The following is a 228439-nucleotide window of genomic DNA, read 5'->3' on the forward strand; positions in this document are numbered from 1 at the left end:
CGCTCTTGCGGAACAACGCGTCTTCCTTCGCGCCCGGCTTGGGGCCGTAGAAATCCGTACGGCCGCCACCCTGCTGTCCCAGCTTCACCAGTTCTTCGCGATACAGGTGACCCGTCGGATCCGGCTTGTTCTTCAGGTTTTGGCCGACCTTCTTCTTGTCGAAGTGGAACATCATATTGACGTCATAGTCATAGCCGAAGAAATAGCCGTCGGGATTGTATTTCATGCCGTTGATGAGAGCGAAAGCCTCTGCTTTTGCCTGTTCCTGCGTCAGGGTTCCAGCCAGTTCGCGCTCGCGAAACTGTTTCAGGATCGAGACGGCGGTTTCGGTCTCGGTCCTCAGCATCTCATAGCGCTCGTTGTACAGCGCTGCTGTCGAGGCGGCAATCTGGAAATACACAGTTGTTGCGAACATGCCGATAAGGGCGAGGACCAGAAGGATGAGCTGGCGTGAAATCTTGAGGTTTCTCATGTTTGTCTCGCACGGTTCGGCAGCGGGCAGGCTGGCTGCTCGAAATAAAACGCTAAAATACAGGGGTAAAAAGGGCGCAAAAGCGCTGGCGGAAATCATTCCCGCCCCCAGTAAGCCGGAAGATGCTTAATATTTTATTTTAGGCGAAAGTAATTTTCGCGGTTGTTTCACTATTGCGGCTTGGCAGTAGTCTACTCAGTCTGTTGCCACGTGACCGAGCAGAACAGCCTTGGCGACCGCCTGAAAGCGGTTGTGGCCGTTGAACTTGCGGATGATATCGGATTCCAAGGTCAGCACGGCCGTAATGTCCATGTCCATCAGAACGGCTATGCGGTGTGCCGGATAGCCTTCCGCCATGAACCCGAGACATTTGAGCTCGATGGGCGAAAGATGGATGCACGGTGCCGGCAGGGCCCGCTCGCTGTCGCCTTCTGCTGCGGATTCGAGCAATTCGCTGATGCGTTGCATCTGGCGGCGCAATATGGATTGCTGGGCGCCAAGTTCGCGTTTGCGGGCATGCAGCGCTGTTTCGAACATCTGATCAGCTTCGGATTGATCTGATGTGCCGGACAGGGTGTCCATGAGCTCCTGGATGGCGGAGATCGGCATGTCGATCTCGCGACAGGCATTGATGACGGCCATGCGCCTGACGTCGTCTGCATCATAGACGCGCATCGGTCCGACGCGCTTGGCCGACAGCAGGCCCTTTTCCTCGTAAAAATGCAAGGTTCGATGCGTGACGCCGAAGGCATCGGCCATGTCGGCAATGGCGACCTGGTTTTCCGCGATCGTACCGGGAAGGGGAAGATGCGGCAGAAAACCCGTGCTTTGTTGGTCCTTGCGGACGGCCATGATCTTGTCTTGCATGCTTTCCAATGCCCCCGATTGCAGTATGCCTGCGGCCGTCGGATGGAAACCGATGTCCGTGCAGGATCAGCAAACAGGGCTGTCCCGACGGCTTGTTCTGAAAAATTCCAGAATCCTGCCTGCCCCCGATAGTGCACTCCGGTCCTTAACGGAAACGCTGAACATTGTGCTTGCCTGATGAGCAACCAGGCCGATCCTCCCGACTTACAGCTTCACGGTATACGCGCGCCACATATTTTAAAAGTCCGTAATATTGGGGATAAAAACCCGCATTTTACGACGGTTTCGCCGAAAAATACCAGATTTTCCGGCGATTTCTCATATTTTTGGTAAAACTATACTGTGGAGGGAAACTTAACCTACCGGTCGAGAATGCCAGGTAGTGCGCTGGCGCTGATCACGAAGGTAAGGCCCTTGCGATGGGCCGGCGACAGCTGTTCCTGGCAGGTATTTGCGACCTGGAACGTCTCTTTTGTCTGAATCCGGCGATATGCATCGGTGCTGACCATGCAGTTCATCAAACTGCTCTGGATGTTTTTTCTGTCGCGAAGCGAAAGATGTCGCCGCGCACGGATAGAATACGGGAGACGAGGGACACGCTTTCGAAGAGAATATCGGTCTCGTCCGTCAGACGTGCTTCGCCGATCATCTCGGTCATGAGTTTCTCGCCGGATTTGTCGTTCACGAGCGTAACGATCAATGCCGAAGGCGATACCTGTTGCGAGACCTCAATCGTGAACAACAGCGGTGAGAGCGTCTGATTGTCCGTCACCCGCTTCATCGGACCGCTCGTCTTTTCGATCGTGTTATAGTTCGTGGAGGCCTCGCGCACCGCATTGGCGAATTCGGTAGCCTTTCCAGCCGCGGGCCAGGTGGACCGGACCGTCAGGCGGGGCAAGGCGTGAGAAATTCTCTGAGGCGCGTGAATGATGGCGGAAAGTGTCGCATTCGCTTCGATATTGCCGGTCATACCGGGGAGGTCAGCGGAGCAAGGAGAAGCAGCGGCAGGACCGATAGGAGGGAAAGGGGTGAGGATAGTGGCGCGGGCAGCCAAGCCGGCGCTTTGTTCGTCGGTCTTTTGGGAGCACTGGCGGAACGCACTTCAACGGTCGAGGGGGCCGGTATGGACACGGATTGTGCCTCGCGCTCGGAAGCGGCAGTCCACGGCTCGTCTTGAGGCTGGCGCTGATATTCAAGAACCTGCCGATGATATTCGGGAACATAGGTTCCTTTTGGAATAATGATCTTCCATTTTTCACTTCTGCCTTCGCCGGCGTAATAGGCGTCGAGCAGTTTGCGAAGTTTACCTGCGTGAACCCGCACGAGGGGATCGCTGTCGGCATTGAACGCCTGGGGACGCCCGAACACGTCGATGCCGATGGTATAGCCCTTCAACTGTTGGCCGGCGCCCTCCAACTCCTTGGTGACGACATAGCGGAAGAAGGCCCGCAGGCGCTCGGAGCGGGCAAATATCGCGCTGGAGACGATGCGGTCCAACAAGTACCGGATCGTCTCATCGCAGGGTCTCTCGGCCTGTACGGTCATTGGCTTTTCATGCCGTTCATAGAAGGCTTATCCCAATAAGATCTCGATCCGCGCATTTATGCAGACGAAAATTCGTTTAAAAGCTTACGCAAGAGGCGCGTGGACTCTGCAGTTTGGCGAAAACCAGCGGCTACGAAGGTGCCTCTCACCCAATTGAGTCGCCATTAAAACGGATTTTCCAGCCCTTGTCAGGTGCGATGCTCATTAAACTTGAGTATTACAGGATATATTGAATCATAACTTTTCGTCGATTTTGCGACCGCCATAGTGCGCTTCGATTGCGGGTCTGCGGACGAAGCGTTAGAAGTAGCGCGGCACCTGTCGCCGTCCGATTGAAAGCTACGAAATGCCGACGAAACTGTCTGTGAACCTGAATGCAATCGCCATGCTTCGCAATCGGCGCGATCTGCCCTGGCCATCCGTCACCGATCTTGGCCGGATTGCGCTTGAGGCGGGTGCAAGCGGGCTGACGGTTCATCCGCGCCCGGACCAGCGCCATATCCGCTTTTCCGATCTGCAGCCGATCCGCAACCTGATCGATGATGAATTTGCCTCGACCGAATTCAACATGGAAGGGTTTCCCAACCCAGAATTTCTCGATCTGGTCGATGCGCACCAGCCGGAGCAGGTGACACTGGTGCCTGATGATCCGGCACAGGCGACATCCGACCATGGCTGGGATTTCCGCAAGAACCACAACCTGCTCGGCGATGTCGTCGGTCGCCTGAAGAAAAAGGGCTTTCGCGTGTCCCTGTTTGCAGATGGCGAGCCGGATGAAGAGGCGCTCACGCTTGCCCGTGAGACGGGTGCCGACCGCATCGAGCTTTATACCGGCCCCTATGGCGGCTGTTATGACGATCCGGCTGCGGCCTTGCGGATTGCCGAGCAGCTTGGGCAGACGGCGGATATCGCCATCCGGCTCGGCCTCGAGGTGAATGCGGGCCATGACCTGACGGTCGCGAACCTGCCGGCGCTCGTGGCGCGCATTCCGACGCTGGCCGAGGTCTCGATCGGCCACGGCCTGACCGCGGACGCCCTGCAATACGGCATGGCGGAGACCGTTCGCCGCTTCTGCCGGGCCTGCGGGCAGGATATCTGATAGCAGCCGGCAAAGCGGATCGTAGTGCCGGCTCTACGTCATCATTTGGGAAAGTGTTCGACATGGGTCTCGGCTGTGCGGCCGAAATAGACGACGCGCCGGCCGAGAAACGAGACGACATAGCCCGCGCAGCCTGCCGCCTTCACCTTCTCGCAGAAGGCCTGATAGCTGTAGTCCTGGCCATTCGCCTGCGCCCCGCGTACCAGTGCCTCAACTTGCGCCGCGTCGAAAGCGCTGGCGACGGAGCCAAGGGAGGCGGGCATATCCAGCATGACGCTGTCGCCATCCGGCAGATAGTAGGTCTGCGTATTCCGGCGATAATCCACGATGTAGCCCTCGAAGCCGGTCGTGATGAGCCTGCCGACGATTTCGGGGAAGCTGAGGCTGGCATCACGCGCCGCGTTCAGGCAAGTCTGGGCAATGGCAATCCGGTCCGCGTCCATGGGCGGTTTCCTTTCCTGTGGGAATGTCCGAAAATTCGATGTTTCAGTCCGTCGGTGCAGTCTTCAACCCGCGCTTTTCAGCAAGCGCCCGCAGGATACGGTCGAGCATTTCGTGCTCTTGACTTGTGAGGAGGCCAAAATAGTCGGCGTCGTTCTGATCGGCGAGCCTTGCCAAAACCGGTAACTTGGCTCGACCCGCTGAGGTGAGGGATAGGCTATGGGCACGCTTGTCCTTGGTGTTGTCTGCTCGATCGATCAGTCCTTTGGACAGGAGCCGGTCGGCGAGCTTGCTGATTGCGCCCTTGGTCATACCCATTCTCTCGGCAAGAGCTGACGGCGCCATAGCCTCGACATCGTAGAGCGCCCGCATGAATGCCCATTCCGCCACGGTCACACCTTCTTCCGCGACTTTGCGCGCGAATTCCTGCGATACGGCATTCGAGACCATGCGCATCCAGTAGCCTGTATGGTCGGTGAGATCTGAGACGGGTGGCATGGAAGGTCCTTATCGTTGACTAGGAAACTAGTACGACTTAGTTTCCTAGTCAACAATCTCATTGCTTGTATCTCCGTCACCGCATTGCGGCACGCCATTGACGGATGACTTTTGCAACACATGAAAAAACCGCCTGCAGCACTGCCACAGGCGGTTCGATGTTTTTGCCGTTACTGCAGGCTCCCTGATTGACGAGCCCACCTGGAAAGAGACGTTATCCGGCCAGCGCTGCCTTGTTGGCTTCGAGGAAGCTCGCAAGCGTCGTCAGCGGCTTACCGGAGAGCGTGATGGCGTCGTTGGTGACCATGCTGATGTGGCCTTCACGCGTATTGGCGTCGAAGGAAACAATGACCGGGATCATGAAGCCCGGAAGGCCGGCCGCTTCGAGACCGCCGGCGAGCTGTTCGTCGGTGATCTGGATGACCTGTAGCGGCTTGCCGGTGGCAGCCGTAACCAGGCCGGCGATTTCGTCCGTCGTATGGGCCGTGGCGCCCGTCAGCGTATAGGTCTTGCTGTCTGTGGCGGTGGAGGCAAGGGCGGCTGCCGCTGCAGCTGCGATGTCGGCGCGGGCGATATGGGCGAGCGTGCCTTCGCCCGTGCTGGTGAACCACTGGCCGGTCGACAGGGCATGCGGCAGCGACAGGAAGAGGTTCTCCATGTACCAGCCATTGCGCAGGATCGTGTAGGGAATGCCGGTTTCCTTGATGGCGGTCTCGGTGCCGAGGTGGTCCGGGGCAAAGGGGATGACCGAGGTGTCCGGGTTCGCCATCGATGTGTAGAGGATATGCTTGGCACCGGCCTTCTTGGCGGCGGCAACAGCAGCTAGGTGCTGGCGCAGGCGCTTGCCCGGCTCGTCCACCGCATCGGTGGAGATCAACAGGATGCGGTCGGCCCCTGCAAAGGCGGCGTCGAGCGACGCCGCGTCATCGAAATCGGCCTTGCGCGTCTGCACGCCCTTGGCGGCATAATCGGCGAGCTTTGCGGTATCGCGGCTCAGCGCGATGATGCGCGCGGGCTCCGTGCCGGACGCCAGGAGATTGTCGAGCACGAGGCGGCCGAGCTGGCCGGCGGCGCCGGTGACGAGAAGAGTGTCGGGCATTGCAAATTTCCTTTGGTTTTCGAGCGAACGAAGAGTGTTGTTTCCGTGTCCGCTTCGAGATATGGTTCCGAAATGAGACCTGCTCTTATTTCGTCATCTCCGGATGATTGTAAAGGAGGCAGTATTTTCTGCGGAAGTTACCCGGAAGGAACCGACCCCATGAACAAGATTGCCGGCAAGGTGGATGGCGAACAGGTCATAGTCGTGATGGGGCAGGTGTTTTCCCGATCCGACTGCCCGGTGCGTGACGTGATCGACAATATCGGCGGCAAATGGAACACGCTGATGATTCTGGCGCTTGCCGAGGGACCGATGCGCTTTTCCGCGCTCCGGCGGCTGATCCCCGATATCTCACAGCGCATGCTGACGCAGACCCTGCGCGATCTGCAACGCGACGGCTACATCGACCGGAGGGTGTTTCCGACCCAGCCGCCGAGCGTCGAATACCGGCTTTCGCCGCTGGGCACGTCGTTTTTGACCTTGCTCCGGAAACTGGTCGATTGGTCGGTGGAAAACCATACCGCCATAAGAGAGGCACGGGCCGTTTACGACGCGAAAGAAATCTAGCCCGATGAAATCCTTGCATATCGGCATCGCCGGTGCCGGCCCCGCGGGGCTTGCGGCTGCCCTGTATCTCTCGCGCGCCGGCCATCATGTCGAAATTCTGGAGCGGTACGAGCGACCCGCACCTGTCGGCTCCGGCCTGCTGATGCAGCCAACGGGGCTGACGGTGCTGGATGATCTTGGCCTGTTCGAGAGGGTCCGGGCGCTGGGCAGCCGGATCGAGCGCCTGCACGGTGCGGATGCACGCAGCGGACGCACCGTGCTTGATGTTCGCTATGATGCGGCACCCGGCGGCCGCTACGGCCTTGCCGTGCAGCGAGCCGCCTTGTTCGACACGCTGCACGATGCCGTGCTTGTGGCCGGCATCCCGATCCGGACTGGCCTGCCGCTCGCAGGGACTGCCGCAACGGGGAGCGGCGTGGCGCTGATCGCGGCGACCGGCGACCAGGTCGGAGTATACGATCTCGTGGTTGATACGAGCGGTGCGCGCTCGCCGCTGATCGGCGGATCGGCGGTGGCGCCAAAGGTGCGCGACCTTTCCTACGGCGCCTTCTGGGCGACCCTCGATGGCGGCGCGGCACGTTATGACCGAACGGCGCTCTCGCAGCGCTACGACCGCGCCAAGGTGATGATCGGCGTGCTGCCGGCCGGTCGCGCGAAGCCTGGGGAGGCTGAGCGCGTTGCCTTTTCTGGAGCCTGAAGGTTGCCGATGCGGAGGAGGTCAAGGCGGCCGGTCTCGATCGCTGGAAAAACGTGATCCGCAACTATTGGCCGGAGTGTGCGCCGTTCCTCGATCAGATCCAAGACTGGGACCAGTTGACTTTGGCCCGTTATGCGCATCGGACCGCAAGGCCTCCATTTGCCGGCAATGTGGTCTTTATCGGCGACAGTGCACATTCGACCAGTCCGCAACTGGGGCAGGGTGCCAACATGGCGCTGCTCGATGCGGCAGCGCTGTCGCATGCCCTGTCCACCGCGTCTGATCTCGGCTCGGCGCTCCAAGCCTATGCGCAGGCCCGGCGCAACCATGTGCTGTTGTTTCAGGCCCTGTCTCTGATCTTCACCCCGTTCTATCAATCCGATTCGCATGCCATCGCCTGGATCCGCGACCGGCTGGTTTCGACCGTGGCGACCATTCCGCCTGTCCAGCGCCTGCTGGCCTCGATCGTCGCGGGCACGCTGATCGATCCCTTTGCCGCGACGGGCCTGCGCGAGCGGGATTGGCGGCAAGATTGATCGGTACTTGGCCTGATCGGCGGATCGATCAGAGATCGAGCTGCCAGGTCTGACCGTTCAAGTCCTTGCCGAAGCTGTGATGGCGTTCTTCCGCGACCAGCACAAAGCCTTCCGCCTCGTAAATCCCGCGGGCGGCAATGAGCACGTCATTCGTCCATAGCGTCAGCTGCTGGTATCCGGCCTCGCGGGCAAAGGTGATGCAGGTCTGCACCAGTGCCTTGCCAATGCCGAGGCCGCGGGCGAAGGGTTCGACATAGAGCAGGCGCAGCTTGGCGAGGCTATCGCCGGCATCGACCAGAAACACCGATCCGGCGATGGTGCCGTCTTTTTCGGCGATCCAGCAATATTCGCGGCCGGGCTTGAAATCGATGAGGAAATCTCCGGCGATGCGGGAGATCAGGCCCTCATAGTCGCTATTCCAGCCATATTCGGCGGCATAGAGTTTCATCTGGCGGTGAACGATCCAGCCGATATCGCCGGGCGCATGACCCCTGATCGTGAATTTGGTCTGCGGATCCGGATCGTGCGAAAGCAGCGTGGCAATCGTCGCCATTGCTTGGACCATCGAGCGTTGCTGGTTTTCGGACAGCCTGCCCAGTTGTTGCGTGATCTGCCGTCGCGAGCGGTCGGCGAGATCCGCTGTTTCGGCTCGCCCTTTTGTCGTGAGCGTGATGGTCTGGCTGCGTTTGTCGGCCGGGTCCGGCCGGGTCGTTAGCAGGCCCTGTTCGCGAAAGGCCTTGATCACGCGGCTGAGATAGGCCGTGTCAAGCTGCAGGTCTTCGGCGATCTGGCGCGCAACCGGGGCTGGTCGTGCATTGAGCTCGAACAGGATGCGCGCCTCGGTCAGCGAATAGGGGCTGTCGAGAAAGGCCCTACCGATCAGGCCGAGCTGGTTGGTGTAAAGGCGATTGAAGGCTCTGATGGCCTCGATCGTCGCCAACTGGTCGGTAGAATCCGCATGAGTCATAGACAAGATCTCCATCAAGACCTTGTCGGATATTTAGTTGACTAAGTCAACTAAATTGGCGATCAGGCAGCACTTCTGACCTGTGCGGCGACACCTTCGAGCGCAAAGCTGACGGCGGCATCCGCGTGCAAGGCCGTGGAATCAAAACCCGGTAGCGGCAAGGCGGCCGGATCGAGGATCAGGCAGATTTCCGTGCAGCCGAGAATGACCGCATCGGCACCCTTTTCTTTCGCGGTTTCAATGACGCGCATCAGCGCTTCGCGGGAACTGTCGATCACCTTGCCGGCGCAGAGTTCGTTGAAGATGATGTCATGCGCCAGCGTGCGGCCATCCGCATTCGGGACCATCATCTCGATGCCGTGATGGGCCATGCGGTCGCCGTAGAAGCCGTGCTCCATCGTGTAGCGAGTGGCAAGCAGCAGCGGACGCTTGATGCCGGCCGCGTTCAGGCTGGCGGCCGTCTCATCAATGATGTTGATCAGCGGAACTGATATCGACGCCTGAACGGCATCGGCGATCAAGTGCATGGTGTTGGTGCAGATCAGCACGCAGTCTGCGCCGGCAGCCTCGAGGCCCCTGGCAACGTTCGACAGGTGCTGCGCTGCGTCATCCCAGCGGCCGGCTTTCTGCATGTCGACGATCGTCTGGAAGTCGATGGAATGGAGCATAACCTCGGCAGAATGCAGGCCACCCAGGCGGGCGCGCACGGCCTCGTTGATCATCCGGTAGTAGACTGCCGAACTTTCAAAGCTCATGCCCCCGATAAGGCCGATCTTGCGCATGCTCATATCCTGTCTCCATGTCTGTGCGATTTGGAAAGTATGACGGCCGGTGCGTGAAAAGTCCTGTCGTTCTCAGGTGACTTCAACCGGTTTGGCGCGTATGTTTTGCATCTATTGGTGATCAGGCGAATATTATTTGTGTGATCGTTGTTCTTGGGGGAGGAGTCTGGCGTGATTGATGATAGGGACAGGAAGATTCTCGCCTTGCTGCAGGAGGATGCGAGCCTGTCCGTCGGCGATCTCGCCGAGAAAGTGCATCTGTCGGTCTCTGCCTGTTCAAGGCGCATCCAGCGGCTTGAGGATACGGGCTATGTCGCGCGGCGGATCGCGGTGCTCGACCGCGCACTCATGGGGGTTCCCACAACCGTCTTTGCTCTCATCAAGACCGCCCACCATGCCGACGACTGGATCGAGGATTTCCGCAGGGCGATCAGCGATATCCCTGAAATCGTCGAGGCGCACCGGCTGACCGGAAACTATGACTACATCCTGAAAGTTGTCTTGCCCCGCGTCGAGCATTACGATGTCGTCTATAAGCAGATTGTGCGCAAGGTCGAACTCTTCGACGTTTCGGCCTCGATCTCGATGGAGGTGCTGAAAAGCGGCATGGCAGTGCCGGTCGGTTACGCGGAGTAAGCGCCTCGCCGCATGGCAGCCCTGTGGACCTTGCAGTTGTGTGCTGCGTTGTAGGCGTAGACAGTGGTGACCATCGGAGGAAAAGCGACTATGCCCATGGACACTCTTCATCACGTCGTCGTGATTGGCGGTGGTTTTGGCGGCTTGCAACTGGTCAAGGACCTGAAGGGCTTGCCCGTCCGCATCACCCTTGTCGATCGACGCAATCATCACCTCTTCCAGCCGCTGCTTTATCAGGTCGCAACGACGCTTCTGGCAACATCTGAAATCGCCTGGCCGATCCGGCGACTGTTTCGCGACCGGACAGAGGTCACCACGCTTCTCGCCGAGGTGGAGGGCGTGGATACGGCGGCCAGAACCGTCGCGCTTTCCGGCGGCGACACCATCCCCTATGACACCCTTGTGCTCGCGACCGGCGCCACGCATGCCTATTTCGGCAACGACCAGTGGGCGCCTTTCGCGCCCGGCCTCAAGACGCTGGAGGATGCGACCACCATTCGCCGGCGCATGCTCCTTGCCTTTGAACAGGCCGAGCGGGAGGCAGATCCGGCGGTTCGCGACGCGCTTTTGACCTTCACGATCATCGGCGCGGGACCAACCGGGGTGGAATTGGCCGGCATTATTGCCGAGCTTGCGCATGCGACCCTGCCGCCGGAGTTTCGCAATATCGATACCCGCAAGACACGAGTTGTCCTTGTCGAAGCCGGCGCGCGCGTTCTTTCCGGTTTCGCCGAGCCGCTTTCCGACTATGCCTACAAGGCGCTTGAAAAACTCGGCGTCGAGGTTCATCTCGGCAAGCCGGTCACAAAATGCAGTGCTGCCGGCGTGATGATCGGCGAGGCATTTATCCCCAGCCGGACAATCGTATGGGCTGCCGGTGTCCAGGCGTCGCCCGCGGCCAAATGGCTCGGCGTGCCGGCGGATCGGGCCGGTCGTGTCATCGTGGAAAAGGACCTGAGCGCACCCGGCTTTCCGCAGGTATTTGTCATCGGTGACACGGCGAGTGTCCTCAACGACGACGGAAAGCCGATTCCGGGCATTGCGCCCGCCGCCAAGCAGCAAGGCGCTTATGTTGCGAAAGTGCTTCGGGCGCGCTTGCGACAAACGCCTGCGCCCGGATCGTTCCGCTATCGCCACCAAGGCAGCCTGGCGACGATCGGCCGACGCTCGGCGATCATCGATTTCGGACGCATACAGCTGACCGGTGCTTTGGCCTGGTGGATCTGGGGTATCGCCCACATCTACTTTCTCATCGGTACCCGAAGCCGGTTCGCCGTCGCCTGGAGTTGGTTGTGGATCTATCTCAGCGGTCAGCATACCGCGCGGCTAATCACCCAGAAGGAGAGCGTCGAGCCGCCGTTCTCTGGACAACCCGACCCATGACAGTGATCGGTTCCCTTATTGCGGTGTGGTCAGGGCCGCATCGTTTTCGCATTTCGACAGGGGCAATTGCCGGAACGAGAGAATTTCGGTGATCTTCTTTTCCGACGCGTCGGTTTCGACAGACATGCAGGCGCAGGCATAGCCGTAGTAACCGTTTGTGGCGACGTAGTCCCGTTCGGAAATATCAGGGATGATGTCCATGCCGGGCGGGCCGTCCTCGTCGCCCTGCGAGCGCATGACCCACATGCCCTGGTTGTCATCGAGCCACCAGTTGCCCGGCGTCGGGTTCTGCAGCCAGCCGCAGCGGGTTTCAGCAGCAAGGCCGGGTGTTGCGGCAAGCGTCAGCGAGAAAAGCAGTGCGGCAGCCAGAGGTCTCATGGCGTTTCCCCGATTGTTGTCAGTTGTTGATGCTGATGATCGCCCAATGGGACTGGCTGCAATCGCTGTTGTCGCATATGCCGGCCATCCAGAGCGCGCCGTTGGCAAGACCGACACCGTCGCTGTTGACGATCAGGTCGTCATATCGCTGCTCGGAAACGGCATTCTGGGTTTCCTGCATCACCAGAGAATCGTAGTTGTCTCGCATGTCCTTGGCGGACAGGATGTCGTAGGTTTCGCCATTGGCGTTGACCGTCAGCGGGTAGTTGCTGAGGTCGGAGATCGTCACGGGATCGCCGAATTTCATCGCCTCGGTCACCAGTTTGAACGCCTCGTCAAAGCCATCGGCATTGCCATGCAGCTGTTCGATGCGGCCGCGCACTTCGTCCGAGGATTGGGCAAGCGTCGTCAGTGGCGCAAGCACCATAACGGCAGACAAGACAATGATTGCGATGCGCCGGAACATGAAGCCCTCTCCAGGAGAATGAGGCTCATCTATAGCCGAGGGCGTGCTCGCCTGTCACGGGACAAAAAGGGCGATAAAATACACCGGCGCGGTACATTTTCGGGGGCTTTGTCGAGTGGCGGAATCGAGTGAGGGAGAGCGGCATTTTGCCTGATTTTTCTGCACTTGCATCTTGACCCGGCAAAAGCTTTGCGACATAAGCAGAACCGTACCGTACGGTACTTAGATGGAGTTATACGTGTTGCTTGCCCACCATCAATCCCAGCCGGAATTTTCGCCGCGCCAGAACGCCGTTCTGGATAGCGCGTTGCGTCTGCTGGTCGATGGCGGCGAGAAGGCGCTGACGACGGCTGGCGTGGCGCGGGCGGCGAATTGCTCGAAGAGAGCTTGTACAAGTGGTTCGGCGATCGCGACGGCATCCTGTCGGCGATGATCGGTTTCCAGGCCAGCAAGGTCCGGACTTTCGACGAGCGCTCGGAACGGCTGACGACTGAGAGCCTGCGCGCCCATCTGGTGGTGTTTGCGCGCGACCTGCTCGACGTTCTCTCGGGCGACGTCTCGCTGGCGCTCAACCGTCTTGCAATCGGCCAGGCGAGCCGTGATGGCTCGAAGCTCGGCGAAATGCTGCAGGAGCACGGTCGCCGGCAGATCGGCAAGCGGGCAGGGGCTTTGCTCGATGCCGGACGCCGCGCTGGTCTCCTGACCTTCGAGGACGGCGAAGAAGCCTATGGCACGCTTTACGGACTGGTCGTTTCCGACCTGCATCTGCGCATGCTGCTTGGCGAAGACATGAGCCGGGCAAAACAGAGTTTCAGCCAAAGGGCGGAGCGGGCAGTCGATGCCTTTCTGTCACTCTGCGGCTCGAAAAGAGATACGGCGAGCCTTTGAGGGCCGCCGGAGAACCAAAACAGACAAGCAACGGGAAGGAAATTACAATGCGCGTCTATTACGATCGTGATGCCGATCTCAACCTCATCAAGTCCAAGAACGTCGTCATCGTCGGCTACGGCTCCCAGGGCCGCGCCCATGCGCTGAACCTGAAGGATTCGGGCGCCACCAACGTTGTCATCGCGCTCAAGGCCGGTTCGGCCACGATCAAGAAGGCCGAAGCCGATGGCTTCAAGGTCATGACCGTTGCCGAAGCCGCCAAGTGGGGCGACCTGCTGATGATGGCAACCCCGGACGAACTCCAGGCCGACATCTACAAGGCCGATATCGCCGGCAACATCCGTGACGGCGCAGCCATCGCATTTGCCCATGGCCTGAACGTCCATTTCGGCCTGATCGAGCCGAAGGACACGCTCGACGTCGTCATGATCGCACCGAAAGGCCCCGGCCACACGGTTCGCGGCGAATACCAGAAGGGCGGCGGCGTTCCCTGCCTCGTTGCCGTTGAAAAGAACGCTTCGGGCAACGCGCTTGACCTCGCGCTCTCCTATGCCTGCGGCGTCGGCGGCGGTCGTTCGGGCATCATCGAGACGAATTTCAAGGAAGAATGCGAAACCGACCTCTTCGGCGAACAGGTCGTTCTCTGTGGCGGTCTGGTCGAACTGATCCGCGCCGGCTTCGAGACGCTGGTCGAAGGCGGCTATGCGCCGGAAATGGCCTATTTCGAGTGCCTGCACGAAGTCAAGCTGATCGTCGACCTGATCTATGAAGGCGGCATCGCCAACATGAACTACTCGATCTCCAACACCGCAGAATGGGGCGAATACGTCACCGGCCCGCGCATCATCACCTCGGAAACCAAGGCTGAAATGAAGCGCGTCCTGCACGACATCCAGACCGGCAAGTTCACCTCCGACTGGATGCAGGAATACCGTTCGGGCGCTGCGCGCTTCAAGGGCATCCGCCGCATGAACGACAACCACCAGATCGAGGAAGTCGGCGCCAAGCTGCGCGGTATGATGCCGTGGATCGCCAAGAACCAGCTTGTCGACAAGGCCAAGAACTGATTTCTGCTGCAAAGCAACAATTCATTGTTGCGCGTGCGAATACTTTAAGGCCGGGGAGAAATCTCCGGCTTTTTCTTTGTTCTTTCGGAAAAATTTGGAACATGCGCCGTTTTGGAGTATTCTTTCGTCAGGAGGATACTGCGATGGACACGATCTTCTATCATTTCGCCATGTTCGACATCATCATTCTCGGCGCGATCGCGCTTCTGGTGGCCTGCAGTTTCTACGGAAAGGGCGAGGCCTAACCCGCAGATACTGCAAATCAAAAGAAAACGGCCGCACTCCTGAAGCAAGAGCCGGCCGTCGATTGATGGTCTGGAAACCTGTTGCCGTTACTCGGTCGATACAGCTTCGGTTGCATGCTTGTCGTTTTCTGCGGGGAGCAATGGATCGACCTTTGCTTGCCCGTCTATAACCACGCTTGCCGTGGTGATCGACGTATCGATATCCGTCTGGGCGGTGACGTTCTTCATGTAGGAACATTCAGCGAAGGCAGGTGCTGAAATTCCAAGCGTTGCAGCAATTACCAAAATCGTCTTCATCGTTTCAGTCTCCTTGTTGCAGGAAAAAGTAACGCCGCGTCCCATTATCCCAAAATCACAAAAAAGTCAGTGACGCTGTACCTGCAGGGGGACCATGGATTCTGGTATGCGAGCCGTATGCTTCGGTTTACCCGTCGCGGCCCTTCGGCTGGGCTTCGTTCGGCGGAGTAAAGCGGATATTCTCTATCAGAGTGCGGTATTTTTCCGCAAAAAATAGGTCAGCATTGTTGACTAAATTCCCCTCTCGTGGTCTTGTCGCAGTATAAAATCAAAAACCGAGGAAACATTTCATGCTGGATTGGGAAAGCATATTCGCGACGCGTTCGAGCCGAATGAAGGCATCGGAAATCCGCGAACTGTTGAAACTTCTGGATCGTCCCGAGATCATCTCCTTTGCCGGAGGCATTCCCGACCCGGCGCTGTTTCCGGCCGAGGAATTCCAGACGGCCTATTCCGGCATCTTCGGCGGCCCGACAGTCAGCGCCGCCCTGCAATATTCGGTGAGTGAAGGCTATCTGCCGCTGCGGCAATGGCTTGTCGGCCAGATGGCCGCGATCGGCATTCCCTGCGAGCCGGAAAACATCCTGATCACGTCTGGGTCGCAGCAGGCGCTCGATTATCTCGGCAAGCTGTTTTTGTCGCCGAACGATACCGCGCTGGTGACCTGGCCGACCTATCTCGGCGCGTTGCAGGCGTTCAATGCCTATGAGCCGACCTATGACCAGCTGACGACGGCGGGCAACCGCACCCCGGCATCCTACCGCCAGGCGGCAACCGATGCCGGCGGTCGTGTCAAGTTCGCCTATCTCTCGGCGGATTTCTCCAATCCAACCGGCGAAACCGTTGGTCTTGAGGATCGCAACAAGCTGCTCGATCTGGCAGAAGAGCTGGATATCGCTGTTATCGAGGACGGTGCCTACCAGTCGCTGCGCTATGATGGTCAGCCGATCCCACCGATCCTGTCGCTTGAGATCGCCCGCAAGGGCAGCATCAATGACACCCGCACGATCTATTGCGGCAGTTTCTCCAAAACGCTGGCCCCCGGCCTGCGCGTCGGCTTCGTCGTTGCCGCCGAGCCAGTCATCCGCAAGCTGGTGCTGATGAAGCAGGCAGCCGACCTTCATTCCTCGACCATCAATCAGATGGCGATCTGCGATGTCGCGGAAAAGGGTTTTGACGCCCAGGTCTCCAAGGTCCGCTCCGTCTACAGCCAGCGCCGCGACAGCATGCTGAGCGCGCTTGCGCGCCACATGCCCGAGGGCACGACATGGACGAAGCCCGAGGGCGGCATGTTCGTCTGGGTGACGCTGCCGGCCGGTATGGACGGCACCGCGCTTCTGGCCAAGTCGCTGGAAACCGCAAAGGTCGCCTTCGTTCCGGGCCGCGCCTTCTTTGCCGACGGCTCCGGCGCCAACACCCTGCGCGTCAGCTTCTCCTGCGCCAACGACGCCATGATCGAAGAGGGCATTTCGAGGCTCGGCCGTTTGGTGCGCAGCGAAATGGTCGCGCTTGCGGCCTGAGTTCAGGACTTTTCTTCGAGGCAGGCCACAGCCGCCTCGAAGATGAAGTCCGGCAGGATGTCGAAGGCATAGGGAGTGTGCAGCCGCTCCCATTTCTGGTGATAGTCGCGTCCCCAGGGGCCGATATTGACAACGGGATAGGAAAGCGCGTTTTCCGGGGCTTCATCAACGAAAGCGGCGACCGGCGTAGTGGCGGCCAGAAGACTAGTTTGCGACTGATCGGGCCGATGGCCGAAGAAGCTCATATCGGAGATGCCGGCAAAAAACTGCTTTGTCTTTATCGTCGTTCCGTGCCGCTGCTCGATCCTGCGCGCGGTTTTTGAAGGCTGGTTTCCAAGGTTTTTCCGGCGTCTCCCAGGCTGTCTATATGCACCATCGGATAATGCAGCGTGCTGAAACCGATGATGACTGCAGGTCCCTCGATACCTGATTCCGTGACAAGCGCGGCGACGAGGCTGCGTGTGGCGGCGAGCGGGTCGTCGCCATCCGGCAGAGCGGCATCCAGCGTTGCGATCCGCTCTCGCGCTGCCGGTCCGCCACGCTCGATCGCCATGGCCTTCAAGGCGTCGCAAGACAGCACACGGCCCTGGTAAGACAGCTGTTTCGACATCCCCTGGCGCTCGAAGAACCGTTGGCCATTGCTGCGCTGCGTCTCGAGCGCCGCTGCCATGGCGTTTTCAACGACAGCCTGAAAATCGGCCAGGAGTTCGGCTGGCGTGCGCCGATGCGTCAGCCAGTTGAAGGACAGCCAGACATGGGCGGGCGTCGTCACCTCATAGCCGTGGCGGACGTCCTTGGCTTCGAGGCAAACCGGGGCAGGCGAGACCTCGCCATGGGCTTCGTCGCAGAGCGCACTGTTGGTCTCGACGGCCCGCATGATCTCGGCTGCGATCAGATGGGCGCTGACACCATTGAAGGCATAGCCGGCATGGGTGGGGCGCCCGACGACAAAGGCGAAGGGTGAGAATTTGCCGACCGAACCCAGATAGATGGCGCGGCCCTCGGCCCCGTCGCCATCGTCGCTGGTGGCATCGAGATTGATGCCGCCGATGATGTCGAGGTCGAAACGGCGGGCGATGTCGGGCAGGGCGTCGCGCAGGCTGCGCATGCCACGCGAGCGGTTTTCCTCATCTGGTGTGGCGGCGAGAAGAATGTTGCCGACCGGTTCCTCCAGTCCGGCAAAACGCTCCAGTGCGGCAATGCCGGCTGCGACGCCGCTCTTCATGTCGAGCAGGCCGCGCCCTGCGAGAAAATTACCGCTTGTCAGATCGGCCAGCGCGCTTGCCTCGAGGCTGGTGCAATCCTTTTCCGAGAGTTCGCGGATCAGAGCCTGCGTCAATGGCTCCGGATCACAGGCGAGCGGCGCCAGCGTGCCGTAATTGGCGATCGACACGGTATCGAAATGCCCGGCCAGCACGATGCAGCGCCGGCCTTTGCCGCGTGCCAGCGCAAGCACGTTCTGTCGGGCGGGGGTGCCGTGGCTATCGAGCGCCAGCAACTGGTCCGGATGCGCCTTGAAATAGTCCGTCGCGGCGAGCAGATCGAAGAGACGGCCGGAAAACGCGGCCTCGCCATCGCTTCCCGTGACACTCGGCCAGCGCGTCATTTCAACGGCGAGTTCGGCCGTGCGGTTTGCAGAAGAAGGGGTAGCGGGGATAGGGGACGACGTCATGGATTGGCCTTTGAAGTTGCGCCATTCGACGCCGTGTGAACAACCATAGACAGCTGCGTCGTGAAGCGGAATGCCAATTTTATGGAAGTTTGCGCAATACTTTGGGCAATTTGTTGGTATCATCCTTCAAAATGTCAGGAAGGGTGGCCATGGATACGATCGACAGGAAGTTGCTTGCCATTCTGCGCACGGACGGACGCGCTTCGATCTCGACACTTGCGGAGATGTTGAAGATTTCGCGGGGCACCGTCCAGAACCGCATCGGCCGGCTGACCCGCGAGGGCGTCATCGCCGGCTTTACCGTCCGCGTCGCAGCCACTGACGACCCGCATGCCGTGCGCGCGATTACGCTGATCGAGATCACCGGGCAGAAGTCCAATGCCGTCATCAAGGCATTGCGCGGCGTTCCGGAGATCCGGGCGCTGCACACGACCAACGGCGCATGGGATCTGGTTGCGGAGATCGAGACGGAGAATTTGTCCGAGTTCGACCGCGTCGTGCGGCACATCCGGGCGCTGGAGGGTGTGTCAAAGTCGGAAACCAGCCTGCTGTTGGCAAAGGTGTAACGGGATTGAAAATAGATCGAGAACTGACTAGTTTGATGACTAGTTATTGAGGAGCGTATTATGCGCCAGTGGCCCGTTCAGGACGCGAAAGCCCATTTCAGTGAATTTCTCGAGACCTGTTTGTCCGATGGTCCACAAATTGTCTCTCGGCGAGGAGAGCCGAAGGCCATTCTTGTATCGCTTGATGCCTGGGAGGATTTGAACCGTCGGGCGGTGAAGGGCGCAAAAGCCGCTCTTCTTGCTGAAGAGCCACGTTTCGAGCTCGAAATCCCTCCCGCGACCAATGGATTTGGCGTGATCCGGCCGGCATCGAGGAATAGCTTGTATCTGCTTGACACGAACATCCTATCGGAATTGCGACGACCAAAGCCGCATGGTGCGGTTCTGGCATGGCTGGCCTGCGTCGGGGAAACGTCTCTTTCGGTTTCTGCTGTCTCGATTGGCGAGATCCAGCGGGGAATCGAAATGGCGCGAGAGCAGGACGCCGGGCATGCGCAAGCGATCGAGGACTGGCTCCACCGTCTTGTCGAAAGTATGCCGGTTCGTCCTCTGGACGCGGCCTGCATGATCGAATGGGCGCGATTGATGCACCGCCAGCAACCGCATCTGGTGGCTGACGCCATGATCGCTGCGACAGCCCGCGTCTACAACCTCATCGTCGTGACCCGCAATGTCAGGGATTTCCAACTCTTCCCGGTCCCAACGCTGAACCCGTTCGACTTCCCGAAAAACTGACCGTTCAAACAGGCCTCACAAATGCGGCCCGAGCAGCGACAGATCCGCTTCGCCGAGGCGGTCGGACGCCGTGCGCAACTGATGCCAGTAGGGGTAGAGGATGGGCGGGGCGCTGACGGTGTCGAGGCGGCTGCGTTCCTCGGCGGTGAGGACGAGTTCGGCGGCGGCCAGATTGTCCTTGAATTGCTCGGGCGTGCGCCCGCCGATCACCACCGACGTTACGCTTTTGCGGCCGATCAGCCAGGCGAGCGCCACCTGCGCGCCCGAGACACCGCGACCCTCGGCAATATCGACCAGAACATCGACGATGGCCCAGAGCCGGTCTTCGTCGCGGATCGGCGGTTCGTCCCAGCCGGCGAGTTGCCGCGATCCTTCGGCCGTCTTGTCGCGGCGGTGCTTGCCCGAAAGCAGACCGCCGGCAAGCGGGCTCCAGACCAGTACGCCGAGCCCCTGATCGATCGAAATCGGCAGTAGCTCGTATTCGGCGTCGCGGGCCTCGAGCGTATAGTGGATCTGCTGGCTGACGAAGCGCTGGCGATGCTCCCGCTCGCTGATGCCGAGCGCCTTCATGATGTGCCAGCCGGAGAAATTGGAGCAGCCGATATAGCGCACCTTGCCCTGGCGGACGAGCCTGTCGAGCGCCTCCATGGTCTCTTCCAGTGGCGTCTGCCCGTCCCATTCGTGCAACTGGTAGAGATCGATGACGTCCGTCTTCAGGCGCTTCAGGCTTGCCTCGCAGGCGCGCACGAGATGATGACGCGACGAGCCGGCATCGTTGGGGCCGTCGCCCATCGGGAAGCGGGCCTTGGTGGCAATCAGCACACCGTTCTTGCGCGTGCCGCCGGTTATTTCACCGATGATTTCCTCGGAGACGCCCTGGGAATAGACATCGGCGGTGTCGATCAGATTGACGCCAGCATCCAGGGACATGTCGATCAGCCTGCGAGACTCTGCGACGCCGAGATCGCCGACGGTCTTTGCCCAGCCCTTACCGCCCATGGTCATCGTGCCGATGGTCAGCGTCGAAATTTTGAGGCCCGAGCGGCCGAGCAGGCGATATTCCATGTTTCCCCCCAAAGAATTGCTTGGTATTAAAATAGAACCACGGGGAAAAAGGAAAGCACGATACACCGCTTTCCCTTCTATCTGCTTCTTGAGACCTCAGTCGCGCGCCAGCACGATCAGCCTGTCGTCTTCGCTATAAAGCAGTTTCTCGGACTTTACGGGGTTGACGACAACGCCGCCCAGACTGCGCGGATCGGCATCGTCGGCCCGCTTGCGCCTATAGCCGATTGCCACTTCCCCGCGCTTCAGGGCTGCCAGGCAGATCGTGTAGAAGTTGATCGGCTGATCGATCGCGACATAATCGCTGACGGGGCGCATGTAGATTTCCGAGCCGTCTTCATCGAGCAGTTCGTCGAATATCGCGGCCATATGTTCGTTTTCAGATGCCTGCGCCAGCATCAGGCTGACAAGCTTGTTGCTGACGACGAAGTCATCGGCGCGGGTGACTGCTGCCAGTTCCCGGTTGCGGACATCGGTCATTTCGCTGACGACGCTGATATGATGGCCGGCGGTTTCGGCAATCTTTCGCAATTGAAGGAGCGTCACCAGCGTGCGCGTGTCGGCCGGCTGCGGCGCCATGTGATCGCTGTAGCCGAGAACCAGAACATGGTCGTAGCCGGGGATGTCGAGCGCATTCAGGGCTGCCCGGCTGCTGGTGTCGATGATGCGGTAATCGACGGTCATATTGCCGTTGGCGATCGTCAGGGCGGCAATATCGGCTTCGAGGTCAGGCGTGTCAGCGGCGATGGTCAGAAGCGAGCCGGGCGCCACGTAGCGCGACAGTTCAAAGGTGATCATCGGACCGCGGCGGTTCCAGCCAAGGATCAGCGTTCGTTCCGGGCCAGGCTCGCGGTGCGGAACCGGCAGGATCGCGTCTTTTTCGATGCGCATGTCGATATTGCCGGCGCGGATCGCGGCATCGTCTTCGGCAATGATGATGGCGCGCTCGCCAGCCTTGAATATCTGCCCCACAGGCGGATTGAGATGGACGACACCCTGATTGTCGCAAACGCCGATGAGCGTCGAGTTTTCGTAGGCCATGACAGCGGCGGCAAAGGATTTGCCGACGATATCAGGTTGCTCGATCGTGTAGATCTCGCAGCCGTCAAAATCGAGCAGTTCGGAATAGACGCCGCTGAGGCCGGACTGGCGGCTGGAGTGCACGACAATGCGCGAGATCAGGTCGTCGGCAAGGATGAGCTGCAACTCCTTGCCGCCGACGATGCGGGCGACATCGGCGTTGTTGCCGTCGCGAATTTCGGCAGCGATCTGGTAGGGTTTTACCCTTCGATTGGGTGCGTTGACCAGAGCAAGCACGCTCTTGATGACCTGTGAATCGGCATCCTCGCCTTCCGGCGACAGCACAATGATCGAGCGCGAGGCCTGCGGATTGACGATGTTGAGGTCGTAGAGATCGGTCGGGTCGCCACTGCGGCAGATGATCTTGGTGTTGCGCAGATCGTCGATTTTAGCCGCGATCTCGTCCTCCATCTCGACTTTGTCCTTGGTCGCCATAATGACGATTCGCGGACGCTTGCGGCTCGTGTTGGCAATGACGAGTTCCGAAATCACGTCGAAGATCGATGGCGACCAGTTAAGGATGATCGTGTGATCGGTTTCGAGTACCTGGGAACGACCCTTGCGCAACTCGTCGAGCTTAGCCTCGAGGCCGGAGCTGAGGACGCCGATCAGAGCAGAAAACACGAAAATTCCGGCAACGGTAACGAACAGCGAAACACCGCGGAAGCCCCAGCCGACATCGCCGCCCATCGTGCCGGCATCCATGGTGCGCATCAGCGATTCCCAGGCGCCTTCGATGAAATTCACCGGCTGTCCGCCCTCCGGCGCGATTTGCGTCAAAGCCAGAAATAGGCCTGCGGCAACGATTACCACGAGCGAAACGACCGCCAGCCAGCCGATTAACGCGATCGGGCCTGCCGCCATGCTCTTGTCGAACTCATAGCGTGCGCGTGCGCGCCAGTTCGTTGCCTTGCCCATTGTTCCCCCAAGCGTCCATTCATATCGATTTTGCTAATGCAGTCGCAGATATCACCGGTCCTATCAATGGTTTTGGTGATTTTTTCGGGGTAACGCCCATTTATGTCCAGGCCCAAGCGGCCATGCCTGACGTGCGGCTATCGGACCTCCCTGGATGGAGAGGGTGTGCGGCGAACGAAGCTCGACAAGAAAAAACCGCACCTCTTTCGAGATGCGGTTTTCTGTAGGTCGCGAACCGGACTTGGGGGAAGGCCGGCGGCGCCGTTTCTGGTCCGATTAACGGAAGAGCGACAGGATGTTCTGCGAGTCCGAGTTGGCGATCGAGAGCGCCTGGATGCCGAGCTGCTGCTGTGTCTGCAGGGCCTTGAGGCGGGTCGATTCTTCGTTCATGTCGGCATCGACGAGGCGACCGACACCCTTGTCGATGACGTCCATCAGGTCAGCCATGAAGTCGTCCTGCATCGAGATGCGCTTGTTGGTGGCGCCGAGCGTTGCAGCCGAATCCGTCAGGCTTGTCAGCATGGCGTCGACGGCACTGATCATGCCTTCGATGTTGTCGTCGCTCGTCGAGGACGTCAGCGAGATTGCCGTTGCGCCGGTTGCAGCCGTACCACCCGAAGCAAGAACGAGGTAGTAGGTGGCGTTTGCGGTCGTGGCAGCCGTTGCGCCGTTCGCCTGGGCAACAGCAACACCCTTGGTCAGCTGGCCGTTGGCGGCGACCTTGGTGTCGATGAGAACGGACGTCGAAGCGTCGAAGGACAGAACGCCGACCGAAACGGTGCCTGCGGCGGAACGGGTGAACGAGCCAACCATTTCCTTGGTGCCGAGTGCCGTCGTCGAGTCGTTGTAGAGCCAGTTTTCACCGGAGAAGGAAGCCGACGTTGCCGTCGAAACCAGCTGGTTCTTCAGCTCGGTGATTTCCTTGTTGATCTTCGTCTTGTCGACGCCCGGCTCGCGGGCAGCAACCAGCTTGGCCTTGATTTCGGAAACAACGTCGATGGCGGCGTTCAGGCCGGTATAGGCTGTGTCCGTCTTGGCAGCGCCAAGGCCGAGTGCATCCTGAACCGTCGAGAGAGCCTTGTTGTCCGAACGCATGGTGGTTGCGATCGACCAGTAGGCGGCGTTGTCCGAAGCGCTGCCAACGCGCAGGCCGGACGAGATGCGGCCCTGGGTCGATTCCATGTCGGAGGAGATCGAACGCAGGGTGGAAAGGGCCGCCATGGCGGAGGAGTTTGTCAGAATGCTTGTCATTTACAGTGTCCCTCTAGGATACAAGATACAAGGATAGGGGACATACCGGACTCGATACAACTTACCGGTGATGATGGTCGGCTTCATGCCACTCAGCTTTCGATTTCTCAAAGCTCAATCCGTCATGTCGCGATTATGCCGGTTAAAGGTTGCGATAGCGTTACAAGCGCCGTCGTGATGACCAGAAAGATAGATTTGTTATCCAGAATTGTGAACCCAAGGCCGTGCAGCCACGGCAGCTGGCATGGCGTTGCGCAACTGCGCCAAACCGGCGAGGGTGCACGAATCCGGATCGACTGAATGATGCCGATCCGCATGGCGTCTTTCGGATGACTGTCGGCGCCTGTCACTCGCTAAAGCGCAGACGGTGTCAGCGCGCGCCGGAGCATTGCCAACGGATGATCTGGCAGTCGTAGGAGTGTTTCTCGCAGGAGCGTATAGCCGCGTATTCGGCATCACGGCGATTGTCGCCCCAATCGGCTCCCCAGCCGTCCGGCCCCCGGGCGACCGCCCCGCAGGCATTCTTGAACCAAATTGCTACCCGGCAGTCGCCGGCATATTGATCGCAGTTTGTCTGGGCGACTTCCTCTGCTTCCCAGCGACTGGAATAGCTGTGGGACCAGCCAGTTGCGCCGTTCTGCGGCGAAATCGAGATCGCCCCAAAACTATCTGCTTGCGCTGCTTTTGCGCCGCTCGCGATCATCGCTGCAGCCAGCATGGCGAATATTATCGTCCGTTTCACGTTCAGCATCGGTTTCCTCCAAATTCGCGCGCCCGCGCTGCGTCTGCAATCATGCTCATAAAGATACGGCTCAACAAGGCAGATTATTCGTAGCCAGCGGTCTCGCTCCATTTTGTTTCTCGATTGTTTTGCGTGGTTTTCATCATCCGGATTTCGTATACGGTCGGAGTCCTTGCAGATGGACGTTTTCATGACCCTTCGCCTTGGTACCTTCAATATCGAAAACCTGATGAGCCGTTTCGATTTCTCCGGCTTTCGCAACCAGCTGAAACAGGATCGCGTGCTCCGGCTGTTCGAAGTCAGGAGCGAGGCCGAATATCAGAGGCTGGAGGAAGCCCGCACCATTGCCCATACCGACGATACCCGCCAGATGTCGGCGCTGGCGATTGCCGATTGCGATGCGGATATCCTCTGCCTGCAGGAGGCCGACAATATGGCGGCGCTGCAGGCCTTCGAATATGGCTATCTGTTCAAGATGGTCGGCAATGGCTACCGCCAGAAATTCCTGGTCGAAGGCAATGACAGTCGCGGCATCGACGTCGCCGTTCTGATGCGCGAGGAAACCCGGGATGGGCAGCGGATCGAGTGCGTCAACGTCGTGTCGCATGCCGGGCTGACCTATGAGGACCTCGATCTGCTGGATGATGCGCTGGCTGCCGACAACCGGCCGCTCGACCGGATCTTCAAGCGCGATTGCCTCGAACTCAATCTTCGTATCGGCGGCCGGCCGATCACCCTGTTCGTCGTGCATTTCAAATCCATGGGCCCGGCGCGGGACGGGCTCGACGGGCGGACAGCGACCATGCCGGTGCGAACCGCGGAAGCCCGTGCCGTCCGGAGGATTATCGAGAAACGTTTTGCCGGGCATATGCAGGGCGCGATGTTTGCCATCTGCGGCGACATGAACGACTATCAGGAGCGGGTCGACGTTCTGGGCGACCGGCGAGCGGGCTACAGCTTCGTGCCGCAGCGCGAGGCGACAAGCGCAATCGATATCTTCAGTCATGACGGCTTTGCCGAGAACGTCGTTCTGCGCCGCCCCGAACTCGATCGCTGGACGCTGTTTCACAGCCGGGGCCCGCAGGAGCGGCACCTGTGCCAACTCGATTATATCTGGCTGTCGCCTGCACTGGCCCGCCAGAATGCTGACGTCGTTCCGGAAATCATCCGTGGCGGCCAGCCGTTCCGGACGATTTTCCCGCCGGGCCAGGATGTCGAGCGCTTTCCGCGCACCGGCTGGGATCGGCCGAAGGCATCCGATCATTGCCCTGTCGTCGTCTCCCTGGAGCTTTAGGCATGCCCGAACCGGTCGTCGATCGTAGTCACTGGCCCGCCGAAAACGTTATTTTCACGGTCGCCGCGCTAGATCTTCGGGTCGATCCGGAGCCGCACCCGTTTCATCTGGCGCAGCAGGCGCAAGCAGCGGACAACTGGTCTCAGGAGATCGCGGCCAATCCGGCCTTGTTCGACGGGCCGATGGTGCTGCAGCACAAGGTCGATATTCGCGGTGGGGTCATTTCCAGCCGCGCGCATGTCGTGCCGTTCTCGACCTTCCTGTGGTGGCGCAAGACACGACCGCCCGGGGCAGCCTTGCATCTTTTCGGCCTGCCTGTCATCCTGTCGTCGGACGGTGCCGTGATCGCCATCCGTATGGGGCGGCATACGGCCAATCCGGGGCGGGTCTATTGCGCTGCCGGCTCGCTTGATCCCGGCGACATCGTCGATGGCCGATGCGACATTGACGGCAATATGAAAAGGGAAGTGCGCGAGGAAACCGGGCTTGATCTCGCTGACTCGGTCGCAAGCAGCGGATTTCAGGCCCTCTACAGCGATGATAGGGTGACGTTGTTTCGCACCTTTCGTTTCCACGAGACGGCTGAGACCTTGATTGACCGGATTGCGGCCCATATCGCCGCGGAGGCGGAACCGGAGATTGATGAAGCTCTGGCGATTGTCAGTCCGGATCCCGATCTTCACGACTATCCGCCGTTCATGGCGCCGATTCTGGCGCAGATTTTCGCGGGGAAAGCTGAGGATTAGCGCTTGCCGCTTTCAAGGCAGCCGTGCAAGTTCTGCCCATCGACACGCAGCAGGAGACCGAGATGGCACGACGCTATGCGATCTATGACGTTTTCACCGATCGGGGGCTAGAGGGAAATCCGCTGGCCGTGGTTTTCGATGGCGACGGTCTCGACGATGCACGCATGCAGGCGATCGCCGGTGAGTTCAACCTGTCGGAAACGGTGTTCATCCGGACACCGGATCGAACGGGCCACGCGGCCAGGCTGCGCATCTTCACGCCCGGCTACGAACTGCCCTTCGCCGGACATCCGACCGTCGGCGCAGCCGTGGCGCTTGCCGAAGCCGCCCATGGCATCGACGGCGGAGATTTCGACCTCGTGCAGGTGCTGGAGGAAAATATCGGGCCGGTTCGCTGCGCCGTGCGCATGCGCTCCGGGCAGGCGAGCTTCGCGGAATTCGACCTGCCGCGGAAATCGGCCCGGCTGGAAGCGAAGCTCGACCGCGAGGCGATTGCCGACGCCTTCAGCCTCAGCCCGTCCCAGATCGGCTTTGAGGATCATGTTCCGTCCTTCTGGAGCGCCGGCGTTCCCTTCGTGATGATCCCCGTGCACGACCTGGCAGCAGCGGCCACCGTCGATTTCGATGCGGCGCTGTGGGAGAAACTCGCACCGATGGCCGATGGTCGGCTTGCCGCGGCCTATGTCTATTGCCGCGGCGGCGTCAACCACATGGCGCGCTTCCATACGCGGATGTTCGCGCCGGCGATGGGGATTGTCGAAGACCCCGCGACCGGCGGCGCGCTTGCCGCGTTTTCCGGCACGATTCATCACTTCGACAAGCTTCTGGATGGCCATCACGCCTTCCTGGTGGAGCAGGGCGTCGAGATGGGGCGTCCCTCGCTGTTGCACCTGCATCTCGATGTTGCGGGGGCGATATCGCCGCGGCGCGCATTGGCGGGCAGGCGACGCGCATTGCCTCCGGTGAACTTTATCTTTGAAAAACAGGCATTAAACGCGCACTCCCCACTTTTTTCCAAATCTCGAAAGAAAATCGCTTTCCGAACTGGACAAGCCGGGCGAAGGCCATTATACGCCCCATCAGACCGCAGCAATGTGGTTCCAGAGGCCGCAGCAAGGCGGTCCGGCGGGTGATTAGCTCAGTTGGTAGAGCAGCTGACTCTTAATCAGCGGGTCGTAGGTTCGAACCCTACATCACCCACCAAACTTTTTAAAAACAACGGATTAGCAGTCCAGTAACGTGACGCTTCTCCGTTGTTTTAAACTTCCAATGTCGATAAATTTTCGGGCGGACAGTAGCGAGCGTTGCCGGTGATGTGGATGGTTTTGCGCTCGGCTAAATCAAAAGTTCAGCTCTTCTGCTTTTCGCCCGCACTTTTGCCATCAGAGCTTTTCGAGCGCTCTTCGAAACGGTCTGCGCCTTTTGCAAGGTCCGAGCCTGTGTCCGCTTCGGTTTTTTCTCCTCGACGGCTGCGCTGCGACGGAGTCCTTTCGCCGATTCCCTGCCGATTTTGGTTGGTGCCTGTTCAATGCCCATGATCGTCTCCTCCTGTTGCTTTGCAAACAGCTAATGGTGGAGAAACCTGTTTGTTCCGGTCGGAGCGGTCGCGCGTGAGGCCGTCATAATGCTCTGGCGAGCCACACGTCGGGCCCTGACTTCAAACAAACATCAATAGAGGAAGCGTCAGCGCGAAGACGGCAAGGAGGAAGCCCGTCGTTTGGCGGCAGAGGCGTAGGATTTTCGTGCGGCGTCCGGTCCAATCGTAAGTCATGCGCGCTCCATTCAAAAGGAAACTGGAGCGGAAAAGAGGGCCGTCAAGGGTCTGTGGCAAAAATGTGGCAGCACTTGCGATGCGCCTCCTTATAGTACTCGCCTCCCTACAGAATGAAAAGTGCTATCAGCAGCATGACGGGAAAGGTCACGCCTGCGATCCAAACCAGACGTTCACGCCGGATCAGCTTTTCAATCTGCCGGTTCGGGTCGTCCTGTCTGTTGGATGACATAAGCATATGAATCTCCTGGTGGTTCGACGTTTGAACGCCTCGTCGCAAATGTTGTTCCCGCAGGGCACAACGCTTTTTTACCGTAGTGTCTGGGCTTTTCACCGTAGTGTCGGGAACATTCCGGCGCGCTGGCGGTTCACCGATTGACGTTCAATTGAAGCGAGGAACGAACCATGCCGATCCCAGGCCCAACCTTCGAACCGGGTGATATGAAGCGCAGTATGGAATGCGAGCAACATTTCGACCTGCCGATCCGCGATCTGATCGATCAAGCAGTCACTGCTGGGTGGACGGCGTTGGAAGCGCTGATTGCAATCGAGGAGGTGGTGAAGGAACAAAGGCAAGCCTATCAGGCAGACCCGGACCCGGCAGTGGCTCTCGGGGAGCTTGAGCCCGCACCATAATCATTGGTTCGCCGGCACATCAATCAAGAAGCCGGTCCGAGATGGTTGGCGACGCGTGACCCGTATTTGATTATCTTGCATCGCATTCAGCTTCGCGCCGAACATCAACCAACATGCTTTTCGGCCCCGGAACGGCGCAACCATCCGGACAGGAAACCGATAGGACCGATGGGATGGTCATTGTTATCAATTTTCCGTTCTTCGCTCCAGCCAATCGACTGGCGTCGCGCCGATAGGTCGAAGGCTTTTTCGGCTTCGGAGAGAAGATCGTCCTGATCCTCGGTCAAATGATATATCTGTCCCATGCTCAGTCCTCCTTTGGCAATTGTAGCAGAAGAACGGCGAAATTGCGAAAAGGTTCCGCCGTCGGTAGCAGGACAAGGCCGCATCAGACGCTCTGGGGTGGTTGCGGGTTTTCGTCCGGATTCGGCAACGGCGTTTCGTCAGGCAGACGATCCGGGTCTGGTTCCCTGATGGGCGGTACGGGCTTGTCCTGAGGGGGCATGTTTGGGACTGGGTCTGTGCCCGGCTGCGAGCCGGGTTCCGGATTGATCGGGAGGGTCATATTGGTCTCCTTTGCAGACGACAAACCCGATGGGCTGGCGATTGTTCCCGGTTTTGCGCTCAGGAGTTTCCAGAAACAACATCATCCAGCAGAGCGCCCAGCCGTCGCACTTCCTTCTCCACAGTCGGTATATCGACCCGCGCGATGCCGAACAGCAGGCCGGGCCTCGCAGGGCCCAGATGGAATTGCGACATGGGCTGCATGGCAAGTCCGTAGGCGCCGAGTGCCTGCGCAACGGCATGATCGTCAACGGTGTGATCGCGGAACCATGTCGCAAGATGCAGGCCGTCGCTTCCTTCGCCGAGTTCCAGATGGTGGCTGCAATGCCGGCGGAGTGCCTCCGCGGTCGCAGCCATGCGCGGCCCGTAAAGCCCGTTCATGTGGCGGACATGGGCCCGCAGGCGACCCTCGCGCATGAAGTCTGCGAGCGCTGCCTGCAGATGGATCGAGACCATGGCGCCCTTCAGTTGCAAGGCGGCGGCTGTGTCATCCACCAGCCATGGCGGCACGATGAGATAGGCAACCCGGAGCCCCGGCGCGAGCATCTTGGAAAATGTGCCGAGATAGGTGACGACGCCGGCCCGGTCGATGCCCTGCAGCGCGGCGATCGGCCGGGATCCGTAGTGAAACTCGCTGTCATAGTCATCCTCGACCACAACGGCGCCGGTTTCGCGTGCGATCTCCAGCAGCGCCAGCCGCCGGTTCAGGCTCATCGTCACACCGGTCGGGTACTGGTGCGAGGGTGTCGTGTAGATCAGCCGCGGACGACCGCCTGTCGCGCGGGCAACATCGATGCCCTGCGCGTCGCAGGGTATTGGCACGAGACGGGCGCCGGCGGCACGGAACAGCACATGCGCTGCCTTGTAGCCGGGCTCCTCCATCCAGACGATGTCGTCATTCCCCGGCTTGATCAGCACCCGCGCCAGAAGATCGATGGCGGCACCGGTCGAAGGCACGATCATCACCTGCTCGGGCCGGGCCGAGACGCCGCGGGTTGCTGAGACATGATCGAGGATCGCCGATTGCAGTTCGGGAATGCCCTCGCTGGAGGTATAACCAAGGTCGTGGATGCGCAACGACCGCGCCCGGGCACCCAGACACCGCGCCCAAGCCGCGTGGGGGAAATGCGACAGATCCGGCATGCCCGGCTTGAAGAGGTCCTGGCCCGTGCGCCGGTCTTGATCACGGGTGTCGGCCGGGGCCTGACCTGTGCCTGTTGCTGATATCGCTGGACGGATGGCAACGGCGCGGGTCGCGGAACCGCCGCTTGCCTGGAGAAACCCTTCCGCCTTCAGGCGATCATAGGCCTTGACCACCGTCGAGCGGGCGACACCGAGCGCCGCTGCCAGCGCCCGTGTCGAGGCCAGTCGCTGCTCGGCCATCTGGCCGCTGAGGATGCGCTCCCGCAGGCTGCGGTAGATCTGGCCTTCAAGGTCGCCGGCGGCGCGATCCAGTGTCAGCCATGTCGGCAGGCTCATAGGCGATCCTTGAAAGTGGTTTGCTGAAAATTACTAAACTGGATGTTTACAGCAGACCTCTTGCCAGAACAATTACCGCTACGGAAGCAGACCGCTGGTCGATCGGGTTGATCGAATTGGGAATGAAGCGACAGGATATTCTGATGAACCTTGCAGACTGGAAGGGCGTATCCCGCCCCGAGCGCGCGCCTCTCGAAGGCCGCTATGTGCGGCTGGAGCCGCTGGACCTTGAACGTCATGCCGTGCAGCTGTTTGAGTCGGCGAGGGCCGGCGGCGCGGAAGACCGCTTCCGCTATCTGTTCGAGGACGTGCCGGATAGCCCGGCGCAAATGAATGTTTGGCTGGAGAAGGTCGCAGCAAGCGCCGACCCCTGTTCTTTGCCGTCATCGACAAGCGCACCGGCCGGGCCGAAGGGCGACAGGCGTTGATGCGGATCGACACGGTGCATGGCGTCATCGAGATCGGCAACATCCTCTGGGGACCGGCGATTGCTCGCAGCCGGATATCGACGGAGGCTCTGTACCTCTTTGCCTCTCTAGCCTTCGACATGGGCTATCGTCGTTTCGAGTGGAAGTGCAACAATGAGAACGAGCCGTCCAAACGCGCCGCTGCCCGCTTCGGCTTCACCTTTGAGGGTGTTTTCCGCCAGCATATGGTGGCCAAGGGCAGGAACCGCGATACGGCCTGGTTCTCGATCACCGATGCCGAATGGCCGCGCCTGAAAGCCGGCTATGAGGCCTGGCTGAAGCCGGAGAATTTCGATGCCGACGGTCGGCAATTAAACAAGCTGACCTTCTCAAAGGAAAATTCATGAGCGTGGAGACAATCGAAATCCGGCCGCTGGAAAGCACTGACCATGCCGCCTGGCTGCCGCTGTGGCGCGGTTATCAGGCTTTTTACAAGGTGGATATTCCGGATGCCGTCTCCGATGTCACCTGGCAGCGGCTGCTCGACCCGGCGCAACCCATGGGCGGCGCGCTGGCGTGGCAGGGGGCAAGGGCGGTCGGTCTCGTCCACCACATCCGCCACCGCTCCTGCTGGACGGTGGGAGACTATTGTTATCTGCAGGATCTCTATGTGGATGGCGCGATCCGTGGCGCCGGCATCGGTCGCAGGCTGATCGAGTACGTCTATGAGTTTGCGGCTGTTGAGGGCTGTTCGCGCGTGCACTGGCTGACGCATGAGACGAACACCGATGCGATGATGCTCTATGATCGGATCGCCGACCGGTCGGGTTTCCTGCAGTACCGCCACATGCTGTAGGGGAGGCGTTGACCAAATGAACGGGGAGGGGGTCAACAGACCTCATCCTCCCCGTTTTCGTTCAATCCATATCCGCATCGAAAGGGCTGGCCGTTCTGTCCGTGCTGCCATTGACGATCTCGCGTTTGCCGACGTGATTGGCGGAGCCGACGAGGCCTTCTTTCTCCATGCGTTCGACGAGCGATGCGGCCCTGTTGTAGCCGATGCCGAGGCGGCGCTGGATGTAGGAGGTCGAGCACTTCTTGTCGCGCAGCACCACCTTTACGGCCTTGTCATAGAGGTCGTTGCCGTCGTCCGCTGCCATGTCGCCCTTGTCGAAGACGGCGCCCTTCTCCTCGGGCTCTTCGGTTTCCTCATCAACGGCGGTGACTGTTTCGAGATAATCCGGCCGCCCTTGAGTCCGCAGATGGGCGACGACGCTTTCGACCTCTTCATCCGACACAAAGGGACCGTGGACGCGCACGATGCGCCCGCCACCGGCCATGTGCAGCATGTCGCCTTGGCCGAGCAGCTGTTCCGCGCCTTGTTCGCCCAGGATGGTGCGGCTGTCGATCTTCGACGTCACCTGGAAGGAGATGCGGGTCGGGAAGTTTGCCTTGATCGTACCGGTGATGACATCGACGGACGGACGCTGCGTTGCCATGATCAGGTGGATGCCGGCGGCGCGGGCCATCTGGGCCAGACGCTGGATGGCGCCTTCGATTTCCTTGCCGGCGACCATCATCAGGTCGGCCATTTCATCGACGATCACGACGATGTAGGGCATGCGCGTGAGGTCGAGTTCCTGCTCCTGATGGATCGCCTCGCCGGTGCCCTTCTCGAACCCGGTCTGCACCAGCGTCGTGAAGCTTTCGCCCTTTTCGCGGGCAGCGGCGGCGCGGGCATTGTAGCCGTCGATATTGCGCACGCCGAGCTTGGACATCTTGCGGTAGCGGTCTTCCATCTCCTTCACCGCCCATTTCAGCGCCATGACGGCCTTCTTCGGGTCGGTAACGACGGGGGTCAAAAGATGCGGGATGCCGTCATAGATCGACAGTTCGAGCATCTTCGGGTCGACCATGATCAGCCGGCATTCCTCCGGCGTCAGCCGGTAGAGCAGGGACAGGATCATGGTGTTGATCGCGACCGACTTGCCGGAACCGGTGGTGCCGGCGACAAGCAGATGCGGCATCTTGGCGAGTTCGGCGATCACCGGTTCGCCGCCGATGGTCTTGCCGAGGCAGAGCGGCAGCTTGAAGGCCGTGCGGTTGAAATCCGGCGAATCGATCAGCTCGCGGAAATAGACGGTTTCGCGGTGGGCATTCGGTAGTTCGATGCCGATGACATTGCGTCCGGGCACGACGGCGACACGCGCCGACACGGCCGACATGGAGCGGGCGATATCGTCGGCGAGACCGATGACGCGCGAGGATTTGACGCCGGGTGCCGGCTCGAATTCGTAAAGCGTGACGACCGGGCCGGGGCGGACATGGATAATCTCGCCGCGCACGCCGAAATCTTCCAGCACGCTTTCGAGATGACCGGCATTCTGCTCCAGCTGCTCCTGCGTCAGGACGAAGCCGCTCGACAGGGGGCTTCCTGCAGAAGCGACCGTGGCGGGAACTCGTAAGCGTCGCCGCTCACTGTCGACAGGGTCGATTGCGGGATCTGGAACGGCTTGGAGATCGCCACGCCTGAGGAGGCTACGGACCTCGCGACCGGTGCTTCCGTAGGGGCGGGGGCCGCCGCAACCGTTGCTGCGATGGTGCCCGGACGGGTTACGGTTTGCGAAGCAGAGGGAACTGGCACGGGGAGAGGAACTGCCGTGATGGGTACTTGTGTATAGGCCTGCTGGGACGGCGCCCTGCGGACTTCGACCACGCGGAACTTCGAGGCGATCGAGCCGCTATCGACTACCGGAACAGGGCGTGTTTCCACAGAAATGGCTGCAGTCGGCTCGGGAAAGGCAAAGGACGCGGATTCGAAGAATGCGAAATCCGAGAGATAGGGAAGGTGGGTTTCGGCGACGGGTGCCTGGTGGGCCACAGCCACATCCGCAACGATGATCGGCTCGATAAGCCGGCCTGTCGGGGCGCGTTGCGTTGCAGTCGCCGAAGGTATCGCGGCCGCAGTGATGGGCTGGTCGGCCACGATCTGCGGTTCTGCCGCTGCCTGGGTTTTCCAACGCATCATGCGGCGCTCGCTCATCGCTTCACGCAGTCGCTCGATCTCTAGCGCTACGGGAGAATGCTGGGCAGGCTCGATCGTGGCTGTCATCGTTGTCGCTATGGGGTCTACGGAATTCTGTGGCACAACGATCTGCATTTCATGGTGAGGCGTGTTCGGCTCCCGTGCCGGAAGCTCGCGATGCGTCTCCCGGTCGGGGGTGCGGGTGAAGCGCACATTGGGCGCCATCAGAAAATGGCTGTCCAGGCTTCCATCAACCAGATGCGCAGGATCACTGGCGCGCAGGATCGGAGAGCGGAAACGGGAGGTTTCCCCTATGATTTCCGCCTCTGTGCGTCGCGTATCCAAGGGCGCATAGGGATCATTATCCGGCCGTGGATGATCCGGCATTCCGAATGCTTCCGCATCGGGCATGTCTTCGGATGGCGTGTTGCTGTACGTCGCGGGCTGAAAGTTCGTTCTGGGAATACGCATGGAACCTGCAAGCGAAATCGTGACTGATAAGATGGCTGATGAATAGGAAATGAAGGTTAACATTCCCTTCCACGGTAACCATCAACTTGATTGCCGCGCAGACCAAAATTTCTTGGAAAACGATTTATTTTCATATTGTTGGCGTTGGCTTTCCATCCGCTAGAGGCGCCAAGAAATTAATTTCCTCACTATACGGCAGGCGCGTCGGTGCTTGATCATCCCTGTTAAGGCGGCACGTAATTTTGTATCCAGACAAACGAAAAAAGGACGCATGGTTTGCGTCCTTTTTGCACCTTCAATTGGCCGTCACTGCCGTTCAGGCCATGCCTGCCGGGTCGCCGATCGGCAGAAGGGCTGGTGTCAGCACCGGGTCGTTGGGGTTCTTGTTGTCACCCTTATCGACGATGGGCGGTGTTGCCGGCCTGTCCTGCGAGCGGTCCGGGATGCCCGGTGTGACCTGGGGGCCGCGCGGTGATTCCGGTGTCTGTTCTGGAAGCGTGGTTGGCATGATCGTTCTCCTTTGACAGGAAAACGAGGGAGAGAGCCGTTGGTTCCCTGCAACATGCACTTCAAACGGACAGGCGGCGGCGGATGGACAGGGGTGGCGCGATCCGCTAAGGAACGCGGGCTGTAGAATGCGGAGAGCGGATCATGAACCAGTTTCACGTCGGCCAGAAGGTCGTCTGCATCGACGACAAGTTCAAGAACGTGTCGATCGACCAGGGTATCCGCAAGGGTCAGATCTACACGATCCGCTGGATCGGCCCCTACAAGCACTATATCGACGGCGAGTTCATCGGCATCAAACTCGAGGAAATCCACCGCGGCAATGATGATGGTCCGGAAGGTTACGGTGCGGCTGACATGCCCTATCGGGCAACACGGTTTCGCCCGCTTCTGCGCGACAAGCTGTCGGCCCTGCGCAATCTGCTTGCACCGACGCCAAAGGGCGAGACGCCGTACATGCCGGATGCGCCGGAAGAGCCGCAGCGCAAGGCCCCGGTGAAGAAGCCCGAAAAGGTCTGATCGTCAGGGCGTTTCGGTCGACGTCGCCAGCTTGTCGGCACTGGTATCCGCCCGGCTTGCCTCGACCGCTTTTAGGATTGCCGGGACCACCAGCGCGGCACCCGCATTCGATGGGTGATTGCTGTCGATGTAATAGATTTTCTCGTAGCCCTGATTATTGAGGCAACGATCCTTGACGATAGTGCCGCAGAAAAATTCTGCTGGTTTGACGCGGTAAAGATTGGGATGGGAGAGGGCGTCGAAGGCGGCGAGAACCGTGGCGTTGCGCTTGCGGTAGAGTTCGGCGCTCGTCGAGAATATCGGATCCGTTTCGCCCGCCATGGCTGCCTTGGCGACGAGGTCGGGCACATTCCAGCCGGCCTCGGGGATCGGGTAGACCAGCACCACCTTGGTTCCGCCATCGAGATATTTCTTGATGTCCTGCAGGTAGCGCTCCAGCACCCGTGCCTTGCGGGCATCATCGAAGCGGCCAGCGGCCTCGCTTTCATTTTCCAGAAGGTCGGCATAGATCGGTGTCAGCGCCTCGACGCCGCCCTCGCCATTGTCGAAACCGCCGCCATCGATATAGAGCGACCAGCGGTCGAGCATGATCACCGTGTCGACACCGCTGTCGCGGATATAATTTTCAATGCCTGAGAAGAAGGAATTGCAGCGCAGGCGGTATTTCGGATCGGAGACATAAAAGCCGGAAAAGCCGAGGCAGGCGGAATGGCTCATGGCATAGAGATCGACCTTCGCCTTGTCGAATTCCCGCAGCGCTTCCCCGGCGATCGCACCGGCATGCGAATCGCCGATCAGGATGGTCTTGCTGCTCGTCGAATGCGCGGTCAGGCAGGCGCGGACCGGATGCTCGATGTTGCTCTCACCCTTGTCGAACAGGCAGGTGTCCATCGCCGGATCATGGTTTGCTTTTTCCGCCAGCACGGTGCGCGCCGTTTGTGGCAAACGAAACTGCAGCCCGTTGTCGCGGCTGCCGACAAAGCCGATGGCGATGAACAGTCCGGTGCCGATCGCCGTTGCGGTCAGCACGCGCGGCGCGGATGAAAGCATCGTGATGCGCCCGGTACGGAAAGGGGTCTCGACAAAACGCCAGGAGAAGTAGGCAAGCACGAGCGAGGTCACGGACAGCGTTAGGAACAGCGCGGTCGACGGTTCGGTGAGGCTGCGGATACGGGCAAAGGCGAAGAGCGGTTGATGCCAGAGATAGGCGCTGTAGCTGATCAGGCCGATGCCGACCATCGGGGCTGTCGACAGGATGCGGGCGACAAGCGTGCCTTGTGCGGCAAACAGGATGATCAGGGCCGTACCGATGACCGGGGGAAGGGCGTAGAAGGACGGGAAGGGTGTCAGTTCATCATAGGCGACGATCGAGAAGAGGATCAAAGCGAGGCCTGTGAGCGACAGGATTTCGTTCGGCTTCTGTGTTCTGCCGGAAAGGATGAAGGCCGTCAGCGAGCCTGCCAGCAGTTCCCAGGCCCGGGTGGTCGGCAGGTAGAAATTGGCGGAGGCGAAGTGGACCGAGCCATAATCTGCAAGGAGCAGGCTGAGGATGGCGACAATAGCAATGATGGCCACCAGGGTCTTTCGACCGAACCGCCAGCAGAACATGACGAACAGCGGGAAGACGAGATAATATTGCTCCTCGACGGCAAGGCTCCAGGTGTGGAGCAGCGGCTGTTCCTCGGCGGCGGCCGCAAAATAGCCGGTCTCCTTCCAGAACAGGAAATTCGAGACGAACAGGCAGACGGCGATGATGCTGTGGCCGAAATCCTTCATCTGCATCGGCAGCATCCAGGCCCAGGCAAAGGGCAGGCAGCAGAGAAGCACGAAGAACAGCACGGGCATGATGCGCCGCGCGCGCCGCTCATAGAATTTCAGAATCGAGAACCGGCCCTTTTCCTGCTCACCAATGATGATCGAGGTGATCAGGTAACCGCTGATGACGAAGAAGATGTCGACGCCGACGAAGCCGCCGGAGAAGACGTCGATGCCGGCGTGGAACAGAATGACCGGGACGACTGCCAAGGCCCGCAGCCCGTCGATTTCGCGTCTGTAAAGCATCTAAAAATCCATGTCGGTAAAAAGAAATCTGCCATGCGGTCAAGCGTCTGCAGCGCAAAGAAATCGGCCCCGGATGCGAGGCTGCAACCGGAGCAGGATAAGGAAACCAGCTTTGGATCAAAGGTCAACCGGGGGATGGTCAGTTCCGGAACAATTTCCACCGTGTCGGGCGAAATGCGATGCGTGACCGATCGGTTGCGGTCTTTTCCGGGGTAGCTCGATCTCGACCTTGCCCTGCGTCGAGCCGATGTCGAGTTCGACATGGCGCGTTCCGGCGACCCGGCGGCTGGCGGTGACGAGACCGGCAATGCAGCCGCCACAGCCATCGAGCAACTCGATGTCGTGGGGGCGGAAATAGAGCTGCGCTGCCCCGTCCTTTTCACCGGGCGCGCTGATGCCGATCGAGCGGTCCTCGATCCACAGCTGGCCGTTTTCGATGCGCACCGGCAAAATATTCGACTGGCCGATGAAGCCGAAGACGAAGGGTGAAACCGGCGTGTCGTAGATTTCGTCGGGCGTGCCCACCTGCTCGATCTGGCCCTTGCTCATCACCACGACGCGGTCGGCGAGTTCCAGCGCTTCCTCCTGGTCGTGGGTGACGAAGATTGTCGTGTGCCCGGTGCGGTCGTGGATTTCGCGTAGCCAGCGCCGCAGTTCCTTGCGGACCTGGGCATCGAGTGCACCGAAAGGTTCGTCGAGCAGCAGGACATTGGGCTCCACCGCCATGGCGCGGGCAAGTGCCACCCGCTGGCGCTGGCCGCCGGAGAGCTGGGCGGGATAGCGTTTTTCAAGCCCGGTCAGCTGGACGAGGTCGATCAGCTCCATCGCGCGTCGTTTGATCTCCGCCGAGGATGGCCGGCGGCCGGCAGGACGGATTTTCAGGCCGAAGGAGACGTTGTCCAGCACCGTCATGTGCCGGAACAGCGCATAGTGCTGGAACACGAAACCGATATTGCGCTGCTGGACCGTCTTGCGCGAGGCGTCCTCGTCACCGAAATAGATCGTGCCGTCCGTCGGGGTCTCGAGACCGGCCACCAGGCGAAGAAGCGTAGTCTTGCCGGAGCCGGAAGGACCGAGCAGCGCGATCAGTTCGCCCGAACGAATGTCGAGGGACACATCGTTGAGGGCGGGAAAGCGGCTGAATTCCTTGCGTATGTTTTGAACGCGTACTTCCATGGATGTTTAGACCTTTCAATGCCGGCGGCTGGCGGCGATCTGTTCGCTGAACTTCATTTCAAGCAGCGATTTCAGAACGAGCGTGACGAGCGCCAGCAGGGCGAGAAGCGTTGCGACCGCAAAGGCGGCAACGAAGTTATATTCATTGTAGAGGATTTCGACCTGAAGCGGCATGGTGTTGGTCAGGCCGCGAATATGGCCTGAGACCACCGAGACCGCTCCGAACTCGCCCATGGCGCGGGCGTTGCACAGCAGCACCCCGTAGAGCAGTCCCCATTTGATGTTGGGCAGCGTGACATACCAGAAAGTTTGCCAGCCGCTTGCCCCCAGCGAAAGGGCCGCTTCCTCGTCGCTGGTGCCCTGTTCCTGCATGAGCGGGATCAGTTCGCGCGCCACGAAGGGAAAGGTCACGAAGACGGTTGCGAGCACGATGCCGGGCACCGCGAACAGAATCTGGATGCCATTGCCCTGCAGCCAGGGGCCAAGAAGGCTGTGCGAGCCGAAGAGCAGGATGAAAACCAGGCCTGAAATGACAGGCGAGACCGAAAAGGGAAGATCGATCAGCGTCGTCAGGAAGGCCTTGCCCTTGAATTCGAACTTGGCGATTGCCCAGGCCGCAGCGACGCCGAAGACGACGTTGAGCGGGACTGCGATTACAGCGACGAGAAGGGTCAGTCGAATGGCCGAAAAGGTTTCCGGATCGGAAAGCACCGTCAGGAACTCGCCGGGGCCGTTGCGCATGGCCTCCGTGAACACCGCAGCGAGCGGCATCAGCACGAAGAGGCCCATGAAACAGAGGGCAAGGCCGATCAGCACATAACGTGCCAGCCGGCTTTCGGAGGTTGCAGTGCGAACCATTTCGGAGGTGCCGTGATGGCCGGCCGGATCGGGAATATCATGCGCCATAACCATACCTCCGTCTACTCCAGGCCTGGATCAGGTTGATGACCAGCAGCATGGCGAATGAAATCACCAGCATGACCGCGGCGATCGCCGTTGCGGCCGGATAATTGAATTCCTCGAGCCGGATGACGATGAGAAGCGGCGCGATTTCCGAAACATAGGGAAGATTTCCGGCAATGAAGATGACGGAACCGTATTCGCCGACGCCGCGTGCGAAGGCGAGCGCAAAGCCGGTCAGGACCGCCGGGGTCAGGCCTGGCAAAAGCACGCGGCTGATCGTCTGGAAACGGTTTGCGCCAAGCGTCGCTGCGGCTTCCTCGACCTCCTTGTCGATCTCTTCCATGATCGGCTGTACAGTTCGCACGACGAAGGGCAGGCCGACAAAGACAAGGGCGATGACGATGCCGATGGGGGTGAAGGCGATCTTGATGCCGAGGGGCGTCAGTAGCGAGCCGATCCAGCCGTTCGGCGCATAGAGCGTCGTCAGGGCGATGCCGGCAACGGCGGTCGGCAGGGCAAAGGGGAGATCCACCATGGCGTCGATGATGCGCTTGCCGGGAAAGCTGTAGCGCACCAGCACCCAGGCGAGGATGACGCCGAAGACGACATTGACCAGCGCTGCTGCAAAGGCGGTGCCAAAGCTGATGCGGAGGGCATTGATGGTCCGTTCATCGGTGGCCAGCGTCCAGAACGTGCTCCAGCCGAGCGCGCTGGACCGCCAGAGCAGGCCCGAGAGAGGAATGAGAATGATGAGTATGAGCCATGACAAAGTGACGCCGAGCGCCAATCCGAATCCCGGAATGACGCTCGGCTGTCGAAATTGCCACCGCTTGCGTGTGCTTGCGGTCATGTAAAACTTATTGCCCCGGCTTGTAGATCTGATCGAAGAGGCCACCGTCCCCGAAGAATTTCGGCTGAGCTTCCTTCCATCCACCGAATTCGTCAATAGTGGAAAGCTTCACATCGGCAAAGCGGGCAATATCCTCAGGGGCTGCCGCTTCCGGCTTGAACGGCCGGTAGTAGTGCTTGGCAGCGATCTTCTGGCCGACATCCGAATAGAGATATTGCAGATAGGCCTCTGCCACCTTGCGGGTGCCCTTAGCATCGACGTTGCCATCGACCAGCGCGACCGGCGGCTCTGCCTTGATGGAAACGGAAGGCGTGACGATCTCGAAACTATCAGGGCCGAGTTCCTCGAGCGACAGGTAGGCTTCGTTTTCCCAGGCGAGCAGAACGTCGCCGAGACCGCGCTGGACGAATGTCGTCGTTGCACCACGAGCGCCAGTGTCGAGAACCGGGACATGCTTGAAGAGACTAGCGACGTATTCCTGGGCCTTTGTGTCATCGCCGCCATTGGCCTGCCGTGCCCATGCCCATGCCGCGAGGAAGTTCCAGCGCGCGCCGCCGGAGGTCTTTGGGTTCGGTGTGATTACCTGGATATCGTCCTTGACCAGGTCGCCCCAGTCCTTGATCCCCTTGGGATTGCCCTTGCGCACCAGGAAGACGATGGTCGAGGTGTAGGGTGCGCTGTTGTTCTCGAACTTGCTCTTCCAGTCCGCCGGGATCTTGCCCGTGTTTGCGGCAATGGCGTCGATGTCGGCCTCAAGCGCCAGCGTCACGACGTCCGCGTCCAGACCATCGATGACGGAGCGGGCCTGTTTGCCGGATCCGCCATGCGACGTCTGGATCGTCACGGTTTCGCCGGTGTCCGTCTTCCATTTTTCAGCGAAGGCCGCGTTGAAGTCCTTGTAGAGTTCCCGCGTCGGGTCGTAGGACACGTTGAGTATCGTCGTATCGGCAAATGCGAAACCGAGCCCACCCACCTGAATGCTGCTTGCCAGCAGGGCCACCGTGATAAATCGCGTCAGTCGTTTCGCGTGCATGTCTACCTCCGTTGTTAGTAGGCATACTCTATGCAAATTATCGATTATTATAACGCAGAACTTTCTCCACTATCGGTCAAGGGGAGCAAAGTCGTGCTTTTGCGATCACTCATATAGAAAACTTTACCTCCAAGCACTTTTCCGTGCCCCTCCCTGATTAAGGGTCCGGGAAGAAGGCATCCTGGCGGCGCCGATCGACGATCTTCAGCGTCCGGTCGGGCTGGATCTTATAGGTTTCATAAACCTGTTCGCCCATGTCGCCGGTAAAGAGATGGGTGAAGGTGCTGCCAACAGGCGATTTGGTCAGCTTTGTTCGTGGCTGTCCATTGTAGGTGATACTGCCGGGGATCGGCTGAAGTTCGGTCGTCGTGCAGCCGGCGAGTAAAAGGGCAATGGCTGCGGCTGAAAGGGCGGTCTTCATGGTCTGCTCCATTTCTTAAGCGCGCTCTGCGCATCCAACAAAGAGATAGGGCGTGCACTGCATCTTTCCATTGCTTGTCGCGATCGTGAGCCTGCGTGATCGGCCATTCTGCGGGCTTGCCTGAGGCTTACGGGCCGAAATCGGGCCCACTTGTATCCATCAGCGAATCAGCCAGAATGAATTGGGGAGGTTTCACGGGGACTTAGATGTCATGAATCTCTTTGCCTATGCTTCTCTCCTTGTTCTCCTCATCTCCCACATCGATTCCGTCGATGCCAAGAGTGCACGCGACGATCTCATGGAAAAGATCGCCGATGTCGTCGCCTTCGCCCGGGTTTGCCCGGCATTGGAGATGGACACCGCCTCTATCACCACGATCGCCATCGGCCAGAGCATCGGAAAATCCAACCGCGACTATGACGTGATCGACGCCATGGCCAATGCGCGGGAAGGGGCCATGCGTCGCGGCGGTGATTCCTGGAGCGCCTGCGAAGCCGGGCGTCGTCAGTATGGTCCCGGCGGAATCGCGTTGCCGGGCATGTTGCGCGAACGCGGCCTATAGCGGCGAGTTTTTCACAAGTGCGGAACTTTGGCTGTCGGGAACGCTTTAAATTGTCGAAGGTGATGCTATACCAGCGGCTCCGATCCCATTGCAGGCTTTCCGATGACCGTCGATCAATATCTTGCGTTTGCGGTCATCGGGTTGATGATGGCGTTTTTCATCTGGGGCCGATTCCGCTACGACATTATTGGCTGCTGCGCGCTGATGCTGGCGGTTGCGGTCGGCATCGTCCCCTATGACAAGGCGTTCACCGGCTTCAGTGACGATATCGTCATCATCGTCGCCAGTGCCCTGATCGTCAGCGCCGGTGTCGCTCGCTCGGGTCTTGTCGATGCAGCGATCGAGCGCTACCTGCCGCGGCTCGGCTCCGTGCGTGGCCAATTGTTCATTCTCGTCGTGCTCGTCACCGTCCTGTCCGCCTTCATCAAGAACATCGGGGCGCTGGCGATCATGATGCCGGTCGCCTTTCAGTTTGCGCGCCGCTCCAACATCCAGCCTTCGCGCTTCCTGATGCCGATGGCGTTCGGCGCTTTGCTGGGCGGCCTGATGACACAGATCGGCACGTCGCCGAATATCGTGGTGTCTCGTGTGCGCGAAGAACTGACCGGCGAAAGCTTCACGATGTTCGACTTCACGCCTGTCGGTGCCACCCTCGCGCTGGTCGGAACGGTGTTTCTGCTGTTTGCCTACAAGCTGGTTCCGGAGCGGGTCAGCCAGCAGTTCTCGATCGAGGAAGCCATCGAGATCAGCAATTATGCGTCCGAGGCGGCGGTGCCGGCAGGCTCGCCCTTCGTCGGCAAGTCGCTCAGCGCTTTGCTCAAGGCCAGCGATGGCGAGGCCATCGTCACCTCGGTCATTCGAAAGGCACAGCATCGCACACCTTTGCCGGATGTGGCGCTGGAGGCTGATGATATCCTGCTTCTCGAAGGCAGCCCGCTGGCGCTGGACAGGGTCGTCTCGCAGGGCAAGCTCAAGCTTTCCGGCGATCGATCGCCGTCCGGCACGAAGCCCGGAGCGGAAATCGAGGCGATCGAGGCCGTCATCGGCAGTGAAAGCACGCTTGCGGGCATGTCGGCAACGCGGCTTGCGCTCTTTAATGCCCACAATATCAACCTGCTCGCCGTCAGCCGCCAGGGACAGCGATTGAAGGAGCGGCTCGGCAACGTAACGCTGCAGGTCGGCGATATCATCGTGCTCCAGGGCTCACGCAAGGAACTGCCGGGTTTCCTGCAGGAGTTCGGCTGCCTGCCGCTGGCGCAGCGGGAAATCCTGCTCGGTACGATCCGGCGTGCCTATCTGCCGCTTCTGGTGCTTTTTGCGGCCATGGGCAGCACGGCTATTGGCATTCTGCCGGTGCCGATCGCGTTTTTCGGCGCGGCACTGGCTATGGTTGTGTTTCGGGTCATTCCGCTGCGTGATGTTTATCGCTCCGTCGACGGGCCGATTCTGGTGATGCTGGCGACGCTCATTCCGGTCAGCGATTCCTTGCGCACAAGTGGTGGAACCGATGTCATCGCCAACTGGCTGGGCGAGGTGGCATCGCAATTGCCACCGGCCGGTGCGCTGGCCCTAATCCTGATAGCCGCCATGGCGGTGACGCCCTTTCTCAACAATGCGGCGACCGTGCTGGTCATGGCGCCGATCGCCGCCAGCTTCGCCACGGCGCTTGGATACAGGCCTGAAGCCTTCCTGATGGCGGTTGCCATCGGCGCCGGCTGTGATTTTCTGACCCCGATCGGGCACCAGTGCAACACGCTGGTGATGGGCCCGGGCGGTTACCGCTTCAGCGACTATCCGAGGCTGGGACTGCCCCTGTCCCTGGTCATCATCATCGTCAGCATCCCGGCGCTCACCTATGTCTGGCCGCTGCAGTAGTCATTGCTGGTAAGGCGATGGCGCGATAGAACCGCCACGGTCGCCCCCAACGCCAACCTCGGAGGTTAGGGGTAAAGAATTTTCTGTTTGCTTTATGTAATGTTATTTCGTAACAAGGCAAACATCGACTGCGTCCGCTGAAATTTCACAGGGAGGTGGCGCAGGGGTGGTTGTGACTTTTTACAGGATGTGTCAGGTCTTGGTTTGATGGTGCTGCTTCCAACAAGACTCGGAAGCGGCTGAAAAGGGAACACGGTGAGGACGACCCAATAGGGGCCGAAACCGTGGCTGCCCCCGCAACTGTAAGCGGAGAGTGCGTTCACGATATCCCACTGGCGACGCCGGGAAGGGGTGAATGCGCATCGACCCGCAAGCCAGGAGACCTGCCATCAAACCGATCAACCGCAACGGACGGGGTGTTCCGATGGAAAAAATCTGGCTTGCTGCCGGGGGCTCTGCGCCCCTGCGCATGATTGCCATTTTGTCTCCGGGAAAAACCACCGGAGGAATGGAATGGCGACATCATCTTCGAACAAACAACACACGATCACTGTTTGCACCGACTGCCGGATTACCGGCAAGCCCTGCCGGCCAGGACTTGAGCTGCTTGCCCGGCTGAACGAGAGCCTCGCGGCACTGAAGCAGCCGCTGGACCAGGACTTTTCGGTTTCGGGCACGGCCTGCATGGCCGGTTGCACGCGACCCTGCACCATTGCGTTCCAGGCGAGCGGCAAGGCGACATACCTGTTCGGCGACATCCTGCCGGATCAGGATATCGACGATCTCGTGGCCTTCGCGGCCGTTTATGCAGACCGGGCCGACGGCCTGACGCGGCAGGCGGAGCGTCCGCGCGGATTGAACGGCAAGACCATTGCGCGGGTGCCTGCAACCTTGCTTGCATCGGAGTTGCTTGCGGAGCGCCTGCAATGACGGGCCTGATCACGGGGTGGCGCCCATGAATTGCGCTTCCGAAGGGGCACGGGTCGTCGCCCGCGCGCTCAGCTGGGGGCCGCGTCCCGGTCTTATGCTGGTTCGCGATGTCAGCTTTTCCATCGAGCCGGGCAGCCGGCTCGTGATCCTGGGTCCCAATGGTGCCGGGAAATCATCGCTGCTGCGATGCCTCTATCGCGCCGTGCGGCCGCTGCAGGGCACGGTCGAGATCGACGGCGAGGATCTTTGGAGCCTGACGGCCCGCGACGCTGCCCGGACAATTGCCGTCGTGCTGCAGGAAATGCCCGCGGATTTTCCGTTCAGCGTCCGCGATGTCGTCACCATGGGGCGGATCCCGCGCCGCCAGGGCATGAACGGCTGGACCGATGTCGACCGGGAAAGGGTGACCCACGCCCTCGACCATCTCGATCTCGCCCATCTGGCCGGACGCCAGTTTTCAACATTGTCCGGTGGCGAGAAGCAGCGTGTCCTGGTGGCACGCGCGCTGGCGCAGGAGCCGCGCATCATCATCCTCGATGAGCCGACCAATCACCTGGATATCCGCCACCAGCTGGAAATCCTCGGCCTTTTGCGTAGCCTGCAGCTCACCATCGTGACTACCCTCCACGATATCAATCTTGCTGCGGATTTCGCGACCGAGGTCGCCATCATGCAGGACAGCCGCATGACCTATTTTGGCGTGCCGGATGAGGTTCTGACGTCGACGGCGATCTCATCGACCTTCGGCGTTACGGCCACCGCCCATCGCCCTTCGGGCAATCACGCCCGCTTTTCCTTTTCCCTTTCACACTGAACGGAGACAATCATGATCAGAAAAGTGCTTTCAACAGCGGCCGCGAGCCTGCTTTTTACAGCGATCCTGGCCGCTCCGGCGGTTGCGCAGCCTACGACGGTCAAAAGCTGCAACCGCGATGTGACCTTCGATACGGTGCCTAAGCGGGCGGTCTCAAATGACGTCAACCTGACCGAGATGATGCTCGCCCTGAAGCTGCAGGATCATATGGTCGGCTACACCGGCGTCTCGGGCTGGAAGACGCTCGACGAAACGCTCCGTGCGGGTGTCAAAGCCCTGCCGGAACTTTCGGCGAAATATCCGACCAAGGAGGTTTTGCTGAATGTCGATGCCGACTTTTATTTTGCCGGCTGGAACTATGGCATGAAGGTCGGCGGTGAGGTGACGCCCGAAACGCTCGCGCCTTTCGGGATCAAGGTTTACGAACTGACTGAATCCTGCATTCACATCATGGCCAAGGGAAAGCCGACGATGGACGACATGTTTGTCGATCTGCTCAATCTCGGCAAGATCTTCCAGGTCGAGGACCGGGCCGAGGCGTTGGTCGCCGGATACCGCGAGAAACTAGAGGGCATCAGTGCCAAGATCGGCACGGTCAAGGAGCCGGTCCGAGTCTTCGTGTATGATTCCGGCGAAGAGAAGCCCTTTACCTCCGGTCGCTTCGGCATTCCGACCGCGATGATCGAGGCCGCGGGCGGGCGCAATGTCATGGACGGCGTCGAAAAGAGCTGGACGGAAGTCTCCTGGGAGCCGGTCATCGAATCCAACCCGCAGGTGATCGTCATCGTCAATTATGGCGAGGTGACTGCGGAACAGAAGATCGCCTTCATGAAGAACAATCCCGCCTTCAAAGCGATCGATGCCGTCAAGAACGGCCGTTTCGTGGTTCTCGAATACATCGAGGCGACACCGGGACCGCGCAATGTCGATGCCATCGCCCGGCTGGCCGCCGCGTTCCACCCCAATACCATGTAGCTTTGCCAGGCTCTGATGCCGCCGGACGGATTTCGGCGGCATCTTCGCCACGGGACCATATCGAACAATGACTATGAAAACTTCCCTTGCCGGCTTAACCGTCCTCCTGCTGCTGGCCCTGTCGGTCTCGGCCGGCGTCTCGCTGGGCTCCGCACCTGTGCCCCTCTCGACAGTCTGGTCGATCCTCGTCAACAGGCTGATGCCGGGGATGCTTGACGTCGTCTGGTCGGCGGGGCGTGAAAGCATTGTCTGGGACGTGCGGTTTCCGCGGGTGATCCTTGGCGGCCTCGTCGGTGCGGGTCTGGCCGTCACCGGTGCGGTGCTGCAGTCGGTGACGCGCAATCCGCTGGCCGATCCACATCTGCTGGGGGTCTCTTCAGGCGGAGCCCTGGGAGCGATCATCGCCCTTCTGCATACAGGGCTGGTCTTTGGGCTCGTCACGGTTCCCTTGTTTTCCTTTGCCGGTGCGCTGCTGGCAACCCTTGCCGTTGCCGGTGTCAGCCGATTGACCGGGCAGGGGGCCGACAGGCTGGTTCTGTCGGGCGTCGCCGTCGCCTTCGTCCTGACTGCGCTGGCCAATCTGATGATCTTTCTCGGCGATCCGCGCGCCGTCCACACCGTCATCTTCTGGATGCTCGGAGGGCTCGGACTGGCGCAATGGTCGCATCTGAGCTATCCGGCGATCGTTCTTGGCGTCTGCCTTTCATGGCTTGTCTTAAGGGCACGGGAGATCAATGCGCTTGCCATGGGAGATGAGACGGCACTGACGCTTGGCATCCCCGTTCCGCGGTTTCGCATGATGCTGTTCGTCGTCACGGCGCTGCTGACCGGTGTCATGGTCGCCTTTTCCGGCGCGATCGGCTTCATCGGGTTAATGGTGCCGCATTTCGTGCGGCTGATCGTCGGTAGCGACAATATCCGGGTCATTCCATTGTCGGCGGCGTTCGGTGCCATAGCGCTGATCTGGGCGGATGTCGTGGCGCGGATCGTCATGGCACCGGAGGACATGCCGATCGGCGTTGTGACCGGACTGGTGGGCGGTATTGCCTTCATCGCGATTTTGCGCCGGCGTTCCTTCTGATGCCCATGGAAAAGACCCATTCAAATCCTAATTGCCTCGCCTATGATAAGTGTGGCTATGACTTTTGTGTCGACACGAGGCAGTGAACAGGAATGAAGCGATGAGCATGGATGCGCCGTTGTGCACCCCGACAGAGATCTTGTCCTTCTGGTTTGAGGAGTTGCAGCCGGAACATTGGTTCCAGCCACCGCCGGGGCTTGACGAGCAATGTCAGCGGCGGTTTCTCTCAACGCATCTGTCGTTGGCACGTGGCATCGCACCTCTCTGGCGCGCAACCCCGGAAAACCGGCTTGCGGCCCTCATCGTTCTCGATCAACTGCCACGCAATATCTACCGCGCCACGCCAATGGCCTTTGCCACCGATGGTCTGGCGCTCAACGAGGCGAAGCTTGCCATCGCCGAGGGCGCTGATTTGGCCGTTCCACCGGATCACCGTTGCTTTTTTACATGCCCTTTGAACACTCCGAAAATCTCGCCGATCAGGTTCTGTCGGTGCAGCTGTTTACCGAACTGGCTGATCCACATTATCTCGATTTCGCTATTCGCCACCACGAAGTCATCCGCCTGTTCGGTCGCTTCCCGCACCGCAACCGGATAATGGGTCGGGCCTCGACATCGGCGGAAGAGGCCTATCTCAGCCAGCCAGGCGCTGGTTTTTAGAGGATTTGTTTCTGTGTCACTATTTTAGGTGCATGCGCCTTTTGCATCCGAAGTCACTGATCCCTATTCATTCGGAATGATGAGATCGTTCGACGATTCTCGATCGCGCATTTCCAGACTATGTTCAAAGGACCAAAGCTTGCCGACGCCATTTAAATTTCTGGTCGTTTTACTCTCGCTGTGGATGACGCTGTCAGCTCTGCCCGCACGTGCGCAGGATGCCGCAGCACCCGTTCCCGAAGCGCAGACGGATGTTGTGAGCGCGCAGAGCCAGGCGACCGACCAACTGAATGCTGCCCGCGAAGAGCTGAAGCGCCTAACCGATCTGGTCGATAAAGCCAAAACCGACGACAATCGGTTGGCCGAACTCAAAGTCGATGTCGATGCAACGGCCAAGAGTATCATCGGGACCTCTATCGCCACCCGGCCGCGGCTAGACGAAATCAAAGCGCGCCTGGCGGAACTCGGAGACCCACCGGCGGAGGGCGCGCCGCCGGAAGCCGGTATCGTCAGCCAGGAGCGGGAACGACTGATCGCGGAACGCGGCGAGATCAACGCGTTGACGGGGGATGCTGAAAACCTGTCGATCCAGGCGACAAAACTCTCCAATTCAATCACGGCAACACGGCGCGCACTGTTTTCCAATACGCTCCTGCAGCATACCACGATCAATCTGGAGGTTCTGCAGAGTGCCTCCTCCTCCTTTGTAACCGAGGGTCAGGAACTGTCACGCAGCCTGACGAGCTGGATTTCCTTTGCCTGGAAATATAAGCGCCTGCAGCTGCTGACAGCGATTTTCCTGTCGCTCTGCGCGGCGCTGTTTTTCCTGTCCGGCAGCTACCGCCTGTTTTCCCCGCTGATCCGTCGCGATGTCACGGATATGGAGCCGGGTTACATCACCAGGCTGTCCGTTGCTTTCTGGTCGACGATGATTCCAACGACCGCGGCGAGCGCCTTCGTGCTGTCGAGCTACTTTTTCCTGCAGTCCTTCAATGTCCTGCGCCCCGACATTGCGCCGATTATCGCGATCACGCTTGCCGTCAGTGTCGGCCTTTTGTTCGTGGCGACGTTGGCCAATGCCGTGCTGGCGCCCAGTGAAGGCAATTGGCGTCTGGTGCGCGTCTCCAATCTTGGTGCGCGACGCTTGATGTTCGCGATTATCGCGATGGCTACGATCAATTGCCTGGATTATCTGCTCGGCGGTATCAGCGAAGCCATGGGCTCGCCTGTCGTGCTGACCGTGGTCAAGAGCCTTTTTGCCTCGCTTTTCATCGGTTTCATTCTGATGATCATGGCGCTGATCAAGCCCATCCTGCCTGTCGGTGCGCCGCTTGACAGCCCTGGTCTTCCCTGGCCGCGGGCCATGTCGGTCCTTTTCGTCGTTGCCGGCGGCCTTCTGATTGCGACGGCGGTGATTGGCTATGTCGGGCTTGCGCGGTTCATCGCGACGCAGATCGTGGTGACCAGCGCGATCCTGGTCACGGCCTATATCGGGATCCTGACCGGCAAGGCTGTGGCCAAGCAGAATGCTTTTGCCGATACGGTCGTCGGGCGTTTTCTCGAAAAACGTTTCGGCATGGGGCAGGTGGCTCTCGACCAAGCCGGGCTCGCTGCTGGCCTTGGCATCTATGCGCTGGTTGTTGTGTTTTTTATTCCGCTGATCCTGCTGCAATGGGGCTTCAAGATCGCCGATATCCAAGCCTGGGCTTACAGGCTGTTCACGGAAATCAAGATCGGCAGCATTACGATTTCGCTGGTCGGAATCTTTGCGGGCATTCTGCTGTTTGCCGCCGGCTATCTGATAACGCGTTGGTTTCAGCGCTGGCTCGATGGTAGCGTCATGGCGCGTTCACGCGTCGATGCCGGGGTGCGAAACTCGATCAGGACCGGCGTCGGCTACCTCGGGGTCGGCCTCGCCGGGCTTATCGGCATCTCAGCCGCGGGTCTCGATCTTTCCAGTCTTGCGCTGGTCGCCGGTGCCTTGTCGCTCGGTGTCGGTTTCGGCCTGCAGAACATCGTCTCCAACTTCGTCTCCGGCCTTATCTTGCTCGTCGAGCGCCCTTTCAAGGTCGGAGACTGGGTGGTCACCGGCACGACTGAGGGGTTCGTCAAGCGGATTTCGGTTCGCGCCACCGAGATTGAAACCTTCCAACGCCAGTCGATCATGGTGCCAAATTCGCTGTTCATCAATGCGTCCGTCGGCAACTGGACCCATCGCAACAAGCTCGGCCGTTCGGATATACCCGTCATTGTCGGTTACGACACCGCGCCTAGGAAGGTGATGGACTTGCTCCTGGAAATTGCCGAGGCGCATCCTCTGGTCCTGCGCAATCCGTCGCCAATGGCAGTCTTCACGGCTTTTGGCGAGACGACCATGACGTTCGAACTACGGGTCTATGTTGCCGATATCGTTAATGGTGGCGGGGTGCGCAACGATCTGCGGTTGGAAATTTTCGAGCGCTTCCGCGCCGAAGGCATCGGTTCGCCGTTCCTGCAGCAGACCGTCGAAGAGGAGCCAGCGCTTGCAGTGCAGGAGGTTGCGAGGGACGCACCTGCGGTGACCGACGAGGACGCGCCAATGGCGGTTGATGCCAAGCCGGTCACAACACCGCGCCGGCCGCGTCGTGTCGGGTCCAGCACGCCGGGTGAACCATCGTAATGCTCATCACGACCATATTCACGCTGTATTCAGCCGCCTTGCAATAAAACCTGTGCAACGCCTTCATTCACAGTCTAGTCTTTGAACGGCTGAAAAAGGATAGCGTTTTATCCATGGCATGTCGCTTTGGAACTGCGCGCATAGAGGGCGGCGTTCGCGCCGATGGGCAATGAAGACAGCGTCGTGTGCATTTCTTCTCGTCATTCTTGCTGCTGTTCCGGCAGCGGCCGCCACCATTACCAACAAGGACACTGAAACAGCGGTGCTTGTCGTGGTCGAAGGCGAAAGCCGTATGGAGATTGCAATTGATGCCGGTGGCTCGGAATCGATATGCCCGGCCGGCTGTTTTCTCACCACCCCGAGCGGCGACCGTATTGGGCTGCAGGGCGATGAGAACGTTGAGATCATCAACGGTTCCGCGGTCGTCAAGTAAAGGGCACTCCCTCCGGGCTGTTTACTGATGGCCACATGCGGCAAAGCTGGAACGGTTGCCTCGCGAAGAATGCCATCCCCCATGCAGATCGAGAGAAACAGCGTTTTTTCATTGGCTGCTTCTGATACCCACCGGTCTATTTCCATCATCTATTTCAGCAAGCGGTTAACGACTGCGAAAACCTTTCTGCGTAGCTTGTTTGCGGGGACAATCTTTCAGATAGGCGATCTATGTCATTTTTTGGCGTTTCCGGAATGTACTATTCCGGTGAATCCTTGCAGCAGCACCGCATTGTGCTTGCCGAAGACTCAAACCTTTTTTCGGCCATGGTGTCGAAGCGGCTCAAGGAGCTGCTTGATATCGATGTAATCGTCTGCCGTGACTACGACGATCTTCAGTTTTCGGTGGAGAATTCATCCTTCCCCGCGACGCTGGCGATATCCAACATCAATCTTCCCGGTGCCGAAAACGGCGAAGCGCTATCTTATCTCACGGATATGAGCGTTCCAACGATCGTGTTCACGGGGACTTTCCAGGAAAGCATACGCGAGAAGATCCTTGCCAAGGACATCGTCGATTATGTCCTCAAGGATAGCGTCTTTGCCGTCGATATGCTGGCGGAATCGGTCTGCCGCTTTCTCACCAACCACCAACACCATGTGCTGATCGTCGATGACAGTCCGACGGCACGGGCGCTGTTGACGACGCAGCTCAAGCGTTACAATTTCCGTACGAGCTCCGCGGAAAATGGTGCGATTGCGCTTGAGATTTTGAAGGCCAATCCGGATATCGGCCTGATGATTACCGACTACAACATGCCCGATATGGATGGTTTCGAGTTGACGCGACGCATTCGCGGCAGCCACGGCCCGCACCAGCTGCGCATCATCGGCGTGTCCTCCTCTGCAAACCGCCTCTTGTCGGCCCGTTTTCTCAAGGCAGGTGGCAATGACTTCATGCTGCGCCCCTTTATCAACGAAGAGTTCTATTGCCGCGTGAACCAGAATCTGGACACTTTGACAAGGATTCAGACAATGACCCCGAAGGCGGTACGTAAGGCGTAATTTTATTAGAAGTTACTGATTTTCCTCTGTTTTCAGCGAATTGTGCAACACCGCGGGTATAATTCTGCGTTCTCACTCATTCCGCGTTCCAAATTAACCAATTTGAAACAACGAAACGGTTTGATTGTGCCAACGAGGAGAATTGATGGGCGAGGTGAAACGGCAAATTGTGCCAATTGCCCGCCTCTTTTTCCACCTAAATAAAATGTTCGAGTCAGCCTTTCATGGGGAAGCGCCTCCGGCTCAACGATGGGATTGGTAGGAACGTGAGCTTTCTCAAAGCGCTAGGGCATGGGAACAACGTGCAGAAGCATCCCGACAAGCGGATGCTTCTCGTTGAAGATTCCCGGATGTTCTCGACGGCGCTGAAGCATGGCTTGGAAACCACGCATGGAATCGCGGTGACGCACTGCTCATCACTGGAGGCGCTGCAGGCTTTGTTAGTGGACGTCGCTGCTGCAGATTTTTCCCTTGCCGTGCTTGATCTCAACCTGCCCGATGCGCCCAACTGCGAGGCTCTGGATTTCGTTCTCTCAAAGGGGATTGCCGCTATTGTTTTCACGGGTACTTTCAACAATACGACGCGCGACTATATCCTTTCGAAGAATGTGCTTGATTGTGTCCTGAAGAACCAACCGGACTCCATCGGCCTTCTCATCGCAGCGGTTGATAGGGCGCTGACCAATAGCAAGACCCATGTCCTGCTTGCCGATCTCGGATGAAGCGTCCCGCTGTGAACTCGTTCAACTGCTGACACGACAACAGTTCCAAGTTACTGCTGTTGAAAGCGGTGTAAGGGTTTTGGAGTTGTTGGAGAGTGCCGAGATTTTTGACGTCGTCGTGACGGATGGCACCCTGTCTGACATGTCGGCATATGATCTGTTATCGGAAATCCGGCTTCGTTATGGCGAGGACGCCTTGGGCGTTGTTGCACTTGACGATCGTGAAGACCGCCAGCAGGTGGTGCGGTTCCTGCGCAACGGCGGCAGCGATTGCATACAAAAGCCTTTTCTGGCCGACGAATTTATAAGCCGTATATTTCAGGTGGCCAGTATTCAGAGGCGTGTTCAAGCGCTGCACAGTATCGCTGCACGGGACTATCTGACGGACATCTACAATCGCCGCTATTTTTTCCAGGTCGGTCCCCGCCTGGTTGATCAATGCCTGCGACGGGGCGGCGTTACCTCGATCGCCATCCTTGATATCGACCATTTCAAGCGCTTAAACGACACCTATGGCCACGAGGTCGGTGATTTGGTGCTGAAAGCCGTCGCCAAAAGGCTTCTTGCGCAAGTGGGGGAAGAGCATTTGCTGGCGCGCCTTGGTGGCGAGGAGTTCGGGATCCTTTTCAACAACCTCAACGTCGCCGATGCGAGCAGCTTCTGTGAAGATTTGAGGATTGACCTCGCCTCTGCGAAGGTGGTTGCGGATGACGAGGAACTCTCCGTGACCGTCTCCATTGGCTTGGCGACGATCGAGAGCCATGAATCCTTCGACAATTACCTGAATGCAGCGGACCAGTTCCTCTATATGGCTAAATATGCTGGTCGCAATCGGATTGTATCGGAATTGACGCTTCTCAACTCCATCGCGTCCTGACCGCAGGCGTATCGCCCGGCGAATTTCCCTGAGAATATTAGCAAAGATTTAGATTTTTTTGTAGATACTCGCAAAGGATGTGTTTTTGCGCATCCTTAACAAAGGTAAGTTATGACGCACGACTTTGAGAATATTCTAGACATTCTCCGGCAGGGCATCCTAATGCTGGATTCCGGCAACCGCGTCAGCTTCGTCAACCAGAATGTTCCGCTGATTTTCGGTCTTCCCCAGGGCGTCATCCGGGAAGGAATGACGGTGGGTGAACTCCAGACGGTCGTGGGGGCGTTTTGACAGCGCCGGACGGGCTGGACACTTGGTTGGAGCGACTGGATCCCGCAAGCTCCGATTCTTTTCAGCTTTCCCTTATCAGTGGACGAACAGTATCGCTGACCTGTTTGCAATCCCGTGTCGGCGGTTGGATTGTTATCTGTGATGATATCTCGATGCTTGTCCGCGTCGAAGTTAGCCTGCAGCTGCAGAATCACCGTTTTGACGCTGCCCTGAACAACATGCCACATGGGCTCTGCATGTTCGATTCGGAGACAAAGCTTATATTGTGCAATGCGTCTTATGCAAAAATGTACATGTTGCCCGAACGGCTCACGCAACCTGGAACGTCGCTGGGGGATATCCTCAGCTATCGTCATAAGGCTGGGAACGGGCCTGCCAATAGCCAAACCTATCACAATGTTGCCGTGGAGGCGAATGCCAAGGGGCTGATAGCAAGCCAGAACATTATTCTGATGGATGGTCGAATCATCAAGATCACCCACAATCCCATGCAGAACGGGGGCTACGTCGCCACACATGAGGATGTAACCCAGACCGTCCGCCTCTCGGAGGAAGTGCTGCAGCATCGCGACAAGCTCGAAGCCACTGTACAGGCAAGAACCGCTCAAATAGAGCGGCAGGCTCTGGAGCTGGAACGCATGCTCGACCAGGAGCGGAATATCAACGAGTTGCAGCGGCAGTTCGTGGCAATGGCTTCACACGAGTTTCGCACGCCGTTGGCGATTATCGATGCCGCCGCGCAGCGGTTACAGCGGAAAAAAGGCGATGTCGCACCGGAATTTCTCAGTGAAAAAGTCGATCAGATCTCGGATGTCGGTTTCCCGAATTGTCGATCTCATGGAAAGCATTCTTTCCGCTGGGCGTCTGGACAATGGAAAAATCGAAATCAGCTATCAAGATTGCGGTATTGCTCAACTTGTGAAGCAGTGTTGCGACCGGCAGGCGATGATCAGCCGTGCGCACAATTTTCACCTTGATCTGGAAGGGCTGCCCGCGCATATCGACGCGGACAATCAAACACTGGGCCAGGTTTTCACCAATCTCTTGTCGAATGCGGTCAAATATTCGCCCGGCGCACCTGATATTCGGGTCACGGGTTGGGAAGAAAGGGGAAACGTGAAGATCTCGATCAGCGACAATGGCGTCGGGATCGACGCAGAGGATCTGCCCCGGATGTTCCAGCGTTACTTTCGGGCGCGCACCTCCACGGGTATCGCAGGAACGGGCATTGGCCTGAACCTGGTAAAGCAGATCATCGAGTTACACCAAGGCTCTGTTGATATCGAAAGTAAGAGGGAGGAGGAACGACATTTACTGTGACGCTCCCCGTGAAAGCACCAAACCAGACACCGTCCTTGTCCAAGCACACTGATGCTGCCTAAAGAAATGATGCGACCATGATAACAATTCTTTGCATTGATGATGAAGCCGATATCCGCTCGCTGATCGTGGAGGAACTGCAGGAGGCAGGATTCAACACGCTCGAGGCATCCAACGGCCGGGAAGGCCTCGAGGTGCTGATCGCAAAATGGCCCGATATCGTCATCTGTGATATCACAATGCCGGAGATGGATGGACATAGCTTGATTGCGGAAATTCAGGTCAACTATCCTGATCTCACCAATATCCCGTTCATTTTCCTGACCGCCCTGACCGACCGGCAGAACAAGCTCGATGGACTCAAAGCCGGCGCTGCCGACTACCTCACCAAGCCGATCGACTTCGATCTCTTGATGGCAAAGGTCTCCGGCTGCGTCGTCCGCATCGAGAACGATCGCAAGACCGGCCGCTCCTTCTAGGCTCGTCATATGACGCAAACGACGCTTCGGGACTGTCGCCGTTCAGCGTGCGGCCTGTAGCGTCAGCTTGCGCTCGGCGCGTTCCTGTTGGGGTGAGCGGTTATAGAGCTCGCGATAACACTTGGAAAAATGCGAGGCGGAAACGAAGCCGCAGGCGACCGCCACTTCAACGACGGGCATGGCCGACTGGACGAGTAGATGGCGTGCGCGGTCCAGCCGGATTTCCAGATAGTAGCGGGCAGGGGAGCGACCCATTTCCTGGCGGAACAGGCGTTCGATCTGGCGGCGCGAAAGGCCGGCGCTGTCGGCGATCTCCAGCAGCGACAAGGGCTCCGAGAGGTTGCCTTCCATCAGTTCGATGATCGACAGGACCTTGGCATTCTGGACCCCCAGACGGGCGCGCAGTGGCAGGCGCTGGCGGTCATGCGGGCCGCGCACGCGGTCGGTCAGGGCCTGCTCGCAGACGCGGTTGACGAGGTTTTCGCCAAAATCCTGGTCGATCAGGTTGAGCATCATGTCGAGCGAGGCCGTACCGCCGGCGCAGGTGTAGATATTTCCGTCGATTTCGTAGAGATCGGCATAGACATCGACCTGGGGAAGCTTTCGGCAAAGCCGGGCAGGTTTTCCCAGTGAATAGCACAACGCTTGCCAGTCAAGAGGCCGGCAGAGGCCAGCACATGGGCGCCCGTACAGAGGCTGCCGACGGAGACGCCGCGATTGTAGACTTCGCGCAGCCAGGCATTGACGGATTTGTTGTAGAAATCTTCGACATAAATGCCGGAACAGACCAGCACCATGGAGGGACGGTTTTCGCCGCCCAGATATTTGCGTTCGTCGGCCAAGGATGAATTGACCTCGATACCGATACCGCTCGACGACAGCACCTGAAGGCCATCGGTCGAGGCGAGGCGCCACGTATAGGCCTCGTAGCCGAGCATGCGGTTTGCTATGCGCAGGGTCTCGATCGCCGCGGAAAACGGCAGCATGGAAAAGTTCGGCACCAGAAAGAAAACGAGGGATCGTTTTTTAGTCATTGGCTTGTTCATGAGACGGTTCCATGGCCAGAGGATGTCGCATTTGTCACGTGGAATCTGGATTCCCAGCTGGCCTGAATACGACATTCGCATGGATGTCCGCGACGGGGAAGAAATAAATATTTGCGACATGGGGCGTGCCGCCTCAAAACTGGTCATTCGGCGATGCGGGCGCCTATTCTTTTTGCCTTCAGCGACGAATATGTCGTTTTCGGAAAACTATGCTGGAAGATGAACGGTCGTTCGTGGAGGTTCCCAATGGTTGCAGAGTTTGCAATTTGCGACGTGTGCGGCTCGCCCATTGCCGCATGTCGGATTTGGAGTATTCGAAGTTTGTGACCCTGTCGTTGCGTACCGAAAGACGCTGAATCAAAAGGGCACTCCGCCGTCATGGTGGAATGCCCTTATCATGCGTCGATCCGATTTCGACAGGACGGTTCGTCCTTTTGTTCTGCCGGGATCAGTGATGTCATCGTGTCGGTTTGCCGCTCTTGGAGGCGGAGGCGGATGGGAAGCCGATATCCTTCAGCGTATCGTAGGAAAGGCCTTCGAAGGCACGTTCGGTGCGGTGCTGCTGCCATGCGCCGACCATACGAGCGCGCAGGGCGAGCACGGACAGGAACAGGCTGGTGGAAAGCGTCGGACGACGTCCGGAAGCGCTGTGTTCAAAGCTTGAGAAAGTCATTGTTCTGGTTCCTTTTGAGGTTTTGGGTTTCAAAAGGTCGCGACCATGTCAGGATAATGCCGCAACCTCATTCATCATTCCAACGAATATATTTGATGTTCTGCATCAAATATCGTTGTGCTTTAGCTTCCGTGAAAACGCGATGTCCTGATGCAGCGATGGGGGCAGGGCATCGATTTCCCGTGCCGCCTTGCGGCGGTTATCGGCAATTCTGCGGACTTGCCGATCACGCGTCATTTGCAGCAGCAGCGGTGCGATCACACGACGGACAACAAAGGCGAAGTTTCCGGCGCGCAGGCGGACTGCGGTTTCGGTTTGCAGACTCGACTTTAGGGACATGGGAGGCTCCTTTCGTCTCGTTCGATGTTTGCAACTTGACTATCGCGCTTCGGTGATGTTCAATCAAACGAAATGATGTGATGTTATCTTGAAGAAAAATTGATCCTGGAGCTTCCCCATGAACATGATGCTGCGACATGCCCTTCCGCTTCTGGAAATGGACATTCTGAAAACCTTCGTCGCCATCGCCGAAACCGGAAACTTCACCACGGCGGCCGAAACGGTCTACAGAACGCCATCTGCGGTTTCGATGCAGATCAAGAAGCTTGAGGAAATGCTCGGCTGCGTGCTGTTCTTGCGGGACGCCCGTTCGGTGTCACTGACGCCGAACGGGGAACTGCTGCTTGGCTATGCGCGCCGCCTGCTGGCGCTCAACAACGAGGCCGTATCGCGCTTCCTGCTCCCGGATATGAACGGCGTCGTGCGCGTCGGTGCGCCTGAGGATATCGGCGAGCGTATTCTTCCAGAGGTGTTGAAGCGCTTTGCGGAATCCTATCCCAACGTCACCGTCGATGTGATGATCGGCAACAGCAGTGTCCTTCGCAAGCGTGTCGAGGAGCACCGGATGGATATTGCCCTGTTCAACAGCATGGCCGGCGAGAATTCCGGGGCGGAGAAATTCTCATGTCGGAAAGACTGGTCTGGACCGGCACCAAATGCGGCACGGCGCATACGCGTGACCCCTTGCCCATCTCGATGTGGGAGGATGGCTGCGTCTGGCGCGCCGACGCCGTCGAAAAGCTTTCGAGAGCCGGGCGCAAATTCCGCGTTGCCTTCCTCAGCGCCCATACGACGGGCCAGCGGGCAGCCATTCAGGCGGATCTGGCCATTGCGCCCCTACCGCGTTACCTCGTGCAGGGTGACCTCGTGGCGCTGGGCGAGAGCAACGGCCTGCCGGAACTAGGCTATTACAATATCGGCCTGCAGGTCATCGACAAAGCATCGCCGCCAGTGCTGGCCGTGGCCGATCACGTGCGTGCGGCCTTCGTCGATCTGCAGTAGAGCTTCGTTCGGGGGCGAACAGCGATCAGTCGTCTGCCTTTTTCAGCCAGCGCAGCACCCTGATTTCATCCTCGTCCATCCAGCGCGTCAGGGTTTCGCTGCGGCTAGGCCGTATTTTTAGGAGCGCGGAAAGCTCATTGGCCTCGAAATCGGCAAAAACCTTAGGATGGATATAGGACGAGCGGCAGACGGCGCGCGTGTTGACCAGACGGGCGGCGACGGAATCGATGATCTCGTTGACCTGCCGCGTCCGCTGGCTCTGGCTTGACGCGGGCTCGATCGCCGCAAGCGCAGTCGCCGCCATGCGGGTCGCACCCCAGGTCCGGAACTGGCGCGAGGAGAAGGCACCGCCGCTGGCGTCGCGGATATAGGCGTTGACGTCCTGCGAGCGGATCGCATGCCGCTTGCCCTCTTCGTCCATATATTGGAACAGATGCTGGCCGGGCAGTTCCTGCAGCATGCGGATGGCGCGTGTGATGCGCCGGTCGCTGTGGCTGAGGCGCCATTCCTTGCCGGATTTCCCCTTGAAATTGAAATGCACGCTGGAGCCTTCGATCTTCACATGCCGGTTGCGCAATGTGGTGAGCCCGTAGGAGCCGTTTTCCTGCGCGTAGGTCGCGTTGCCGACACGAATGAAAAGATTGTCCAGCAGCCAGACGACGGTTGCGAGCGCCTTATCGATGCCCAGCTTGCGCAAGCGAAGATCGCCGTCCACCCGTTCGCGGATCTTCGGCAGACGGGCTGCAAAGGCGGGGAGTTGCGCGAATTTCGCCTTGCCGCGTTCCTCGGACCAGTCCGGATGGTATCGGTATTGTTTCCGACCCTTGGCATCGCGTCCGGTCGCCTGCAGGTGCGTGCGCGGTTCGGCGGAGATGACAACGTCGGTATAGGCGGGGGAATGGCCAGTGCCGAGATACGGTCGATCACGTCAGAATCGGTGACGCGCTTGCCGTTCTCGTCATAATACAGAAAGCCGCGCTTGCCCGCCTTTCGCGTGATGCCGCTCTCCAGACCATCGATATAGAGGAGGTCGGCGGCGGCATCGCTGCTGCGAGCCTCTCCGTCGTCCTCCGGCCTGATATGGGTGATGATCTGATCCACAGCCGCAGAACGCCGTTCCGCGAACTTGGTTCCGGGACTGCTGATACCAGGTCGAAATCAGTCGCGGCTGCGCCGCCTGCGCCGTCCGCCACCTTCGCCATCGTCGGCCAGCACCTTGCGCTCCGGCAGGGTCACCACGGCCGAAAGCTTGGGGAAGGTATCGACCTTGTTCGGCAGAGCCATGGCGTAGACGAAATGCTCCTGGAACTTCGGCTCCAGCGCCGTCTCGATCTTCTCGATGCGGTTGACCGTCTGCTCGATTTCGCGGCGGTGGCTACGGTTGAGCAGAGCCATCAGCGCGCCGGTTCCGGCCGCGTTTCCAACAGCCTTCACTTCGGACAGGTCGCAGTCCGGAATGAGCCCGAGCACCATGGCGTATTTGGGATCGATGAACGAGCCGAAAGCGCCGGCAAAGCGGATCGTATCGACATGCTCGATCTCGAGCTTTTCCATCAGAAGCTTGATGCCGGCATAGAGTGCGGCCTTGGCGAGCTGGATGGCGCGCACGTCGTTCTGGGTAACCGTGATGCGCTGCTCGCCGTCGTGCAGCAGATAGGAGAACGTGCGGCCGTTTTGGAGGATACGCGGGCTCTTTTCCGCCATCGCACCATCGACGACGCCGTCTTCCGAGATGATGCCGGCAAGATACATTTCCGCGACCACCTCGATAATCGCCGAGCCGCAGATGCCGGTGACGCCCACCGCAGCCGCATCCTCGGCAAAACCCTCTTCATCCGACCACTTCTCGACACCGATGACGCGGAATTTCGGCTCCAGCGTCACGGGATCGATGCGCACGCGCTCTATTGCACCGGGAGCGGCCCGCTGTCCCGAGGAGATTTCGGCACCTTCGAAGGCCGGGCCGGTGGGCGAGGAGGCGGCGACGCAGCGTTTGCTGTTGCCGAGCACGATTTCGGCATTGGTGCCGACATCGACGAGCAGCATCATCTTGTCTTGCCGATAGGGGCCTTCGGCAAGCGTTGCGCCTGCGGCGTCAGCGCCGACATGGCCAGCGATGCAGGGCAACATGTAGAGCCGTGCGCCCCTGTTGACGTCGATGTCGATCTCGTGCGCCCAGAACTGCAGCGCACCGGAAACCGCGAGCGCAAACGGCGCCTGACCGAGTTCGGTCGGGTCGATGCCTAGGAACAGGTGGTGCATGATCGGATTGCCGACAAAGACCATGTCGAGAATGTCGTGACGGTCGACTTCGCCTTCCGCGCAGACCTTGCCGATCAGCACGTTAATTGCCTCGCGTACGGCCTTGGTCATGGCTTCCCGGCCATCCGGGTTCATCATGACATAGGAGACGCGGCTCATCAGGTCTTCGCCGAAGCGGATCTGCGGATTGGAGGTGCCGGAGGAGGCAACGATGCGGCCGGACAGCAACGAGACAAGGTGCATGGCGATCGTCGTCGAGCCGATGTCGCAGGCAATGCCATAGGCCTCGTTCTTCAGGCCGGGATAAAGCGCGACGATGAACGGGCGCGAACTATCCATGTCGCGATGGATGGCGGCGGTCACGCCCCAGTTACCCTTGCGCAGGATGCCCTGAACTTGCGGGATCAGGTGTGGCGCGATCAGCAGATCCTTCCAGCCCCAGTCCTTTTCCAGCATGACCTTCAGCCGGTCGAGATCACCGAGCGGCTTGTGCATGTCGGGCTCATCGACTTCGACATAACACAGCTGGATCGCCGCATTGCGCTCGATAACGCGGTCCGTTGCGGCCTTGCGCACCACCTGTGCGTTGATCACCGTATCTTGCGGCACGTCGATGACGAGGTCACCGAGGATTTGAGCGGAGCAGGAGAGGCGCCGGCCATCGGGCAGGTCGCGGACCGAGGCGTAGCGCTGTTCCTTGGGGCCGAGCGGCGAGATATGGTCGTTGGACGAGACGATCTTGTGCTTGGCGAAATTGCCTTCCTGCACGGTCACCTGACAGCGCCCGCAGGTGGCTCGCCCGCCGCAGACGCTCTCGACATAGACGCCAAGCTGACGTGCGGCATCGAGCACCGGCGTGCCAACCGGAAAACGGCCGCGCTTGCCCGAAGGCATGAAGAGGACGAGGGGATCGCTTTTGTTCTGCTCTGCCGACACGATCAGTTTCTTCCTTATGCCTTGGCCTATTCGCTCAGACGTCGCGCATTGGCGCGGACACGGCTGCCATAGGGTTTCAGGGCCGCGACAGCGACGCGGTCGGAGGCGCCTGAAAGGCCAGCGCAGGTGCCGGTTGCAAGCGCCGCGACGGCGATCATGCCTTCCTTCACCATGGCCGTATTCACGGCCATGACGCTTTCCATGGCGGCAGACAGTTTCTCGGTGATCATCTGCCCGATTTCCGCAGCACCTCCGGTCGATCCGTTCATGCCGGAGATGGCAAGGTCCTGCATGCGCGAGGACACGACCATCGGGGCCTGGAACCAGAGGCTCGCAAATTCGTCGAGCAGGTCTGCACTGAAAAACATGGTGTCTCTTTCCGGGCGGGTATACCGCCGTTTGTGCCTGGCCCTTCCGAATGATTCCGGACGGGCGTGGCTTTATTCCGGGCGTGCGCGCCCCGCACGTCCACCGCGACGACCGCTGGAGGCACCCGGCGCTGCTGTCGATGCCGCGGCGGCTTCTCCGGGCTTGTGGTCACGATAGCTCATGATCCAGTTGCCGCAGTTCGGGTCCGTTCCGTTCAGCACGTTGGCTGCGCGGACCGCTTCCATTTCCTGCGGACGGCAGGGGTTCATGATCGCCGACGTCATGCCGGCGCCGATGACCATCGGGATGAAGCCGGCATTGATGCCATGGCGATGCGGCAGGCCGAACGAGATGTTCGACAGGCCGCAGGTGGTGTTGACCTTCAGTTCGTTGCGCAGGCGGTAGAGCAGCGCGAAGACCTGACGGCCGGCATCGCCGAGCGCACCGATCGGCATGACCAGCGGGTCGACGATGATATCGTGCGGCTTGATACCATAATCCATGGCCCGCTCGACAATTTTCTTCGCAACTGCGAAACGCACGTCCGGATCCATGGAAATGCCGGTTTCGTCATTCGAGATCGCGACAACAGGAACGTCGTATTTCTTGCAAAGCGGCAGGATAGCTTCGAGCTTTTCCTCTTCGCCGGTCACCGAATTGACCAGCGGCCGGCCCTTGGCGACTTTCAGTGCAGCCTCGATGGCGGCGGTAACGGAGCTGTCGATCGACAGGGGAACGTCAACGAGGCCCTGGACGATTTCCATGGTCTGGACAAGCAGGCCCGGTTCGGTTTCGTTCGGATTGACCGAAGTGACGCCGGCATTGACGTCGAGCATGGTGGCGCCGGCGGCGACCTGTTCCAGCGCGTCCTTGATGACGGTGTCGAAATTGCCGACGATCATTTCCGCAGCGAGCTTCTTGCGGCCCGTCGGGTTGATGCGCTCGCCGATCACGCAAAAGGGCTGGTCGAAGCCGATGATGATTTCGCGGGTGGCGGAGGCAACGATGGTGCGGGTCATGTCTGATCCTCTGGTCGGGTGGCGCATCCGCTTTGCTTACGGCGGCTGGTGTGTTTTGGGAAGATGCGCCGGACGACGCATCCCGATTGTTTTTCAGCAGGCGGTCAGTGCGGGCGATGCGCCGCGACGTCGGCCATTTCCTGCTGGTTTTCGGTCTTGCCCTCGCGCAGCGCTTCCATGCGCTCGGCAACGAGCTGGTCGCCGAGGTTGGATCTCGCGCTTCCAGGGCGTGCGGCCCTTCAGGACGCCCGATTCGTGGACGATCTCGGCGACATATTCTTCCTGGCGATAGGCCATGACGTGCACGCCCGAGACGCCGGCAATTTCCTTGACCTCGTTGATGATGTCGATGCAGAGCTGCTTGCCTTCCTTCTTCTGGTCCTGCGCGCCTTCCAGGCGGGCGATGATCGAATCAGGAATATGGATGCCCGGAACGTTCGAGCGGATCCACTTGGCGGTCTTGGCGGATGCCAGCGGGCCGACGCCGCAGAGGATGTAGCATTTCTCGTCGAAGCCGAGATCGCGGACCTTCTGCATGTAGCTCCGGAACATCGGCACGTCGAAGCAATACTGGCTCTGGACGAACTGCGCGCCGGCCTCGATCTTCTTGCCGAGCCGGTAGGGACGGAAATCATAGGGCGGGGCGAAAGGATTGATGGCAGCACCGAGGAAGACCTGCGGCGGCGTCGTCAGCTTGCGGCCGGACAGGAACTTGCCGTTGTCGCGCATGATCCGCACGGTTTCCAGCAGCGACATGCAGTCGAGATCGAAGACCGGCTTTGCGCCCGGCTGGTCGCCGGCCTGCACGCCGTCGCCGGTCAGGCACATGATGTTGGTGACGCCCATGGCGGCAGCGCCCAGTACGTCGCCCTGGATGGCGATGCGATTCTTGTCGCGGCAGGCGATCTGCATGATCGGCGCATAACCCATGCGGGTGAGCAGCGCGCAGATGCCGACGGACGACATATGGCAATTGGCGCCGGAGGCATCCACCGCGTTGATGCCGTCTACCCAGCCCTCGAAGATCGCGGCGCGCTCGTAGACGTCCTGCGGATCGGCGCTGTCGGGCGGGTTGAGTTCGGCAGTGACGGCGAATTCGCCGCGGCGCAGGACGCGTTCCAACCGCCCGCGCGAGGAATGGCCGGGCAGGGGATCGAGCGGCAGGTCACGGCCAAGGGGATTTTCGTCAATATGCGCCATGGCTCAAGCGTCCTTTGCTGCCGCTTCGCGGGCTTCGGCGGCCTGCGCGGTCACGCGCAGCCAGGAGGATGTTTCGCGCAGCGACTGGTTGACCGGCTTCTGCACATTGAGGATCGCATCGCCGCCAACCATGTTGCGCGAGCCTTCCCAGGCCTTGACCCAGACGCAGGGCATGTCGGGTTCGACCTCGCAATTGCCGTTGGCGCGAACGCCGCCGCAGGGGCCGTTGCGCAGCTGTTTTGGGCAGTTCATCGGGCAGGACATGCCCGTGGACGACAGCGCGCACTGGCCGCACATGCGACAGTCGAACAGCAGGCCCTTGACGTTGCGCTCGATGAAGGTGATCGGCGTTTCCACACGGCTGTAGCCGACCGCCTTCCACAGCGGATGCAGCAGAAGGAAAACATCGGCGAAGCGGTGGTAGAACCACTCGAGGAAGCGGGAGTGACGCACGGCCCAGAGGCGGATCGTGTAGCTGCGGCGGGCGCGGCGGTTGGGGGACACGCCTGCCGGCGTATAGGCGCCAGTGGTGGCCTTTTTGGCGGGAGCGGCATTGCCGGGTTTTGCGTCAGCCATTGTCCTTGCCACCCGCCTTTACCAGTGCAACCAGCCGTTCCTTGTCATAGGCCGCCTCGATTTCGGCGGCTGCCGTGTCGGCTTCGGCTTCCAGATCGTCGGAAACGGGCGTGGGATCTGCCTTGCGCCACTCGGCAAGGTAATCGCCGGATTCGGCAGCACCCGTGCGCATGGCCGCCATGTCGATTGCTTCGGTAAAGCGCAGGGAAAGTTCGCGCTTGGCGGTCTTGCGTCCCTGCTTGATGATGACCTGCGCGGGAATATCGCGCCAATAGACGATGATGCGGTCTGCCATGTGTCCCAAATTCTCCTCTTGACCGACAATGCGCATGTCGCGGCCGCATGGCTCATCTCGCCACGACGCAGGATATGCTCAAAAGCGACCTTGATGTTCCCCAGGCGAAATAGTCCTAAGATCGATGATAGGGCTTGCGGTCGCGGACTACCAGATGCCGCGTGCAACACCGTTCCAGAGCCATGTCCAGATCGGCGGATGGTACCACTGTCTTGATGGTCCTGAGGTGGGAACCGGGCGGATCGTGCTATCAAACACGTCCTCGATGGCCTTGATGGCGATATCGGTCGAGGCTGCCGTCTGCAGCAGCGGATAGGTATGCAGGGTGTCGCGTTTCGATGGCGTCATCCGTGATTGATAAAGCACGTCGCCGGTATCGACACCCTCGTCGACCAGATGCACCGTTGCGCCGAAATTGGCCGTGTCACCGGTCGCCCGCGCCCAATATCCGCCCATCAGGCCGCGATATTGCGGGTTGATACCGGCGTGGAAATTCAGGACGGGGCAGGGCATGGCTGACAGCGTCGCGCGGCTCAGCATCCGACAACTGATCAGGAAGACGACGTTAGGTGCGAGCTCGCGGATGCGTTCGGCGGATGAAGGTGCATTGATGCTGGCAACGCGGATCACGGCAATATCAGGGTTTTCCGTATCGCTTGCGCCGTAGTCGCGCAGGATCTCGGCAGCGCGCAAGCGCGTAAAGCGTTTGCCGAATTTGGAGACGGCCATGGTCGCGAACTGGCCACCAGCGGCAAACCATCCCAGTTTTTTTGCCCGGCGTTTCAAGAAGACCGATTTCGATTCCGGCTCTTCGAGGACGACGGTGATGGCGCTTGCGCCGAACCGGCCCGCGAGCGCATTGATCATGACTTGCGGATTTGTGCCCCCGCCGTGACGACGACGATGCGCTTCTCTGGGTGGGTTCCCTTCATGCCTGGCTCCTAGAAAATGAAGCTGACGAGGGCTCCGGCTGCGGCAACAACGGCTGCAGCGACGGCGATCGATCCGACACCGATCGTCGTGCCGATCAGGAGACTGATGCCGTCACGTTCCGTGTGAGCAAAGCCGATGACGGCAAGCGCAAAGGCCGGCAGCCAGTTTCCGAAGGGGATAGGCAGGAAGATGATCACGGCAAGGATGAGGGCGAGCAGACCGACAAGGCGCTCGGAAAAACGGCTGCCGAGGAACCAGGCGCGTGGTTTCACCAGCGTTTCGGCGCGCACCAACCAGGGCGTGATGCGGGTGACGATCGCGGCAAAGCTTGCCTGTTCGAAGGCATAGTCGCCCATGCGCTTCGGCAGCCAGATGCGTGTGCGGCGCGAGGCGAACATCTGCCAGGCAACGAAGATCAGCGGCAGGCCGAGGATGAAGGTGGCGCCCGGCGGCAGGGAATGAGATTGGGAAGCGCGAAGACGACGAGGAAGGCGCCGAAGGACCGGTCCTCCATGGCAACGGCGAGATCGCGAAGCGTCACTTTTGGGCCGGAATTGAGGGCGAGATTGCGAAGGAGATGGGAGAGTTGGCGATCGGTATGGCCGTAAGATTGCGCTCTGGCCTGTGCCCCGTTTGAAAACGTATCCGTCATCTCGTCCCCGTTCCGTTTCTTGCTTGTTGTCAATCAGTCTGGCGGGGTGTGTTTACGATCGACTTAAGGCAGGAACGGGGAAATGCTTAAAATTGTTCGCAAGGCTAACGGAAGGTTTCGACCGCGCGTCGTCAGAGGGTGAGCAATGCGGGTGTAAGATCGCCATATCCGGTGTAGCGATATTCGTAGGCAAGACCGAGCTTTTCCGCCGCGGCTTTGGCCTTTCGCTGGAGGGTTTCGTCTTCCACCTGCGAGAGGTAAATCAGCTTTCGGTAATGGCCGAAATACATATCGCGCAGTTCCGGATGGCGATCGAGCCCCAGCGGTTCGATGACGAAGGCCTCGAACTGGCGGGCGAGAAAGTCCGTCAGGAAAAAGCGGTCAGGTCCTCATCCCAGCGCTGCTCGAAATCGGCATTGCCGGCAAAGAACGAAAAACAGTGCGGACCGGCGATGCGTCCGACCTTTTCTTCCTCGCAGAGCCGGTCGAGATGGCCCCCTGTACCGCAATCGGCATAGGCGACAAAGATGCGGCTGAAGCCTGCCAGCCGTGCCTTGTCGATTGCGGCCTTGATGCCGGGCGTGATCTTGTCGGGGGTGTTGTGCCAGATGGCGGGAAGACAGCTCAGCTCGATATGATCAAGGCCGTTTGCTTCGCAGACAGCCAGAATTTCGCGGGCGATAGCACCGCAACCAATCACGTGAACTTTTTCAGCACTCGTGCGTTTCATGACTGTTGGATCACTTCCATCGCAGTTTCGTGTTGAACCATCTAAAGGAATCCAGACCATGACAGCAAAGACAATCGCGACCGTTGGCGTCGTTCTCCTCGCACTCACCACACTGAGCGCCTGCGGCAATACGATCCGGGGTGTTGGCCGTGATGCCGCCAATACGGTGGATGCAACTCAGGATGCCGGCCGCAACGTCGAGAATGCTGCCCAGTAAAGGGTTCCTGATGAGCATATAGTGAAACGGCCGCTCCCGTAACAGGGGCGGCCGTTTTCGCTTTCAGCTTTGAAATCCGCAGCGATCAGGCGCCGGACATCTGATTGTGCTTGCGTTTCATGAATTCCTTGGCGGTCTCAACGGCCACGGCCGCATCGCGGCAATAGGCATCGGCGCCGACGGCCTTGCCGAATTCCTCGTTGAGTGGTGCGCCGCCGACAAGCACGACGTAATCGTCGCGCATGCCTTTTTCCTTCATCGTGTCGATGACGACCTTCATATAGGGCATAGTCGTCGTCAGAAGGGCGGACATGCCCAGGATATCGGGTTGTTCACGCTCAATGGCCTCGAGATAGTTTTCGACCGGATTGTTGATGCCGAGATCGATCACGTCGAAGCCGGCCCCTTCCATCATCATACCCACGAGGTTCTTGCCGATGTCGTGGATGTCGCCCTTGACGGTGCCGATAACCATCTTGCCCTGCTTGGGGGCGCCTGTGGCAGCGAGCAGCGGACGCAGGATGAACATGCCGGCCTTCATGGCATTGGCCGACAGCAGAACTTCCGGAACGAACAGGATGCCATCCCGGAAATCGACGCCAACGATCCGCATACCTTCGACCAGAGCCTGGGTCAGGATGTCGTAGGGTACCCAGCCGCGCTTCAGCAGGATATTGGTCGCATCCTCGATTTCTTCCTTCAGGCCGTCATAGAGGTCGTCGTGCATCTGCTGCACGAGTTCGTCGTCGGAGAGATCCTCGAGAATGATTTCGTCGTCTGCCATGATCGGTTTCCTCGGTTTGTGCGCTCGGTCAGCATGGTCCCGTCGCGACACATCTGTCAATAAAACATCTATACCGGCATTGTTCCGTCCCAATGGCACAACACCCAGGCGAGGCCTGAAGGCGACTCGATCCTGCTCCTCCTGCCATCGTTATCCGTCTTGCGACGGAAATCCCTTTTCGAAAGCGACGCTGCATGCGATGAAAAACGACGACGGCTGCCCGACGGCATTTTGTAGCCTGATGTGCTTAACAAAAACAACAGATTATGAAGCGGTTGAGCGCCGAAACGGATAGGACGGAACAAGGATTGCGACATACGACGCGAGGCGCAAAAGCGTGTTGCTGCCACCGGTGTCCGACCTGCGTCACTTGGTGGCGCATTAAGAACCGTATCGCCTTGGCCTGTTGGTAGCATAGTTTCAAATGACAGTGCAGCGACTGCACGGGAGCGAGGAAAGACAGAGATGAGCGACAAGATCGAACTGACCGAAGCTGAGGCTGGCGGTCGCCGCACGCGCGGTGAGGGCCGCGGAGCCGCAGCCCGTAGGGCCTCCCGTACCGGTGGTGGTGCCGGCCCCTCGCTGCCGTTCATTACCCGCAAGATCAAGGAATACGAGGTTCTCGATGAGGAAGGCCTGCAACTGATCGAGAACAATGCCGATCTGATCCTTGAAGAGATCGGCATCGAGTTCCGCGAGGACCCGGAAGCGCTCGAACTCTGGCGTAAGGCCGGTGCCGACGTTCGCGGCGAACGCGTGCATTTCCCGAAGGGCCTCTGCCGCGAAATCCTGAAGACTGCACCGTCCAGCTTCACCTGGCATGCCCGCAATCCGGAGCGCAATGTCACGATCGGCGGCAAGGCCACCGTGTTCGCACCGGTCTACGGCCCTCCCTTCGTGCGCGATCTCGAGGGTGTGCGCCGTTACGCGACGATCGAGGATTTCCGCAATTTCGTGAAACTCGCCTATTTGGCGCCGTCTGTCCATTCCTCGGGCGGCACCGTCTGCGAGCCGGTCGATGTGCCGGTCAACAAGCGCCATCTCGACATGATCTACAGCCACATCAAATATTCCGACAAGCCGTTCATGGGATCGGTCACGGCGCCGGAACGCGCCGAAGACACAATCGCCATGGCCAAGCTCGTCTTCGGCGATAATTTTGTCGAAAACAATTGCGTGACGCTCAACCTGATCAATGCCAATTCGCCGATGGTCTTCGACGAAACCATGGTCGGCGCACTCAAGGTCTATGCACGTCACAATCAGGCCTGTGTGATTTCGCCATTCATCCTGTCGGGCGCCATGAGCCCGGTAACCGTGGCCGGCACGCTGACGCAGATCCTGGCCGAAGTTCTGGCCGGTGCTGCCTTCACGCAGCTGATCCGGCCGGGCGCTCCGGTCCTGTTCGGCACTTTTGCCGCCTCGATCTCGATGCAGTCAGGTGCGCCGACCTTCGGTTCGCCCGAGCCGTCGCTCGTTTCCTATGGCGCGGCCCAGCTCGCCCGTCGCCTCGGACTGCCGTTCCGTACCGGCGGCTCGCTCTGCGGCTCCAAAGTTCCCGACGCGCAGGCCGCACACGAATCGGCCAACACGATCAACATGACGCTGCTCGCCGGCACGAATTTCGTGCTTCACGCCGCCGGCTGGCTGGAAGGGGGCTCGTCTCCTCCTATGAAAAGTTCATGATCGACCAGGACCAGCTCGGCATGATGCAGAAGCTCGCGCAGGGCGTCGATCTGTCTGAAAACGCCCAGGCGCTGGATGCTATCCGCGAAGTCGGCCCCGGCAGCCACTATCTCGGCTGCGCCCACACGCAGGCCAATTTCCAGACGGCATTCTACCGTTCGGCGCTGGCCGACAACAATTCCTATGAGCAATGGGAAGTCGAAGGCGAAAAGCGCATCGAGCAGCGGGCGAACGCCTTGTGCCGCAGCTGGCTCGACCAGTATGAGGCGCCCTATCTCGATCCGGCGATCGACGATGCGCTGAAGCAGTTCATCGCTCAGAAGAAGGATTCGATGCCTGACGCCTTCACCTGAAGCGAGCCCGAAAGCGCCAGGGAGCAAGGCGGCGCGTCGCAGGTGGCGGACTTCATACAGAAGGCAGTCTGGCGGTCGCACTACAACACGGTTCGAGGGCCCATGCCGAAATGACGGATGGCAATCGCCTGATCAATGAAGTCCGTGCGGTTCTTAAGCCGCACGGACTTTTTGCGCGGTACCGTCAATTTCGAGCCGGGCGAGGCGGGGCCTGCGCTCGTTGTTGGGGGCACCGCCCGATCCGTTGTCCTGGTCGGCAATATCGGCAGCTCCTTCTGGCCGGCCTTCCAGCGCTGGCGTAACGGCTCGCTGGCAACGGATCATCCCCTCGATGACTGGTCGAAAGCGGTCATCCGCCCGATCGCCAAGGCATTTGATGCAACGCCGTTCTTTCCGTCCGATCAACCCTTCCAGCCATTTCAGCAATGGGCGATGCGGGCGGAAGGTCTGAAAAGCTCGCCGCTTGGAATTCTGATCCATCCGCAATTCGGGCTCTGGCATGGCTACCGTGCCGCCCTGGCGTTCGACCGTCCCTTGCCGCAGACAGGGTCTTCGCCAGCAGCGCATCCCTGCGATACCTGCATGGACAAACCCTGCCTTTCGCGCTGTCCCGCCGATGCGGTGACGCCGGTAGCATTCGATGTCGCCGCCTGCCGCACGCATCTGGCGACGCCGGAAGGTGATGCCGGCTGCATGGTCGGTGGGTGTCTGGCGCGGGGGCACTGTCCCGTCGGTGCGTCCTATCGCTATGATCAGGCGCAGTTGCAGTTTCACATGGCAGCGCTCTGGCGGCTCTTTTAACACCTCCACCCTCTGCATTTCGCCGCAATCCTCGCCGATGGAAAAGCGAGGCGACGAAAGGATACCGATTTGACCGCGCTGAAATTGCTGATGGCGACGATTGCAGCGCTTGGTCTCGGGCTGACGGCTGCCAAGGCCGCCTGCCGTGAACTGGCGCAGGCCGGGCAACCCTCCACGATCTGCAGCTTCGATCCCGCAAAGGTGGAAATCCGCACCTATAACAAGGACAGGACAGGCAAGCCCTACAGCTCTTTCAAGGCGCTCGCCGATGATCTGCGCTTCGATCGTGAATACATGACCTTCGCCGTCAATGGCGGCATGTATCACGCGGACCTGTCGCCGGTCGGATTGTTCACGGAGGTCGGTATCGAGAAGAATCCGATCAGCACCAAGGCCGGCTGGGGCAATTTCCACCTCCTGCCGAACGGCGTGTTTTTCATCGAGCCCGGAAAAGCCGGCGTTCTGGAAACGGACGCCTTTTTGAAATCCGGCATCAAGCCGATCTACGCCACCCAGTCAGGGCCGATGCTGGTTATCGATGGCGCCCTGCATCCGCGATTTCTGACCGACAGTGATTCCTTGAAAATCCGCAACGGTGTCGGCATCAGCCGCGACGGCATGGTGCATTTTGTCGTGTCGAACACTCCGGTGCGATTCTACGATTTCGCCGTTCTGTTTCGCGATGCTCTTGATTGCCCGAATGCGCTGTTTCTCGACGGCTCGATTTCCAGCCTGTTCGTACCCGCGATCGGCCGGCATGACCGGATTTTCCCGATGGGACCAATCATCGCGGTGGTGGAACGCCGTCGCTAAAAAATATCAAAAAATTCGGCAGATACCCAAGGATCGGCGGGCGGCAAACGTCTAGTCTATAGAGGACATGAAAAAGCGGGCAGGCTCTTGGACGCGACATTGATCGAAAGTGCACAGCGGGGGGACCGGCAGGCGTTCAGCGCGCTTCTGGAACGACACTATGATTTCGTCCACGCCGTTGCCTGGCGCTGGTCCGGCAATCTCGCCGATGCCGAGGATATTGCGCAGGATGTCTGCGTGAAGCTCGGACAGGCGATCCGCAGCTTTCGCGGCACGAGCCGGTTCCGGACCTGGCTCTATACATTGACGCTCAACGCTGCCCGCGACCATCAGCGCAAGGTTTCGCGGGAGCGGCGCAATGCCGGGAGTTTCGCTGCGGACCCGGCATTTGCGGCTGTCGATGCAGCCAACGACAATACCGAGCAGGCGGAAGCGCTCTGGGCTGCGGTGCGCTGCCTGCCGGAAAAACAATGCGACGCCGTGCTGCTGGTTTATGCCGAAGGATTGAACCATGCGGCGGCGGCCGACGTCATGGGCTGTTCGGAGGCAACCGTGTCCTGGCATGTGCACGAAGCCCGCAAAAGATTGAAAATCCTGCTCGGCAGGGAGACGGTGTGATCATGACCGACAAACTCGACAGACTTTCCAACATCAAAGCGCCTGCACCGGCGTCAGATGCGCGGGCGCGCGCGCTTGCCGCCGCCATGCAGGCTTTCGACGCGCCGGAGAACGATTTCGAAAATATTTCGACCGCACCCCAAGGAACGGCGAAGGGCGGGCGTCAAAGCTCCATTATCAACTGGATATGGAGCCCGATCATGAACAGGAAACTTCTCGCCGGCTCGGCACTTGCCACGCTGCTCGTCGTGCCTGCCGCTGCCTTTCTCACGCTCGAACTGACGCGCGGCACTCTGCCGGTGAGCGCACCGGAGGTAGAAATTGCCGGCGGCGAGCTGCCGAAGAAGACGGAACTTGCCGTAGAAAGCAAAAAGCAGTCACCCCAGAAAGCCAGCGAGGCCGAGCAGCAAACGACGCAGGTTGCCGAAAAGCCGGTGAACGCTCAAGACAGCGGCACAGTCTCCCCTTCGCCGGAGATAGCGGAAGTGCAGCCGGATACATTGGCCGATACCGAAGCCGCTGCTTCCGGCGTACAGCCCCAGCGCGGAGAAGAATTGTCCACCGATGCTGCGGCACCGATGGGGACGCTCAGCCGGACACGGCAGGTTACCACGATGATGCAGGAAGCCATGCCTGCGCCGGCAATGCTGCCTAACGATATCCTGCCGCCGCAGGAAGAGAGCCGGGACCGGTTTTCGAGCGGAGAGACGAACCCGGTGAAGAGCGTCGCCACCGATCCGGTGTCGACTTTCTCTGCCGATGTCGACACAGCCTCCTATTCCTTCGTCCGCAAGGCGCTTCTGGCGGGCGGGCTGCCGGAGAAGGACAGCGTGCGGGTTGAGGAGATGATCAATTATTTCCCGTATGACTGGCCCGGTCCGCAGAGTGATGCGGAGCCGTTCAAGGCGACGGTCAAGCTCCTGCCCACGCCCTGGAACCCGAACACCCGGCTCATGCATATCGGCATCAAGGGGTACGATGTCGTGCCGGCGATGCAGCCGCGCGCCAATCTCGTCTTCCTCATCGATGTCTCCGGTTCAATGGATGAACCGGACAAGCTGCCGCTCCTGAAAAGCGCCTTCCGTCTGTTGGTCGAAAAACTGAAGGCCGATGACACGGTTTCCATCGTCACCTATGCCGGCAATGCCGGAACGGTGCTGGAGCCGACCAAGGTCAAGGACAAGCAGAAGATCCTGTCGGCCATCGACACGCTGCAGCCCGGCGGCGGGACGGCGGGCGCGCAAGGAATCGAGGCGGCCTATGCGCTGGCGAAGGCCGCCTTCGTCAAGGATGGCGTCAACCGGATCATGCTGGCGACCGACGGCGATTTCAACGTCGGCCCCGCCAGCGATGAGGCACTGAAGACGATGATCGAAGAGAAGCGCAAGGGAGGCATCTTTCTCTCTGTGCTTGGCTTCGGGCGCGGCAATTACAATGACGCTCTGATGCAGACGCTGGCGCAGAACGGCAACGGCACGGCTGCCTATATCGACACGCTGGCGGAAGCGCAGAAATCACTGGTGGAGGAGGCGGGCTCGTCGCTCTTCCCGATCGCCAAGGACGTCAAGTTCCAGGTCGAGTTCAACCCGGCGCAGATCGCCGAATACCGACTGATAGGCTACGAGACACGAGCGTTGAAACGCGAGGATTTCAACAATGACCGTGTCGATGCCGGCGATATCGGCTCCGGCCATCGCGTCACGGCGATCTACGAGGTAACGCCGAAGGGTAGCCCGGCTGTTCTGAACGACGATCTGCGCTATCAGGCCGAAAAGGCGCCGGCAACGGAGGCCGTGCCGCAGGCCAAGGGCAGCGAACTGGCTTTCCTGAAAATCCGCTACAAGAAGCCGGATAGTGACACGAGCAGCCTGATCACCACGACGGTTACGGAAGACAACGCCGTGCCGAGCCTGGATGCGGTGGGAGCGGATGCGCGGTTCTCGATCGCGGTCGCCGCCTTCGGGCAGAAGCTGCGCGGCACGGATGCGGTCGCAGCTTACCCCTATGGTTCGATCCTTGATCTCGCCGCCGGCGCTAGGGGTGACGATCCCTATGGCTACCGCGCCGAATTTCTCAATCTGGTGCGGCTCGCCAAGAGTCTTTCGGGAGAATAAACACAGGCGCGCGTCAGGCCTTCGGGTAGGCGCGCTCCAGCCCACCGGATCGGGTCAGCCCGGTTCTGAAAGAAATGAACGCGGCGTGCTGGCTCGAGCGCGCCGTTTCCATGAGACGGATCTGCAGGCGGGCAGGGGCATTCGTGCCGAGCCACTCGCCAGTTGTTTCCAGTTTCAGCGAGTTGAGAAACCGCGCTTCCGAGGCGAGATCGAGATAGCGGTAAATGCCTTCAAGGAGATTTTCGTCCTGGGCCGCGTTCTCCATCAGGAGACGCAGATAGGACTGATCGGCTTCGCCAAAGGCGGCAAGCTTATCCGCGACGGCGTCGCGATCGGGAAATGCGGCGGCTGTACCGTTCATGCTCAGTTCTTCCAGTCTTTCTTCATCGTATCGACGTTGTTTCGAGCTTAAGCGCGAAAGGGTTCGGTTCTCGCGGGACGTGCCGGGATATCGATATGATCCGGCTCCAGCCCGGCCTTCGCCCGCTCAACCATTCGCACATAGGCATCCTCAAGATGGCGCGTGAAACGCTCCGTGTCGAAAAGCGGTGCCGTAAACCGTTTGCCAAGGAGCTTTTCGCGGATTGCCTTCAGCCGGTGCGGATCGCGGGCCAGGTCTGCGCATAATTTCACATAACCCGCAGCGTCAGGCGCCACGAGTTCCGGCATTTCGAGCGCGGTCAGCAGGCTTTCCGACACGCGGGACGCGAAATGGCTGCCTTTCATCGTCACCACTGGAAGACCGGCCCAGAGCTTGTCCGATGTTGTCGTATGGCCGTTATAGGGGAAGGTATCGAGGCCGATATCGGCCGCCTGCAATCTTGCGATATGCTGCTCGTATGGCGCAGATTTCGCGAAGATGACCCGGTCCTCCTCCAGACCAACATCCGTCACATATTGCAGGAAATTGCTGCGGGCGAATTCGTCCTCGCACATCATCCACAAGACGCTGTCCGGAACAGCATCAAGGATTTTCACCCAAAGGCGGGCGGCGGCGGGCGTGATCTTGCGGATGGCATTGAACGAGGCAAAGACGATGCCCGTTTCCGGCAGTCCGGCCTCGGTGCGCGTCGCGGCGTGCGGCAAGGTCCGGTGCGTGTCGTCGTTCGCCTGGTAGCTTTCCGGCAGCCGGCAAAGCTTTTCGTGATAGTGCGGCTTGCTGCTGTCAGGGGTGACGATCGGATCGCTGATCACATAGTCGCAGTCGATGCCGGTGCCGCTGCCGGGAAAGCCGAGATAGGCCGACTGGATCGGAGCAGGGCCAAGATTGATGAGATCGATACGGGTGCGCTTTGTATGTCCCTTGAGGTCGACGAGGATGTCGATGCCCTGCTTGCGGATTAACTGCGCGGCCTTCTCGTCGCTGAGATGGCCGATCTGAACGATGCGACCGTAGCGTTTGCGCATGCCCTTGTCCGTACCAATAACCTTGTCTTCGGTATGGCAGAACAGGGTCACGTCGAATTTCTCCGGGTCGTGCCTGATAATGACACCCTGGAACAGGCGCATGGTGGCATGCTGGTCGGCAAAGTCGTTGGAAAGATAGCCGATCCTTACTCGATCGGCATAGACATGCGGCTGCGCGCGCCGTGCGGCGCGGGATTGCGCGGTGAAAGCCTTGCCGTTCTGGATGCGGGTCAGCTTTGCATTGATCGCTTCATCGGCGCACCAGCTGATGTTGTCGAACGGATTTTCAACTGCAAAATAGGCCGCTTCCCCTGATTTCAGCTTCTGCAGGAACCGCTGGTCCTCGATCGCGGCCTCTTCGAGACAGAGATAGTTGTGCAGGCAGCGCCGATAGGTTTCCTCTGAGTCGATATTGAAATCGCCGGAGCGTGCCGCATGCCGGGCGGCGGTCAACGCCTGCTTCGATCTCGTTGGCGCGCATCAGCATGGCTGCGGCCAGCGTCTTGAACATCGCCTGTTTGCCGCCGTCGAGCTCCGATGCTCGACCGTAGAGTTTCGCCGCATCGCTGTATTGCTCGGCCTTGGCGTGACATTGCGCAGCCAAAAGAACCGTCTGCAAGCCGGCGTCGGCCTTGGCCAGCAGCGGCGTGAGCAGCGACAAGCTATGACGGTACTTGCCTGCTTGGTAGCTTTTGAGCGCGTTCTGAAGAATGATCGACATGGAGATTCCGGAAGGCTGAATGGAGTGACACCTCATTTCCTAGCCTTTGAGGCTGGGGCAAGACTGGATTCCTTCACTGGCCCGATGCTGCGCAAGCTTGGCACAGCCGTTGTCTGCCATATTTGCTGGCAGGCCGCGCTCGCGACCGCCTTTATCAATCCGGAAAAGACCATGCCCCAATTGTCGATCTGCATGCCGAGCAACCGCAACCTGGCCCGATCGAAGGCTTCGATCGAAAGTGCTTTGGCCTATGCGGAAGCGGTGGGTGCCCGTTTCATCCTTTCGGACAATTCCCGCGATCCGGAAAAGCGGGCCTATTTTGAAGGGCGCTCGGCCTGCCTGACCTATGTCGTGCCTGACAATGATGATGCGATGTTCAACATGATGACGGCGCTGTCAAAGGTGGACACCCCGTTTTTGTTGCCCATGGGCGATGACGACGAGGTGCATCTGCTCGACGGCGAGATCCCGATCGATTTGGCGACCTTGCCCCCGGATGTTGCCGGCGTGCGGCCGCGCACGCAGATCTGGACGACGGCCGATGGTGTTACCCGGACCGAGCGTTTCACGATTGATGCCGATGGCTCCGCCGAGCGACTTTTGGAATACAATCAGAAGGCCAAGGGCAACAATACAATTTATTACAGCATCTACAGGACCAGCCTTTTCAAGCCCTTGCTTGAGCTGTTTTATGCCGCGCATCCGACGCGCGGCGGCTATTGCGACTGGGCGATCTGCCTGTCCGTCTTTGCCTGCGGAAAGATGGTTTATGATCCATCGATGGTCTACCGCTATGATCTGGGCCGCTGGTCGCACCAGAAGGACATCGACGACACCAAGCTCTTCCTGTACCGCATGGTCGGCTTGCCGGATACGGCGGAGAACTTCTGGGCGCTGCTCGTGTTTGTGGATCTCTATATCTTCCTCATGCGCGGTGGTCTCCCCTGACATCCGAGGATCGGCAAAAGACGCTGATGATGAATTGTCGTATCTCGTTGGCGACCTTTGTCCGCGAGGTGCGTGCCAATCCGGAAAAATACGATGAAACAACACTCTATCTCGTTGAACTGATCGAAGCGGAAACGCAGCTCGATGCCATTTTCCAGATCGCCCTGGTGTTGACGGATTGCGTCCAGCCTGGCTTGAAAGAGCGCTATGTCCGCTTCTACCAGGCAGCCATCGCCGCTTGACAATCGGACAAAGAAAAGCGCCCGAGGTTTCCCCGAGCGCTTTGACTGTCTAGAATCGGAATGTCGGCTTACTGGCGGCGACGACCCGTGCGTTCGCGCGGTGCGCCGGTCGGGCCTTCATTGGCGGTCTTGTTGCGCATGGGCCCGATACGTTCGACAATGGTCTCGATGGTCGGCCGCTCTCCGGGCGTATACTCGTCCAGCGCCACGCGCATCGCGGCCAGGTGTTCGCAGGACGTGCCGCAGCAGCCGCCGATGATGCGCGCGCCGGCATCGCGGGCGAGCCGCGCATAGTCCGCCATCAGCGGCGGCGTGCCGGAGTAAAAGATCTCGGTGCCGCGGAATTCCGGAATGCCGCAATTGCCCTTGACGACGATCGTTGCCGAGGGATCGGCGTCCGTCATGTCAAGCAATGATGACAGGATGTCCGAGGCACCGACACCACAATTGGCACCAACGGCGACAGGACCGTCACCAATGTCTTTTGCGACGCCGTGGATGTCGCGCGGGTGCACGCCCATCATCGTCTTGCCGGCGGTATCAAAAGAGCCGGTGTAGACATAGGGCATGCCGAGCTTGACGGCGGCCTCGGCTGCGGCACGGATTTCGTCGGCGGACGACATCGTCTCGATCCAGGCGACTTCGGCGCCGCCAGCCTTCAGGCCTTCGATCTGTTCGGCAAAGGCTGAAACCGCATCCTCATAGGACATCGCGCCGAGCGGGATGAGCAGTTCTCCTGTCGGGCCGACGGAGCCGGCGGTAATCACCTTGCGCGGCGCCTGATCGGCAACAGCCCGGGCAATTTCGGCCGCCCGCTTGTTGAGTTCGAACACGCGGTCCTGCGCATGGTGGAGCTTGAGGCGGTGACGGGTGCCGCCGAAGGAGTTCGTCAGGATAATGTCGGCGCCGGCATCGACGAAGTCCTGGTGCAGCTTTGTGATATTCTCCGGCTTGGTTTCGTTCCACAGTTCCGGCGCCTCGCCGGCTTCCAGGCCCATGGCAAACAGCGACGTCCCGGTCGCACCGTCTGCAAGCAGCACGCCCTTTTCTGCAAGGAGGGCGGAGAGTGGGTTGGCATGCGCGCTCATGGTCTGGTCCTTAACTGTCCTGTTGGTCATCATATAAAGATATCGTTATATGATTGCAACGTTTTTGCGTATCCTGCTGGAGAGGTGGTCAGTGTGGCGCCGCGCGAACGCCGAGCCGTGCGGCCAAGCCTAGTCCGAAAACGGCAAGGGCAGTCAGCAGCCACATCGGATCGGCGCGGTTGAGGAGAAAACTCTCCATCATCCCGTTATAGGTCATGAAGATCACGACCATGATGCAGAAGTCGGCAAAATGCCTGCCAGCAGGTCTTCGGTTGGCGCGTACATAGTCGTAGAACGGCTTGACGAACAGGAGCAGAAGGATGGTGATGCCGCCCGGCAACCCAAAGGTCAAGACGGCATCAAGATAGCTGTTGTGCCCTGAAACAATGCCGCGAACGTCCCAGTTCGCCTCGAAATCCGCTTCGAGCCCACGGATGACGGGGGACAGCCAGAAGCTGGCATAGCCATGGCCGAGCCAGAGATGATCGGAAATACTGGCGCTGGCGAAACGCCAGATTGAGCCGCGTCCCGTGTATGTCGGATCTTCCAGAATCGCCGTTGTCAGCGCCAATAGATGATCTGAATAGATTGTTCCCAGCGTCAGTGCGAAGATCAGTATCGTGAAGATGAAATGGACGACGATCATCAGGCCGGGCCTCGCCACAGCGCGCCCGATGAGCACAAGCATGATGGCGATCGGTAGGAAGCCGATCGTCGTTTTCGAGCCAGTGTGAAGCACGAAATTCATCGCCAGAATCGCGATCAGGGCGCCACGCACCCGCGCTCCGGTACGGATGCAGTAGATGCCGAAGACGCAAAGTACGGAAAACACCGGCGCTGTCACGTTCTTGTGCAGCAGATGCCCTTTCCAGAATCCTGCGTGCCAAGGCTCGTCGCCGAAAGCCGAGTGGATGGCGCGGTCGGGGGCGACGAAGAGGGCGGCATAGTCGATGACGATCAGTAGCAGGATGGCATTGGCACCGGCACCAACGAAATCCGCCTCGCTGCGCGGCAGCAGCAGAACACCGGCAACCAATATCATCGCAACCAGACTAAGCATCAGGCCACGTGCCGAGGCCGTTGGATCGTAGGATTGCAGACAGGACAAAAAGGCAACAGCGAAAATCAGTGCCCATGTCGGCGAAACCATTCGCCACAATGTCCGTCGCTCCACAATGACCAGCATGGCAGCGAGATAGATTGTTCCCAGCCCGAGATAACCGAGTTGGTTGATGATGTTTCCTTCATTGCCGGCATTGGGATCGACTTCCAGGCTTCCCGGAAACGGAATGAGTGTCAGCGCGATAAGAAAAAGCCCGGTCCCCGACAGGACCGCTGCCACGGCCTTGGTAAGCCTCGCGCTCAACTGGTCGGGCGTGTCTATCGAGACGGTCGCGGCCGAGTGAAATGTCCGTGTGTTCATCGATACATGGTCTTGCATATGGACCGCCCCGACGGCGACGACAGTGTGCGGCTTGATGGCAGGGTGATGATTTGCTGACTCTGCGCTTTCGACAAGGCAAGCTCCCGGACGAGACAGCGCTCCGTCAAGCATCCACCATGCCGCTTTATGGTTAACCGTTCGTGAATGGAGCGCGCTGAGTGCTGACGTACAAGCGCAAAACAAAAAGGGCATCCATTTCGGGATGCCCTTTGTCGTCTGCAAGACCGAACGGGCTATTCCGCGGCCTGCATTGCCGGCTCATGGCTGATAGGTGTGACCATGGCTGAGATGATTGCGGACAGATCGATCGAGCCAACCGTTTTACCGTCAAGCGTCACGACATGCGCCTTCGTCTGGTTGGCCACCGTCATCATGCGGGCCGCAACTTCCAGAACTGTACCAATGACCACAGGAATGCCTTCGGGGTTTCCGGAAAGCGGCCTCATGATGGTTTCGACGTTGATCACCCGGCCACGGTTCACTTCCTTGACGAAGGCGGTGATATATTCATCCGCCGGTTTCAGGACGATTTCCTGACCGCTTCCCTGCTGGATGACCTTCCCGTCGCGCAGGATGGCGATCTTGTCGCCGAGACGCAGCGCCTCGTCGAGATCGTGGGTGATGAACACCACGGTCTTTTTCAGTTCCTTCTGCAGGTCGAGAAGAACCGTCTGCATATCGACGCGGATCAGCGGGTCAAGTGCCGAATAGGCTTCGTCCATAAGCAGGATGTCGGCATCATTCGTCAGTGCGCGCGCAAGACCTACACGCTGCTGCATGCCGCCCGACAACTGGTTTGGATAGTGATTCTCGAAACCCTTGAGGCCGACACGCTCGATCCATTGCTGGGCTCGCTTGCGGCTTTCCGCATCCGGAACCCCTGAATTTCGAGACCGTAGATGGTGTTCTCGATGATCGTCCGGTGCGGCAGAAGCGCGAACTTCTGGAAGACCATCGCCGTCTTGTGGCGGCGGAATTCCCGAAGGTCGTTTTCGTTCATCTTGCAGACGTCGACGCCGTCATAAAGGACTTCGCCTGCCGTCGGGTCGATCAGCCGGTTTATATGTCGAATGAGGGTGGACTTGCCGGAGCCGGACAGACCCATGACCACCATGACGCCGCCGGCGGGCATGGAGATGTTGATATCCTGGAGGCCCAGAACATGGCCGTGTTTCTCGTTGAGTTCGCCCTTGCCAAGGCCAGCCTTGACCTGATCGACGAAGTCGCGGCCGCGTGGTCCGAAGATCTTGTAGAGGTTCTTGACCTCGATTGCATGACTAGCCATGGATCACCTCCGAGTGCTTCTGCAGACGCTTGCCATAGGCTTGGCTCGTCCGGTCAAAAATGATGGCGATGGCGACCAGCGCAAAGCCGTTCAGGAATCCGACGGTGAAGAACTGGTTGTTGATCGCCTGCAGCACGTTGCGGCCGAGACCGCCGACGCCAACCATGGATGCGACCACGACCATGGCGAGCGACATCATGATGGTCTGGTTGATGCCAGCCATGATGGTCGGCAGGGCAAGCGGGATCTGCACGTTCTTCAGGCGCTGCCACTGGGATGAACCGAACGCATCGGCTGCTTCCAGCACTTCCTTGTCGACCAGCCGAATACCCAGGTTGGTCAGGCGGATCATCGGCGGAACCGCATAGATGACGACGGCGATCAGGCCGGGCACCTTGCCGATGCCGAAGATCATGACGACGGGAATGAGGTAGACGAAGCTTGGCATCGTCTGCATCACGTCGAGGACCGGATTGATCACCGACTGCGCCCGCTCGGAACGCGCCATAAGAATGCCGATTGGTATGCCGACCAGAATGGCGATTAAGGTACAGACCGTGACCATGGCCAGGGTGACCATCGTATCGTTCCACAACCCGACAAGGCCGATCGCCAGCATTGAGGCGATGGTACCAACGGTGATCTTGATGTCGCGGCTGCCGTAATAGACGATCGCGACCATCGCCGCGAGAATGATGATCCACGGTGAGTTGACGAAAAGATTTTCGAGAAAGTTCAAAAACACCTGGAGCGGCTGCACCAGGACGTCGATGGCATTCGTGTAGGCACGGACAAGCCCCTTGAAGCCTTCGTCCACGCTTTTGCGGACCATGCGGATAGTCGTATCGTCGATCGCTGGAAATTTACAAAGCAGATCTGGCAAGAAACTGCATACTGTCGCCATGTCGTTCCCCTTTTTTAACCGGAAATTTTATAGGCCGGCCGTGTCATCGAACAGGTTACCTGTTCCAGCACGGACTTTTCGCTGGTCTCTGCGGACCCCGGCATGTTTTTTGATCCGTCGTGCGCCCCTCCGGACGTCATGACATTTCAACATCGAACATGAACGTTGAAAAGGGCGCTGGCCGTATTTCGTTCATGGGCTGAAACGTGGCAGTTTCCGGTCTCGCCTGCTTTGTTGTTTGCGACGCCTAGACCGGGTGTTTTGCGCATCAAGCGCAAAAAGGCAGCGAACCGCTACGGTCCACTGCCTTCTTCCTTATCGGATCAAAGCGCTGCCTTGACCTTTTCAGCGACGTCAGGAGCAACCCACTTGGTCCACATGTCGGGATAGGTTTCCAGGAAGTGCTTTGCTGCATCTTCGTTGGTGCCCTGGTTTTCATCCATCCAGGCGAGAACCTTGTTGACCGTGCCGTTGTCCCAGTTGCGGGCCTTGACATAATCCATGGCAACGCCGGCCTTCTCGGAGAAAGCCTTGGTAACGACCGTGAAGACGTCGGACGTCGGGTAGGAGTTCACCTTCGGGTCTGCGCAATCCGGCACTGCCGTGCACTTGTCCCACTCGGCCTTGTCGTTCTCGACGCCGAAGCTCAGGCGGGTCATCTCGTACTTGCCGAGGATGGCGGTCGGTGCCCAATAGTAGCCAAGCCAGCCCTTCTGCGAGCTGAAGGCGTTGGAGATCGATCCGTCGAGACCGGCAGCCGAGCCGGTATCTACCAGCGTGAAGCCTGCTTCTTCAGCCTTGAGAGCCTTGAACAGGTTGGCCGTCGAAACCTGGCAGTTCCAGCCCGAAGGGCAATTGATGATGGCGGCCTTGGACGCGTCTTCCGGAGCCGGGAACAGTTCCGGATGCTTCAGGGCATCCTGAACTGTCTTGATGTCGGGGTTGGCGTCGGCGAGGAATTTCGGAATCCACCAGCCTTCGACGCCGCCTTCATTGAGGATCTTGGCTGCCTCGATCAGGCGGCCTTCCTTGATGGCAGCATCCAGGGGCGTGCGCACGGCATTGACCCACATTTCCGGAGCCATGTCGGGCTGGCCCTTCTCGTTCATCGACGTGAAGGTCGGCATTGTATCGCCGGTGACGAGTGTTGCCGTGCAACCGTAGCCGTTCTCAAGAATGAACTTGTCGACATGCGCGGCGACGCCGGCTGATGCCCAGTTCATTTCAGCGATGCTGACTTCGCCGCAATCGGCGGCAGATGCGGAACCGGCGATCGCGTAGAACCCGGCGGCGATGATGGTGGAAGCGAGGAGCTTCTTCATGTTTAAGACCTCCCAGTCTTAATGCAGCGGAAAATCTGGAGGCAACGCGGGATACTGCCCTCCCGGCCACCCAATTGATTGATATCAGCAGCATAGGGGCGCGCTTTCGGGCAATGCCGCATATGGTGCCCCCGCTGCAACGGTGTAGAGCTTTTTGTCCGGCCGCGGAACCCTGTCGCCAGCCGGCTCTCTTTTGACCGCATAGGGGCAGCCTATTTGTTCCTCCGCAGAAATCAACCTCCGGAATTGGCCATCACGGCCTTTTGCGGCGCAAGGCATGGCTGCAGGGGGCTGACAAGCCGTTGATTTGTCTTGATGCCGGCACCATTTTTGAGCATGACAGCCGCGAATTGCCGCAAAATTTGCCCTGACCTTCAATTGTCGCGTTTTGCCCGTTTTATTGCAGACGTTTTTTATCCCGAATGCGCCGTGTCGCGTTTTTTTGCAGTCTCAAAAAAATTCGAAAAATAATGAAATTCATCTTTGATTCATCTCTCACTAACCATCCGGTAACGATGTCAGGCTAATTGTTTTCCTGCGGCGGGGGACAACTGCCGCCCGCCCGGATCAGGTTTTGCGTCCCGGGCCGGAGCGATCTTCGGCGTATTTTCGAAGAGGCCATGCGTATTGTGGCAGACCGCACAGTTCCTGACGGGGCTGGTGCGGTTTTCGCGTTTGGGGCCTGACTGTCCTTCAGAGCGTTTTGTTTGTTGTTTTCTCCGCGCACGAAAAAACCGCATCGCTTGCGCGATGCGGTTTCCAAATTTCATTGCCTATGGCCGTCGGTGGTGTTCAGCCGACGCTACGCGTGCGGATGAAGCCGAGCGGGCCGATCGGCGCCGTCATGACAGTGTTACGGACACGCGACTGGTTGTCCGGGACAACAGAGTTCCAGGCGATCTGGACGAAATTTGGCTTGCTGAAGATGAACAACATGGGGCGTGTGACCTTGGATGTGGCGCGGACATCCGCGCCGTGATGGCATGGCGCTGATATACGCCTGATATGGTGCAAATCAACAATCAAATTCGCCATGCGATGTCGCATTCTGGAAGGTTCATGCTTCCGGTTCAGCAAGAGTTGAAACGGGTTGAAATACGGCGTGAAGACACCGGGTCGAACAAGGCGGAATTGCGGCAAAACAAGGCTTTGCATGGGGCGGACGCGGTGCTAATGAAACAGCCATGACAAAGACGATCATGCTTCAGGGAACCGGCTCGGATGTCGGAAAAACGGTATTGGTGGCTGGTCTCTGCCGGCTTGCCGCAAACAGAGGCTTGAAGGTTCGCCCGTTCAAGCCACAGAACATGTCGAACAATGCGGCCGTGGCCGATGACGGCGGCGAAATCGGCCGGGCTCAATGGCTTCAGTCGATGGCCGCGCGCGTTCCGTCCTCCATCCACATGAACCCCGTTTTGCTCAAGCCGCAGTCGGAGACCGGCAGCCAGATCATCGTTCAGGGCAGGGTCGCCGGACAGGCGCGCGGACGCGATTACCAGGCGCTCAAGCCAAAGCTGCTCGGCGCCGTCATGCAGAGTTTCGAGACCATCTGTTCCGGAGCCGATCTGGTCATCGTCGAGGGGGCCGGTTCACCGGCGGAAATCAACCTGCGGGCAGGGGATATCGCCAATATGGGCTTTGCTACCAGGGCCAATGTGCCGGTCGTGCTGGTCGGCGATATCGATCGCGGTGGCGTGATTGCGTCGCTGGTCGGCACGCACACGATCCTGCCGGAGGACGACCGTCGGATGATCACAGGCTACTTGATCAACAAGTTCCGGGGCGACGTGTCGCTTTTCGACGACGGCATTGCTGCCGTCAGCCGTTTTACCGGCTGGCCTTGTTTCGGTGTCGTTCCCTGGCTGAAAAGTGCCACGCGTCTGCCGGCGGAAGATTCTGTGGTTCTCGACAAGCTGACGCGCGGTACCGGCAGGGCGCTGAAGGTTGCAGTCCCCATGCTGTCGCGGATTGCCAATTTCGACGATCTTGATCCCTTGGCATCGGAGCCGGAGGTCGATCTCGTCTTTGTGCCACCTGGCGAACCTCTGCCTGTCGATGCCGGTCTTGTGGTCATCCCCGGTTCGAAATCGACCATTTCCGATCTTCGCGATTTCCGCGCCCAAGGGTGGGATCGCGACCTTCAGGGACATGTCCGCCGCGGCGGCCATGTCATCGGACTTTGTGGCGGCTTCCAGATGCTCGGCAGTCGGGTTACGGATCCCTCGGGCATCGAGGGTGATCTCACGGAAATTGAAGGGCTCGGCCTTCTGGATGTCGAAACGGCAATGGCACCTGAAAAGACGGTGAGAAATGTGCAGGCCTGGTCACTGCAGCATGACGTGGTGCTGCAGGGTTACGAGATCCATCTCGGCGTGACGACCGGGCCTGATTGCATGCGCGCACCGGTGTCGATTGACGGGAGACCGGACGGCGCCATGTCGCCAAACGGACGGATCCTCGGAACTTACTTGCACGGTCTGTTTTCAAGTGATGCCTATCGCGCGGCGTTGCTCGCGGACTTCGGCATTGTCGGCAGCGGCCTCAACTATCGTCAGACGGTAGATGATGCGCTGGATTCCGTTGCGGGCGAACTGGAGGCCGTCCTCGATCGCCAATGGCTCGATACGCTGATGTCCTGAAACTCGACCCCACGGGTGAGATTCACACAGGACTTCGCATCGACGGTCGGCGAGTGGATGACCGTAGGCATGGTCGCACTTGTCCAATCCGCTGATTGACTTTGCCGCCAGCCGCCCATAATCATCGGCCATTGGATGGTTCCCGCAGGGCGCTTTGTCTTGCGGGAGTAAATGGGAATGCGACAGGGTGGACCCAGATCGGGCACTCTTATCGCAGCCGACCCCGCGACTGTAGAGCGGTCAGGGTTCGCCATCCGGGAAAGCCTGTCCTTCGGGAGATGCCGCATGGTGCGGCACGCTGGAGACGCAGGCCCAACCGGAAAAGCCACTGGAGTGGCATCATGATCAGCCGGGGCAGGACGCCTCTTTGTCTACGAATCGTCCACCTCTTCATGATGTCCGTCGATTGCGATCTTGCAATCTGGCGCGAAAACTCCGGGAAGGCGAGGCGGACCCGTTCGCACCTTTTCGGTGCGTGAACCCGCGAGCCAGGAGACCTGCCACCCGACAAGGGCATACTGCCCGCCTACGGGACGTTTCCCGATGCCAGCACGGAGGTTGTCATGGCTCTATCAACCGGTTTGCGCGTGCGCGCGACCTTGCGCTTGCGTCGATTCAAAAGCCCACCCGTTCTTTTGCGCGCCATCGGCTGACGGCGGGATCACATCATGACATCGACAGCAACCGGATCCGTGCTCGTTCTGGGCGGCGCCCGATCCGGAAAATCGAGCTTTGCCGAGGCGCTGGTGACGGCGTCGGGGCTCGACATGTATTATGTCGCCACGGGACGGGCCTGGGATGGCGAGATGACGGCAAGGATTAGCGAACATCGCAGCCGCCGCGGCTGCGAATGGACGACATGCGAAGAGCCGCTGGCGCTGGTCGATTGCCTGGCCGGGATCGATGCACCCGGTCGCGTCGTTCTGGTGGATTGCCTGACGCTATGGGTCACCAATCTGATGATGGAGGAGCGCGACATGACGGCGGAATTTTCGCGCCTTGCCGACTACATCCCGACCGCCGCCGCAAAGCTGATTTTCGTTTCCAATGAAGTCGGCCTTGGCATCGTGCCGGAAAACCGCATGGCGCGCGATTTTCGCGACCATGCCGGCCGGCTGCACCAGATCATCGCGGCAAAGGCCGCCGAAGTTTACTTTATCGCGGCCGGACTGCCGTTGAAAATGAAGGGTTGAACATGACACTCGCAAAAGCCCCACTCGCCAAGGGCGGCAACGGAAAGATTCCGGCCACCGTGATCACCGGCTTCCTCGGCGCCGGCAAGACGACGATGATCCGCAACATCCTGCAGAATGCCGGCGGCCGCCGCATTGCGCTGATCATCAACGAATTCGGCGATCTCGGCGTGGACGGCGATGTGCTGAAGGGCTGTGGTGCTGAAGCCTGCAGCGAGGACGACATCATCGAACTGACCAATGGCTGCATCTGCTGCACCGTCGCCGACGATTTCATCCCGACCATGACCAAGTTGCTCGACCGCGAAAATCGCCCCGATCACATCGTCATCGAGACCTCCGGGCTTGCGTTGCCACAGCCGCTGATCGCCGCCTTCAACTGGCCGGACATCCGCACGCAGGTGACCGTCGATGGCGTGATTACCGTGGTCGACAGCGCCGCCGTTGCGGCCGGTCGTTTTGCCGACGATCACGACAAGGTCGATGCGTTGCGTGTCGAGGACGACAATCTCGACCATGAAAGCCCGATCGAGGAGCTTTTCGAGGACCAGTTGACCGCGGCCGATCTGATCGTTCTCAACAAGACAGATCTGCTCGATGCCGCCGGCCTGCAGTTCGTGCGCGGCGAAGTCGCCTCGCGGACCAGCCGCAAGCCGACGATGATCGAGGCGAAGCACGGCGAGGTTTCCGCCGCCATCCTGCTGGGCCTCAACGTCGGTACCGAAAGCGACATCGCCAACCGCAAGTCGCATCACGAAATGGAGCATGAGGCCGGCGAGGAGCATGACCACGACGAGTTCGACAGTTTCGTCGTCGAACTCGGCGCGCTTGCCGATCCCGCCGCCTTCATCGAAAAACTAAAGGGGATCATTGCCGAACACGATGTGCTGCGCGTCAAGGGCTTTGCCGACGTGCCGGGCAAGCCGATGCGCCTGCTGATCCAGGGCGTCGGCACCCGCATCGACCAGTATTTCGACCGCGCCTGGGCGACCGGTGAAGTTCGCCGCACGCGTCTCGTCGTCATCGGCCTGCACGACATGGACGAGGCCGCGGTGCGCGCGGCCATCGAAGCGGCGGTTTAAAAATGTCGAGCAGGTCAAAGAGAAACCCCTCTCCAACCCCTCCCCACAAGGGGAGGGGCTTGGCCTGCGGTTGCGGCCTGCTCTGTATTTCACTCCCAAGTCTTCTATCAGCTCGATTGCCGTTTGCCTGGGTATGAAGGTGCAACGAGTTAGTCCCTCCCCTTGTGGGCAGGGGTTGGGTTGCGGACTTTCCTCTCGGAGAACCGGAGGTCTTCATGCACCTCCTCCTAGCCCAGAAAGGCACCATCACCGACGGCGAGGAGGCGATCGATCTTGGGCAGTCGCCGGGCGATATCCTGTTCCTGTCGGCGGCCGATACCGAGCTGTCCTCGATCGCTGCCGCACACCGGTCTCGACCGGGCAATACCAGCCTGCGAGTCGCGAGCCTGCTGATCCTCAAGCATCCGATGTCGGTCGATACCTATGTCGAGCGGACAGCGCGGCATGCGAAGCTGATCGTCGTGCGGCCGCTCGGCGGCGCCAGCTATTTCCACTATGTGCTCGAAGCCCTGCACGCCGCCGCTATCAACCACGGCTTCCAGATCGCTGTGCTGCCGGGCTGTGACAAGCCGGATCCCGGTCTCGAACCGTTTTCGACTGTTGGCACCGAGGATCGCGCAGCGATGTGGGCCTATTTCACCGAGGGCGGCGCCGACAACATGGCGCGGCTGCTCGACTATGGCGAGGCGCTGATCGACGGTTCCGAACTCCCCAGCCGGCATCGACCTTGCTCAAGGCCGGCATCTGGTGGCCGGGCGCCGGCGTGATCGGGGTGGAGCGGTGGAAGGCGATTGCCGGTTTTCGTACCGGTGGAGAAACACCCCCTCTGTCGGCCCGGCCGACATCTCCCCCACAAGGGGGAGATCAATCCGGGGCCAATTGTTGGGCGAAAACTCACTCCATCGATCTCCCCCTTGTGGGGGAGATGTCCGACAGGACAGAGGGGGTATTTCTCCCTACGCTCCGTCCCGTCCCATTATCGCCATCTCCTTCTACCGCGCTCTTGTCCAGAGCGGCGAGACCAAGCCTGTCGAGGCCCTGATCGAGGCCTTGGCCGCGGAGGGCATTGCTGCCTTGCCGGTCTTCGTCTCTAGCCTCAAGGATGCGGTCTCCGTCGGCACGCTGGAGGCAATCTTTGCCGAGGCGAGGCCCGATGTGGTGATGAACGCCACCGGTTTTGCCGTATCCGCGCCCGGCGCCGACCGCAAGCCGACGGTGCTTGAATTCACCGATGCACCGGTGCTGCAGGTGATCTTTTCCGGCTCATCCCGGAAGGCATGGGAAACATCTGCGCAAGGGCTGATGGCGCGGGATCTGGCGATGAACGTCGCGCTGCCGGAGGTCGATGGCCGCATTCTGTCTCGCGCCGTGTCCTTCAAGGCGGCCGCGATCTACGACCCGCAGGTCGAGGCGAATATCGTCGGTCATGAGCCGCTTGCCGACCGGGTTCTGTTTACCGCGCGGCTTGCCGCCAACTGGGCGCGTCTGCGCCGGGCTTTGCCGGCGGAGCGGCGTGTCGTCATCATCCTGGCGAACTATCCGAACCGCGACGGGCGTCTCGGCAACGGCGTCGGCCTCGACACGCCGGCCGGCACGATCGAAGTGCTGCGGGCCATGCGGGATGCCGGTTATGCGGTCGATGACGTGCCCGACGATGGCGACGCGCTGATCACGCATCTGATGGCAGGACCGACCAATGATGCAGGCGGCGACCGCGAGGTTCGCGAGACGCTTTCCCTGAGTCAATATAAGGCGTTCTTTGCGTCTCTTCCGGTTCAGATTCAGGATGAGGTGACGGCCCGCTGGGGTGCGCCGGAGACCGACCCATATTTCCGCGATGGTCGTTTTGCCCTGCCGCTGACGCGCTTCGGCGAGACGCTGGTCGGCATCCAGCCTGCGCGCGGTTACAATATCGATCCCAAGGAAACCTACCACTCGCCCGATCTCGTGCCGCCGCACGGCTATCTCGCCTTCTACGCCTTCCTGCGTCGGGAATATGGCGCCCATGCCGTCATCCACATGGGCAAACACGGCAATCTTGAATGGCTGCCCGGTAAGGCGCTGGCGCTGTCGGAAACGTGCTATCCCGAAGCGATCTTCGGGCCGATGCCGCATCTCTATCCCTTCATCGTCAACGATCCGGGCGAGGGTACGCAGGCCAAGCGCCGCACGGCTGCCGTCATCATCGATCACCTGACGCCGCCTTTGACGCGGGCCGAATCCTACGGGCCGCTCAAGGATCTGGAGGCGCTGGTCGATGAATACTACGACGCGGCGGGTGGCGACCCGCGCCGCCTGCGGCTCCTGAGCAAACAGATCCTCGACCTCGTGCGCGATATCGGCCTCGATCAGGATGCCGGAATCGGTGTGTCCGATGGCGAAGACAAGGCGCTGGAAAAGCTAGATGCCTATCTCTGCGACCTGAAAGAACTGCAGATCCGCGACGGTCTGCATGTGTTCGGCGTGGCTCCGGAGGGGCGCCTGTTGACGGACCTGACGGTCGCTCTGGCGCGCGTGCCGCGGGGCCAGGGCGAGGGCGGTGATTGCAGCCTGCAGCGGGCGATTGCGCGGGATGCGGGGCTGGGGTTTTCCAAGTCGATCTCTCCCCTTGTGGGGGAGATGTCCGACAGGACAGAGGGGGAAATCTTTCCGCCCTCTCCGTGCCGACCGTACCCCCTCTGTCGGCCCGGCCGACATCTCCCCCACAAGGGGGAGATCAATCCTGAGCGGCCTTTCGATCCCCTCGACTGCATCCTCTCCGATCCCTGGACCGGCCCAAAACCCGAAATCCTCGCAAACCAGACCGACGCCCCATGGCGCACCGCCGGTGATACCGTCGAACGCATCGAACTCTTGGCGGCGCAATTTGTATCCGGCGAACGGCCGTGCCCGACCGATTGGATGGCGACACAAGCCGTTCTTGCTGAAATCGAAACCCGCCTGAAGCCCTCCATCGTCCAGTCCGGACCGGCGGAAATTGCAGCCTTTCTGACCGGCCTTGATGGCCGTTTCGTGCCGCCCGGACCCTCGGGCGCGCCGACCCGCGGACGGCCCGATGTCTTGCCGACGGGCCGCAATTTCTACTCGGTCGACAGCCGCGCCGTGCCGACGCCGGCGGCTTTCGAGCTCGGCAAAAAATCTGCCGAACTGCTCATTCGGCGCTACCTGCAGGATCATGGCGACTGGCCGACATCCTTCGGACTGACGGCCTGGGGCACCTCCAATATGCGCACCGGCGGCGACGATATCGCCCAGGCCATGGCGCTGATCGGCACCAAGCCGGTCTGGGATATGATGTCGCGTCGGGTCACCGGCTACGAGATCGTGCCGCTTGCCCTGCTCGGTCGGCCGCGGGTCGATGTCACCTTGCGGATTTCCGGGTTCTTCCGCGATGCCTTCCCGGACCAGATCGCGCTGTTCGACAACGCGATCCGCGCCGTCGGCGCACTCGACGATGACGATGCCGACAACATGATCGCGGCGCGCATGCGTTCGGAGACCGCACGTCTCGTCGCTGAGGGTATCGACGGGAAGGAGGCCGCCCGCCGCGCCTCCTACCGCATCTTCGGGGCAAAGCCCGGTGCCTATGGTGCGGGCCTTCAGGCGCTGATCGACGAGAAGGGCTGGGAAGACAAGCAGGATCTTGCGGAAGCTTACCTCACCTGGGGCGGTTATGCCTATGGCGCCGGTGAGGATGGCAAGGCGGAGCGCGGGCTTCTCGAGGAGCGGTTGAAATCGGTCGAGGCCGTGGTCCAGAATCAGGACAACCGCGAACACGACCTGCTCGACAGCGACGACTACTACCAGTTCGAAGGCGGCATGAGCCTTGCCATTGAGACGCTGGCCGGCAGCCGGCCGTCGATCTATCACAATGATCATTCCCGCCCGGAAAAGCCGGTCATACGCTCGCTGGAAGAAGAGATCGGACGCGTCGTGCGCGGCCGGGTCGTCAATCCGAAATGGATCGCCGGCGTCATGCGGCACGGCTACAAGGGCGCCTTCGAGATCGCCGCAACTGTCGACTACATGTTCGCGTTCGCGGCGACCACCGGGGCGGTGCGTGATCATCATTTCGAAGCCGTCTATCAGGCCTTCGTGCTCGACGACAACGTCCGCGGCTTCATGGAAGACAAGAACCCCGCCGCCTTCCGCGACCTGGCCGACAAGCTGCTGGAAGCCATTGACAGGGGACTCTGGACGCCACGGTCCAACTCGGCGCGGTTTGCGCTGGCTGCGCATGCTGAGCAAAGGAGAGCCTCATGATCACCCTGTCCGGATCATGCCTGTGCAAGGCGGTGCGCTTTCAGATTTCCGGCCCGATTATGAAGACGGGACACTGCCACTGCGAAAGCTGCCGACGCGCGACCTCCTCACCGGTCACGACCTTTCTTTCCTCAGCAATCAAACACGTCGCGTTTACCGGCGCGCCTCGCCGAATCTTCGCATCTTCACCGGGTGTGTCGCGGGGATTTTGCGGGGCCTGCGGCTCGCCGCTGAGCTTTGAGACCGAGGCGCGCCCAGGCGAAATCGATCTCTACGTCGCTTCGCTTGAAGGGGCCGCTGGTGTCCCCATCGAGCAACACTGGTACTGGAACGAGCGCGTCGATTGGCTGACTTGCCAGGACGACCTGCCAAAACATGATGATTGAGGAAGCTATGACCGAGATTGAGACCGACACCGAAATGAGCGAAGCCGATCTTGCCCGCCACGCCATGAAGATGGCGAAGAAGAAGACCGCGCGCGAAAAGATCATGGCGACAAAGACGGACCAGAAGGGCCTGATCATCGTCAATACGGGCAAGGGCAAGGGCAAGTCGACGGCCGGCTTCGGCATGATCTTCCGCCACATCGCCCATGGCATGCCGTCTGCCGTCGTGCAGTTTATCAAGGGCGCCTGGGAGACCGGCGAGCGCAACCTGATCGAGAAACATTTCAGCGATCTCTGCCAGTTCTATACGCTGGGCGAAGGTTTTACCTGGGAAACACAGGACCGCACCCGCGACATCGCCATGGCGCAGAAAGCCTGGGAAAAGGCCAAAGAACTGATCCGCGACGAGCGCAATTCCATGGTGCTTCTCGACGAGATCAACATCGCGCTGCGCTACGACTACATCGACATCGCTGAAGTCGTTCGCTTTCTCGTTGAGGAAAAGCCGCACATGACCCATGTCGTGCTGACGGGCCGCAATGCCAAGGAAGAACTGATCGAGATCGCCGATCTCGTGACCGAGATGGAACTGCTCAAGCATCCCTTCCGCTCGGGCATCAAGGCGCAAGTCGGAGTTGAGTATTGACTAAATGACGTTCTATAGGCCCATCGATACCCTGATCGGATGGGCCGGATCAGCAAGCAGCTTGATGGCAAGCGCGATGCAGGTGACGACCAGCAGCGGTTTGATGATCCTGGCGCCGTTCTTCATGGCGAAACGCGAGCCGATCTGTGCGCCGATGAACTGGCCGGCGCCCATGACCAGGCCTGTTTTCCACAGCACGACGCCGTAGAAGGCGAACACCACGAAGCTGCCGATATTGGAGCCGAAGTTCAGGAACTTGGTGTGGGCCGTCGCCTTCAGGACGCCGAAGCCGGCCAACGTCACGAAGCCGAGCATGAAGAAGGACCCGGTGCCGGGTCCGAACACCCCGTCATAGAAACCGATCAGCGGAACGAAGGTCAGGCCGAACAGGAAGGGCGTCATCCGGCGTGTCTGGTCTACGTCGCTGATATTGGGCTTGAAGCCGAAATAGAGCGCGATGGCGATCAGCAGGAACGGCATGACGATCTTCAGCACGTCGCCGGGAACGATCGTCGCCAGCGCCGCGCCGACGGCACCGCCGAGGATTGCCGATGCCACCATCGGCAATTGCTCGATGAGGTTGACATGGCCGCTGCGCGCATAGGCGATGCTCGCCGAACCCGAGCCGAACAGCGATTGCAATTTGTTGGTGCCCAGCGTCTCCAAGGGTGGAATGCCGGCGATCAGCATGGCGGGTATCGTGATCATGCCGCCGCCGCCGGCGATCGAATCAATAAAGCCGGCAAGCAGGGCGGCGATGAAAAGGAAGGCGAGAAGGTGGACTGCGATATCGTGCACGGGGAGGGACTCGGGGATAAGGAGGGGATTGAGGCGGGCGTTCCCCTTTTGGCAGAGTGTATCGTAAAGTGCAAAGACGCGTTTTGCGTCATCCGGATGGCGTATCCGGCATGGGCAATGGCGCAAACCGGTTTGACCCGGCATGACCACTTCGGTAAGCTTACACGGCGTGCGACGGTGCCTTTATAAAAAGGCTGAAAGAGCGTCCGGTGCGGCCGACCCAGTCAGGGGCTTCATCCGGTGCTGTCCAGACCGCTTCGAGCAGGAGGCTGCTTGAGGGCCCCGGCGTTTCGTTCAGGATATCCGACGAGGGGGCGCGGGTTATTTCCATGCAGGTGACATCCATAAGGCCGAACGCGGCGCGATTTGTTCTCGGCCTTGGCTGCGAACGTGGCACGCCGGCTGCGGAAGTGATCGCGCTTGCTGAAAATGCGCTGGCCTCTATCGGTGCCAGCGGCGAGGATATCGCCTGCATCGCATCCCTCGACAACCGTGCCGATGAGCCGGCAATCCAGGCCGCGGCCCTTCATTTTAACGTTTCCTCTCGTTTTTTTGCAGCGCCGATTCTCGAGGCCGAGACGCCGCGTCTACGCCATCCGTCTGACCGCGTGTTCGCGCTTACCGGTTGCCATGGTGTGGCGGAAGCATCGGCATTGGCTGGCGCTGGCGCTTGTGCGGATTTGGTCGTGCCGAAGATCAAATCGGCCCATGCGACGGCAGCGCTCGCCCGGACCGGGGTCGCTTCGCAGGATGCTGTGTCATGAATGCTGCAATTCTTCATTGGGTGATTTTGGATTCTTTCCAGCTGGATAGGGCTCTTTCCTCACGGGTTGAATCCGGATGTTCATGTGGTGATTCAACCGGCGCCCGCCGCGATCGCTCTGGCCATGGTTTGCGATGATGGACGCCCTTTTTCCGGCCTTCCTGTCCTTGAAAAGGGCTCCGTCTGGCTCGTTGGCGCCGGGCCGGGTGATCCGGGCCTTCTGACCCTGCATGCCGTGAATGCGCTCCGCCAGGCCGATGTCATCGTCCATGATGCGCTGGTCAATGCCGATTGCCTGAAAATGGCCAAGCCCGGCGCCGTGCTGGAATTTGCCGGCAAACGCGGCGGAAAACCGTCGCCCAAGCAGCGGGATATTTCGCTGCGCCTGGTGGAACTGGCCCGTGCCGGCCACCGCGTGTTGCGGCTGAAGGGCGGTGATCCCTTTGTCTTCGGTCGCGGCGGCGAGGAGGCTCTGACGCTGGTCGAAAACCGCATTCCGTTCCGGATCGTGCCCGGCATAACGGCTGGTATCGGCGGCCTTGCCTATGCCGGGATCCCGGTGACCCACCGCGAGGTGACGCATGCGGTGACGTTCCTCACCGGCCATGATCTCGGCCGGCGTCGTGCCTGATCGTATCCACTGGGATGCCATCGCCAAGGGCTCGCCTGTCATCGTCATGTATATGGCGATGAAGCATATCGGCCAGATCACCCGTAACCTGATCGCGGCCGGCCGTTCGCGCGACGAGCCGGTAGCTTTCGTCTGCAATGCGTCGACGACCGAGCAGTCGGTGCTGGAAACGACACTGGAACGGGCGGAAGCCGATGTCGTCGCTTCCGGCCTCGAGCCGCCGGCAATCGTCGTCGTCGGCGAGGTCGTGCGGCTGCGCAGCGCGCTCGACTGGCTGGGCGCGCTCGACGGGCGTATTCTGCAGGCCGATCCGTTTTCGCACGGCCTCAAGGATCCGGCATGAGTGGTCTCCTGATCGCCGCGCCGTCTTCCGGCTCCGGCAAGACGACGATCACGCTTGGCCTTCTCAGGGCCTTGCGCAATCGCGGCGTGGCTGTTGCCCCCGGCAAGGCTGGCCCAGACTATATCGATCCTGCCTTCCATACGGCCGCGAGCGGGCAACCCTGCCTTAACTACGATCCCTGGGCGATGCGCGCCGATCTCCTGCGCTTCAATGCCGCTGAGGCGGCAAGGGATCGCCGGCCCTTCATCGTCGAGGCGATGATGGGCCTGCATGATGCCTCCGTCGATGGTACCGGATCGCCCGCCGATCTGGCGGCGACCCTTGAGCTGGCTGTCGTCCTCGTGGTCGATTGCGGACGCATGGCGCAATCCGTGGCGGCGCTGGTGCGCGGTTACGCGGACCACCGTCGCGATATCCGGATCGCCGGCGTCATCCTCAACAAGGTCGGCAGCGACCGGCACGAGGCCATGCTGCGCGGTGCACTCGACAGAGTGCATATGCCCGTCCTTGGCGTTGTCCGCCAGGAAAGCGGCATGAAGCTGCCGGAGCGCCATCTCGGTCTGGTTCAGGCAGGCGAGCACGGCGGGCTCGACGACTTCATCGAACATGCCGCTACGCGGGTGGTTGATGGCTGCGATCTGGATTCTATTCTTGCGCTTGCCGGCGAGGGTCAACGCGATGCTCCGACCGTGACCGGTCTAAAACCGCTGGGGCAGCACATTTCCATCGCCCGGGATATCGCGTTTGCCTTTTGCTACGAGCATCTGCTGCTCGACTGGCGACGCCGGGGCGTGCAGATTTCCTTCTTTCGCCGCTGGCCGATGAGGCGCCGGATCCGCAGGCCGATGCCATCTATCTTCCGGGTGGCTATCCGGAATTGCACGCCGAGCAGCTCTCGAATGCACAGTTGTTTCGCGAGGGCATGGTGTGTGCGGAGGCCCGCGGCGTTCGCATTTTTGGGGAGTGTGGCGGCTATATGACTCTGGGTGAGGGGCTCGTGGCGGCCGATGGCAAACGTTACGGAATGCTTGGTCTTTTGCCGCTGGTCACCAGCTTTGCCGAGCGCAAGCGGCATCTCGGCTATCGCCGCGCAACGCCGCGCAATGACAGCTTTTTCAATGGCCCTCTGATGGCGCACGAGTTTCACTACGCAACGATCGTTTCCGAGGGGATGCCGATCCTCTGTTCGATACGACGGATGCGGCAGGTGAGATTGTCGGTCCCGTCGGTCTCCAGCGTGGCGCCGTTGCGGGCTCTTTCATGCACCTGATCGACAAGGCTGCCGACGCATGAGTCGTCCCATCGTCCATGGCGGCGGCATCACGCAGGCCGCTGCTCAATTCGGAGGCCGACCTGAAGACTGGCTCGACCTGTCCACCGGTATCAACCCGCGCTCTGCACCCCTGCCGGCCATACCCGAACACGCCTGGCATCGTCTTCCGGATCAACACCTGATCGACGCGGCGCGAAAGCCGCGGCGCTCTACTACGGAAGCGGCCACAATCTGCCCCTGCCGGTACCCGGCACACAATCCGTTATCCAGCTGCTGCCACGCCTTGCAGTTCCCGGACGACGGGTGGCGATTTTCGGCCCGACCTACGGCGAATATGCCCGCGCCTTTACGGAAGCCGGCTTCGGTATCGATCAGATCACGTCCCGAGAGGAGATTTCGGCGAGCCACGGCCTTGTCGTCCTGGTCAACCCGAACAATCCGACGGGGCGAACCTTTCCGATTGAGGAGGTCGAATCCATCCGCAAGGCCATTGTCGGCCAAGGCGGCATTCTGCTTGTGGACGAAGCTTTCGCAGACCATGAGCCTAAGTCGGGCATCGCCCGTAAACAGGCTGACATGGAGAGCCTGATTGTCTTCCGCTCGTTCGGCAAATTCTTCGGTCTCGCCGGACTGCGCCTCGGCTTCGTCATCGCTTCCCAGGATGTCACTGAGCAATTCCAGCAGTGGCTCGGCCCCTGGGCGGTGTCCGGTCCTGCACTGGTTATTGCCAACGCACTGATGACTGACGGACCCGCCGCTGCTATCCGCACCTCGATCCTTGAGCGGAAATTGGCGCTCGATGCCGTCTTGCAGCGGGCAGGGCTGTCTATGGCCGGCGGTACGGCGCTGTTCAGCCTCGTCGAGCATGATAGGGCTTCCGACCTTCACGTCCATCTCTGCCGCGCGCATATTCTGACGCGGCGTTTCGACTATGCGCCGAAGTGGTTGCGAATCGGGCTTGCGCCCGATGCGGCAGGGGATAAACGTCTGGCGGAAGCTTTGCGACTATCGGACCTTTGATCATGTCTGTTGAAATTCTGCTCGTCCTGGCCGCGGCCCTACTGCTCGACCGGATCGTCGGCGATCCCGATTGGCTTTGGCGCCGCCTGCCGCATCCTGTCGTGCTGTTCGGCGCCGCCATCGGCTGGTTCGACCGGTCCTTCAACCGCAAGCGCCTGGGCGACGACGCACTTCGCATCAGCGGCGCGATCAGCCTCGCCGCCCTTCTTCTTCTCAGCGCCGGTATCGGTCTGCTGTTCCACCGTCTGTTTGCATCAATGGGTCTCGTCGGCCTGCTGTTTGAAACTGTGATCGTTGCGGTGTTCCTGGCGCAGAAGAGCTTGGGCGATCATGTGATGCGCGTTGCTTCGGGGTTGCGGAAGGATGGGCTTGCCGGCGGGCGAAAGGCGGTTTCGATGATCGTCGGTCGCGACCCGGAGACACTGGACGAGCCGGCCGTCTGCCGCGCTGCCATTGAAAGCCTCGCCGAAAATTTCTCCGACGGCGTCGTGGCGCCCGCTTTCTGGTATGCGATCTTCGGCCTGCCGGGGCTGCTGGCCTACAAGATGCTGAACACCGCGGATTCGATGATTGGTCACAAGAGCCCGAAATATCTCTATTTCGGCTGGGCGTCGGCCAGACTTGACGATCTTGCGAACCTGCCGGCGGCCCGCCTGTCGGTTCTTCTGTTCGCAGCCGGTGCGTGGCTGCGGGTCGATCGCCGCGACGCCCGCAATGCGCTGGATGTCGGCCTGCGGGATCACGGGCTGCACCGCTCGCCCAATTCCGGCTGGCCGGAAGCGGCCATGGCCGGTGCGCTCGACGTGCAACTGGCTGGCCCGCGGCTTTATGCCGGCACGCTCGTTTCCGAGCCGATGATCAACGGGGCGGGAAGAGCCACTGCAACGGTGCCCGACATAGAAAAGGCCGTTCACATATTCTACGCAGCCTGCGCCGCCTTGATGATCACAGTTGTTTTTCTTGTTGCCGTTCCGAGCTTCTTTTAAAGACGACTCTTGTTTTGATGTAATTTTATCGAATTTTTTATATTCGTATTTTCTGTTTCGCTTAAGCTTGTATCATCAATCGCTATGTATATTCTGTGCCGTGTTGGGACGCCAGTAATAAGGTTGTTTAATTCGGAGAGGGATACATGCATAAAATTTTCGTGGCCTGTTTGGCCCTCGTATTTCTGCAATTTCAGACCGTGACTTCAAGTGCCGCCAATCTCATTGCCAATATCAGTCTTTCATCCCAGACCATGACTGTTTCGCAGAACGGTATCGTCAAGTATCGTTGGAAAGTATCGACCGCAAGGAAAGGGTATGTTACTCCGAAAGGCAGCTGGAGCGCCAAGTGGCTTTCGAAAAACCATCGGTCCCGCAAATATGACAACGCGCCCATGCCCTATGCCGTTTTTTTCAACGGTGGCTATGCGGTACATGCAACATTCGATCTGAAGCGTCTTGGCCGCCCCGCCTCGCACGGCTGTGTCCGTCTTCACCCCGACAATGCCGCGCAGTTCTTCTCAATGACTAGCCGCAATGGCCTGAAGAACACGCGTATCGTCGTGACGCGCTGAGCCTGGCCGCATCAAGGAAAGCGAAGGCAGCTATTATTGTCCGCCTTCGTTTTTCGATGTTTGCGCGACACACAGCGCGCCAAAATGCAACTCCTGGCCTCAAGGCCATTGGCTTTTCAAACGCATTTACCTATAGGTTCGCCAAAACGTGAATTTTATATGAGGTATACGCGTGACAGCTACATTCGATAAGGTTGCCGACATCATTGCGGAGACGAGCGAGATCGACCGCGAGACGATCACGCCGGAAAGCCATACGATCAATGATCTCGGCATCGACAGCCTGGATTTCCTGGATATCGTCTTTGCGATCGACAAGGAATTCGGCATCAAGATCCCGCTCGAGCAGTGGACCCAGGATGTGAACGAAGGCAAGGTTTCGACCGAGGAATACTTCGTTCTGAAGAATCTCTGCGCCAAGATCGACGAACTGAAGGCCGCCAAGGGCTGATCGTCCGCGCCAGCGCCGGGCCGGTTGGTTCTGCCCGAACGATACCATTCAATGCCGCCTGTCGCCCGTTGCGCTTGACAGGCGGCATTGGCGTTTTTACTTGACCTTCATCAACACGAGTTTTGCCGCAGATGCTGCTTGAATATTTCCAGATGATCGACCGCGTCGAAGCCGTCGATCTCAAGGCCGGAACTCTGGTCGCCCGTTCGGTCGTTCCGGCCCAAAGCCCGGTTTTCGAGGGCCATTTTCCCGGCTATCCGCTGGTCCCCGGCGTTCTCCTGATCGAGACCATGGCGCAGGCTTCCGGTTTTCTCGTGCTCGCTGCGACCGGTTTTGCGGCCATGCCCTTCCTGATGACGGTCGACGGCGCCAAGATGCGCACCTTCGTCGAACCGGAAGCCGTGCTCGACATCGAGGTGCATCTGGAGCATGACGGCTCCGGCTTCGCTGTGACCAAGGCGAAAATTACCTCGGCCGGCAAAAAGGTCTGCGATGCCCAGTTGAAGCTTCGAACCATGCCGTTCGACCAGGTGCCGCTGGGTGATATCGTGCGCAAGCGCGCGGAGGAGGTGGGCCTGATGGCCGCCATCGCCACCTCTGCGGATGCAAAGGAATGACAATGATAAAATCCGCCAATGACGTCGTCATCACCGGTGTCGGTATCGTCACCAGCCAGGGGTTGGCGCGCAACTGCACACCGATCTTGTCGGTGCACCCGAATCGCCGACTGTCAGGGTCGAGACGGAGCGTTTTGCGCCCTATCCCGTGCATCCGCTGCCGGAAATCGACTGGTCGCAGCAGATCGCCAAGCGCGGCGACCAGCGCCAGATGGAAAACTGGCAGCGCCTTGGCGTTTTCAGCGCCGGTCTGGCGCTCGACGATGCCGGCTTCAAGGATGATCTCGAGGCTTGCGGCTCGATGGACATGATCGTCGCTGCCGGCGGCGGCGAGCGCGATATCAACGTCGATTCGCTGATCGTCGACGAAGCGCTGAAGCGCAATGACCGCGAACAGCTGCTCAACGAAAAGCTCACCACTGAATTGCGCCCGACTCTTTTTCTGGCCCAGCTGTCCAATCTGCTCGCCGGCAACATCTCCATCGTTCACAAGGTCACCGGCTCGTCGCGTACCTTTATGGGTGAGGAAGCTGCCGGCATTTCGGCGATCGAAACCGCCTTTGCCCGTATCAAGGCGGGGCAATCGACCCATACGCTGGTTGGCGGTGCCTTCTCCGCCGAACGTTTGGACATGATCCTGCTGATCGAGGCAGTGCAGGGCCACGTCGTCGGCGACTGGCAGCCGATCTGGTCGCGCAAGCCTGAAAATGGCGGCGGTATGATCCTCGGCTCGGTCGGCGCCTTCCTCGTTCTCGAATCGCGCGAACATGCAGAGGCCCGCGGCGCTCGGATCTACGCGACGATCGACGCGATCGGCGGCGACCGCGGCAAACGGGCGGAAGGCCGCATGGAGACACGGCTCACCGAGCTTTCGGCACCTGCAGGCGCGATCGATGCAGCTTCGACGGTGGTCTTCTCGGGCACGACCGGTTTCCACGATCTGGCCGCGCGCGAAAAGACTTTCCTCGAAAAGCAGTTTCCGGCCGTTCCAGTCCGCGCCTATGGCGGCCTTGTCGGGCATGGGCTGGAAGCACAGTTTCCGCTCGGCCTTGCTTTTGCAGCTTTGTCGCTCGGCGCCGCTGCTAAGGTTCCGCCCTTCGATAAGGCTTCTGAAGCGGCCATGTTGCAACCGGCGAAAACCGCTATCGTCACCACCGTCGGCCATGCGCGCGGCGAGGGGATCGCCGTTCTTTCGGCGGAAGTTTAAGGAGCGGCTGCCATGAGCAATGCCTATAAGGATCATCTCGGACGCCCGCTTATCGCTGTTACCGGCATGGGCGTCATCACCTCGCTTGGACAGGGTATCGAGGACAACTGGAAGGCGCTGACATCAGGCGTTTCCGGTATCCACAAGATTGAACGCTTCCCGACGGAAGGCCTCAACACGCGCATCAGTGGCACGGTCGATTTCATCGAGTTGCCGGCCCAGAACGCCGTCGAGCGTTCCTATGCCTTTGCCCGCGAAACGACGCTGGAAGCCCTGGCGCAGGCTGGCATCAGCGGCGATTTCAATGGCCCGCTGTTTCTTGCCGCCCCGCCGATCGAGCCGGAATGGAGCGCGCGTTTCGAGCTTGCCGACCGCGCCGGTCCGTCTGTTCATCCGGGCGATGCCTATGACCGTTTTCTTGCCGCCATGCGCGAACGCGCCGATCCGGTTTTCCACGAAGCCGTGATGTTCGGCTCGATCTCCGAGCGCCTTGCCGACCGTTTCGGTACGCGCGGGCTGCCGGTGACACTGTCGACCGCTTGCGCCTCCGGTGCCACTGCTATCCAGCTTGGCGTCGAAGCGATTCGCCAGGGCCGCACCGACCGTGCGCTGACGGTTGCGACCGATGGATCCGTCAGCGCCGAGTCGTTGATTCGCTTTGCGCTGCTCTCGGCGCTGTCCACCCAGAATGATCCGCCGCAAAAGGCCTCCAAGCCCTTCACCAAGGATCGCGACGGTTTCGTCATTGCGGAAGGCGCGGCAACGCTTGTTCTCGAATCGCTTGAAGCGGCTGTTGCCCGCGGCGCTCGTGTCTACGGTATCCTCAAGGGCTGTGGCGAGAAGGCCGACCTCTTCCACCGTACCCGCTCGTCGCCCGATGGCGGCCCGGCGATCGCGACGATCCGGGCGGCTCTTGCCGATGCCGGCATGGATGAAAGCGGGATCGGCTACATCAATGCGCACGGCACCTCGACGCCGGAAAACGACAAGATGGAATTCGGCGCCATGTCCGCCGTCTTTGGCGATGGCCTGCCACAGATTCCGGTTTCGTCGAACAAGTCTATGATCGGCCACACGCTGACCGCGGCTGGCGCTGTCGAGGCCGTGTTCTCGTTGCAGACGATCCTGACCGGCACGCTGCCGCCGACGATCAACTATCTCAATCCGGACCCGGCCATCGTGCTGGATGTCGTGCCGAACGTGCGGCGCGACAAGCAGGTCTCGGCCGTGCTGTCGAACTCCTTCGGCTTCGGCGGCCAGAATGCCAGCCTTGTCATGGCGGCCGAACCGGCCTAAACCGGCCGCACTCAAGAAGAATGCCGGAAAGGCAAAGGATCTATCATGCGCGCCCTGCAACTGCTCGATGACCGCAAGCTCGAAATCACCGACGTTCCGGAACCGAACGCTCCCGGCCCGGGCGAGGTCACTCTGCGGGTCAAGGCGGTCGCGCTCAACCACATCGACGTCTGGGGCTGGCGCGGCATGGCGTTCGCCAAGCGCAAGATGCCGCTCGTCATCGGTGCGGAAGCTTCCGGCGTCGTTGACCAGATCGGCCCCGGCGTTTCCAGCGTGCTTCCGGGGCAGTTGGTCTCGATCTATGGCGCCCGCACCTGCGGCCTCTGCCGTCCCTGCCGCGAGGGTCGCGACAATCTCTGCGAACATGTCGGCGGCGTACACGGCTTCCATCTCGACGGTTTTGCGCAGGAAAAGGTCAATCTGCCGGCCCGGCTGCTGGTGCCGGCGCCTCCCGGCGTCGATGCGGTGGCCGCGGCGCTCGCGCCTGTGACCTTCGGCACCGTCGAGCACATGCTGTTCGACAATGCCAAGCTTGAGCCCGGCGAAACGATCCTCATCCATGCCGGCGGTTCCGGCATCGGCTCGGCAGCAATCCAGCTTGCCAAGAAGATTGGCTGCACGGTCATCACCACCGTCGGCTCCGATGACAAGATCGAGAGAGCCAAGGCGCTTGGCGCCGATCACGTCATCAACTACCGCACCGACCGTTTCGAAGGCGTGGTGCGCAAGCTCACCAAGAAAAAGGGCGTCGATGTTGTTTTCGAACATGTCGGCAAGGATACCTTCGCCGCCTCGATGTTCTGCTTGAAGCGCGGTGGTCGCCTGGTCACCTGCGGCTCGACATCAGGCGTTTCGACCGAAATGAACCTGATGATGCTGTTCCAGCAGCAATTGAAACTGCTCGGCTCGTTTGGTTGCCGCATGGAGAACATGGCGAACGCCATGCAGAAGATGGCACGCGGTCTTGTTCATCCTGTTATCGATACGGAAGTCGGTTTCACCGAGATCGACAAGGCGCTGGAGCGCATGGAATCGCGTCAGGTGTTCGGCAAGATCGTCCTGAGGATGGACTGATCGCCGTGCGCATGCTTGTCACTCGTCTGGTTCTGTCCGCGGATCACCTTCGGCAATGGCTGATCGCGCAGCTGATGTTCGTGCCGCTGGCGATCCTGAAGCTGTTCCCGGTGGACGCGGCTATGAATTTCATGGACCGCTTCACGCGCTGGATCGGCCCGAAGACCAAGCGTCACAAGCTGACCATGGCCAACCTGCGCAATGCCTTTCCGGAAAAATCGGAGGCCGAGCTTGAGGCTATTGCGCTGGAAAGCTGGGGCAGTATCGGCCGGCTTGCGGCGGAATATGCCTTTCTCGACACGCTGTTCGATTTTGATCCGGAGCAGGCCACGCCCGGTCGCGTCGAAGTCTCCGGCATTCCGCTGTTTATCGAGTTGCGTGATAATCCCCGTCCGTTCATCGTGTTCACCGCCCATAGCGGAAATTTCGAGATGCTGCCGGTTGCGGGCGCGTCCTTCGGGCTGGATGTGACTGTGCTCTTCCGTCCGCCGAACAATCCCTACATCGCCAAGAAGGTCTTCGAGTTCCGCAAGCGTCGCATGGGCAATCTTGTGCCTTCGCATGCCGGCTCCTCGTTCACGCTTGCCAGACAGCTGGAAAAGGGTGGTGCGGTCGGCGTGCTCGTCGACCAGAAATTCGGGCGCGGCCTGAAGACGAAGTTCTTCAACAATGACGTCCAGACCAATCCGCTCGTCGCCAAGCTGGTGCGGCAGTTCGGCTGCGAGGTCTATCCGGCGCGCTGCATCCGGCTGCCGGGCGGTCGTTTCCGGCTTGAACTGGAGCCGGCCATCGATATTCCGCGCAAGGAAGACGGAAGCGTCGATGTCAATGCCACGGCGCAGGTGCTGAACGACAAGGTCGAAAGCTGGGTGCGGGAATATCCGGGCCAGTGGCTTTGGTACCATGACCGCTGGAACATCAAGCGGCAACTGGTCGACTAAACCCTTTGCGATTCGCCGTGCGCGATGCAATCAAGCTCCCATTTACGTGTGGTTGTTTTTCTGTTAGAATCAACTTTAAGATGTTCTTTCGTTCCTCGTTCTTGCGTTCACGTGCAATGGCTGCGGCATTTCGCGTCAGGGACAAGATAAACTTTTCCGACAACGTTTCCGGTTGTCATACTCTTGTTGAACATGGGTTCAATGCGTGTAAAAGCATGTGGCAAATTTAGCTCAATAGCGCTTTGAAAGTTTGTCCGGCAGGGCATTCTGCCACTCAAGGCGGCAAGAATTCGGCGCTGTTTTGCAGCGACGGTTTGGTGCACGGTATCGATGCGGTATCGCATGATCTTGGAGGGTGGAGTTGAAAGATATTATTGGGCTTTTCTGGTTCAAATATTCGCAATTGCAACTTGCCGTCCGCTCCGGTGATGAAGTGCTCACAAGTATTCTCGACCGTGAAATCGACCCCATTCTCCGGGAAATATATGAGGCTAAGGCAGGCAATGTTGCCGATGCCCGGCTGCAGTTTCAGTTGCTCATCGACCTGTTGCAAAAAGAGGCCGATGACATGTCCTGCGTGCTTCGCCACTCGACCATTCTCAAGGCGCTTGTCGATCGCTATTTCTCCGATGTCGCAGCCGACGATGAATCCGCCCGATGGCTACCCATGTCCCAATCGGCTGCCGCAGTGTTCAAGGGCAGGGCGGATGAAGGCTTTCTCAATGAGGCCATTCTCGACTGCCTACCCGACCGGATCGCAGTGATCACGCCGGACTATCGGTATCTTTACACCAATCCTGTTAATGCTGACCGGCTTGAACTCAGGCCCATCGATCTTGTGGGGCGGCATATCGTCGAGTTCGTCGGCATCCAGCGGTTCGAGCAGCGTGTCAAGCCGAACCTCGACAAGTGTTTTGCCGGCGAGGCCGTCGATTATACCTTCTCCAAGGAAATGAAGGGACGCACCATTGTCGTCCGCTGCCGGATGAACCCTTGCCGCTCCGGCACCGGCAAGCTGATCGGTGCGATCATTGTGCTTCAGGAAATAGCCGACAGACGGCGAGCCATCGCCGCCTGACGAAAGCATTTCATTTGTCCGACCAGACCGCGAGTTCATAGCCGTCGGGATCCTGGAAATGAAAGCGTCGTCCTCCGGGAAACGAAAAGACAGGCTCCACGATTTTTGCGCCCGCGGCTTCGATCCGGCTTTGCGTTGCCGCGAGATCATCGGCGTAGAGAATGATGAGCGGCCCACCCGGTCTGATGGTGCCGATCGGAGTAAATCCTCCGGTCAACCGGCCGTCGGTGAATTCGCAATAGGCCGGGCCAAAATCAGTGAAGCGCCAACCGAAGACCGGACCGTAAAACGCTTTCGACCGTTCGATGTCCGCAACGACAAATTCGATATTGTCGATCTGTCTGTCTGTGCCCTTATGGCTCATTTTGACTGTCCTTCCCGTTCCAGAATTGTTTTCAAAGTCGTCAGATCCTTCACGACCCAGGCGGCGTCTGCATCGAACTGCTCGGCGCTCATGCCGTCCTGCCGCAACAGCGTAAACATGACCTCAGTGCCGCTGCCGTTCGGTACAACGCGCAGGGCGTTGAAGACCGCCTCGCCCGAAGGCAGCACGACCGTGTGATCTATGATGCCAAAGCTGTTGTCCGGGGCAAAGTGGATCCGTATATCGCCGAGCGCGCCTTCGGCAATCCAGCCGTCTTCCGTCTGCCTCAGGCCGGATGCAAGGCCAGATGCCCAGAGCGGCATGTTTTCCGGCCGGGACGCAAAGGCATAGACGGCGTCGGTGGGTCGGTCGATGCCGATATGAATAATTTTCGCGTCCATCAGGGCCATGAAATTTCCTGTTGTCCTCGGGCTTTTGCGGTCGCGCGCCTCAAAAGCGGTGACGCATTTCACGGGGGTTGAGCCGTTGTCGGACCTTCCGCGGAAGTCGCGTTTTTGGCAATCCCGCTTGTTACGAATGTGTAGTCCTGCACAAGTTTCACCTGTCACGCCGAAGTCTTGATGCGTGCCTGCATCGCTTCTGGGATGCCCCCTAAATCTGCTGCATTTATCGAACAATCGCTTGTCGTTAATCGATTTGAATGCCAAAACTCGCTCAACCAAAGTCTAACGGAGGCACACACGTGGCACAGGCGGAAATCGGGCTGATCGGGCTCGGCGTTATGGGATCGAATCTGGCGCTAAACATTGCCGAAAAGGGCAACAAGATCGCGGTTTTCAACCGCACGGTCGATGCGACCCGCAAATTTTACGCCGATGCCGGCAGCCTCCAGAGCCAGATCGTTCCGTGTGAAACGATCGAGGAATTCGTAGCTGCCATCCGGCCGCCGCGCCCGATCATCATCATGATCAAGGCCGGTGATCCGGTCGATCAGCAGATGGAATTGCTGAAGCCTTATCTCGAAAACAACGACATCATGATCGATGCGGGCAATGCGAATTTCCGCGACACAATGCGCCGTTTTGAAAATCTCAAGGACAGCGGTCTGACCTTCATCGGCATGGGCGTCTCCGGCGGCGAAGAGGGGCGCGCCACGGCCCGTCGATCATGGTCGGCGGCAAGGAAGAATCCTGGAAGCGCGTCGAGAAAGTGCTGACCTCGATCGCCGCCAAATATGACGGCGTGCAGTGCGTTGATTGGCTTGGCGAAAACGGCGCCGGGCATTTCGTTAAGACGATCCACAACGGTATCGAATATGCCGACATGCAGATGATCGCCGAAATCTATGGCATCCTGCGCGATGGCCTCAAGATGAGCGCCACCGAGATCGGAGACGTCTTCGGTACCTGGAACAAAGGCCGGCTGAATTCCTATCTGATCGAAATTTCCGAGATTGTTCTGAAAGCCGCCGACCCGATCACGGGCAAGCCGATCGTCGATCTCATCCTTGATAAGGCCGGCCAGAAGGGTACTGGCAAATGGTCTGTCATCGAGGCGCAGAACATGGGCGTCCCCGCAACCGGCATCGAAGCCGCCGTTGCTGCGCGTAGCATCTCCTCAATGAAGGACGAACGTGTCGCGGCTGAAAAAGTGCTCGGCCTGCCGCCGGTCGGCGAATTCAAGGTGGCCGACAGGGAGGCATTCCTGAAAGACCTTGAAAGCGCGCTGCTGGCCTCCAAGATCGGCGCCTATGCGCAGGGCTTTGCTGTCCTGTCAGCCGCATCGAAGGAGTTCGGCTGGAACCTGCCGATGCCGACGATTGCCAAGATCTGGCGTGCCGGCTGCATCATCCGCTCGCAGTTCCTGGACGAGATTACCACGGCCTTCACCAAGGACCCGCATGTCGCCAATCTGATCGTGACACCGGCTTTTGCTACGATGGTCAAGGACAGCGATGGCGCGCTGCGGCGTGTCGTCTCGGCTGCCGTGCTCGGTGGTCTGCCGGTTCCGGCCCTGGCATCGGCGCTCGGTTATTTCGACAGCTACCGCCGCGGCCGAGGCACGGCCAACGTCATCCAGGCCCAGCGCGATTTCTTCGGCGCCCATGGTTTTGATCGTATTGACGGCGCCGATCTCGCATCACGGCCCCTGGGGCAGCGGTCTCAACGCCTGATATGGTTTCCGGTTGATCAGACCGGAAACCATATTCCGTCCATTGAAAATCTGGTCTTCCGGCCAGAGATTTTCGATGGTTCTTGTTTCCGGTTCGCGAAGCGATCAGCCGGAAACTGTATGAAATGGCGTTGATCGAACAAACAACAACGGCCGCTGATCGCTTCAGCGGCCGTTGTTGTTTGTACCCAGTTCTCGAATTGCGACGTCAGTTCTGTGGAATGGGAAAACTCAATGTCTGCAACTCTCCAATCGAGCGCCCTTCGATCCGGGCAATCACGGCTTTTGCCAGTTCGCGGCCGGCAAGCCGGAAATCTTCGCGCAAGGTGATAACCTCCGGCCGCAGCCAGTTGAGGAAATCATTGGACTGCTTTGAAACCATATCGACGTCGCGCGCGAGTTTCCGACCGGCGGCCTCGATACCGGCGACCAGAGCCACGGCGCCGCCGCCGCTACCGGAGATGACACCGTCAGGCGCATCCGGCCCGCGCATGACCGCCTCGCAGGCCTCGCGGATGTCGGCAAGGCTGTTGTCTAGATCGACATTGTTGAACGGCACGGCAATCGCACCAAAATCCCTCAAGCCCCGCTCGAAGCCGGCGCGCATGTGCAGGTGATAAGTGAGATATGGCGGCGGATGCAGCAGCATGATCCTGCGCCGGCCGCGTTCGACCAGCCGCCGGACGGCATCGTAGCCGAAACGCTCATTGTCGAAGTCATGATAGGGGTGTGTCAGCCCCATCTCGGTCCGGCCATGGGTTCCGAACGGAAAGTTCCGCTCCATCATCAATGCCACGCGGGGATCCTTGGGTTCCGTACGGGAAATGATGACGCCGTCAGCGGCGCCGGTATCCAGAACGTAGCGGACCGGGTCGAGCGGGTCGCTGCGGGCGCTGTAGGGTGTGATGACCAGATGATACTGAGTCGAGGCCAAAATTTCGGATATACCGACCACCATCGGGCTGGTGAGGCCGATGATTTCCTCCTCGAGGCTGAGGATCAGGCTGATGACGTTGGTCTTTCCGGTCCGAAGGCGAACGCCGGCGCGATTGGGATGATATCCCACCTGTGCCGCCACCAACCTGACGCGTTCCTTGGTTTCCGCGCCGATATCGGGTGCGTTCTTTAGGGCTCGCGACACGGTGGTGATGCCGAGCCCCGTCATGAAGGCGATCGTCTTCAGCGTCGGGCGACTGTCGGTGGATGGCGCTGCCACCACTGTCCTTGTTTTTGCCGTCTCAGTCATGCCCCACTGCTTTCCTTGTGACGTCTCCCGCTCTGTCCGCGGCGTCTCAATAGGCTTTTTCCGGCCCTATTCACTCTGCCTGCACCGCATCAGTCGCCATCCATCGGTGTTATATACATTTTGTGACGTTGAGGCATCTCGACTGCGACAAATTGGAATTTTCAAAATCTGTAACGATACAGTAACAAAGTCGAGCGCTTTTTTGCGACAACGGATCCCATCTCTCCACACGGTTGAATCAGGCATGAATGCCGTTGTTTTTTGCGTTTGCGAAATCGAGTTCGGTATCTCGTAAAAGAAAAATGTGAAATGAATACTTGATATCAGTATGTTAAGCGCGAATATTTCGCATTGCGACATTCGTCTGCGAGTGCCTCAAATTTCATCGCTGTGTGCGCCTTTTAGGCGAGTAAAATTTTTGTGGGAATTTTCCGTTGTGGTGGTTGCGTCTGATAAATGTTTGAAATAGGTTTTTACGGCAACGTTACAGTGAGGGAGGAAAACTCATGAAATTGCGGATTTTGGCTGCGGTACTCGCAGCAGGCGTATCCTTTTCGTTCGGTCCGGCCAATGCAGCTGAATTGGAAGTCACCCATTGGTGGACATCGGGTGGCGAAGCTGCCGCCGTCGCGGAACTGGCAAAGGCTTTTGACGCTACTGGTAATAAATGGATAGACGGCGCGATTGCCGGTTCCGGCGGCACGGCACGGCCGATCATGGTCAGCCGCATCACGGGCGGCGATCCGATGGCAGCAACCCAGTTCAACCATGGCCGTCAGGCCGAGGAACTGGTGCAGTCCGGCCTGATGCGCGACCTGACGGATATCGCGACCAAGGAAGGCTGGAAGGATATCATCAAGCCGTCGAGCCTGCTCGACAGCTGCACGATTGACGGCAAAATCTATTGCGCGCCTGTGAACATCCACTCTTGGCAGTGGCTGTGGCTTTCCAACGCCGCGTTCAAGACAGCCGGCGTCGAAGTACCGAAGAACTGGGATGAATTCGTTGCTGCCGCACCGGCGCTCGAGAAGGCCGGTATCGTTCCGCTCGCCGTCGGTGGTCAGCCGTGGCAGTCGGCCGGTGCGTTCGACGTGCTGATGGTCGCGATTGCCGGCAAGGATGTCTTCAACAAGGTGTTTGGCGACAAGGATGAGGACGTTGCCGCAGGGCCGGAGATCGCCAAGGTCTTCAAGGCTGCCGACGATGCCCGCAAGATGGCCAAGGGCAGCAATGTCCAGGATTGGAACCAGGCGACCAATCTGGTCATCACCGGCAAGGCCGGCGGCCAGATCATGGGCGACTGGGCGCAGGGTGAATTCCAGCTGGCTGGCCAGAAGGCCGGTACCGACTACACCTGCCTGCCGGGTCTTGGCGTCAACGAGATCATCTCTACCGGTGGTGACGCATTTTACTTCCCGCTGTTGAAGGACGAAGAGAAGTCTAAGGCACAGGAAGTGCTTGCCTCGACGCTGATCAGTCCGACGACACAGGTCGCCTTCAATCTCAAGAAGGGCTCGCTGCCGGTTCGCGGCGACGTCGATCTTGCCGCCGCCAATGACTGCATGAAGAAGGGTCTCGAAATCCTCGCAAAGGGCAATGTGATCCAGGGCACCGACCAGCTTCTGTCTGCCGACAGCCAGAAGCAGAAGGAAGACCTCTTCTCCGAGTTCTTCGCCAATGCTTCGATGACGCCGGAAGATGCGCAGAAGCGCTTCGCCGACATCATCGGCTCCGCCGACTGATCCAGTGTGAATGTCTGCCGCAGGCCGGTTCCGTGTTCGGAGCCGGCCTGTCCGGCCCGCCTATGATGGGCGGGCGGGTGCGGCACATGTTCGGCGCGTTGCCTCCTGATGGAGGCGCGCCTGGAAAGCAAAAGCCTGCTGATCGGGGTCCGTTCGCAGCGCTTTTTCAGAACAGATCGAGTTTCGGGGGAGGAACCGCCAATGACGGGCCAAGCGAATGCCGGCCGGCCAAACCAATTGCTGCGCAATCTCAATTCAAAGATTGCCTCAATTCCGATGATACTCACTGCCGTCGTCATCTTTTTGGGCGGCACGTTGTGGACGGTGTTCTACTCGTTCACCAATTCCAAGCTCCTGCCGCGGCTGAGCTTTGTCGGTTTCGACCAGTACGAGCGCCTCTGGGCGGCACCGCGCTGGGTCATCTCCATTCAGAATCTCGCCGTCTACGGCATCTTCTCGCTGATCTTCAGCCTTTTGATCGGCTTCGTGCTGGCTGCCCTGATGGATCAGAAGATCAGGTTCGAAAACACCTTCCGAACGATCTTTCTCTATCCCTTCGCCCTGTCCTTCATCGTCACCGGCCTCGTCTGGCAGTGGATTCTCAATCCCGAGTTCGGCGTGCAATCCGTGGTGCGTTCGCTCGGATGGACCAGTTTTGCCTTCGATCCGCTCTATAATCCGAGCATCGTCATCTACGGCATCCTGATCGCCGCCCTGTGGCAGGGCACCGGTCTGGTGATGTGCCTGATGCTGGCCGGCCTGCGCGGTATCGACGAAGACATCTGGAAAGCCGCCCGCGTCGATGGCATCCCGATGTGGAGGACCTATGTCCAGATCATCATTCCGATGATGCGTCCGGTCTTCATCACCACGCTCGTCATCATCGCCAGCGGCATTGTCCGCGTCTACGATCTCGTCGTCGCCCAGACCAGCGGCGGACCCGGCATCGCGTCTGAAGTCCCTGCAAAATATGTCTACGATTACATGTTCCAGGCACAGAACCTCGGTCAGGGCTTTGCTGCCTCGACCATGATGCTGATCACCGTCGCCATCATCATTGTGCCCTGGGCCTACCTGGAATTCGGAGGACGCAAGCGTGGCTGATACATCCGCTCTCAACCCCATCTCTGCTGGGCCAAGACTGGCCGCCGGTCCGAAGGGCAAGAAGCCCCGCCCGGTCCTCGCACCGCGCAACATCATGCTCTATGGCGCGCTGATCTTCGCCGCGATCTATTATCTACTGCCGCTCTACGTCATGGTCGTGACGTCGCTTAAGGGCATGCCGGAAATCCGGCTTGGCAACATCTTTTCGCCTCCGGTCGAAATCACCTTCGAGCCCTGGGTCAAGGCTTGGTCGACCGCCTGCACGGGCCTCAATTGCGATGGTCTTTCGCGCGGGTTCTGGAATTCCGTGCGCATCACCATTCCCTCGACAGTCGTCTCCATCGCGATCGCTTCGATCAACGGCTACGCGCTTGCCAACTGGCGTTTCAAGGGTGCGGACCTGTTCTTCACCATCCTGATCGTCGGCGCCTTCATTCCCTACCAGGTGATGATCTATCCGATCGTTATCGTGCTCAGGGAAATGGGACTTTACGGATCGCTCACCGGCCTGATCCTCGTGCATACGATTTTCGGCATGCCGATCCTGACGCTCCTGTTCCGCAATTATTTCGCATCCCTGCCGGAAGAACTGTTCAAGGCGGCGCAGAATCGATGGGGCAGGGTTCTGGATGATCTATTTCAAGATCATGCTGCCCATGGCTTTGCCCATCTTCGTCGTCGCGATGATCCTGCAGATTACCGGCATCTGGAACGACTTCCTGTTCGGCGTGGTCTTCACGCGGCCCGAATACTACCCGATGACCGTGCAGCTCAACAACATCGTCAATTCCGTCCAGGGCGTGAAGGAATACAACGTCAACATGGCCGCCACCATCCTGACGGGCGCCGTGCCGCTGTTCGTTTATTTCGTCTCCGGCCGGCTTTTCGTCCGCGGCATCGCCGCCGGCGCAGTGAAAGGGTAAATACATGACCAGCAACAGCGTATCGGTCAGGGATCTGTCATTGAGCTTCGGCGCGGTCACCGTGCTCGACAACCTGAATATCGACGTCGCCGATGGCGAATTCCTCGTGCTTCTCGGCTCGTCCGGTTGCGGCAAGTCGACGCTTCTCAACTGCATCGCCGGCCTGCTCGACGTCACCGAAGGCCAGATCTTCATCAAGGAGAAAAACGTCACCTGGGAAGAGCCCAAGGACCGCGGCATCGGCATGGTGTTCCAATCCTACGCGCTCTACCCGCAGATGACCGTCGAGGGGAACCTGTCCTTCGGCCTCAAGGTCGCCAAGCTGCCGCAGGCCGAGATCGACAAGCGGGTGGCGCGGGCTGCCGAAATCCTGCAGATCCAGCCGCTCCTGAAACGCAAGCCATCGGAACTCTCCGGTGGCCAGCGCCAGCGGGTCGCGATCGGCCGTGCCCTGGTCCGTGACGTGGATGTCTTCCTGTTCGACGAACCGCTCTCCAACCTCGATGCCAAGCTGCGCTCCGAGCTCCGCGTCGAGATCAAGCGTCTGCACCAGTCGCTGAAGAACACGATGATCTACGTCACCCACGACCAGATCGAGGCGCTGACGCTCGCCGACCGTATCGCGGTCATGAAGGGCGGGGTCATCCAGCAGCTCGCCGATCCGATGACGATCTACAACACGCCGGAAAACCTCTTCGTCGCCGGCTTTATCGGTTCGCCGTCGATGAATTTCTTCCGCGGCGAGATCGTCGAGCGGAATGGCCGCAAGGTCGTGTCGGTCAATGGTGTCGACCTGTCGATCGACAGCTACAAGGCCCGCGGCCCGATCGAGACCGGCCGCAAGGTCGTGCTCGGTGTCCGTCCGGAACATGTGAAAGTCGATGAGGCGCCTGCCGGCACCGATATTCACGATGCCGTGGTGGATATCGAGGAGCCGATGGGCGCGGACAATCTGCTCTGGCTGAAACTTGCCGGCCAGACCATGTCGGTGCGCATCGCCGGCGCCCGGCGTTATGCGCCGGGCACGGCAGTCCGGCTGTCCTTCGATATGAGCCTCGCCTCGATCTTCGATGAAAAGACGGAGAACAGGCTTTAACAGAATGATATGTGGACCGAACCGGCCCTCTTCCGCCGCCGTGGGAGAGGGGACACGGCCGCGTCCGAATGCTCACCTGGATAACTTCGCATGACCCAAATGATCTCGAGCAACGATATTGATCTCTCCGGAGACTGGCTGCTAGCGTCCGGCGATAACAGTCATGCCCTGACGATTGCCGTTCCGGGTGATGTACATAGCGCGCTCCAAATTGCCGGCGTGATTGCCGATCCCTATGCGGGACGCAACGAAGACGACGTGCAGTGGGTGGCGCAGAAGGATTGGGTGCTCGAGCGGACGTTTGAGATGGAGGCTGCCGATCTCGGCGGGCACTGGTATCTCGACATCGAAAGCCTTGATACCGTCGCCTCCGTCTTCGTCAACGACCAGCTTGTGCTGGAGGCAAGCAATTGTTTCCTGCGCCATCGGCCGGATGTCGGCTTTGCCTTGCGCGAGGGCGAAAACGGCCTGCGCATTGTTCTGCATTCCTCGATTGCCGCTGGTGCGGAGCGTCAGGCAAAGCAGCCCTTCTATATTCCCTATTCGACCGGCAATTCGCCGATCCCCAATGGCAACATGCTGCGCAAGCCGCAGTGCCATTTCGGCTGGGACTGGAACATCGCCATTGCGCCGCTTGGCATTTATGGAACGATCGCGCTGAAAAAGATCGACGGTGCCCGGATCGAGCACGTCACCACGCGCCAGGTTTTCCAGCAAAGCGGGGCCGTCGATCTCCAGGTCACGGTGGCCCTGTTTGCCAGCGAGCCCGGCATCGCCGCCGTGCATTTCGCGCTCGACGGGCAGCGCGAACGGCTCGATTGCGCTGTCAATGCCGGCGACACGCAGGTCACCCATGTGTTCACGGTCGAAAATCCTGTTCTCTGGTGGCCGGCGGGCAGTGGCGAGCAGGCCTTGTCGGTGCTGACGGTCGAAGTCTCAGGTCAAAGCGTGTCGCGCCAGATCGGCTTCCGCACCGTGGAACTGCTGACTGATCCGGACGAAGCCGGCAGCCGGTTCGCGTTCCGCATCAATGGCCGCGAAATCTTCTGCCGTGGCGCCAACTGGATCCCCGCCGATGCCCTGATGTCGCGCGTGACGCCTGATGGCGTCGAGGATCTGCTTCAGTCCGCCGTTGACGCCAATATGAACATGATCCGAATCTGGGGCGGCGGCTTCTACGAGCCGGACTGGTTCTACGACCTCTGCGACCGCCTCGGGCTGATGGTCTGGCAGGATTTCATGTTTGCCTGCAATCTATACCCGTCAACACCGGATTTCCTCGAAAGCGTCGCGGCGGAAGTCGAATATCAGGTCAAGCGCCTGTCCTCGCATCCCTCCATTGCGATCTGGTGCGGCGACAACGAGCTGGTCGGCGCGCTGACCTGGTTTGAAGAAAGCCGCAAGGACCGCGACCGCTACCTCGTCTCCTATGATCGTCTCAACCGCACCATCGAAACGGCGATGAAGAAGGCGGCAGCGCCGGAGGCGATATGGTGGCCGTCGAGCCCAGCCGTCGGTCCGCTCAATTTTGGCGATGCCTGGCACGCCGATGGTGCCGGCGACATGCACTATTGGTCCGTCTGGCACGAGAACAAGTCGTTCGACAATTACCGCAGCGCGCGTCCGCGCTTCTGCTCGGAATTTGGTTTCCAGTCCTACACGTCGATGCCGATCGTCCGGCAGTTCGCCGAGCAAAAGGACTTGAACGTCGCCTCGCCTGTCATGGAGGCGCACCAGAAGAATGCCGGCGGCAACGAGCGCATCGCGGCCACCATGTTCCGCTATTTCCGCTTCCCGAAGGATTTTGCGAGCTTCGTCTATCTGAGCCAGATCCAGCAGGGACTTGCGATCCGCACCGCCGTCGATTTCTGGCGGTCGCTGAAGCCGCATTGTATGGGCACGCTCTACTGGCAGCTCAACGACACCTGGCCGGTCGCTTCCTGGGCAAGTCTCGATTACGGCGGCAACTGGAAGGCCATGCACTACATGGTGCGACGCTTCTTCCAGCCGGTCAATATTGCCGCCATTCCCTCGGATAACGGCAGCGAGATCGCCTTTTCCATGGTCAACGACACGGCCGATCCGGTGACGATCACGCTCCAGACGTTCCTGGTGTCGCTTGATGGCGAAAAACAGCCCTTTGTAGCGGCTGCCGGGACCTGTTCGCCGGATCGCGCCGATACGCTGGTGCGGTTGCCGGTTTCGGATATTCCGAAGGACATGGTGTTGTTCTGGTCGTTTGAGGCTTCAAACGGCATGACAGGCGCGGGGCATCAGGTGCCCGGCACCTACAAGGCGCTCGATCTGGCGCCATCCGGGCTTTCGCTCGAGACATCCGCAAACACCGACGGAAGCATCGACGTCACCGTGTGGGCCAGTGGTCTTGCGCTGCACGTGATGGTCGAGGCGGATGTCGAGGGGCGCTATTCCGACAATGCGTTCGATCTGACCGCCGGCGAAAGCCGCACCATCCGTTTCACACCAAAGACGGGACAGGCAGCCGGCAGCGTGCCGCGCTTTACCGCCTTCGACCTACAATCCTGCCAGGGCAATGGCTGAGGCCATCCATTCATACTGGCCAATCGCGTTAACGAGGAGTGTTCCCATGAAGACCGTCAGTTTCCAACTTTACAGTGCCCGCAATTTCCCGCCGCTGTCCGATGTGCTGAAGACCGTCGCGGCAGCCGGCTACAAGCAGGTCGAGGGTTACGGCGCGCTCTATGCCGCGCTTGATGATGCCGCCATCGAAGCCCTCAAGCAGGACCTCGACGCAAATGGCCTGACCATGCCGTCCGCTCATTTTGGTCTCGACATGCTGGAAGCGGACCCGGTCCGCGTGCTGCAGATCGCCAATACGCTCGGCATCCGCGCCATTTATTGCCCCTATCTGCTGCCTGATCAGCGCCCAACGGATGCGGCCGACTGGAGAGCATTTGGTGAGCGCCTGCAGGCGGCGGGCAAGCCCTTCCGCGACGCCGGGCTCGATTTCGGCTGGCACAATCATGACTTCGAGTTCTTCGCCCTCTCCGATGGCTCCGTGCCGCAGGATCACATCTTCGCCGGCGGTCCCGACCTGTCCTGGGAGGCGGATATCGCCTGGGTCGTCCGCGGAGGCGCCGATCCCTTCGCCTGGATCGAGAAATACGGCAGCCGTATCACGTCGGTGCACGTCAAGGACATCGCAGCCACCGGCGAGAACACTGACCAGGACGGTTGGGCCGATGTCGGCCATGGCACAGTCGACTGGGCGAAACTGTTTACGGCGCTCGCCGCGACACCGGTCAAATATTACGTCGTCGAGCACGATAACCCCAAGGATTTCAAGGCAACGGCCGAGCGTTCGATCGCCTCGATCCAGTCCTACTAAGAGCCCGTTCTACATATAGAAAGACAAGACCATGACACAGGAACTCGGCGTCGGCATCATTGGATGCGGCAACATTTCCACCACTTATTTCAAGCTGTCTCCGCTGTTCAAGGGCATCAAGGTGCTTGCCTGCGCGGACATCAACCCGGCCGCCGCTGAAATCCGCGCGTCCGAATATGGCGTCAAGGCGCAGACCATCGAGGAACTGCTCGCCAATCCGGAGATCGACATCGTCGTCAACCTGACGATCCCGGACGCGCATTTCCCGGTCTCCAAAATGATCCTGGAAGCCGGCAAACACGTCTATTCGGAAAAGCCGCTGGTTCTTTCGCTGGAGCAGGGCGAGCAGCTGCGCGGTATTGCCGTCGCCAACAATCTCAAGGTCGGCTGCGCTCCGGATACCTTCCTTGGCGGGGCCCACCAGTTGGCGCGTGACTATGTCGATCAAGGCAAGATCGGCCGCGTCACGTCCGGTACCTGCCATGTGATGAGTGCAGGCATGGAGATGTGGCATCCCAATCCGGATTTCTTCTTCCTGCCCGGCGGCGGCCCGATCCTCGACCTCGGTCCCTACTATATCGCCAACCTCATCAACCTGATCGGTCCGGTGAAGCGCGTTGCGGCGCTGACCTCGATGGCCAATCACACCCGAACCATCACCAGTGAGCCACGCAAGGGCGAGGTGATTCCTGTCGAGACGCCGACCAACATCCACGCGCTGCTCGAATTCCAGAATGGTGCGACGATCACCTTGTCGGCCAGCTGGGATGTCTGGTCGCATCGCCATGCCAACATGGAGCTTTACGGCACCGAAGGCTCGCTCTTCGTGCCGGATCCGAATTTCTTCGGCGGGACGGTTCTGGCGAGCGGCCGCGACAAGGATATCCAGCCTCTGGATACCTGGGCGCATCCGTTTTCGGTCAACAACCAGGAACACCCGCAGGGGCCAATGGCGAACTACCGCACCGCCGGCCTTGCCGACATGGCGATTGCCATCCTCGAAGGCCGCGATGCGCGCTGCTCGCTGGAGCGTGCACTGCACGGCGTCGATGTCATGGTGTCAATCCTGAAATCGGGCGAAACCGGCCAGTTCATCGAGCTCACCACCACCTGCACGCAGCCGGCCGCCCTTGGTATCGAGGAAGCCAACGCGCTGCTGCGATAGGCGAAATTTGGGGGTGTGAGGGACTCTATCTTTGCACCGTCATCACATAATATACCGATTTATCAACATCATTCCCGGAGCGTCGCTGCTTCGGGAATTCCGTTTTCAAGCACATTTTCAAGCACAGGGCAGGATAAAACGATGAGCTGGCAACCGGCGGATAATCGCTACGAAACGATGAAATACAATCGCTGCGGCAAAACCGGGCTGAAATTGCCGGCGATTTCGCTCGGTCTCTGGCACAATTTCGGCGATGATACGGCGCATGACCGCAAGGTGGATATGTGCCGCACGGCGTTCGATCTTGGCATCACCCATTTCGACCTCGCCAACAATTACGGCCCGCCCGCGGGCAGCGCTGAAACGGCATTCGGCGAAATCCTGCGCACGGATTTTGCGCGCCTGCGCGACGAACTGATCATCTCGTCGAAGGCCGGCTATGATATGTGGCCGGGTCCCTATGGCGAATGGGGCAGCCGCAAATATTTGATCGCCAGCTGCGACCAGAGCCTGAAGCGCATGGGCCTCGATTATGTTGATATCTTCTATTCGCACCGTTTCGATCCGGACACGCCTCTCGAAGAAACCTGCGGCGCGCTCGATCATATCGTGCGCTCGGGCAGGGCGCTTTATGTCGGCATCTCGTCCTATAATTCGCAGCGTACCCGCGAGGCGGCGGCCATCCTCAAGGATCTCGGCACGCCCTGCATCATCCATCAGCCGAGCTATTCCATGCTTAACCGCTGGGTCGAGGATGACGGCCTCATCGATACGCTGGAAGACCTCGGCATCGGTTCGATCGTCTTTTCGCCCTTAGCGCAGGGCATGCTGACGACGAAATATCTGAACGGCATTCCGACCGACAGCCGGGCCGCGCAGAATCACTTCCTCAAGAAGGATTTCATCAAGCCATCGATCATCGAAAACATCGTCAAGCTCAACGGTATCGCCGAAAAGCGCGGCCAGACCTTGGCGCAGATGGCAATTGCCTGGGTGCTGCGTGGTGGGCGGATCACCTCGGCCCTGATCGGCGCCAGCCGTTCGACGCAGATCGTCGATTGCGTCAATGCGCTGAAGAACGACAGTTTCACGGACGAGGAACTGGCCGAGATCAATCTCTACGCCAAGGAAGCCGACATCAATCTCTGGACCTCGTCGGCTGAACTCGAATAGACGCAGGCTGTTGATTTGCCTATGTTTTAGGCGTTTGTCGAGTTTTTTGTGATCTTAGACAAAAGTAGAGGGCAGGGTGAAAAAGCCCTGCTGGACATGAGTGGGGCAGCGTGTAAGCTGCCCCGGCGGAGGAGAAGGCTAAGGGTTTCCTGGCCTGCCGTTGTTGGATTCAAGAGGAGGAACTATGGATCGCCGTTCATTCATTACGCGCGCAGGTCTTGGCGGCGTCGGAGCCGTTGCTGCCACCACGCTGGCCGCGCCTGCAATCGCGCAGACAACGCCAAAGATCAACTGGCGCCTGACGTCGTCATTCCCCAAGTCGCTCGATACCATCTATGGCGGCGCGGAAGTCATCTCGAAATATGTCTCCGAAGCAACGGACGGCAATTTCAAGATCCAGGTTTTCGCCGCCGGTGAAATCGTCCCGGGCCTTCAGGCCGCTGATGCGGCTGCCGCCGGCACCGTCGAAGCCTGCCACACCGTCTCCTACTACTACTGGGGCAAGGATCCGGTCTGGGCGCTGGGTGCTGCCGTTCCCTTCGCGCTCAACGCGCGTGGCATGAACGCCTGGCAGTATCATGGCGGCGGCATCGACATGTTCAACGAATTCCTGGGCGCCCAGGGCCTCATCGGCTTCCCCGGCGGCAACACCGGCGTGCAGATGGGCGGCTGGTTCCGCAAGGAGATCAAGACGGTCGCCGATCTTCAGGGCCTGAAAATGCGCATCGGCGGCTTTGCCGGCAAGGTCATGGAGAAGCTCGGTGTCGTGCCGCAGCAGATTGCCGGCGGCGACATCTATCCGTCGCTCGAAAAAGGCACGATCGACGCTGCCGAATGGGTCGGACCCTATGACGACGAGAAGCTTGGCTTCTACAAGGTCGCGCCGTATTACTACTATCCCGGCTGGTGGGAAGGTGGCCCGACGGTTCACGCGATTTTCAACAAGGCAGCCTTCGAAGGTCTGCCGCCGGCCTATCAGTCTCTGCTGCGTACCGCCTGCCAGGCGGCCGATGCCAACATGCTGCAGAAGTATGACTACCTGAACCCCTCGGCGATCAAGCGCCTGGTGGCCGGCGGCGCCAAGCTCAGCCCGTTCAGCCAGGAAATCCTCTCTGCCTGCTTCGACGCATCGAACGAGGTCTATGCCGAGATGGAAGCATCCAACCCGACCTTCAAGAAGATCTGGGGTTCGATCAAGGCCTTCCGCGGCGAGTATTTCCTCAACGCGCAGATCGCCGAATACAACTACGATACCTTCATGATGATCCAGCAGCGCAACGGCAAGATTTAACCGCCTCTCGCTCCTGTCGTTAAACGAAAGCCCCGGAACAGCGATGTTCCGGGGCTTTTCTTTAGCATTGGTTCCGAAGTGAAAAGCTGCCGGTTTCCCGGCCGCGTCGCGTCAATTAAACGAAGGCGGTGTGTTCAGATCATTGGCCGGCTTGGTTTCCGGCTGCTGGTTTGCGCCGTCCGCAGGCTTGGCGTCGAGCGGATTTCCCGCCGGAAGCTGGAGCCCGCCCGGAAGGCCAAGGCCGCCGCCATTGTCGGGCAGGCCAAGGCCGGGCGTGCCGTTGCCGGAACCGAAGCCCGGAACCTCGATCTTGATCGTTGCCGGATCGATGCCGGTGCCTTCGCCCTTGTAGTGCATGACCATCTGCGGGAACATGATGGTCAGCGCCACCATGATGATCTGGATGCCGACGAACGGCACCGCCCCCAATAGATCTGCCCTGTGGTGACCGGCTGCATGGTCTTGCCCGTCACCTTGTCGAGATAGGGCACCTTGGCGGCAACGGAGCGCAGGTAGAAGAGCGCAAAGCCGAAGGGCGGGTGCATGAAGCTCGTCTGCATGTTGATGCCGAGCAGGACGCCGAACCAGATCAGGTCGATGCCGAGTGCGCTCGCAGCCGGAGCCAAAAGCGGCACGATGATGAAGGCGAGCTCGAAGAAATCCAGGAAGAAGGCCAGGAAGAAGACGAGCAGGTTGACCGCGATCAGGAAGCCGACTTCGCCACCGGGCATGGAGGTGAGCAGATGCTCGACCCAGACATGGCCGTTGACCCCGTAGAAGGTCAGTGAGAAGACGCGCGCGCCGATGAGGATGAACAACACGAAGGACGACAGCCGCGTGGTGGAAGCCAGCGCCTGCTTGATGACGTCCATGCTGAGCCGTCCCTTAGCCGCCGCCATGATCAGTGCGCCGACCGCACCCATGGCCCCGCCTTCGGTGGGCGTGGCGATGCCGAGGAAGATCGTGCCGAGAACGAGGAAGATCAGCGCCAGCGGCGGAATGAGGACGATAATCACCTGCTGGGCCAGCCGTGACATCATGTTGGTCTTCGTCGTGCGATCGATGAGCGCCACGATATAGATGAAGGCGATGCCGACGGTGGCCCCGAGGATGTCGGCATTGTCGCCATGAGCAGGCGAAAAATAGACATGGGCGGCATAGGCGATGCCTGCCGCAACCAGCAGCGCAACGATCAGGGAGGTGACACCGTGTCCGAGCGTGCGGGCCTCGAGAGGCAAGGCCGGCATGGAATCGCGCCGGATGAAGCTCATCAGCAGGATATAGCCCATGTAGAGGCCAGTCAGGATGAGGCCCGGGATCAGCGCGCCGGCATACATGTCGCCAACAGAACGGCCGAGCTGGTCGGCGAGAACGATCAGCACCAGCGACGGCGGAATGATCTGGGCGAGCGTGCCGGAGGCGGCGATGACGCCCGATGCGACGCGGCGGTCATAACCGTAGCGCAGCATGATCGGCAACGAGATCAGGCCCATGGCGATGACCGAGGCAGCCACAACACCGGTTGTTGCGGCCAGCAGGGCGCCGACGAAGATGACGGCATAGGCAAGGCCACCACGGATCGGACCGAACAACTGCCCGATCGTGTCGAGCAGGTCTTCCGCCATGCCGGAGCGTTCCAGCACGATGCCCATGAAGGTGAAGAACGGGATGGCGAGCAGCGTGTCGTTCGACATCACACCCCAGAACCGTTCGGGAAGGGCATTCAGCAGAGGCCAGGAGAGATTGATCGAGTCGGAATAGGGGGCGAGTTCAACGCCGATGATGAAAAACACTAAGCCATTCGCCGCCAGCGCAAAGGCGACGGGGTAGCCGAGAAGCAGGAAAACGATGAGAGAGACGAACATGATCGGCGCCATGTTCTGGGCGATAAACTCGATCATACGCGCTTCTCCTCGACGGTCGTATCCATGTCGAGGGGGCATGGGTCGGCACATAGGGTGTCGGATCCTCCATGTCGCCGCGCATGATGGCGATCTTCTTGATGATTTCCGATACGCCCTGCAGCGCGAGAAGTAGGAAGCCGGCGAGCAGAATACCCTTGGCCGGCCAGATGATCAGCCCGCCGGCGCTCGAGGAAACCTCGCCGTTATTATAGGACATCAGCACATAGGGAATGAGATAATAGATCATCAGTGCCACGAAGGGCATCAGGAACAGGCAATGGCCGAGCAGGTCGATCCAGTGCTGCACCCGGCGCGAAAAGGCACCATAGACGACGTCGATGCGGATATGCTCGTTCTGCCGCAACGTATAGGCGGCGGCCAGCATAAAGGCGCCGCCGAACAGGTACCATTGCGCTTCGAGCCAGGCATTCGACGACATGTTGAATGTCTTGCGGATGATGGCATTTCCGGCGCTGACCAGAACGGCGATCAGGATGAGCCAGGAAACGGACTTGCCGATGGCTTCGGTGATGGTGTCGATCAGTCGGCTTATGCCGAGTAACGGTGTCATTCGGTTCCTCCCCGCATTGGCTGGTTCTTCGTGTTTTTTGCCAAGCACGATCACACTGCCGATTTCAAGGGGTGATTCAAGTCTGGATCATGATTTTCCCGGTTGGTCTGCAAGCGTCATGCGAAAGTCGCATATTGGCTTTGCGAATATGCTCAACTCTTGGGCAGAAACGGGCCAAGCCAAGGTTGCGCACGTTCGTCGGGCCGGGCAAAACTGCTGGCGGCACGATCTCGATTCCTGCGCGTAAAAAGGCGGCTTCAGACGATGACGACGATCTCGCAATCCCATTCTGCCGGGCTTCAATCCGGATCCGTCGATCTGCCGCGTCGGCAATGACTATTACATCGCCACCTCCACCTTCGAATGGTATCCGGGCGTGCAGATCCACCATTCGCGCGACCTCGTGAACTGGACGCTCGTTCGTCGCCCGCTGGAGCGGGCAAGCCAGCTCGACATGCGTGGCAATCCCGACAGTTGTGGCGTCTGGGCACCCTGCCTTTCCTATGCCGACGGGCTGTTCTGGCTGGTCTATACGGACGTCAAACGCTTCGACGGCAGCTTCAAGGATGCGCACAACTATATCGTCACATCGCCGACGATCGACGGCGACTGGTCGGATCCAATCTACGTCAACTCCTCCGGCTTCGACCCCTCGCTGTTCCACGACGAGGACGGCCGCAAATGGTTCCTCAACATGCAGTGGAACCACCGGCGCGAAACATTTTATGGCGATGCCGGTTCTCCAGCTTTTGACGGTATCCTCTTGCAGGAATGGGATGCAGAGGCGAAATCGCTGATCGGCCCGGTCCGCAACATCTTCGCCGGCAGCGGCCAAGGGCTGGTCGAAGGCCCGCATCTGTTCCGTCGCAAGGACTGGATCTATCTGACCACGGCGGAGGGCGGAACGGGCTATGACCATGTCGTTACCATGGCGCGTGCCCGCTCGATCGAGGGTCCATACGACCTGCACCCGCACGGCCATCTGACCACCTCTAAGGATGATCCGGATGCCATCCTGCAAAGGGCCGGCCATGGGCAGTATGTCGAGACACCGGACGGGCAGGCCTACCACACGCATCTGACCGGCAGGCCCCTTGCGCCTTATCGCCGCTGCACGTTGGGGCGCGAAACGGGGTTGCAGAAATGCGTCTGGCGCGAGGATGACTGGCTTTATCTGGAGCAGGGCGGCGTCGTGCCGGTCGTCGAGGTTCCCGCTCCCTTCGAGACTGCGACCATCGAGCGGCCTGCCAGAATCGAAACCGATTTTGACGGTGCCGATCTGCCACTCGAGTTTCAATGGCTGCGCACGCCGGCGCCGGATCGCATCTTTTCCCTGTCATCGCGGGCCGGGCACCTGCGCCTGTTCGGGCGCGAAAGTATCGGCAGCTGGTTCGAGCAGGCTTTGGTGGCGCGCCGCCAGGAGCATCATAGGTTTCGCGCGGAAACCGTTGTCGAGTTCACGCCCGACACCTACCAGCAGGCCGCCGGCCTGACACACTATTACAATCGCTACAAGTTCCATGCTCTCGCCGTGACCGCCCATGAAACGCTGGGCCGCGTCGTGACGATCCTATCCTGCGCCGGCGATTTCCCTGAGGGAAAGCTGAGCTTTCCGGCTGACAGCGGCATGGCCGTGCCTGATGGCCCTTTGCATCTTGCCCTGGAGGTACACGACAACGACCTGCAGTTCTTCTGGCGCCCGCAAGGGGCCAATGACTGGCAGACGCTGGGCCCTGTGCTTGATGGTGGCGTTGTTTCCGATGAAGGCGGGCGCGGCGAACATGGCTCGTTCACCGGCGCTTTTGTCGGGCTCTTCGCCTTCGATATTACCGGGCGCGGCAGGCCTGCGGATTTCGACAGCTTTGCCTATGAGGCTCTCGATGGAGCCCGATAGGCGATCCTGAATGTTGTATTCCTATATAAGGATATTGTTATAATTAACTGATTTCATTGCAAATTTGTAATTCGTGGTTTCAGTTTCCATTCATCTTTGCAGCCCTATTTTGCGGCTGTGTCAAACGAAAGGAAACACCGATGAAACGTCTGTTCATTGCATTGATCGCAAGCTCGTTCCTCGCCGCGCCGATGGCTATGGCCCAGCCGGTTGCCGCCGGCAGCTATGAAGTCGCGCAGGTCAAGCATCGCGAAGTCGAGAAGCGGGTCTATAAACAGGGCAACAAGAAAATCGTCGAGAAGCGCGTCGTCGTGAAGAAGCGCTGGGCGCGGGGCAACAAGCTGTCACGGGCGGAGCGTCGCCAGTTTGCCCGGATCAACGATTACCGCCGCTACAAGCTGCGGGCTCCGCCGCGTGGCCAGGAATGGGTCAGGGTCGACAACAACTACCTGCTGATTTCGGTCGCGACCGGTGTGATCGTCGGGCTGGCCTCGCGCTAAGCCGGGTTCGCGACGTCCGGGAAGGCGGCCGGTGTGGCCGCCTTTCGCATGCCGTTTAGCGGAAAGGCGCAGTCCGTGACGGCATCGCCGGAATGTCAAAATGCTCCGGCGGTTGCCCTGTTCTCGCCCGCTCGGTCATCATCACATAAGCCGTTTCCAGATGTCGGCAGAAGCGCTCGGCGTCGAACAGCGGCGCCGTGAAGCGATTGGCTGCGATGGTTTTCTTCAAGGCTGCCATCGCTGCCGGATCATTCGCCAGCCGCACGGCCATCTCCACGAAATCCGCTGGCGTCTCCGCCACCAGCTCGGAAAGGCCGATGGCGTTGAGCAGGCTTTCGGAGACCCGTGAGGCAAAATTGGTTCCCCGTGCCGTCAACACGGGCAGGCCGGCCCAAAGCTTGTCGGATGTGGTCGTGTGGCCGTTGTAGGGAAATGTGTCGAGCCCGGTATCGGCAGCCTGAAGGCGTGCGATATGGTCTGGATAGGCGGTCTTCGGGGCAAAGACGATTTGATTGGGCGACACATTGCGCGATGCCATGGCTTTCAGAAAATTGGATCTCGGCACATCGCCATCGAGCATCAGCCAGAGAATCGCGTTCTCGGCTTCATGTAGAATATTTGCCCAGAGATCGAGCGTCGTCAGCGAGATTTTCCGCGCCGTGTTGAAGGCGGCAAAGACAAAACGATCTTCCGGCAGGCCGAGCTCCGCGCGGCTGGTCGCCGGGGGCAGGGCGCGGTAGACCGGGTCGTTGGGCTGGTAGCTTTCCGGCAGGCGGCAGAATTTCTCGTGGTAATGCGGTTTTGAGCTGTTGGGCAGGACGATCGGGTCGCCGATCACATAGTCGAGGTCGATGTTCACGGTGCTGCCGGGAAAGCCGAGCCACGCCACCTGAACCGGGGCTGCCATCTGGTTCAAAATATTGGCGCGCGAGCCGCCGGTGTGGCCCTTGAGGTCAACGAGAATATCCGTGCCCCGCGCCCTTATCAGATCGGCGGCCTGCGGGTCGGTCAGGTCCCGCAGCGAGACGATCGGTTCCCATTTCTGCCGATTGCCGCCGTCAAAGCCGATGAAGCGCTCCGGCGTATAACAATAGAGCGTGACGTCAAAACGATCGCGGTCATGGGCTTCAAGCACGCTCTGGAACAGGCGCATGGTGGCGTGGTCGTCCCAGAGATCGCTGGAGAGATAACCGACGCGGATCTTCTGCGCCCATGTGTGCGGCCGCATGCGCCGCTGGCGCGACTGGCTGGGCGAGAGTTTGACCGCAAGGTCGCGGTTGTTGGTCGCCAGCCGGTTCAGCCGCTCGTCGCCGCAATGCAGCAGGTTGGAATAACCGGTCTCGCCCTCGGTCATCGACAGATCGCCATTTGCAAGCGCGGTTGCGAGGCGCTCTTCGAGCGCGGCAAGAGCCTCGTAGTCACAGAAGTCGCGGGCGACGGCCATGTATTTGAACTGCGTGTAGGGATCGTCCGGCTGAAGTGCTGCCAGCTTGCGAAACAGCGTCAGCACCGCCGGGTCGCGCTCTTCCTCGGCAAAGAGTTCGCCGGCGAGCATCAGATGGTCTTTGTCGTCGCTTGAAACAAGCGTGTGTTTGACGCGATCGACCAGCGCGCTGTCGCCGGTGCGCCGAAACGAGCGCGCCAGAAGAAAGGCAAGCTGCGGATCGTCGGGCAGGGCTTTCAGCAGGCCCATGCCGATCAGTTGCACCTGATCGTCATCGCCGGCTGTGAAATAGAGTTCTGCAGCGCGCAGCCGGTGGCGCTGACCTAAATCAGGGTCGATCTCCGCTGCCTGCTTGAAGGCTTCCGCGGCCTCCGTGGCCAGCCCGAGCTTTTCCAGCGCTTCGCCCAGCAGCACAAATGCTTCGGGCGCGCTGGTCTCGCCGATAAGGTCGTTCAGGATCGTCAGCGTTTCGATGTACTCATGCTTCGCATACGCCGCCTGCGCCGCCTCGAAAACCTCTCGGTTCATTCTGTCCGTCCCTTTGACGCCTACGCTGATTCCAGCCCGGCATCCTGCCCGGCCTTGCTTGCGCGAGGCGGGCAGGGATTGCGGCAAGGAGCGCCGCCAATGGTCCGTTTCGGTATCTCATCTCAGCTGTTCGACGAGAGGCAGGCCTTGAGCGAGGTGCCGATCGATTCCATCAGTTTGAAATAGAGGTCCGGCCCGGCCTCGAGCGTCGCCGCCTCGGGATCGAGCGTGCCGGATTTGGCGCTGGTGCCTTCCAGCACGACGTTGACGAGCTTCGGCTCGAATTGCGGTTCGGCGAACACGCAGGTTGCCCCGAGTTCCTGAATCTTCTTGTGGATCTGCGAGATGCGTTCCGCGCCGGGCATGGTCTCGGGGCTCACGGTGATCGAGCCGGCGACCTTTACGCCGTAGCGTTTCTCGAAATACTGGTAGGCGTCGTGAAAGACGATGAACGGCTTGTCCTTGATTGGCGCGACGGTTTCGGCCAGCGTCTTGTCCAGCGTGTCGAAGCGGGCGTTGAGGCTGTCGAGATTGGCCTTGTAGGCACCGGCATTGGCGGGATCGACCTCTGCCAGGGTCTTTTCGATGTCGGCAGCCATCGCCTTGGCGTTCTGCGGGTCAAGCCAGAGGTGCATGTCGAATTCGCCCTCGTCATGGTGATGGCCTTCGGCCTCATGCGATCCGTCATGGGCGTCTGCGGATGCGGCTTCATGTTCGTCGCCATCGTCATGGGCTTCAAATGCACCACCCTCGCGGAATTTCAGCTTTTCCAGCCCTGGCGCGTCGTCGAGTTCGACGATCTTGGCGCTGGTTCCCAGCGATTCCAGCGGCTTTTCCAGGAATGCTTCCAGCCCATGTCCGACCCAGAAGACCACCGACGCATCCTGGAGTGCCGCCGCATTGGAGGGCTTCATGCTGTAGGTATGCGGCGAGGCCGCCCCTTCGACGATCAGCGCGGGCTTCCCGACGCCTTGCATGATCGAGGCAACCAGCGAATGGATCGGCTTGATCGAAACCACGACGTCAGGCGCCTCGGCCTGTGCCGCACCGGCGGCGAGAGCGAAAGCGGAGGCGAGAAGCAGCGTATTTTTCTTCACCATGACGGTGTCTCCTGACCGTGTTTGTTCTCTTGATAACTGAATGTAATGTTATTACATCAATTGCGTAATGCTATAACGTGTGCCATAGCGACTGGCAACACCAGAAAGCGGATTTTTTGATGCTGAATTTCAAAACGCCCGATCAGCCGCCGCTCGTATCGCTGAGCAATGCCGGCGTGCGGCGCAATGGTCGCTGGCTCGTGCGCGGTGTCGAGTTCTCCGTCAGCCGCGGCGAAATCGTCACGCTGATCGGTCCCAACGGGTCCGGCAAGTCCACGACCGCGAAAGCGGCGATCGGCGTTCTGAAGCCGGACGAGGGCAGGGTGGAACGCAAGCCCGGTCTCAAGGTCGGCTATGTCCCGCAGAAACTGTCGATCGACTGGACGCTGCCTTTGACGGTCGAGCGCCTGATGACCCTGACAGGTCCCTTGAAGGGTCGCGAAATCGATGAAGCGCTTTCGGCGACGGGCATTTTGCATCTCGCCCGCGCCGAGGTCCAGCATCTCTCCGGCGGTGAGTTCCAGCGGGCGCTGCTTGCCCGGGCGCTTGCCCGCAAGCCCGATCTTCTGGTCCTTGACGAGCCGGTGCAGGGCGTCGATTTTACCGGCGAGATCGCGCTTTACGACCTGATCAAAGCGATCCGCAATCAAATCGGCTGCGGCATTCTTCTGATTTCGCATGACCTGCACGTCGTCATGGCGGAAACCGACACTGTCATCTGTCTGAATGGTCATGTCTGCTGCCGCGGCACGCCGCAGATGGTCAGCCAAAGCCCTGAATATCTGAAACTGTTTGGCAGCCGCGCGGCGCAGTCGCTTGCCGTTTACAGCCACCATCACGATCATACCCATCTGCCGGATGGTCGTGTGCAGCATGAGGATGGCAGCGTCACTGAACATTGCCATCCCGACGACGGCCATCACCATGCCGGCCATGATGATCACCACCATGATCACCCCCACGAACATGAGCATGGCCACGTGCACGGACCCGATTGCGGCTGCGGCCATCATTCCCGCCTGCAGGGCTTCGACGGCAAGGAGAAGAGCCGTGTTTGACGATTTCTTCACCCGCGCGCTCGTTGCCGGCATCGGCCTTGCGATCACCGTTGGCCCGCTCGGCTGTTTCGTCATCTGGCGCCGCATGGCCTATTTCGGCGATACGATGGCGCATTCGGCGCTGCTCGGGGTTGCCCTGTCGCTGCTGTTCGAACTCAACCTGATGCTGAGCGTCTTCATCGTCGCCGCTGCGGTGTCGCTGCTTCTGCTTCTGCTGCAGCGCCGTGGTGCGCTGTCGACCGATGCGCTGCTCGGCATCCTCTCGCATTCGGCGCTGTCGATCGGCCTTGTCATGGTCGCCTTCATGACTTGGGTCCGCATCGATCTCGTCGGCTTCCTGTTCGGCGATATTCTCGCAGTGTCGGAGGCCGACATCGATCTGGTCTGGGGCGGCGGCATTCTCGTTTTGTTTGCGATCGTTTATCTCTGGCGGCCACTGCTGGCCTCGACCGTCAATCCGGAACTGGCCGAGGCCGAGGGGCTTAAGCCCGAGCGCGCCAAGCTCTATTTCATGCTGCTGATGGCACTCGTCATCGCGATTGCCATGAAGATCGTCGGCATTCTCCTGATCACCTCGCTGCTGATCATCCCGGCCGCGACCGCGAGGCGTTTCGCGACCTCGCCGGAGATCATGGCGGTTCTCGCTTCGCTGATCGGGGCGCTGGCCGTCACCGGCGGGTTGTTCGGCTCGCTGCGCTGGGATACGCCATCCGGACCGTCTATCGTCGTGGCGGCGCTCGGGCTTTTCGTCCTGAGCCTTTTGCCGTTCGGGCGCCGGTCAACCGGCGTTGTCGAGCATTCGTCGCATGGAGGACATCACTGATGAGCGCGCACACCCTCACCAAGAACCAGTCCCTCGTGCTCGACGCGCTGACCCATGCCGAAGCGCCGCTTAGCGCCTATACCATTCTCGACAAGCTGCGCGACCATGGGTTCCGGGCGCCGCTGCAGGTCTATCGTGCGCTGGAGAAATTGCAGGAGTTCGGGCTTGTGCACAGGCTCGAAAGCCTCAATGCCTTCGTCGCCTGCGCCTGCCGCGAGGATCACGACCATACCCACCACCATCATGGCGTGACGGCTTTCGCCATCTGCGAGGATTGCGGCCAGGTGACCGAATTCCATGATGCCGGCATGGAGGAGCGGCTTGCGGTGCTGGTCAAGAACCAGCATTTCAAGACCGAGAAGACGACTATCGAAATCCGCGGTCACTGCCAGAACTGCATCTGACGCATGACGGCCTCTCATGATTTCGGCTTGTTGAAAATCGCCGCGATCGCGGCTGTGGTCCCGCGTCCGAAGCTGCCATCGACGCTGCCGCTGTAGACATCCTGATCCTTCAGGCGCTGCTGCAGCGCCTTGCGGAAATCGAGCGACCAGTTCTTCCAGTTGTCGCTCATTTCCGTGCGTGCCCATTCGCTGCCCTCCCTCAGCGCCTGTTCCATCCAGTCGGCGGCAGCCGTCCGATCCGCCTCGACGCCATGGCCGCCATCATAGAGAAAGGCGATATTGGATTTCGCGTCGGCCAGGCCAAGCTCTGCCGCGCGCCGATAACTCGCCATGGCCTTGGTATAGTCCTGCTCGACGCCGTTTCCCCGGCTGTAGAAATTGCCGAGCACATTCAGACCCGTCGGATTGTCGAGTTGCGCTGCCTTCTCATACCATTTGAAAGCCTCTGACAGATCCTTTTTGACGCCGTAGCCCTGGGTATAGAGATTGCCAAGCGCGCTTATCGCATCGGGTTGATTGAGGGCTGCGGCCCTCTCGTAGAGTTTGCGCGCCTCGGCATAGTCCTGTTCGACCCCGAGGCCAGCGCCGTAAAGTGTGCCGGCGCTGTAGAGTGCATCGCCATTTCCGGCATCACCTGCCTTGCGATACCATTCCATGGCTTGCTTATAGTCCTGGGGCACGCTGCGCCCGTAATAGTGAAGTTCGCCGATCTGGTAGATCGCCGGCGCATAGCCCTTGTCGGCCGCCTTGGCGTACCAGGTCATGGCCTGCGCATAATCCTGTTCGACGCCGAGGGCGGCACCATAGAGGGTGCCGATGCTGTAGGTCGCCTCGACATCGCCTTTGTCCGCGGCCTTTCTGTACCAGTCCATCGCCTGCCGGTAATCCTGCGGCACGCCATAGCCGTAATAATGCAGTTCGCCGATCCGGTTGAGGGCACTGGCGTTCCCTTGCGTGGCCGCCTTCTGGTACCAGACCATCGCCTCGGCATAATCCTGCGGCACGCCCAGTGCATTCTGGTAGAGATAGCCTAGGCTGTTCATGGCATCGCCGTTGCCGGCCTCAGCGCCCTTGCGATACCAGCCCATGGCCTGCGTAAAATCCTGGCCGACACCGTTTCCGGCATCATAGAGCGCGCCGAGATAGGCCATCGCCGTCGGATTGCCCGCATCCGCGGCCTTGCGGTACCAGATTGCGGCCTCCGCGCCGTTCTGCGGCGCACCCTTGCCGGTTTCGTACATGATGCCGATTGTCGTTGCTGCGTCGCTATAGCCGAGATCCGCGGCTTTGCGCGCCCATTCATAAGCCGCTGGAAGGTTGTCGTTCTTGTAAAGGCTCCGGGAATACTGGCTCATCAGCCGCGGTTCCCGCGGGTGGTCCGTGACCGCCTTTTCACAGGCTGCAACAGCTGGTGCGGTCGCCAGTTCGTCGTAGGTGACGCCCTTGACCGAGGCGAGTTTCATCGGGTCCGTCGGGTCTGCCGCCAGCCGGTCGCATTCCGTTTCCGGCACGATTGCCGCGACGGGCTTCAAGGCCTGCATGCGGCCCCGCGCCAGCGTGGAAAAGGCACAGGCCGGAAAGAGCCGCAGGTGTTCGTCGAAAAGAGCTCCATCCTTGCTGTCGCGAATTTCGCTCCAGTGCGCGGCGGCGTCCCGGTACGGGTCGAGCGACGTATCCGGCGTCTGTGGTTGCGTGGCTTGCCTGCCGAGCATCACCGTATCGATCATCGAGCCGGTCTTGTAGGGGCGCTGCTCGCCCTTGGTGGTGTCGACCACATCCCGGGCGACAGCGCGCAGGGCGGATTCGATTTCAAGGCCGGGCTGGACCAGATGCCGCAGAAGGGCCGACGTATAGGGGCTGTTGACCCCGTCACCATCCGAAGCCGTCTGACCCGGCGCGGTCGCGTATCCCACCAGAAGATTGCTCTGGATTCCTACATCGTCCAGACGCGCGAGGCCGCGCGTCTCAGCGCCGCGTGTCGCGACCTTTTTCATACGTCCGGCAAACGGATTGTCGCGGCAGGCATCGAGCAGCACCAGCTTCAGCATGGATACGCCTGAAAGAGCCTCCATGACATCATCGAGCACGATGGCCTCGTATTTGACGTCGCGATCGGAGGCGAGCGTGACGTCGATGGGGAGCAGGTAGTTGGTGCCGTTCACCTCGATGCCGTGCCCGGAATAGAAGACAAGGCCGATATCGGCGCCGAGTGCCGCGCTCTCGAATTCCGAAAGCGCCTTCGACATGCCGGCCCGGGTGAGGTCGTTGAACGCATGAACCTCGAAGCCGGCCTCGCTCAGCAGCGCCTGCATGGCGCTGACATCATTGGCCGGATTGGGCAGTCGCGCGGCTGTTCCGGTATAGCCGGCATTGCCGATCAAAAGGGCGACCTTTTTCTCCGCCAAAGCCGGTCCGGCAAGCAGGAGGGCAAAAATCAGAAGGGCGATGCGAAGCACGGGCGGCACACTCCGACAGGCAGCTTTATCCTATGCGAGCATACTGCTAAATTTCCCCGCGGGGAAAGCGGTGGCGCGAAATATGCCGAATGCCGATGTCAATCGATCCGCGAGAGGCCGGTCGCAAACCGACGCCAGTTGGCGACATAGTGATCGGCCGATTTTTGAGCCCGGCAACCGCACTGTCGTCGAGCAGCCGGATGGCCCGGGCAGGGGAGCCGACGATCAGCGAATTGTCGGGAAACACCTTGCCTTCGGTCACAAGCGCATTGGCGCCGACCAGGCAATTGTTGCCGATCACGGCGCCGTTGAGCACGGTTGCGCCCATGCCGATCAACGAATTGTCGCCGATCGTGCAGCCATGGACGATGGCGCGGTGGCCGATCGTGCAGCCTTCGCCGATGGTGACCGGATAGCCGGGATCGACATGGATGACGGCGCCTTCCTGGATATTGCTGCGGGCGCCGACGCGGATCGGCTCATTATCTGCGCGCAGCACGGCGCCGAACCAGACGCCGACCTCGTCGCCGAGTGTCACGCGGCCGATGACATGGGCGTCGGGTGCAACCCAATAGCGGCCTTCCGAAGGCGTTTCCGGTGACTGTGAACCGAGGGCATAAAGCGGCATGGTCATGTCTCCCTTACATCAGACAATGGTGACCGCCAGCGTCGCAACGCCGTCGATGCCGCAGGTCACTGTATCGCCGCGCAGGACAGGGCCGACGCCGGAGGGCGTTCCGGTCATGATCACGTCGCCCGGCGCAAGGACAAACAGACGCGACAATTCGGCAATGATTTCCGGCACCTTCCAGATCATCTGGTTGAGGTCGCCCTGCTGCCTGCGCTCGCCGTTGACCGCGAGCCAGATATTGCCGTCGCCCGGATGCCCGATGGTTTCGGCGGGGACGATCGCAGAGCAGGGCGCGGAATGTTCGAAGGCCTTGGCCGCCGCCCAGGGCTTGCCGGCCGCCTTCGCCTCAGCCTGCAGGTCGCGCCGGGTGAAATCGATGCCGACGGCATAGCCGTAGACACAATCCAGCGCTTCGCCGGCGGGGATATCGGTGCCGCCCCTTTTCAGGGCAATCACCAGCTCGACTTCGTGATGCACGTCAGTGCTCAAGGGCGGATAAGGAAAGCCGGCTGTCGGGGGCAGGAGGTTGTCAGGGTTCTTCTGGAAGAAGAAAGGCGCCTCGCGATCGGGATCGTGGCCCATCTCGATGGCATGGGCGGCATAGTTGCGGCCAACACCATACACCCGACGAACGGGAAATGTGTGAGTCGTTCCGGATATACGCATCAGGACGGGGGTGGGTACGGGAATGACGGTCTTCATGGGCTCCGGGCTTCCGATTCAGAAGCCGGAGGCTAACATCATTTCGAGGCGCGGGTAAAACAAACCCGGCGACGATCGAACAGGAAATCAGCTGAAGGCATAGGCCTGCAACTGGTCGCGATTGATGAAGCGGCTGTCCGAACGGGTGCTGAACTCGGGATGCGTATATTCGAGGCTCGGCACATCGGGAAGCTCGAGTGCCTGGCGTACGGTCATGATCCCGACATCGCGTCGATCACTGCCGCGGTTTACGCTGACTTCGACAATACGGTACAGATTTTTCTCTGCCATCGGTTTCACTCCCTCTTTAAATTTATTCTTCTATGTAGGCAGTTGACGCTCCGAACTTGGTTTTTGTGAGGCACCTCCTCTTTACCATGCCAGAGATAAACGAATCGCGACAGTAAAATTTCAGCATTTGCCTTGTTTCGTATCGATATGATACGACGCAGCGCAGCATATCAGGCTATTGCGCCTGCAATTTTTCGCAATTGCGTGATAAATCACAGTACAGCGCCTTGATGACGAGAGTTTGACGGATCCATGAGCGAGATAAAGGCCGCGCCGCAGGCGCCCGCTACTTCAACAGGCTGGTCTTCGCCGTTGCGCCGATGATCGACTGGACGGATCGGCATTACCGTTTTTTGCGCGCCAGCTTTCGGCGCATGCGCTGCTCTATACCGAGATGATCGTCGCCGAGGCGATTTTGCGCGGCGACCGGGAGCGGCTTCTGGGTTTCGATGCCGTCGAGCAGCCGGTGGCGCTGCAATTGGGGGCAGCGATCCGCGCAAGCTGGCGGAGGCGGCACGGATTGGCGAAGAGTTCGGCTATGCCGAGATCAACATGAATGTCGGCTGCCCGTCCGACCGGGTGCAGTCCGGAACCTTCGGCGCCTGCCTGATGCGCGACCCGCAGCTGGTGGCGGACTGTGTTGCGGCGATGAAGGCTGCGGTTTCGATCCCGGTCACCGTCAAGTGCCGGATCGGGGTCGACGACCAGGACCCGGAACTCGCCTTGCGCGACCTGGTGTCGCGTGTTGCAGAGGCCGGCACGGACGCCGTCTGGGTGCATGCGCGCAAAGCCTGGCTGCAGGGCCTGTCGCCCAAGGAAAACCGGGACATTCCGCCTCTGGACTATCCCTTGGTACACCGTCTCAAAAGCGAATATCCAAAGCTTTTCATCGGCATCAACGGCGGTCTTGCGACTTTGAATCAGGCCGTTGAGGAACTGAATCAAAAACCAAACCTGGACGGCGTCATGCTGGGCCGTGCTGCCTATCATGATAGTGCCATGCTGACGGCCGTGGATGGACTTTTTCCGCATTCGACGAGTGGGGCTTCAGCGGTCGAGCATATGCCGCAGGATTTTACGGCTGGCGGTCATAGGCTTTCGCTGGATTTCTGGGCTGAAGTCCGCGATGCGATGATGGGGCATGCGGGCCGGCACATCGCGACCGGCGGGCGGTTGATCCATGTGACGCGGCACATGGTCGGGCTCTTCCAGGGCTGGCCGGGCGCCAGGCGCTTCCGCCAGATCCTCTCGGCCAATGCGACGAAGGCAGGTGCCGGCCCCGAGGTCATCGCCGCTGCCTTCGAGGCTGTTTTTGCGGCGGCGGTCGAGGCGCGGCAGGCGGCGGAGTAACAAAAACGGCGCCCTTGTGAGGCGCCGTTCGGAACTTTGAGCATCAAGGGTTTCGGATTACGAAGCCTGGATGTTGACGGCCTTCGGGCCCTTGCCCATCCGGTCCGGCTCGGTGTCGAAGGTGACCTGCTGGCCGTCCTTCAGGGTCTGGAGACCAGCGGCCTGCAGCGCGGAGATGTGCACGAACACGTCCTTGGCGCCGCCGTCCGGCGTGATGAAACCAAAACCCTTGTCCTGATTGAAGAATTTTACGATGCCCTTGGTGGCCATGGGAGAAGTCCTTTGTTCCCTTAGTAGAATTGCCTTCACCCCTGCCAGGGTGGAGACGTTTTTCTTTCCGTTTGTCTCGTCGCACGGAAAGCCAGTCGGTGAAGTCACGATAACGGGGAACGAACGTCTACAGTGCCGTTTTTATCGACACGCCCGGATGACCTCCGGGACCATACAGCCAGTCCAGTCTCCGGGATTGTAAACGCCCGAACGCAGAAATATTTGCAGCAAATTATCGAAATTGCAAGTGTCTTCTCTTTCCCGTTTCGAGACAGTATCCAGACGGGCAAAGCCGGCTTTGCGGGGGCTTGCCGGGGAAAACCTGTCGTCGCCTTGCTCTCTCCACAATTTCGTCCCGGATGCGTCCGAACATGCCCCCACACACGGCGTCGTGGACGGTGCCTGCTTCGGCCTTGATGCGGCGCCATGGAGCGGCTAGGTCGAGGGGCGGCGATGAGATGAATGGCGAAAGAGGCGACAAGAGACAGGTGGCGAATTGATCGATCCCTATGAGATGCTCGGCGTCGAGCGCGATGCAGACGCCGACGCGATCAAGGCGGCCTATCGCAAGGTGGCCAAGACCGCCCATCCGGACGCCGGCGGCGATGTCGCGCAATTTGCCCGGCTGCAGGCCTGCCATGACCTGCTCAAGGACCCGGTGCGCCGCAAGCTCTACGACAATACCGGCTACGACCCGGAGCTGGCCGACCCCGTCGACCTCAAGGGCATATTGATGCTGGAAACGCTGGTCTCCGACTTCATCCTCGACGAGCGCGAGCCCGGCAGCTTCGACCCGGTCGCCGCCATGCGCCGCAAACTCTCCGACGACATCGTCAAGAGCCGCTTCCACATCCTCGAGCTGGAGCGCCACCGCGCCCGCGTGCGCCAGCATATCGACCGGCTCGGCCGCCGCCCCGCCGCCGACGTGCTCGGCTCGATGCTGCGCACCCGCTCGCAATCGATCGCCGACGCCATCCGCAATGCCGAGACCCAGATCGCGGCGATCGAGCAGGCCTATACGCTGCTCGAAGGCTATTCCTACGAGCTGGAGGCGCTGCCGGAGGTCAAGGCGGCGGAGTAGGGCCGGGCTGTCTGCATGGGGCGTTCTCCGGCGCTCTTCGTGCGTGTGCCAGATCCACTCACTCCGGTCGACGCGCCACCGGCAGCGGGAGTTTTCGCGCGCGCGGCGGAAGGCGTCGAAGCGGGGTTTGTCCCAGGCGGGAATGTGGTTGCGGGCGATCTCGACGGCGGCATCCTGCAAAGCCCGCGTCTCCGGATCGGGCCAGGCATACATCAGCCCCAGGCGGCCGCCATTGTCGCGGATGGCGAGGACGACAGCATAGAGTTCGTCGAACAGGCGGCGTTGCGCCTGAGACAGCCGGGACAGGCAGCCGGGTTCGCCTGACGTCTTGAAATGCCAGCGGCAGGCCTTGCTGCGGCGGCAGTTGCCCCGGCAGATGCGCTGCGGGATGGCCAGCATTTCGGCGGTATGGGCCATGATCCGGGTCTTTACGGGCAGGGGCTCCGTCATGTCGCGTCTCCTGTGTCGTTGTCGGGTAAGCGGCGTGCGCCGTCGTTCACGCGCGATCTCTCGCCGTGGTTTGAACCTTCACAATCGGACGAAGCGCTGAAAGCTGCCTCGTTGGGTATGAAATGGTGACACCTTTCAGCGCCCCGTTCGGCGGTTTTTGCCCGCGACCTCGATCTCTCTGCGACAGCCGTGCCTGATGGAGACCCATCCGACCGGCCACCATGGGTGGCGCACAGCCACACCCGGCGCGCTCTTTCGGGCTTCAAGAGACAAGAGGCAGACCCTTGCCTCTCCCCGTGTCGCCGGAGGGAGACCATTTTCCGCGAACCCCGGACAAGAGGACTTCCGTCCTTTCCCCAAACCCGGCGCCGTCCCCGCCTCGCTGCCACGGCTGGCAGTGTATCCGCGGCGGGATGGGGGATTATGGCATGGGGGATGGGGGCGGGGATGAGGGGGTGGAGGGGAGCTTTCTGCAGTGTATTTTTTAAGTAGAATATTGATTTTATTTTGTAAATTTCGCCCGATTATTACTTGGCACCAAAGCACCGACGTCGAAAATCTTTCCCGCTTTAGACGCCGACGAATTCAAGACTGTCGTCAGGACTATGGGTTCAACGCGCTTTAAATGTCTTTTAAGATACAATCTTCAGTGGATAAATGCGACGCTAACTATCGTTATGGGGTATGAGTTTTATATTGAATTCTTCGCAGGGGGAAGCCACATGACTCTAATCGAAACCATCGCCGTCAACGGATTTAGTGGGATGCTTGGAAATTTAGCGTCCAGCTATATTGAAAGAAAAAATCGGTCAATTAATGTAACAGGACTGGAACTTAAAACAAATCTAAATAATCATTTCGACGTTATTTTCAAAAAATGTACTAAAATAAAAACTATAATTAACGACAAGCCTATAGATTTTTTAAGTGTTTATATAAATCAAAATTTTACAAGTGAAAATAAAAAAATTGATCAATTTGATTTAATTGATTCAATTAGAAATGATGAAAGTTGTGTAATTACCGGTACCGGCGGTGGCGGAAAGTCAATGTTCATGAGATATCTTTGGTTATCTTATTTTGAGAAATCAGACGGAAAAATCCCTTTTTTCTTAGAACTACGTCAACTCAATAACTTAACTCACAGTAAGATCGAGGATTTTATATATCACTCTATAATACAGACAAAATCTACTATTTCCCAAAGGAACTTTGACTCGGACATTTCCAATGGAGAATTTATACTTTTCTTTGATGGTTTTGATGAAATAAACATAGATATCAGGGATAAGGTCGAACAATGGATAATTGGGATAAAAGAGAATAACCCAAAATTGACTGTCGTAGTTTCAAGTCGACCGATGGAAAGGTTTCAAGGTTGGTCTGGATTTACTACTGTATCTGTTTTGCCTCTAAATAAACCACAAGTTATTGAGTTGATAGGTAAGGCTCCATTTTCGAGGATGACAAGAATAAATTTAAAAAGAAGATTTCCGATGGGATTTATGATAGTCACGGGGAATTTTTGTCGAATCCTTTGCTTGCCTACATGATGTTGGTAACGATATCATATAATCCTGATATCCCTTTAACTATGCATTTATTTTATGAGATGGCATTTGACGCGCTCTACTATCGCCATGATCTGACAAAGAATGGTTACAAAAGGCAATTTTCATCGAATTTAGATAAGCAGACCTTTATCAAGGTTTTGGCATATTTTTCTTTGATATCTTATCATGGTCAAATGTACGAATTTGATGAGCATCAGTATCTAGAAATTTGTAGAAAGATAAAAAAGCAGATAGATTAGATTTTGATGATTTATGTGTTTTGTCTGATTTAATCGATTGCCTTTGCATGATAAAAAAGGAAGGGCTTGAGTATAGCTTTACACATAGAAGTTTACAGGAGTATTTTGCTGCATATTGTATAGCAAGGGTTACCAGTAAAAATATTGAAAAACTTTGTAATGCGTTTTCTTTAAGGCACAGTGATCAAGTTTTGTTGATGGTTTATGAAATAAATCCGTATCTATTTCGAGAGAAATATTTGGTAAAAATGTGTCAAACTTATAAAGAATTTTTAGATATAAATGATGATGATGTACGAGCTATAAAATTCCATGAGCTAACTAAGGGAATTTTCAATTTATAATACATCCTCAGCAAACTATAAAACGCCGAAAACCTACCGTGGCGTCAGAAATATCAATCTTCTATGATCCATCTGGAGAATTTTATTCTCTATTTTCAATATGCAGAAAATTGATGAAGCTAAACCCGAATTTTTTGTCGAATATTGAACGAACAGGAAAGTTAGATCAGGTATTACGAAATCAGAGAGATAACAATTTCATAAAAAAATTTATACCATTGTCGACGTCCACCAAGAGGTGTGAAGGATCTATTACGGCGGTGGATGGAAGAATTGAAATAAAAATTCCTGCACTTTCAGTTAACGCCGTGGCTAGTGGAGCTATATTGGTCGATTTTAAGATAACTGGAATGTATATGTTTTTGAAAGACAGCGCAAATGATCTTGCTCGGTTTATGGAAAGCGAGAGTTCCGTTTTTCAGCAACTGTCTGATACATTCGACGAGATATTTTAGCGCGTCTGTTTTACAAAAACATATCGGCGTGCCCCGGATAATCGCAATGGTCGTCTTGAGGGTTTGATTACCGCATTCGCTGGACCAGCGATAAAGCTGCTCGCGAAAAGTCCCGTCTGCGTGGCCATCTCAGTCATGCCCTTTGCACAGGCCGAGCGCATAGGGGATATAGCCGGCGAGTTGAGTCACTGATGTTTTGGCCAGCGGTTGCGGCTGGTGGATCCTCGGGTCAGGCCCGAGGATGACAGCGGTGGGGTGTCGGAATCCTTCCGCTTCGTTCCCTACCGCGCGCCCTCAAACAGTGCCCGCAAACTCCACGGATACTCGCCCTGCTGGTTGGCGATGTCGTCGACTTTCCAGCTGCCGTGTTCCCAAACCAGGGTGTAGTAGAGCGTCACGGCGTCGAAGTTGCGGAACTGGACTTCGAGTTCGGCGGTCTTGCCGAGGATGATCGGTTCGCCGATCTGGAGTTCGGTGGCTGTGCCATCCTGACCTGAAATCACGGGGTCGAAATCGATGGCGCCGAGTTCGCCTTGCGGGGTGCGGTCGATATCGGCCTGCCACAGCGCATTCAGCCCGTCGGAGAAGAAGGGCGAATAGACGGAGGGGGCATTTTCGTCGGTCTGGCTGGTTTCGTAGCTGTAGAGCGCCTCGATCAGCGCCTGCGGCGTTTCATAGGGCTCGGCTGCGGCCGGAAGCGCGATGAGCGTGGTGATGAGGGCTGCGACGAGGCGCAGGCTTGGCAGTCGCAGATTTGGCAGGCGCAGATTTTGCAGGCGCATGGCGGGTGTTTCCTCCGGTTTGGTATGCGATGCGTAGCGCAGCGGGGGGGGACGCCATGGTGCATTTTGGGGGTGTGGTGGCTGGCTCTCTCTTCTCCCCAGTGGGGAGAAGGTGGCCCGAAGGGCCGGATGAGGGGGCCGGGAGGCATATTCCGGATTTGCGGAGAGCCCCTCTCATCGCCTCGCATGCGCTCGGCACTTCTCCCCGCTGGGGAGAGGGTTGTTTTCGGCGGTTCAGATGGTGTTCGGGGTTGGCACCCCCTCTGTCAGCTTTGCTGACATCTCCCCCACAAGGGGGAGATCGGTCCGTGTGTGTCGTCGGCTATGGTCGTCACCCCACCGCGGCGCGTTGCGCCGACCCTCCCGCTCAACAGGAGGGTTATTGGCCGGGTTTTCCGGTCTTGCCCTTGGTCTTCTTCTGGCGCTTGACGTCGCCGGCATCCTCGTAGGAGCCGGCGCCCGGTTTCGCGCGGATGAGGGGGCGGGGGTCGTCGGCGGGCTGGCGCTTTTCGGACTGGCCCTGCAGCAGGGGTTTTTCCGGGAGTTTGCCCGTGGTGTTGAGCGGCTTTTCGGTGCGGCCGACGGTCATTTCGTCGAGGTCGTTCTTGCGGAACAGCGAGCGGCTGGGTTGATCTCCCCTTGTGGGGGAGATGGCCCGAAGGGTCAGAGGGGGTATGGCGGCAGATTCGGCGTTCGAGGTGGGCTTACCCCCTCTGTCCTGGCGGACATCTCCCCCACAGGGGGAGATCGACTCGCGGCTGGCCTTGCCGCTCTTCTTTCCTCCGCCTTCCATAGCCTTGGCTTCTTGCCGCGCCATGGGATCGTCCATGACGGCCAGTTCGGCGGCCTTGAGGCGTTTGATTTCGTCGCGCAGGCGGGCGGCGGTTTCGAAGTCGAGGTCGGCGGCGGCGTTGCGCATCTGTTTTTCGAGCGCTTCGAGATGGGCGGCGAGGTTGTTGCCGACCAGGCTGGTGATACCGCCCTTGACGCCCTTGATGCCGATATCGGCGCGGACATGGTCGCGCTCGTAGACCGAGTCGAGAATGTCGGAGATGCGGGCTTTGACGGATTCCGGGGTGATGCCGTGTTCGGTGTTGTAGGCGACCTGCTTTTCGCGGCGGCGGGCGGTTTCTTCCATGGCGCGGGTCATCGATCCCGTGATCTGGTCGGCATAGAGGATAACCTTGCCGTCGACGTTTCGCGCCGCACGGCCGATGGTCTGGACCAGCGATGTCTCGGAGCGCAGGAAGCCTTCCTTGTCGGCATCGAGGATGGCGACGAAGCCGCATTCGGGGATGTCGAGTCCTTCGCGCAGGAGGTTGATGCCGACGAGGACGTCGAAGGCGCCGAGCCTGAGATCGCGGATGATCTCGATGCGCTCCAGCGTGTCGATATCGCTGTGCATATACCGGACGCGAACCCCTGCTCGTGCAGATATTCGGTGAGGTCCTCGGCCATGCGCTTGGTGAGCACGGTGACCAGCGTGCGGTAGCCGGCGGCGGCGGTCTCGCGGATTTCGCCCAAAACGTCGTCGACCTGGGACTTGGCCGGGCGGACTTCCACCGGCGGATCGATCAGGCCTGTGGGGCGAATGACCTGTTCGGCAAAGACGCCACCGGCCTGTTCCATCTCCCAGGCGGCGGGGGTGGCGGACACCGCGATGGTTTCGGGGCGCATGGCGTCCCATTCCTCGAAACGCAGCGGGCGATTGTCCATGCACGACGGCAGGCGGAAACCGTATTCGGCGAGCGTCGCCTTGCGCCTGAAGTCGCCCCGGTACATGCCGCCGATCTGGCTGACGGAGACGTGGCTTTCGTCGATGAACAGGAGGGCGTTGTCGGGGATGTATTCGAACAGGGTCGGCGGCGGCTCGCCGGGCTGGCGGCCGGTGAGGTAGCGCGAATAGTTCTCGATGCCGGCGCAGGAGCCGGTGGCCTCCAGCATCTCGATATCGTAGCGGGTGCGCTGCTCCAGTCGCTGGGCTTCCAGCAGGCGGCCGCCCTTTTCCAGCTCGGCCAAGCGGAGCTTGAGCTCTTCCTTGATCGACTTGATCGCCTGGTTGAGCGTCGGGCGCGGCGTGACATAGTGGGAATTGGCGTAGATTTTTACGCTTTTCAGGTCGTCGGTCTTGTGGCCGGTGAGCGGGTCGAACTCGGTGATGCTATCGATCTCGTCGCCGAACATCGAGATGCGCCAGGCGGCATCCTCAAGGTGGGCCGGGAAGATCTCGATCGTGTCGCCGCGGACCCGGAAAGAGCCGCGCTGGAAATCCATGTCGCGGCGCTTGTATTGCTGCGCAACGAGGTCGGCGAGAAGCTGGCGCTGGTCGAGCCGGTCACCGACCTGCATCTGGAAGGTCATGGCGGTGTAGGTCTCGACCGAGCCGATACCGTAGATGCAGGAGACCGAGGCGACGATGATGACGTCGTCGCGCTCGATCAGCGAGCGGGTGGCCGAGTGGCGCATGCGGTCGATCTGCTCGTTGATCGATGATTCCTTCTCGATGAAGGTGTCGGAACGCGGCACATAGGCTTCCGGCTGGTAGTAGTCGTAGTAGGAGACGAAATATTCGACCGCATTGTTCGGAAAAAGTTCTTGAACTCGGAATAGAGCTGCGCCGCCAGCGTCTTGTTGGGTGCAAGGATGACGGCGGGGCGCTGGGTCGCTTCGATCACCTTGGCCATGGTGAAGGTCTTGCCCGAGCCGGTGACGCCGAGCAGGACCTGGGTGCGGTCGTGATTGGCCAGACCCTCGACGAGGTCCTTGATGGCGGTCGGCTGGTCGCCGGCGGGCTCGAAATCCGACTGCATGACGATCTTGATGCCGCCTTCGGATTTCTCCGGGCGGGCCGGCCGATGCGGGGTCCACATCTTGCCGTCCTTGAACAGCGGATTGCCGCTCTCGATCAGTGCCGACAGCGCCTCGACCGTGGCGGTGACGCCACCGGACGCGAGGCTTTCGGCCTCCTCCAGCGAGGTGTCCATGCCGGAGACGGGATTGAGGCCGGCGGCCGCGCGGGCCTTGGGATCGGACGTGCCGCCCATGGATGTGCCGCGACTGCTTCTGCTCGCTCCCACACCATCCTTAGACTTCTCGTCTTTGGCTTTCTGCGCGGCGATCTCGACCTTCTTGCGGTGTTTTCCCGCCTTGGAGGCGACGTCGTGGCGGGTCTCGATCGTCTCGGCCTCGGCCATGCGCTGCAGTTCGTTGGCCCAGTCGGAGACGGAGCCTGAGAGCGGGGCGCCCTCGAACGAAGCCTGCGGGGCTTCCTCGAAGCCTGATGATTTTTTCGGTGCTTTCGACATGCCGGGAATATGGAGAGAGTCCGGCGGAAAGGGAAGAGGGAATGAGTACAAAAAGGCAACGGCGCGAGAGGCATGCGCGGCGCCTGCCGGCCATCGCAGCATCTTGCCGCCGTCCCGCCGCGTGGTAGGATGATTGAGGGGGATCGTGCGATGGATCAGGCATTCGATGAAGCATCCGTCATGCCCGATGCGGCGGCGCTGGAGACCGTGCACCGGGCAATCGAAGCGTATAATGGCGAGCGCCCGGCCCGCGAACGGGCGATGCAGAATCGCGTGACCATCGTCATGGGCGGCTTCGTCCTCATCACGGGCTGTATCCTGCTGTTGCTTTTCAATTCCGGACTGAAGGACGGTTTCGGTATCGCCTGCGGCGTCGCTTTCTTCGCAGGTTGGCAGCTCTACGAGCACTGTCTCAAGCCGGCGCGGGAATTCCAGCAGAACCTGCGCGACCGCATGCTGCCGGTCATCTTCGGCTTCGTCGAGCGGGTGCAATACAGCAAGGGCACGACCCCGCGCTTCATGGAGCGTTTTCCGAAAGAGGCGCTGCTGAAATACGCCAATGCCATTCATGACGATGCGGTTTCGGGTGTCTACGACAATGTCCGCTTCATGCTGTCGGAAACGGAACTGACGACGGGCGGCAAGAACAAGACGGTGCTGTTCAAGGGCGTCATCTTTCACTTCCTCCGCGATGACGCCTTTCCGGGCATTCTGGCGGCGACGAAGCGCCCGGGCGGCTTCCAGAAATTCGTGGAGAATTTTTCAGCACCGGGCCGCTGAACGTCATCGAGAGCGGTGATCCGCGTGCCGATGCCAGCCACGAGTTCCGGACCAACAATATCACCGCGGCAAAACCGCTGGTCGAGGGGAGATGGTTTCGGCGCTCGACTATCTCTCGGGTGTCTGGCCGACCGACGTCGTGCGCATCGCGCTGTCCGGCCACGAATGTTTCCTGCTGGTGCCATCCAAGAAGAATTTCTTCGAACTCCCTGATATCGCCCATGACATCAATTTCGATGCCCATGTCCGGCCGATGATCCGCGATCTGGTGACGCTTCTGGTCACGGCCCGGCTGGTCAGCCGTATCGGGATGAAGGAAGAGCCGGGGTCGGAGTCCTAATCCCGATGCTGCTGGACGAAAAGACGATCATGCCGTCCGGGGAGGTGCTAGAGGCCGTCAAAGCCGCCATCGCCGACTATAACAGCGGCCGACCCGCCATGCTTCAGGACCTGCAGAGGCGGTGGGTATCGACGATCCTGCCCTATGGGGTCATCGCCATTGCCGTGGTTATTGGCATCCTCGTCTCCGTCGAGCGACCGGTCGTCCTCGGCTTCATCATTCCCTTGCTCGCTGCCATAGGCTGGTTCATCCGGCATGAGGCCGGCCGGCCGATGCGGGACTTCCGCCAAAGCCTGCGCGAACGCATGCTGCCGAAGATCTTCGCCTTTGCCGGACCGATCAAATATGCAAACGGCATTTCGCCGCAGTTCATGCGGAGATTGCCGACGCCGGGCCTCGTGCGCTTCAAGGGGGCGATATACGACGATCTAATCGCCGGCGTTTACGAAGGCATGGATTTCACGCTGTGCGAAATGCGCCTGACGACCGGAGACGATAACAAAACGGTGTTCAAGGGCATCATCGTCTATTTCAATCCGGCCCATGCTTTCCCGGGACGCCTGTTTGCCGCCAAGCGTGTTGAGGGCCTGCAGGGTTTTCTCGACGATATCCTGGCCGACAGGTCGTTAACGACGATGCCGGTCGACCGGGGCGACCTAGACCATCTCTATGTGTTTCGCACCGATCGTCCCGACGATGCGAGTCCGCTGTTAACCGGATTGATCATTCCGGTTCTGGACTATCTGGCGAAAGACTGGCCGGATGGTATTCCCCGTCTTGGCCTCGCGGGTGCTGACGCTTTCCTGATGGTCGCGACGGAGAAGGATTTCTTTGAACTGCCGGATATGCACCGCGATATCAACTATGAGCACCATGTGTTGCCAATGATCCGCGATCTCGTCAGCCTGCTGGCGACTGCGCGCCTCGTCAGCAAAATCGTCATGCCGCCGCAATAACGCGCAGTGCGCATTTTTTATTGGATACGCGATGCCCCGACCAGCGGTCTGCCAGGCCCTGGATGGGTTTCGATCCATCCTGGAATGTCGTCTACCGGCATCGGGCGTCCATAGTAGTAGCCTTGGACTAGACGGCAGCCGAGCATGCGCAGAACCTCGGCCTCCTCGGCCGTTTCGACACCTTCGACCACGATGTCGATATCGAGGGCATGGCCGATGCCGATCAATGCCGAAATCAGCGCCTGGTTCTGGCGGCTGGCGGCGATGCCGGTGACGAAGCTGCGATCGATCTTCAGCCTGTCGATGCGCAGGCTGACGAGATAGGCGAGCGAGGAATGGCCCATGCCGAAATCATCGACGGCAAGTCGAAATCCGGCCTGTTCGAGCCGGGCAAGTTCCTCACCGGCGATGACCGCGTCCAGCGTCGCTTCCTCGGTGATTTCGACCTCAAGTTTCGACGGGTCGATGCCGGACCCGGCGACGATGGGGGCCAGCATGGCCGAGAGGCTGTAGGTCGAAAATTCGCGAGGCGAGACGTTGATGGCGACCGAGGCCTCACCGAGCCCAAAAGCAGGCAGTCGCTGAATAAGGGCAACAGCGGATAAAGCAATGTGGCGGGTCAGCCGTTCCGACATATGCAACGTATGCGCAGCAAGCACGACCTCCGGTGGACTGACGGGGCCGAGCGTCGGATGGCTCCAGCGCAACAGCGCCTCGAAGCCAACGATGCTGCCGTCGGAAAGGGCCACCTGCGGCTGGAAGAAGACCTTAATGCCGTCATTTGCAATGGCATCAGCAAGGCCGGTTTCGATCAGTCGCTGGCGATCGATCCGGGCCTTGAGGTCGGGATTAAAGATGCTGAGGCGTCTGCGGCCGCCTTCCTTGGCGGCATATAGGGCGATATCGGCGCTGGCGAAAAGCTCCTCCGCCGTATGCCCATGATCGGGGAACAAGGCAAGGCCCGCGCTTGTGCCAACGATGGTGGGGCGACCGTGAATCAGAATGGGCAACTCCGCCGACGCCATTATGCCGGCGCCGATTGCCTGCGCGCGTTCGGCAGCATCCATGCCATCGATGATGACAGCAAACTCATCCCCGCCAAGCCGGACAACGCGATCGTGTGCACCGCAAAGCCGGGCGAGGCGTGCGCTCACCTCGACCAGAACCTTATCGCCGGCGCCATGGCCCATCGTATCGTTTATCGCCTTGAAACGATCAAGGTCGATGATCAGAAGCGCGATCGGTCGCGGATCGCTGTCTTGGTCAGCGACAAGGGCGTGGAGGTGGGCATTGAAAAGCGCCCGGTTACCCAGGCCTGTCAGAGGGTCGAGACGCGCCAGGGTCTCCAGCTGGGTGTTCGAAAGCTGGATTTCCTGGTTGGCATTCGACAGGGATTCAGCAAGCGTAATCGCCTGCAGGCGATCTTGCTGACTGCGGATGAAATTTGCCTGGCTCATGCCGCTGGCGCGCACCATCATGACCGACAGGAGCAGGACATCGAGGGCAATCACGCCGGAGAGGATCGTTGCCTGCTGTATCAGAAGAAACATGGTTGCCGCGAGCGGCGGTCCGCCAAACAAAAGCGCGGTGCGCGAATGGGCCGTGCTCTGCATCAGGGCGCCCGCGGAAATGCCCGCGATAATAAAGATGACATAGGCATTCGCGCCCTCTGTGGTCAAACCGCCGCTCAGAAATGGCGCCACTGCCCAAACCAGGCCACCCAGATATGCGCCTGATGACAAGAGCGAAAGTGTTCGCTCCGGATCTCGCTCCGGCAGGTTGTCTCGTTTGATGAAGATAACCGTGACGAGGCGCGTCATGTTGAGCATCACAACGACACCGAGCCAGATCAAGATGGATGGCGCGGGGTTATACAGCCAGAGAACGATAGCGGTCGTCGCGGCGATAAATGAGTTCGAGACAAGCGAAAGCGCCACGCCGCCCAGCACAGAAAGGGCCTGAGCCGTCTTGATTTGCTGCGCGATCGTTGTGTCATCCGGAACTGTCCGGACCCGCTGCTCCATCATCACTCCAAATCACACCCTAGCTTGCATATTTCGGTTGTGCCTCATATACCCCTATACCTATAATTTTGCTTTAACCGGCTGCGCACGAATTCGGGGGAATGGCTGTAGCGAACGGTCCATAGGCAGAAAAACGCCGCTTGACCTCATCTCCGAAGGAGTTAACTCAGGGTCATCGACGATCTTTCCAGGAACCTTCCAATGCCATTCACGTTTTCGTCCGCCGCGGTCTTGCCGATCGTGCTTTTGGTATTTTCCAACATCTTCATGACGTTTGCCTGGTATGGGCACCTGAAATATACATCCTCGCCGCTTTACATGGCCGTTATCGCCAGTTGGGGCATCGCATTCTTCGAATACTGCCTTGCGGTACCCGCCAACAGGATCGGCCATGAAGTCTATTCGGCCGCTCAATTGAAAACCATGCAAGAGGTGATCACCCTAGTGGTCTTCGCGGGATTTTCGGTCTTCTGGCTGAAGGAATCCTTGACCTGGAACCATGCCATCGGCTTCTGCCTGATCGCCGGCGGGGCCGCCTTCGTGTTCAAGGGGTAGTTCAAGCAGCAACAGGCCCCGGAGTCAGGCGTTCTCGACGTACGTTTTCCGACCGTCGTATGGTACAGGATCGTCATGATTCTCCTGAAGCTGACGCTGGTGCCTTTCTTTCTGTTCGTCGTGTCCATGGCTGCTGTTCGCTGGGGGCCGGCAGTTGCGGGATGGCTTGCCGGACTGCCGATCGTGACGGGGCCGATCCTGTACCTTCTGGTCCTGGATCATGGCGGGGCATTTGGCGTCACCGCTGCAACCGCCGCGCTGTCCGCGATCCTGGCATCGGAAGCTTTCAACCTGGCCTATGCTTGGACATGCCGCCGGAACCCTTATGGTGTTGCGGCCGTAGCGGGGCTTGTCGTATGGCTGGCTGCGGCCATGGGGCTGACGGCTTTGCCGGCCACCCCGGCCTTCGCCATCGCCGCTGCTGTGTTGGGCGTTGCATCGGCGCAAGTCTTTCTGCCGCGCACGAATGCCGCCGGCAGACCCATATCGATCACCCGCACTGATCTTGTCATGCGCATGGTTGCCGGTGCTGTCCTGACGCTTGCCGTCACGATGCTGTCCTTCTCGCTAGGTGCACAATGGAGTGGCGTGCTCAGCGTTTTCCCGCTGCTCGGACTGATTTTGTCCATCTCTTCCCAGCGCGCCCACGGCCCTGATTTCGTGGTGCGGCTGTTGCGCGGCATGGTGCTGGGACGGTTGTCATTCGCGGCCTTCTGCCTCTGCTTGATCTGGCTCTTGCCGAGCCAGAATGCCGCGATCGCGTTTCTGATCGCGTCCGTCGTCTCCTGTCTGGTGCAATGGGCAAGCCGGTGGCTGGCTGTTGGCATCCGGTGAGCCGAACCGTGTGCCAGCGCACATCAAGGTGCGGGTTGCCGCTATTCCGCCGGAACGGCCTTCGGTTTTCCATTCTCGTCAAGCGCGACCATGATGAACAGGGCGTCCGTGACCTTTTCCATGCGGTCGGAGAGGTAACGCTGGGCCCAGGCCTCGACCTTCAGCGTGATCGAGGTGCGGCCGATCTTGACGATATCGGTGTAGATACACATCGTGTCGCCGATCTTGACCGGCAGTTCGAAGGCCATCTCCTTGACGGCGGCGGTGACGACGCGGCCGCGGGCGCGCTCGGCGGCGCGCATGCCGCAGGACAAGTCCATCTGCGCCATGACCCAGCCGCCGAAGATATCCCCTGCAGCATTGGCATCGGCCGGCATGGCCAGCGTTCGAAGCGTCAGTTCGCCGCCGGGTTTCGTGGGTAGGGTCATGGATTTTCCTCTGGTTGTCGGCCGATGAATACGCGATCCCTTCGGCGTGGGGAAGCCGTTGCTGGCGGCGAAGAGCAGCTTTCCCAAGTCGGCGGGCAGCAAAAGCGTTGCCAAAAGGTAAAGAAATTGCCTCGAATTCTAATGGCGATTTTCGAGAGAGTTTGGAAACGGGTTTTCGTTAGCCTTGCGAATTAATTGTATCCAGGACGCCGGGGTTGCCATGAAGAATTTCCGAATTTCGACACGCCTATACGCTTTGGTGGGGCTGGCCCTTTTGCTGGTGGCCTCCGTCCTCACTTTTGTGGAGCTGCAATCGCACGAGGGCATGGTGGCCGAGCGCAAGGCCATGTTGTCGGCCATGAACGAGAACGCGGTCGCGGTTTTCTCCGCCTATCACAAGCTTGAGGAAGCCGGAACGCTGACGCGCGAGCAGGCCCAGACCCAGTCGCTCGATGCCATACGGGCGATGCGCTATCAGGAGAGCGGCTACTTCTGGGTCAATGACATGCACCCGACGATGATCATGCACCCGATCAAGCCGGAGCTCGACGGCAAAGACCTGACGCAGAACAAGGATCCGAACGGCTTTCATCTTTTCGTCGGCTTCGTCGACAAGGTGAAGGCGGAGGGCAAGGGGTTCGTTGACTACTACTGGCCGAAGCCGGGCGCGGACGAGCCGGTTCTGAAATATTCGCACGTCGCGGGCTTCGCGCCCTGGGGCTGGGTGGTTGGAACCGGCGTCTATGCGGATGACCTCGAGGTCATGTTCTGGGATAAGGCTCTTGTCGCGCTTGGGCTGGCACTGGTCGGAACGCTGGCGCTCCTGGCGGCGGCCTTCGCCATCGTGCGCAGCGTCGTCGGACCGGTAAACCGCCTGAAGGACGCCATGGGTGCGATCGCCAACGAAAATGTTTCGTTCGACGTGCCGGAAACCGGGCGCAAGGACGAAATCGGCCAGATGGCCGAGGTGCTGGTCGTGCTCAAGGATTCGGTTGCCGAGCGCATCGCGCTTCGGGTGCGGGAAAAGGAACAGCAGGAAGCCCTGGACGAGGAACGTCAGGGTAATGAGAGCCGCAAGCAGCAGCAGGCACGCCTGCAGAGCGAGGCGATGACAGCCATCGGCGCGGCGCTTTCGCGGCTGGCGCAGGGTGACCTGACGACGGATATCGAGCAGCTTTCGCCGGAATATTCCAAGCTCGCCGACGACTTCAATGCCGCCGCGGCATCGTTACGCGACGTCATTCGCGCGATCTCCCGCTCCAGCGATGTCGTCAACGGCAGCGCCGGCGACATTTCGGAGGCCACCGGCAATCTTTCACGCCGCACCGAACAGCAGGCGGCAGCGCTTGAAGAAACGGCCGCTGCGCTCGACCAGATCACCTCGACGGTGCGCAGCGCCTCCGAGCGGGCCATCGAGGCCCGCGACATGGTCAACGAGACGAAGGGCAGTGCCACCAAGTCCGGCGACATCGTCCGCAATGCAATTGCCGCGATGAGCAGGATCGAGGGATCGTCGAGCCGCATCAGCCAGATCATCGGCGTCATCGACGAGATCGCCTTCCAGACCAACCTTCTGGCGCTGAATGCCGGCGTCGAGGCAGCGCGGGCAGGGGAAGCCGGTCGCGGTTTTGCCGTCGTTGCCCAGGAAGTGCGCGAACTTGCGCAGCGCTCGGCATCGGCTGCCAAGGAGATCAAGGATCTCATCCGCACATCCGCCAGCGAAGTCGAGACCGGCGTGTCGCTGGTGCGCTCGACCGGTGAGGCGCTGAGCGAGATCGAGACGCTCGTCAACCGGGTCAATGACACGGTTGCTTCCATCGCAACGGCTGCCCGTGAACAGGCAACCGGGCTGCACGAAGTCAATACGGCCGTCAACAGCATGGACCAGATGACCCAGCAGAATGCCGCCATGGTCGAAGAGACGACCGCGGCCAGCCAGACGCTGGCGCAGGAGAGCCGCGAGTTGAAAACGCTGCTCCAGACATTCCGGCTGGCGGACGATACCCGGTCGGCAAACTATGGCAGGGCAGCCTGATCTAAAAATCCTATGCCCCTTGAAGCTGGCCCGCATTCGCAAGGATGCGGGCCTTTTCCGTTGGAGGCGGGTTTCCGACTCGGTTGAAATCATGCCATGCCTGCAGCCATTGCAGCGCGGACGATCGACGGTCGCTTGTTCGCTGCTTTTCTGAGGAGTTTCCAATGACGTCCATTCGACGCCTTGCCGCCCGTTTTGCCGGCCTTTTCATGTTGTCGACCGGCGTGCTTTCGGCCTGTACGGTGGTGGTCGATGAACCACGCCCCCGGCCGCAACCATCCGTACCGCAGATGTGCACGATGGAGTTTGCGCCTGTTTGCGGCCAGCGCGGGCCGCGACGCCAAACCTTCCCGAATGCCTGCCAGGCGCGGGTCGATGGGTTTGAGGTCATCGGACGCGGCGAATGCCGAGGGGCGGACCGCCCGGATGAGGGGCGTCCTGACGGTAGGCCGGAGGATCGGCCACAGATGTGCACGCAGGAATTCGACCCGGTCTGCGCCCGTCGCGGCCGCCGCGAGCAGACTTTCCCGAATGCCTGCACCGCAGAAGCGGACGGGTTCCGCGTGGTCGGTCGCGGCGAATGCCGTGGCGAGGGGCGTCCGGACAACCGGCCGGACGAGCGTCCGGAAAGCCGCCCGGACGATCGGCCGCAAGCCTGCACCCGCGAATTCGCACCGGTCTGCGCGCGGCGCAGGGAAATATCCAGACCTTCCCGAACGAATGCGTGGCGCAAGCCAGCGGTTTCCGGGTGATTTCTGGCGGGGGATGCCGCTGACGCGCTGACTGCTGGTTCCGTCCCCGTCTGGCCTTTGAGCGGGCTTGCCACCCCGAAGAGTGGCATCCTGCTCGAAAGGGTTCGTTTACGCTGTTTGCATAAAATGCCTTCAGAAGCCCGCTTTCTGCGTGTCGTGCCCGCCTTCCGACAGGAACTGGCGGCACGCTCGCGGAAGGTGGCGTGGCTGTCTCGATCAGCGTGGACGAAGGCGTAAGTGTATGGCGTATCTGTTTTCTGTCCGTCGACCCATCGGGATCGCCATTCTGTCGCTGTCGCTTTCGACCTGTTCGACCGACGGTCTCGCCCCTTCCGCCCGGATCGACGACACGAGCAGTGTCGGCGCGATCGAGCCGGTCCGCAATGTCCGAAATCGGGATATTCAGCAGGCCTATCCGGTCAATGAAGGGCCGGTCAGCACGTTCAGCGACAATGCCGAAGGGGCTGTTTCTGTCGATACGGGTCCGGGCGATACGAATTCTGCCGTGATGGCGCAGCCGGTGGCAGAGCAACGTCGTTTGCCGATGATCGACAGCGAACCGGACGCGTCGGTCGACATGGCCAGTGCAGGGCCGATGACCGTGCCTTCCGAGGGGTCAATATGGACGCGATGCTTGGGGTTGACCAAGGCGCTTCGCCGGTGGTCGGTCTTGCGCAGGAACAGAGTATCGCGATTGCAGAAGGCAATGCCAGCCATCCGGTTGTCGGCGGCATTGGCGAAGACGAGGTGCGGCAGCTCGGTGGTCCGGCAGTGATGGAAGCTTCCGCCGATCTAGGCTACGATCCCGACCTGCCGCCGCTGACAGCCGAACAGATCGCCGAAGAGGAGGCCGAAAAGGCGCGCTTCATCGAACAGCAGAAGCGGGTGATGCAGCGCCAGCAGCAGGATGACGCCGCGCAGCAGCAGGTCGCCTTCCTGCCACGTGCGGACAATCCGCTAACCGACGCGGAGCCGGATTTTACCGGGCGCATGCCGTCTTCGGAAATCTCCTGCCGCAATCGGCTGAAGAAGCTCGGCGTCGAATTCGAGGACGTCGCGCGGATCGCCAAGGGCCGTTCCTGCGGCATCGACTATCCGATCGAACTGACGGGTCTCTCCGGCGGCATCGACATCAAGCCCTCCGTCAAGCTCAACTGCCAGGTGACCGAAGCCTTCGCCAAATGGGTGAAGAACGAACTGGCGCCGTCCGCGCGCTACCGCTACCTCTCGGGCATCAAGACGATCAAGCCGCTCGGTGGCTATTCCTGCCGGACGATGAACTCCAAGCGCGGCAACCCGATGTCGGAACATGCACGCGGCAATGCGATCGACATCGGCAAGTTCGTACTCAACTCCGGCAAGGAGATCGACGTGCGCAAGCCGGGCTTCTTTGCCTTCCGCGAAAAGGGCCTTTGAAGGCGGTGCGTACCGACAGCTGCAAGTATTTCTCGACCGTGCTTGGACCGGGCAGCGACGCCAGTCACAAGGACCACTTCCACTTCGACCTGCGTCCCCGCAAGTCGGGCTATCGGCATTGCGATTGAGCTCGCTCAGGGCCAGCGTCTCGAATCGTTGATGTTCGGGGCGTAACTCCTATCGCAGCTCAAAAAATGGCCGGTAAAAACCGGCCGAAAAGAACCTTACCGAAGGGGGACTGCGGGATCGGTTCGTGCAGATCATGCGAGCGGAAATGGGTTCCACGACGGAAAGATGCGGCACGACCATCACCGTTTGATGACAACAGGCGTTTTTCGACCACGACGCCTGACAAGTCTTTCATTTTCATCATCGTCCGTGCCGGGCTTCACCCGAGCTCGCGGCGAACAGAGCTGCTTTTCCAGGCCGTCAGAGTATTGGTTCGTTCCCTGCGACATTATGGGCAGGTTTGCCTCCTTGAGAATTAACAATATACAATATATGTAATTGTTAACTGTAGTTATCCACGGGAGCCTTCCATGCCGTTACAAGCCGTCGCACCAATTGCTGCGCATATACCCAACGTCGGGGCGCCCTACGTCCGGGGATTTTATCATGCCCGCACGGGAAGCGTTCAATATGTGGTCTCCGACCCGCAGACGCTCGCCTGCGCGATCATCGATCCGGTCATGGATTATGATGAAAAGTCCGGCGCGACCGCCACCGCGCAGGCTGACGCCATTCTCGCCTACGTGGAAGATAACAAGCTGTCGGTCGAATGGATCCTTGATACGCACCCGCATGCCGATCATTTTTCGGCGGCGGCTTATCTCAAGGAGAAGACCGGCGCCCGGACAGCGATCGGCGAGCATGTCGTCGATGTGCAGCGGCTGTGGAGCGGGCTCTACAATCTGCCGGGTCTGGCAACGGATGGTTCGCAGTGGGACCACCTGTTTGCCGACGGCGAGACATTCAGGATCGGGTCGCTCGATGCCCGCGTGATGTTTTCGCCGGGGCATACGCTGGCGTCCGTCACCTATGTCATCGGCGATGCTGCCTTCGTGCACGACACGCTGTTCATGCCCGATAGCGGTACGGCACGCGCCGATTTTCCAGGCGGCAGTGCTGCGCGGTTGTGGGATTCAATCCAGGCGATCCTGTCCTTGCCGGACGAGATGCGGCTGTTTACCGGGCACGACTATCAGCCGGAGGGGCGGCCACCGCTTTGGGAAAGCACCGTTGGCGCCCAGAAACGGGATAATCCGCATGTGGCCGGGCGCACGGTTGAGGACTTCATCCGGCTGCGCACCGCGCGCGATGCAACCTTGCCGATGCCGAAGCTGATCCTGCATGCGCTGCAGGTCAACATTCGCGGCGGGCGACTGCCCGAGCCGGAGGACAATGGCCGGCGCTACTTGAAGATTCCGCTCGATGCGCTGAGCGGCGCGGCCTGGGAGTGAACGAGATGACGCTGACACACCAGGCTGCCCAACCGCACCTCAGGGCCGACATGGCCGCGCGGGCCGGGGAGGCGGCCGAGTTCCTGCGCATCCTTGCCAATCAGAACCGCCTGATGATCGTTTGCACGCTGGTCGAGGGGAGCGCTCGGTCGGCGAACTGGAGGCGCTGCTTGATATTCACCAGCCAACCTTGTCGCAGCAACTGGCCGTTCTGCGGGATGGCGGTTTCGTCGAAACCCGGCGGGATGCCAAGCAGATTTTCTATCGGCTGATCGAAGATCGGGCGGCCCGCCTCGTGACCACCCTCTATGACATCTTCTGTGCGAATGGAGGCCCGACATGAACGGATACCTGCTTTCCCTCTCGGGCGGCATGCTGATCGGCCTTTCGGCAGCCATTCTGATGGTTGCGAATGGCCGCGTCGCCGGCATCAGCGGCATTGCCGGGCGCCTGCTGCAAGGGCGGCAATCGGGTGTTGGCGCTGCTTTCGTCATCGGGCTGCTGCTTGGCCCCATCGTCTACCGGGCCCTCTCCGGTTCATGGCCTGCGGTCACCATAGAGACGTCGACACCGCTGCTGGTGGTTGCCGGGTTGCTCGTCGGTTTCGGCTCGCGGATGGGCTCCGGCTGCACCAGCGGCCACGGCGTGGTCGGTCTCGCGCGCCTGTCGCCACGGTCGATCGCCGCCGTTGTGACCTTTCTGGCAACAGCGGTGCTGACGGTCTGGCTGATGGGGGCACTCACATGAGCAATCTTTCCGCATGGCGCATTTTCGCCGCCCTCGTTTCCGGGCTTGTCTTCGGTCTCGGCCTGTCGCTGTCCGGCATGCTGGATCCGGCACGCGTGCGCGGTTTTCTCGATATTGCAGGGGCCTGGGATCCAAGCCTTGCCTTTGTGCTCGGGGAGCGGTGGCGGTGGCGGCGCTGGGTAATCTCCTTGTAGGGCGCATGGCGGTACCGCTGCTGGACGACCAGTTTCATTTGCCACCACACCACCCGATCGATGGCAGGCTTTTGGCCGGATCGGCGATCTTCGGCATTGGTTGGGGCATCGGTGGGCTTTGCCCGGGACCGGCGCTTGCGTCCCTTTCGCTCGGGCTGCCGGCCACGGTCTGGTTTGTGGTTGCCATGGCCACCGGCATGATCGTCCATGATCGTGTTATGGGAGCGAGCACATGAGTGCCGCAGCTATCGCAACGCTTGGCTCCGGCGGCATTGTCGGCTTCACGCTCGGGCTGGTTGGCGGCGGCGGCTCCGTTCTCGCCGTGCCGCTGCTGCTCTACGTCGTCGGTGTTGCCAGTCCGCACGTGGCCATCGGCACCAGCGCCGTTGCCGTGTCCGTCAATGCATTCGCCAATTTCGCCGTACATGCGCGGGCAGGGCACGTGTGGTGGCGTTGTGCCGCCGTCTTCGCGTTCTTCGGGACGATCACCGCGTTCGGTGCCTCGACGCTCGGCAAGGCATTCGACGGGCAGCATCTTCTGTTCGCCTTCGGTCTTGTGATGATCGTCGTCGGCGGATGGATGCTGAAACCGAAGAAGGCTATCGTTTCGGCGGTCCGTCCGGTGGATATGCGCATGTGCCTGACGACGGCGCTTGTAGCATCGGCAACCGGTGCGGCATCCGGCTTCTTCGGCATAGGCGGTGGTTTCCTCATCGTTCCGGCGCTGATACTGGCAACCGGCATGCCGATGATCCAGGCTGTCGGCTCATCCCTGCTGGCAATCGGCACCTTCGGGCTGGCGACGGCGCTGAACTACGCGGTCTCCGGCCTGATCGACTGGACGGTGGCTGCACAATTCATCTCTGGCGGTATTCTCGGCGGTGTCGGCGGGACGATGCTTGCGACACGGCTGGCTGCGCGCAAGGCGGTGCTCAACCGAATTTTTGCGCTGTTGGTTCTATTGGCAGCCCTCTATGTGCTCTACCGAAGCGGCTGGCCGTTCTGATTTGTCGTCGGTTGGCCGTTTTTGATTGTTTGTCTGTTTTTTGTCCAGGCGGGGTGAACATCGACGCAGAAAGGTCCATATAGGGGCAACTCACCTCAGCCGTTCCCCCGCATACCGGATGTTTCCATGGCCCCGATCGTTTCCGTTTCCAATCTGGTGAAAACCTATGCCTCCGGCTTCCAGGCGCTGAAGGATGTCAGCCTCGATATCGAGGAGGGCGAGATCCTTGCGCTGCTGGGGCCAAACGGCGCCGGCAAGACGACGCTGATTTCGATCATCTGCGGCATCGTCAATCCGTCCGGCGGCACGGTGCTGGTCGGCGGCCATGATGTCGTCAAGGATTTCCGCGCGACGCGCTCTATGATCGGGCTGGTGCCACAGGAACTGACCACCGACCAGTTCGAGACGGTCTGGAACACGGTGTCCTTCTCGCGCGGGCTGCATGGCAAGAAGGCCAATCCGGCGCATATCGAAAAGGTGCTGAAGGATCTTTCGCTCTACGACAAGAAGGACAACATGCTGCGCGAACTCTCTGGCGGCATGAAGCGCCGGGTGCTGATCGCCAAGGCGCTCAGCCACGAGCCGCGGGTGCTGTTCCTGGACGAGCCGACAGCCGGCGTTGATGTCAACCTGCGCAAGGACATGTGGCAGGTGGTGGAAAAGCTGCGCGAGACCGGCGTGACCATCATTCTGACGACGCACTATATCGAGGAAGCGGAGGAGATCGCCGACCGGGTGGGCGTCATCAATGGCGGCAAGATCCTGCTGATCGAGGAAAAGACGGCGCTGATGAAAAAACTCGGCCGCAAGCAGTTGCGGGTCGATCTGACAGAGCCGCTATCCGAAATTCCAGCTGCGCTTTCCGCCTACAAGCTGACGCTCGAGGACGGGGGAACTGCCTGATTTACGACTATGACGCATCCGGCGAGCGGACCGGCATTACCACGCTTTTGACGGCGCTGGCCGAAACCGGCATCCGCCTCAAGGACATTTCCACGCGGCAGAGCTCGCTGGAGGACATTTTCGTCGAACTGGTGGGAGCACGGGCATGAATTTCGAAGCGATCAAGGCGATCTATTTCTTCGAGATGGCGCGTACACGGCGCACGCTGCTGCAGAGCGTCGTTTCGCCTGTCATTTCCACCTCGCTCTATTTCATCGTCTTCGGCGCGGCCGTGGGGTCGCGCATCCAGGAGATCGAGGGTGTGTCCTACGGGGCCTTCATCACGCCGGGCCTGATCATGCTGACGCTGCTCACCCAGTGCATCGGCAACGGTTCCTTCGGCATCTATTTCCCAAAATTCACCGGCACGATCTACGAGCTTCTGTCCTCGCCGGTATCGATGACAGAGATCGTTCTGGGTTATGTCGGGGCGGCAGCGACCAAGGGAATGATGATCGGATTGATCATCCTGGGCACAGCCTCGCTGTTCGTCGATCTCTCCATCGCCCATCCCTTCGTCATGCTGCTGTTCTTCGTGCTGACGGCGGTGACCTTCAGCCTGTTCGGCTTCATCATCGGCATCTGGGCCAAGGATTTCGAGCAGCTGAACCTCATTCCGATGCTGGTCATCCCGCCGCTCGTCTTCCTCGGCGGCAGCTTCTACTCGATCGACATGCTGCCGCCCTTCTGGCAGGCGGTCAGCCATTTCAATCCGGTTCTCTACCTGATCAGCGGTTTCCGCTGGAGCTTCTTCGAAATCGCCGACGTCAACCCGGTCATCAGCCTGACAATCATCATCGCATTTCTGGCGGTGCTGATGGGCTTGCTGACGTGGATCTTCCGGACAGGGTATCGGTTGAGGAATTGACGGGAGGAATTATGCAGCAGCCAATGGGCAATAGGAATTAGATGTTTTTCCTACTGCCTACTGCCTACCTCAATCCCGCAACCGCAATTCATCCGTCTGCATCTGCAGGAAATCCAGCGTCGATAGGAAGCTCATGCCGAGCAGGCTCTGGTCGAGCTTGCCCTGTTCCGCGACGGTGGCGCGGATGTTGTTGCGGACGATCGGGCCGATGGCGACTTCCGAGAGGGTGACCGGGGCGGCCTGCGCTATGCCGTTGGCGGTGGTGACGCGTGCCGTATAATTGAGACTGGCCGGGTCGAGGCCGAGCGTTTCGGCATCCTCATAGGTCAGCGCCACCGTGCTGGCACCGGTATCGATCAGCATGGAGACGCTCGCGCCGTTGACCGCGACCGATGTCTCGAAATGCCCGTTCAGCATCTTGTGAAGCACGACCTCCTGCTGGCCTTCACTGTCGGTGAAGACGGCGGCGCGGCCGGGGATGAGGCCGGACGCCAAGCGCGAGCCGAACGCTTCCATGTCGTTGCGGTAGAGATAGCCGGCCACCAGGATCAAGGCGATCAGCGTCCAGATACCGAACTGGCGCACGCTCTCCCCGAAATGTCGGCGACTCTGGACGACGCCTGCTGCCAGCATGGTGCCGACGGTACCGAGCATGACAAGGCTTCCGAAATCGTCGTTGTCGATGCCGAAGGTGCGGCCGCTGTCGTGATTGAGGATCAGAAAGACAAGCCCGACCGCCAGCATGCCGAGCAGGATCGTCAGCCTGTTCATTCGCCGACGCGCTCCTCGCCATGCGCGTGCGGCGGGTTTCCCGACGCGGCTTGCGCTCCAGCGTGTCGAGGCGGGCAGGGAGCGTTGCCATGATGTCTCGGCGTTCCTGCGGCGAATACAGCGTCCAGGCGCCGATCTCATCGCGCGTGCGGCCGCAGCCAAAACAGTATCCGGTGGTCATGTCGATCGAACAGATCAGGATGCAGGGCGATTCCATGGGGCGTGACATCCGGATAAAGGCCAGTTTCAAGCTATATCGGCGTTTCAGACGGTCAGCGCAAGGGCCGCCAGAACCGCGATTTCCGTCAATTGTTGTGTGGCCCCGATTGTGTCGCCGGTATGACCGCCGATCTTGCCGTCGACGATTTCGCTGAAGGCGACGACGACTGCGGCAAAGGCCATCAGCGCCAGCGGAATGGCAAGTAAAGGAATGCCGGCAAGAGCCATAAGCAGGACGGTGGCTGCGATGCCGATGGCAAGTGCTTGGCGCACCGCGCCGGTCAGCGGTTCGCCGGCCGATGCGGCGACGCCGTCCTTGCGGGCGGACGGCAGTTTCGACCAGTGCCAGACCATGGCGGTGCGGCTGAGGGCGGCAATAGCGAGCAGCACGACGCCGGCGCCACTCGGTGTCAGGTGCGGCAGGATGGCGGCCAGCGCCGAGACGCGCAGGCCGAAGGAAAGGATGAGTGCGACGGCACCATAGGAGCCGATGCGGCTATCCTTCATGATGATGAGCGCGCTCTCCTTGTTCTTGCCGCCACCGAGCCCGTCGGCGGTATCGGACAGGCCATCCTCGTGCAGAACACCTGTTATAAGCGCCTGAATGGCGACGGCGACGAAGGCGGTGAACAGCGGGTCGGCCATTATCGCAGAGAAGATTGAGACCACGGCGGCGGCGGGCAGGGCGATCAGCAGGCCGGCGATCGGAAAGGCGCGCACGGCGCGGCTCAGCCGGCCATCGAAATTGACGAAATGCCGCTGCGGCATGTGGATGCGGCTGAGAAACGCGACCGAGCGCGCCACATCATCGGCAAAATCGCGAATATCCATCTGTCCAACTCCCTTAGCCCATCTCCCGGGCCTGCCGCTTCCCCCGAATCGGCGCGTGTTGCCGATCATGCGCCGACGACATCAACCGGCGCAAATGCCGTTGCCCGTTTTCCCCGCGCGCTTTATGGAGGTGTCACGGATTCCCAAGGAAGCCAAACCATGCCAGAAGACCCGACCATGCCCGAAGACCCCGACCATGCGAGAAGACAAGGATGCCCGATATGAGTGCCAGCGGCCTGCCGTTCGACGATTTCCGTGACCTGCTGCGCAACCTGCCGGGGCCGGACAGTGCTGCTGTCGCTGCCGCCCGTGCGCGCGACGGGCAATTGACCAAGCCGCCGGGCGCGCTTGGCCGGCTGGAGGAAATTGCCTTCTGGCTTGCCGCCTGGACCGGGCGCCCGCCCGCCGTCACCCGTCCGCTGGTGGCGATCTTTGCCGGCAATCACGGCGTGACCGCGCAGGGCGTAACGCCTTTTCCGTCGTCGGTGACGGCGCAGATGGTGGAGAATTTCGCAGCCGGCGGTGCGGCGATCAACCAGATCTGCGTCGCCTATGATCTCGGCCTCAAGGTCTTTGATCTCGCGCTCGAATATCCGACCGGCGACATCACGCAGGAAGCGGCGCTTTCGGAACGCGACTGCGCCGCCACCATGGCCTTTGGCATGGAGGCGGTTGCCGGCGGCACCGATCTTCTGTGCATCGGCGAGATGGGCATCGGCAACACGACGATCGCCGCGGCTATCAACCTGGCGCTCTATGGCGGCACGGCGGCCGAATGGGTGGGGCCAGGAACAGGCGCGGAAGGAGAGATTCTCGCGCGCAAGATCGCTGCCGTCGAAAAGGCCGTGGCGCTGAACCGGGGGCATCTCTCCGATCCGCTCGAAGTGCTGCGCCGTCTTGGCGGGCGCGAGATTGCGGCGATGGCCGGCGCCATCCTTGCTGCGCGCATGCAGAAGATCCCTGTGATCATCGACGGTTATGTCGCGACGTCTGCTGCTGCCATCCTCAAGGCCGCCAATCCGGCAGCACTCGATCATTGCCTGATCGGCCATGTTTCGGCGGAGCCCGGGCATATGAAAGCGATCGACAGGCTCGGCAAGACGCCGCTCTTGGCGCTCGGCATGCGGCTGGGCGAAGGCACGGGGGCAGCACTTGCCGCCGGCATCGTCAAGGCGGCCGCCGCCTGCCATTCGGGCATGGCGACCTTTGCGCAGGCGGGAGTCAGCAACAAGGATCGATCCGACTGACGGCTTGATGTTTTCTGACAGGCATTTGACAGTCAGACACGCGTAGCACGAATGCGGAAGCGATGCTTGCCCTTGAAGGGGCGGCGTCGCGTGGACCGGGCCAAAATGGCGCCCGTCCGGCAGCGGCCGATGGCCGATCTGCCCCGCGATCGAGCCCGCGCAACGACCTTCACGCCGCATCGCCGGCGAAGAAGGTCTTGTGCCCTGCGTGGAGTGCCTTGTTTGAAAAGCCTTGTTTCGAGCCGCCCGGTGATGGGCAGCATCAGCCTGAGCGCTATCGGTTCCATCTATCTGCTGGTCGCCACCAACCTGACATTCTGGTCCCGCGCATCGACCTATTTCGGCACGGCAAAGCTCGGGCTGATCTCGTTTGGCCTCGGCCTCTCGCTGCTGGTTTTCGTGGTTCTGACCGCCGTTTCGGTGAAATATCTGTTCAAGCCGGTCCTGATCTTCTTCATCGTCGTTTCCGGGGTCTGTTCCTATTTCGCCGACACATTCGGCGTCATCGTCGACAAGGAGATGGTCGAAAGCGCTGTGGTGACGACGACAGCGGAAGCCGGGCACCTGATAACCCCGCATTTCCTGCTGCATGTGCTGTTCTTTGCTGTTCTTCCCTCGCTCTTCGTTCTCTGGGTTAAGGTGGTCCATCGCCGGTTCCTCGCCAAGGTTCTGTACAACCTTGCCGTCATCGTGCCGAGCCTCGTTGCGGTCTTTGCCCTTGCCAGCGTGAATTTCGCCAGCATCGCCTATGTGATCCGCGACCATAAGGACATGATGAAGCTGTTCAATCCGACAGGGCCGATTTCCGCTGCGGTGCGTTACACTGGCTCGCTTTACGAAGATGCCAATATCGTCGTTGCGCCGTTCGGCATGGATGCCCATGCGGGCGATCGGCTGGCTGCATCGAAAAAGCCTGTTGTCGTCGTCGTGGTCGCCGGTGAAACGGCGCGCGCCATGAACTTTTCCCTGAATGGGTATGGGCGGGAGACCAACCCGGAACTGAAGGCGCTCGGCGTCGTCAATTTCAGGCAGACGACAAGCTGCGGCACCGCGACATCGGTCTCCTTGCCCTGCATGTTTTCAGGCTATACCCGGCAGGAATATACCGAATGGAAGGCGCATTCGCGCCAGAATCTCGTCGACGTGCTGACCCATGCCGGCGTTTCGGTGTCCTGGTGGGACAACAATACCGGCAGCAAGGGCATCGCCAACCTGATCAACTATGCAAGCCTCAACGACCGTAAGAAAAGCCCGCTCTGCAAGGGCGGCGAATGCCTCGACGCGATCTTTCTCGATGGGCTCGACCAGCGTCTGGCGACCATCAAGCAGGATACGGTCATTGTCCTGCATCAGCTCGGCAGCCATGGGCCATCCTATTATCTGCGCTATCCCGCGGAATACCGAAAGTTCAAGCCGGATTGCCGCACGCCCGAGCTGATGAACTGCAAGCCCGAGGAGATCGTCAATGCCTATGACAACACGATCCTCTATACGGACCATATCCTGGCGAGTGTCGCCAAGCTGCTGGAAAAACATCAGGACACGGTTGCCGGGGCGATGATCTACATGTCCGATCACGGCGAGTCGCTTGGGGAAAACGGCCTCTATCTGCATGGGGCGCCCTATGCGATCGCGCCGAAAGAGCAGACGCATGTGCCGTTCATTGCCTGGTTCTCCAAACCCTATCAATCAATCATGGGGCTTGATACCGGATGCCTTCTCCAATATTCGGATGCGGCGATGTCACACGACAACCTGTTTCATACCGTTCTCGGCATGATGAATATCCAGACCGGTGTGTACAATCGCGGGCTCGATGCCTTTGCCGCCTGCAGCGTGGCTGGGTGACATGGAATTGACCGAGGAATATCTCAGCATGGGCAAAGGCGCGCCGGTAAAAAACTGACGGGCATCAGGCACTTTTTCGCCGCCGCCACCTATTCCTTCGGCGGCGCCAAGCGCCTCTTGGGGGAGGCTGCCTTTCGGCATGAGCTGGGCTTTTTCGTCCTGGCGATGATCGGCTTCGTCGTCACAGGGGCGAATTTCTTCCAGTATGTCGCGATGCTTGTGCTGTTTTTGCTGATGGTGGCTTTCGAGGCGTTGAATACCGCCATCGAGGAGATCGTCGATCGGGTTTCGCCTGAAATCTCGGAAATGGGCAAGAATGCCAAGGATCTGGGCTCGCTCGCATGCCTCTGCCTGATCGTCGCCAATGCCGGCTATGCCGCCTATGTGATCATCTTTTCCAAGCTTTTCGGGATTTGACCCGGCTTTAAGCGAAGCTCTTGCGGCGGCGTTCGACGGCCGGTGCGTCCTCGACGGCCGGGATGCTCTGCAGCACACGTTTTGACGGCAGGATGGCGATTGCCTCCGTGCCTTCGCGCAGTTTCGACTTCAGGATAAATTCGCCATTGTGCTTGTTCAGGATCGCCTGAACGATCGGCAATCCCAGGCCCGTTCCCTGTTCTGCGCTCTTGATGGCGATCGAGCCCTGACCGAAGGCCGACAGCACGATCGGAATTTCATCCTCGGGAATGCCGGGACCATTATCCTTGATCGACAGATACTGGCCGCCGCCGGCCGTCCAGCCGACCTTGACCGAAATCTCGCCGCCCTGCGGCGTGAACTTGACGGCATTCGAGAGAAGGTTGAGCGTCACCTGACGCATTGATTTTTCATCCACCCAGACGGCCGGCATGCCCAGCTCGAACTGCTCGGTAATCGTGATGTTCTTGGTGCGCGCCCGCAACTGCACCATGCCGATGCAGTCTTCGGTCATCTCGACCAGATGGATTGATTCCTCGTTGAGATCGTATTTGCCGGCCTCGATGCGCGACAGGTCGAGGATCTCGTTGATGAGATCGAGCAGGTGCTGGCCGGAACGATGGATGTCGCCGGTATATTCCTTGTAGATCGGATTGTTCAGCGGCCCGAGTACCTCGGTGGACATGACTTCGGAGAAGCCGAGAATGGCGTTGAGCGGTGTGCGCAACTCGTGCGACATGGAGGCCAGGAAGCGTGATTTTGCGAGGTTTGCTTCCTCGGCGCGGCGGCGGGCCTCGTCGGACATCGATTTTGCCACTTCCAACTCGGCGATCAGATCGTCTTTTTCGGACTGGACGGAGAGGATGTGGACATTGGCGCTGTGCATGCGCGTCGTCATGAAGATCATGAAGACGAGCGAGCTTGCCAGCGTCGCCGTCATCGCCAGATAGGCCGGGCTTTGCGACTGCGCAGACTGGATGCTCAAGGCGATCACGACCGGCGCGAAGGTGGCGAGCAGGGCATCGCGCAGAAGGAACGTGCCCATGGCGGTGGCAGCCAGGGCGATCAGCAGGGCACCGCCCTTGTAGAAGGTGAACGTCACTTCGCCGCAGGCACTGCATTCCTGCACCGCAAACGCTGCCCAGCAAATGCCCATGACGATCTGGGCAATCAGAAACCGCCGCCGCCAGAAGACAGCTTTTTCGGCAGTAATATCATCGGTGCTGGCGCGGCGGGCGAGAATGACGGTCAACGCATGAATACAGAGCGACAGCATGGCCCAGCCCATCAGGTTGAGGCGTTCTGTCAGATAGATGCCGATACCTGTTATCAGCACCAGAAAGAGCGGCATGGCGATTGCGCCCTGCAGTACCGAATTGATGTAGAGCCGGAGCATGTCGCGGTCGAAGCCGGAGGCGGTGGATTGGCCGGTCTGCAGGCGTTCGCGGGTCGAGCGCACGGCTTTCGACACAGCCTTGTTCCGATGGCTGCGCGATTTGTCGACAATGATCTTGTCGGTCGAAGTGCTGACGCCTGTACTCATGCTCTCGTGCGACTTTGAGGGAACCCATTGAACACTAGAAGGGAATCCTTAAGAAGTTGCTGCTGCCGTCAAGGATTTGGCAACCGTTTTGCTGGAAACGCCGGACGCCGGGGAAAGGGAACAATGCGACTGACGACGCTTTTGCGCGACTTGCTCCTGTGTATTTTGATCTTTCTTTTCATGGGCCTGATCGTCGTTCGCATGTCTTCCGGACCGGGAGAAACCGTATCCGGGGACATCAGGATCATCGATGGTGATACGCTGGCCGTCTCCGGGGTACGGGTGCGGATCATCGGCATGGATGCGCCCGAATTGGCACAGACCTGCGCGCGTGACGGGCGTCCGTGGCCCTGTGGCAAGGCGGCAAGGGACAGGCTGACGGAGATCGCAGGTGCCGGGGCGGTGTTCTGCACGCTTGATGGAAACGATCGCTATGGACGCAACCTCGGCACCTGCGCGGTCGGTTCTATGGATCTCGGCGAGACGATGGTGCGCCAGGGCTATGCCGTTGCGTTCGGCCGTTACGAGCGCGAGGAAGCGGCGGCGCAGAACGAGGGGCTGGGTCTTTGGTCCGGCACGTTCGAGCGCCCACGAACATGGCGCGAAACCCATGGCGGCATGACTGAAGCACCCCACATAGCGGGAGATTGGATGACGTGGCTTTGGTCGAGGATATGGCATGACGGGGACTGACGGGCTGGAGACGCTGCGACGGGCGATTGCCGCCTGCCGGATCTGTCGGGACCAGCCGTTGAAGGGAGAGGGTGACCGGTTGCCGCATGAGCCCCGTCCCGTCGCGGTGCTATCGAGCACGGCGAAGATATTGATTGCCGGACAAGCGCCGGGCCTGCGCGTCCATGACAGCGGCCAACCCTTCAATGACGCCTCCGGAAACCGTCTGCGGCAGTGGCTCGGTGTCGAGAGGGCGGAGTTCTACGATGCCGGCAAATTCGCGATCGTGCCGATGGGTTTCTGTTTTCCCGGCTATGATGCGCATGGCAGCGACCTGCCGCCGCGCCGCGAATGCGCGCCGCTTTGGCGCCACGTCGTTCTGGACGCCATGCCGCAGATCGAACTGGTCCTCGCCATCGGACACCATGCCCAGAAGTGGCATCTCGGTCCGCGCGCCTCAAAAAGCATGACGGAGACGGCGAAAGACTGGCGGGTGCATCTGGGCGTCAACAGCGGTCTGCCGGTGCTGCCACTGCCGCATCCGAGCTGGCGAAACACGAGCTGGCTGAAGAAGCATCCGTGGTTTGAGGCGGAGCTTGTGCCCGTCCTGCAGCAACGGGTGAGGGCGCTGACGAGCTGAAACAATTTTCTTCCATTTCGTTGCTCTCGCGCTATAGAAGGCATAATATTCGATAAGGATCGCCCTATGGACCGCCTCGACCGCAAAATCCTGCGTCTTATGCAGGAAGATTCGACTCTTGCCGTTGCCGATCTCGCCAAGAAGGTCGGGCTGTCGACGACGCCCTGCTGGCGGCGGATCCAGAAGATGGAAGAGGAAGGTGTGATCCGCGGCCGCGTGGCGCTGCTCGATCCGGTGAAGATCAACACCAAGGTGACCGTGTTCGTCTCCATCCGCACCAATTCGCACTCGATCGAATGGCTAAAGCGCTTTTCCGAAGTTGTCGGCGAGTTCCCTGAAGTGGTCGAGTTCTACCGGATGAGCGGCGATGTCGATTATCTCTTGCGTGTCGTCGTTCCGGATATTGCCGCCTATGACGCCTTCTACAAGCGGATGATCGCCAAGATCGAGATCCGCGACGTCTCATCGGCCTTTGCGATGGAGCAGATCAAGTACACGACGCAACTGCCGCTCGACTACATGATCCTGGAACAGGCGAAATCCGGCGAGGATTGACGGGGCTTAACACGGCATCGAAGCTGTCGTATTCTGGGTGCAGAGGACGAAACAGACGATTTGGAGCCGGAAAGCATGACGAACACATCTCCGCGGCCCAATCTCGTCGCTGCCGTCCATGGAAAGCTTCGCAAGCTGGCCAAAATGGGCCTGCAAGAGCGCGCCGAGGCGCGTGCAGACGGGGTGTCTTCTTACTATGTGGATCCGTCGGGCAAGAAGGGCTTGATCGAGGAACGACCAAACGGTCAAACAGTTCTGACGCCCGTTGCCGGCATGGCTGATGCCGCTGAATGAATGGGCCTAAACCCTTCTGCATTTTTCTTGCCGGTCCAAACGGCGCTGGGAAATCCACCATCTACAAAAATCTCGATTTCCCCGGTGTCTTTGTCAACGCCGACGAGGTCGCACGCGGATTGAGCATCGCCGACGCAGCTGTGCGTGCGTCACGCGCTGGGCGTATCGTTTTGGGGGAACTGGAGCGGCTCTTAAGCGCCAGGATCGACTTCTTATATGAGACGACGCTCAGCAGTCATCATTCTGTCAACCTGTTGAAGCGGGCTCGCGACGCCGGATACGAAACGCTTCTGATTTTCGTGGCCCTGATGTCGCCGGATCTGCACGTCAAGCGCGTACAGCAGCGCGTTTCCAGAGGTGGACATGATATCCCGGAAGTCATCATCCGACGGCGGTACGAGATTGCGTTTCGCAATCTGTCCGCCTGCCTGTCGATCAGTGATACTGTCATGATCTTCGACAACAGTTCGGACGGTGCTCGTCTTGTTTTGGAAACAAGCGGCGGCAGGATCACGCGAAACGACATTCATCCCGACAACGCGTTTGACCGGCGCGTCGCCACTTATGTTGCGGCTGGTCTTGGTCTCCCATTGGAGCAAACCATGCGGCCGGAGGAGTAGCTGGCTGTTGATGCGCTAAGCGGCTATTGCTTCTCCAGCCGCGCCAGCAGCGAGGAGGTATCCCAGCGTTTGCCGCCCAGCGTCTGGACTTCGGCGTAGAACTGATCGACCAGGGCGGTGACCGGCAGGCTCGCGCCGTTGTGGCGGGCCTCGGACAACACGATGTCGAGGTCCTTGCGCATCCAGTCGACGGCGAAACCGAAATCATATTTGCCTGCATTCATCGTCTTGTGGCGGTTTTCCATCTGCCAGGAGCCGGCAGCGCCCTTGGAGATCACGTCGATGACCGCTTCGATGTCGAGGCCGGCCTTCTTGCCGAAATGAATGCCCTCGGCGAGACCCTGGACGAGGCCAGCGATGCAGATCTGGTTGACCATCTTTGTCAGTTGACCCGAGCCCGCCGGGCCCATCAGGCCAACCATGCGGGCATAGGCGTCGATGACAGGTCTGGCGCGCTCGAAGATATCGGGTTTTCCACCGCACATCACCGTCAGAACGCCGTTTTCCGCACCGGCCTGTCCGCCGGAGACCGGGGCATCGATGAAATGCGCGCCGCGTGCCGTGGCAGCAGTATCAAGCTCGCGGGCGACATCGGCCGAGGCCGTGGTGTTGTCGATAAAGATCGCGCCGGCCTTCAAGGTCTCGAAAGCGCCGTCCTTGCCGGTCGTGACGGAACGCAGGTCGTCGTCATTGCCGACGCAACAGAAGACGAAATCCGCGCCATCGGTTGCCTGCGCTGGCGTTGTGGCTGTATTGCCGCCGAACTGCCCCGCCCATTTTTCCGCCTTGGCCGCCGTCCTGTTGTAGACGGTCAGGTCATGACCACCCTTGACGCGGAGATGGCCGGCCATGGGATAGCCCATCACGCCGAGACCGATGAATGCAACCTTTGCCATTGAAGACTCCTGAAATGCCCTTGAGCCGAGCTTTAGAGTGTTTCATCTCCGAACGGAAGCAATTCTGTTGGCTCAAACCGGCAGGGCCTAGGGCAACGGGATCGATGCCCAGAACGTTTTGGAAGAGGGTTATCACCAACTCGACGAAATCACCCGCGCACTACGCCTATTCCATCTCGAAAATCTTCTTATGGTTGAGTTTAGAAAATTGGATGCGCTTTTGTGGAGTGCGGACGCCAGCGGCAATCGAAGACTGCGTCGTCAATTGCAGATTGCGTTTCGCAACTGTATGGCCCGTAGTTTAGCGAAATTCCGGAAATTACCATGGACAGACGCTTACCGGGCGTTATCTGCGTTGCAACCGGCCCATTCCGATCGGTCCCGAAAAATTACGAGGAGGAAACCATGGCTGAAAGACTGAATGCATCCTGCCGCTGCGGCGGCGTCAAATTTTCCATTCCGACCCAGTCGGCCGGTGTATTCTGCTGTCATTGCGGCGATTGCCGCAAGGCCCATGGCAATTATATGGCCGTGATCGGGGCGCCGCGCAACGATGTGCAGTTCGAGGCGGATGGCACGCTGCAATGGTGGGGTTATAGCGACAAGGCCCGGCGCGGCTTCTGCTCGACCTGCGGCAGCCGGCTGTTCAAGGACAATATCGGTACCGACCTCTTGATGGTGTCTGCCGGCGTTATCGACGGGCCGACCGGCAAACGCATCGTCAAGAACATCCTGACCGAATTCAAGGGCGACTGGTATGAAACGCCTGAGGTGCACGACGCCTGAGAGGTCAGCCGCGCAACCGTGCAATGACCAGATGACCGGCGATCGGCTGGCCCTCTTCGAGGCGGACGGTGATGTCGGTCATCTCGATCACATCGAAACCGGTCTCATCGAGGCGGGTGCGGACATAGGTGTCCGCATGGGCGAAACGCTGGTGCGGACCGACCATGAAGCGCCGGCCGGCCAGCGTCTCCTCAGGCAGGGTCTCGCTGGAGAAGATGAAAAGACCGCCCGGATCCAAATTTTCGGCGACACCGAAGAACAGCGCTTCCAGGCCACCCAGATAGGGAAGCACATCGGTGGCCGTGATCAAGTCGAAGGACGGATCGTCATTGTCCTCAAGGAAATCGACGACTTCGGCGACGTAGAGCGTTTCGTAGATGTCCTTGTCGTGGGCGACCTCGACCATGTTTTCCGAGAGGTCGAGACCGGTCATGTCATCGACCATGTCGCGCAGCGCGCCGCCGGTCAGCCCCGTGCCGCAGCCGAGATCGAGCAGGCGCTTGAAAGGCCCAAGGCCGAGCGCCTGGAGGCGCTGGCGCACCAGAACCGGCACGTGATATTCGAGTTGCTCGACCAGCACGTCTTCGAAGACTTCGGCATGCTGATCGAACAGGGTCGTGACATAGGCATCCGGCGCCTTGTCCGGCGTCTCGCCGCGGCCCATGGAAGCGATGCGCACGGCCGCGCCGCCGTGATCCTCAGGATCGATGGCCAGCACCTCTTCATAGGCTTTGACGGCTGCCTCTATATCACCGGATTTCTCCAGCGCGAGCGCACGGTTATAGGCTTCAGCGAGGGCTTCTTCGTCGATCTTGTCCATGGCGGCGTCTTAAGGTGCCGCATCCGAATTGGCAATGGTCGTTTGCCATGTGTCACATCCTACGGCGGTGAAAAAGCATTCAACAGGCCGGGATTTCAGGCGCATGATGCAAAAGCAGGCATTCCACAAAAACAACAAAATACGGGAGGAAATCAGTATGTCAGAGGAGTTCAGCATCTTTTCGCTGTCACGGGAGGGTAACGAGCCGAAAAGTCCCGCGCTTCCGGCAACGCAGGGCGAGACGATAACGCTTCTGGTGCATTATTATCGCGGAGAGATGGCGCGAATGGCCGGTTGGCGTGACCGTATCGACAGGACTTCGAACTGGGCTATCACCGTCGTCGCGGCGCTGCTTTCCGTTTCTTTGTCCTCTCCGGCATCGCATCACAGCGTCCTTTTGTTTGCCATTCTTTTGGTGACGCTGCTGTTGCTGATCGAGGCACGGCGCTACCGGTTCTTCGACGTCTACCGCGCGCGCGTCCGCCAGCTCGAACGCGGCTACTTCGCGCAAATGCTCAGCCCACAATCGACCATGCCGCTCAACTGGGCAGAGCCGATCGCCCAGAGCCTTCGCAAACCCGCATTCCTTATGCCCTACCGCGAGGCAGCCTGTCGCCGGCTGCGGCGAAATTATTGCTGGATGTACATGATCCTGCTTCTGGCCTGGGCGCTGAAGATCACGTCGCCGAAGCTTCAGGGGAGGGAACTGACGTTGTACCCGTGCCGGCATGGACGGATATCGCTGCGAACGCGGCGCTTGGACCCTTTCCGGCTGGCCGGTGCTGGGCGCCGTGGTCGTATTTTATGCGGTCATGCTCTATGCCTGCTTCCGCCGCAGACCAGGTGACGGTGAGTTTGCGCATGGCGATGTTCACGTTTGAACAGCGTTCACGTCTGAACGAAGTCCCTGTGGCGCGAAGACGAGGAAGATCATGCGTCTCGCTGTAACGCCAAGGGCCGTCTGCAGTGGCAGAAAAACGCTCAGTTGAGGATGAATTCACCCTTGAGCGCCCGCCAGTCGGTGGCCGAAATCAGCTTACGGTGGATATAGCGCACCGAATGCAGGGGGCCGTCGAGCTTTTCCTGCCAGAATTTCAGAAAGCTCTTCATCTCGGGGAAATCCGGCGCGATATCGTACTGCTGCCAGATATAGGTTTGCAAGAAAGCCGGGTGATCGGGCATGCGATAAAGGATCTGTGCGGTCGTCAGGCCGTAACCCTTAAGCTGCAGTTCCAATTCAGTCGTCATGGGGACCTCATCTTTGCTGAATGACGGTCCCTATGATGAAGCGCTCGAATGGTGAATCAAGTGTTAAAGCTAGCCGATGATTTATGATTATTCATCAAATTCAATCTATTAGCAGCTTTCCCCGGCGAGTGCTGCCAAGTCTCCTTTGCCGCTTTGCTCAAGTTCGTTCACCGCTTCAAATGCCGTGTCAGGCGGTCTTCGATCCAGGCCCAGAGGTTGCGCAGGATTTCGACCATGATGAGGTAGAGGACGGCGGCCCAGAGGTACATCTGGAAGTCGTAGGTGCGCGAGAAGGCGCGGCGGGTTTCGCCCATCAGGTCGAAGACGGTGACGATGGCGACGATGGCGGAGCCCTTGATCATCAGGATGATCTCGTTGCCATAGGGACGCAGCGCCACGATCATGGCCTGCGGCAGGATGATCTTGAAGAAGGCGATGCGTTTGGGCAGGCCGAGAGCCGCTGCCCCTTCGTGCTGGCCGCGCGGCACGCTCTGGATGGCGCCGCGCAGGATTTCGGCCTGGTAGGCGGCGGTGTTCAGCGTGAACGTCAACAGCGCGCAGAACCAGGCGTCGCGGAACAGGGTCCAGAGGCCGACAGCCTCGAGATAGGGGCGGAAGCTGCCGAAACCGTAGTAGACGAGGAACAACTGAGTGATCAACGGCGTGCCGCGGAAGAAATAGACGTAGATATAGGCGATCCAGGACAGGGCCTTGTTCTTCGTCATGCGGGCGTATGCCAGCGGCAGCGACAGGATGCCGCCCAGCACGACGGAGATGCTGACGAGCGTCAGCGTGACGCCGAGACCGGAGATAAAGCTCGGGCCGTATTTGGTGAGCTTTTCGACGCTCCAGCTCTCGACCACGAATAGGAAGATGCCGACGGAGGCGGCAAGCCAGATACCGAGCGCGATGTTGCCGATCAGGCGCGACGCGGTGAAGCGGCGCAGGGCCTCGGGCGGGGCGGGAAGGGCGGGAAGCATGGTTTCGCGATGGCTCATCGTGCGACCTCCGAGCGTTTCGTCCAGCGTTCGAGCGCGGAAAAGACCAGCGAGGAGGCCATTGCCAGGATCAGGAAGAGCAGGCACGCGAGCGAAAAGAATTCAAAGGCGTGTTTCGTGACGCGGGCGGCAACACCGGTCTGGCGCAGGATGTCGGGCAGGCCGATGACGGAGACCAGAGCTGTATCCTTCAGAAGCGCCATCCAGAGATTTCCAAGGCCGGGCAGCGCGATGCGCACCAGTTGCGGCAGGATGATCAGCCGCATGGTCTTGCCCCGATGCAGCCCGAGCGCATCGCCCGCCTCGTATTGGCCACGGGGATTGCCTTGAAGGCGGAGAGAAGGACCTCGGAACAATAGGCGGAAAAGACGACGCCGAGCGCGATCATGCCGGCAACAAAGGCATTGATCTCGACGGGACCTTCATAGCCGATGCCCGCCATGAACTGCTGGGCGAGGATCTGCAGGCCGTAATAGACGATGAACAGCGTCAGCAGTTCCGGCAGGCCGCGGAAGATGGTGGTGTAGATGTTGGTCGCCAGCCGCAGCGATTTTTCCTCGGACTGCTTGGCAAGCGCGATGAAGAAGCCGAGAAACAGGCCGATCGGCAGGGTGCAGAGTGCCAGGCTGGCGGTGATCAGAAAGCCAAATGCGATCTCGTCGCCCCAGCCGACATCGCCGCAGGACAGCAGCGTTTCTGACGCAAAGAGCCGAAAAATTCCGATCGGACCACAAAGCGGATCAACGATCGCGGCAATCCACGACACGATCGACGATAGGGCGGCAAACGCAGCCTGCATATGTCTGTTTTCCCCTGCACGGCCTTTTCGGCTCGCTTGTTGTTGTGGCCTTTTGTCAAACAAAAACGGCGGAAGGGCAAGCCTTCCGCCATCGCATTTTCGAAAGTGCTGAAAATCAGCCGCCGTAGACGTCGAAGTCGAAATACTTGTCGTTGATCTTCTTGTATTCGCCGTTGGCGCGGATAGCCTTGATGGCGGCGCTGAACTTGTCCGCCAGCGCAGTTTCGCCCTTGCGTACCGCGATGCCGGCACCAACGCCGTTGATCTTCGGATCGGGCGTCAGCGCCTTCAGGATCTTGCAGCAGGCGCCGTCTTCGGTCTTCAGCCATGAGGAGAGGACCACGACGTCATCAATGACGGCATCGACGCGGCCATTGGCGACATCGAGCTTGTATTCGTCCGGCGTCGGGTAGAGCTTCAGCTCGGAATCCTTGAAATAGGCTTCGGCATAGTTGGAATGTGTCGTCGACGACTGCGCGCCGAGCGTCTTTCCGGCCAAGCCTTCAGCCGTGGCATCGGTGATGGTCAGATCCTTCGGTACGACGATCGCCGGGCCGGTGTTGTAATATTTTTCGCTGAAATCGACCTTTTCCTGGCGCTCGGGCGTGATCGACATCGAGGCGATGATCGCATCGAACTTCTTGGAGAGCAGAGCCGGAATGATGCCGTCCCAATCCTGGGTGACGAAGGTGCATTCGGCCTTCATCTCGGTGCAGAGCGCCTTGGCGATGTCGATGTCGAAGCCGGTCAGTGTGCCGTCCGCTTCAAGATTGTTGAAGGGCGGGTAGGCACCTTCCGTGCCGATCACGATTTTTTCGCCTTCAGCCATGGCGGTTCCGGCCATGAGCGCGAAAACGGCAGCCGAAGCGGCGACTGCCAGACGTTTGGAAATACGCATGTTCATCCTCTCTGTTGGCGGACATCCGTTTTCTTGTTTTTTGCGGATATCCGGTATGCCGGGCATTCTTGTGCCGGTCTGCGGCGATATTCCTACGCATTGCCGGAGAAAATCAACAGGAAACCCACAAAACACCACCGAAACTTCATGTCGTGACATCGCAGGCCTCGCCGGCTGCAAGACGGCCTCTATGTGTTGTGCAGGATGAATGCGCCGTTCATCACGAGTTAATCGCGGTTCCGCTAGGTACCGCAGGGAACTTTGACTGAAATCCCACGATTCGCTGCCCGCACCATTCGGCAGCGGGCGGCCGATGGGAATAGAGACAAGACCTCTCCAAGGAGGAGACAGACATGACTATCCGATCCAGACTATTCGCTACCGTTGCTATGCCCGTATTGGCGGCATCGATGGTTTTTGAGCCGGCAATGGCTGCAAATCTTGCCTCCTCCTTCGAGGTCGCACAGGCTGAAGAAGCGCCGCAGGGCGAAGCGCAGCCGACCGAAGAGGAATTGCTGCTTCTCCAACAGCAGAAGGCCGCCGAGGATGCGGCTGCCGCTGAGCAGAAGGCTGCCGAGGATGCTGCCGCGGCAGCGGCTGGGGCTGAGCAGAAGGCTGCAGAGGATGCGGCTGCCGCCGCCGAACAGCAGGCTGCAGAGCAGAAGGCCGCAGAAGACGCAGCTGCGGCCGAACAACAGGCTTTGGAACAAAAAGCAGCCGAGGACGCTGCAACTGCGGCTGCTGCCGCTGAACAACAGGCATCGGACCAGAAGGCTGCAGAAGATGCTGCGGCTGCGGCTGCTGCCACCGAACAACAGGCTTTGGAACAAAAGCTGCCGAGGACGCCGCAGCTGCGGCCGCTGCCGCTGCCGCTGAACAGCAGGCCGGCGAACAGAAGGCTGCCGAGGATGCCGCTTCGGCTGAGAAGCAGGCTGCTGAAAAGAAGGCTGCTGACGATGCGGCCGCCGCCGCCGAACAAAAGGCTGCCGAAGACGCGCTGAAAGCGCAGGAGCAGCAGCCGGCTCCGACCACCACTGAACAGCCGGCAACGGCAGAGCAGCCGGCAACCGGCGAACAGCCCGTCGTCGAGGGCCAGCCGCCTGCAACTGCTGAGCAGCCTGTTGTTGAAGGTCAGCCGCCGGCGACCGGAGAGCAGCCGGCGACGGCTGACCAGCAGCCGATCGACCCCGCAGCTGAGCAGCAGCAGACGACGACGGAAACACCGGCTCAGCCTGTGCCCGTGCCAGAGATTGTCGATACGACCACGCCGGAACAGAAACAGGAAATTGCTGCCGACCCGGCACAGACCGACGAGACGATCGTGCTTCCGATCGAAGACGGCGCTGCCGTTCTCGACAGCGACAAGGATGCCGACAATGCTGGCGGCCAGACGGCCCGCGATGAGCGCAAGAAACTGCGTGAAAGCCAGCGTAGCGAGGAAGAGGTCGTTGCGCCTCCGACCACGGACGCCGATGCACAGGCGAAGCTGACCACAGTCGAGCCAGCCGCGATTCAGGCCGGAATCACAGAAGAAGGCGAGAAGCTCGACGCCGCGCCGACCTTTGCGACGCCCGGCGTGACCAATGTCGAAAACAATACTGTCAACAATACCGTCGTCAACAATACCGTGAACAACAACACGGTAACCAACAACGTGACGAACGTGGTCGTTCAGGAGCAAATCGACAATCGCACGGTTCTCAGTGTCGACAACCAGATCATCATCCGCAACGATGATCGTCCGCGACTGCGCAGGGACTCGGAAGAGAGCTTCTACGAAGAGCTTTCGCGCGGTCGGGTTCGCGAAACGATTGTTCGTCCAGGTGGCGGCCGTCTTGTGACGGTGTACGATCGATACGGCGACATCATCCAACGCTCGCGCATCAGTCGTGACGGTGAAGAGTACCTGATGGTCTATGCGCCGGAACCAGAGACGGACCGTCCGCCGCGGATCCGGGACATTGGCTACGAACTGCCGCCGATGCGCCTGCGCATTCCGGTTCGCGACTATATCATCGACACATCGAGCGACCCGGACCGCGACTATTACGACTTCCTGGCCGAGCCGCCGGTCGAACAGGTCGAGCGCGTCTATTCGATCGACGAGGTGAAGTATTCGGCCCGTATCCGCGACAAGGTGCGCCGCATCGATCTGGACACGATCACCTTTGCGTCCGGCAGTGCGGAAGTGCCGCTTGCCCAGGCAAAGACCCTGCGCAAGGTGGCGACAGCCATCAGCGAGGTGCTTGAAAAGGATCAGGGCGAGACCTTCCTGATAGAGGGCCACACGGACGCCGTAGGCAAGGATCAGCCCAATCTGGTCCTGTCTGACCAGCGGGCGGAATCGGTCGCCGAACTCCTGACCGAGGTCTACGGCATTCCGCCGGAAAATCTCGTCACGCAGGGTTATGGCGAGCGGTATCTGAAGGTGAAGACGCAGGTTGCCGAGCAGCAGAACCGCCGTGTCACCATTCGTCGCGTTACCGCTCTTGTGCGCCCGGTTGCCCAGGCGAACTGATCAAAGCCCTATCCGAAAGAACATGCCGCCGGAGCAATCCGGCGGTTTTTTTACGACTTGGCCAGCCCTGTGACCCGTTCGACGAAATCGGCGATGGCACTGGTGTCGTCGAGGTCGAAGATCGGCAGGTGGCTGTCGGTAACAGCGTGGTCGGCTGCGATCGCGGCGATATGCGGGTCCGTCGGTGCTAGCGGCTCGCGGTTTTTGCGTCCAGCCGGCGGGCTTCGATTTTTGGGATGGGCTCGCGCTTGTAGCCTTCGATCAGGACGAGATCGCAAGGGGCCAGCCTGGAAAGGATTTCCTCGAAGCTTGGCTCGGGGCCGCCGCGTAGTTCGTGCATGATGGCATAACGCGTGCCGGAGACGATCGTGACCTCATGCGCGCCGGCCTCGCGGTGGCGAAAGCTGTCGGCGCCGACCTTGTCGATGTCGAAATCATGATGGGCGTGCTTGATGGTCGAGACGCGGTAGCCGCGACGGGTCAGTTCCGTGACGAGACGTACGGCAAGGCCCGTCTTGCCTGAATTCTTCCAGCCGGCAATGCCGAAAATCCTTGGCGCCGTCATGGTGTTTCCGTCTCCAGCAAAGCGAGCCAGCGTTCGGCCTCGGCATGATCCGCAGGCGTGTTGATGTTGTAGAACAGGTCGAACGGCCCGGCTTTGGTCTCGATAACAGGAAATTCCACTGATACCATCGGATGTCTGGCGATGAAGCTGCGGACACGGCGCTTGTCATCGGACAGGAGAAAATCCTCGAGATCGTCGGCGATGGCCACCGGCCAGAGGCCGAAGATCGGGTGCATGGTGCCGCTGGTGTGGGCGATGGCGATTTCGTCATTTCGCTTCCTGGCGGCGACAAGTCTTGATACGAGGTCCGTCGGAAAGAACGGCGTATCGGTCGGTACCGTGATCACGGCTTCCTTGTCGGGATGCGCGAGGCTTGTATGGCGCAGCGCCGACAGGACGCCTGCAAGCGGGCCGAGGCGACCTGCGACGCTGTCCGGGAAGCTTGTGACACCTTGGGGCAAGAGAAGCGGTGGGACGGCATTGCTGTTGACGCTGATGTGCGCCACCTGGGGCTTGAGCCGCTCGATGATCCGCTCGATCATCGACAGAGTGCCCAGCGGGAGGGCTGATTTGTCCTGCCCCATGCGTGAAGACAGGCCACCGGCGATGATCACTGCGGGAAAGTCTGTCGCTGATGGTATCGCGCTGGTTCTCATCCCTGCTGCTCCGCAAGTCTCGTTCGCAAACGCCTGTCGGCGCCGATGATCGACAGGGTCGCGATAATGCCGGCAAGGCTTGCCGCTGCCATCACGGCCAAAAGCGGGAAAATGCCGGTTTCTACCGTGAGAATGCTGCCGGCCACCGCCGACAGCAGCGCACCGCCGCCGATTGTCAGGGCACCGCCGAGACCGGACGCTGAGCCGGCCAGATGCGGGCGGACGCTGACGATGCCGGCATTGGCGCTCGGCAGGCTGATACCATTGCCGGCGCCGACGAAAAACATTGGCGCGAAGAAGGCGAGGGCAAATTCAAAGCCCGCGAGAAACAAGGCTGCGGTTATGGAAATGCCGGCAAGCGTGATGAACCCGCCCAGCAGCATCATGGTGCCGGTGCCGATCCGGCGAGCGTAGCGGCCGGACAGGAAATTGCCCACCATGTAGCCGAAGGCCGTGAAGCAGAAATAGAGGCCGAGCGCCGTCGGCGACATGCCGAGCAGCGTGCTGCCGACGAAGGGCGCTCCACCGAGAAAGGCGAAAAACACGCCGGATGCGAAGGTCGTCGTCAGCGTGTAACCCCAGAAGGCGCCGGAAGAGAGTAACTCCGGATAGGCCCTAAATTGTGCCGCGAAACTCTCGGATGGGCTGTCATTGGTTTCCTTGAGATCGAGCCAGACGACGCCCATGACCAGCAGGCCGAAGACGAGGATCGCGACGAAATTGGCCTGCCAGCCGAAGAGATCGCTGAGCACGCCCCCAAGGACGGGGCCGATCATCGGCACGATGGTCATGCCCATCGTCACATAACCGATCATTGAGGCTGCTTCCTCCATCGGCACCATGTCGCGCACAATAGCCCGGGATAGAACGAGGCCGGCGATCAGCGTCGTCTGCAGCATGCGGCCGATGAGGAAAACCTCGATCGATGTGGCCGCAATACAGACCAGTGTCGCCAGGAGAAATAGACCGACGCCCGACAGGAGGACCGGCCGGCGGCCGTAGCGATCCGACAAAGGGCCGATGATCAGCTGCAGGACCGCGGTGCCGGCGAGATAGCCTGAAATGGCGAGCTGGATCGTCGCGTAGTTTGCGCCGAAATCGGCCGCCATAGCGGGCAAAGCCGGCAGGAACATGTTCATGTTGAGCGCGCTCAGGCCGGCAATCAGCACCAGCGTCACGATGTGCGGCGGTGTTCTTCGGTCGAGAAAGCGGGGCTGGATCATGCTAGATGCACTCTATTTCGGCGGTATGGGCTATTTCGGCGATTCGGGGACTGATCGCTGGGCGACCGCCTCGACGCGGCGCTTGTTTTCGCGGGCGAAGGTATAAAGGCCGGATGCGACGATCACCACGATGCCTGTTATCATCCAGACATCCGGTTTTTCTGCAAAGAACAGTATGCCGATGCCAATCGACCAGATCAGGCTGGTATAGCGGAACGGGGCGATGATGGCGATCTCGCCATTGCGCATGGCCAGCACGATGCACTGGTAGCCGACCAAAAGAAGCAGGCTGGCGGCGGCCAGGTGACCAAAGGAGACGAGGCTCATCGGCTGCCAGCCGCCAAGCGGCACGACCATGACCGCGCCGGTCAGGGTGATGACCACGGCAGTGATGACGGAGATGAACAGCGACGGCACCGCCGGATCGATGCGGCGGGTGCAAAGATCGCGGATGGCGGCACAGAAGACGGAGGCAACGACATTCAGCGCGGCTATGGTGAAGCCCTCAGGCCCCGGCCGCAATATGATCAGCACGCCGAGAAAACCGACCAGGATGGCGAGCCAACGCCGCCAGCCGACGGGCTCCGAGAGGAAAAGGGCGGCCCCCAGCGTTACGGCAAGCGGCAGGGCCTGAAGAATGGCGGACGCGTTTGCCAGCGGGATCTGCCCGAGCGCATTGATATAGGTGATGGAGGCGCCGACTTCCGCGACGATGCGAAGGGCGATAGCCGGTTTCCTAAGCAAGGTGATCGACCGCATTGCGCCGAAATGCCAGGCCAGCGCCAGCACCAGGAGGGATGTCAGGAAACCGCGGACCAGCATGATCTGGCCGACGTTCATTTCGCCCGTGACCGATTTGACCAGCGCGTCGTTGCAGGTGAAGCCTGCCATCGCGAGGCACATGAAGATCGCGCCGCGCAGATTGGCGGAAGATTGCATTTTTTCCTGGTCCGCCGAAGCGTTATATATGCCTGCTCCATTGCCTGTAAAACAGGCGGATAGGCATTCGTAATGCGGATGATTTGCCCAACTGTAAAGCATCGGATGGGATTTTATGCAACGCTTATCCCGTCTGCGGCGTCGTTTTGTGTGATCGGCGACCAGGGCTGGAAACATCCCTTTATTCGCATCTAATAATACACGCCCTGTTTGCGCCCGTTGCCGTAAAATGCAGTATTCATTGCGGAAATATTAAGTTTCACTAACTATGGTCCACCTATCCCGCTGTCCTTTCGCATGATGTGAATGGCCGATGTAATGGAAGATCGCTTCCGTCAGGTCGGTCGGAATATGCTGAGGGCGCACCTTGATGCGCGCGGCATATGGGCTCTTCGATGATGAAGATCGCCCTGCGGGAATGACAGATTTTCTCATCATCTGGAGTTCCGGAATGTCCCTGATCGACCGTTCGCTGCAGCGTCTTCGCATCGTTACAAAGGTTCTTTTGTTTGTCGTGCCACTTGTCGCGCTGATCGCCGGTATCGGCCTTGTGGGCTATTTCACTGCGAGCACGCTCAACGGGCACATGACCGTCACGCGCGAGACCATCAGCAGTCTTTCCGATTTCCAGGCGCTGCGCAGCGCGGTGCAGCGCTTTACCGACAATCCGACCGATGAAACGCGTCAGGAGTTGGCGGGCCGAGTTGGTGAGCAAGAGGCCGGCGTGCGTTCTTTGAGTGACCTCTTGCCGACGGATGCGGACAGGGCTGAAATCGCTTCCGTCCTGATGCTTGGCGACACGATGCGCAGCGGTTCTGAAAAGCTCTGGTCGATTGAGACCGAGCGTGATGCTGTGGCGACTTCGCTGGATTCGGCGCTGACGGAAATGACCAAGCAGGGCAATATGGCCTACAAGCAAATCGATGTGTTGCGGAAAGAGGCGGGCGAAAAGGAATCCTTCGCCAAGGCCTTGTTGTTCGACGCCGCGGCCTATCAGGGGCTCGCCGAGCGCATCAAGAAATTCCGCCTCCCCGTGACCATGGCTGTTGCGCCCGACGCCAAGCTTGGTGCCGCGCAGAAATTCCTTCCCCACCTGATGAAGCAGATTGCTGATGCCGAGGCGATTGCGTCGGACAAGGTGCGCAAACAGATTGCCGTGGTTCGCACGGATGCGGAAAAGATTGCCGCGATCATCGCCTCTTCGGACGCAAACGACGTCAAGAAGACGAAGCTCGTTCCTATCCTCAGCAAATTCTCCAAGTACGAAGCCGATTTCGCCAAGGAAGCTGTGAAGAACTCGGATACGGCGGCCAAGCGCTTCGTCGGCATGGACAGCGAGATTTCGCTGTTGAAAAGCCTGATTGCCTTGATGGACGAGACCTTCAAGGGGCTCGACGCAACCCGCCTGCATATCAGCGAATTGCACCGCAACTTGACCGCTGAAAGCCGCGCTGCCGTTATCGCCGATATCACTGCCGTTCGCGAGACGGCGACCAAGCTTTCCGAGACGGGTGGCAAGAATGCAGCCCTGCGTGACCTGCTTGGCAAGCTGACGCCGTCGCTCGAGCAGATCGATAGCGGTACAGCGCAACTGATCGACGTGGGTGCCCGCTGGCAGGTTGCAAAGGCCGAGGTTGCGACACTGGTGGCGGACGCCAGCCAGACGCTCGAAAACTTCGTTAGCCGTGCCCAGGAAGTTGGCAAACAGGATAGCCAACGTTCGGCTGATGTCTCGATCATCGCCATGGTCGCCGGCACGCTGCTGGCCATCATCGGCGGCCTGATGCTGATTGAAACGCTGCGTGGGCCGCTGAAGCGCGTTACCGAGACCATGACACGACTGGCAAATGGCGATCTGGAAGTTCCCATCGAGGGCCGCAACCGTGGCGACGAAATCGGCGATATGGTGCGCTCGGTTGCCGTCTTTCGCGATCACGCGGTCGAAAACGTTCGGCTGGAGCGCGAGGCGGAAGTCGCTCGCACCCTTTCAGCGGAAGAGGAAGCACGCCGCAACCGCGAGCGTGCCCGGATCGAAGCTGAACAGATGCAGGCACTCACGGCGCTGTCGGATGTCCTGGCCAAGCTTGCCGACGGCAATCTGGAAGAAGGCATGGCCGAAAATCTTTCCGCCGACTATGTTGTCATGGCCCGCACCTACAACAATGCCGTCGAGGCGCTGCGGGCCACGCTCATCGATGTGCGTATCGTGACCGACGAGATCACCGGCGGCACCAGCAATCTGGCGGCCTCTGCCGACGATCTGGCCCGCCGCACCGAACAGCAGGCCGCAGCTCTCGAGCAGAGCTCACGTGCCCTTGGCCAGTTGACGGAGATTGTCCGTTCGACCGCTGAAAGTGCGCGCAAGACCACAGTTTCAGTGGACGAGACGCACAGCTACGCCCGGCATTCGGGACAGGTCGTGTCGAAGGCGATCGATGCCATGGCCGCGATCAACAAATCGTCCGACAAGATTTCTACGATCATCAGCGTCATCGACGAAATCGCCTTCCAGACGAATCTCCTGGCGCTCAATGCCGGTGTCGAAGCGGCGCGGGCAGGAGAGGCCGGTCGCGGCTTTGCCGTCGTCGCCCAAGAGGTTCGTGAGCTTGCCCAGCGTTGCGCGGGTGCTGCCCGAGAGATCAAGGGGCTGATTTCCGAAAGCTCGGCGCAGGTGCGCAGTGGTGTCGAACTGGTGCAGGAGACGGGCACGGCGCTGACCGTCATCAACGACCACATCTCGACCATCCACCAGCTGGTCAGCAACATCGAATCGGCTGCCGCCGATCAGTATCGCGGCCTTAACGAGGTCAACCAGGCGGTGCGCCAAGTCGAGCTGATTACCCAGCAGAATGCTGCCATGGTCGAGGAGAACACCGCCGAGATCCACGGGCTTCGTCGCCAGGTCGATATTCTCAACGAGAAGATCGAGCGCTTCAAGACGGGTACCAGCCGTTCGACACAGGGCTATGGCAGCGGCAACAGCTATGGTCGCAGCTACGCGGCCTAAACAGAACTGACTGTCGAAAAGCCCGCCTCTGGAAACGGAGGCGGGCTTTTTCGTGTCCGGCCGAACAGGCGGCGGGCATGCCTATCGAGTTGGATAGACGACATAACTCTTCTGGTTGTCTGGCTGTGTGCCGCCATCGAAGGTCGGATCGACCTCGTAGCGGGACAACACGAAATCAAGGTCGGAGAAGATCCATGCGCCACGATCCCAGGCGTCGCCAAGGCCGCGCCAGAAGCCATGGCTGGAAATGGTTTTGCTCACCGGATCGAAGGTCGCGTTGACGAGGAGATGGTTTGCCGAATAACCGTCGATCCGTGGTGGCGTCTTCAGCTTGGTCTGTTCGTCGTCGGCATAGTCGAGGCCGAGCTTCGGACGGGCGAAGGACAGCAGGCGGAAGCGGCTGGTTTCGGGATCGCGCAACAGGAAGGCATGCTGCAGATTATAGGCGCCCATGCCGCAAAACATCTGAAAGAGCGCGACCTGCTTGTCCGGCTCTCCCGTGGACTGGTAGGAGGCGCGATAGCGGATGTCATAGACGAAATGGCTGACATCCTCGGGTTCGGCTGAATTGAGCGGAATATCGGTGCGGCTGTTCATATCGCAGTCTTCGCCGAGCGCTGCCTGAACGAAGCGCTCCGCCGCGCGAAGCTGGTTCTGACCGGGGTCCATAGGCTGAGCACCAGCCGTATGCATGGAGAAGACGACGGCGATGCCCGCCAGAGAGAGGATGTGCATTTCATGTCCATGCCCCCAAAGTGCTTCAGCCGCCCGTGACACTCATGTGTCTGGCGACGGCGGGCTTGTTTCTGACGCGGTCGATGATGAAATCGTGGCCCTTGGGCTTGCGTGAAATCGCCTCGTCGATGACAGCAGAGAGATAGCTGTCGTCCTCGGACGCGCGCAATGCCGTGCGCAGGTCGGCGGCGTCGTTCTGGCCAAGGCACATGTAGAGCGTGCCGGTGCAGGTCAGGCGCACGCGATTGCAGCTTTCGCAAAAATTGTGGGTCATCGGCGTGATGAGGCCAAGCCGGCCGCCGGTTTCCGCGACATTGAGATAACGGGCGGGGCCTCCGGTCTTGTAGGCGATGTCGGATAAAGTGAACTGTTCGGCCAGCCGGTCGCGCATTTCCGAGAGCGGCAGGTAATGGTCGGTGCGATCCTCGTCGATCTCGCCCATGGGCATGGTCTCGATCAGTGTCAGGTCCATGCCGCGACCGTGCGCCCAGCGCAGCATGTCGGGAATTTCACGATCGTTGAAGTCTTTGAGGGCGACGGCATTGATCTTGACCTTTATGCCGGCAGCCTGCGCGGCATCTATGCCCTCCAGAACCTTGGAAAGTTCGCCCCAGCGGGTGATCGCCTTGAATTTTTCCGGGTCGAGCGTATCGAGCGAGACATTGATGCGACGCACGCCGCAATCGGCCAGTTCGGCCGCATGGCGGGCGAGCTGCGAGCCGTTCGTCGTCAGCGTCAGTTCTTCGAGCGTGCCGACCGCAACGTGCTTGCCGAGTTCGCGCACGAGAAACATCACATTCTTGCGCACCAGCGGCTCACCACCGGTCAGTCGCAGCTTACGAACGCCTTTGGCAATGAAGGTGGAACAGAGCCGGTTCAGCTCCTCCAGCGTCAGCAGATCCTTCTTCGGGAGGAAGGTCATGTTTTCCGCCATGCAATAGGTGCAGCGGAAATCGCAGCGATCGGTGACGGACACGCGCAGATAGGTCACGGCGCGGCCGAACGGGTCTACCATCGGCGCCTTGGCGTCGTTCAGCGCTGCAGCGCCTGTTGTGTCGATGATGGCGGTGTTCAAATCCACTCTCCCTTGACTATCAATGTCGTGACCAAAGACGGCGGCGTCAAGACGCAAGGGCATGAATCGAATGTAAAATGACAAGCGGGAGACTTTGTCGGGCTGCCGCCGTCGTGATAGTGCTCAGGCAAGGGAACGGAGACTGCGTAACATGACCGATATATGGCCGACCGAACTGCGGGTCTCGAAGGACCGTCAGAGCTTGACGGTGACATTCAACGATGGCGCCTCCTTTGCGCTTTCGGCGGAAATGCTGCGCGTCCTCTCGCCGTCCGCGGAAGTGCAGGGCCATGGGCCGGGGCAGGGCCTGACCGTGCCGGGAAAACGCAATGTCGCGATCATCTCGGCGACGCCCACGGGCAATTACGCGGTGCGTCTCGGCTTTGATGATTTTCATGATACCGGCATCTTTACCTGGACCTATTTGCGGGAACTCGGAGAAAGCGGGGATACGAAATTTGCCGATTACGAACGCGACCTGGCGGCGAAGGGCATGAGCCGCGACAAGGCAGAAAAGCCGCGCTGAGATATTCGGCAAAAGGAAGACGAGGGGATGCTGTGACCGGATTTTTCGAGGCACTGACCGATCGCCCGCGCTGGCTGCGCGACCGCAAGGAGGAGAGGAGGGCAAGGTAGCCTTTGCCGAACTGTTCTTCGATCTCGTCTTCGTGTTTTCGATCATCCAGCTATCCCATACACTCGCCGGACATTATTCGCTGATCGGCTGGATCGAGATGTCGGTGATGGTCCTGGCCGTCTGGTGGGTCTGGATCTTCACGACCTGGGTGACCAACTGGCTCGATCCGGAGCGCATGGCGGTGCGCGCCATGCTGTTTGCGCTGATGTTCGGCGGGCTTCTCCTCTCTTCGTCCATTCCGCAGGCGTTCGGCGACAAGGGCGTCTTGTTCGCGCTCTCCTATGTCGGCATGCAGGTCGGCCGATCGCTGTTTGCGGTCTATGCCTTTGCCGGCCATAGCCAAAACAACTGGATGAATTTCATCCGCATCAGCGGTTGGCTGTGCTTTTCCGGCATCTTCTGGATTGCCGGCATGTTTGCCGAGAACGAGATGCGGTTGACCCTGTGGATCGTCGCAATCGTCATCGAGTACATCTCACCAGCGCTGGGCTTCCGGCTGCCGGGCTTGGGCAAGTCCACGGTCGACGACTGGGATGTGCTCGGGTCGCACATGGCCGAGCGCTGCGCCCTGTTTGTGCTGATCTGCCTCGGCGAGACCATTCTCATCGGCGGCGGCAAGTTTGCCGAGATGGAGCTCAGCCCGCTGACGTTCCTCATGTTCTTCGCCTCTTTCACCACGACGGTGACGATGTGGTGGATCTATTTCCGCTTCGGCCAGCAGCGGGCAGCGCAGCACATCGAGCACACGGATACACCGGGCGAACTTGCCCGCACCGTGTTCACCTATGCGCATATCCCGATCGTTGCCGGCATCATCCTCGATGCAGTTGCGGTGGAGTTCATGCTGGCGCATCCGCACGGGCACACGGATTTCAAGACGGCGAGCGCAATGATCGGTGGGCCGGTGCTGTTTCTTCTCGGAAATATCTGGATCAAGGGCTCGCTAGCGGCCCGGCTGCCCCTGTCTCATCTGGTCGGCCTGGGGCTGCTGGTCGCGTTGATCCCGGCCTCGGTTGTGCTTGAGCCTTATCTCCTGTTCTTCGCCTGCGCGACAACGCTGGTGATCGTGGCGATCTGGGAATATCTGTCGCTGAAACCGGCGGAATAGGCCAAGGCCTATTCGTCGTCAGCATCACTTTCGCCGGCAAGCAGGATGCCGATGATCCGCTCCATCGATTCGGCGACCGTGATGCAATCCTCGATCGGTGCGCCGGCAAGCGATCTCTCGATCAGCGCCGTCTGGATGGCCATTGCCTCCTGCGTCAGCGTCTGCCCGGAGGCGGTCAGAGACAGGCGCAGCACCCGCTTGTCCTTGCGGTCGCCGCGCCGCTCGATCAGGCCGCGTTTTTCCAGCTGAGGCAAAAGCATGCTCATGTTGGAGCGGCCGACCAGCAGTTTGCGTGCCAGTTCCTGCTGGGTGATGCCCTCGAAGCGGTAAAGATTGACCAGGATATCCAGATGCGGCGGCTTGATGTCGAGCGGGGCGAGTGCGCGCGTCAATGTCTGCTGCATCAGCTGGCAGGCGCGGGCGACGGAAATCCAGCTGCGAAAACGCGGATGATCCCAGGGAAATGTGGACGATGCGGAAGAGACTTGATTTTTGTTCATGCTTGTACTTTATTGTTCATTATTGAACATAATCGGAGTCCCACTATGCCATCCTTTGCGCTCGAGGTCATCCGTGTGTCACTGGCCGCTGTTTCACTGTTTTCGCCGGACCGCGCCGGCCGTCTGGCTTTCAAGATCTTCAGCCTGACACCATCGCGGCGCGCCAAGAATGCCAAAGAGGCCGCGGCACTCGAAAAGGCGGCGCCGGTGCTCGCCCGCGCCGAACGGGTGTCCCTGTCGCTGTCTTTTGCCGGCAGTGCGGCCATTGCCCACCGGTTTGTGCCGGACGCAGTGCGGGCAAACGGCAAGCGCATTCTGGTCGCCCATGGCTGGGGTTCGCGTGTTGATTATCTAACGGCGTTGATCGAAGGGCTGGTGGCGACGGGTGCCGAGGTCGTGGCGCTCGACTGGCCGGGGCATGGCGCCTCGCCGGGACGTTTCCTGACGATGCCGCAGGCGGTGCAGACCGTCGATGCGGCCTGGCGTCATTTCGGGCCGTTCGATGCAGCCGTCGGCCATTCCTTCGGCGGCGCGAGCCTCGCCTGCGCCGCGGGGCAGGCGCTGGCCTGCGTGCCCGCGCGCATCCCCGGACGGCTGGTGCTGATCGGCGCACCGAGTGAAATGGCCTGGCTGTTTGCCGATTTCGGCCGCTTCATGCGGCTGAAGCCGAAGGTCCAGGCGGCTTTGGAGAGCGTTGTCGAGCGGTTGGCCGGCCGGCCGCTGCAGGAGTTCGACGCCGCGCGCCTGCTCGGATCGTTGCGGACCCCGGTTCTGGTAATCCATGCCGAGGATGACAAGGAGGTGGCGGCCGACCATGCCCGTCGCTACGCGGCGGCCAACAGCCGCGTTCGCCTGCTTTGGGCCAATGGCCTCGGCCACAGGCGCATCGTGTCCGCGCCACCGGTGATCGATGCTGTCTGCGATTTTCTGGGTGAAGGGCAAGACCGGGCGGTCGCCTGATATTTTTCCCTTGCCTTCGTCATCAAAGTTTCATGCTGTTGCCGGACAGAGCCCTTGTTCAAGTCTTGGAGAGAAGCATGACGATCATTCGCACGGTGGAAGACCTCAATGCGCTATATGGCGCAACCAGCGAGGCGTCTATCGTCAAGGTGACGACGGTGCTGACGCCGGAATACCGGCAGATGATCGAGGCTTCACCCTTTGCAGCCCTTGCGACCGTCGGCCCGGAAGGGCTCGATTGCTCGCCGCGCGGCGACGAGGCCTGCGTCGTGCGGATCGCTGATGAGCGCACCGTGCTGATGCCGGACTGGCGCGGCAACAACCGTGTCGATTCGCTGGCGAACATCGTGCGTGATCCGCGCGTCGCCCTGATGTTCCTGGTGCCGGGATCGACGACGACGATGCGGATCAACGGCACGGCCGTCGTCAGCATCGATCCGGAATTGACGACATCATTCATCGTCGATGGCAAACACCCGCGCAGCGTGATTGTCGTCACCATCGGCGAAGTCTATTTCCAGTGCGCGCGGGCGCTGATCCGCTCGCAGATCTGGAATCCGGAGCGTTTTGTCGATCCGGCGAACCTGCCGACCCCAGGAACATTGCTGAAGGCGGCCAAGGCGGATTTTGACCGCGAAACCTATGACCGAGAATGGCCGGAGCGCGCCGCCAAGACCATGTGGTAGATGCAGCAAGGCTGGCGAATAAATCACGCACGTGGCCCGTTTCCGCAATAGGCCAGGCGGACGACATCAGCCTGCCACGGGTAGGAGAGCCGGACATGAAAAAGCTGACAGCAGCCATGCTGATGATCACGACGATTGCCATTTCCGCCGGCGCGGCGCGAGCCGATCTCGCTGGTGGAGCGATACACCGCCTATATCGGTCAAGACGACCTCTACAATTCCTACGACGAACGCCTCTGGGAACCCTGGCAGATCATCCGCCAGGACCGGGCGAATTATCATCGTTACGGGGTTTTTCAGCCCGGTGACGAGGGCGATGCGTTCTTTGCATCGGCTAAGAACCGCGAGCGCGCCGAGCGGATGATTCAGTTCGGAACGATCGACCGAGCCGCCGCCGCTGCGCTGGTCCAGGGCGATGTTCTCATCGACGTGAAAATCTATCGCGGGCCGGATGGTGATTATCTCGACATTACCGTTGATTGACATGGTCCGCTTTGCCGTTGCCCTCGTTGCTCTGCTCGTCGGCGCACCCGGTGTGTTGGCGTCCGATATCGACCTTGCGCAAAAGGTCGATCTGCTGATTGCCGCCTATCCGGACACGCTTGAAAGACGGGAGGAAAACCGGCTGTTCTTCCGCGATGGCGGGCCGCCGATACTCATCGACGATGGCCGGACAAAGGACCATGCGGCAAGGCTGGCAGAGGGGGACATCGAGGACAGCCTGCTCCAGCTCTATCCTTCCGGCCCGTGCGAAACGGTGCCAACGCGAAACGGCGATCCCGGGCGCATCCGCAGCGAGCCATTGCTCACGCGGCTCTACGGTGGTTCGAAGGCTGAGGTCGCGAAAAGCCTGCGCACTGTTGACTGGTTTGGCCAGAGCGTAAAGGTGACAACGAGGAACGGCGTCGCCGCAGCGCTGGAGGCAGTACGCGACGATCTTGAGAGACAGCCCGATCTCAAGCCATACCTGATCCCGAGCGCAGGAACCTTCAACTGGCGCAAGGTGGCGGGTGCCCCAAATCTCTCCGTGCACAGCTTCGCCGCAGCCATCGACCTCAACACGAACCATGCCGACTACTGGCTCTGGTCCGGCGGCAAACCCGGCAATGTCCCGCGCTACAAAAACCGTTTCCCCATGGAGATTGTCGAAAGTTTCGAACGTCACGGCTTTATCTGGGGCGGGCGCTGGTATCACTACGACACGATGCACTTCGAATATCGTCCGGAACTTCTGGCCATTGCCAGGGTAGCGGGGAGCGACGCATGCCGCTAAGGTCTGCCGCGAATTGAAGAAGGCAGAGCATTGCATGCAGAAGAAAATTTACCTCGCCGGGCCTGACGTCTTTCTGGCCAACGCCCGCGAAATCCTAGGGCAGAAGGCCGATCTGACACGCGCTGCGGGCTTCATACCTTTGTGCCCGGGTGATCTGGAAGTGCCGCCCAGGGATACGAAGAAAGGCCTTGGCCTGGCCATCAGCGCGATCAATGAGGGCATGATGCGGGAAGCTGATGCGGTCATTGCCAATCTCACGCCTTTTCGTGGACTGGCCGCTGATGTCGGCACGAGCTTCGAGCTTGGCTTCATGTGCGCGCTCGACAAGGTCGTCTACGGCTATACCAACTTTGCCACAGACCATTTCCAACGCTGTGCGGATTACTACGGTGGCACTCTTGTAAAATCGGACGACGGGCGGACGCGCGGACCCGATGGGCTGTCGATCGAGGATTTTGATATGGCCGACAATCTGATGCTCGATGGCGGGATCGAAAGCCGTGGCGGTGTCTTCGTCGTCGGCAATGCGCCTCAGGACGCGCTTTATACCGATCTCGACGCCTTCCGCGAATGCCTGCGGCTAGTCAGCTTGCGTTACGCAAGCTGACTCAGGGTGAGCGGGGCTCGCACACCCCAAATCATGCAGACTTTCAATTGCGCACGATAACCTTCGTGCCGATGGTAACGTTGGCGTAGAGATGTTCGACGTCCTCGTTGGCCATGCGGATGCAGCCGGAGGACATGGCCTTGCCGATCGAGGAAGGCTGGTTGGTGCCGTGGATGCGGTAGATCGTCGAGCCGAGATACATGGCGCGGGCGCCGAGCGGATTGTCGATGCCGCCCTTCATGCTGACCGGCAGGATACGCCCCTTCTTCGATTCGCGGGCGCGCATGTCTTCCGGCGGCGTCCAGGTCGGCCATTCGGCCTTGCGGCTCACCGTGTTGCTGCCCGTCCAGAGAAAACCCTCCTTGCCGACGCTGACCGCGTAGCGCATGGCAACGCCGTTGCCGAGCACGTGGTAGAGGCGGCGTTCCGAATTGTCGATGATGATGGTGCCCGGGGCCGCCTTTTCGCCAAACGCAATCAACTCGCGCTCGATCGGCGAAGTGTTGATGTCCTTCTTTGCGCGTGCCTTCGCTTTGGCGGGTTTGCCTTCCGACAGCACCTGCAGCCAGCCGGTCTTGGCGGCGCTGGTCTGCAGCGAGGCGAGTTCGATGGGACGGTCGCTGCCTGCGGCCCGGGCAGCAGGGGCAGCGATAAGCGATGCGGCAATCAGGGCAAGGGTCATGCGGATCATTGTGGTCTCTCCCGTTGTTTGGGGAGATCATCCGCAGATCCGCGGTTCGCTCCCTCTTGTGACGCCTTTCTAGGGGGTCGGAGGGAGCAGAGCTGTTTCCCTGGTAACCAGCCGGAAACGCAAAACGGCGCCGCAGGGGCGCCGTTACTGGCTATGTCAGGACTGGGCTATTTGCGATAGATCAGCCAGCTCTTGCCGGTATCCTTCTTCATGCCGTCCTCGAACAGGATCGTCCGGTTGCGGCCGGCGTTCTTGGCGCAATAGAGCGCAATGTCGGCCTTGTTGTAGAGGTCAACAGGATTATCGCCCGCCGTTGCCGGGCAGATGCCGACCGATAGCGTGATCGGTCCGTAATTGACGCCGGTCTTGGAGTTCTTGAACGGCGTGTTGGCAAGCGCGTTGCGGATGCGTTCGCCGACCTGCAGGCATTCCTCAACCGTGCTGTCGGTGAGAATGATTGCGAACTCCTCGCCACCGGTGCGCGCAACGAAAACGTCGCGGCGCAGGTTGGCGCGGATGACGGTGCCGACGGTCGCGAGAATCTTGTCGCCGACCGGATGGCCGTAGCTGTCGTTGACCTTCTTGAAATGGTCGATATCGACGACCAGAAGACCAGTATAGGCCCGTGTCTGCTCGGAATTGTAGACCGTCGCCAGCTTTTCGTCGAAGGCGCGGCGGTTGGCAAGCCGCGTCAGCGAATCTGTGTTGGCGATGCGTTTGTATTCGTCGAGTTCCTGCCGAATGACCTCCATCTCGAAGGTTTTTAACTCAACGTTCTCTACCCGCTCCTTGCCCTGGTTCATCGTGTCGGCGGTGGCTGTCGTCAAAAGGGCGACGGCGTGGCGCAGGATTTCCGCGCTGGCGCTGCTTTTACTGGTGATGTTGGAATAGGCTTCGCCGAGAATTTGGTTGTAGCTTTCAAGCGCAGTCTGTTCTTCCTTGAGAAGGGTCAGCAGCTCCAGCAGTTCGGAGGCCATGTGACTATGGGCGCGATCGACCATGGCCGGATGGTGGAAATCGCTGAAATACTGCGCGCCGATCCTATCCAGTTCCTCCTGGGTGGCTTTGCTGCCCAGTGCTGCAAGTTCCTTCGTAAGCTTGGGGTTGGAGCCGATATAGGCCTCGTAATACAATTCGTAATTCCGCGGCAAAGGGAAATGCCCATAATCCGCATGGCATGCGTGACATGGGCAGCAATATCCGGAATCTGAAGTTTTTGCGAGGCTGCCGTTTGCATGGCAAGCTCCTGTCCAATCGCGTTATCTGTCATCATCACTTCTAGGCATAAAAGATTTTGGAAGTCTTAACGTTTGGTCATTGGCCTCGTTAAGATTGTTCATAAGCACATGAACTATCACTTATGCAGGTTAAAAAATAACAAGAAAAAAGCCATGCCGACGATGCTTGCGGGCACCTGAGGGCATGGCTTCACTATACGTTCCGCAGGGCGGATCGTAACGTCAGGACGGGCTGATCATCGTCTCCGGGCGGACAACGGCGTCGAACTCCTCGTTCGTGACGTAACCGCCGCCGACGGCCTCTTCACGCAGGGTCGTGCCGTTCTTGTGGGCGGTCTTGGCGATCTTGGCGGCGTTGTCATAGCCGATCTTCGGGGCAAGTGCCGTGACAAGCATGAGCGAACGGTCGAGCGCCGCCTTGATATTTTCCTCGCGGGCCTCGATGCCGACGACGCAGTTATCGGTAAAGGACACGGCCGCATCGGCGAGGAGTTGCACGGATTGCAGGAAGTTGTAGGCCATCAGCGGATTGTAGACGTTGAGTTCGAAATGACCCTGGCTGCCCGCGAAGGTGAGTGCCGCATTGTTGCCGAAGACCTGAACGCAGACCTGGGTCAGCGCCTCGCACTGGGTCGGGTTGACCTTGCCGGGCATGATCGATGAACCCGGCTCGTTTTCCGGAAGCGACAATTCGCCGAGGCCCGAGCGCGGGCCGGAGCCGAGCAGGCGGATGTCGTTGGCGATCTTGAACAGGGCCGCCGCCGCCGCATTGATCGCGCCATGGCTGAAGACCATGGAATCATGGGCCGCCAGAGCCTCGAACTTGTTCGGTGCGGTGACGAAGGCGATGCCGGTGATCTGGGCGATCTCGTCCGCGACCTTTTCCGCAAAGCCGATCGGCGCATTGAGGCCGGTGCCGACGGCCGTGCCGCCCTGGGCGAGTTCGCAAAGGCCCGGAAGCGTCATTTCGATGCGCTTGATCGAGGAGGCGACCTGCGCCGCATAGCCGGAGAATTCCTGGCCCAACGTCAGCGGCGTCGCATCCTGCGTATGCGTGCGGCCAATCTTGATGATGTGATCGAACGCCTTGACCTTGTCTTCCAGCGCTTTGAGCAAGTGCTTGAGGGCAGGCAACAGGTCGTGGACGACGCGTTCGGCGCAGGCAATGTGCATAGCCGTCGGATAGGTGTCGTTTGAGGACTGGCTCATGTTGACATGATCGTTCGGATGCACGGGCTTCTTCGAGCCCATGACCCCGCCGAGCATTTCAATGGCGCGATTGGAGATCACCTCATTGGCATTCATGTTGGACTGGGTGCCGGATCCGGTCTGCCAGACGACGAGCGGAAAGTGGTCGTTGAGCTTGCCATCGATCACTTCCTGCGCCGCCTCGATAATCGCGTTGCCGATCGTCGGATCAAGGCCCTGCAGTGCCATGTTGGTGCGGGCGGCCGCCTGCTTGACGATGCCGAGCGCCCGGACAATGGACAGCGGCTGCTTTTCCCAGCCGATCTTGAAATTGCCGAGCGAACGTTGCGCCTGGGCGCCCCAATAACGGTCGCTGGCGACCTCGATCGGGCCGAACGTATCTGTTTCCGTGCGCGTGGATGTCATCGTTTTCCCTGCTGCTTCCTATCAAGACCGAAGGGCGGGGCAGGCGCAAGGCGCCGCTTTCCCGCCGTGATGGGGATTTCTGTGGCCCAGTTGGGATGCTTTTGTAAAGGGGTGAAGACGGCGCCGCGCCTGCTACAATCGTTTAAGTCGTGCAGTTTTTTCGATGCCTCGGTGAAGATGAACAGATAGGCGCCGACATATGGTCGATCGCAGAAAGCCGCCGGCGGCCGGTGGGCGCGGCATGTGCCTTTTCAGACACAGCGCGCCGCTATTCCGGAAGCAAAAATCACCGGCTGCCGCCGTTTGATATGCCGCCGGGAAACGCAAAAAAATAATCCAACAAATTCAAATTTTTGCGCAGTTCTGACCGTTCCTTTCACGCGGGTGGCGTCACGGTTTCGTGAGGCGGATCGGCAGGAAGGGCAGGGTGTGTTTTCTTTTCATTCACCATCCTTTTCTATAAGTTCAATGTCACGACGCACCGCGCGCGTCGGGCGCAGGCCGCAGACGGCGGCGACGCTTATACGGGGACAGATATACCGATGAAAATGATGAAAACCGCCGCGATCATGACCCTGCTCGCCGGCTGCGCGCTGACCACAGTGCAGGTGAAGCCCGTCGAAGCGCTGACGCTGATGGATATGATCCGTGGCAAGCGGCGCGCGGTGCAGGACGAGATGCAGGCGCTGCCCGGCGTCGATACGGTTGCTCCGGCGGAGCTCAAGCAGGTCTCGACGCCTTTGCCGCGTGTCACAGGCCCGCGCTACTACACTTACAAGGCAGAGCCGTTGCGCCGAATCGCGATGGGCAAGCTGCAGGATCCGGTGGTGACCGGTTCGATCGGCAGCGTCGATCTGCCGCCGATGCTGCGGGCGCCTTTGTCGGATGCGCGCCAGTTTTTCTCCGGCGTTAATGCGACGGCAACGGCCGAGGTCGCAAAGGCTGTTGAGGCATTCTACGGTGCCAACCCGTCTTTTGTCTGGGTCGATGGCCGCGGGCTGACGGACCGCGCGCGTGCAGCGCTGAAGGTGCTTGCCGATGCCTCCACGGTTGGCCTCGATCCGCTGGATTATGCGATCGCAACGCCGTCCGACAGCTTTGATCGTGGCGACATGATCGCCCGTGAAAAGGAACTCGTGCAATTCGAGATCAGCCTGTCTGCCGCAACGCTGACCTACGCCGCCGATACCCTGCGCGGACGCATCGATCCGAACAAGATTTCCGGCTACCATGATTTCAAGCGCAAGAGCATTGATCTCAAGGAGACGCTGGAAACACTCTCCAAGAGCGATGACGTCGCGGCCTTTCTCGACGGGTTGAAGCCATCCGGCGAACATTTCATCGCCCTGCAACGCGAACTTGAAAAGCTTGAGAGTGAAACCGCCGAGACCCCGCGCATCGTCATCGCGCCGGGCACGCTGCTGAAGCCCGGCATCAGCAATCCAGAGCTTGCCAACATCGTCGCTGCGATCAAACTGAAGGGCTCGGAAGCCCTGAAAACCGAGCATGCTGCCTTGCTTCAGGCCTATCAGAACACGCCGGACTACACGCCGGAAATGGTGACGCTTGTTGAAGGCTTTCAGAAAGAGAACGGGCTCAAGCCGGACGGTATCGTCGGCAAGGCATCGATCCGCATTCTGACGGGCGGGGACACGACGGCCGACAAGATCAACAAGGTGCAGATTGCCATGGAGCAGGCCCGCTGGCTGCCCGGCGACCTTGGCAGCCGCTACGTCTTCATCAACCAGCCGGCCTTCATGGCCTCTTACCATCAGGGCGGCGCGGAAGAGTTTTCGATGCGTGTCGTTGTCGGTTCGAAGGCAAACCAGACCTATTTCTTCGAGGACGAGATCCAGACGGTGGAATTCAACCCCTATTGGGGCGTGCCGCAGTCCATCATCATCAACGAGATGCTGCCGAAGCTGCGCAACGATCCGAACTATCTCGACCGCCTGGGCTATCAGGTTGAAGTCGGCGGGCGTGCGGTTTCATCCTCCTCGGTCAACTGGCACGGCTCGACCGCTTCCGTAGCCGTGCGCCAGCCGCCAAGCAGCGACAATGCGCTGGGAGAGCTGAAGATTCTGTTCCCGAACAGTCATGCGATCTACATGCATGATACGCCATCGAAGAGCTTCTTCAAACGCGACCAGCGGGCGCTTAGCCATGGTTGCGTGCGCCTCGTCGATCCTCGTCGCATGGCTGCGGCGGTGCTTGGGATTTCAGTAGAAGACGTCGCCAAGGAAATTGCCGGTGGCCGGAACAAGGGCGTCAATGTTCCCGAGAAAATCCCGGTCTACGTCGCCTATTTCACCGCATGGCCGAACAAGGATGGCGTGGTCGAATATTTCGACGATGTTTATGATCGCGACATGTACATGAACCGCGCGCTCGACGCGACGCGGACGGCCCGTCGCGCGGAAGGCTGACACTTTCGACGGCATGAATGAAAAAAGCGGCTTTCGAGCCGCTTTTTTGCATTTTGACGGGGAATCCGTCAGTGTCGTGCGAGCAGTCGGTCAATCAGGTCCGGGGTCAGTTCATCGAAATGGTCGATGATATGGTCCGGCTCCAGCGTATGGATCGGTACGTCCGAATAGCCAAAGGGCACGGCGATCGAACGAACAGACGCATTGCGGGCGACGAGCATGTCATTGAGGCTGTCGCCGATCATCACTGTGCTTTCCGGCAATCCACCGGCAAGGCGGATCGTCGATAGGAGATGTTCGGCGTCCGGCTTACGGACGAGAAAGGTGTCGCCGCCGGTGATCGCGACGAAGCGTTCAGCAAGACCCAAGCCAGTGATGAGGCTCTTGGCGAGCATTTCCAGCTTGTTGGTGCAGACCGCCAGTGTCAGTCCGGCTGCGGACAGGCGATCCATCGCATCAATGACACCGGGATAGGGAATGGATCTCGCCCGGCATCGAGCCATGATAGAAGTCGATGAACTCCTTCATCTGCCAGTCGAGGTCGCTTTCGCTGAGCGGCGCTCCTCGCAAGGCGAAGGTTTTTTCGATCATCGCGCGGGCGCCGTGGCCGACGAGATGTGTCAGGTCATGATAGGTGACCGGTGCGAGGTTGGCCTGCATCACGGCGTGATTGAGGCTGGCAACCAGATCCGGGGCAGTATCGACGAGCGTTCCATCGAGATCAAAAACAACAAGGGGTGCAGGCACGCGGAACCTCGTAGGAAAATACGTTAAAGGAATTATCCTGCGGTAGGGGAAGCGAAAGCGAAAAGCAATCGTGACTTTGAGCGATAGCGCTGCGCCGCAATTGCGGCTCTCGATCTATTTTGGCTTTTTTTGTTTCGAGGGGCGTGTAAGTGTCTCAACGGAAAACGGGAGGACTGGTTATTGACTGGCATTCTCCGACGTAAGACGCATTGAGGGAGTGCCTGGCGCAATGGACGCCCGTGAAATGAAGATAAAGGCGGCCGAGGCAGCGCTTGCGCATGTCGAAAACGGCATGCGGCTGGGGATCGGTACAGGCTCAACTGCGGAAGAGTTCGTTCGCCTGTTGGCTGAAAAGGTGGCGGGTGGACTTCGTATCGAAGGCGTTCCCACATCCGAGCGTACCGCGCGTCTCTGCCTTGAGCTTGGTGTGCCCCTGAAATCGCTGGACGAACTGCCGGAACTCGATCTGACCATTGACGGCGCTGACGAGCTCGATCCGCAGTTGCGTCTGATCAAGGGCGGCGGCGGGGCATTGTTGCGTGAGAAGATCGTTGCGTGCGCCTCGGCTCGGATGATTGTCATTGCCGACGAGACCAAGGTTGTGGACACACTTGGCGCGTTCAAGCTGCCAATCGAGGTCAATGTTTTCGGCCTGGTCTCGACACGGCGCGCCGTCGAAAAGCTTGCTTCGCGGGCCGGTCTGACCGGAGACATCGTCGTGCGCGGAGCGAGCGACGGGCCATTCATGACAGACGGCGGCCATTTGATTCTCGACGCATCTTTTGGCCGCATTCCTGATGCAGATGCGCTGGCTACTGAGCTGAATGCCTTGCCAGGGGTGGTCGAGCACGGCTTGTTCATAAATATTGCATCGCTTGCCATTATTGCCGGACCGGCAGGGGCAAGGGTACTGACAGCACGATAGCATGGCGCATGCCCGCCGGGGTCAAAGCCGCCAGGCCAGGATAGAATATACATATTCGCGGCGGCTTCGGCTTGTGCGGATGATGTATCAACGGACAGGAGCGTTACAGACATGATCAAATTTGCAGGCCTCGGCCGCACGGTAGCGGCAGCTACCATTCTTTTCTCTGCCACCATGGTATCCGCTGTGCAGGCTCAGGATGTGACGGATGAGCAGATGAAGGCAGCACGCGCGGCCATCGCCGCGATTGGAGCGACCAACGGCTTCGACAACATCCTGCCGAACTTGGCTGAACGACTGAAGAACACGATGATTCAAGCGTCTCCGAACTATCAGGAGCTGATCGTCACGACTGTCGATGAAAAGGCGATTGCTCTCGCAGCCCGTCGCGCCGATCTCGAAAATGAAGCGGCCTCGATTTACGCAAAGACATTTAGCGTTGAGGAGCTCAACGCAATTGCCACCTTCTACAATTCTCCGGCCGGCAAGAAACTGCTGAATGACGGGCCGATTGCTTCGCGTGAAATGGTCAAGGCTGCCGACATCTGGGCGTCAGGCGTCTCACGCGACCTCAATGACGCGGCAACCAAGGAAGTTGACGCTGCCATTTCCGCTGCTCAGCCGCCAGCAGATACGACGGCAACGCAGCCCACGCCCTGATTGTTTGCTTGGGCTGCAGCACGTAGCCATTCCTGTTACCGTCACTAAGTGCGAGCCCGGAGCGATCCGGGCTTTTCTTTTGTCGGCGTCAATCCTATATCAGGAGAGAGCAGGCTGGATTCGTTTGACCGGCCCTAGTCTACAGTCCCTTGCCTCCGGAGCATTCTCATGACGTCCTTCGACTATGATCTCTTTGTCATCGGTGGTGGCTCCGGCGGCGTGCGCAGTGGTCGGCTGGCGGCCGGCATGGGTAAAAGGTGGCGATTGCCGAGGAATTTCGCTATGGCGGCACCTGCGTCATCCGCGGCTGCGTTCCGAAGAAACTCTATGTCTATGCCTCGCAGTTTGCCGAGCATTTCGAGGATGCGGCCGGATTCGGCTGGACGGTCGGTGAACGCCGATTCGACTGGTCTAAGCTGGTGGCCGCCAAGGAGCGCGAGATCACCAGGCTCGAAGGGCTCTACCGCAAGGGACTGGAAAATGCCGGTGCGGAAATCCTGCAGACGCGGGCGGAACTCACAGGACCCAATAGTATCAAGCTGGTGAATACCGGTAAAACAGTCACTGCGGAACGCATCCTGATTGCCACGGGTGGGCATCCGACGCCCCACGTGGCTCTTCCCGGGCACGAACTCTGCATCAGTTCGAACGAAGCATTCGATCTGCCGGAACTGCCAAAATCGATCCTGATCGCCGGCGGAGGCTATATCGCGGTCGAATTCGCGAATATTTTCCATGGGCTTGGGGTCGAGACGACGTTGATCTACCGCGGCAAAGAAATCCTTTCGCGGTTCGACCAGGATATGCGCCGCGGCTTGCATGCTGCGATGGAGGCCAAGGGCATCCGCATTCTCTGCGGCGACGTGTTGCAATCGATCAAGGAGGCCGAGGATGGCCGACGGGTGGTCGAAACACTACATCACGGCGGCCTTATGGTCGATCAGGTGATGCTTGCCCTGGGGCGGGTGCCCAATACGACCGGGCTCGGTCTCGAAGCGGCCGGTGTCAAGACGGATGATCGCGGGGCGATCGTCATCGATGCGTTCTCGCGCACGAGCGCGCCGGGCATTTATGCGCTGGGAGATGTGACCGACCGCGTCCAACTGACGCCCGTGGCCATTCATGAGGCCATGTGTTTCATCGAGACCGAATACAAACACAACCCGACATCGCCGGATCACGAATTGATCGCAACCGCCGTGTTTTCGCAGCCGGAGATCGGTACTGTTGGCATGAGTGAAGAGCAGGCCGCAAAAGCCTTTGCCGAAATCGAGGTTTATCGCGCGGACTTCCGGCCGATCAAGGCGACCCTTTCGGGCCGCAGCGAGCGCACGATCATGAAACTGATCGTCAATGCGGCGGATCGAAAGGTCGTCGGCGCCCATATTCTTGGACATGAGGCGGGCGAGATGGCGCAACTGCTTGGCATCACGCTGAAGGCCGGCTGCACCAAGGACGATTTCGACCGGACCATGGCCGTGCACCCGACGGCAGCCGAAGAGCTGGTGACGATGTATACGCCGAGCTATCGCATCAAGAACGGGGAACGGCAGTAAGGGCGATAGGCTTTCGGGGTGCCGTGGCGTCCTCACCGGAAAACAGCGCGGCGTTGCGCTTGAGCAGGTCGGCCAGGCGATCGAGTGTCAGGCGCACTTCCGGCCGTTTCCGGTCGTCGTCATTGACGGCGAGCCAGACGGGATGCGTCAATTCCTCAATCGGCTCGCCATCGCGGATCAGGCCGGGCAGGGAATCGCCGAGGAAGAGCGGCAGCACACCGCGTCCCGCGCCAGCGGTAATGAGTTTTGGTAAAAATTCGGGTGCGTTTGTCCAGCTGTGGATGTTCTGTTCGTGATTGCGGAACACCCATTTTTCGGCAGGCGAGACAGCCACTTCCGTTCCGATCGAAACCCATGGCAGATCGCGGTTCCAGCGCTCCTCTTCCGCGCGGTAGACACCGTATGCGACGTTCACCGACTTTCTGACGGCGAAGTTTCCGCTGCGCGGCTGTTCGTAGAACATTCCGATCATGCCGTGCCGGAATGTCAGGTCTTCGTCTGGCAGAAGCCGCTTGCAGCAGAGGCGAAAGCCGTCTGATTTTCCCCGCAGTTCCATCGAGCGTGAGGCCACGAATCCGCCGAGCCAGATATCCCCGCCGATGGATACGATCGGAAGTGAGAAGGCGTCGCCGTGCCAACGGGTGATGTCTGATACCGTCTTGCGCAGCGTCTCGACATGAAGAAGCAGAACCTCGCCATCGGGTGCCAGCCGGTAGCCCTGCTGGCTGCGGATGAACAGCGTTCGTCCCATGGTGCGCTCGAGCGCAAGCATGCGCCGGCCGATTGTCGGTGCGCTGAGCCCCGTCGCCGCTGCGGCCCCTGCCAGCCCGCCTTGCGACGCGACATTAAAGAACAGCTTCAGATCGTTCCAATCGACTTCGTTCAAAGTGCAAGGCTCCTGTTCCTGCAAACAGGATAGCGCAAACGGCAGGGCATGGCATCCAACACATATGAAATGTGCGTTTCAACCGTGCTTCTACGGTTGCCTTCCGCAAGCCACTAAGTGTCTGGCATCGCAACGGGACGAGGAGGATCGCGATGAGCCCGGAATGGATGGTCGTCATCGATGCGGTCGCACAACGGCAAGCGGGGCCGAAGAATAATGCCTTCGCAGATCCTCTGGAGCGACCTGAATGGGCGCAATTCAACTGGATTTCCCGGCTTCTGACCTGGTGGGTTGCGAGCGTGGCCGCGTCGTCGCATGGCTATACAAGCAGCCTGACAAGGTCTATAAGCCCCGGACTTCGCGATACCGTACCGGCGAGGAAGACCGGTTGATGAACAGGTGAGTATCATGGCACAGACTTGGACCCCGAACAGCTGGCGGCAGAAGCCAATCAGCCAAGTGCCGGATTTTCCGGACATGGCGGCGCTTGGCGCAGCCGAAGCACAGCTCGCAACCTTTCCTCCGCTGGTTTTTGCCGGTGAAGCGCGCCGATTGAAGAGCCAGCTTGCCAATGTTGCAGCCGGCAAGGGTTTTCTGCTGCAGGGGGGATTGTGCCGAAAGTTTTGCGGAACATGGCGCGGACACGATTCGTGACTTTTTCCGTGCATTTCTGCAGATGGCCGTGGTGCTGACATTCGGCGCCCAGCAGCCGGTCGTCAAGGTCGGCCGCATCGCCGGACAGTTTGCCAAACCGCGCTCGTCAAACATCGAGCGTCAGGGTGATGTCGAGCTGCCAAGCTATCGCGGCGACATTATCAACGGCATAGAGTTCAACGAGAAGGCTCGTATTCCGGACCCGGAACGCCAGATCATGGCGTACCGGCAATCCGCGGCAACGCTCAATCTCCTGCGCGCTTTCGCGATGGGTGGTTATGCCAATCTCGACAACGTACACCAGTGGATGCTCGGCTTCGTCAAGGAGAGCCCGCAGGCCGAGCGCTACCGCAAGCTTGCCGATCGGATTTCCGAGACGATGGATTTCATGAAGGCGATCGGCATCACGCCGGAGACCAATCCAAACCTGCGCGAAACCGATTTCTTCACCAGCCACGAGGCGCTTTTGCTCGGCTACGAACAGGCCCTGACCCGCGTCGATTCGACTTCCGGCGACTGGTATGCCACATCCGGCCACATGATCTGGATCGGTGACCGGACGCGCCAGCCCGATCACGCGCATATCGAATATTGCCGTGGAATCAAGAATCCGCTCGGCCTGAAATGCGGTCCGTCGCTGACCGGCGACGGCCTGATCGAGCTGATCGACCTGCTCAATCCGCAGAACGAAGCCGGTCGCCTGACGCTGATCTGCCGCTTCGGCCACGACAAGGTCGCCGAGCACCTGCCGCGTCTTATTCGTGCCGTGGAAAAGGAAGGCCGCAAGGTCGTCTGGTCCTGTGACCCGATGCACGGCAACACGATTACGCTCAACCACTACAAGACGCGGCCGTTCGAGCGCATCCTGTCGGAAGTCGAAAGCTTCTTCCAGATCCACCGCGCCGAAGGCACGCATCCGGGCGGCATCCATATCGAGATGACCGGCAACGACGTGACGGAATGCACTGGTGGCGCGAGGGCGCTGTCCGGCGCCGATCTTGGCGATCGCTACCACACCCATTGCGATCCACGCCTCAATGCCGACCAGGCGCTGGAACTGGCCTTCCTGCTTGCCGAACGCATGAAGGGTGGTCGTGACGAAAAGCGCATGGTCGCCAATGGCTGAGCGAAGGCATCAGACTTTCTGATCCTTTCTCCATCGGTTTGAAATTGACAAAGCCGGTCCAGCTTCCCAAGCTGGGCCGGCTTTGTTTTGTTGGGGGTGGTGATCTTGGACGATGTTCATACGGGTGGTTGCGCCTGCGGCGCGGTGAGATTTGTCGTCCGGGGCCCGCTTGGTGACGTGGGTGCCTGCCATTGCTCGCAATGCCGCCGGCAGACAGGCCTCTATTATGCCACGACAAATGTCGCGGACGGCCATCTCGACTGGGAGGGGCTTGACGTCATGACGCGATATCGGTCGAGCCCAGAGGCGGATAGGGGCTTTTGCAGCGTCTGCGGATCGGCGCTGTACTGGAAAGCGGATGGCAGCGAAGAGACATCGCTGATGGCCGGTGCCTTCGACCAGCCGTCAGGTCTGAAGATCGCCTATCACATCTTCTGTGCCGACAAGGCGGACTTCTACGAAATCGAGGACGGGCTGCCGCAGTTTGCGCAGTCCAACAGTTGATCTCACCCTGATCTGTCAGACCGGGGCATATTGACTGGCGGTGTGAAACTCTGCAATGGCCCTGCGCAGTTCAGCGTTTCGAGTGCGTCACGATAGGCTTTATCGAGCGCTGAAAACTTCACGGCTTGCCAGCGGGCATAGTCATCAATCAACAAGGGCTTTATCCAGAGCCGCGCGCTCACGGTGCGGTCCTCCCAGCCGATAAGGTCAAGTGCCTCGACGCGAGCGAAAAGCCGGCGGACGTGGGTGCGTGAAATGGAAAAATGCTTTGAAAGTTCGGCAAAGCGGAGCTGTTCCACCCAGTGGAGCCCGTTTTCAGAATTCAGATTAACGACACGTGCCATTAGGTCATCGAGAATCAGTCCGCCGGATTCTGTCCATACGAAGGTCGCAATGCTTAGCGGCGGTTCGCGCCAGGCCGGGTCCGCTATCAATTGTTTGGCGGCCCGCGGCTGGGCATGGTTGAAAATCTGCGGGTGGCTCTCCAGCGTTCTGACGCGTTCCCCGCCATCGAGAAGATCCAGACTGCGCATCTGGCCGCGGAACCACAGGTACATTGCTTCGTGGCTGACTTCCGTTGGCTCCAACGGTCGGCTTCGACGGTTGGTAAAACCGGGGACATCACGGATGAACTTGTAGGCCTGCATTTCTGCTAGAAAAGCGGTGGCCGTGTTCCTGCTTGCGGCGCCAAATTCCACTATGATTTCAAGCAGGCGAGCCGCTGTGATGCCGGAGAGTGGATTGGCAGGATCGCGCTCAAGGTGAAGCGCGAAAGCGGCATGCGTCAACAGCCATTTCTGTTGCGCTGCCACCAGCCGGGCAACACGCGGAAAGCGGTCGTACAGCTCAATCAGGTGCCGCGCGCCCTGCTGCAAGGTCGGAAGGAATATCGGGTTCGCCATCAGAGCCTGTACTGAAAGGAACCCGGATTCCGCCGGATCGGCGACTGGAGAGTTTGGCAAGCAGTTCATGGCGTAGCGTCAGCCCAATGCTCGTGTTCAATCTGCCGTGTTCAAAGGTTTAGAGAGTAATGATGCCACTTTACTCTTTGATTCCAGTAAACTTACGTTGTGATTATAACGCTTGAGCGTTACGATTTATTCAATAAAATTCAACCGGATGACTCTTCGTTATCCGGTTGACTGGGAGCTGGATCGCAAGACCCTTCTCTGATGCACATAGTTGTTCGTTTCTGGATGCGTGCGGCTCGCAAAGCACGGCTCAGGGGCCTGTTGAATATCACTGCGCCGGATGCACTTTCGACGCCGCAGACAGGGCCGTTTCAAGCCGTGCAACATCCGCCCGCAAAGCGGATATTTCGTTGAGGAGAACCGTATCGATCTTGTGGTGCAGGGCGATCAGTTCGACTTCCGATTTCAGATTAACCTGATAGTCCTTCGACGCGTCGAAACGATCCCTCTCGGCCTGCCGGTTTTGCGACATCATGATGATCGGCGCCTGCAAAGCTGCGACCATGGAAAGGAGCAGGTTGAGGAAGATGAAGGGGTAGGGATCGAACGCCTCGCGCGTCAGAAGCACGGTGTTGGCCACGGTCCATCCGCCAAGAAAGATGAGAAAGCCCACGATGAAGGACCAGGAGCCACCGACCTTGGCAATGTTGTCGGAGAGGCGCTCGCCGAATGACTGGCTGGCACTGAAGGCGGCATTGGTGTCTGTCGAGAGGATCTTGCCTTCGCGCGAGTGATCGAGCACCTCGCGCTCGACATCGCCCAATTCGCTCCGCGGTTTTCCGAACAGGATCTGGGAGACGTCGTTGATTTGGGACATGGCAAGGCTCCGGGGGCGGTGAGCGCTCGTTCTATCGCATTGACCAAATTTCAGAAATCAAAATTCCGGAAAGGCAGCGCATGGATTTGCGATGCCGGGTCACGGGCTCTCATGGCGTTCCCGCCGATGCGTCTACATTGCCGGCGCTGGATAGAGTTCGGCGTGGGACTCAAAGAACCGATCCGTTCCGAAGCGTTTGCCGAACATCATGTCGTGCTGCAGGAAGCGGTAGTCGCGAATGGCAGGGGCAACCTGCTTGGCACGCGACCAGCCAGGCTTTTCCTTGCCCTTGGCGTCGACCAGCATGTAGCGGTCAATGATCGGGTACTGCTTGAACACCCGGCCGAGGAAGCCCGTGTAATAGGGATGCTCGAAGCCGCCCTGCTTGAGGATCTGGTAGGACAGGAAGGCAGGGCTGATGCTGCCGACGTCCTTCTTCGGTCCTGTTTTGTTTGACCAGATGACGAGCGGGGTTTCATGCTGCGCCTTCATCTGCGCGAGTGGACCCTTGCGCTCTGCCGTGACGCCCTTCATGAAGCCGGTGTTCGAATAGACGGTGTTGAGCGGCGGGAGGTGATCGCCGAACAGGACGATGATCGTTTCGCGGTCACGCTTCTTTGCCCAGTCCATCAGCATCTTCAAGCTGTCGTCGGCTTCCTTGACGCCCTGCGCATAGGTGGCGAGCAACTGGCGGTCAGCTTCGGGCAGATCGCCTTCGACCTTGATCGTGTTCTTGGCATAGCGGTTGACTTCGTAGGGGCCGTGGCCCTGCAGGGTAACCGTGAAGAAGAAGAACGGATCGCGCAGTTCATCGGCCTGCCGGATGATTTCCTTGGTCAGCGCTTCATCGGATGCGAAGATGCCGCGCTTCTGCATGACCGGCATATTTTCTTCCGACTTGAAGTCGTCGAAACCGAAGGACTTGTAGACGGCGCTGCGGTTCCAGAACCATTTCTGGAACGGGTGCACGGCACGCGAAACGTAACCTTCGCCGCGGAAGAAGGTGGCGAGCGAGGGGATCGGGTTACGGATATATTGCTGGTAGGGAATGCTGCCATAGGGCAGGAAGGCGTTGGAGAAACCGGTCAGCGCTTCGAATTCCACGTTCGCGGTCATGCCGCCGAATTCCGGCGAGAACACGTCGCCGGACTGCATCTCGCGGATGGTCGGCATCGGATCGGGCGTGAGCGTGACGTTCGGCAGGCGGGTCGGATCCCAGAAGGATTCGCTCATCAGCACGATGACGTCAGGCTTGCCGCGATGGCTGGTGCCGACCGGAAGCGAAGGATTGACGGGGATCTTGTCGATCGCTTCGCCCATGTAGCCTGCAGGTGCCGTGACATTGGCCATCGGCAGGTTGAGCATGAAGGCCATGACGAAACCGTTGTGACGATAATTTTCCGTCTGGTCCCACATCATCGGAATGACCTGCAGCCGGTCGCGAACCCAGGAAAATTGGTTGTAGTCCATGATGTGGTAGAAGGAGACGAGCAGCGGCAGCGTCACCGCCAGCTTGGCCATGCGGCGCTTGCGCGTCATCGTTGGAAAATTCCGCCATGCATAGCGGATCATCAGGGAAAGCCCGATGACGGACAGCACCAGGCCGACGACGATGCCGACAGCCGTCCAGGGGCGATCGCGGACCAGAACGGGCATCAGCTCCATGATTTGGCGGCCGAACAGGAAATCGGTCGGGTAGAGCGGATCGGAGAGAAAGATCTGTTTCTGCTGCGTCAGAAGTGCTGGAATCAGCGCGACGGGGGCAAGCAGCACTGCGGCATAGTTTTCGCGGCCGAACAGCGCGTCCACAGCCAGAAAGACCAGGAAAAATACGCCAGCCGTCGTCCAGGCCGGGCGCATTGGATCGAGAAAGAAAAGACCGGCTTCTGAAATCGAGCTGCGGGCGATCCATTCGACGATGAACACAAGCGTGATAGCAAGAAGCAGCGACAGTGCCAGTCGTCGGGCTAGAGCGACGGCCTTTGGGTAACGAAGCGAAAGCGTTTCCTGCGCGGTAAAAACCTCGGGCGCGGGCGCGGCATGCGTCACCGATTCAAAACTGGCCAAGGTTTTCTCCAATATCACAAAACATTCGTACAAGTGTCATACAGCTGTCATTTTGAACAGGGGATGAATAAGTCAGGCGCTGCTGCGCCTGCCGGTTTCCCCGCAATCCTTCTTGCTCATCCGGTCGAGCGGTAGGCGAGAAGACGAACGCCGCCGGAAGCGTGGCAGCTTCACGAAGCACCTGCATTTTTTCGGTTTTCGAGGCATCGGCGTGGGCATTTTGATGCGGGATGCGCTAAATAAGTCCGGTATCCATGTTGCGTCCCAGAATGACAAGTGAAGACAGGCCTGCCATGACCCTGCAAAAGACCATCTCCAATACATTCCGCATCGCTGTCGCGCAGCTCAATCCCACCGTCGGCGATATTGTCGGCAACCTTGCCAAGGCGCGCGAGGCCCGCGCGGATGCGGCGCGGCATGGGGCGGACCTTCTGCTTCTGACGGAATTGTTCATCTCGGGTTATCCGCCCGAAGACCTGGTTCTGAAACCGGCTTTCCTGAACGCCTGTCGCAAGGCGATCGACCAGTTGGCTGCCGACACGGCGGATGGCGGGCCGGGTGTGATCATCGGTTTCCCCAGGCAGGACGAGACGGGCCGGTACAATTCAGTCGCCGTTCTCGATGGCGGCATTGTCATTGCCGTGCGCGACAAGGTCGATCTGCCGAACTATGGCGAGTTCGACGAGAAGCGCGTCTTCGATCAGGGGGCGATGCCGGGACCGGTGAATTTTCGCGGCGTGCGGCTCGGCATTCCGATCTGCGAGGACATCTGGGGCGATCTCGGTGTCTGCGAGACGCTGGCGGAAAGCGGCGCCGAAATCCTGCTGTCGCCGAACGGATCGCCCTACTATCGCGACAAGATCGACGTCCGCCACCAGATCGTCATCAAGCAGGTGATCGATACCGGCCTTCCCATGCTCTATGCCAACCAGCTTGGCGGCCAGGACGAACTGGTTTTCGACGGCGCGAGCTTTGCCGTCAATACCGACAGGCTGCTTGCCTTCCAGATGAGCCAGTTCGAAGAGGCCGTCTCCATTTCGGAATGGACGCGCGAGGAGGGCGGTTGGATCTGCGGCAAGGGGCTGATGTCGCGCCTGCCGGAAAAGGAGGAGGCGGACTACCGCGCCTGCATGATCGGCCTGCGTGACTACGTCAACAAGAACGGCTTCAAGAATGTCGTGCTGGGCCTTTCCGGCGGTATCGATTCGGCGATCTGCGCAGCGCTGGCTGTCGATGCGCTGGGCGAGGAGCGGCTGCGCACCGTCATGCTGCCCTATCGCTACACCTCGATGGATTCCTTCAAGGATGCCGAGGACTGCGCCAAGGCGCTGGGCTGCCGTTATGACGTGATTGCGATCGAGGAGCCCGTGCAGGGTTTTATGAACGCGCTTGCCGATACGTTCGAAGGAACCGAGTCCGGCATTACCGAGGAAAACCTGCAGAGCCGCGCGCGTGGCGTCATCCTGATGGCGCTGTCGAACAAGTTTGGCTCCATGGTGGTGACGACAGGCAACAAGTCGGAAATGTCGGTCGGCTACGCCACGCTCTACGGCGACATGAACGGCGGCTTCAATCCGATCAAGGACCTCTACAAGATGCAGGTCTATGCGCTGTCGCGCTGGCGCAACACCACCGTGCCGCCCGGCGCGCTCGGCCCCTCCGGCGAGGTGATCCCGAAGAACATCATCGACAAGGCGCCGTCCGCCGAATTGCGGCCCAACCAGACCGACCAGGATTCGCTGCCGCCCTATCCGGTGCTCGACGACATTCTGGAATGCCTGGTCGAAAAGGAGATGAGCACGGAGGAGATCGTCGCCCGCGGCCATGATGTGCCGACGGTGCACCGGATCGAGCACCTGCTCTATGTCGCCGAATACAAGCGCCGCCAGTCGGCGCCGGGGGTGAAGATCACCCGCAAGAATTTCGGGCGCGATCGCCGCTATCCGATCACCAATCGTTTTCGCGACCGCTGACCTCCAGGGAAAGAGACGCCGTGCGCAGTTCCGTTGAAATTTTCGATATCCAAACGGGGAAGCGCGTGTCGTTTGGCAGACGGACGATCTCGTCGAGGCGCCGAATTTTGCGCCGGACGGGCAGTCGCTGGTGATCAATGGCGACGGGTTGCTCTACCGGTTACCGCTGGATGGCGGCGAACCCGTGCGGATCGACACTGGCTTTGCCGTCAACTGCAACAACGACCATGGCATTTCGCCTGACGGTGCGACGATCGTCATCAGCGATAAGACCGAATTCGGAAAATCGACCATCTACACGCTGCCAGCCGACGGTGGCGTGCCGACGCAAGTGACGCCCAACCTGCCGTCCTACTGGCACGGCTGTTCGCCCGACGGTCTGACGCTTTCCTATTGTGGCATCCGCGATAATGTTTTCGACATCTACACGATCCCGGTGACCGGCGGCGAGGAGACCCGGCTGACCTTCGGCGAGGGGCGCAATGACGGGCCGGACTATGCGCCGGACGGGCAGTGGATCTATTTCAACTCCAGCCGCACCGGCCGCATGCAGATCTGGCGCGTACGTCCTGACAGTTCCGATGTCCAGCGCATCACCGACAGCGAATATGGAGACTGGTTTCCCCATCCATCGCCCGATGGAAAACGTCTGCTGGTGCTTTCCTATGACGGTGACGTCTTCGACCATCCGCGCGACCTTGACGTCCGCCTGCGGCTTATGGACCCGGATGGCGGCAATGCCCGCGTGCTGTTTAACCTGTTCGGCGGGCAGGGCACGATCAACGTCCCCTGTTGGGCGCCGGACGGCCAGGCATTTGCCTTCGTGCGTTATGAGCCAGCACTGGACTGAACCGGCAGGTTTTAATCCTTTCCCAACCAGCTTGTTTAAAAGAAATTTCCAGTTTCCCGGCTATGCTTTCCGTAATCCGGCGGCGTTGCCCTTGAGGCTGACAGGCGCCCAAAAGGACGAGGGGCGTCATGGCGTGGACTGAGGGCAGGCGCGGTGAAGGCAAGGCTGTTCTCGGCATTCATATGGCCTGCGCCGTGGTTGCTGTTCTGCTTGTCGCCAGCCTGGCTTTTGTTCTTGATCGCGCCGTCTTCGAAGCTGACCGTTTTGGTCTGTCGTCAGAGCGGAAGCTGGTCTCCAGTGACTTGCAGCACCAGATCGATGCCGTGGTGCAGTACCAAGCGGAACTCTCGTTCTGGGGCAAGACCTATGCGCAGATTGAAGCGGGTCGTTTTTCGCAGGCGTTCGTCACCGAGGAGGTGATCGAATGGTTGTGGGCGGATTTTGGCTTTTCCTGGATGATTTTTACCGGGCGTGTCGGACAGCCGATTCTATCGGTTCACGACGGGCGCGAAGTCTCGCCCGAGACGGGCGCGGCAACGCTGAAATGGGTCGCGGATCTTGTCGCGAAGGCAAATGGAATTTACGAGGTGGCGCTGAAGCCGGATGATGGCGGATGGCGCATCGCAGCGAGTGCCAAAGATCGGGATGGCTTGACGGTCCCGGTTCCGAACATCCACGCAGCCGACTTGCGCATGGTCGATGGCCGAATGAGCATCGTGGTCGTGCAGGCCGTTATACCGGAATCGCTGAAGATCGAGGCAAGCCGTCGCGCTCCCGTTTTCATGGTGACGGTGAAGCCCTTCACCGAGAGGATGCTGGTCAACATGCAGAAGCGGCTATCCGTCCGCAATCTGACTTTCCAGCCGCTCAACAAGGTGTCGGCCAGCTCTATCCATACTCCCCTCAACGACTGCGCGCGATCCGACTGCATGGTCGCGGCTTGGACACCGCGGGCGCCGGGGGCTTCGTGCGTTCCGAAACATTGCCGAGCGTTCTTGCCATTGCCACTGCCGGAGCCCTGCTGATGGCCTTTATCGCGGCGCGCTTCGGCAGGGTGTTCGCGGCGCTTCAGAAGAGCGAGGCGGAAAACGGCTATATGGCCAAACATGACCGCCTGACCGGACTGCTGAATAGGAGTGGTTTCGACGAGACGCTGAACGCCGCAGTGCGATCGGTCTCGAAACAGCCATTTGCCCTGCTCTGCATCGATCTGGACAAGTTCAAGGCAGTCAATGACGCGCATGGTCATCCCGCCGGCGATGCCATGTTGAAAACCATTGCATCGCGCTTTGCAGCCCGGATTGGTGACATGGGTGCTGTCGCTCGGCTGGGCGGTGATGAATTCGCAGTGGCGATTCCGCTCCGTAACCGGCAGGACATTGTGTCCCTTGCCCACGCCCTGATTGTCGATGCGCAGGTACCGATCCCCTTCGAGGGGCAATTGCTGCGCGTCGGCAGCAGTATCGGCGTCGCGTTTGCCCCGGAGCATGGGGTGACGCCGCGTGACCTGGTGCCGCAGGCGGACCGGGCGCTCTATCTTGCCAAGAACCGTGGACGCAATCGCGTGCAGACGGCCGACGATCTTTCCGACGACGTGGGTGTGGTAAAGACCGGGCAGGCGGCCTGATCCTTGCGTCATCCTGTCCCGGCAGGGATGTTGAACGGCGTTATCACCTCGACTGCGGAAAGTTGATGGCGGACCGGTGTCGACAAGGCACGATGCCGATGCAGGATTGCCCTGAAGACTGTGCGTACATCTGTCTTCAGGTCATGGTGAAGGACGAAGTGAATGTCGCCTTGGCGCAGCAGAGCCAGATTGCCGGCATCGAGATCATGGGCAACGAAAATGCTGCAGGCCCGACCGGCACCCTTGAAGGCGGCAATGACCGCGCGGTTGCCGCCGCCGATCGAATAGGCTGCGTTGATGCCCGGATGTTTTGCGAGCGCCGCCGAAGCCAGCTGTCCTGTCGCCTCGTCCCTGCCGTAGCCTTCGCTGATCTCTACAAGGTCGATCAACGGATAGCGATCCCGCAGCGTGCGGCGAAAGCCGATCTCGCGTTCCTCCTCGCCACGGAATCGGTTGCTGGACAGGGTGACGAGCGCGGTTGCTGGAGAGCCTGCGAAGCGCTCGCCGATCAGATAGGCCGCGGTTTCGCCGGCGGCGCGATTGTCGGCGCCGGCATAGGCCGTGCGCGGCGCATTCGGCAGATCGGTTACCAGTGTTACCACCGGGATGCCGGCCTGTTCGAGCCGCGTGACGGCAAGGCTGATCTCCGGCACATCCGGTGCCTTGAGCACAATGCCATCGGTGCCGCGCAGACGAATACGGTCGAGGCTTTGAACGATATCCTGCGGGCGTATGGTCTCAGTAAAATGAAAGCGGGAGCGGAAGACGGTCGGCATGAAGGTTGCCGCCTCGCTCTCAAAGGCGTGCCGCACGGTCTCCGTAAAACGTTCAGGCGCTTCCATGACGATGTCGATGGCGAATTTGCGGCCGTGGACCTCAAGGCCAGCCTGCTGTTTTTCAAGCTCGCCGATCGCTGCATGGACGCGCTGCTGCGTCTGTCGGCGCACACCGTCGCGGCCGTTCAGCACCCGATCGACGGTCGCAGTCGAGACGCCGGCCTGAAAGGCGATATCCTTGACCAGAAAATCATGCGCCATGGCGGCCCGCCGTCCTGATGGTTTTTTGATGGATTTCTGCTCTATAACAGCTTTCGGCCCGGCGTATAGTCCATCCATCCACCGGGAGGAAACGGGATGAAGACGGACAACAGCGCCATGCTGCGCGCAGGCCGCGTCTGGCTGACGGAATCAGCCTGCGACATTGAGGATTTTCGGGCACAGGTCGAACGCAATGTTGCGCTTGCCGACTATCCGCATGCCACGGCTGTCGAGAAGAATGTGCTGATCTATGACGGCAACCTTTTGCAGGAGGTGGCTGGAACCCCGGAGGGGCGCCGGGCGGTGCTTGCGGAAATCTGCGAGGCCTTTGCGACGGGACCCGGTGTCGTCGTCATCAAGCAGGCCTATGCGGATACGGCTGTGATCGACGCGGCCAGCATCATTTTCGACGATATCATCAACGAGCAGCACCAGACGAATAAAGGCGGCGGCGACCACTTCGCCAAGCCGGGTGCCAACGACCGAATCTGGAATTCACTCGAAAAACATTGCCTCAGAAATCCGGAAAATTTCGCGGCCTATTATGGCAATGCTTTGATCGCGCTTGCCAGCGAGGCCTGGCTTGGCCCGAGCTACCAGATGACGGCGCAGGTCAATCGCGTCAATCCGGGCGGGGCCGCGCAATCGGCGCATCGGGATTATCATCTCGGCTTTCAGACGTCTGAAATCATCGAGCAGTTTCCGGCGCATGTGCACCGCCTGTCGCCGGTGCTGACCCTTCAGGGCGCGGTTGCCCATTGCGACATGCCGCTTGAAAGCGGGCCAACGCTGTTCCTGCCGTTCAGCCAAGCCTATGAACCGGGCTATCTTGCACTGAAGCGTCCGGAGTTCCGGGACTATTTCGATCGGCACCATGTGCAATTGCCGCTTGAAAAGGGCGATCTCGTATTCTTCAACCCGGCCTTGTTCCACGCCGCCGGCACCAATCGCTCGGAGGGCATCAAGCGGGTCGCCAACCTGCTGCAGGTTTCCTCGGCGTTCGGCCGGGCGATGGAGACGGTCAATCGCGAGCGGATGAGCGGTGTGCTGTATCCGGCCCTGAAGGCGATGCTGGCAAAGGGCCGGCTGTCCGTGGCGGAGGCCGACCATGCCATTACCTCCTGCGCCGAGGGGTACTCCTTCCCGACCAACCTCGACCTCGACCCGCCGATCGGCGGTCTCGCGCCGAAAACCCAGGCGCAACTGATGCGGGAAGCTTTGGCGGCAGGCTGGGAAGCGCCGGCCTTTGTCGAAGCGCTGGCGCAGCAGGCTGCAAAGAAGCTTAGCTAAACCGGACAGGATTACCTGGACAGTCCATCCGCTCGTCGGACGGAAGGGGCTGGACTTGAAGAAAATGGAGGAGAGACAATGACCAAGGATTATGGGCGTCTGGACGGAAAGATCGCCATTGTTACCGGCGGAACGCAGGGTTTGGGCGCGACTATTGCCGGGCTTTTTGCCGAGCGGGGGCCGCAGGCATCGTGATATGCGGGCGCAATGCCGGCAAGGGCGAGGCCAAGGCGGCCGAGATCGGGAAGGCGACGGGAACGAGAGTGGTCTACGTTCAGGCGGATCTTGAAAAGGTGGAGGACGCCGCAAAGGTGGTTGCCGCCTGCGATGCGGCTTTCGGCCGTGTCGATTCGCTGGTCAATGCCGCCGCGATCACCGACCGGGGCACGATCCTCGATACGAGCCCGGAACTGTTCGACCGCATGTTCGCGATCAATGTGCGCGCGCCGTTCTTCCTGATGCAGGAGACAATCAAGGTCATGCGCCGCGAGAAGATCGAAGGCACGATCGTCAATATCGGCTCCATGTCGGCCAAGGCCGGCCAGCCCTTCATCAGCGCCTATTGTGCTTCCAAGGGCGCGCTGGAGACGCTGACCAAGAACACGGCCTATGCGGTATTGCGCAATCGTATCCGGGTCAACGGCCTGAACATCGGCTGGATGGCGTCCGAAGGTGAGGACCGCATCCAGCGGGAATTCCACGGTGCGCCAGCCGATTGGCTGGAGAAGGCGGCGGCCAGCCAGCCGTTCGGGCGGCTCGTCGATCCGGCCGAGGTTGCGCGTGCCTGCGCCTATCTGTCGTCGGCAGAATCCGGCCTGATGACCGGCTCGGTGATCTGCTTCGACCAGTCGATCTGGGGCGCCTACGACGGATCACCGCACCCGGACGCGCCGATCTGAGGTGGAGCTAAGTCACGGGTTGGCGGCGGCCTTGCTTTCGGCTGCCCCTTATGCCCATATCCAGCCTGTCAGGTGCCTGCGCAAGCAGGAGAATCGGAATCCGGCGAACGTCCGGAACGTGCCCAACGCTGTGACGGGGACGATCACGCCACAAAGGTCCGGCAGTTTTGCAGACCATGCCACTGGAGCCGCAAGGAGCCGGGAAGGCGGCGGGATCGGTTGATCCGAAGTCAGAAGACCGGCCTGACACGATAGACCGGACCCGTATGGACGGCGGGAGGTTTCGCATTGTTGGGGATCAAACGATGCTACCGGACCGCACCGACCGCATGGTCGAGGCGCAGGCCTTCTCCTGCGAAGACAAGAATGCCGTCTACCGCGCCATCGAAACGCGCCGGGACGTGCGCGACCAGTTCCTTCCAGAGCCGCTTGCCGACGATGTCGTGCAGCGTTTGCTGGGCGCCGCCCACAGCGCGCCATCCGTCGGCTTCATGCAGCCCTGGAACTTCATTCTCGTGCGCGACGCTGCGATCAGGGCCAGGGCCCATGCCGCCTTCAGCCTCGCCAATGAGGAGGCCGCGCTGATGTTCTCAGGCGCGACGCAGGACACGTATCGTTCGCTCAAGCTGGAAGGCATTCGCAAGGCGCCGCTCAGCATTTGCATTACCTGTGATCCGACACGCGGCGGCAAAGTCATCCTCGGACGCACCCACAATCCCCGCATGGACGCCTATTCGACGGTGTGCGCCGTGCAGAACCTCTGGCTTGCCGCCCGCGCGGAAGGTGTCGGTGTCGGATGGGTCAGCATTTTCCGGGACCGCGACGTCCGCGAGATTCTTGCGATTCCCGAGCATATCGAGATCATTGCCTGGCTCTGCCTTGGCTATGTCGACACCTTGTATGCGGAGCCGGAATTGGCGGTGAAGGGCTGGCGGCAGCGCTTGCCACTCGAGGATCTGATCTTCGAGGATCGCTGGGGTGCGAGCAGTTCAAGCGACAGATAAATCAGTTGCTCTGGACTGGCTGATAGCCGGGCCCGGTCGGGTGTTTGAGGTCGATCGCCGATTCCTGCGGTGGCAGGAAGGTCGGACCGACGACCCGGACTTTCGCATTGGAAGGATCGTAGGGCCGGTCTTCGACGACGGCAGCCGCCTTTTCCTTGCCAGACGGCGTGGTGACCGCGATGATCGAAGAACCGTCGGCCGGCAAGCTTTGTTTTGCAATCACGGGCTGTTCGACCCCGAAGCCGGAAACGGCAGCCGGTTTGCAGCCACACTGTCCTGCCGTCTGACCGTGGTCACGGGTGCGGTAGGCAAAAGCGGTCGGCAGGTGCGTATAAGGCTGGCCCGTCACGGCCGATACCATCTCGTCGGTTTCTTCGGTTGCCAGTGAATGAAAATAGAGTTCCGTTTCCGCGCCCGGGCAACGGCGCTCGCAGGCCACGGAATCGCGTTGGAAATCGGCGGGTGTCGCATTTCCTGAAATCGGGAAGAAGGCGCCGTCGCAGGTCCGCACACACATCGTGCGCAGGGGCCCTCCATCGAGGGAGGGAACGCCGAGGTCGTCGATGTCCGTGCTGCCGCGCAGCATCGTGAACGTCTCGCCGGCTTTCGGAAGCCCTTCGAGGATGTTGCGATGGATTTCGGGTTCCGACGCCGATGCGTTGATGACGTCGTCTTGTTGCTCGCTGCAGCGATTGACATCGAGCGCCGCGAGGATGCGGCGGCGATTGATGTCGTTGTCGCCGCCAGACACCAGATGCTGGCGACGGGCCTTGAGCGTGTCGAGGTCGTTTTCCATCTGGCCGATGGTCGCTTCCATGCTGTCGCAGGCATCCGCATTCGGTCCACCGACGATGATGATGCTGCCGCTGCTGCATCCAAGGCGGCGGCGTTCGTTGCGCGCCTTGCGCAGGTCGAGATTTTGACGGGAGATCGCGGCGGTGTAGTCGCGAGCGTTGGCATTGCTGGTGACGATTTTTGGCAGGTTCGACAGGCGTGTATTCAGCCTGTCGCAGACGGCTGACGCCTGCGCAGAAACGCTCATGGCCACGAATAACGGCAGGACAAGCGCCGCAATAGCTGCCGAACGGTAGGACACGTGTTTCATCTCTCGTCTGAGCGGGCCGCAGGGTGTTGCCTTGCGGCAAATCGCGCATTTTCCAAGCAGCGCCATCATAGCGGCATTCGCGAAGGGTGCAACGCGCTCACTGACTTTACGTTAACAAGGCTGTTTGGCATACGGACGAGACGGGCTGTGGAGGCAGCCCGTCTCGTCCGTCCGATTTCTACGCGGCGCGCGCCGTTTCCAGCGACATGGGGGATGCCAGCACCGAGCCATCGAGCCGGGCTGCCGACTTCATGGTATCGAGCAGGTCTGCCGTCACCTCCCAGGCGACGGCGACGGCCTGCACCGATCCTATCCTCTGTGGCTCACCGATGCGTTCGCCGGGGCAACCCATGCGTCGGAACATGCGCTCGAGAAATACGTCGGTGACGGTCACGATATGGCTAAGGCTGGACGCCAGGCCGAGTTCTCCGACGCCGCACATCAGTTCGGCAGCGGCGATCGTCACCTGATTGGATGCGCGGTCCTGCGAAATCTCCGGATCGATGCAGAAGCGGCTCGATTCCCAGACCGAGGCGCTGCGGATCTGTGGATTGTCGCCGAGCAGGATGGGAAAGGTGTCGTCGAGCATGTTCGGACCGAGCGTCGGCAAAAGCCGAAGCGATCCGCGCAGACGTCCCGTCTCGTCGTCGTAGGACAGGACGTAGAGAGGATTGGCATCGTCATAGTCGTCAATCTCCCAAGCACCGCGCACGGATACGTCCCATTTCAGGAGGTCGTGGAAGACACGCTTTCGCAAGCGGAACATCGCATCCATTTCTTGCGGATGGAGTTTACTACTCTTATTGTTCAATATCCTGATCATCGTTCGCTCCTGTCACGGGTTGTGAGGAGACGATGCTGTCAGGGATGATTGTGATGCAAAACTGTCGGTAGTGACAGGTTGCTGATACACGTCATAATGCCGTAGCCTGCTGCAGGATCAGGCAAAGCGGTCCCATAACAGGGGGATACCGGGGCGGTTGAAGACGATCAGGAAACAGGAATCAGAGATTGACGCACAGCTTGGGCAACCGCCTGGGTATTGGAGACCACGTTCAGTTTACGCCGGGCATTGGTCATGAAGAACCTTACGGTTCGTTCGGTAATTCCGAGAATCGTAGCAATTTCCCAATAACTTTTTCCCGCTGCTGCCCAGCCGAGAACCTCAGTCTCCCTGTTTGTCAGGGCAATCGCATCAGGCAGGGGATCGAGACGCCGTTCATCGCTTTCGAGAAGAGAGGCATGAAAAAGATTAGCCAGCAACTGGAAATCCCGCAGATGAAGGCGGCGGTAAGCCGTCCATTCGGCGGCGGGCATGTCCGCCTGAATCATCAGCCTTGCACAGCGTCGGGTTGGCGCCGATAGCGGCAGGATAACGCCTTCCGCGGGGTGGCCGAAGTAAAGCGCCGCTTGAAACAACGCTTCGGGATATCGTCTGCGGGCTTCGCCGAGATCGATGGGTCGTACGTCGCTTGACGGCATCTTCAGGACAGCGTCGATACAACCGGAATCACTGACGAGGTAGGCTTCAACAAGGGACGTGTCGAAGGTATGGTGGATCCGATGAATACGGAAGCCGCGCGAAAGCAACTCTACGTCCGCATATATCATGTTCGCGATGTGGAACGTGCTGCGCATCAGGGCGAAAAACCGTTTTGGTTCAACGGCTTTTTCGCTTTCCATAATGTCCAGCAGGTCAAAGAATGCCTGTTGGTCAGCCATGCGCCAATACCCTGTTATTTTATGGGATTTAGCATGCTAACGGTTCTGCTGCTTGTCCAGTACAATTTTGAGTACACAGGAGATTTTGATCTATTTACAACCTAGGGTTGCATAAATAGTCACTTTTAAACACTTTCCTGCAGTGTCATTCCGGATAGGAGGCCTCGACGACGGCAAGTGCCGCCATGTTGACAACTCCCCGCGATGTCACCGACGGCGACAGGATATGGGCGGGCAGGGCGGTTCCGAGCAGGATCGGCCCGACATGCAGGCTGTCTGTCATGGTCTTGACGACACCGAGCGTGATGTTGGCGGCATCCAGGTTTGGGAAGACCAGAAGATTGGCTTCACCGGCAAGCGTCGAATTCGGCATGACGCGGCGGCGCAGGATTTCCGAAATCGCGGAATCGCCATGCATTTCGCCGTCCGCCTCTAGGTCAGGGGCCAGTTCGCGAACCAGTTGGATTGCCTTGCGCATCTTGAAGGCGCTTTCGGAATCGCGCGATCCGAAATTGGAATGGGAGACCAGGGCCGCACGCGGCGTGATGCCGAAGCGGCGGATTTCCTGCGCGGCCATTACCGTCTTCTGGGCGATTTCCTCGGCCGTCGGATTGAAGGTCACATAAGTATCGGTGAGGAAGGTCGCGCCGCGCTGCGAGATCAAAAGGCTGAGCGCGGAGAAATCCAGCACGCCTTTGCGCATGCCGATGATCTGCGAAACGTCGCGCAGGTGCCGGCTGTAGCGGCCTTCGACGCCGCAGATCAGCGCATCGGCTTCGCCGCGCTTGACGGCGAGCGCGCCGATTACCGTCTGGTTGGTGCGCACGATCGTGCGGGCGGCTTCCGGGATGACGCCGAGGCGGCCGACAAGCGCGAAATATTCCTCGACATAGTCGCGAAAGCGCGGATCGCCTTCGGGATTGACCACTTCGAAATCCGTGTCCGGACGGATGCGCAGGCCGTAGCGCTTCAGGCGCGATTCGATGATCTGCGGGCGGCCGATGAGGATCGGGCGGGCGGTGCCGTCCTCGAGAAGCACCTGGGCGGCGCGCAGGACGCGCTCGTCTTCACCTTCCGCGAAGATGACGCGGTTCTTCTGGGCGTTTTTGGCGGCCGCGAAGATCGGCTTCATGATGAAGCCGGAGCGGAAGACGAAGCGGTTCAACTGGTCGAGATAGGCATCGAAATCGGCGATCGGCCGGTCAGCGACGCCGCTATCGGCGGCAGCCTTTGCGACGGCCGGCGCGATGCGCAGGATCAGCCGCTGGTCGAACGGCGAGGGGATGAGATAATCGGGGCCGAAAATCGGCGTCTCGCCGGAATAGGCGCGGGCCGCGACATCCGACGGTTCCTCGCGGGCAAGGGCCGCGATGGCGCGTACCGCCGCCATCTTCATCTCTTCGTTGATCGTGCGGGCACCGCAATCGAGCGCGCCGCGGAAGATATAAGGGAAACACAGGACATTGTTGACCTGGTTGGGGAAGTCGGAGCGGCCGGTGCAGATCATCGCATCCGGGCGGGCCGCGCGCGCCAGTTCCGGCATGATTTCCGGGTTTGGATTGGCGAGCGCCATGATGAGAGGCTTTTCGGCCATCTGCACCAGAAGCTCCGGCTTCAGCACGCCGGCGGCGGACAGGCCGAGGAAGACGTCCGCTCCGCCTATGCTGTCGGCGAGAACGCGATTTTTGCTGTCCTGCGCATAGATCGACTTCCACTGGTCCATCAGCACTTCGCGGCCGACATAGACGAGGCCCTCGAGATCGTGGACCCAAATGTTTCGCGCTGCGCTCCGAGCGTGACGAGAAGGTTGAGGCAGGCAAGCGCCGCGGCACCGGCACCCGATGTGACGATCTTTGCCTTGGCGATATCCTTGCCGGCGAGTTCCAGGCCATTCAGGATCGCGGCCGCAACGATGATCGCCGTGCCGTGCTGGTCGTCGTGGAAGACGGGAATGTCCATCTTCTCACGCAGGCGGCGTTCGACTTCGAAACATTCTGGCGCCTTGATGTCCTCGAGATTGATGCCGCCGAAGGTGGGCTCCAGCGCCGAGATGACGTCGACCATGCGGTCGATTTCCGGCGCGTCGATCTCGATGTCGAAGACGTCGATGCCGGCGAATTTCTTGAACAGGACAGCCTTGCCTTCCATGACCGGCTTGGAGGCGAGCGGGCCGATATTGCCGAGCCCCAGCACCGCTGTACCGTTGGAAATGACGGCGACCAGATTGGCGCGCGCGGTATAGTCGGCAGCCGTCGATGGATCGTCGCGGATGGCAAGGCAAGGGGCCGCAACGCCGGGAGAATAGGCGAGCGCGAGGTCACGCTGATTGCCGAGCGGCTTGGTCGGCTGGATCTCGAGCTTGCCCGGACGTGGGTAGCGGTGGAAGAACAGCGCCTGTGCGTCGAGATCGCCGCTTTCCGGAACTTCTGGATTCTTTGCCTTGTCGCCGGTGTTCATGCTCGATCCTCAACTATTCTTTTGCGGTTCTTTTTGCATGAAAAAATCGCGGCGTACAGTTTCGAAAACCCGTTTTGCCCAGACCGCACTCTGTCACGCGACATCCCGGTGTCATTCTCCTGAAACAAGAGTCTGGTTTTGAGTGCGGGAACACAGTCCGAACCGCGAGGCAGGCATGACAGCCGAAACAAACCCGTCATCCACCCGTCACTATAAAACCCTGTTTATTTCAGACGTCCATCTCGGCTCCAAGGCGGCAAAGACCGACTATCTGCTGGATTTCCTGCGGCTGCATGATGCCGACACCATCATCCTGGTCGGCGACATCATCGACGGCTGGCGGTTGAAGCGCAGCTGGTATTGGCCGCAGCCCTGCAATGACGTTGTCCAGAAACTGCTGCGCAAGGCACGCAAGGGCACGCGCATCATTTATATCCCCGGCAATCACGACGAATTCATGCGGGATTTCCCCGGCGTGCATTTCGGCGGCATCGAAGTCGCCCAGCGCCATATGCACGAGGCGGCCGATGGGAAACGTTATCTCGTGCTGCACGGCGATGAATTCGATGTCGTGGTGCGCAATGCGCGGCTGCTCGCCTATCTCGGCGATTGGGCCTACGACATGGCGATTGTCATCAATATCGGATTATCGGCGGTCCGTCGCCGCCTCGGCATGCCGTACTGGTCGTTTTCCGCCTGGGCCAAGCTGCAGGTCAAGCATGCGGTGAATTTCATCGGCGAGTTCCAGCGCGTGGTGGCTGATGAAGCCCGCCGCGCCGA

At 59.9% G+C, this 228439-nt stretch carries 190 protein-coding genes, 1 tRNA gene, 46 pseudogenes and 3 riboswitches (2 of these 240 running past the window's edge); of the genes and pseudogenes, 134 read left to right on the forward strand and 103 right to left on the reverse strand.

Annotation, left to right across the window (positions count from 1 at the left end; genetic code table 11):
- From P6U16_RS20000 to P6U16_RS20015, 4 genes are all read right to left on the reverse strand, one after another.
- Positions 1-472, reverse strand: the 5' portion of a protein-coding gene (locus P6U16_RS20000; protein ID WP_277701927.1) for a methyl-accepting chemotaxis protein. The gene continues 1352 nt to the left of window position 1, outside the view; the window shows 472 of its 1824 coding nt (coding positions 1-472); the start codon lies at positions 470-472; the stop codon falls past the left edge of the window.
- Positions 473-667: 195 nt separating this feature from the next.
- Positions 668-1339, reverse strand: coding sequence for a MerR family transcriptional regulator (locus tag P6U16_RS20005; protein WP_277701928.1), 672 nt, complete (start codon positions 1337-1339; stop codon positions 668-670).
- 517 nt (positions 1340-1856) lie between these two features.
- Positions 1857-2309 (reverse strand): hypothetical protein, encoded by a 453-nt coding sequence (locus P6U16_RS20010; RefSeq protein WP_277701929.1) that lies wholly within the window; start codon positions 2307-2309, stop codon positions 1857-1859.
- Positions 2306-2884, reverse strand: coding sequence for a hypothetical protein (locus tag P6U16_RS20015; protein ID WP_277701930.1), 579 nt, complete (start codon positions 2882-2884; stop codon positions 2306-2308). Before P6U16_RS20015 ends, P6U16_RS20010 begins: the two co-directional genes overlap by 4 nt.
- A gap of 346 nt (positions 2885-3230) precedes the next feature.
- On the opposite strand from P6U16_RS20015, the gene P6U16_RS20020 reads away from it, so the two are divergent.
- The gene (locus P6U16_RS20020; protein WP_277701931.1) at positions 3231-3983 is read left to right on the forward strand and encodes a pyridoxine 5'-phosphate synthase; all 753 of its coding nucleotides are present in this window, start codon (positions 3231-3233) and stop codon (positions 3981-3983) included.
- Positions 3984-4024: 41 nt separating this feature from the next.
- On the opposite strand, the gene P6U16_RS20025 is transcribed toward P6U16_RS20020, so the two are convergent.
- The 3 genes from P6U16_RS20025 to P6U16_RS20035 all read right to left on the reverse strand — a co-directional run bounded on the left by P6U16_RS20025 (position 4025) and on the right by P6U16_RS20035 (position 6021).
- Positions 4025-4426, reverse strand: a complete 402-nt coding sequence (locus P6U16_RS20025; protein WP_277701932.1) for a DUF1398 family protein — start codon at positions 4424-4426, stop codon at positions 4025-4027.
- Between the two features lie 43 nt (positions 4427-4469).
- Positions 4470-4922 (reverse strand): MarR family transcriptional regulator, encoded by a 453-nt coding sequence (locus P6U16_RS20030; protein WP_277701933.1) that lies wholly within the window; start codon positions 4920-4922, stop codon positions 4470-4472.
- A gap of 214 nt (positions 4923-5136) precedes the next feature.
- Positions 5137-6021 (reverse strand): NmrA family NAD(P)-binding protein, encoded by an 885-nt coding sequence (locus P6U16_RS20035; RefSeq protein ID WP_277701934.1) that lies wholly within the window; start codon positions 6019-6021, stop codon positions 5137-5139.
- 159 nt (positions 6022-6180) lie between these two features.
- On the opposite strand from P6U16_RS20035, the gene P6U16_RS20040 reads away from it, so the two are divergent.
- From P6U16_RS20040 to P6U16_RS28450, 3 genes are read left to right on the forward strand one after another with little or no spacing between them, the layout of a single operon-like run.
- A complete protein-coding gene (locus P6U16_RS20040) occupies positions 6181-6588 on the forward strand; it encodes a helix-turn-helix domain-containing protein (RefSeq protein WP_277701935.1) in 408 nt (135 codons plus the stop codon).
- Positions 6589-6592: 4 nt separating this feature from the next.
- A complete protein-coding gene (locus P6U16_RS28445) occupies positions 6593-7285 on the forward strand; it encodes an FAD-dependent monooxygenase (protein WP_349017666.1) in 693 nt (230 codons plus the stop codon).
- A 53-nt stretch (positions 7286-7338) separates the two neighbouring features.
- Positions 7339-7821 carry an FAD-dependent monooxygenase gene (locus tag P6U16_RS28450; protein WP_349017667.1) on the forward strand — a complete coding sequence of 161 codons (483 nt, stop codon included), beginning with the start codon at positions 7339-7341 and terminating at the stop codon, positions 7819-7821.
- 28 nt (positions 7822-7849) lie between these two features.
- Here P6U16_RS28450 and P6U16_RS20050 read toward each other — a convergent pair whose 3' ends face one another.
- Positions 7850-8788, reverse strand: a complete 939-nt coding sequence (locus tag P6U16_RS20050) for a helix-turn-helix domain-containing GNAT family N-acetyltransferase (RefSeq protein ID WP_277701936.1) — start codon at positions 8786-8788, stop codon at positions 7850-7852.
- Between the two features lie 62 nt (positions 8789-8850).
- On the reverse strand, positions 8851-9576 hold the full coding sequence (locus P6U16_RS20055; RefSeq protein ID WP_277701937.1) for an aspartate/glutamate racemase family protein: 726 nt from the start codon (positions 9574-9576) through the stop codon (positions 8851-8853).
- A gap of 165 nt (positions 9577-9741) precedes the next feature.
- Here P6U16_RS20055 and P6U16_RS20060 point away from each other — a divergent pair, with 165 nt between their 5' ends.
- Both P6U16_RS20060 and P6U16_RS20065 read left to right on the forward strand, forming a co-directional pair.
- Positions 9742-10206, forward strand: coding sequence for an Lrp/AsnC family transcriptional regulator (locus P6U16_RS20060; RefSeq protein ID WP_277701938.1), 465 nt, complete (start codon positions 9742-9744; stop codon positions 10204-10206).
- A gap of 96 nt (positions 10207-10302) precedes the next feature.
- A complete protein-coding gene (locus P6U16_RS20065) occupies positions 10303-11589 on the forward strand; it encodes an NAD(P)/FAD-dependent oxidoreductase (RefSeq protein ID WP_277703920.1) in 1287 nt (428 codons plus the stop codon).
- A 15-nt stretch (positions 11590-11604) separates the two neighbouring features.
- On the opposite strand, the gene P6U16_RS20070 is transcribed toward P6U16_RS20065, so the two are convergent.
- On the reverse strand, positions 11605-11967 hold the full coding sequence (locus tag P6U16_RS20070; protein ID WP_277701939.1) for a DUF4087 domain-containing protein: 363 nt from the start codon (positions 11965-11967) through the stop codon (positions 11605-11607).
- 19 nt (positions 11968-11986) lie between these two features.
- The gene (locus P6U16_RS20075; protein ID WP_277701940.1) at positions 11987-12433 is read right to left on the reverse strand and encodes a hypothetical protein; all 447 of its coding nucleotides are present in this window, start codon (positions 12431-12433) and stop codon (positions 11987-11989) included.
- Between the two features lie 226 nt (positions 12434-12659).
- Between P6U16_RS20075 and P6U16_RS20080 the strand changes: the two are divergent.
- Positions 12660-13321 (forward strand): annotated as a pseudogene (locus P6U16_RS20080) (TetR/AcrR family transcriptional regulator C-terminal domain-containing protein).
- Between the two features lie 47 nt (positions 13322-13368).
- Positions 13369-14388, forward strand: coding sequence for a ketol-acid reductoisomerase (ilvC, locus tag P6U16_RS20085; protein ID WP_277701941.1), 1020 nt, complete (start codon positions 13369-13371; stop codon positions 14386-14388).
- 332 nt (positions 14389-14720) lie between these two features.
- On the opposite strand, the gene P6U16_RS20090 is transcribed toward ilvC, so the two are convergent.
- On the reverse strand, positions 14721-14930 hold the full coding sequence (locus P6U16_RS20090; protein WP_277701942.1) for a hypothetical protein: 210 nt from the start codon (positions 14928-14930) through the stop codon (positions 14721-14723).
- Positions 14931-15220: 290 nt separating this feature from the next.
- On the opposite strand from P6U16_RS20090, the gene P6U16_RS20095 reads away from it, so the two are divergent.
- Positions 15221-16450: a PLP-dependent aminotransferase family protein gene (locus P6U16_RS20095; protein ID WP_277701943.1), complete on the forward strand. Its 1230-nt coding sequence runs from the start codon at positions 15221-15223 to the stop codon at positions 16448-16450.
- Positions 16451-16452: 2 nt separating this feature from the next.
- Here P6U16_RS20095 and P6U16_RS20100 read toward each other — a convergent pair whose 3' ends face one another.
- Both P6U16_RS20100 and P6U16_RS20105 read right to left on the reverse strand, forming a co-directional pair.
- Positions 16453-16695 (reverse strand): hypothetical protein, encoded by a 243-nt coding sequence (locus P6U16_RS20100; protein ID WP_277701944.1) that lies wholly within the window; start codon positions 16693-16695, stop codon positions 16453-16455.
- Positions 16696-16727: 32 nt separating this feature from the next.
- On the reverse strand, positions 16728-18122 hold the full coding sequence (locus P6U16_RS20105) for a M20/M25/M40 family metallo-hydrolase (protein ID WP_277701945.1): 1395 nt from the start codon (positions 18120-18122) through the stop codon (positions 16728-16730).
- Between the two features lie 149 nt (positions 18123-18271).
- Here P6U16_RS20105 and P6U16_RS20110 point away from each other — a divergent pair, with 149 nt between their 5' ends.
- A complete protein-coding gene (locus tag P6U16_RS20110) occupies positions 18272-18688 on the forward strand; it encodes an Lrp/AsnC family transcriptional regulator (RefSeq protein ID WP_277701946.1) in 417 nt (138 codons plus the stop codon).
- 60 nt (positions 18689-18748) lie between these two features.
- The gene (locus tag P6U16_RS20115) at positions 18749-19423 is read left to right on the forward strand and encodes a type II toxin-antitoxin system prevent-host-death family antitoxin (RefSeq protein WP_277701947.1); all 675 of its coding nucleotides are present in this window, start codon (positions 18749-18751) and stop codon (positions 19421-19423) included.
- 15 nt (positions 19424-19438) lie between these two features.
- On the opposite strand, the gene P6U16_RS20120 is transcribed toward P6U16_RS20115, so the two are convergent.
- The 4 genes from P6U16_RS20120 to P6U16_RS20135 all read right to left on the reverse strand — a co-directional run bounded on the left by P6U16_RS20120 (position 19439) and on the right by P6U16_RS20135 (position 24671).
- On the reverse strand, positions 19439-20488 hold the full coding sequence (locus P6U16_RS20120) for an aldo/keto reductase (RefSeq protein WP_277701948.1): 1050 nt from the start codon (positions 20486-20488) through the stop codon (positions 19439-19441).
- Positions 20489-20584: 96 nt separating this feature from the next.
- Entirely contained in the window at positions 20585-22486 is a 1902-nt protein-coding gene (locus P6U16_RS20125; RefSeq protein ID WP_277701949.1) for a hypothetical protein, read from the reverse strand.
- Between the two features lie 276 nt (positions 22487-22762).
- Positions 22763-23737 (reverse strand): flagellin, encoded by a 975-nt coding sequence (locus P6U16_RS20130; RefSeq protein WP_277701950.1) that lies wholly within the window; start codon positions 23735-23737, stop codon positions 22763-22765.
- Positions 23738-24107: 370 nt separating this feature from the next.
- Positions 24108-24671: a DUF4189 domain-containing protein gene (locus P6U16_RS20135; protein ID WP_277701951.1), complete on the reverse strand. Its 564-nt coding sequence runs from the start codon at positions 24669-24671 to the stop codon at positions 24108-24110.
- Here P6U16_RS20135 and P6U16_RS20140 point away from each other — a divergent pair.
- From P6U16_RS20140 to P6U16_RS20155, 4 genes and pseudogenes are all read left to right on the forward strand, one after another.
- Positions 24670-25773 (forward strand): endonuclease/exonuclease/phosphatase family protein, encoded by a 1104-nt coding sequence (locus tag P6U16_RS20140; protein ID WP_277701952.1) that lies wholly within the window; start codon positions 24670-24672, stop codon positions 25771-25773. The genes P6U16_RS20135 and P6U16_RS20140 overlap by 2 nt on opposite strands.
- 2 nt (positions 25774-25775) lie before the next feature.
- Positions 25776-26519 (forward strand): NUDIX hydrolase, encoded by a 744-nt coding sequence (locus P6U16_RS20145; RefSeq protein WP_277701953.1) that lies wholly within the window; start codon positions 25776-25778, stop codon positions 26517-26519.
- Between the two features lie 62 nt (positions 26520-26581).
- Positions 26582-27498 (forward strand): annotated as a pseudogene (locus tag P6U16_RS20150) (PhzF family phenazine biosynthesis protein).
- Between the two features lie 148 nt (positions 27499-27646).
- Positions 27647-27722: transfer RNA gene (locus P6U16_RS20155), tRNA-Lys, on the forward strand.
- 145 nt (positions 27723-27867) lie between these two features.
- Here P6U16_RS20155 and P6U16_RS20160 read toward each other — a convergent pair.
- Together P6U16_RS20160 and P6U16_RS20165 are read right to left on the reverse strand one after the other, a co-directional pair.
- Positions 27868-28055: pseudogene (locus P6U16_RS20160) on the reverse strand (hypothetical protein).
- 341 nt (positions 28056-28396) lie between these two features.
- Positions 28397-28522 carry a hypothetical protein gene (locus P6U16_RS20165; protein WP_277701954.1) on the reverse strand — a complete coding sequence of 42 codons (126 nt, stop codon included), beginning with the start codon at positions 28520-28522 and terminating at the stop codon, positions 28397-28399.
- Positions 28523-28695: 173 nt separating this feature from the next.
- Here P6U16_RS20165 and P6U16_RS20170 point away from each other — a divergent pair, with 173 nt between their 5' ends.
- On the forward strand, positions 28696-28926 hold the full coding sequence (locus tag P6U16_RS20170; protein WP_277701955.1) for a hypothetical protein: 231 nt from the start codon (positions 28696-28698) through the stop codon (positions 28924-28926).
- 104 nt (positions 28927-29030) lie between these two features.
- Here the strand turns inward: P6U16_RS20170 and P6U16_RS20175 are convergent, their stop codons facing one another.
- On the reverse strand, positions 29031-29231 hold the full coding sequence (locus P6U16_RS20175) for a hypothetical protein (RefSeq protein ID WP_277701956.1): 201 nt from the start codon (positions 29229-29231) through the stop codon (positions 29031-29033).
- A 319-nt stretch (positions 29232-29550) separates the two neighbouring features.
- Positions 29551-30969 (reverse strand): PLP-dependent aminotransferase family protein, encoded by a 1419-nt coding sequence (locus tag P6U16_RS20180; protein WP_277701957.1) that lies wholly within the window; start codon positions 30967-30969, stop codon positions 29551-29553.
- Positions 30970-31112: 143 nt separating this feature from the next.
- On the opposite strand from P6U16_RS20180, the pseudogene P6U16_RS20185 reads away from it, so the two are divergent.
- Positions 31113-31783 (forward strand): annotated as a pseudogene (locus P6U16_RS20185) (GNAT family protein).
- Complete coding sequence (locus P6U16_RS20190; protein WP_277701958.1) at positions 31780-32232, forward strand: GNAT family N-acetyltransferase; 453 nt, start codon at positions 31780-31782, stop codon at positions 32230-32232. Before P6U16_RS20185 ends, P6U16_RS20190 begins: the two are co-directional and overlap by 4 nt.
- 61 nt (positions 32233-32293) lie before the next feature.
- Here P6U16_RS20190 and P6U16_RS20195 read toward each other — a convergent pair.
- A pseudogene (locus tag P6U16_RS20195) lies at positions 32294-34626 on the reverse strand (DNA translocase FtsK).
- 562 nt (positions 34627-35188) lie between these two features.
- Positions 35189-35380, reverse strand: a complete 192-nt coding sequence (locus P6U16_RS20200; protein ID WP_277701959.1) for a hypothetical protein — start codon at positions 35378-35380, stop codon at positions 35189-35191.
- Between the two features lie 140 nt (positions 35381-35520).
- On the opposite strand from P6U16_RS20200, the gene P6U16_RS20205 reads away from it, so the two are divergent.
- Positions 35521-35898, forward strand: a complete 378-nt coding sequence (locus P6U16_RS20205) for a CAP-Gly domain protein (protein WP_277703921.1) — start codon at positions 35521-35523, stop codon at positions 35896-35898.
- Positions 35899-35901: 3 nt separating this feature from the next.
- Here P6U16_RS20205 and P6U16_RS20210 read toward each other — a convergent pair whose 3' ends face one another.
- From P6U16_RS20210 to P6U16_RS20235, 6 genes and pseudogenes are all read right to left on the reverse strand, one after another.
- A complete protein-coding gene (locus P6U16_RS20210) occupies positions 35902-37959 on the reverse strand; it encodes an acyltransferase family protein (RefSeq protein WP_277701960.1) in 2058 nt (685 codons plus the stop codon).
- Positions 37960-38098: 139 nt separating this feature from the next.
- A pseudogene (locus P6U16_RS20215) lies at positions 38099-39135 on the reverse strand (sulfate/molybdate ABC transporter ATP-binding protein).
- A gap of 15 nt (positions 39136-39150) precedes the next feature.
- A complete protein-coding gene (gene cysW, locus P6U16_RS20220) occupies positions 39151-40041 on the reverse strand; it encodes a sulfate ABC transporter permease subunit CysW (protein WP_277701961.1) in 891 nt (296 codons plus the stop codon).
- Positions 40031-40888 (reverse strand): sulfate ABC transporter permease subunit CysT, encoded by an 858-nt coding sequence (gene cysT, locus P6U16_RS20225; protein WP_277701962.1) that lies wholly within the window; start codon positions 40886-40888, stop codon positions 40031-40033. The genes cysW and cysT overlap by 11 nt, the downstream gene beginning before the upstream one ends.
- A gap of 7 nt (positions 40889-40895) precedes the next feature.
- On the reverse strand, positions 40896-41921 hold the full coding sequence (locus tag P6U16_RS20230) for a sulfate ABC transporter substrate-binding protein (RefSeq protein WP_277701963.1): 1026 nt from the start codon (positions 41919-41921) through the stop codon (positions 40896-40898).
- 157 nt (positions 41922-42078) lie between these two features.
- Positions 42079-42342 carry a hypothetical protein gene (locus P6U16_RS20235; protein ID WP_277701964.1) on the reverse strand — a complete coding sequence of 88 codons (264 nt, stop codon included), beginning with the start codon at positions 42340-42342 and terminating at the stop codon, positions 42079-42081.
- 211 nt (positions 42343-42553) lie between these two features.
- On the opposite strand from P6U16_RS20235, the gene P6U16_RS20240 reads away from it, so the two are divergent.
- From P6U16_RS20240 to P6U16_RS20305, 14 genes and pseudogenes are all read left to right on the forward strand, one after another.
- Positions 42554-42904, forward strand: coding sequence for a hypothetical protein (locus tag P6U16_RS20240; protein WP_277701965.1), 351 nt, complete (start codon positions 42554-42556; stop codon positions 42902-42904).
- 102 nt (positions 42905-43006) lie between these two features.
- The gene (locus P6U16_RS20245) at positions 43007-44779 is read left to right on the forward strand and encodes an SLC13 family permease (RefSeq protein WP_277701966.1); all 1773 of its coding nucleotides are present in this window, start codon (positions 43007-43009) and stop codon (positions 44777-44779) included.
- Between the two features lie 191 nt (positions 44780-44970).
- Positions 44971-45185, forward strand: a riboswitch (cobalamin riboswitch).
- Positions 45186-45292: 107 nt separating this feature from the next.
- Positions 45293-45709, forward strand: a complete 417-nt coding sequence (locus tag P6U16_RS20250) for a DUF1636 domain-containing protein (protein ID WP_277701967.1) — start codon at positions 45293-45295, stop codon at positions 45707-45709.
- 25 nt (positions 45710-45734) lie between these two features.
- Entirely contained in the window at positions 45735-46523 is a 789-nt protein-coding gene (locus tag P6U16_RS20255; protein WP_277701968.1) for an ABC transporter ATP-binding protein, read from the forward strand.
- A 12-nt stretch (positions 46524-46535) separates the two neighbouring features.
- Positions 46536-47498 (forward strand): ABC transporter substrate-binding protein, encoded by a 963-nt coding sequence (locus P6U16_RS20260; RefSeq protein WP_277701969.1) that lies wholly within the window; start codon positions 46536-46538, stop codon positions 47496-47498.
- A 67-nt stretch (positions 47499-47565) separates the two neighbouring features.
- Entirely contained in the window at positions 47566-48579 is a 1014-nt protein-coding gene (locus P6U16_RS20265) for an iron ABC transporter permease (RefSeq protein WP_277701970.1), read from the forward strand.
- 100 nt (positions 48580-48679) lie between these two features.
- Positions 48680-49239 (forward strand): annotated as a pseudogene (locus P6U16_RS20270) (DUF924 family protein).
- Between the two features lie 184 nt (positions 49240-49423).
- Positions 49424-51898, forward strand: coding sequence for a mechanosensitive ion channel family protein (locus P6U16_RS20275; RefSeq protein WP_277703922.1), 2475 nt, complete (start codon positions 49424-49426; stop codon positions 51896-51898).
- A gap of 169 nt (positions 51899-52067) precedes the next feature.
- Entirely contained in the window at positions 52068-52331 is a 264-nt protein-coding gene (locus tag P6U16_RS20280; RefSeq protein ID WP_277701971.1) for a hypothetical protein, read from the forward strand.
- A 230-nt stretch (positions 52332-52561) separates the two neighbouring features.
- Complete coding sequence (locus P6U16_RS20285) at positions 52562-53395, forward strand: response regulator (RefSeq protein WP_277701972.1); 834 nt, start codon at positions 52562-52564, stop codon at positions 53393-53395.
- Between the two features lie 224 nt (positions 53396-53619).
- Entirely contained in the window at positions 53620-54117 is a 498-nt protein-coding gene (locus tag P6U16_RS20290; RefSeq protein WP_277701973.1) for a hypothetical protein, read from the forward strand.
- Complete coding sequence (locus tag P6U16_RS20295) at positions 54092-54994, forward strand: diguanylate cyclase (protein ID WP_277701974.1); 903 nt, start codon at positions 54092-54094, stop codon at positions 54992-54994. Before P6U16_RS20290 ends, P6U16_RS20295 begins: the two co-directional genes overlap by 26 nt.
- Before the next feature lie 111 nt (positions 54995-55105).
- A pseudogene (locus P6U16_RS20300) lies at positions 55106-56667 on the forward strand (PAS-domain containing protein).
- A gap of 15 nt (positions 56668-56682) precedes the next feature.
- Positions 56683-57084, forward strand: a complete 402-nt coding sequence (locus tag P6U16_RS20305) for a response regulator (RefSeq protein WP_277701975.1) — start codon at positions 56683-56685, stop codon at positions 57082-57084.
- 42 nt (positions 57085-57126) lie between these two features.
- On the opposite strand, the pseudogene P6U16_RS28455 reads toward P6U16_RS20305, so the two are convergent.
- Positions 57127-58130, reverse strand: a pseudogene (locus P6U16_RS28455) (GlxA family transcriptional regulator).
- Here P6U16_RS28455 and P6U16_RS20320 point away from each other — a divergent pair.
- The gene (locus P6U16_RS20320) at positions 58069-58353 is read left to right on the forward strand and encodes a hypothetical protein (protein ID WP_277701977.1); all 285 of its coding nucleotides are present in this window, start codon (positions 58069-58071) and stop codon (positions 58351-58353) included. The pseudogene P6U16_RS28455 and the gene P6U16_RS20320 sit on opposite strands and share 62 nt — an antisense overlap.
- A 234-nt stretch (positions 58354-58587) precedes the next feature.
- Here the strand turns inward: P6U16_RS20320 and P6U16_RS20325 are convergent, their stop codons facing one another.
- On the reverse strand, positions 58588-58803 hold the full coding sequence (locus P6U16_RS20325) for a hypothetical protein (protein WP_277701978.1): 216 nt from the start codon (positions 58801-58803) through the stop codon (positions 58588-58590).
- 105 nt (positions 58804-58908) lie between these two features.
- Complete coding sequence (locus P6U16_RS20330) at positions 58909-59142, reverse strand: hypothetical protein (RefSeq protein ID WP_277701979.1); 234 nt, start codon at positions 59140-59142, stop codon at positions 58909-58911.
- A gap of 118 nt (positions 59143-59260) precedes the next feature.
- Here P6U16_RS20330 and P6U16_RS20335 point away from each other — a divergent pair.
- Positions 59261-60144, forward strand: a pseudogene (locus P6U16_RS20335) (LysR substrate-binding domain-containing protein).
- A 25-nt stretch (positions 60145-60169) separates the two neighbouring features.
- Here the strand turns inward: P6U16_RS20335 and P6U16_RS20340 are convergent.
- The 11 genes and pseudogenes from P6U16_RS20340 to P6U16_RS20390 all read right to left on the reverse strand — a co-directional run bounded on the left by P6U16_RS20340 (position 60170) and on the right by P6U16_RS20390 (position 69116).
- Positions 60170-61233: pseudogene (locus P6U16_RS20340) on the reverse strand (DNA topoisomerase IB).
- A gap of 69 nt (positions 61234-61302) precedes the next feature.
- A complete protein-coding gene (locus P6U16_RS20345; RefSeq protein WP_277703923.1) occupies positions 61303-63300 on the reverse strand; it encodes an ASKHA domain-containing protein in 1998 nt (665 codons plus the stop codon).
- Between the two features lie 68 nt (positions 63301-63368).
- Positions 63369-63710: a hypothetical protein gene (locus P6U16_RS20350; protein ID WP_277701980.1), complete on the reverse strand. Its 342-nt coding sequence runs from the start codon at positions 63708-63710 to the stop codon at positions 63369-63371.
- A 72-nt stretch (positions 63711-63782) separates the two neighbouring features.
- Entirely contained in the window at positions 63783-64730 is a 948-nt protein-coding gene (locus P6U16_RS20355; protein WP_277701981.1) for a methyltetrahydrofolate cobalamin methyltransferase, read from the reverse strand.
- Between the two features lie 104 nt (positions 64731-64834).
- Positions 64835-65930: pseudogene (locus P6U16_RS20360) on the reverse strand (methylenetetrahydrofolate reductase).
- Between the two features lie 3 nt (positions 65931-65933).
- Positions 65934-66506: a methylenetetrahydrofolate reductase C-terminal domain-containing protein gene (locus P6U16_RS20365; RefSeq protein WP_277701982.1), complete on the reverse strand. Its 573-nt coding sequence runs from the start codon at positions 66504-66506 to the stop codon at positions 65934-65936.
- Positions 66499-66801 (reverse strand): virulence factor, encoded by a 303-nt coding sequence (locus tag P6U16_RS20370; RefSeq protein WP_277701983.1) that lies wholly within the window; start codon positions 66799-66801, stop codon positions 66499-66501. The genes P6U16_RS20365 and P6U16_RS20370 overlap by 8 nt, the downstream gene beginning before the upstream one ends.
- Positions 66802-66948: 147 nt before the next feature.
- Positions 66949-67668 carry a formyl transferase gene (locus tag P6U16_RS20375; RefSeq protein WP_277701984.1) on the reverse strand — a complete coding sequence of 240 codons (720 nt, stop codon included), beginning with the start codon at positions 67666-67668 and terminating at the stop codon, positions 66949-66951.
- Positions 67669-67742: 74 nt separating this feature from the next.
- Positions 67743-68132 carry an exopolysaccharide biosynthesis protein gene (locus P6U16_RS20380; protein ID WP_277701985.1) on the reverse strand — a complete coding sequence of 130 codons (390 nt, stop codon included), beginning with the start codon at positions 68130-68132 and terminating at the stop codon, positions 67743-67745.
- Between the two features lie 17 nt (positions 68133-68149).
- Positions 68150-68386, reverse strand: coding sequence for an exopolysaccharide biosynthesis protein (locus P6U16_RS20385; RefSeq protein ID WP_277701986.1), 237 nt, complete (start codon positions 68384-68386; stop codon positions 68150-68152).
- A gap of 131 nt (positions 68387-68517) precedes the next feature.
- Positions 68518-69116: pseudogene (locus P6U16_RS20390) on the reverse strand (DUF1638 domain-containing protein).
- Between the two features lie 58 nt (positions 69117-69174).
- On the opposite strand from P6U16_RS20390, the gene P6U16_RS20395 reads away from it, so the two are divergent.
- Complete coding sequence (locus tag P6U16_RS20395) at positions 69175-69333, forward strand: entericidin (RefSeq protein WP_277701987.1); 159 nt, start codon at positions 69175-69177, stop codon at positions 69331-69333.
- 85 nt (positions 69334-69418) lie between these two features.
- Here the strand turns inward: P6U16_RS20395 and P6U16_RS20400 are convergent, their stop codons facing one another.
- A complete protein-coding gene (locus tag P6U16_RS20400; RefSeq protein WP_277701988.1) occupies positions 69419-70117 on the reverse strand; it encodes a B12-binding domain-containing protein in 699 nt (232 codons plus the stop codon).
- A gap of 465 nt (positions 70118-70582) precedes the next feature.
- On the opposite strand from P6U16_RS20400, the pseudogene P6U16_RS20405 reads away from it, so the two are divergent.
- From P6U16_RS20405 to P6U16_RS20425, 5 genes and pseudogenes are all read left to right on the forward strand, one after another.
- Positions 70583-72156: pseudogene (locus P6U16_RS20405) on the forward strand (trimethylamine methyltransferase family protein).
- A gap of 110 nt (positions 72157-72266) precedes the next feature.
- Positions 72267-72957, forward strand: a pseudogene (locus tag P6U16_RS20410) (ferredoxin).
- Between the two features lie 90 nt (positions 72958-73047).
- Positions 73048-73770: a phosphodiester glycosidase family protein gene (locus P6U16_RS20415; RefSeq protein WP_277703924.1), complete on the forward strand. Its 723-nt coding sequence runs from the start codon at positions 73048-73050 to the stop codon at positions 73768-73770.
- Positions 73771-73857: 87 nt separating this feature from the next.
- Entirely contained in the window at positions 73858-74388 is a 531-nt protein-coding gene (locus tag P6U16_RS20420) for an RNA polymerase sigma factor (protein WP_277701989.1), read from the forward strand.
- Entirely contained in the window at positions 74385-76502 is a 2118-nt protein-coding gene (locus P6U16_RS20425; protein ID WP_277701990.1) for a VWA domain-containing protein, read from the forward strand. The genes P6U16_RS20420 and P6U16_RS20425 overlap by 4 nt, the downstream gene beginning before the upstream one ends.
- Before the next feature lie 13 nt (positions 76503-76515).
- On the opposite strand, the gene P6U16_RS20430 is transcribed toward P6U16_RS20425, so the two are convergent.
- From P6U16_RS20430 to P6U16_RS20440, 3 genes are all read right to left on the reverse strand, one after another.
- On the reverse strand, positions 76516-76863 hold the full coding sequence (locus P6U16_RS20430; protein WP_277701991.1) for a hypothetical protein: 348 nt from the start codon (positions 76861-76863) through the stop codon (positions 76516-76518).
- Positions 76864-76910: 47 nt separating this feature from the next.
- Positions 76911-78011 carry a hypothetical protein gene (locus tag P6U16_RS20435; protein ID WP_277703925.1) on the reverse strand — a complete coding sequence of 367 codons (1101 nt, stop codon included), beginning with the start codon at positions 78009-78011 and terminating at the stop codon, positions 76911-76913.
- Positions 78012-78195: 184 nt separating this feature from the next.
- Positions 78196-78630, reverse strand: a complete 435-nt coding sequence (locus tag P6U16_RS20440; protein ID WP_277701992.1) for a hypothetical protein — start codon at positions 78628-78630, stop codon at positions 78196-78198.
- Between the two features lie 24 nt (positions 78631-78654).
- On the opposite strand from P6U16_RS20440, the gene P6U16_RS20445 reads away from it, so the two are divergent.
- Complete coding sequence (locus P6U16_RS20445) at positions 78655-79578, forward strand: hypothetical protein (RefSeq protein ID WP_277701993.1); 924 nt, start codon at positions 78655-78657, stop codon at positions 79576-79578.
- Positions 79579-79604: 26 nt separating this feature from the next.
- A complete protein-coding gene (locus tag P6U16_RS20450; RefSeq protein ID WP_277701994.1) occupies positions 79605-79820 on the forward strand; it encodes a hypothetical protein in 216 nt (71 codons plus the stop codon).
- A 68-nt stretch (positions 79821-79888) separates the two neighbouring features.
- On the opposite strand, the gene bmt is transcribed toward P6U16_RS20450, so the two are convergent.
- From bmt to P6U16_RS20485, 7 genes and pseudogenes are all read right to left on the reverse strand, one after another.
- Positions 79889-80908, reverse strand: coding sequence for a betaine--homocysteine S-methyltransferase (gene bmt, locus P6U16_RS20455; protein ID WP_277701995.1), 1020 nt, complete (start codon positions 80906-80908; stop codon positions 79889-79891).
- A gap of 88 nt (positions 80909-80996) precedes the next feature.
- On the reverse strand, positions 80997-82349 hold the full coding sequence (locus tag P6U16_RS20460) for an O-antigen ligase (RefSeq protein WP_277701996.1): 1353 nt from the start codon (positions 82347-82349) through the stop codon (positions 80997-80999).
- 236 nt (positions 82350-82585) lie between these two features.
- Positions 82586-83637, reverse strand: a pseudogene (locus tag P6U16_RS20465) (glycine betaine/L-proline ABC transporter ATP-binding protein).
- Positions 83630-84541 (reverse strand): proline/glycine betaine ABC transporter permease, encoded by a 912-nt coding sequence (locus tag P6U16_RS20470; RefSeq protein ID WP_277701997.1) that lies wholly within the window; start codon positions 84539-84541, stop codon positions 83630-83632. Before P6U16_RS20470 ends, P6U16_RS20465 begins: the two are co-directional and overlap by 8 nt.
- 323 nt (positions 84542-84864) lie before the next feature.
- A complete protein-coding gene (locus P6U16_RS20475; protein WP_277701998.1) occupies positions 84865-85863 on the reverse strand; it encodes an ABC transporter substrate-binding protein in 999 nt (332 codons plus the stop codon).
- A gap of 518 nt (positions 85864-86381) precedes the next feature.
- On the reverse strand, positions 86382-86633 hold the full coding sequence (locus P6U16_RS20480) for a hypothetical protein (RefSeq protein WP_277701999.1): 252 nt from the start codon (positions 86631-86633) through the stop codon (positions 86382-86384).
- Between the two features lie 22 nt (positions 86634-86655).
- Positions 86656-86799, reverse strand: coding sequence for a hypothetical protein (locus tag P6U16_RS20485; RefSeq protein ID WP_277702000.1), 144 nt, complete (start codon positions 86797-86799; stop codon positions 86656-86658).
- Between the two features lie 248 nt (positions 86800-87047).
- On the opposite strand from P6U16_RS20485, the gene P6U16_RS20490 reads away from it, so the two are divergent.
- The 7 genes and pseudogenes from P6U16_RS20490 (at position 87048) to cobO (ending at position 96072) form a co-directional block, all read left to right on the forward strand.
- On the forward strand, positions 87048-88502 hold the full coding sequence (locus P6U16_RS20490; RefSeq protein WP_277702001.1) for a cobyric acid synthase: 1455 nt from the start codon (positions 87048-87050) through the stop codon (positions 88500-88502).
- Between the two features lie 119 nt (positions 88503-88621).
- Positions 88622-89022, forward strand: a riboswitch (cobalamin riboswitch).
- Between the two features lie 148 nt (positions 89023-89170).
- Entirely contained in the window at positions 89171-89695 is a 525-nt protein-coding gene (gene cobU / locus P6U16_RS20495) for a bifunctional adenosylcobinamide kinase/adenosylcobinamide-phosphate guanylyltransferase (RefSeq protein WP_277702002.1), read from the forward strand.
- Positions 89696-89697: 2 nt separating this feature from the next.
- Positions 89698-90777: a cobalamin biosynthesis protein CobW gene (gene cobW / locus P6U16_RS20500; RefSeq protein WP_277702003.1), complete on the forward strand. Its 1080-nt coding sequence runs from the start codon at positions 89698-89700 to the stop codon at positions 90775-90777.
- Positions 90778-90992: 215 nt separating this feature from the next.
- Positions 90993-91573, forward strand: a pseudogene (locus tag P6U16_RS20505) (cobaltochelatase subunit CobN); the annotation flags it as partial.
- Between the two features lie 86 nt (positions 91574-91659).
- A complete protein-coding gene (cobN, locus tag P6U16_RS20510) occupies positions 91660-95040 on the forward strand; it encodes a cobaltochelatase subunit CobN (RefSeq protein ID WP_277702004.1) in 3381 nt (1126 codons plus the stop codon).
- Positions 95037-95426 (forward strand): GFA family protein, encoded by a 390-nt coding sequence (locus P6U16_RS20515; protein WP_277702005.1) that lies wholly within the window; start codon positions 95037-95039, stop codon positions 95424-95426. Before cobN ends, P6U16_RS20515 begins: the two co-directional genes overlap by 4 nt.
- A gap of 7 nt (positions 95427-95433) precedes the next feature.
- Positions 95434-96072 (forward strand): cob(I)yrinic acid a,c-diamide adenosyltransferase, encoded by a 639-nt coding sequence (gene cobO, locus P6U16_RS20520; protein ID WP_277702006.1) that lies wholly within the window; start codon positions 95434-95436, stop codon positions 96070-96072.
- A 12-nt stretch (positions 96073-96084) separates the two neighbouring features.
- Here cobO and P6U16_RS20525 read toward each other — a convergent pair whose 3' ends face one another.
- On the reverse strand, positions 96085-96870 hold the full coding sequence (locus P6U16_RS20525; RefSeq protein ID WP_277702007.1) for a TSUP family transporter: 786 nt from the start codon (positions 96868-96870) through the stop codon (positions 96085-96087).
- A 329-nt stretch (positions 96871-97199) separates the two neighbouring features.
- On the opposite strand from P6U16_RS20525, the gene P6U16_RS20530 reads away from it, so the two are divergent.
- The 13 genes and pseudogenes from P6U16_RS20530 to P6U16_RS20590 all read left to right on the forward strand — a co-directional run bounded on the left by P6U16_RS20530 (position 97200) and on the right by P6U16_RS20590 (position 109125).
- Positions 97200-97634 carry a cobalamin biosynthesis protein gene (locus P6U16_RS20530; protein ID WP_277702008.1) on the forward strand — a complete coding sequence of 145 codons (435 nt, stop codon included), beginning with the start codon at positions 97200-97202 and terminating at the stop codon, positions 97632-97634.
- A 123-nt stretch (positions 97635-97757) separates the two neighbouring features.
- Positions 97758-98607 (forward strand): annotated as a pseudogene (gene cobA / locus P6U16_RS20535) (uroporphyrinogen-III C-methyltransferase).
- Positions 98604-99900, forward strand: a pseudogene (locus tag P6U16_RS20540) (cobyrinate a,c-diamide synthase). Before cobA ends, P6U16_RS20540 begins: the two co-directional pseudogenes overlap by 4 nt.
- Positions 99897-100900, forward strand: a pseudogene (cobD, locus tag P6U16_RS20545) (threonine-phosphate decarboxylase CobD). Before P6U16_RS20540 ends, cobD begins: the two co-directional pseudogenes overlap by 4 nt.
- A 2-nt stretch (positions 100901-100902) precedes the next feature.
- On the forward strand, positions 100903-101886 hold the full coding sequence (gene cbiB / locus P6U16_RS20550) for an adenosylcobinamide-phosphate synthase CbiB (protein ID WP_277702009.1): 984 nt from the start codon (positions 100903-100905) through the stop codon (positions 101884-101886).
- Positions 101887-102032: 146 nt separating this feature from the next.
- Positions 102033-102461: a L,D-transpeptidase gene (locus P6U16_RS20555; RefSeq protein ID WP_277702010.1), complete on the forward strand. Its 429-nt coding sequence runs from the start codon at positions 102033-102035 to the stop codon at positions 102459-102461.
- 172 nt (positions 102462-102633) lie between these two features.
- Positions 102634-102912 carry an acyl carrier protein gene (locus tag P6U16_RS20560; protein ID WP_071834677.1) on the forward strand — a complete coding sequence of 93 codons (279 nt, stop codon included), beginning with the start codon at positions 102634-102636 and terminating at the stop codon, positions 102910-102912.
- Positions 102913-103043: 131 nt separating this feature from the next.
- Entirely contained in the window at positions 103044-103529 is a 486-nt protein-coding gene (locus tag P6U16_RS20565) for a 3-hydroxyacyl-ACP dehydratase FabZ family protein (protein ID WP_277702011.1), read from the forward strand.
- Positions 103530-103531: 2 nt separating this feature from the next.
- Positions 103532-104736 (forward strand): annotated as a pseudogene (locus P6U16_RS20570) (beta-ketoacyl-ACP synthase).
- A gap of 12 nt (positions 104737-104748) precedes the next feature.
- Complete coding sequence (locus tag P6U16_RS20575) at positions 104749-106032, forward strand: beta-ketoacyl-ACP synthase (protein ID WP_277702012.1); 1284 nt, start codon at positions 104749-104751, stop codon at positions 106030-106032.
- A 45-nt stretch (positions 106033-106077) separates the two neighbouring features.
- A complete protein-coding gene (locus P6U16_RS20580) occupies positions 106078-107106 on the forward strand; it encodes a zinc-binding dehydrogenase (protein WP_277702013.1) in 1029 nt (342 codons plus the stop codon).
- An 11-nt stretch (positions 107107-107117) separates the two neighbouring features.
- The gene (locus P6U16_RS20585) at positions 107118-108047 is read left to right on the forward strand and encodes a lipid A biosynthesis lauroyl acyltransferase (RefSeq protein WP_277703926.1); all 930 of its coding nucleotides are present in this window, start codon (positions 107118-107120) and stop codon (positions 108045-108047) included.
- A 355-nt stretch (positions 108048-108402) separates the two neighbouring features.
- The gene (locus P6U16_RS20590; RefSeq protein ID WP_277702014.1) at positions 108403-109125 is read left to right on the forward strand and encodes a PAS domain-containing protein; all 723 of its coding nucleotides are present in this window, start codon (positions 108403-108405) and stop codon (positions 109123-109125) included.
- Positions 109126-109135: 10 nt separating this feature from the next.
- Here P6U16_RS20590 and P6U16_RS20595 read toward each other — a convergent pair whose 3' ends face one another.
- On the reverse strand, positions 109136-109489 hold the full coding sequence (locus P6U16_RS20595) for a VOC family protein (RefSeq protein ID WP_277702015.1): 354 nt from the start codon (positions 109487-109489) through the stop codon (positions 109136-109138).
- On the reverse strand, positions 109486-109899 hold the full coding sequence (locus P6U16_RS20600; RefSeq protein ID WP_277703927.1) for an SRPBCC family protein: 414 nt from the start codon (positions 109897-109899) through the stop codon (positions 109486-109488). Before P6U16_RS20600 ends, P6U16_RS20595 begins: the two co-directional genes overlap by 4 nt.
- Before the next feature lie 293 nt (positions 109900-110192).
- Between P6U16_RS20600 and gndA the strand changes: the two are divergent.
- A pseudogene (gene gndA / locus P6U16_RS20605) lies at positions 110193-111623 on the forward strand (NADP-dependent phosphogluconate dehydrogenase).
- A 207-nt stretch (positions 111624-111830) separates the two neighbouring features.
- Here the strand turns inward: gndA and P6U16_RS20610 are convergent.
- On the reverse strand, positions 111831-112868 hold the full coding sequence (locus P6U16_RS20610) for a LacI family transcriptional regulator (RefSeq protein ID WP_277702016.1): 1038 nt from the start codon (positions 112866-112868) through the stop codon (positions 111831-111833).
- A 506-nt stretch (positions 112869-113374) separates the two neighbouring features.
- On the opposite strand from P6U16_RS20610, the gene P6U16_RS20615 reads away from it, so the two are divergent.
- From P6U16_RS20615 to P6U16_RS20655, 9 genes and pseudogenes are all read left to right on the forward strand, one after another.
- Positions 113375-114610 (forward strand): ABC transporter substrate-binding protein, encoded by a 1236-nt coding sequence (locus P6U16_RS20615; RefSeq protein ID WP_277702017.1) that lies wholly within the window; start codon positions 113375-113377, stop codon positions 114608-114610.
- Positions 114611-114811: 201 nt separating this feature from the next.
- Positions 114812-115714, forward strand: coding sequence for a sugar ABC transporter permease (locus P6U16_RS20620; protein WP_277702018.1), 903 nt, complete (start codon positions 114812-114814; stop codon positions 115712-115714).
- A 94-nt stretch (positions 115715-115808) separates the two neighbouring features.
- Positions 115809-116637: pseudogene (locus P6U16_RS20625) on the forward strand (carbohydrate ABC transporter permease).
- 4 nt (positions 116638-116641) lie between these two features.
- Positions 116642-117733, forward strand: a complete 1092-nt coding sequence (locus P6U16_RS20630; RefSeq protein ID WP_277702019.1) for an ABC transporter ATP-binding protein — start codon at positions 116642-116644, stop codon at positions 117731-117733.
- Between the two features lie 90 nt (positions 117734-117823).
- Positions 117824-120292 (forward strand): glycoside hydrolase family 2 protein, encoded by a 2469-nt coding sequence (locus P6U16_RS20635; RefSeq protein ID WP_277702020.1) that lies wholly within the window; start codon positions 117824-117826, stop codon positions 120290-120292.
- A gap of 46 nt (positions 120293-120338) precedes the next feature.
- A complete protein-coding gene (locus tag P6U16_RS20640) occupies positions 120339-121100 on the forward strand; it encodes a sugar phosphate isomerase/epimerase (RefSeq protein ID WP_277702021.1) in 762 nt (253 codons plus the stop codon).
- Between the two features lie 31 nt (positions 121101-121131).
- Positions 121132-122265 (forward strand): Gfo/Idh/MocA family oxidoreductase, encoded by a 1134-nt coding sequence (locus P6U16_RS20645; RefSeq protein WP_277702022.1) that lies wholly within the window; start codon positions 121132-121134, stop codon positions 122263-122265.
- A gap of 141 nt (positions 122266-122406) precedes the next feature.
- Positions 122407-123438, forward strand: coding sequence for an L-glyceraldehyde 3-phosphate reductase (gene mgrA, locus P6U16_RS20650; RefSeq protein WP_277702023.1), 1032 nt, complete (start codon positions 122407-122409; stop codon positions 123436-123438).
- 184 nt (positions 123439-123622) lie between these two features.
- The gene (locus tag P6U16_RS20655) at positions 123623-124729 is read left to right on the forward strand and encodes a TRAP transporter substrate-binding protein (RefSeq protein WP_277702024.1); all 1107 of its coding nucleotides are present in this window, start codon (positions 123623-123625) and stop codon (positions 124727-124729) included.
- 111 nt (positions 124730-124840) lie between these two features.
- Here P6U16_RS20655 and P6U16_RS20660 read toward each other — a convergent pair.
- Positions 124841-126630: pseudogene (locus tag P6U16_RS20660) on the reverse strand (TRAP transporter large permease subunit).
- Positions 126631-126664: 34 nt separating this feature from the next.
- A pseudogene (locus tag P6U16_RS20665) lies at positions 126665-127204 on the reverse strand (TRAP transporter small permease subunit); the annotation flags it as partial.
- A gap of 286 nt (positions 127205-127490) precedes the next feature.
- Here P6U16_RS20665 and P6U16_RS20670 point away from each other — a divergent pair.
- A complete protein-coding gene (locus P6U16_RS20670) occupies positions 127491-129098 on the forward strand; it encodes a glycoside hydrolase family 43 protein (RefSeq protein ID WP_277703928.1) in 1608 nt (535 codons plus the stop codon).
- Positions 129099-129238: 140 nt separating this feature from the next.
- Complete coding sequence (locus tag P6U16_RS20675) at positions 129239-129598, forward strand: RcnB family protein (protein WP_277702025.1); 360 nt, start codon at positions 129239-129241, stop codon at positions 129596-129598.
- Positions 129599-129653: 55 nt separating this feature from the next.
- Here P6U16_RS20675 and P6U16_RS20680 read toward each other — a convergent pair whose 3' ends face one another.
- Both P6U16_RS20680 and znuA read right to left on the reverse strand, forming a co-directional pair.
- Positions 129654-131570 (reverse strand): glycosyl transferase, encoded by a 1917-nt coding sequence (locus tag P6U16_RS20680; RefSeq protein ID WP_277702026.1) that lies wholly within the window; start codon positions 131568-131570, stop codon positions 129654-129656.
- A 122-nt stretch (positions 131571-131692) separates the two neighbouring features.
- Complete coding sequence (gene znuA, locus P6U16_RS20685; RefSeq protein WP_277703929.1) at positions 131693-132667, reverse strand: zinc ABC transporter substrate-binding protein ZnuA; 975 nt, start codon at positions 132665-132667, stop codon at positions 131693-131695.
- A gap of 122 nt (positions 132668-132789) precedes the next feature.
- Between znuA and znuC the strand changes: the two genes are divergently transcribed.
- From znuC to P6U16_RS20700, 3 genes are read left to right on the forward strand one after another with little or no spacing between them, the layout of a single operon-like run.
- On the forward strand, positions 132790-133728 hold the full coding sequence (gene znuC, locus P6U16_RS20690; RefSeq protein ID WP_277702027.1) for a zinc ABC transporter ATP-binding protein ZnuC: 939 nt from the start codon (positions 132790-132792) through the stop codon (positions 133726-133728).
- Positions 133721-134551, forward strand: a complete 831-nt coding sequence (gene znuB, locus P6U16_RS20695; protein ID WP_277702028.1) for a zinc ABC transporter permease subunit ZnuB — start codon at positions 133721-133723, stop codon at positions 134549-134551. Before znuC ends, znuB begins: the two co-directional genes overlap by 8 nt.
- Positions 134551-134955 (forward strand): Fur family transcriptional regulator, encoded by a 405-nt coding sequence (locus P6U16_RS20700; protein ID WP_277702029.1) that lies wholly within the window; start codon positions 134551-134553, stop codon positions 134953-134955. Before znuB ends, P6U16_RS20700 begins: the two co-directional genes overlap by 1 nt.
- A 14-nt stretch (positions 134956-134969) precedes the next feature.
- Here P6U16_RS20700 and P6U16_RS20705 read toward each other — a convergent pair whose 3' ends face one another.
- The 4 genes and pseudogenes from P6U16_RS20705 to P6U16_RS20720 form a co-directional block, all read right to left on the reverse strand.
- Complete coding sequence (locus P6U16_RS20705; protein ID WP_277702030.1) at positions 134970-137411, reverse strand: caspase family protein; 2442 nt, start codon at positions 137409-137411, stop codon at positions 134970-134972.
- Positions 137412-137509: 98 nt separating this feature from the next.
- Positions 137510-138039: pseudogene (locus P6U16_RS20710) on the reverse strand (gamma carbonic anhydrase family protein).
- 18 nt (positions 138040-138057) lie between these two features.
- A complete protein-coding gene (locus P6U16_RS20715) occupies positions 138058-138744 on the reverse strand; it encodes a fumarylacetoacetate hydrolase family protein (RefSeq protein WP_277702031.1) in 687 nt (228 codons plus the stop codon).
- 87 nt (positions 138745-138831) lie between these two features.
- Positions 138832-139035 carry a hypothetical protein gene (locus P6U16_RS20720; RefSeq protein ID WP_277702032.1) on the reverse strand — a complete coding sequence of 68 codons (204 nt, stop codon included), beginning with the start codon at positions 139033-139035 and terminating at the stop codon, positions 138832-138834.
- Positions 139036-139355: 320 nt separating this feature from the next.
- Here P6U16_RS20720 and dusA point away from each other — a divergent pair.
- A pseudogene (dusA, locus tag P6U16_RS20725) lies at positions 139356-140385 on the forward strand (tRNA dihydrouridine(20/20a) synthase DusA).
- Between the two features lie 57 nt (positions 140386-140442).
- On the opposite strand, the gene P6U16_RS20730 reads toward dusA, so the two are convergent.
- Complete coding sequence (locus tag P6U16_RS20730) at positions 140443-140655, reverse strand: cold-shock protein (RefSeq protein ID WP_071835475.1); 213 nt, start codon at positions 140653-140655, stop codon at positions 140443-140445.
- 496 nt (positions 140656-141151) lie between these two features.
- Here P6U16_RS20730 and P6U16_RS20735 point away from each other — a divergent pair, with 496 nt between their 5' ends.
- The 5 genes from P6U16_RS20735 to P6U16_RS20755 all read left to right on the forward strand — a co-directional run bounded on the left by P6U16_RS20735 (position 141152) and on the right by P6U16_RS20755 (position 144343).
- Positions 141152-141736 (forward strand): DnaJ domain-containing protein, encoded by a 585-nt coding sequence (locus tag P6U16_RS20735; RefSeq protein ID WP_277702033.1) that lies wholly within the window; start codon positions 141152-141154, stop codon positions 141734-141736.
- 39 nt (positions 141737-141775) lie between these two features.
- The gene (locus tag P6U16_RS20740) at positions 141776-142060 is read left to right on the forward strand and encodes a hypothetical protein (RefSeq protein ID WP_277702034.1); all 285 of its coding nucleotides are present in this window, start codon (positions 141776-141778) and stop codon (positions 142058-142060) included.
- A gap of 9 nt (positions 142061-142069) precedes the next feature.
- Complete coding sequence (locus P6U16_RS20745) at positions 142070-142315, forward strand: hypothetical protein (RefSeq protein ID WP_277702035.1); 246 nt, start codon at positions 142070-142072, stop codon at positions 142313-142315.
- Positions 142316-142908: 593 nt separating this feature from the next.
- The gene (locus P6U16_RS20750; protein WP_277702036.1) at positions 142909-143739 is read left to right on the forward strand and encodes an NACHT domain-containing protein; all 831 of its coding nucleotides are present in this window, start codon (positions 142909-142911) and stop codon (positions 143737-143739) included.
- Between the two features lie 307 nt (positions 143740-144046).
- A complete protein-coding gene (locus P6U16_RS20755) occupies positions 144047-144343 on the forward strand; it encodes a hypothetical protein (protein ID WP_277702037.1) in 297 nt (98 codons plus the stop codon).
- A 736-nt stretch (positions 144344-145079) separates the two neighbouring features.
- On the opposite strand, the gene P6U16_RS20760 is transcribed toward P6U16_RS20755, so the two are convergent.
- Both P6U16_RS20760 and uvrB read right to left on the reverse strand, forming a co-directional pair.
- Entirely contained in the window at positions 145080-145550 is a 471-nt protein-coding gene (locus P6U16_RS20760) for a hypothetical protein (RefSeq protein ID WP_277703930.1), read from the reverse strand.
- A 409-nt stretch (positions 145551-145959) separates the two neighbouring features.
- Positions 145960-148885 (reverse strand): annotated as a pseudogene (gene uvrB / locus P6U16_RS20765) (excinuclease ABC subunit UvrB).
- Between the two features lie 150 nt (positions 148886-149035).
- Between uvrB and P6U16_RS20770 the strand changes: the two are divergent.
- From P6U16_RS20770 to P6U16_RS20780, 3 genes are all read left to right on the forward strand, one after another.
- On the forward strand, positions 149036-149665 hold the full coding sequence (locus P6U16_RS20770) for a hypothetical protein (RefSeq protein ID WP_277702038.1): 630 nt from the start codon (positions 149036-149038) through the stop codon (positions 149663-149665).
- A 91-nt stretch (positions 149666-149756) separates the two neighbouring features.
- The gene (locus tag P6U16_RS20775; RefSeq protein ID WP_277702039.1) at positions 149757-150005 is read left to right on the forward strand and encodes a hypothetical protein; all 249 of its coding nucleotides are present in this window, start codon (positions 149757-149759) and stop codon (positions 150003-150005) included.
- Between the two features lie 5 nt (positions 150006-150010).
- Complete coding sequence (locus P6U16_RS20780) at positions 150011-150961, forward strand: hypothetical protein (protein WP_277702040.1); 951 nt, start codon at positions 150011-150013, stop codon at positions 150959-150961.
- A gap of 17 nt (positions 150962-150978) precedes the next feature.
- On the opposite strand, the gene P6U16_RS20785 is transcribed toward P6U16_RS20780, so the two are convergent.
- Positions 150979-152988, reverse strand: a complete 2010-nt coding sequence (locus P6U16_RS20785; protein ID WP_277702041.1) for an EAL domain-containing protein — start codon at positions 152986-152988, stop codon at positions 150979-150981.
- A gap of 198 nt (positions 152989-153186) precedes the next feature.
- Here P6U16_RS20785 and P6U16_RS20790 point away from each other — a divergent pair, with 198 nt between their 5' ends.
- Positions 153187-153540, forward strand: coding sequence for a DMT family protein (locus P6U16_RS20790; RefSeq protein ID WP_277702042.1), 354 nt, complete (start codon positions 153187-153189; stop codon positions 153538-153540).
- Positions 153541-153615: 75 nt separating this feature from the next.
- Positions 153616-154374, forward strand: coding sequence for a hypothetical protein (locus tag P6U16_RS20795; RefSeq protein WP_277702043.1), 759 nt, complete (start codon positions 153616-153618; stop codon positions 154372-154374).
- A gap of 41 nt (positions 154375-154415) precedes the next feature.
- Here P6U16_RS20795 and P6U16_RS20800 read toward each other — a convergent pair whose 3' ends face one another.
- Positions 154416-154802 (reverse strand): acyl-CoA thioesterase, encoded by a 387-nt coding sequence (locus P6U16_RS20800; protein WP_277702044.1) that lies wholly within the window; start codon positions 154800-154802, stop codon positions 154416-154418.
- 220 nt (positions 154803-155022) lie between these two features.
- On the opposite strand from P6U16_RS20800, the gene P6U16_RS20805 reads away from it, so the two are divergent.
- The 3 genes and pseudogenes from P6U16_RS20805 (at position 155023) to P6U16_RS20815 (ending at position 159133) form a co-directional block, all read left to right on the forward strand.
- Positions 155023-156837, forward strand: coding sequence for a methyl-accepting chemotaxis protein (locus P6U16_RS20805; protein WP_277702045.1), 1815 nt, complete (start codon positions 155023-155025; stop codon positions 156835-156837).
- 164 nt (positions 156838-157001) lie between these two features.
- A pseudogene (locus tag P6U16_RS20810) lies at positions 157002-157612 on the forward strand (Kazal-type serine protease inhibitor domain-containing protein).
- Between the two features lie 218 nt (positions 157613-157830).
- Positions 157831-159133, forward strand: a pseudogene (locus P6U16_RS20815) (extensin family protein).
- Positions 159134-159192: 59 nt separating this feature from the next.
- Here the strand turns inward: P6U16_RS20815 and P6U16_RS20820 are convergent.
- Positions 159193-159378 carry a hypothetical protein gene (locus P6U16_RS20820; protein WP_277702046.1) on the reverse strand — a complete coding sequence of 62 codons (186 nt, stop codon included), beginning with the start codon at positions 159376-159378 and terminating at the stop codon, positions 159193-159195.
- 220 nt (positions 159379-159598) lie between these two features.
- On the opposite strand from P6U16_RS20820, the pseudogene P6U16_RS20825 reads away from it, so the two are divergent.
- The 7 genes and pseudogenes from P6U16_RS20825 to P6U16_RS20855 all read left to right on the forward strand — a co-directional run.
- A pseudogene (locus tag P6U16_RS20825) lies at positions 159599-160465 on the forward strand (MBL fold metallo-hydrolase); the annotation flags it as partial.
- Positions 160466-160470: 5 nt separating this feature from the next.
- Positions 160471-160808 (forward strand): annotated as a pseudogene (locus P6U16_RS20830) (metalloregulator ArsR/SmtB family transcription factor).
- Complete coding sequence (locus P6U16_RS20835; protein WP_277702047.1) at positions 160805-161212, forward strand: YeeE/YedE thiosulfate transporter family protein; 408 nt, start codon at positions 160805-160807, stop codon at positions 161210-161212. Before P6U16_RS20830 ends, P6U16_RS20835 begins: the two are co-directional and overlap by 4 nt.
- Positions 161209-161642: pseudogene (locus P6U16_RS20840) on the forward strand (DUF6691 family protein). Before P6U16_RS20835 ends, P6U16_RS20840 begins: the two are co-directional and overlap by 4 nt.
- Entirely contained in the window at positions 161639-162412 is a 774-nt protein-coding gene (locus P6U16_RS20845) for a sulfite exporter TauE/SafE family protein (RefSeq protein ID WP_277702048.1), read from the forward strand. The pseudogene P6U16_RS20840 and the gene P6U16_RS20845 overlap by 4 nt, the downstream one beginning before the upstream one ends.
- A gap of 126 nt (positions 162413-162538) precedes the next feature.
- Positions 162539-163464 (forward strand): annotated as a pseudogene (locus P6U16_RS20850) (ABC transporter ATP-binding protein).
- Entirely contained in the window at positions 163461-164222 is a 762-nt protein-coding gene (locus P6U16_RS20855) for an ABC transporter permease (RefSeq protein ID WP_277702049.1), read from the forward strand. The pseudogene P6U16_RS20850 and the gene P6U16_RS20855 overlap by 4 nt, the downstream one beginning before the upstream one ends.
- Before the next feature lie 69 nt (positions 164223-164291).
- Here P6U16_RS20855 and P6U16_RS20860 read toward each other — a convergent pair whose 3' ends face one another.
- From P6U16_RS20860 to P6U16_RS20870, 3 genes and pseudogenes are all read right to left on the reverse strand, one after another.
- Positions 164292-164993 carry a TIGR02281 family clan AA aspartic protease gene (locus P6U16_RS20860; RefSeq protein ID WP_277702050.1) on the reverse strand — a complete coding sequence of 234 codons (702 nt, stop codon included), beginning with the start codon at positions 164991-164993 and terminating at the stop codon, positions 164292-164294.
- Positions 164994-165006: 13 nt separating this feature from the next.
- Positions 165007-165210, reverse strand: a pseudogene (locus P6U16_RS20865) (DUF1289 domain-containing protein); the annotation flags it as partial.
- Positions 165211-165257: 47 nt separating this feature from the next.
- Positions 165258-166043, reverse strand: coding sequence for an adenosylcobinamide-GDP ribazoletransferase (locus P6U16_RS20870; protein ID WP_277702051.1), 786 nt, complete (start codon positions 166041-166043; stop codon positions 165258-165260).
- Positions 166044-166264: 221 nt separating this feature from the next.
- Here P6U16_RS20870 and cobT point away from each other — a divergent pair, with 221 nt between their 5' ends.
- From cobT to P6U16_RS20885, 3 genes are all read left to right on the forward strand, one after another.
- Positions 166265-167290 carry a nicotinate-nucleotide--dimethylbenzimidazole phosphoribosyltransferase gene (gene cobT, locus P6U16_RS20875; protein ID WP_277702052.1) on the forward strand — a complete coding sequence of 342 codons (1026 nt, stop codon included), beginning with the start codon at positions 166265-166267 and terminating at the stop codon, positions 167288-167290.
- A gap of 252 nt (positions 167291-167542) precedes the next feature.
- A complete protein-coding gene (locus tag P6U16_RS20880; protein ID WP_277703931.1) occupies positions 167543-169138 on the forward strand; it encodes a phosphoethanolamine--lipid A transferase in 1596 nt (531 codons plus the stop codon).
- A gap of 6 nt (positions 169139-169144) precedes the next feature.
- Positions 169145-169555 carry a diacylglycerol kinase gene (locus P6U16_RS20885; RefSeq protein ID WP_277703932.1) on the forward strand — a complete coding sequence of 137 codons (411 nt, stop codon included), beginning with the start codon at positions 169145-169147 and terminating at the stop codon, positions 169553-169555.
- A gap of 7 nt (positions 169556-169562) precedes the next feature.
- Here P6U16_RS20885 and P6U16_RS20890 read toward each other — a convergent pair whose 3' ends face one another.
- On the reverse strand, positions 169563-171098 hold the full coding sequence (locus P6U16_RS20890; protein ID WP_277702053.1) for a HAMP domain-containing sensor histidine kinase: 1536 nt from the start codon (positions 171096-171098) through the stop codon (positions 169563-169565).
- Between the two features lie 123 nt (positions 171099-171221).
- Here P6U16_RS20890 and P6U16_RS20895 point away from each other — a divergent pair, with 123 nt between their 5' ends.
- The 5 genes from P6U16_RS20895 to P6U16_RS20915 all read left to right on the forward strand — a co-directional run bounded on the left by P6U16_RS20895 (position 171222) and on the right by P6U16_RS20915 (position 173879).
- Positions 171222-171791 carry a thermonuclease family protein gene (locus P6U16_RS20895; RefSeq protein WP_277702054.1) on the forward strand — a complete coding sequence of 190 codons (570 nt, stop codon included), beginning with the start codon at positions 171222-171224 and terminating at the stop codon, positions 171789-171791.
- On the forward strand, positions 171778-172410 hold the full coding sequence (locus P6U16_RS20900; RefSeq protein ID WP_277702055.1) for a uracil-DNA glycosylase family protein: 633 nt from the start codon (positions 171778-171780) through the stop codon (positions 172408-172410). The genes P6U16_RS20895 and P6U16_RS20900 overlap by 14 nt, the downstream gene beginning before the upstream one ends.
- A gap of 66 nt (positions 172411-172476) precedes the next feature.
- A complete protein-coding gene (locus P6U16_RS20905) occupies positions 172477-172965 on the forward strand; it encodes an Lrp/AsnC family transcriptional regulator (protein WP_277702056.1) in 489 nt (162 codons plus the stop codon).
- Between the two features lie 75 nt (positions 172966-173040).
- Entirely contained in the window at positions 173041-173259 is a 219-nt protein-coding gene (locus P6U16_RS20910) for a hypothetical protein (protein ID WP_277702057.1), read from the forward strand.
- Complete coding sequence (locus P6U16_RS20915; RefSeq protein ID WP_277702058.1) at positions 173256-173879, forward strand: zeta toxin family protein; 624 nt, start codon at positions 173256-173258, stop codon at positions 173877-173879. Before P6U16_RS20910 ends, P6U16_RS20915 begins: the two co-directional genes overlap by 4 nt.
- A gap of 23 nt (positions 173880-173902) precedes the next feature.
- On the opposite strand, the gene P6U16_RS20920 is transcribed toward P6U16_RS20915, so the two are convergent.
- Positions 173903-174775: an NAD(P)-dependent oxidoreductase gene (locus P6U16_RS20920; RefSeq protein WP_277702059.1), complete on the reverse strand. Its 873-nt coding sequence runs from the start codon at positions 174773-174775 to the stop codon at positions 173903-173905.
- Positions 174776-175180: 405 nt separating this feature from the next.
- On the opposite strand from P6U16_RS20920, the gene P6U16_RS20925 reads away from it, so the two are divergent.
- On the forward strand, positions 175181-175561 hold the full coding sequence (locus P6U16_RS20925; RefSeq protein WP_277702060.1) for a GFA family protein: 381 nt from the start codon (positions 175181-175183) through the stop codon (positions 175559-175561).
- Positions 175562-175565: 4 nt separating this feature from the next.
- Here P6U16_RS20925 and P6U16_RS20930 read toward each other — a convergent pair whose 3' ends face one another.
- Positions 175566-176381, reverse strand: coding sequence for a methyltransferase (locus P6U16_RS20930; protein ID WP_277702061.1), 816 nt, complete (start codon positions 176379-176381; stop codon positions 175566-175568).
- Between the two features lie 157 nt (positions 176382-176538).
- On the opposite strand from P6U16_RS20930, the pseudogene P6U16_RS20935 reads away from it, so the two are divergent.
- Positions 176539-177262 (forward strand): annotated as a pseudogene (locus tag P6U16_RS20935) (DUF2270 domain-containing protein).
- A gap of 100 nt (positions 177263-177362) precedes the next feature.
- Here P6U16_RS20935 and P6U16_RS20940 read toward each other — a convergent pair.
- From P6U16_RS20940 to P6U16_RS20955, 4 genes and pseudogenes are all read right to left on the reverse strand, one after another.
- Positions 177363-177629 (reverse strand): usg protein, encoded by a 267-nt coding sequence (locus tag P6U16_RS20940; protein ID WP_277702062.1) that lies wholly within the window; start codon positions 177627-177629, stop codon positions 177363-177365.
- A gap of 167 nt (positions 177630-177796) precedes the next feature.
- A complete protein-coding gene (locus P6U16_RS20945) occupies positions 177797-178627 on the reverse strand; it encodes an ABC transporter permease (protein ID WP_277702063.1) in 831 nt (276 codons plus the stop codon).
- Positions 178624-179426: pseudogene (locus P6U16_RS20950) on the reverse strand (ABC transporter permease). Before P6U16_RS20950 ends, P6U16_RS20945 begins: the two are co-directional and overlap by 4 nt.
- 115 nt (positions 179427-179541) lie before the next feature.
- Positions 179542-180324 carry an ABC transporter substrate-binding protein gene (locus P6U16_RS20955; RefSeq protein ID WP_277702064.1) on the reverse strand — a complete coding sequence of 261 codons (783 nt, stop codon included), beginning with the start codon at positions 180322-180324 and terminating at the stop codon, positions 179542-179544.
- Between P6U16_RS20955 and P6U16_RS20960 the strand changes: the two genes are divergently transcribed.
- Both P6U16_RS20960 and P6U16_RS20965 read left to right on the forward strand, forming a co-directional pair.
- On the forward strand, positions 180323-180532 hold the full coding sequence (locus P6U16_RS20960) for a hypothetical protein (protein WP_277702065.1): 210 nt from the start codon (positions 180323-180325) through the stop codon (positions 180530-180532). The two genes, P6U16_RS20955 and P6U16_RS20960, sit on opposite strands and share 2 nt — an antisense overlap.
- A 145-nt stretch (positions 180533-180677) precedes the next feature.
- Positions 180678-182842: pseudogene (locus P6U16_RS20965) on the forward strand (OmpA family protein).
- 50 nt (positions 182843-182892) lie between these two features.
- On the opposite strand, the pseudogene mobB reads toward P6U16_RS20965, so the two are convergent.
- From mobB to P6U16_RS20985, 4 genes and pseudogenes are all read right to left on the reverse strand, one after another.
- Positions 182893-183407: pseudogene (gene mobB, locus P6U16_RS20970) on the reverse strand (molybdopterin-guanine dinucleotide biosynthesis protein B).
- A complete protein-coding gene (mobA, locus tag P6U16_RS20975; RefSeq protein ID WP_277702066.1) occupies positions 183404-184063 on the reverse strand; it encodes a molybdenum cofactor guanylyltransferase MobA in 660 nt (219 codons plus the stop codon). Before mobA ends, mobB begins: the two are co-directional and overlap by 4 nt.
- Positions 184060-185286: a multidrug effflux MFS transporter gene (locus P6U16_RS20980; RefSeq protein WP_277702067.1), complete on the reverse strand. Its 1227-nt coding sequence runs from the start codon at positions 185284-185286 to the stop codon at positions 184060-184062. Before P6U16_RS20980 ends, mobA begins: the two co-directional genes overlap by 4 nt.
- A 30-nt stretch (positions 185287-185316) precedes the next feature.
- Positions 185317-186225 (reverse strand): DMT family transporter, encoded by a 909-nt coding sequence (locus P6U16_RS20985; protein WP_277702068.1) that lies wholly within the window; start codon positions 186223-186225, stop codon positions 185317-185319.
- Positions 186226-186676: 451 nt separating this feature from the next.
- On the opposite strand from P6U16_RS20985, the gene P6U16_RS20990 reads away from it, so the two are divergent.
- On the forward strand, positions 186677-189232 hold the full coding sequence (locus P6U16_RS20990; RefSeq protein ID WP_277702069.1) for a HAMP domain-containing methyl-accepting chemotaxis protein: 2556 nt from the start codon (positions 186677-186679) through the stop codon (positions 189230-189232).
- A gap of 81 nt (positions 189233-189313) precedes the next feature.
- On the opposite strand, the gene P6U16_RS20995 is transcribed toward P6U16_RS20990, so the two are convergent.
- Positions 189314-189967, reverse strand: a complete 654-nt coding sequence (locus tag P6U16_RS20995) for a DUF1176 domain-containing protein (RefSeq protein ID WP_277702070.1) — start codon at positions 189965-189967, stop codon at positions 189314-189316.
- 25 nt (positions 189968-189992) lie between these two features.
- A complete protein-coding gene (gene moaA / locus P6U16_RS21000) occupies positions 189993-191042 on the reverse strand; it encodes a GTP 3',8-cyclase MoaA (protein ID WP_277702071.1) in 1050 nt (349 codons plus the stop codon).
- 151 nt (positions 191043-191193) lie between these two features.
- Here moaA and P6U16_RS21005 point away from each other — a divergent pair, with 151 nt between their 5' ends.
- Together P6U16_RS21005 and P6U16_RS21010 are read left to right on the forward strand one after the other, a co-directional pair.
- Positions 191194-191568, forward strand: a complete 375-nt coding sequence (locus P6U16_RS21005; protein ID WP_277702072.1) for a DUF971 domain-containing protein — start codon at positions 191194-191196, stop codon at positions 191566-191568.
- 142 nt (positions 191569-191710) lie between these two features.
- Positions 191711-192787 carry a low temperature requirement protein A gene (locus tag P6U16_RS21010; protein ID WP_277702073.1) on the forward strand — a complete coding sequence of 359 codons (1077 nt, stop codon included), beginning with the start codon at positions 191711-191713 and terminating at the stop codon, positions 192785-192787.
- An 8-nt stretch (positions 192788-192795) separates the two neighbouring features.
- On the opposite strand, the gene P6U16_RS21015 is transcribed toward P6U16_RS21010, so the two are convergent.
- Complete coding sequence (locus tag P6U16_RS21015) at positions 192796-193287, reverse strand: MarR family transcriptional regulator (protein WP_277702074.1); 492 nt, start codon at positions 193285-193287, stop codon at positions 192796-192798.
- Between the two features lie 45 nt (positions 193288-193332).
- On the opposite strand from P6U16_RS21015, the gene P6U16_RS21020 reads away from it, so the two are divergent.
- The 5 genes from P6U16_RS21020 (at position 193333) to P6U16_RS21040 (ending at position 196813) form a co-directional block, all read left to right on the forward strand.
- Positions 193333-194247 (forward strand): alpha/beta fold hydrolase, encoded by a 915-nt coding sequence (locus P6U16_RS21020; protein WP_277702075.1) that lies wholly within the window; start codon positions 193333-193335, stop codon positions 194245-194247.
- A 77-nt stretch (positions 194248-194324) separates the two neighbouring features.
- The gene (locus tag P6U16_RS21025) at positions 194325-194933 is read left to right on the forward strand and encodes a pyridoxamine 5'-phosphate oxidase family protein (RefSeq protein WP_277702076.1); all 609 of its coding nucleotides are present in this window, start codon (positions 194325-194327) and stop codon (positions 194931-194933) included.
- 135 nt (positions 194934-195068) lie between these two features.
- Complete coding sequence (locus P6U16_RS21030) at positions 195069-195416, forward strand: hypothetical protein (protein WP_277702077.1); 348 nt, start codon at positions 195069-195071, stop codon at positions 195414-195416.
- Position 195417: 1 nt separating this feature from the next.
- Positions 195418-196206, forward strand: coding sequence for a M15 family metallopeptidase (locus P6U16_RS21035; protein ID WP_277703933.1), 789 nt, complete (start codon positions 195418-195420; stop codon positions 196204-196206).
- A 34-nt stretch (positions 196207-196240) separates the two neighbouring features.
- Positions 196241-196813 (forward strand): nucleoside 2-deoxyribosyltransferase, encoded by a 573-nt coding sequence (locus tag P6U16_RS21040; protein ID WP_277702078.1) that lies wholly within the window; start codon positions 196241-196243, stop codon positions 196811-196813.
- Positions 196814-196856: 43 nt separating this feature from the next.
- Here P6U16_RS21040 and P6U16_RS21045 read toward each other — a convergent pair whose 3' ends face one another.
- The 3 genes and pseudogenes from P6U16_RS21045 to fumC form a co-directional block, all read right to left on the reverse strand.
- Positions 196857-197501 (reverse strand): L,D-transpeptidase, encoded by a 645-nt coding sequence (locus P6U16_RS21045; RefSeq protein ID WP_277703934.1) that lies wholly within the window; start codon positions 197499-197501, stop codon positions 196857-196859.
- 170 nt (positions 197502-197671) lie between these two features.
- A pseudogene (locus P6U16_RS21050) lies at positions 197672-198741 on the reverse strand (GGDEF domain-containing protein).
- Positions 198742-198964: 223 nt separating this feature from the next.
- Entirely contained in the window at positions 198965-200356 is a 1392-nt protein-coding gene (fumC, locus tag P6U16_RS21055) for a class II fumarate hydratase (protein ID WP_277702079.1), read from the reverse strand.
- A gap of 542 nt (positions 200357-200898) precedes the next feature.
- Between fumC and P6U16_RS21060 the strand changes: the two genes are divergently transcribed.
- Positions 200899-202782, forward strand: coding sequence for a murein L,D-transpeptidase (locus P6U16_RS21060; RefSeq protein WP_277702080.1), 1884 nt, complete (start codon positions 200899-200901; stop codon positions 202780-202782).
- 68 nt (positions 202783-202850) lie between these two features.
- Here P6U16_RS21060 and P6U16_RS21065 read toward each other — a convergent pair.
- Positions 202851-203529: pseudogene (locus P6U16_RS21065) on the reverse strand (HAD family hydrolase).
- 229 nt (positions 203530-203758) lie between these two features.
- Here P6U16_RS21065 and rpiA point away from each other — a divergent pair.
- The 3 genes and pseudogenes from rpiA to gor all read left to right on the forward strand — a co-directional run bounded on the left by rpiA (position 203759) and on the right by gor (position 206670).
- Positions 203759-204454, forward strand: coding sequence for a ribose-5-phosphate isomerase RpiA (gene rpiA, locus P6U16_RS21070; RefSeq protein ID WP_277702081.1), 696 nt, complete (start codon positions 203759-203761; stop codon positions 204452-204454).
- A 111-nt stretch (positions 204455-204565) separates the two neighbouring features.
- A complete protein-coding gene (locus P6U16_RS21075; RefSeq protein WP_277702082.1) occupies positions 204566-205114 on the forward strand; it encodes a DUF2059 domain-containing protein in 549 nt (182 codons plus the stop codon).
- Positions 205115-205282: 168 nt separating this feature from the next.
- Positions 205283-206670 (forward strand): annotated as a pseudogene (gene gor, locus P6U16_RS21080) (glutathione-disulfide reductase).
- Here gor and P6U16_RS21085 read toward each other — a convergent pair.
- Complete coding sequence (locus P6U16_RS21085; RefSeq protein WP_277702083.1) at positions 206648-207556, reverse strand: LysR family transcriptional regulator; 909 nt, start codon at positions 207554-207556, stop codon at positions 206648-206650. The pseudogene gor and the gene P6U16_RS21085 sit on opposite strands and share 23 nt — an antisense overlap.
- Positions 207557-207708: 152 nt before the next feature.
- Between P6U16_RS21085 and P6U16_RS21090 the strand changes: the two genes are divergently transcribed.
- The 3 genes and pseudogenes from P6U16_RS21090 to P6U16_RS21100 all read left to right on the forward strand — a co-directional run bounded on the left by P6U16_RS21090 (position 207709) and on the right by P6U16_RS21100 (position 209840).
- Positions 207709-207948: a hypothetical protein gene (locus P6U16_RS21090; protein WP_277702084.1), complete on the forward strand. Its 240-nt coding sequence runs from the start codon at positions 207709-207711 to the stop codon at positions 207946-207948.
- 16 nt (positions 207949-207964) lie between these two features.
- Positions 207965-209336: pseudogene (locus tag P6U16_RS21095) on the forward strand (3-deoxy-7-phosphoheptulonate synthase class II).
- A 105-nt stretch (positions 209337-209441) separates the two neighbouring features.
- Complete coding sequence (locus P6U16_RS21100; protein WP_277702085.1) at positions 209442-209840, forward strand: GFA family protein; 399 nt, start codon at positions 209442-209444, stop codon at positions 209838-209840.
- A 2-nt stretch (positions 209841-209842) separates the two neighbouring features.
- Here P6U16_RS21100 and P6U16_RS21105 read toward each other — a convergent pair whose 3' ends face one another.
- The 3 genes from P6U16_RS21105 to P6U16_RS21115 all read right to left on the reverse strand — a co-directional run bounded on the left by P6U16_RS21105 (position 209843) and on the right by P6U16_RS21115 (position 213677).
- Entirely contained in the window at positions 209843-210742 is a 900-nt protein-coding gene (locus tag P6U16_RS21105; protein ID WP_277702086.1) for a hypothetical protein, read from the reverse strand.
- A gap of 337 nt (positions 210743-211079) precedes the next feature.
- Positions 211080-211628 carry a DUF1003 domain-containing protein gene (locus P6U16_RS21110; RefSeq protein ID WP_277702087.1) on the reverse strand — a complete coding sequence of 183 codons (549 nt, stop codon included), beginning with the start codon at positions 211626-211628 and terminating at the stop codon, positions 211080-211082.
- Between the two features lie 132 nt (positions 211629-211760).
- Positions 211761-213677, reverse strand: a complete 1917-nt coding sequence (locus P6U16_RS21115) for an LTA synthase family protein (protein ID WP_277703935.1) — start codon at positions 213675-213677, stop codon at positions 211761-211763.
- 311 nt (positions 213678-213988) lie between these two features.
- On the opposite strand from P6U16_RS21115, the gene P6U16_RS21120 reads away from it, so the two are divergent.
- The 4 genes and pseudogenes from P6U16_RS21120 to P6U16_RS21135 all read left to right on the forward strand — a co-directional run bounded on the left by P6U16_RS21120 (position 213989) and on the right by P6U16_RS21135 (position 218145).
- Positions 213989-215668 (forward strand): NAD+ synthase, encoded by a 1680-nt coding sequence (locus P6U16_RS21120; protein WP_277702088.1) that lies wholly within the window; start codon positions 213989-213991, stop codon positions 215666-215668.
- A gap of 20 nt (positions 215669-215688) precedes the next feature.
- Positions 215689-216518: pseudogene (locus P6U16_RS21125) on the forward strand (hypothetical protein).
- Between the two features lie 128 nt (positions 216519-216646).
- Positions 216647-217543, forward strand: a complete 897-nt coding sequence (locus P6U16_RS21130) for a CHASE4 domain-containing protein (RefSeq protein ID WP_277702089.1) — start codon at positions 216647-216649, stop codon at positions 217541-217543.
- Positions 217543-218145 carry a GGDEF domain-containing protein gene (locus P6U16_RS21135; protein WP_277702090.1) on the forward strand — a complete coding sequence of 201 codons (603 nt, stop codon included), beginning with the start codon at positions 217543-217545 and terminating at the stop codon, positions 218143-218145. Before P6U16_RS21130 ends, P6U16_RS21135 begins: the two co-directional genes overlap by 1 nt.
- Before the next feature lie 8 nt (positions 218146-218153).
- Here the strand turns inward: P6U16_RS21135 and P6U16_RS21140 are convergent, their stop codons facing one another.
- Positions 218154-219182, reverse strand: a complete 1029-nt coding sequence (locus P6U16_RS21140) for a LacI family DNA-binding transcriptional regulator (protein WP_277702091.1) — start codon at positions 219180-219182, stop codon at positions 218154-218156.
- Between the two features lie 96 nt (positions 219183-219278).
- Between P6U16_RS21140 and P6U16_RS21145 the strand changes: the two genes are divergently transcribed.
- The 3 genes and pseudogenes from P6U16_RS21145 (at position 219279) to bluB (ending at position 222375) form a co-directional block, all read left to right on the forward strand.
- Positions 219279-220472, forward strand: a complete 1194-nt coding sequence (locus P6U16_RS21145; protein ID WP_277702092.1) for a phytanoyl-CoA dioxygenase family protein — start codon at positions 219279-219281, stop codon at positions 220470-220472.
- 78 nt (positions 220473-220550) lie between these two features.
- Positions 220551-221371: pseudogene (locus P6U16_RS21150) on the forward strand (SDR family oxidoreductase).
- A gap of 53 nt (positions 221372-221424) precedes the next feature.
- Positions 221425-221633, forward strand: a riboswitch (cobalamin riboswitch).
- A gap of 43 nt (positions 221634-221676) precedes the next feature.
- The gene (gene bluB / locus P6U16_RS21155; RefSeq protein ID WP_277702093.1) at positions 221677-222375 is read left to right on the forward strand and encodes a 5,6-dimethylbenzimidazole synthase; all 699 of its coding nucleotides are present in this window, start codon (positions 221677-221679) and stop codon (positions 222373-222375) included.
- A 1-nt stretch (position 222376) separates the two neighbouring features.
- Here bluB and P6U16_RS21160 read toward each other — a convergent pair whose 3' ends face one another.
- From P6U16_RS21160 to P6U16_RS21175, 4 genes and pseudogenes are all read right to left on the reverse strand, one after another.
- Complete coding sequence (locus tag P6U16_RS21160) at positions 222377-223480, reverse strand: DUF2865 domain-containing protein (protein WP_277703936.1); 1104 nt, start codon at positions 223478-223480, stop codon at positions 222377-222379.
- A gap of 178 nt (positions 223481-223658) precedes the next feature.
- Positions 223659-224303 carry an acyl-homoserine-lactone synthase gene (locus P6U16_RS21165; protein ID WP_277702094.1) on the reverse strand — a complete coding sequence of 215 codons (645 nt, stop codon included), beginning with the start codon at positions 224301-224303 and terminating at the stop codon, positions 223659-223661.
- Positions 224304-224470: 167 nt separating this feature from the next.
- Positions 224471-225202, reverse strand: a complete 732-nt coding sequence (locus tag P6U16_RS21170) for a LuxR C-terminal-related transcriptional regulator (RefSeq protein ID WP_277702095.1) — start codon at positions 225200-225202, stop codon at positions 224471-224473.
- Between the two features lie 145 nt (positions 225203-225347).
- Positions 225348-227659 (reverse strand): annotated as a pseudogene (locus P6U16_RS21175) (NADP-dependent malic enzyme).
- A gap of 175 nt (positions 227660-227834) precedes the next feature.
- Here P6U16_RS21175 and P6U16_RS21180 point away from each other — a divergent pair.
- A protein-coding gene (locus P6U16_RS21180; protein ID WP_277702096.1) for a UDP-2,3-diacylglucosamine diphosphatase crosses the window boundary here: on the forward strand, positions 227835-228439 show its 5' portion. Its footprint extends 235 nt past the window's final position; 605 of the gene's 840 nt are visible here — the first part of the coding sequence; its start codon is at positions 227835-227837; the stop codon falls past the right edge of the window.

Origin of the sequence: Rhizobium sp. 32-5/1, assembly GCF_029537235.1 — a bacterium.
GTDB lineage: Bacteria > Pseudomonadota > Alphaproteobacteria > Rhizobiales > Rhizobiaceae > Pararhizobium.

What these genes read in the sequence shown, in the direction of transcription:
- P6U16_RS20305 (WP_277701975.1), top strand. Translation starts at nt 56,683, where the DNA reads ATGATAACAATTCTTTGCATTGATGATGAAGCCGATATCCGCTCGCTG.
- P6U16_RS20755 (WP_277702037.1), top strand. Translation starts at nt 144,047, where the DNA reads ATGATAAAAAAGGAAGGGCTTGAGTATAGCTTTACACATAGAAGTTTA.
- P6U16_RS20800 (WP_277702044.1), bottom strand. Translation starts at nt 154,802, where the DNA reads ATGACCCTACCCACGAAACCCGGCGGCGAACTGACGCTTCGAACGCTG.
- P6U16_RS20775 (WP_277702039.1), top strand. Translation starts at nt 149,757, where the DNA reads ATGGTTTCGGCGCTCGACTATCTCTCGGGTGTCTGGCCGACCGACGTC.
- P6U16_RS21110 (WP_277702087.1), bottom strand. Translation starts at nt 211,628, where the DNA reads ATGTCCCAAATCAACGACGTCTCCCAGATCCTGTTCGGAAAACCGCGG.
- fumC (WP_277702079.1), bottom strand. Translation starts at nt 200,356, where the DNA reads ATGACATCCACGCGCACGGAAACAGATACGTTCGGCCCGATCGAGGTC.
- P6U16_RS20470 (WP_277701997.1), bottom strand. Translation starts at nt 84,541, where the DNA reads ATGGCGACAGTATGCAGTTTCTTGCCAGATCTGCTTTGTAAATTTCCA.
- P6U16_RS28445 (WP_349017666.1), top strand. Translation starts at nt 6,593, where the DNA reads ATGAAATCCTTGCATATCGGCATCGCCGGTGCCGGCCCCGCGGGGCTT.
- P6U16_RS20715 (WP_277702031.1), bottom strand. Translation starts at nt 138,744, where the DNA reads ATGAAGACCGTCATTCCCGTACCCACCCCCGTCCTGATGCGTATATCC.
- P6U16_RS20580 (WP_277702013.1), top strand. Translation starts at nt 106,078, where the DNA reads ATGCGCGCCCTGCAACTGCTCGATGACCGCAAGCTCGAAATCACCGAC.
- P6U16_RS20655 (WP_277702024.1), top strand. Translation starts at nt 123,623, where the DNA reads ATGGATCGCCGTTCATTCATTACGCGCGCAGGTCTTGGCGGCGTCGGA.
- P6U16_RS21135 (WP_277702090.1), top strand. Translation starts at nt 217,543, where the DNA reads ATGGCCTTTATCGCGGCGCGCTTCGGCAGGGTGTTCGCGGCGCTTCAG.
- P6U16_RS20030 (WP_277701933.1), bottom strand. Translation starts at nt 4,922, where the DNA reads ATGCCACCCGTCTCAGATCTCACCGACCATACAGGCTACTGGATGCGC.
- P6U16_RS20565 (WP_277702011.1), top strand. Translation starts at nt 103,044, where the DNA reads ATGCTGCTTGAATATTTCCAGATGATCGACCGCGTCGAAGCCGTCGAT.
- P6U16_RS20125 (WP_277701949.1), bottom strand. Translation starts at nt 22,486, where the DNA reads ATGGGCAAGGCAACGAACTGGCGCGCACGCGCACGCTATGAGTTCGAC.
- P6U16_RS20165 (WP_277701954.1), bottom strand. Translation starts at nt 28,522, where the DNA reads ATGTCATCCAACAGACAGGACGACCCGAACCGGCAGATTGAAAAGCTG.
- P6U16_RS20320 (WP_277701977.1), top strand. Translation starts at nt 58,069, where the DNA reads ATGGAAAAGTTCGGCACCAGAAAGAAAACGAGGGATCGTTTTTTAGTC.
- P6U16_RS20075 (WP_277701940.1), bottom strand. Translation starts at nt 12,433, where the DNA reads ATGTTCCGGCGCATCGCAATCATTGTCTTGTCTGCCGTTATGGTGCTT.
- P6U16_RS20995 (WP_277702070.1), bottom strand. Translation starts at nt 189,967, where the DNA reads ATGCACATCCTCTCTCTGGCGGGCATCGCCGTCGTCTTCTCCATGCAT.
- P6U16_RS20675 (WP_277702025.1), top strand. Translation starts at nt 129,239, where the DNA reads ATGAAACGTCTGTTCATTGCATTGATCGCAAGCTCGTTCCTCGCCGCG.
- P6U16_RS20275 (WP_277703922.1), top strand. Translation starts at nt 49,424, where the DNA reads ATGACGCTGTCAGCTCTGCCCGCACGTGCGCAGGATGCCGCAGCACCC.
- P6U16_RS20290 (WP_277701973.1), top strand. Translation starts at nt 53,620, where the DNA reads ATGGGGAAGCGCCTCCGGCTCAACGATGGGATTGGTAGGAACGTGAGC.
- P6U16_RS20250 (WP_277701967.1), top strand. Translation starts at nt 45,293, where the DNA reads ATGGCGACATCATCTTCGAACAAACAACACACGATCACTGTTTGCACC.
- P6U16_RS20615 (WP_277702017.1), top strand. Translation starts at nt 113,375, where the DNA reads ATGAAATTGCGGATTTTGGCTGCGGTACTCGCAGCAGGCGTATCCTTT.
- P6U16_RS21015 (WP_277702074.1), bottom strand. Translation starts at nt 193,287, where the DNA reads ATGAACAAAAATCAAGTCTCTTCCGCATCGTCCACATTTCCCTGGGAT.
- P6U16_RS20955 (WP_277702064.1), bottom strand. Translation starts at nt 180,324, where the DNA reads ATGCGTATTTCCAAACGTCTGGCAGTCGCCGCTTCGGCTGCCGTTTTC.
- P6U16_RS20890 (WP_277702053.1), bottom strand. Translation starts at nt 171,098, where the DNA reads ATGAGTACAGGCGTCAGCACTTCGACCGACAAGATCATTGTCGACAAA.
- P6U16_RS20130 (WP_277701950.1), bottom strand. Translation starts at nt 23,737, where the DNA reads ATGACAAGCATTCTGACAAACTCCTCCGCCATGGCGGCCCTTTCCACC.
- P6U16_RS21060 (WP_277702080.1), top strand. Translation starts at nt 200,899, where the DNA reads ATGAAAATGATGAAAACCGCCGCGATCATGACCCTGCTCGCCGGCTGC.
- P6U16_RS20795 (WP_277702043.1), top strand. Translation starts at nt 153,616, where the DNA reads ATGATTCTCCTGAAGCTGACGCTGGTGCCTTTCTTTCTGTTCGTCGTG.
- P6U16_RS20210 (WP_277701960.1), bottom strand. Translation starts at nt 37,959, where the DNA reads ATGCTTTACAGACGCGAAATCGACGGGCTGCGGGCCTTGGCAGTCGTC.
- P6U16_RS20720 (WP_277702032.1), bottom strand. Translation starts at nt 139,035, where the DNA reads ATGGCAGAGAAAAATCTGTACCGTATTGTCGAAGTCAGCGTAAACCGC.
- P6U16_RS21145 (WP_277702092.1), top strand. Translation starts at nt 219,279, where the DNA reads ATGAAGACGGACAACAGCGCCATGCTGCGCGCAGGCCGCGTCTGGCTG.
- P6U16_RS20460 (WP_277701996.1), bottom strand. Translation starts at nt 82,349, where the DNA reads ATGCAAGACCATGTATCGATGAACACACGGACATTTCACTCGGCCGCG.
- P6U16_RS21025 (WP_277702076.1), top strand. Translation starts at nt 194,325, where the DNA reads ATGACGATCATTCGCACGGTGGAAGACCTCAATGCGCTATATGGCGCA.
- P6U16_RS20200 (WP_277701959.1), bottom strand. Translation starts at nt 35,380, where the DNA reads ATGCCAACCACGCTTCCAGAACAGACACCGGAATCACCGCGCGGCCCC.
- P6U16_RS21040 (WP_277702078.1), top strand. Translation starts at nt 196,241, where the DNA reads ATGCAGAAGAAAATTTACCTCGCCGGGCCTGACGTCTTTCTGGCCAAC.
- P6U16_RS20515 (WP_277702005.1), top strand. Translation starts at nt 95,037, where the DNA reads ATGATCACCCTGTCCGGATCATGCCTGTGCAAGGCGGTGCGCTTTCAG.
- P6U16_RS20365 (WP_277701982.1), bottom strand. Translation starts at nt 66,506, where the DNA reads ATGGCTGACGCAAAACCCGGCAATGCCGCTCCCGCCAAAAAGGCCACC.
- P6U16_RS20170 (WP_277701955.1), top strand. Translation starts at nt 28,696, where the DNA reads ATGCCGATCCCAGGCCCAACCTTCGAACCGGGTGATATGAAGCGCAGT.
- P6U16_RS20395 (WP_277701987.1), top strand. Translation starts at nt 69,175, where the DNA reads ATGACAGCAAAGACAATCGCGACCGTTGGCGTCGTTCTCCTCGCACTC.
- cysW (WP_277701961.1), bottom strand. Translation starts at nt 40,041, where the DNA reads ATGGCGCATGATATTCCCGATCCGGCCGGCCATCACGGCACCTCCGAA.
- P6U16_RS20620 (WP_277702018.1), top strand. Translation starts at nt 114,812, where the DNA reads ATGACGGGCCAAGCGAATGCCGGCCGGCCAAACCAATTGCTGCGCAAT.
- P6U16_RS20235 (WP_277701964.1), bottom strand. Translation starts at nt 42,342, where the DNA reads ATGAAGACCGCCCTTTCAGCCGCAGCCATTGCCCTTTTACTCGCCGGC.
- P6U16_RS21020 (WP_277702075.1), top strand. Translation starts at nt 193,333, where the DNA reads ATGCCATCCTTTGCGCTCGAGGTCATCCGTGTGTCACTGGCCGCTGTT.
- P6U16_RS20025 (WP_277701932.1), bottom strand. Translation starts at nt 4,426, where the DNA reads ATGGACGCGGACCGGATTGCCATTGCCCAGACTTGCCTGAACGCGGCG.
- P6U16_RS20635 (WP_277702020.1), top strand. Translation starts at nt 117,824, where the DNA reads ATGACCCAAATGATCTCGAGCAACGATATTGATCTCTCCGGAGACTGG.
- P6U16_RS20820 (WP_277702046.1), bottom strand. Translation starts at nt 159,378, where the DNA reads ATGATGAAAATGAAAGACTTGTCAGGCGTCGTGGTCGAAAAACGCCTG.
- P6U16_RS20370 (WP_277701983.1), bottom strand. Translation starts at nt 66,801, where the DNA reads ATGGCAGACCGCATCATCGTCTATTGGCGCGATATTCCCGCGCAGGTC.
- P6U16_RS20530 (WP_277702008.1), top strand. Translation starts at nt 97,200, where the DNA reads ATGCAGGTGACATCCATAAGGCCGAACGCGGCGCGATTTGTTCTCGGC.
- P6U16_RS20485 (WP_277702000.1), bottom strand. Translation starts at nt 86,799, where the DNA reads ATGTTGTTCATCTTCAGCAAGCCAAATTTCGTCCAGATCGCCTGGAAC.
- P6U16_RS20095 (WP_277701943.1), top strand. Translation starts at nt 15,221, where the DNA reads ATGCTGGATTGGGAAAGCATATTCGCGACGCGTTCGAGCCGAATGAAG.
- P6U16_RS20930 (WP_277702061.1), bottom strand. Translation starts at nt 176,381, where the DNA reads ATGGACAAGATCGACGAAGAAGCCCTCGCTGAAGCCTATAACCGTGCG.
- P6U16_RS20630 (WP_277702019.1), top strand. Translation starts at nt 116,642, where the DNA reads ATGACCAGCAACAGCGTATCGGTCAGGGATCTGTCATTGAGCTTCGGC.
- P6U16_RS20285 (WP_277701972.1), top strand. Translation starts at nt 52,562, where the DNA reads ATGTCATTTTTTGGCGTTTCCGGAATGTACTATTCCGGTGAATCCTTG.
- cysT (WP_277701962.1), bottom strand. Translation starts at nt 40,888, where the DNA reads ATGACCGCAAGCACACGCAAGCGGTGGCAATTTCGACAGCCGAGCGTC.
- cbiB (WP_277702009.1), top strand. Translation starts at nt 100,903, where the DNA reads ATGTCTGTTGAAATTCTGCTCGTCCTGGCCGCGGCCCTACTGCTCGAC.
- P6U16_RS20845 (WP_277702048.1), top strand. Translation starts at nt 161,639, where the DNA reads ATGAGTGCCGCAGCTATCGCAACGCTTGGCTCCGGCGGCATTGTCGGC.
- P6U16_RS20115 (WP_277701947.1), top strand. Translation starts at nt 18,749, where the DNA reads ATGCGCCAGTGGCCCGTTCAGGACGCGAAAGCCCATTTCAGTGAATTT.
- P6U16_RS20475 (WP_277701998.1), bottom strand. Translation starts at nt 85,863, where the DNA reads ATGAAGAAGCTCCTCGCTTCCACCATCATCGCCGCCGGGTTCTACGCG.
- cobW (WP_277702003.1), top strand. Translation starts at nt 89,698, where the DNA reads ATGACACTCGCAAAAGCCCCACTCGCCAAGGGCGGCAACGGAAAGATT.
- P6U16_RS20090 (WP_277701942.1), bottom strand. Translation starts at nt 14,930, where the DNA reads ATGAAGACGATTTTGGTAATTGCTGCAACGCTTGGAATTTCAGCACCT.
- P6U16_RS20350 (WP_277701980.1), bottom strand. Translation starts at nt 63,710, where the DNA reads ATGTTTTTCAGTGCAGACCTGCTCGACGAATTTGCGAGCCTCTGGTTC.
- P6U16_RS20600 (WP_277703927.1), bottom strand. Translation starts at nt 109,899, where the DNA reads ATGGCCCTGATGGACGCGAAAATTATTCATATCGGCATCGACCGACCC.
- P6U16_RS20860 (WP_277702050.1), bottom strand. Translation starts at nt 164,993, where the DNA reads ATGAACAGGCTGACGATCCTGCTCGGCATGCTGGCGGTCGGGCTTGTC.
- P6U16_RS20790 (WP_277702042.1), top strand. Translation starts at nt 153,187, where the DNA reads ATGCCATTCACGTTTTCGTCCGCCGCGGTCTTGCCGATCGTGCTTTTG.
- P6U16_RS20140 (WP_277701952.1), top strand. Translation starts at nt 24,670, where the DNA reads ATGACCCTTCGCCTTGGTACCTTCAATATCGAAAACCTGATGAGCCGT.
- P6U16_RS20070 (WP_277701939.1), bottom strand. Translation starts at nt 11,967, where the DNA reads ATGAGACCTCTGGCTGCCGCACTGCTTTTCTCGCTGACGCTTGCCGCA.
- P6U16_RS20120 (WP_277701948.1), bottom strand. Translation starts at nt 20,488, where the DNA reads ATGGAATATCGCCTGCTCGGCCGCTCGGGCCTCAAAATTTCGACGCTG.
- P6U16_RS20450 (WP_277701994.1), top strand. Translation starts at nt 79,605, where the DNA reads ATGATGAATTGTCGTATCTCGTTGGCGACCTTTGTCCGCGAGGTGCGT.
- P6U16_RS20325 (WP_277701978.1), bottom strand. Translation starts at nt 58,803, where the DNA reads ATGACTTTCTCAAGCTTTGAACACAGCGCTTCCGGACGTCGTCCGACG.
- P6U16_RS20805 (WP_277702045.1), top strand. Translation starts at nt 155,023, where the DNA reads ATGAAGAATTTCCGAATTTCGACACGCCTATACGCTTTGGTGGGGCTG.
- P6U16_RS20145 (WP_277701953.1), top strand. Translation starts at nt 25,776, where the DNA reads ATGCCCGAACCGGTCGTCGATCGTAGTCACTGGCCCGCCGAAAACGTT.
- P6U16_RS20920 (WP_277702059.1), bottom strand. Translation starts at nt 174,775, where the DNA reads ATGGCAAAGGTTGCATTCATCGGTCTCGGCGTGATGGGCTATCCCATG.
- P6U16_RS20230 (WP_277701963.1), bottom strand. Translation starts at nt 41,921, where the DNA reads ATGCACGCGAAACGACTGACGCGATTTATCACGGTGGCCCTGCTGGCA.
- P6U16_RS20490 (WP_277702001.1), top strand. Translation starts at nt 87,048, where the DNA reads ATGACAAAGACGATCATGCTTCAGGGAACCGGCTCGGATGTCGGAAAA.
- rpiA (WP_277702081.1), top strand. Translation starts at nt 203,759, where the DNA reads ATGGACGCCCGTGAAATGAAGATAAAGGCGGCCGAGGCAGCGCTTGCG.
- bluB (WP_277702093.1), top strand. Translation starts at nt 221,677, where the DNA reads ATGCTACCGGACCGCACCGACCGCATGGTCGAGGCGCAGGCCTTCTCC.
- mobA (WP_277702066.1), bottom strand. Translation starts at nt 184,063, where the DNA reads ATGAGAACCAGCGCGATACCATCAGCGACAGACTTTCCCGCAGTGATC.
- P6U16_RS20345 (WP_277703923.1), bottom strand. Translation starts at nt 63,300, where the DNA reads ATGCCTTCGGGCAAGCGCGGCCGTTTTCCGGTTGGCACGCCGGTGCTC.
- P6U16_RS20945 (WP_277702063.1), bottom strand. Translation starts at nt 178,627, where the DNA reads ATGAGCCATCGCGAAACCATGCTTCCCGCCCTTCCCGCCCCGCCCGAG.
- P6U16_RS20440 (WP_277701992.1), bottom strand. Translation starts at nt 78,630, where the DNA reads ATGTCGATCATTCTTCAGAACGCGCTCAAAAGCTACCAAGCAGGCAAG.
- P6U16_RS20020 (WP_277701931.1), top strand. Translation starts at nt 3,231, where the DNA reads ATGCCGACGAAACTGTCTGTGAACCTGAATGCAATCGCCATGCTTCGC.
- P6U16_RS21090 (WP_277702084.1), top strand. Translation starts at nt 207,709, where the DNA reads ATGAGCCCGGAATGGATGGTCGTCATCGATGCGGTCGCACAACGGCAA.
- bmt (WP_277701995.1), bottom strand. Translation starts at nt 80,908, where the DNA reads ATGAGCGCGCATGCCAACCCACTCTCCGCCCTCCTTGCAGAAAAGGGC.
- P6U16_RS20295 (WP_277701974.1), top strand. Translation starts at nt 54,092, where the DNA reads ATGTCCTGCTTGCCGATCTCGGATGAAGCGTCCCGCTGTGAACTCGTT.
- P6U16_RS20700 (WP_277702029.1), top strand. Translation starts at nt 134,551, where the DNA reads ATGAGCGCGCACACCCTCACCAAGAACCAGTCCCTCGTGCTCGACGCG.
- P6U16_RS21075 (WP_277702082.1), top strand. Translation starts at nt 204,566, where the DNA reads ATGATCAAATTTGCAGGCCTCGGCCGCACGGTAGCGGCAGCTACCATT.
- P6U16_RS20175 (WP_277701956.1), bottom strand. Translation starts at nt 29,231, where the DNA reads ATGGGACAGATATATCATTTGACCGAGGATCAGGACGATCTTCTCTCC.
- P6U16_RS20680 (WP_277702026.1), bottom strand. Translation starts at nt 131,570, where the DNA reads ATGAACCGAGAGGTTTTCGAGGCGGCGCAGGCGGCGTATGCGAAGCAT.
- cobU (WP_277702002.1), top strand. Translation starts at nt 89,171, where the DNA reads ATGACATCGACAGCAACCGGATCCGTGCTCGTTCTGGGCGGCGCCCGA.
- P6U16_RS20610 (WP_277702016.1), bottom strand. Translation starts at nt 112,868, where the DNA reads ATGACTGAGACGGCAAAAACAAGGACAGTGGTGGCAGCGCCATCCACC.
- P6U16_RS20105 (WP_277701945.1), bottom strand. Translation starts at nt 18,122, where the DNA reads ATGACGTCGTCCCCTATCCCCGCTACCCCTTCTTCTGCAAACCGCACG.
- P6U16_RS20900 (WP_277702055.1), top strand. Translation starts at nt 171,778, where the DNA reads ATGACGGGGACTGACGGGCTGGAGACGCTGCGACGGGCGATTGCCGCC.
- P6U16_RS20135 (WP_277701951.1), bottom strand. Translation starts at nt 24,671, where the DNA reads ATGAAAACGTCCATCTGCAAGGACTCCGACCGTATACGAAATCCGGAT.
- P6U16_RS20925 (WP_277702060.1), top strand. Translation starts at nt 175,181, where the DNA reads ATGGCTGAAAGACTGAATGCATCCTGCCGCTGCGGCGGCGTCAAATTT.
- P6U16_RS20770 (WP_277702038.1), top strand. Translation starts at nt 149,036, where the DNA reads ATGGATCAGGCATTCGATGAAGCATCCGTCATGCCCGATGCGGCGGCG.
- P6U16_RS20065 (WP_277703920.1), top strand. Translation starts at nt 10,303, where the DNA reads ATGGACACTCTTCATCACGTCGTCGTGATTGGCGGTGGTTTTGGCGGC.
- P6U16_RS20435 (WP_277703925.1), bottom strand. Translation starts at nt 78,011, where the DNA reads ATGCGCCTGTTCCAGGGTGTCATTATCAGGCACGACCCGGAGAAATTC.
- P6U16_RS21105 (WP_277702086.1), bottom strand. Translation starts at nt 210,742, where the DNA reads ATGGCGAACCCGATATTCCTTCCGACCTTGCAGCAGGGCGCGCGGCAC.
- P6U16_RS20640 (WP_277702021.1), top strand. Translation starts at nt 120,339, where the DNA reads ATGAAGACCGTCAGTTTCCAACTTTACAGTGCCCGCAATTTCCCGCCG.
- P6U16_RS20055 (WP_277701937.1), bottom strand. Translation starts at nt 9,576, where the DNA reads ATGAGCATGCGCAAGATCGGCCTTATCGGGGGCATGAGCTTTGAAAGT.
- P6U16_RS20480 (WP_277701999.1), bottom strand. Translation starts at nt 86,633, where the DNA reads ATGAAATTTGGAAACCGCATCGCGCAAGCGATGCGGTTTTTTCGTGCG.
- P6U16_RS21120 (WP_277702088.1), top strand. Translation starts at nt 213,989, where the DNA reads ATGACCCTGCAAAAGACCATCTCCAATACATTCCGCATCGCTGTCGCG.
- P6U16_RS20575 (WP_277702012.1), top strand. Translation starts at nt 104,749, where the DNA reads ATGAGCAATGCCTATAAGGATCATCTCGGACGCCCGCTTATCGCTGTT.
- P6U16_RS20745 (WP_277702035.1), top strand. Translation starts at nt 142,070, where the DNA reads ATGCCAGCGGCAGGCCTTGCTGCGGCGGCAGTTGCCCCGGCAGATGCG.
- P6U16_RS21130 (WP_277702089.1), top strand. Translation starts at nt 216,647, where the DNA reads ATGGCGTGGACTGAGGGCAGGCGCGGTGAAGGCAAGGCTGTTCTCGGC.
- znuC (WP_277702027.1), top strand. Translation starts at nt 132,790, where the DNA reads ATGCTGAATTTCAAAACGCCCGATCAGCCGCCGCTCGTATCGCTGAGC.
- P6U16_RS21165 (WP_277702094.1), bottom strand. Translation starts at nt 224,303, where the DNA reads ATGATCAGGATATTGAACAATAAGAGTAGTAAACTCCATCCGCAAGAA.
- P6U16_RS20260 (WP_277701969.1), top strand. Translation starts at nt 46,536, where the DNA reads ATGATCAGAAAAGTGCTTTCAACAGCGGCCGCGAGCCTGCTTTTTACA.
- P6U16_RS20385 (WP_277701986.1), bottom strand. Translation starts at nt 68,386, where the DNA reads ATGACGGATACGTTTTCAAACGGGGCACAGGCCAGAGCGCAATCTTAC.
- P6U16_RS20190 (WP_277701958.1), top strand. Translation starts at nt 31,780, where the DNA reads ATGAGCGTGGAGACAATCGAAATCCGGCCGCTGGAAAGCACTGACCAT.
- P6U16_RS20035 (WP_277701934.1), bottom strand. Translation starts at nt 6,021, where the DNA reads ATGCCCGACACTCTTCTCGTCACCGGCGCCGCCGGCCAGCTCGGCCGC.
- P6U16_RS20400 (WP_277701988.1), bottom strand. Translation starts at nt 70,117, where the DNA reads ATGGCAGACGACGAAATCATTCTCGAGGATCTCTCCGACGACGAACTC.
- ilvC (WP_277701941.1), top strand. Translation starts at nt 13,369, where the DNA reads ATGCGCGTCTATTACGATCGTGATGCCGATCTCAACCTCATCAAGTCC.
- P6U16_RS21160 (WP_277703936.1), bottom strand. Translation starts at nt 223,480, where the DNA reads ATGAAACACGTGTCCTACCGTTCGGCAGCTATTGCGGCGCTTGTCCTG.
- P6U16_RS20980 (WP_277702067.1), bottom strand. Translation starts at nt 185,286, where the DNA reads ATGATCCAGCCCCGCTTTCTCGACCGAAGAACACCGCCGCACATCGTG.
- P6U16_RS20730 (WP_071835475.1), bottom strand. Translation starts at nt 140,655, where the DNA reads ATGGCCACCAAGGGCATCGTAAAATTCTTCAATCAGGACAAGGGTTTT.
- P6U16_RS20910 (WP_277702057.1), top strand. Translation starts at nt 173,041, where the DNA reads ATGACGAACACATCTCCGCGGCCCAATCTCGTCGCTGCCGTCCATGGA.
- P6U16_RS20990 (WP_277702069.1), top strand. Translation starts at nt 186,677, where the DNA reads ATGTCCCTGATCGACCGTTCGCTGCAGCGTCTTCGCATCGTTACAAAG.
- P6U16_RS20870 (WP_277702051.1), bottom strand. Translation starts at nt 166,043, where the DNA reads ATGGATATTCGCGATTTTGCCGATGATGTGGCGCGCTCGGTCGCGTTT.
- P6U16_RS20985 (WP_277702068.1), bottom strand. Translation starts at nt 186,225, where the DNA reads ATGCAATCTTCCGCCAATCTGCGCGGCGCGATCTTCATGTGCCTCGCG.
- P6U16_RS20240 (WP_277701965.1), top strand. Translation starts at nt 42,554, where the DNA reads ATGAATCTCTTTGCCTATGCTTCTCTCCTTGTTCTCCTCATCTCCCAC.
- P6U16_RS20040 (WP_277701935.1), top strand. Translation starts at nt 6,181, where the DNA reads ATGAACAAGATTGCCGGCAAGGTGGATGGCGAACAGGTCATAGTCGTG.
- P6U16_RS20355 (WP_277701981.1), bottom strand. Translation starts at nt 64,730, where the DNA reads ATGACCCGCACCATCGTTGCCTCCGCCACCCGCGAAATCATCATCGGC.
- P6U16_RS20835 (WP_277702047.1), top strand. Translation starts at nt 160,805, where the DNA reads ATGAACGGATACCTGCTTTCCCTCTCGGGCGGCATGCTGATCGGCCTT.
- mgrA (WP_277702023.1), top strand. Translation starts at nt 122,407, where the DNA reads ATGAGCTGGCAACCGGCGGATAATCGCTACGAAACGATGAAATACAAT.
- P6U16_RS20380 (WP_277701985.1), bottom strand. Translation starts at nt 68,132, where the DNA reads ATGTTCGCCTCGCGCCGCACACGCATCTGGCTGCCGAAGCGCATGGGC.
- P6U16_RS20960 (WP_277702065.1), top strand. Translation starts at nt 180,323, where the DNA reads ATGTTCATCCTCTCTGTTGGCGGACATCCGTTTTCTTGTTTTTTGCGG.
- P6U16_RS20245 (WP_277701966.1), top strand. Translation starts at nt 43,007, where the DNA reads ATGACCGTCGATCAATATCTTGCGTTTGCGGTCATCGGGTTGATGATG.
- P6U16_RS20645 (WP_277702022.1), top strand. Translation starts at nt 121,132, where the DNA reads ATGACACAGGAACTCGGCGTCGGCATCATTGGATGCGGCAACATTTCC.
- P6U16_RS20280 (WP_277701971.1), top strand. Translation starts at nt 52,068, where the DNA reads ATGAAGACAGCGTCGTGTGCATTTCTTCTCGTCATTCTTGCTGCTGTT.
- P6U16_RS20555 (WP_277702010.1), top strand. Translation starts at nt 102,033, where the DNA reads ATGCATAAAATTTTCGTGGCCTGTTTGGCCCTCGTATTTCTGCAATTT.
- P6U16_RS20895 (WP_277702054.1), top strand. Translation starts at nt 171,222, where the DNA reads ATGCGACTGACGACGCTTTTGCGCGACTTGCTCCTGTGTATTTTGATC.
- P6U16_RS20785 (WP_277702041.1), bottom strand. Translation starts at nt 152,988, where the DNA reads ATGATGGAGCAGCGGGTCCGGACAGTTCCGGATGACACAACGATCGCG.
- P6U16_RS20255 (WP_277701968.1), top strand. Translation starts at nt 45,735, where the DNA reads ATGAATTGCGCTTCCGAAGGGGCACGGGTCGTCGCCCGCGCGCTCAGC.
- P6U16_RS20940 (WP_277702062.1), bottom strand. Translation starts at nt 177,629, where the DNA reads ATGACGACTGAATTGGAACTGCAGCTTAAGGGTTACGGCCTGACGACC.
- P6U16_RS20375 (WP_277701984.1), bottom strand. Translation starts at nt 67,668, where the DNA reads ATGATCAATGCGCTCGCGGGCCGGTTCGGCGCAAGCGCCATCACCGTC.
- cobT (WP_277702052.1), top strand. Translation starts at nt 166,265, where the DNA reads ATGAGTGCCAGCGGCCTGCCGTTCGACGATTTCCGTGACCTGCTGCGC.
- P6U16_RS20100 (WP_277701944.1), bottom strand. Translation starts at nt 16,695, where the DNA reads ATGAGCTTCTTCGGCCATCGGCCCGATCAGTCGCAAACTAGTCTTCTG.
- P6U16_RS20585 (WP_277703926.1), top strand. Translation starts at nt 107,118, where the DNA reads ATGCTTGTCACTCGTCTGGTTCTGTCCGCGGATCACCTTCGGCAATGG.
- P6U16_RS20015 (WP_277701930.1), bottom strand. Translation starts at nt 2,884, where the DNA reads ATGACCGTACAGGCCGAGAGACCCTGCGATGAGACGATCCGGTACTTG.
- P6U16_RS21035 (WP_277703933.1), top strand. Translation starts at nt 195,418, where the DNA reads ATGGTCCGCTTTGCCGTTGCCCTCGTTGCTCTGCTCGTCGGCGCACCC.
- P6U16_RS20855 (WP_277702049.1), top strand. Translation starts at nt 163,461, where the DNA reads ATGAATTTCGAAGCGATCAAGGCGATCTATTTCTTCGAGATGGCGCGT.
- cobO (WP_277702006.1), top strand. Translation starts at nt 95,434, where the DNA reads ATGACCGAGATTGAGACCGACACCGAAATGAGCGAAGCCGATCTTGCC.
- P6U16_RS20880 (WP_277703931.1), top strand. Translation starts at nt 167,543, where the DNA reads ATGGGCAGCATCAGCCTGAGCGCTATCGGTTCCATCTATCTGCTGGTC.
- P6U16_RS20595 (WP_277702015.1), bottom strand. Translation starts at nt 109,489, where the DNA reads ATGAGCCATAAGGGCACAGACAGACAGATCGACAATATCGAATTTGTC.
- P6U16_RS20265 (WP_277701970.1), top strand. Translation starts at nt 47,566, where the DNA reads ATGACTATGAAAACTTCCCTTGCCGGCTTAACCGTCCTCCTGCTGCTG.
- P6U16_RS21005 (WP_277702072.1), top strand. Translation starts at nt 191,194, where the DNA reads ATGACCGATATATGGCCGACCGAACTGCGGGTCTCGAAGGACCGTCAG.
- P6U16_RS20005 (WP_277701928.1), bottom strand. Translation starts at nt 1,339, where the DNA reads ATGCAAGACAAGATCATGGCCGTCCGCAAGGACCAACAAAGCACGGGT.
- P6U16_RS20415 (WP_277703924.1), top strand. Translation starts at nt 73,048, where the DNA reads ATGGCGACGATTGCAGCGCTTGGTCTCGGGCTGACGGCTGCCAAGGCC.
- P6U16_RS21170 (WP_277702095.1), bottom strand. Translation starts at nt 225,202, where the DNA reads ATGGCTGACCAACAGGCATTCTTTGACCTGCTGGACATTATGGAAAGC.
- P6U16_RS20780 (WP_277702040.1), top strand. Translation starts at nt 150,011, where the DNA reads ATGCTGCTGGACGAAAAGACGATCATGCCGTCCGGGGAGGTGCTAGAG.
- P6U16_RS21140 (WP_277702091.1), bottom strand. Translation starts at nt 219,182, where the DNA reads ATGGCGCATGATTTTCTGGTCAAGGATATCGCCTTTCAGGCCGGCGTC.
- P6U16_RS20050 (WP_277701936.1), bottom strand. Translation starts at nt 8,788, where the DNA reads ATGACTCATGCGGATTCTACCGACCAGTTGGCGACGATCGAGGCCATC.
- P6U16_RS20905 (WP_277702056.1), top strand. Translation starts at nt 172,477, where the DNA reads ATGGACCGCCTCGACCGCAAAATCCTGCGTCTTATGCAGGAAGATTCG.
- P6U16_RS20750 (WP_277702036.1), top strand. Translation starts at nt 142,909, where the DNA reads ATGACTCTAATCGAAACCATCGCCGTCAACGGATTTAGTGGGATGCTT.
- P6U16_RS20180 (WP_277701957.1), bottom strand. Translation starts at nt 30,969, where the DNA reads ATGAGCCTGCCGACATGGCTGACACTGGATCGCGCCGCCGGCGACCTT.
- P6U16_RS20430 (WP_277701991.1), bottom strand. Translation starts at nt 76,863, where the DNA reads ATGAACGGTACAGCCGCCGCATTTCCCGATCGCGACGCCGTCGCGGAT.
- P6U16_RS20110 (WP_277701946.1), top strand. Translation starts at nt 18,272, where the DNA reads ATGGATACGATCGACAGGAAGTTGCTTGCCATTCTGCGCACGGACGGA.
- P6U16_RS20010 (WP_277701929.1), bottom strand. Translation starts at nt 2,309, where the DNA reads ATGACCGGCAATATCGAAGCGAATGCGACACTTTCCGCCATCATTCAC.
- P6U16_RS20915 (WP_277702058.1), top strand. Translation starts at nt 173,256, where the DNA reads ATGAATGGGCCTAAACCCTTCTGCATTTTTCTTGCCGGTCCAAACGGC.
- P6U16_RS20330 (WP_277701979.1), bottom strand. Translation starts at nt 59,142, where the DNA reads ATGTCCCTAAAGTCGAGTCTGCAAACCGAAACCGCAGTCCGCCTGCGC.